Source organism: Labrys sp. WJW, assembly GCF_001676615.1.
GTDB lineage: Bacteria > Pseudomonadota > Alphaproteobacteria > Rhizobiales > Labraceae > Labrys > Labrys sedimenti.
This window is the reverse complement of sequence record NZ_LYXZ01000013.1, coordinates 57,672-281,382: the sequence shown is the minus strand read 5'-3', so window position 1 is coordinate 281,382 and position 223,711 is coordinate 57,672. Positions and strand designations below refer to the sequence as shown.

General features: G+C 60.5%; 207 protein-coding genes, 8 pseudogenes and 9 riboswitches (1 of these 224 running past the window's edge). Of the genes and pseudogenes, 96 read left to right on the top strand and 119 right to left on the bottom strand.

The window, feature by feature from the left end; translation table 11 throughout:
- Positions 1-280: 280 nt before the first annotated feature.
- Together BA190_RS37195 and BA190_RS08970 are read right to left on the bottom strand one after the other, a co-directional pair.
- Positions 281-856 (bottom strand): hypothetical protein, encoded by a 576-nt coding sequence (locus tag BA190_RS37195; protein ID WP_162275075.1) that lies wholly within the window; start codon positions 854-856, stop codon positions 281-283.
- A 23-nt stretch (positions 857-879) separates the two neighbouring features.
- Positions 880-1,533, bottom strand: a pseudogene (locus BA190_RS08970) (IS6 family transposase).
- Positions 1,534-2,978: 1,445 nt separating this feature from the next.
- On the opposite strand from BA190_RS08970, the gene BA190_RS08965 reads away from it, so the two are divergent.
- Complete coding sequence (locus BA190_RS08965; RefSeq protein WP_068285286.1) at positions 2,979-4,757, top strand: ABC transporter ATP-binding protein/permease; 1,779 nt, start codon at positions 2,979-2,981, stop codon at positions 4,755-4,757.
- A gap of 172 nt (positions 4,758-4,929) precedes the next feature.
- Here BA190_RS08965 and BA190_RS08960 read toward each other — a convergent pair whose 3' ends face one another.
- A complete protein-coding gene (locus BA190_RS08960; RefSeq protein WP_068285285.1) occupies positions 4,930-5,229 on the bottom strand; it encodes a hypothetical protein in 300 nt (99 codons plus the stop codon).
- Here BA190_RS08960 and BA190_RS08955 point away from each other — a divergent pair.
- The 5 genes from BA190_RS08955 (at position 5,228) to BA190_RS08935 (ending at position 10,601) form a co-directional block, all read left to right on the top strand.
- Entirely contained in the window at positions 5,228-5,443 is a 216-nt protein-coding gene (locus BA190_RS08955; RefSeq protein WP_068285284.1) for a ChaB family protein, read from the top strand. The two genes, BA190_RS08960 and BA190_RS08955, sit on opposite strands and share 2 nt — an antisense overlap.
- 202 nt (positions 5,444-5,645) lie before the next feature.
- Positions 5,646-7,037, top strand: coding sequence for a bifunctional enoyl-CoA hydratase/phosphate acetyltransferase (locus tag BA190_RS08950; RefSeq protein ID WP_068285363.1), 1,392 nt, complete (start codon positions 5,646-5,648; stop codon positions 7,035-7,037).
- The gene (locus tag BA190_RS08945; RefSeq protein ID WP_068285283.1) at positions 7,034-7,330 is read left to right on the top strand and encodes a hypothetical protein; all 297 of its coding nucleotides are present in this window, start codon (positions 7,034-7,036) and stop codon (positions 7,328-7,330) included. Before BA190_RS08950 ends, BA190_RS08945 begins: the two co-directional genes overlap by 4 nt.
- Positions 7,331-7,342: 12 nt before the next feature.
- Positions 7,343-9,967 (top strand): magnesium-translocating P-type ATPase, encoded by a 2,625-nt coding sequence (gene mgtA / locus BA190_RS08940; RefSeq protein ID WP_082979592.1) that lies wholly within the window; start codon positions 7,343-7,345, stop codon positions 9,965-9,967.
- Positions 9,968-10,082: 115 nt separating this feature from the next.
- Positions 10,083-10,601, top strand: a complete 519-nt coding sequence (locus tag BA190_RS08935; RefSeq protein ID WP_162275074.1) for a GNAT family N-acetyltransferase — start codon at positions 10,083-10,085, stop codon at positions 10,599-10,601.
- Positions 10,602-10,736: 135 nt separating this feature from the next.
- On the opposite strand, the gene BA190_RS08930 is transcribed toward BA190_RS08935, so the two are convergent.
- Positions 10,737-12,365: an MBL fold metallo-hydrolase RNA specificity domain-containing protein gene (locus BA190_RS08930; RefSeq protein WP_068285279.1), complete on the bottom strand. Its 1,629-nt coding sequence runs from the start codon at positions 12,363-12,365 to the stop codon at positions 10,737-10,739.
- 353 nt (positions 12,366-12,718) lie between these two features.
- On the opposite strand from BA190_RS08930, the gene BA190_RS08925 reads away from it, so the two are divergent.
- From BA190_RS08925 to BA190_RS08900, 6 genes are all read left to right on the top strand, one after another.
- Complete coding sequence (locus BA190_RS08925) at positions 12,719-12,946, top strand: hypothetical protein (protein ID WP_068285277.1); 228 nt, start codon at positions 12,719-12,721, stop codon at positions 12,944-12,946.
- Between the two features lie 41 nt (positions 12,947-12,987).
- Positions 12,988-13,233: a hypothetical protein gene (locus tag BA190_RS08920; protein ID WP_068285272.1), complete on the top strand. Its 246-nt coding sequence runs from the start codon at positions 12,988-12,990 to the stop codon at positions 13,231-13,233.
- 78 nt (positions 13,234-13,311) lie between these two features.
- Positions 13,312-14,295, top strand: coding sequence for a zinc-dependent alcohol dehydrogenase family protein (locus tag BA190_RS08915; protein ID WP_068285361.1), 984 nt, complete (start codon positions 13,312-13,314; stop codon positions 14,293-14,295).
- A 282-nt stretch (positions 14,296-14,577) separates the two neighbouring features.
- Positions 14,578-15,546: an HlyD family secretion protein gene (locus BA190_RS08910; RefSeq protein ID WP_068285270.1), complete on the top strand. Its 969-nt coding sequence runs from the start codon at positions 14,578-14,580 to the stop codon at positions 15,544-15,546.
- Positions 15,543-18,260 (top strand): ribosome-associated ATPase/putative transporter RbbA, encoded by a 2,718-nt coding sequence (gene rbbA / locus BA190_RS08905; protein ID WP_068285268.1) that lies wholly within the window; start codon positions 15,543-15,545, stop codon positions 18,258-18,260. Before BA190_RS08910 ends, rbbA begins: the two co-directional genes overlap by 4 nt.
- Position 18,261: 1 nt before the next feature.
- Positions 18,262-19,380 (top strand): ABC transporter permease, encoded by a 1,119-nt coding sequence (locus BA190_RS08900; protein WP_068285266.1) that lies wholly within the window; start codon positions 18,262-18,264, stop codon positions 19,378-19,380.
- 81 nt (positions 19,381-19,461) lie between these two features.
- On the opposite strand, the gene BA190_RS08895 is transcribed toward BA190_RS08900, so the two are convergent.
- Both BA190_RS08895 and BA190_RS08890 read right to left on the bottom strand, forming a co-directional pair.
- Positions 19,462-20,484, bottom strand: a complete 1,023-nt coding sequence (locus BA190_RS08895; RefSeq protein WP_245314641.1) for an ABC transporter ATP-binding protein — start codon at positions 20,482-20,484, stop codon at positions 19,462-19,464.
- Between the two features lie 101 nt (positions 20,485-20,585).
- Positions 20,586-21,362, bottom strand: a complete 777-nt coding sequence (locus BA190_RS08890) for an ABC transporter ATP-binding protein (protein ID WP_068285264.1) — start codon at positions 21,360-21,362, stop codon at positions 20,586-20,588.
- A 344-nt stretch (positions 21,363-21,706) separates the two neighbouring features.
- Here BA190_RS08890 and BA190_RS08885 point away from each other — a divergent pair, with 344 nt between their 5' ends.
- Positions 21,707-22,603, top strand: a complete 897-nt coding sequence (locus tag BA190_RS08885) for a universal stress protein (RefSeq protein WP_082979590.1) — start codon at positions 21,707-21,709, stop codon at positions 22,601-22,603.
- A 169-nt stretch (positions 22,604-22,772) separates the two neighbouring features.
- Positions 22,773-24,602 carry a heavy metal translocating P-type ATPase gene (locus BA190_RS08880; protein ID WP_245314640.1) on the top strand — a complete coding sequence of 610 codons (1,830 nt, stop codon included), beginning with the start codon at positions 22,773-22,775 and terminating at the stop codon, positions 24,600-24,602.
- Between the two features lie 53 nt (positions 24,603-24,655).
- Here the strand turns inward: BA190_RS08880 and BA190_RS08875 are convergent, their stop codons facing one another.
- Entirely contained in the window at positions 24,656-25,084 is a 429-nt protein-coding gene (locus BA190_RS08875; protein WP_371260307.1) for an NUDIX domain-containing protein, read from the bottom strand.
- Positions 25,085-25,248: 164 nt separating this feature from the next.
- Here BA190_RS08875 and BA190_RS08870 point away from each other — a divergent pair, with 164 nt between their 5' ends.
- Positions 25,249-26,088 (top strand): universal stress protein, encoded by an 840-nt coding sequence (locus tag BA190_RS08870; protein ID WP_068285260.1) that lies wholly within the window; start codon positions 25,249-25,251, stop codon positions 26,086-26,088.
- Here BA190_RS08870 and BA190_RS36680 read toward each other — a convergent pair.
- Positions 26,059-26,403, bottom strand: coding sequence for a hypothetical protein (locus BA190_RS36680; RefSeq protein WP_210185275.1), 345 nt, complete (start codon positions 26,401-26,403; stop codon positions 26,059-26,061). The genes BA190_RS08870 and BA190_RS36680 overlap by 30 nt on opposite strands.
- Positions 26,404-26,487: 84 nt before the next feature.
- Between BA190_RS36680 and BA190_RS08865 the strand changes: the two genes are divergently transcribed.
- Both BA190_RS08865 and BA190_RS36675 read left to right on the top strand, forming a co-directional pair.
- Positions 26,488-27,135: a BON domain-containing protein gene (locus tag BA190_RS08865; protein WP_068285259.1), complete on the top strand. Its 648-nt coding sequence runs from the start codon at positions 26,488-26,490 to the stop codon at positions 27,133-27,135.
- A 72-nt stretch (positions 27,136-27,207) separates the two neighbouring features.
- Positions 27,208-27,369 (top strand): hypothetical protein, encoded by a 162-nt coding sequence (locus BA190_RS36675; RefSeq protein ID WP_156771423.1) that lies wholly within the window; start codon positions 27,208-27,210, stop codon positions 27,367-27,369.
- A 74-nt stretch (positions 27,370-27,443) separates the two neighbouring features.
- Here the strand turns inward: BA190_RS36675 and BA190_RS08860 are convergent, their stop codons facing one another.
- Entirely contained in the window at positions 27,444-28,277 is an 834-nt protein-coding gene (locus BA190_RS08860) for a universal stress protein (protein WP_156771422.1), read from the bottom strand.
- A 41-nt stretch (positions 28,278-28,318) separates the two neighbouring features.
- Between BA190_RS08860 and BA190_RS36670 the strand changes: the two genes are divergently transcribed.
- Positions 28,319-28,570, top strand: a complete 252-nt coding sequence (locus BA190_RS36670) for a hypothetical protein (protein WP_156771421.1) — start codon at positions 28,319-28,321, stop codon at positions 28,568-28,570.
- Between the two features lie 723 nt (positions 28,571-29,293).
- On the opposite strand, the gene BA190_RS08855 is transcribed toward BA190_RS36670, so the two are convergent.
- Complete coding sequence (locus BA190_RS08855) at positions 29,294-30,316, bottom strand: AraC family transcriptional regulator (RefSeq protein WP_068285256.1); 1,023 nt, start codon at positions 30,314-30,316, stop codon at positions 29,294-29,296.
- 315 nt (positions 30,317-30,631) lie between these two features.
- On the opposite strand from BA190_RS08855, the gene BA190_RS08850 reads away from it, so the two are divergent.
- The 5 genes from BA190_RS08850 (at position 30,632) to BA190_RS08830 (ending at position 36,975) form a co-directional block, all read left to right on the top strand.
- The gene (locus BA190_RS08850; protein WP_068285254.1) at positions 30,632-32,812 is read left to right on the top strand and encodes a TonB-dependent siderophore receptor; all 2,181 of its coding nucleotides are present in this window, start codon (positions 30,632-30,634) and stop codon (positions 32,810-32,812) included.
- Positions 32,813-32,874: 62 nt separating this feature from the next.
- Positions 32,875-34,011: an ABC transporter substrate-binding protein gene (locus tag BA190_RS08845; RefSeq protein ID WP_082979587.1), complete on the top strand. Its 1,137-nt coding sequence runs from the start codon at positions 32,875-32,877 to the stop codon at positions 34,009-34,011.
- A complete protein-coding gene (locus BA190_RS08840; protein WP_082979586.1) occupies positions 34,008-35,078 on the top strand; it encodes an iron ABC transporter permease in 1,071 nt (356 codons plus the stop codon). Before BA190_RS08845 ends, BA190_RS08840 begins: the two co-directional genes overlap by 4 nt.
- Positions 35,075-35,914 carry an ABC transporter ATP-binding protein gene (locus BA190_RS08835; RefSeq protein WP_068285252.1) on the top strand — a complete coding sequence of 280 codons (840 nt, stop codon included), beginning with the start codon at positions 35,075-35,077 and terminating at the stop codon, positions 35,912-35,914. Before BA190_RS08840 ends, BA190_RS08835 begins: the two co-directional genes overlap by 4 nt.
- Positions 35,911-36,975: a siderophore-interacting protein gene (locus tag BA190_RS08830; protein ID WP_068285250.1), complete on the top strand. Its 1,065-nt coding sequence runs from the start codon at positions 35,911-35,913 to the stop codon at positions 36,973-36,975. Before BA190_RS08835 ends, BA190_RS08830 begins: the two co-directional genes overlap by 4 nt.
- A gap of 127 nt (positions 36,976-37,102) precedes the next feature.
- Here the strand turns inward: BA190_RS08830 and fhuB (BA190_RS08825) are convergent, their stop codons facing one another.
- From fhuB (BA190_RS08825) to BA190_RS08805, 6 genes and pseudogenes are all read right to left on the bottom strand, one after another.
- A complete protein-coding gene (gene fhuB / locus BA190_RS08825; RefSeq protein WP_068285248.1) occupies positions 37,103-39,070 on the bottom strand; it encodes a Fe(3+)-hydroxamate ABC transporter permease FhuB in 1,968 nt (655 codons plus the stop codon).
- 1 nt (position 39,071) lies between these two features.
- Entirely contained in the window at positions 39,072-39,995 is a 924-nt protein-coding gene (locus BA190_RS08820) for an ABC transporter substrate-binding protein (protein ID WP_068285246.1), read from the bottom strand.
- 1 nt (position 39,996) lies between these two features.
- On the bottom strand, positions 39,997-42,372 hold the full coding sequence (locus tag BA190_RS08815) for a TonB-dependent siderophore receptor (RefSeq protein ID WP_068285244.1): 2,376 nt from the start codon (positions 42,370-42,372) through the stop codon (positions 39,997-39,999).
- A gap of 215 nt (positions 42,373-42,587) precedes the next feature.
- Positions 42,588-43,304: a FecR family protein gene (locus tag BA190_RS08810; RefSeq protein ID WP_245314644.1), complete on the bottom strand. Its 717-nt coding sequence runs from the start codon at positions 43,302-43,304 to the stop codon at positions 42,588-42,590.
- Positions 43,305-43,466: 162 nt separating this feature from the next.
- Positions 43,467-43,616, bottom strand: a pseudogene (locus BA190_RS36800) (FecR/PupR family sigma factor regulator); the annotation flags it as partial.
- A 104-nt stretch (positions 43,617-43,720) separates the two neighbouring features.
- Positions 43,721-44,233 carry an RNA polymerase sigma factor gene (locus BA190_RS08805; RefSeq protein WP_068285240.1) on the bottom strand — a complete coding sequence of 171 codons (513 nt, stop codon included), beginning with the start codon at positions 44,231-44,233 and terminating at the stop codon, positions 43,721-43,723.
- A 997-nt stretch (positions 44,234-45,230) separates the two neighbouring features.
- On the opposite strand from BA190_RS08805, the gene BA190_RS36430 reads away from it, so the two are divergent.
- The 8 genes from BA190_RS36430 to BA190_RS08765 all read left to right on the top strand — a co-directional run bounded on the left by BA190_RS36430 (position 45,231) and on the right by BA190_RS08765 (position 55,858).
- Complete coding sequence (locus tag BA190_RS36430; protein WP_068285238.1) at positions 45,231-45,464, top strand: hypothetical protein; 234 nt, start codon at positions 45,231-45,233, stop codon at positions 45,462-45,464.
- Positions 45,465-45,595: 131 nt separating this feature from the next.
- A complete protein-coding gene (locus tag BA190_RS08795) occupies positions 45,596-46,438 on the top strand; it encodes a MurR/RpiR family transcriptional regulator (protein WP_068285236.1) in 843 nt (280 codons plus the stop codon).
- 328 nt (positions 46,439-46,766) lie between these two features.
- Entirely contained in the window at positions 46,767-48,326 is a 1,560-nt protein-coding gene (locus tag BA190_RS08790; RefSeq protein WP_068285235.1) for an ABC transporter substrate-binding protein, read from the top strand.
- Between the two features lie 2 nt (positions 48,327-48,328).
- A complete protein-coding gene (locus BA190_RS08785) occupies positions 48,329-49,291 on the top strand; it encodes an ABC transporter permease (protein ID WP_082979582.1) in 963 nt (320 codons plus the stop codon).
- 119 nt (positions 49,292-49,410) lie between these two features.
- Positions 49,411-50,145, top strand: coding sequence for an ABC transporter permease (locus BA190_RS08780; RefSeq protein ID WP_162275073.1), 735 nt, complete (start codon positions 49,411-49,413; stop codon positions 50,143-50,145).
- Positions 50,146-51,603 carry an ABC transporter ATP-binding protein gene (locus BA190_RS08775; RefSeq protein ID WP_068285231.1) on the top strand — a complete coding sequence of 486 codons (1,458 nt, stop codon included), beginning with the start codon at positions 50,146-50,148 and terminating at the stop codon, positions 51,601-51,603. It begins immediately after the preceding gene.
- A gap of 80 nt (positions 51,604-51,683) precedes the next feature.
- Positions 51,684-55,286 carry an ABC transporter ATP-binding protein gene (locus BA190_RS08770; protein WP_068285349.1) on the top strand — a complete coding sequence of 1,201 codons (3,603 nt, stop codon included), beginning with the start codon at positions 51,684-51,686 and terminating at the stop codon, positions 55,284-55,286.
- A gap of 296 nt (positions 55,287-55,582) precedes the next feature.
- Complete coding sequence (locus BA190_RS08765; RefSeq protein ID WP_068285348.1) at positions 55,583-55,858, top strand: hypothetical protein; 276 nt, start codon at positions 55,583-55,585, stop codon at positions 55,856-55,858.
- 137 nt (positions 55,859-55,995) lie between these two features.
- Here the strand turns inward: BA190_RS08765 and fhuB (BA190_RS08760) are convergent, their stop codons facing one another.
- The 11 genes and pseudogenes from fhuB (BA190_RS08760) to BA190_RS08715 all read right to left on the bottom strand — a co-directional run bounded on the left by fhuB (BA190_RS08760) (position 55,996) and on the right by BA190_RS08715 (position 69,385).
- A complete protein-coding gene (gene fhuB / locus BA190_RS08760; protein WP_068285229.1) occupies positions 55,996-58,044 on the bottom strand; it encodes a Fe(3+)-hydroxamate ABC transporter permease FhuB in 2,049 nt (682 codons plus the stop codon).
- A gap of 10 nt (positions 58,045-58,054) precedes the next feature.
- Positions 58,055-58,873: an ABC transporter substrate-binding protein gene (locus tag BA190_RS08755; protein ID WP_256390521.1), complete on the bottom strand. Its 819-nt coding sequence runs from the start codon at positions 58,871-58,873 to the stop codon at positions 58,055-58,057.
- Positions 58,874-58,953: 80 nt separating this feature from the next.
- A complete protein-coding gene (locus tag BA190_RS08750; protein ID WP_162275070.1) occupies positions 58,954-61,350 on the bottom strand; it encodes a TonB-dependent siderophore receptor in 2,397 nt (798 codons plus the stop codon).
- A gap of 189 nt (positions 61,351-61,539) precedes the next feature.
- Positions 61,540-62,247: a FecR family protein gene (locus BA190_RS08745; protein WP_371260306.1), complete on the bottom strand. Its 708-nt coding sequence runs from the start codon at positions 62,245-62,247 to the stop codon at positions 61,540-61,542.
- Positions 62,248-62,373: 126 nt separating this feature from the next.
- Positions 62,374-62,556 (bottom strand): annotated as a pseudogene (locus tag BA190_RS37190) (FecR/PupR family sigma factor regulator); the annotation flags it as partial.
- Between the two features lie 157 nt (positions 62,557-62,713).
- Entirely contained in the window at positions 62,714-63,229 is a 516-nt protein-coding gene (locus tag BA190_RS08740) for an RNA polymerase sigma factor (protein ID WP_068285223.1), read from the bottom strand.
- A gap of 535 nt (positions 63,230-63,764) precedes the next feature.
- Positions 63,765-64,808, bottom strand: coding sequence for a hypothetical protein (locus tag BA190_RS08735; protein ID WP_068285221.1), 1,044 nt, complete (start codon positions 64,806-64,808; stop codon positions 63,765-63,767).
- A complete protein-coding gene (locus BA190_RS08730) occupies positions 64,805-65,587 on the bottom strand; it encodes an ABC transporter ATP-binding protein (protein WP_068285220.1) in 783 nt (260 codons plus the stop codon). Before BA190_RS08730 ends, BA190_RS08735 begins: the two co-directional genes overlap by 4 nt.
- The gene (locus BA190_RS08725) at positions 65,587-66,585 is read right to left on the bottom strand and encodes an iron ABC transporter permease (protein WP_068285218.1); all 999 of its coding nucleotides are present in this window, start codon (positions 66,583-66,585) and stop codon (positions 65,587-65,589) included. The genes BA190_RS08730 and BA190_RS08725 overlap by 1 nt, the downstream gene beginning before the upstream one ends.
- The gene (locus tag BA190_RS08720) at positions 66,582-67,442 is read right to left on the bottom strand and encodes an ABC transporter substrate-binding protein (protein ID WP_156771418.1); all 861 of its coding nucleotides are present in this window, start codon (positions 67,440-67,442) and stop codon (positions 66,582-66,584) included. The genes BA190_RS08725 and BA190_RS08720 overlap by 4 nt, the downstream gene beginning before the upstream one ends.
- Positions 67,439-69,385 (bottom strand): TonB-dependent siderophore receptor, encoded by a 1,947-nt coding sequence (locus BA190_RS08715; RefSeq protein WP_068285343.1) that lies wholly within the window; start codon positions 69,383-69,385, stop codon positions 67,439-67,441. The genes BA190_RS08720 and BA190_RS08715 overlap by 4 nt, the downstream gene beginning before the upstream one ends.
- Positions 69,386-69,496: 111 nt before the next feature.
- Positions 69,497-69,695: riboswitch (cobalamin riboswitch) on the bottom strand.
- Between the two features lie 199 nt (positions 69,696-69,894).
- A riboswitch (cobalamin riboswitch) is annotated at positions 69,895-70,099 on the top strand.
- A 103-nt stretch (positions 70,100-70,202) separates the two neighbouring features.
- On the opposite strand from BA190_RS08715, the gene BA190_RS08710 reads away from it, so the two are divergent.
- The 6 genes from BA190_RS08710 to BA190_RS08685 all read left to right on the top strand — a co-directional run bounded on the left by BA190_RS08710 (position 70,203) and on the right by BA190_RS08685 (position 76,493).
- Positions 70,203-71,450: an aromatic ring-hydroxylating dioxygenase subunit alpha gene (locus BA190_RS08710; RefSeq protein ID WP_068285216.1), complete on the top strand. Its 1,248-nt coding sequence runs from the start codon at positions 70,203-70,205 to the stop codon at positions 71,448-71,450.
- 14 nt (positions 71,451-71,464) lie between these two features.
- Positions 71,465-72,565 (top strand): hybrid-cluster NAD(P)-dependent oxidoreductase, encoded by a 1,101-nt coding sequence (locus tag BA190_RS08705; protein ID WP_068285213.1) that lies wholly within the window; start codon positions 71,465-71,467, stop codon positions 72,563-72,565.
- Between the two features lie 153 nt (positions 72,566-72,718).
- Positions 72,719-73,909 (top strand): formaldehyde dehydrogenase, glutathione-independent, encoded by a 1,191-nt coding sequence (fdhA, locus tag BA190_RS08700; protein ID WP_068285211.1) that lies wholly within the window; start codon positions 72,719-72,721, stop codon positions 73,907-73,909.
- Between the two features lie 450 nt (positions 73,910-74,359).
- Complete coding sequence (gene cobF, locus BA190_RS08695; RefSeq protein ID WP_068285209.1) at positions 74,360-75,130, top strand: precorrin-6A synthase (deacetylating); 771 nt, start codon at positions 74,360-74,362, stop codon at positions 75,128-75,130.
- A complete protein-coding gene (locus BA190_RS08690) occupies positions 75,127-76,158 on the top strand; it encodes a GlxA family transcriptional regulator (protein WP_068285207.1) in 1,032 nt (343 codons plus the stop codon). The genes cobF and BA190_RS08690 overlap by 4 nt, the downstream gene beginning before the upstream one ends.
- Positions 76,159-76,247: 89 nt before the next feature.
- On the top strand, positions 76,248-76,493 hold the full coding sequence (locus tag BA190_RS08685; RefSeq protein ID WP_068285205.1) for a hypothetical protein: 246 nt from the start codon (positions 76,248-76,250) through the stop codon (positions 76,491-76,493).
- Positions 76,494-76,754: 261 nt separating this feature from the next.
- On the opposite strand, the gene BA190_RS35805 is transcribed toward BA190_RS08685, so the two are convergent.
- The 14 genes from BA190_RS35805 to BA190_RS08615 form a co-directional block, all read right to left on the bottom strand.
- On the bottom strand, positions 76,755-77,261 hold the full coding sequence (locus BA190_RS35805; RefSeq protein ID WP_156771417.1) for a hypothetical protein: 507 nt from the start codon (positions 77,259-77,261) through the stop codon (positions 76,755-76,757).
- The gene (locus BA190_RS08675; protein WP_068285201.1) at positions 77,258-78,220 is read right to left on the bottom strand and encodes a YncE family protein; all 963 of its coding nucleotides are present in this window, start codon (positions 78,218-78,220) and stop codon (positions 77,258-77,260) included. Before BA190_RS08675 ends, BA190_RS35805 begins: the two co-directional genes overlap by 4 nt.
- Positions 78,221-78,748 carry an SRPBCC family protein gene (locus BA190_RS08670; protein ID WP_068285199.1) on the bottom strand — a complete coding sequence of 176 codons (528 nt, stop codon included), beginning with the start codon at positions 78,746-78,748 and terminating at the stop codon, positions 78,221-78,223.
- Between the two features lie 15 nt (positions 78,749-78,763).
- Positions 78,764-79,609, bottom strand: coding sequence for a vWA domain-containing protein (locus BA190_RS08665; RefSeq protein WP_245314638.1), 846 nt, complete (start codon positions 79,607-79,609; stop codon positions 78,764-78,766).
- Between the two features lie 140 nt (positions 79,610-79,749).
- Positions 79,750-80,385 carry an MxaK protein gene (locus BA190_RS08660; RefSeq protein WP_245314636.1) on the bottom strand — a complete coding sequence of 212 codons (636 nt, stop codon included), beginning with the start codon at positions 80,383-80,385 and terminating at the stop codon, positions 79,750-79,752.
- Complete coding sequence (locus tag BA190_RS08655) at positions 80,382-81,404, bottom strand: vWA domain-containing protein (protein ID WP_068285197.1); 1,023 nt, start codon at positions 81,402-81,404, stop codon at positions 80,382-80,384. The genes BA190_RS08660 and BA190_RS08655 overlap by 4 nt, the downstream gene beginning before the upstream one ends.
- Entirely contained in the window at positions 81,401-82,357 is a 957-nt protein-coding gene (locus BA190_RS08650; protein ID WP_068285195.1) for a hypothetical protein, read from the bottom strand. The genes BA190_RS08655 and BA190_RS08650 overlap by 4 nt, the downstream gene beginning before the upstream one ends.
- 3 nt (positions 82,358-82,360) lie before the next feature.
- On the bottom strand, positions 82,361-83,089 hold the full coding sequence (locus tag BA190_RS08645; protein ID WP_245314634.1) for an MxaS protein: 729 nt from the start codon (positions 83,087-83,089) through the stop codon (positions 82,361-82,363).
- 116 nt (positions 83,090-83,205) lie between these two features.
- Entirely contained in the window at positions 83,206-84,237 is a 1,032-nt protein-coding gene (locus tag BA190_RS08640; RefSeq protein WP_068285191.1) for a MoxR family ATPase, read from the bottom strand.
- A gap of 144 nt (positions 84,238-84,381) precedes the next feature.
- The gene (locus BA190_RS08635) at positions 84,382-84,675 is read right to left on the bottom strand and encodes a methanol dehydrogenase [cytochrome c] subunit (protein WP_068285189.1); all 294 of its coding nucleotides are present in this window, start codon (positions 84,673-84,675) and stop codon (positions 84,382-84,384) included.
- Positions 84,676-84,747: 72 nt separating this feature from the next.
- On the bottom strand, positions 84,748-85,356 hold the full coding sequence (moxG, locus tag BA190_RS08630) for a cytochrome c(L), periplasmic (RefSeq protein ID WP_245314632.1): 609 nt from the start codon (positions 85,354-85,356) through the stop codon (positions 84,748-84,750).
- A 23-nt stretch (positions 85,357-85,379) separates the two neighbouring features.
- Positions 85,380-86,294: a methanol oxidation system protein MoxJ gene (gene moxJ / locus BA190_RS08625; RefSeq protein ID WP_068285188.1), complete on the bottom strand. Its 915-nt coding sequence runs from the start codon at positions 86,292-86,294 to the stop codon at positions 85,380-85,382.
- Positions 86,295-86,414: 120 nt separating this feature from the next.
- Positions 86,415-88,295 (bottom strand): methanol/ethanol family PQQ-dependent dehydrogenase, encoded by a 1,881-nt coding sequence (locus BA190_RS08620; RefSeq protein WP_068285186.1) that lies wholly within the window; start codon positions 88,293-88,295, stop codon positions 86,415-86,417.
- Positions 88,296-88,923: 628 nt separating this feature from the next.
- Positions 88,924-90,285 carry an ATP-binding protein gene (locus BA190_RS08615; RefSeq protein ID WP_068285184.1) on the bottom strand — a complete coding sequence of 454 codons (1,362 nt, stop codon included), beginning with the start codon at positions 90,283-90,285 and terminating at the stop codon, positions 88,924-88,926.
- Between the two features lie 420 nt (positions 90,286-90,705).
- Between BA190_RS08615 and BA190_RS08610 the strand changes: the two genes are divergently transcribed.
- A complete protein-coding gene (locus tag BA190_RS08610) occupies positions 90,706-91,332 on the top strand; it encodes a response regulator transcription factor (protein ID WP_068285336.1) in 627 nt (208 codons plus the stop codon).
- A 323-nt stretch (positions 91,333-91,655) separates the two neighbouring features.
- Here BA190_RS08610 and BA190_RS08605 read toward each other — a convergent pair whose 3' ends face one another.
- Positions 91,656-93,065: a short-chain fatty acyl-CoA regulator family protein gene (locus tag BA190_RS08605; protein WP_068285182.1), complete on the bottom strand. Its 1,410-nt coding sequence runs from the start codon at positions 93,063-93,065 to the stop codon at positions 91,656-91,658.
- Positions 93,066-93,196: 131 nt separating this feature from the next.
- Here BA190_RS08605 and BA190_RS08600 point away from each other — a divergent pair, with 131 nt between their 5' ends.
- From BA190_RS08600 to BA190_RS08580, 5 genes are all read left to right on the top strand, one after another.
- On the top strand, positions 93,197-93,613 hold the full coding sequence (locus tag BA190_RS08600; protein WP_068285333.1) for an acyl-CoA thioesterase: 417 nt from the start codon (positions 93,197-93,199) through the stop codon (positions 93,611-93,613).
- Positions 93,610-95,127, top strand: a complete 1,518-nt coding sequence (locus BA190_RS08595) for an MmgE/PrpD family protein (RefSeq protein ID WP_068285180.1) — start codon at positions 93,610-93,612, stop codon at positions 95,125-95,127. The genes BA190_RS08600 and BA190_RS08595 overlap by 4 nt, the downstream gene beginning before the upstream one ends.
- Positions 95,128-95,137: 10 nt before the next feature.
- Complete coding sequence (gene prpC / locus BA190_RS08590) at positions 95,138-96,304, top strand: 2-methylcitrate synthase (RefSeq protein WP_068285178.1); 1,167 nt, start codon at positions 95,138-95,140, stop codon at positions 96,302-96,304.
- Between the two features lie 9 nt (positions 96,305-96,313).
- Positions 96,314-97,234 (top strand): methylisocitrate lyase, encoded by a 921-nt coding sequence (gene prpB, locus BA190_RS08585; protein WP_068285176.1) that lies wholly within the window; start codon positions 96,314-96,316, stop codon positions 97,232-97,234.
- 304 nt (positions 97,235-97,538) lie between these two features.
- Positions 97,539-97,985 (top strand): Fur family transcriptional regulator, encoded by a 447-nt coding sequence (locus BA190_RS08580; RefSeq protein WP_068285174.1) that lies wholly within the window; start codon positions 97,539-97,541, stop codon positions 97,983-97,985.
- Between the two features lie 73 nt (positions 97,986-98,058).
- Here BA190_RS08580 and BA190_RS08575 read toward each other — a convergent pair whose 3' ends face one another.
- The 8 genes and pseudogenes from BA190_RS08575 to BA190_RS35190 form a co-directional block, all read right to left on the bottom strand.
- Entirely contained in the window at positions 98,059-98,904 is an 846-nt protein-coding gene (locus BA190_RS08575) for a metal ABC transporter permease (protein ID WP_068285173.1), read from the bottom strand.
- A complete protein-coding gene (locus tag BA190_RS08570; RefSeq protein ID WP_068285171.1) occupies positions 98,901-99,761 on the bottom strand; it encodes a metal ABC transporter permease in 861 nt (286 codons plus the stop codon). Before BA190_RS08570 ends, BA190_RS08575 begins: the two co-directional genes overlap by 4 nt.
- Complete coding sequence (locus tag BA190_RS08565) at positions 99,758-100,660, bottom strand: manganese/iron ABC transporter ATP-binding protein (RefSeq protein ID WP_068285169.1); 903 nt, start codon at positions 100,658-100,660, stop codon at positions 99,758-99,760. Before BA190_RS08565 ends, BA190_RS08570 begins: the two co-directional genes overlap by 4 nt.
- Entirely contained in the window at positions 100,657-101,517 is an 861-nt protein-coding gene (locus BA190_RS08560) for a metal ABC transporter substrate-binding protein (protein ID WP_068285167.1), read from the bottom strand. Before BA190_RS08560 ends, BA190_RS08565 begins: the two co-directional genes overlap by 4 nt.
- A gap of 327 nt (positions 101,518-101,844) precedes the next feature.
- Positions 101,845-102,351 (bottom strand): annotated as a pseudogene (locus tag BA190_RS08555) (IS3 family transposase); the annotation flags it as partial.
- 5 nt (positions 102,352-102,356) lie between these two features.
- Positions 102,357-102,902, bottom strand: coding sequence for a transposase (locus BA190_RS36795; RefSeq protein ID WP_245314631.1), 546 nt, complete (start codon positions 102,900-102,902; stop codon positions 102,357-102,359).
- Positions 102,899-103,714, bottom strand: coding sequence for an IS110 family transposase (locus tag BA190_RS36790; RefSeq protein WP_245314630.1), 816 nt, complete (start codon positions 103,712-103,714; stop codon positions 102,899-102,901). Before BA190_RS36790 ends, BA190_RS36795 begins: the two co-directional genes overlap by 4 nt.
- Positions 103,715-103,910: 196 nt before the next feature.
- Positions 103,911-104,202, bottom strand: a pseudogene (locus BA190_RS35190) (transposase); the annotation flags it as partial.
- Positions 104,203-104,510: 308 nt separating this feature from the next.
- Positions 104,511-104,572, top strand: a riboswitch (Fluoride riboswitch).
- Positions 104,573-104,653: 81 nt separating this feature from the next.
- Here BA190_RS35190 and eno point away from each other — a divergent pair.
- From eno to BA190_RS08530, 4 genes are all read left to right on the top strand, one after another.
- Positions 104,654-105,961, top strand: coding sequence for a phosphopyruvate hydratase (gene eno / locus BA190_RS08545; RefSeq protein ID WP_371260305.1), 1,308 nt, complete (start codon positions 104,654-104,656; stop codon positions 105,959-105,961).
- A 93-nt stretch (positions 105,962-106,054) separates the two neighbouring features.
- A complete protein-coding gene (locus BA190_RS08540) occupies positions 106,055-106,654 on the top strand; it encodes a hypothetical protein (RefSeq protein WP_156771416.1) in 600 nt (199 codons plus the stop codon).
- Between the two features lie 89 nt (positions 106,655-106,743).
- A riboswitch (Fluoride riboswitch) is annotated at positions 106,744-106,820 on the top strand.
- An 84-nt stretch (positions 106,821-106,904) separates the two neighbouring features.
- On the top strand, positions 106,905-108,752 hold the full coding sequence (locus BA190_RS08535) for a voltage-gated chloride channel family protein (protein ID WP_068285161.1): 1,848 nt from the start codon (positions 106,905-106,907) through the stop codon (positions 108,750-108,752).
- A 68-nt stretch (positions 108,753-108,820) separates the two neighbouring features.
- Positions 108,821-109,414 (top strand): tyrosine-protein phosphatase, encoded by a 594-nt coding sequence (locus BA190_RS08530; RefSeq protein WP_082979575.1) that lies wholly within the window; start codon positions 108,821-108,823, stop codon positions 109,412-109,414.
- A gap of 51 nt (positions 109,415-109,465) precedes the next feature.
- On the opposite strand, the gene BA190_RS08525 is transcribed toward BA190_RS08530, so the two are convergent.
- Both BA190_RS08525 and BA190_RS08520 read right to left on the bottom strand, forming a co-directional pair.
- On the bottom strand, positions 109,466-111,004 hold the full coding sequence (locus BA190_RS08525; protein WP_068285159.1) for a DNA mismatch repair protein MutS: 1,539 nt from the start codon (positions 111,002-111,004) through the stop codon (positions 109,466-109,468).
- On the bottom strand, positions 111,001-112,536 hold the full coding sequence (locus BA190_RS08520; RefSeq protein WP_068285157.1) for a DNA mismatch repair protein MutS: 1,536 nt from the start codon (positions 112,534-112,536) through the stop codon (positions 111,001-111,003). Before BA190_RS08520 ends, BA190_RS08525 begins: the two co-directional genes overlap by 4 nt.
- A gap of 141 nt (positions 112,537-112,677) precedes the next feature.
- Positions 112,678-112,740: riboswitch (Fluoride riboswitch) on the bottom strand.
- A gap of 200 nt (positions 112,741-112,940) precedes the next feature.
- A riboswitch (Fluoride riboswitch) is annotated at positions 112,941-113,003 on the top strand.
- Positions 113,004-113,105: 102 nt separating this feature from the next.
- Here BA190_RS08520 and BA190_RS08515 point away from each other — a divergent pair.
- From BA190_RS08515 to BA190_RS08470, 10 genes are all read left to right on the top strand, one after another.
- Positions 113,106-114,053, top strand: a complete 948-nt coding sequence (locus BA190_RS08515) for a respiratory chain complex I subunit 1 family protein (RefSeq protein ID WP_068285155.1) — start codon at positions 113,106-113,108, stop codon at positions 114,051-114,053.
- 4 nt (positions 114,054-114,057) lie between these two features.
- Positions 114,058-114,738, top strand: coding sequence for a hydrogenase (locus BA190_RS08510; RefSeq protein ID WP_068285153.1), 681 nt, complete (start codon positions 114,058-114,060; stop codon positions 114,736-114,738).
- A 5-nt stretch (positions 114,739-114,743) separates the two neighbouring features.
- Positions 114,744-116,222, top strand: coding sequence for a proton-conducting transporter membrane subunit (locus BA190_RS08505; RefSeq protein WP_068285330.1), 1,479 nt, complete (start codon positions 114,744-114,746; stop codon positions 116,220-116,222).
- Entirely contained in the window at positions 116,219-117,688 is a 1,470-nt protein-coding gene (locus BA190_RS08500) for an NADH-quinone oxidoreductase subunit C (RefSeq protein WP_068285151.1), read from the top strand. Before BA190_RS08505 ends, BA190_RS08500 begins: the two co-directional genes overlap by 4 nt.
- 9 nt (positions 117,689-117,697) lie before the next feature.
- Positions 117,698-118,486, top strand: coding sequence for an NADH-quinone oxidoreductase subunit NuoB (gene nuoB, locus BA190_RS08495; protein WP_068285149.1), 789 nt, complete (start codon positions 117,698-117,700; stop codon positions 118,484-118,486).
- Complete coding sequence (locus BA190_RS08490; protein WP_068285146.1) at positions 118,479-120,458, top strand: proton-conducting transporter membrane subunit; 1,980 nt, start codon at positions 118,479-118,481, stop codon at positions 120,456-120,458. The genes nuoB and BA190_RS08490 overlap by 8 nt, the downstream gene beginning before the upstream one ends.
- A 16-nt stretch (positions 120,459-120,474) precedes the next feature.
- Positions 120,475-120,849: a fluoride efflux transporter CrcB gene (gene crcB, locus BA190_RS08485; RefSeq protein ID WP_068285144.1), complete on the top strand. Its 375-nt coding sequence runs from the start codon at positions 120,475-120,477 to the stop codon at positions 120,847-120,849.
- A gap of 12 nt (positions 120,850-120,861) precedes the next feature.
- A complete protein-coding gene (locus tag BA190_RS08480; protein ID WP_068285142.1) occupies positions 120,862-121,206 on the top strand; it encodes a DUF190 domain-containing protein in 345 nt (114 codons plus the stop codon).
- A 27-nt stretch (positions 121,207-121,233) separates the two neighbouring features.
- Positions 121,234-121,878, top strand: coding sequence for a hypothetical protein (locus BA190_RS08475; protein ID WP_068285140.1), 645 nt, complete (start codon positions 121,234-121,236; stop codon positions 121,876-121,878).
- Positions 121,879-122,000: 122 nt separating this feature from the next.
- A riboswitch (Fluoride riboswitch) is annotated at positions 122,001-122,060 on the top strand.
- Between the two features lie 103 nt (positions 122,061-122,163).
- Positions 122,164-123,054, top strand: coding sequence for a universal stress protein (locus tag BA190_RS08470; protein ID WP_156771415.1), 891 nt, complete (start codon positions 122,164-122,166; stop codon positions 123,052-123,054).
- 230 nt (positions 123,055-123,284) lie between these two features.
- Here the strand turns inward: BA190_RS08470 and BA190_RS35800 are convergent, their stop codons facing one another.
- Positions 123,285-123,488: a hypothetical protein gene (locus BA190_RS35800; protein WP_156771414.1), complete on the bottom strand. Its 204-nt coding sequence runs from the start codon at positions 123,486-123,488 to the stop codon at positions 123,285-123,287.
- Positions 123,489-123,600: 112 nt separating this feature from the next.
- Positions 123,601-123,665: riboswitch (Fluoride riboswitch) on the bottom strand.
- 92 nt (positions 123,666-123,757) lie between these two features.
- Positions 123,758-123,818, top strand: a riboswitch (Fluoride riboswitch).
- Between the two features lie 38 nt (positions 123,819-123,856).
- Here BA190_RS35800 and BA190_RS08465 point away from each other — a divergent pair.
- Complete coding sequence (locus tag BA190_RS08465; RefSeq protein WP_068285136.1) at positions 123,857-124,084, top strand: hypothetical protein; 228 nt, start codon at positions 123,857-123,859, stop codon at positions 124,082-124,084.
- 65 nt (positions 124,085-124,149) lie between these two features.
- Entirely contained in the window at positions 124,150-125,289 is a 1,140-nt protein-coding gene (locus tag BA190_RS08460) for an MFS transporter (RefSeq protein WP_202908444.1), read from the top strand.
- Positions 125,290-125,759: 470 nt separating this feature from the next.
- Here the strand turns inward: BA190_RS08460 and BA190_RS08455 are convergent, their stop codons facing one another.
- The gene (locus tag BA190_RS08455; RefSeq protein ID WP_068285133.1) at positions 125,760-126,485 is read right to left on the bottom strand and encodes a DUF4336 domain-containing protein; all 726 of its coding nucleotides are present in this window, start codon (positions 126,483-126,485) and stop codon (positions 125,760-125,762) included.
- A 268-nt stretch (positions 126,486-126,753) separates the two neighbouring features.
- Complete coding sequence (locus BA190_RS35180) at positions 126,754-127,419, bottom strand: cytochrome c oxidase assembly protein (protein WP_082979574.1); 666 nt, start codon at positions 127,417-127,419, stop codon at positions 126,754-126,756.
- Between the two features lie 897 nt (positions 127,420-128,316).
- Here BA190_RS35180 and BA190_RS08450 point away from each other — a divergent pair.
- The 7 genes from BA190_RS08450 (at position 128,317) to BA190_RS35175 (ending at position 136,255) form a co-directional block, all read left to right on the top strand.
- Positions 128,317-130,737 (top strand): penicillin-binding protein 1A, encoded by a 2,421-nt coding sequence (locus BA190_RS08450; RefSeq protein ID WP_156771413.1) that lies wholly within the window; start codon positions 128,317-128,319, stop codon positions 130,735-130,737.
- A gap of 126 nt (positions 130,738-130,863) precedes the next feature.
- A complete protein-coding gene (locus tag BA190_RS08445; protein WP_082979573.1) occupies positions 130,864-132,090 on the top strand; it encodes an NEW3 domain-containing protein in 1,227 nt (408 codons plus the stop codon).
- Complete coding sequence (locus tag BA190_RS08440; RefSeq protein ID WP_068285129.1) at positions 132,090-133,025, top strand: ABC transporter ATP-binding protein; 936 nt, start codon at positions 132,090-132,092, stop codon at positions 133,023-133,025. The genes BA190_RS08445 and BA190_RS08440 overlap by 1 nt, the downstream gene beginning before the upstream one ends.
- Entirely contained in the window at positions 133,015-133,968 is a 954-nt protein-coding gene (locus BA190_RS08435) for an ABC transporter permease (RefSeq protein WP_068285127.1), read from the top strand. Before BA190_RS08440 ends, BA190_RS08435 begins: the two co-directional genes overlap by 11 nt.
- Positions 133,969-134,113: 145 nt before the next feature.
- Complete coding sequence (locus BA190_RS08430; RefSeq protein WP_068285125.1) at positions 134,114-134,491, top strand: SPW repeat protein; 378 nt, start codon at positions 134,114-134,116, stop codon at positions 134,489-134,491.
- 480 nt (positions 134,492-134,971) lie between these two features.
- The gene (locus tag BA190_RS35795; protein WP_156771412.1) at positions 134,972-135,418 is read left to right on the top strand and encodes an invasion associated locus B family protein; all 447 of its coding nucleotides are present in this window, start codon (positions 134,972-134,974) and stop codon (positions 135,416-135,418) included.
- A 93-nt stretch (positions 135,419-135,511) separates the two neighbouring features.
- A complete protein-coding gene (locus BA190_RS35175) occupies positions 135,512-136,255 on the top strand; it encodes a DUF4336 domain-containing protein (protein ID WP_202908443.1) in 744 nt (247 codons plus the stop codon).
- Positions 136,256-136,274: 19 nt separating this feature from the next.
- Here BA190_RS35175 and BA190_RS08420 read toward each other — a convergent pair whose 3' ends face one another.
- On the bottom strand, positions 136,275-137,501 hold the full coding sequence (locus tag BA190_RS08420) for a chloride channel protein (protein ID WP_202908442.1): 1,227 nt from the start codon (positions 137,499-137,501) through the stop codon (positions 136,275-136,277).
- A 267-nt stretch (positions 137,502-137,768) separates the two neighbouring features.
- Here BA190_RS08420 and BA190_RS08410 point away from each other — a divergent pair, with 267 nt between their 5' ends.
- Positions 137,769-138,230: a MarR family winged helix-turn-helix transcriptional regulator gene (locus BA190_RS08410; RefSeq protein WP_068285119.1), complete on the top strand. Its 462-nt coding sequence runs from the start codon at positions 137,769-137,771 to the stop codon at positions 138,228-138,230.
- A gap of 154 nt (positions 138,231-138,384) precedes the next feature.
- Here BA190_RS08410 and BA190_RS08405 read toward each other — a convergent pair whose 3' ends face one another.
- The 3 genes from BA190_RS08405 to BA190_RS08395 all read right to left on the bottom strand — a co-directional run bounded on the left by BA190_RS08405 (position 138,385) and on the right by BA190_RS08395 (position 140,885).
- Positions 138,385-139,947: a glucan biosynthesis protein gene (locus BA190_RS08405; RefSeq protein ID WP_068285117.1), complete on the bottom strand. Its 1,563-nt coding sequence runs from the start codon at positions 139,945-139,947 to the stop codon at positions 138,385-138,387.
- Between the two features lie 142 nt (positions 139,948-140,089).
- Positions 140,090-140,443, bottom strand: a complete 354-nt coding sequence (locus BA190_RS08400) for a MucR family transcriptional regulator (protein ID WP_371260302.1) — start codon at positions 140,441-140,443, stop codon at positions 140,090-140,092.
- Between the two features lie 85 nt (positions 140,444-140,528).
- A complete protein-coding gene (locus BA190_RS08395) occupies positions 140,529-140,885 on the bottom strand; it encodes an SPW repeat protein (protein ID WP_082979571.1) in 357 nt (118 codons plus the stop codon).
- Between the two features lie 674 nt (positions 140,886-141,559).
- Here BA190_RS08395 and BA190_RS37185 point away from each other — a divergent pair.
- Both BA190_RS37185 and BA190_RS08390 read left to right on the top strand, forming a co-directional pair.
- Positions 141,560-141,844, top strand: coding sequence for a polysaccharide deacetylase family protein (locus BA190_RS37185; RefSeq protein WP_082979570.1), 285 nt, complete (start codon positions 141,560-141,562; stop codon positions 141,842-141,844).
- A 10-nt stretch (positions 141,845-141,854) separates the two neighbouring features.
- Positions 141,855-142,113: pseudogene (locus BA190_RS08390) on the top strand (IS6 family transposase); the annotation flags it as partial.
- A 92-nt stretch (positions 142,114-142,205) separates the two neighbouring features.
- Here the strand turns inward: BA190_RS08390 and BA190_RS36575 are convergent.
- From BA190_RS36575 to BA190_RS08380, 3 genes and pseudogenes are all read right to left on the bottom strand, one after another.
- Positions 142,206-142,577 (bottom strand): annotated as a pseudogene (locus tag BA190_RS36575) (IS6 family transposase); the annotation flags it as partial.
- A 192-nt stretch (positions 142,578-142,769) separates the two neighbouring features.
- On the bottom strand, positions 142,770-143,432 hold the full coding sequence (locus tag BA190_RS08385; RefSeq protein WP_068285112.1) for an RraA family protein: 663 nt from the start codon (positions 143,430-143,432) through the stop codon (positions 142,770-142,772).
- Positions 143,425-144,171 carry a FadR/GntR family transcriptional regulator gene (locus BA190_RS08380; protein WP_162275069.1) on the bottom strand — a complete coding sequence of 249 codons (747 nt, stop codon included), beginning with the start codon at positions 144,169-144,171 and terminating at the stop codon, positions 143,425-143,427. Before BA190_RS08380 ends, BA190_RS08385 begins: the two co-directional genes overlap by 8 nt.
- Positions 144,172-144,577: 406 nt before the next feature.
- Between BA190_RS08380 and BA190_RS08375 the strand changes: the two genes are divergently transcribed.
- The 7 genes from BA190_RS08375 to BA190_RS36425 all read left to right on the top strand — a co-directional run bounded on the left by BA190_RS08375 (position 144,578) and on the right by BA190_RS36425 (position 149,538).
- On the top strand, positions 144,578-145,390 hold the full coding sequence (locus BA190_RS08375; RefSeq protein ID WP_068285108.1) for a transporter substrate-binding domain-containing protein: 813 nt from the start codon (positions 144,578-144,580) through the stop codon (positions 145,388-145,390).
- Positions 145,391-145,456: 66 nt separating this feature from the next.
- A complete protein-coding gene (locus BA190_RS08370) occupies positions 145,457-146,179 on the top strand; it encodes an amino acid ABC transporter permease (protein WP_068285106.1) in 723 nt (240 codons plus the stop codon).
- On the top strand, positions 146,176-146,832 hold the full coding sequence (locus BA190_RS08365) for an amino acid ABC transporter permease (RefSeq protein ID WP_068285104.1): 657 nt from the start codon (positions 146,176-146,178) through the stop codon (positions 146,830-146,832). The genes BA190_RS08370 and BA190_RS08365 overlap by 4 nt, the downstream gene beginning before the upstream one ends.
- Entirely contained in the window at positions 146,813-147,544 is a 732-nt protein-coding gene (locus BA190_RS08360) for an amino acid ABC transporter ATP-binding protein (protein ID WP_068285102.1), read from the top strand. Before BA190_RS08365 ends, BA190_RS08360 begins: the two co-directional genes overlap by 20 nt.
- Positions 147,545-147,575: 31 nt before the next feature.
- On the top strand, positions 147,576-148,385 hold the full coding sequence (locus tag BA190_RS08355; RefSeq protein ID WP_156771411.1) for an HpcH/HpaI aldolase/citrate lyase family protein: 810 nt from the start codon (positions 147,576-147,578) through the stop codon (positions 148,383-148,385).
- Positions 148,386-148,412: 27 nt separating this feature from the next.
- On the top strand, positions 148,413-149,231 hold the full coding sequence (locus BA190_RS08350; protein WP_068285100.1) for an SDR family oxidoreductase: 819 nt from the start codon (positions 148,413-148,415) through the stop codon (positions 149,229-149,231).
- Positions 149,232-149,337: 106 nt separating this feature from the next.
- Positions 149,338-149,538, top strand: coding sequence for a hypothetical protein (locus BA190_RS36425; RefSeq protein WP_162275064.1), 201 nt, complete (start codon positions 149,338-149,340; stop codon positions 149,536-149,538).
- A 452-nt stretch (positions 149,539-149,990) separates the two neighbouring features.
- Here the strand turns inward: BA190_RS36425 and BA190_RS35785 are convergent.
- The 3 genes and pseudogenes from BA190_RS35785 to BA190_RS08335 all read right to left on the bottom strand — a co-directional run bounded on the left by BA190_RS35785 (position 149,991) and on the right by BA190_RS08335 (position 152,399).
- Positions 149,991-150,706 (bottom strand): annotated as a pseudogene (locus BA190_RS35785) (hypothetical protein).
- Between the two features lie 408 nt (positions 150,707-151,114).
- Positions 151,115-151,345 carry a helix-turn-helix domain-containing protein gene (locus BA190_RS08340; protein WP_068285095.1) on the bottom strand — a complete coding sequence of 77 codons (231 nt, stop codon included), beginning with the start codon at positions 151,343-151,345 and terminating at the stop codon, positions 151,115-151,117.
- A 202-nt stretch (positions 151,346-151,547) separates the two neighbouring features.
- Positions 151,548-152,399: a hypothetical protein gene (locus BA190_RS08335; protein WP_068285093.1), complete on the bottom strand. Its 852-nt coding sequence runs from the start codon at positions 152,397-152,399 to the stop codon at positions 151,548-151,550.
- Between the two features lie 203 nt (positions 152,400-152,602).
- Between BA190_RS08335 and BA190_RS08330 the strand changes: the two genes are divergently transcribed.
- Genes BA190_RS08330 through BA190_RS08300 form a run of 7 tightly spaced genes read left to right on the top strand, consistent with a single transcriptional unit; the run spans position 152,603 to position 159,143 of the window.
- Positions 152,603-153,289 carry a GntR family transcriptional regulator gene (locus tag BA190_RS08330; RefSeq protein ID WP_245314628.1) on the top strand — a complete coding sequence of 229 codons (687 nt, stop codon included), beginning with the start codon at positions 152,603-152,605 and terminating at the stop codon, positions 153,287-153,289.
- Between the two features lie 13 nt (positions 153,290-153,302).
- Positions 153,303-154,427 carry an ABC transporter ATP-binding protein gene (locus BA190_RS08325; RefSeq protein ID WP_082979568.1) on the top strand — a complete coding sequence of 375 codons (1,125 nt, stop codon included), beginning with the start codon at positions 153,303-153,305 and terminating at the stop codon, positions 154,425-154,427.
- A 28-nt stretch (positions 154,428-154,455) separates the two neighbouring features.
- A complete protein-coding gene (locus BA190_RS08320) occupies positions 154,456-155,526 on the top strand; it encodes an ABC transporter substrate-binding protein (protein ID WP_068285091.1) in 1,071 nt (356 codons plus the stop codon).
- On the top strand, positions 155,523-156,698 hold the full coding sequence (locus BA190_RS08315; RefSeq protein WP_068285090.1) for an ABC transporter permease: 1,176 nt from the start codon (positions 155,523-155,525) through the stop codon (positions 156,696-156,698). The genes BA190_RS08320 and BA190_RS08315 overlap by 4 nt, the downstream gene beginning before the upstream one ends.
- A complete protein-coding gene (locus BA190_RS08310) occupies positions 156,695-157,510 on the top strand; it encodes an ABC transporter permease (RefSeq protein WP_068285088.1) in 816 nt (271 codons plus the stop codon). Before BA190_RS08315 ends, BA190_RS08310 begins: the two co-directional genes overlap by 4 nt.
- The gene (locus tag BA190_RS08305) at positions 157,507-157,740 is read left to right on the top strand and encodes a hypothetical protein (RefSeq protein ID WP_068285086.1); all 234 of its coding nucleotides are present in this window, start codon (positions 157,507-157,509) and stop codon (positions 157,738-157,740) included. The genes BA190_RS08310 and BA190_RS08305 overlap by 4 nt, the downstream gene beginning before the upstream one ends.
- The gene (locus tag BA190_RS08300) at positions 157,737-159,143 is read left to right on the top strand and encodes an amidase (RefSeq protein WP_068285083.1); all 1,407 of its coding nucleotides are present in this window, start codon (positions 157,737-157,739) and stop codon (positions 159,141-159,143) included. The genes BA190_RS08305 and BA190_RS08300 overlap by 4 nt, the downstream gene beginning before the upstream one ends.
- Positions 159,144-159,158: 15 nt before the next feature.
- Here BA190_RS08300 and BA190_RS35780 read toward each other — a convergent pair whose 3' ends face one another.
- A complete protein-coding gene (locus BA190_RS35780; protein ID WP_068285081.1) occupies positions 159,159-159,881 on the bottom strand; it encodes a GntR family transcriptional regulator in 723 nt (240 codons plus the stop codon).
- A gap of 46 nt (positions 159,882-159,927) precedes the next feature.
- The gene (locus BA190_RS08290) at positions 159,928-161,076 is read right to left on the bottom strand and encodes a Xaa-Pro peptidase family protein (RefSeq protein WP_068285080.1); all 1,149 of its coding nucleotides are present in this window, start codon (positions 161,074-161,076) and stop codon (positions 159,928-159,930) included.
- A 55-nt stretch (positions 161,077-161,131) separates the two neighbouring features.
- Here BA190_RS08290 and BA190_RS08285 point away from each other — a divergent pair, with 55 nt between their 5' ends.
- The 5 genes from BA190_RS08285 to BA190_RS08265 all read left to right on the top strand — a co-directional run bounded on the left by BA190_RS08285 (position 161,132) and on the right by BA190_RS08265 (position 165,474).
- Entirely contained in the window at positions 161,132-161,941 is an 810-nt protein-coding gene (locus BA190_RS08285) for an arylmalonate decarboxylase (RefSeq protein WP_162275068.1), read from the top strand.
- Positions 161,942-161,949: 8 nt separating this feature from the next.
- Positions 161,950-162,636, top strand: a complete 687-nt coding sequence (locus tag BA190_RS08280) for a GntR family transcriptional regulator (protein WP_082979567.1) — start codon at positions 161,950-161,952, stop codon at positions 162,634-162,636.
- 74 nt (positions 162,637-162,710) lie between these two features.
- A complete protein-coding gene (locus BA190_RS08275; protein ID WP_068285317.1) occupies positions 162,711-162,953 on the top strand; it encodes a helix-turn-helix domain-containing protein in 243 nt (80 codons plus the stop codon).
- 92 nt (positions 162,954-163,045) lie between these two features.
- Positions 163,046-164,227: an ATP-binding protein gene (locus tag BA190_RS08270; protein ID WP_068285076.1), complete on the top strand. Its 1,182-nt coding sequence runs from the start codon at positions 163,046-163,048 to the stop codon at positions 164,225-164,227.
- Positions 164,228-164,469: 242 nt separating this feature from the next.
- On the top strand, positions 164,470-165,474 hold the full coding sequence (locus BA190_RS08265) for a LysR family transcriptional regulator (RefSeq protein WP_068285074.1): 1,005 nt from the start codon (positions 164,470-164,472) through the stop codon (positions 165,472-165,474).
- A 15-nt stretch (positions 165,475-165,489) separates the two neighbouring features.
- On the opposite strand, the gene BA190_RS08260 is transcribed toward BA190_RS08265, so the two are convergent.
- From BA190_RS08260 to trbB, 11 genes are read right to left on the bottom strand one after another with little or no spacing between them, the layout of a single operon-like run.
- On the bottom strand, positions 165,490-165,738 hold the full coding sequence (locus BA190_RS08260) for a DUF2274 domain-containing protein (RefSeq protein WP_068285314.1): 249 nt from the start codon (positions 165,736-165,738) through the stop codon (positions 165,490-165,492).
- Between the two features lie 2 nt (positions 165,739-165,740).
- Complete coding sequence (locus BA190_RS08255) at positions 165,741-166,883, bottom strand: TrbI/VirB10 family protein (RefSeq protein ID WP_068285072.1); 1,143 nt, start codon at positions 166,881-166,883, stop codon at positions 165,741-165,743.
- A complete protein-coding gene (gene trbG / locus BA190_RS08250) occupies positions 166,880-167,866 on the bottom strand; it encodes a P-type conjugative transfer protein TrbG (protein ID WP_068285070.1) in 987 nt (328 codons plus the stop codon). Before trbG ends, BA190_RS08255 begins: the two co-directional genes overlap by 4 nt.
- Positions 167,863-168,552 carry a conjugal transfer protein TrbF gene (gene trbF / locus BA190_RS08245; protein WP_068285068.1) on the bottom strand — a complete coding sequence of 230 codons (690 nt, stop codon included), beginning with the start codon at positions 168,550-168,552 and terminating at the stop codon, positions 167,863-167,865. Before trbF ends, trbG begins: the two co-directional genes overlap by 4 nt.
- Positions 168,549-169,895 carry a P-type conjugative transfer protein TrbL gene (trbL, locus tag BA190_RS08240; RefSeq protein WP_068285066.1) on the bottom strand — a complete coding sequence of 449 codons (1,347 nt, stop codon included), beginning with the start codon at positions 169,893-169,895 and terminating at the stop codon, positions 168,549-168,551. Before trbL ends, trbF begins: the two co-directional genes overlap by 4 nt.
- A 3-nt stretch (positions 169,896-169,898) precedes the next feature.
- Positions 169,899-170,186: a putative entry exclusion protein TrbK-alt gene (trbK-alt, locus tag BA190_RS08235; protein ID WP_068285063.1), complete on the bottom strand. Its 288-nt coding sequence runs from the start codon at positions 170,184-170,186 to the stop codon at positions 169,899-169,901.
- Positions 170,187-170,206: 20 nt separating this feature from the next.
- Positions 170,207-170,971, bottom strand: a complete 765-nt coding sequence (gene trbJ / locus BA190_RS08230; RefSeq protein WP_068285061.1) for a P-type conjugative transfer protein TrbJ — start codon at positions 170,969-170,971, stop codon at positions 170,207-170,209.
- On the bottom strand, positions 170,968-173,424 hold the full coding sequence (gene trbE, locus BA190_RS08225; RefSeq protein ID WP_068285059.1) for a conjugal transfer protein TrbE: 2,457 nt from the start codon (positions 173,422-173,424) through the stop codon (positions 170,968-170,970). Before trbE ends, trbJ begins: the two co-directional genes overlap by 4 nt.
- Before the next feature lie 10 nt (positions 173,425-173,434).
- Positions 173,435-173,716, bottom strand: coding sequence for a VirB3 family type IV secretion system protein (locus tag BA190_RS08220; protein WP_068285057.1), 282 nt, complete (start codon positions 173,714-173,716; stop codon positions 173,435-173,437).
- A complete protein-coding gene (locus BA190_RS08215; RefSeq protein WP_082979596.1) occupies positions 173,716-174,033 on the bottom strand; it encodes a TrbC/VirB2 family protein in 318 nt (105 codons plus the stop codon). The genes BA190_RS08220 and BA190_RS08215 overlap by 1 nt, the downstream gene beginning before the upstream one ends.
- Positions 174,034-174,044: 11 nt before the next feature.
- A complete protein-coding gene (trbB, locus tag BA190_RS08210) occupies positions 174,045-175,025 on the bottom strand; it encodes a P-type conjugative transfer ATPase TrbB (RefSeq protein ID WP_068285053.1) in 981 nt (326 codons plus the stop codon).
- 167 nt (positions 175,026-175,192) lie between these two features.
- Here trbB and BA190_RS08205 point away from each other — a divergent pair, with 167 nt between their 5' ends.
- A complete protein-coding gene (locus BA190_RS08205; protein ID WP_068285313.1) occupies positions 175,193-175,681 on the top strand; it encodes an SRPBCC family protein in 489 nt (162 codons plus the stop codon).
- Between the two features lie 35 nt (positions 175,682-175,716).
- Here BA190_RS08205 and BA190_RS08200 read toward each other — a convergent pair whose 3' ends face one another.
- The 14 genes from BA190_RS08200 to BA190_RS08140 form a co-directional block, all read right to left on the bottom strand.
- A complete protein-coding gene (locus tag BA190_RS08200) occupies positions 175,717-176,151 on the bottom strand; it encodes a CopG family transcriptional regulator (RefSeq protein WP_068285051.1) in 435 nt (144 codons plus the stop codon).
- 7 nt (positions 176,152-176,158) lie between these two features.
- Positions 176,159-178,144 (bottom strand): conjugal transfer protein TraG, encoded by a 1,986-nt coding sequence (locus BA190_RS08195; RefSeq protein WP_068285050.1) that lies wholly within the window; start codon positions 178,142-178,144, stop codon positions 176,159-176,161.
- Positions 178,145-178,162: 18 nt separating this feature from the next.
- Positions 178,163-179,902: a VirD2 family relaxase/mobilization nuclease gene (locus BA190_RS08190; RefSeq protein ID WP_068285049.1), complete on the bottom strand. Its 1,740-nt coding sequence runs from the start codon at positions 179,900-179,902 to the stop codon at positions 178,163-178,165.
- Between the two features lie 244 nt (positions 179,903-180,146).
- Positions 180,147-180,920: a lytic transglycosylase domain-containing protein gene (locus BA190_RS08185; protein ID WP_068285047.1), complete on the bottom strand. Its 774-nt coding sequence runs from the start codon at positions 180,918-180,920 to the stop codon at positions 180,147-180,149.
- Between the two features lie 3 nt (positions 180,921-180,923).
- Positions 180,924-181,259, bottom strand: coding sequence for a DUF736 domain-containing protein (locus BA190_RS08180; RefSeq protein ID WP_068285046.1), 336 nt, complete (start codon positions 181,257-181,259; stop codon positions 180,924-180,926).
- 64 nt (positions 181,260-181,323) lie between these two features.
- A complete protein-coding gene (locus BA190_RS08175) occupies positions 181,324-181,869 on the bottom strand; it encodes a S26 family signal peptidase (RefSeq protein WP_068285044.1) in 546 nt (181 codons plus the stop codon).
- Positions 181,866-182,387: a DUF2840 domain-containing protein gene (locus BA190_RS08170; protein ID WP_068285042.1), complete on the bottom strand. Its 522-nt coding sequence runs from the start codon at positions 182,385-182,387 to the stop codon at positions 181,866-181,868. Before BA190_RS08170 ends, BA190_RS08175 begins: the two co-directional genes overlap by 4 nt.
- The gene (locus BA190_RS08165) at positions 182,384-183,526 is read right to left on the bottom strand and encodes a replication initiator protein A (protein ID WP_068285040.1); all 1,143 of its coding nucleotides are present in this window, start codon (positions 183,524-183,526) and stop codon (positions 182,384-182,386) included. Before BA190_RS08165 ends, BA190_RS08170 begins: the two co-directional genes overlap by 4 nt.
- 20 nt (positions 183,527-183,546) lie before the next feature.
- Positions 183,547-183,828 (bottom strand): AlpA family transcriptional regulator, encoded by a 282-nt coding sequence (locus BA190_RS08160; protein WP_068285038.1) that lies wholly within the window; start codon positions 183,826-183,828, stop codon positions 183,547-183,549.
- A 141-nt stretch (positions 183,829-183,969) separates the two neighbouring features.
- Positions 183,970-184,455 (bottom strand): DUF2285 domain-containing protein, encoded by a 486-nt coding sequence (locus BA190_RS08155; RefSeq protein ID WP_245314625.1) that lies wholly within the window; start codon positions 184,453-184,455, stop codon positions 183,970-183,972.
- 58 nt (positions 184,456-184,513) lie between these two features.
- Positions 184,514-184,741, bottom strand: coding sequence for a transcriptional regulator domain-containing protein (locus BA190_RS35160; protein ID WP_245314623.1), 228 nt, complete (start codon positions 184,739-184,741; stop codon positions 184,514-184,516).
- A 117-nt stretch (positions 184,742-184,858) separates the two neighbouring features.
- Positions 184,859-185,140 (bottom strand): DNA -binding domain-containing protein, encoded by a 282-nt coding sequence (locus BA190_RS36570; RefSeq protein WP_202908448.1) that lies wholly within the window; start codon positions 185,138-185,140, stop codon positions 184,859-184,861.
- 97 nt (positions 185,141-185,237) lie between these two features.
- Positions 185,238-185,489, bottom strand: a complete 252-nt coding sequence (locus BA190_RS08145) for a helix-turn-helix transcriptional regulator (RefSeq protein WP_068285036.1) — start codon at positions 185,487-185,489, stop codon at positions 185,238-185,240.
- Between the two features lie 298 nt (positions 185,490-185,787).
- Complete coding sequence (locus BA190_RS08140) at positions 185,788-185,991, bottom strand: hypothetical protein (RefSeq protein WP_068285034.1); 204 nt, start codon at positions 185,989-185,991, stop codon at positions 185,788-185,790.
- A gap of 463 nt (positions 185,992-186,454) precedes the next feature.
- Between BA190_RS08140 and BA190_RS08135 the strand changes: the two genes are divergently transcribed.
- Both BA190_RS08135 and BA190_RS08130 read left to right on the top strand, forming a co-directional pair.
- Positions 186,455-187,315, top strand: coding sequence for a UTRA domain-containing protein (locus tag BA190_RS08135; RefSeq protein ID WP_156771407.1), 861 nt, complete (start codon positions 186,455-186,457; stop codon positions 187,313-187,315).
- A gap of 29 nt (positions 187,316-187,344) precedes the next feature.
- Entirely contained in the window at positions 187,345-188,532 is a 1,188-nt protein-coding gene (locus BA190_RS08130) for a Xaa-Pro peptidase family protein (protein WP_162275067.1), read from the top strand.
- A 7-nt stretch (positions 188,533-188,539) separates the two neighbouring features.
- Here the strand turns inward: BA190_RS08130 and BA190_RS08125 are convergent, their stop codons facing one another.
- From BA190_RS08125 to BA190_RS08030, 20 genes are all read right to left on the bottom strand, one after another.
- Positions 188,540-189,580, bottom strand: a complete 1,041-nt coding sequence (locus tag BA190_RS08125) for a succinylglutamate desuccinylase/aspartoacylase family protein (RefSeq protein WP_245314622.1) — start codon at positions 189,578-189,580, stop codon at positions 188,540-188,542.
- Between the two features lie 20 nt (positions 189,581-189,600).
- The gene (locus BA190_RS08120; protein ID WP_202908441.1) at positions 189,601-190,920 is read right to left on the bottom strand and encodes an MFS transporter; all 1,320 of its coding nucleotides are present in this window, start codon (positions 190,918-190,920) and stop codon (positions 189,601-189,603) included.
- Positions 190,884-192,272, bottom strand: coding sequence for a M20/M25/M40 family metallo-hydrolase (locus tag BA190_RS08115; RefSeq protein ID WP_068285028.1), 1,389 nt, complete (start codon positions 192,270-192,272; stop codon positions 190,884-190,886). The genes BA190_RS08120 and BA190_RS08115 overlap by 37 nt, the downstream gene beginning before the upstream one ends.
- A 67-nt stretch (positions 192,273-192,339) precedes the next feature.
- Positions 192,340-193,587, bottom strand: coding sequence for a pyridoxal-phosphate dependent enzyme (locus BA190_RS08110; protein WP_068285027.1), 1,248 nt, complete (start codon positions 193,585-193,587; stop codon positions 192,340-192,342).
- A gap of 58 nt (positions 193,588-193,645) precedes the next feature.
- Positions 193,646-194,395, bottom strand: a complete 750-nt coding sequence (locus BA190_RS08105; protein WP_068285026.1) for an amino acid ABC transporter ATP-binding protein — start codon at positions 194,393-194,395, stop codon at positions 193,646-193,648.
- Between the two features lie 41 nt (positions 194,396-194,436).
- The gene (locus tag BA190_RS08100; RefSeq protein WP_068285024.1) at positions 194,437-195,129 is read right to left on the bottom strand and encodes an ABC transporter permease subunit; all 693 of its coding nucleotides are present in this window, start codon (positions 195,127-195,129) and stop codon (positions 194,437-194,439) included.
- Positions 195,129-195,824, bottom strand: coding sequence for an ABC transporter permease subunit (locus BA190_RS08095; RefSeq protein ID WP_068285023.1), 696 nt, complete (start codon positions 195,822-195,824; stop codon positions 195,129-195,131). The genes BA190_RS08100 and BA190_RS08095 overlap by 1 nt, the downstream gene beginning before the upstream one ends.
- 196 nt (positions 195,825-196,020) lie before the next feature.
- Entirely contained in the window at positions 196,021-196,770 is a 750-nt protein-coding gene (locus tag BA190_RS08090) for a transporter substrate-binding domain-containing protein (RefSeq protein ID WP_068285022.1), read from the bottom strand.
- Positions 196,771-197,128: 358 nt separating this feature from the next.
- The gene (locus BA190_RS08085) at positions 197,129-197,530 is read right to left on the bottom strand and encodes a single-stranded DNA-binding protein (protein WP_068285021.1); all 402 of its coding nucleotides are present in this window, start codon (positions 197,528-197,530) and stop codon (positions 197,129-197,131) included.
- A gap of 975 nt (positions 197,531-198,505) precedes the next feature.
- Entirely contained in the window at positions 198,506-198,817 is a 312-nt protein-coding gene (locus tag BA190_RS08080; RefSeq protein ID WP_068285020.1) for a hypothetical protein, read from the bottom strand.
- Between the two features lie 93 nt (positions 198,818-198,910).
- The gene (locus BA190_RS08075; protein WP_068285302.1) at positions 198,911-199,846 is read right to left on the bottom strand and encodes a DUF2493 domain-containing protein; all 936 of its coding nucleotides are present in this window, start codon (positions 199,844-199,846) and stop codon (positions 198,911-198,913) included.
- A 337-nt stretch (positions 199,847-200,183) separates the two neighbouring features.
- The gene (locus tag BA190_RS08070) at positions 200,184-201,218 is read right to left on the bottom strand and encodes a toprim domain-containing protein (RefSeq protein ID WP_068285019.1); all 1,035 of its coding nucleotides are present in this window, start codon (positions 201,216-201,218) and stop codon (positions 200,184-200,186) included.
- Between the two features lie 70 nt (positions 201,219-201,288).
- Positions 201,289-203,409: a ParB/RepB/Spo0J family partition protein gene (locus BA190_RS08065; RefSeq protein WP_068285018.1), complete on the bottom strand. Its 2,121-nt coding sequence runs from the start codon at positions 203,407-203,409 to the stop codon at positions 201,289-201,291.
- Between the two features lie 175 nt (positions 203,410-203,584).
- A complete protein-coding gene (locus BA190_RS08060) occupies positions 203,585-204,778 on the bottom strand; it encodes a DUF932 domain-containing protein (protein WP_068285300.1) in 1,194 nt (397 codons plus the stop codon).
- 207 nt (positions 204,779-204,985) lie between these two features.
- Positions 204,986-206,092: a GSU2403 family nucleotidyltransferase fold protein gene (locus BA190_RS08055; RefSeq protein WP_068285017.1), complete on the bottom strand. Its 1,107-nt coding sequence runs from the start codon at positions 206,090-206,092 to the stop codon at positions 204,986-204,988.
- 186 nt (positions 206,093-206,278) lie between these two features.
- Positions 206,279-207,922, bottom strand: a complete 1,644-nt coding sequence (locus BA190_RS08050) for a GMC oxidoreductase (RefSeq protein ID WP_068285015.1) — start codon at positions 207,920-207,922, stop codon at positions 206,279-206,281.
- Positions 207,919-208,335: a gluconate 2-dehydrogenase subunit 3 family protein gene (locus BA190_RS08045; protein ID WP_162275066.1), complete on the bottom strand. Its 417-nt coding sequence runs from the start codon at positions 208,333-208,335 to the stop codon at positions 207,919-207,921. The genes BA190_RS08050 and BA190_RS08045 overlap by 4 nt, the downstream gene beginning before the upstream one ends.
- Before the next feature lie 28 nt (positions 208,336-208,363).
- Complete coding sequence (locus BA190_RS08040) at positions 208,364-209,182, bottom strand: carbohydrate ABC transporter permease (protein WP_068285013.1); 819 nt, start codon at positions 209,180-209,182, stop codon at positions 208,364-208,366.
- Positions 209,182-210,093, bottom strand: a complete 912-nt coding sequence (locus tag BA190_RS08035; RefSeq protein ID WP_068285012.1) for a carbohydrate ABC transporter permease — start codon at positions 210,091-210,093, stop codon at positions 209,182-209,184. The genes BA190_RS08040 and BA190_RS08035 overlap by 1 nt, the downstream gene beginning before the upstream one ends.
- A gap of 121 nt (positions 210,094-210,214) precedes the next feature.
- Positions 210,215-211,489, bottom strand: coding sequence for an ABC transporter substrate-binding protein (locus tag BA190_RS08030; RefSeq protein WP_068285011.1), 1,275 nt, complete (start codon positions 211,487-211,489; stop codon positions 210,215-210,217).
- A 252-nt stretch (positions 211,490-211,741) separates the two neighbouring features.
- Between BA190_RS08030 and BA190_RS08025 the strand changes: the two genes are divergently transcribed.
- From BA190_RS08025 to BA190_RS08005, 5 genes are read left to right on the top strand one after another with little or no spacing between them, the layout of a single operon-like run.
- A complete protein-coding gene (locus BA190_RS08025) occupies positions 211,742-212,902 on the top strand; it encodes an ROK family transcriptional regulator (RefSeq protein ID WP_082979560.1) in 1,161 nt (386 codons plus the stop codon).
- A gap of 26 nt (positions 212,903-212,928) precedes the next feature.
- Positions 212,929-214,416, top strand: a complete 1,488-nt coding sequence (locus BA190_RS08020) for a M81 family metallopeptidase (RefSeq protein WP_068285009.1) — start codon at positions 212,929-212,931, stop codon at positions 214,414-214,416.
- Between the two features lie 39 nt (positions 214,417-214,455).
- Positions 214,456-215,544: an ABC transporter ATP-binding protein gene (locus tag BA190_RS08015; protein WP_068285299.1), complete on the top strand. Its 1,089-nt coding sequence runs from the start codon at positions 214,456-214,458 to the stop codon at positions 215,542-215,544.
- Between the two features lie 39 nt (positions 215,545-215,583).
- Entirely contained in the window at positions 215,584-216,591 is a 1,008-nt protein-coding gene (locus BA190_RS08010; RefSeq protein WP_068285008.1) for an SIS domain-containing protein, read from the top strand.
- 13 nt (positions 216,592-216,604) lie between these two features.
- Positions 216,605-217,546, top strand: coding sequence for an ROK family protein (locus BA190_RS08005; RefSeq protein WP_068285006.1), 942 nt, complete (start codon positions 216,605-216,607; stop codon positions 217,544-217,546).
- Between the two features lie 230 nt (positions 217,547-217,776).
- Here the strand turns inward: BA190_RS08005 and BA190_RS08000 are convergent, their stop codons facing one another.
- From BA190_RS08000 to BA190_RS07970, 7 genes are all read right to left on the bottom strand, one after another.
- Positions 217,777-218,760 carry an ornithine cyclodeaminase gene (locus BA190_RS08000; protein ID WP_068285005.1) on the bottom strand — a complete coding sequence of 328 codons (984 nt, stop codon included), beginning with the start codon at positions 218,758-218,760 and terminating at the stop codon, positions 217,777-217,779.
- An 11-nt stretch (positions 218,761-218,771) separates the two neighbouring features.
- Entirely contained in the window at positions 218,772-220,304 is a 1,533-nt protein-coding gene (locus BA190_RS07995) for an FAD-dependent oxidoreductase (RefSeq protein WP_068285004.1), read from the bottom strand.
- A 57-nt stretch (positions 220,305-220,361) separates the two neighbouring features.
- Positions 220,362-221,186: an ABC transporter substrate-binding protein gene (locus BA190_RS07990; RefSeq protein ID WP_068285002.1), complete on the bottom strand. Its 825-nt coding sequence runs from the start codon at positions 221,184-221,186 to the stop codon at positions 220,362-220,364.
- A gap of 29 nt (positions 221,187-221,215) precedes the next feature.
- Positions 221,216-221,893 (bottom strand): amino acid ABC transporter permease, encoded by a 678-nt coding sequence (locus BA190_RS07985; protein ID WP_245314620.1) that lies wholly within the window; start codon positions 221,891-221,893, stop codon positions 221,216-221,218.
- Positions 221,890-222,534 (bottom strand): amino acid ABC transporter permease, encoded by a 645-nt coding sequence (locus BA190_RS07980; RefSeq protein ID WP_068285001.1) that lies wholly within the window; start codon positions 222,532-222,534, stop codon positions 221,890-221,892. Before BA190_RS07980 ends, BA190_RS07985 begins: the two co-directional genes overlap by 4 nt.
- Positions 222,531-223,253: an amino acid ABC transporter ATP-binding protein gene (locus BA190_RS07975; protein WP_068285298.1), complete on the bottom strand. Its 723-nt coding sequence runs from the start codon at positions 223,251-223,253 to the stop codon at positions 222,531-222,533. Before BA190_RS07975 ends, BA190_RS07980 begins: the two co-directional genes overlap by 4 nt.
- Before the next feature lie 72 nt (positions 223,254-223,325).
- On the bottom strand, positions 223,326-223,711 hold the end of the coding sequence (locus BA190_RS07970) for an NADH:flavin oxidoreductase (RefSeq protein WP_068285000.1). It continues 1,654 nt past the right edge of the window; the window shows 386 of its 2,040 coding nt (coding positions 1,655-2,040); its start codon lies off the right edge, out of view — the gene reads right to left on this strand; the stop codon is at positions 223,326-223,328.

The following is a 223,711-nucleotide window of genomic DNA, read 5'->3' as shown; positions in this document are numbered from 1 at the left end:
ACGGCTCCCTTGCCGGACTGGCGCGACCGGATGGTCTGGGAGGCGGCTTCCAGGCTCTCGGCGGTTTCGAGCAGGCGTGCCGCCGTCTGCGCCCGGCGGCTCGCCAGACGCTTACGAACCAACCGCTACACCGCCACCCGAAGCTGTCCGGGAATTGCCGAAACAGTGCCTGGAGATTATCGGAAATTATGCCTGGACTTTTCCGAAACACGCACGGCGATTGCATCGCCTAAGGTAGATTATAATCACAATATACTTACAACGAATTCAAAAATAGATCTCATAAATCGCATCTTCCAAGCGATACAATCACTTTATCGACCTCAAACGTATGAATCCAAATACAAATGCAGTTATGTATATATATTACCTCGAATCCACCATCTACCCGAGAAGCCACAAGTTCCTCAAACCCCACGAGGCATTTCAAGCGAGGTGATATAAGTTTAATTGCGGCTTCTTTCGCGCCAAACAACAGCGCCGCAGATCTCAAATCGTAAGCTAGATTGCGAGATTCACTCGAAGCCCGGATAAGGTGCAAAACCTCCCAATATCGCGCTAAGTCCGAGGTATCTATTAGATCGATCGATAGCGCTGTGACGGCAGTTTCGCGGGAATAAGCAATTGCTGCTGCGAAGTCCCCATCATGGCTGATCGAACCGTCGTATCCCGAAGGCCATACCGGCTCGCCCAAATCTCCTCTTGGTATCTTTCCGCAAGGACCCCCTAATTTTCTGAGTGCGCGCCTAGCTGCGCAACGCCCAGCAGCAAATTCCGCTCGGCGCCTCACAAGAGCTCTCCCTACAAATGGCGCTTCCTCAGACAGGAGTTCTCCACCCTGCCCGATGACTTCCACTGCGACGGCGAGAGGTTGACGAGTTAATTGCAGAAGCTCGCTTGTCGTTTGCGCATCATATGAACCATCTCGATGCCAGACGTGATCATCACCGCACAGGCCATTGATTTGAAGCCAAGCATCGACCGGATCCGTCGCTTGATGCGACGGTGATCTTGCTCGATGCGGTTGTCGAGACATTGGCTGTTGCCAATGCCGATAGCCTTCAGCTCCAACCGTGCCTCGCTTCGCAGTCGGCTTTCACTATCACAGGCGATAATGACCTGCCGGTTGGTCTAGCTTCCATCGATGACGATGCGCTCGGGTCTGCCGTGACGCTTCAATGCCGTGCGGATGAAGCGCTTGGCGGCCATCAGATCGCGGTGCTCGCTGAGGTGGAATTCGACAGTGTCGCTGACGCTGTCGATCGCGCGATACAGATACATCCAACGGCCGCGAACCTTGATGTGCGTCTCATCAACATGCCACTTCCCGGTGACTGTGCGCTTTCGCAGGTTGAACCGCTCCAGCAACAGCGGTGAAAAGCGAACGACCCAGCGGTGGATCGTCGAGTGATCGACACCGATGCCACGTTCCGCCATCATCTCCTTCAAGTCGCGCAGGCCCAGGCCGTATGCCAGGTACCAGCGCACGCAAAGTAGGATCACCGAGCTATCAAAATGGCGGCCCTTGAACATAAAACGTACTCCAGCGGTCGGAGGCGCTCATGCCGCACATTGCTTACCGAAAAGTTTACAACACAATCAACACGAGTAGCTGGCAAAATACTCGTCCTTGACCTCTTCCCAGGTCGATAGCCGTCGACGAACGACCCAGCCGCGAGATCGCAGATCAAATCCCATGACGAAAAAGTGCTGCAGGATGGCTGGCGTGCAGACGTGGGTGACCACCCAATTTTTCACGCAGCGTACAAGCGCGGCTATCGCGCTGGTACGCTGCGTGAAAAATTGTTCGGCCGAGGACACGCACGACTGAAACAAACACACCCCGCGGCTGCATTCCGCTACCAGCCATCCACGTCATGAACACCGACAGCACCATTTGCCATGAAGAAAGTGGTCCGCCCAGCCGACGCGGTATCAGGTGATTGCGGCGGTGTCGAAATCCGCCGGTGGTATCGATCGGCCACCTGCATACAAGTCGAAATCGGAACACGCCTTCATCTGCAAAGCGACGACGAAGGCTTTTATGTGGGCATGTCCCGAGCCAAGTCGGTACTCTACTTGTGCGGAACACGCGCCGCGTGTGACCGACTCTCTGTGCCGCAGTCCTTATGAGGGATGGCTTCCACCGGTAGTGCCTTGGCAATCACGTCAGTTCTGAAAGTTCGATTAGTCGGACCCAACGTCCGCTATTGGCGATGCGGGACAAGTCTTCGACCGGCCGGGATGAGGGCGCATAGCGTCGGTCAAAGCCCCATAAGCCACGTCTGCGCAGGGTCAAAAATCGACCGGTCGACCGGAAGCGTTTCGAACTTTTTCACCGCCGAACACCGCCGTTTCTATCCTTTTTCGCGCAAGGACCGTCTCACGCGCATTGCGTGGGCGCAGTTTCGGCGGTTATCGGCGGCAATAGAGGGAATCGGCGGAATTTGGCGCATCGGAAGAGACTCGAACTTCTATGTCGAAGCAATCTCGTTGCTAGGAGCGTATCCCGAACGCAAAACGCCATCTGGGCGGTCAGACCCAGATGGCGAGTGACTTATGACAGAATTGGTTGCGGGGGCCGGCAACCAAGGCGTACGCCATTGTACGCTACACTGCTCGAAACCGCGATTTTCATACGACGGATTACGACATGAGCGGCAAGTCGACTGCATTCCGCTCTAAGAATTCTTGCTTTTATTGACTGAAACGCTGCACAGGCTCAGGTGGTTAGCCAGATACTTGCGCTCCCATTACCGGCAGCGCAGAGCACTCGGAGTGATGGCCTTCGACATGGTGCACTTCCCAGAAGTGAAGACAGCTCCAGACGGAAAACCGCTATCTGAAGAGTTTGCAACATGGTCGTCGCGACAGCCACCTTCCTTGAGCAAGATCAAGGGGCGCCCCGCCAAAATCGTGTTCCCATGATCAGCACAATGTGAACGGACGATTTCCTGGCTGTCCTGGAGGTGTTGCCCATGGCCGTCGCAATCGGTGAAGCCGCCCTCAAGCCTGTCGACGACGCGCAGGCAGCCTTGATGCCCGAGCTTGGCGTGATGCTGCGTGCATTCTGGGTATCACCGATCCGGACAAACTTTGCAGCACTGACTTTCGCGATTGTGGTGGTCATCGCCCTGACCACCTATGGCCAGATCAAGCTCAACGAGTGGAACCAGCCCTTCTATGATGCCCTGGCGCGAAAGGATTGGCAGGAATTCATCAATCAACTCTTCCGCTTTGCGCAAATTGCCATCGCTCTGCTTGTGATGAATGTTGCGCAAGCCTGGTTAAATCAATCGATAAAAATCAAGCTGCGCGAGGGCCTTGTTCACGACCTTGTCGAGCAATGGATGAAACCGGGACGAGCTTTTCGGCTCTCTACGCGCCCGATCGGGATTAATCCCGACCAGCGCATGCATGAGGATGCACGCCACCTGACGGAACTCTCGACAGACCTGGGCATCGGCTTGCTGCAAGCCTCGGTACTGCTTTTCAGCTTCGTCAGCATCCTTTGGGCGTTGTCGAACGGCTTTGTCTTTCACCTGGGCGCGACCACCTTGACCGTGCCCGGTTACCTGGTATGGGCGGCAGTTTTCTATGCCGGCTCGGCCTCCCTGCTAAGCTATCTGGTAGGCCGGCCGCTGGTCGGCCTGAATGCCGAACGCTATAGCCGAGAGGCGGATCTGCGCTATGGACTGATGCGTGTCAGCGAGCACATCGATGCGATCACCCTGGCGAATGGCGAGCCCGACGAGAGACGCCGGATAACGATCGATCTGGCCAAGGTCCTGGCCGCTATGAGAAGGCTGGCATGGGGCCAGACGAGGCTCACCTGGATCACATCAGGTTATGGCTGGACTGCACTGGTAGCTCCGGTTGGGGTGGCAGCACCCGCGTATTTTTCCGGCTCCCTGTCATTCGGTGGGCTGATGGTGACAGTCGGCGCGTTCAACCAGGTCCAATCCTCGCTACGCTGGTTTGTCGACAATTTCAGCGTGATCGCGGATTGGCGTGCGACATTGCTGCGGGTCTCAACCTTTCGACGAGCAGCGGTACGGGACGATACGGAGCGAGATGGCGTCGATCAGATTCAACTGACCGAAGGCGAACCGGGACATTACCGCCTGGATCGTCTTTGCGTCTTCGTTCCCGACGGAAGCACGCGGCTGCGGGAAGAAAGCACCACCGTCGAGGCTGGCGAGAAGGTGGCGATTGTCGGAGAGCGGCGCAGCGGCAAGACCCTGCTCTTCCGCGCCCTGGCAGGGCTCTGGTCATGGGGATCGGGCAGGATCGTACGCCCGAAAGGAGAGGCGATCATGTACATGCCTCGTACCCCCTACCTTCCTCCGGGGAATTTGCGCGAGGCCCTCGCCTACCCCGTTCCGGCCGAATCTTTTGAGACGAGGTCTTATGAAACGGCTCTCGACAGGGTCGGTCTGAAAGGGCTTGCGGCCGCGCTTGACGAACCGGGGCGCTGGGATCGCCAGCTCAATGAAGACGAACAGCAGGCACTCGCTTTTGCGCGCCTCATCCTGCACAGGCCGGCCTGGATCGTCATGGACGAAGTACTCGACTCCGTGACGGGAGAAACACATCGGCGCTTCCTGCAAATCCTTCACGAAGACCTGAAACAGAGCGGTGTCATCCACATCGGCCGCAGCGAAGGGCACGACCATCTGTTCGAGAGAGTCCTCCATCTCGTACCAGCCAAGCGAACAGCCGAACAATTCGGGGAGCGACACACCCCACAGGCTTGAACTGCCTACTCAGAGGCAAGCGGATGCCAAGGCCGCGCGGCCAGAGACATTCATTTGCGATAGATCAACGCCATTCCTTCCGATGGCCCTAAAGTGCAGAGAGGATCTTTAGGGAGAGGAACGTGACAACGGCTGTTGAGAACATCCAGGCCGGCATGGCTGCGCATCCCCACTACGCTCCCGCAGCGTCCAGTTGCGGAATGTCCTGCGCCAGCAAGGCATCGTCATCGCCAATAGGCTCGGCACGGGCGGCTTCGCGCACCCAGGTCAGCCGGATGCTGCATTCGATAGAGCTGCCGCCTGAGGCCAAGAGGCCAATATGATCGAAGCCCTCGTTGACCAATTTACCAATGATCTCAAAATGCTGGCATGGCTGGCAGGACTTCTCCTCGGAGCGTGCCTCACCGTCCTTGTTGCCTACAGGGCTATGCGGCGGCGCTGAAATGCTCCCTTGATTGACGGGAAAGACCATGCCCTATCCGGCAATCGACGATCTGCCGCCGATGCAACGTGCAAGGCTGCCTCATCACGCGCAAGAAATCTATCGCGCGGCTTTCAACCATGCCCGGGACGGCTACAGTCGGCGCAACTCGCGCCGCCGCGAGGAAATAGCCCACCGCATTGCCTGGGCAGCCGTCAAAACCAAATATCACAAGGAAGGCGACCACTGGGTCTCACTGCCCTAACCGCGTCAGCTCTGACGCTCTGGCATGCGGAGCAACCGCCTCCTTGATCCGTATCAAGGCCGACCGGAGAGGCTCGACTAGATTCGACCTGCCAGTCGCGGGCATCTCAATCCCGGCGCGCCCGCTCGGCCTGTTTCATCGACAGGATTCGGCTCCTCGGCGATGTACTTGGAAGTCATGTGCTGCAACCATGAACGAGATCATGTCCACGCCTCTGCTGGTCAACTGCCTCTTCGACGAATTGGCAATCGGGAACTCCGCCAGCCTCACGCGAACCGTCAACGATGACGATATCAGGCTCCTCGCCATGGCATCGGGCCACCTCAGCCCAGGCGATCTCGATCCCGGCATTGCGGCGGGCGATGCCCGTGGTCCCACCGTCATTCACGGCATGTGGGCAGCCAGCCTGATCTCGGCAGTGCTGGATACGCAATTGCCCGGCCCCGGCACGACCTATCGCAGCCAGACGCTCGAATTCCTTCGCCCGGTATCGGCGGGAGACGTGATAACGGCCACCCTAACCGTCCAGATGAAAAACCCCGCGGACCGCTCCGTCACCTTCGAAACGCGCTGCCTCGACCAGGCAGGCAGCGAAGTGCTCGCCGGCACCACCGTCGTCATCGCACCGTCGGGAAGACTGGCACGTCGATCCGCGCTACCCCCGAAGATATCGTTCCAGTGTCGGCACCGGTTCGCCCCCTTCCTGCGCGAAGCACGCGCCTTGCCGCCGCTCACCACGGCGGTGGTCCATCCCTGCCAGCCGGAGGCTATCCAGGCCGCACTCGAAGCACGCGCCGAAGGCCTGATCGAACCCATCCTGGTTGGCCCTGACGCCAAGATCCGGGCCGTGGCCGAGCAGGCTGGCCTGAGCCTGGAGGGCATACGCATCGAGGCCACCGAACACAGCCACGCCGCTGCGGAGCGAGCGGTCGCCCTTGCCGCCAGCGGGCATGCCGCAGCCTTGATGAAGGGTAGCCTCCATACCGACGAATTGCTGGCGGCCGTGATCGCTCCCCAATCCGGCCTGCGTACGCAGAGACGCATCAGCCATGTCTATGTCCTGGACATACCGGCCTATGCCAGGCTGGTGGTAGTCACCGACGCGGCCATCAACATCGCCCCTACCCTCGAGCACAAGCGCGATATCTGCCAGAATGCAATCGATCTGCTGCATGTGCTCGGCATCGCCGAACCGAAGGTGGCCGTTCTCGCGGCGGTTGAAACGGTGAGTGCCGCCATGCCCGCGACGCTCGACGCAGCGGCACTCAGCATCATGGCGGCGCGGGGACAGATCACGGGTGCCAAGGTCGACGGCCCGCTGGCCTTCGACAATGCTGTCGATCTCGCCGCCGCCCGCATGAAGGGCATCGTCTCCCCTGTCGCGGGGCAGGCGGACATTCTGGTCGCGCCCGACCTCGAAGCGGGGAACATGCTGGCCAAGCAGTTCATCTATCTCGGAGGAGCGGACGCTGCAGGCCTCGTTCTCGGCGCCCGCGTTCCCATCATTCTCACCAGCAGATCTGACTCGGTCGACGCCCGCCTCGCCTCGATCGCACTCGCCAAGCTGGCGGCCAAGGGAAGGTCCCCTCGATGACCGACATGTTTCTCACCAGCAATCCTGGCTTTTCCACCAGCAGGTCGAGCTTCCGAAGACAGGATCCGGCCGGCCTCGGCCTCGGCTTCGAAATCGAGGCCGACGACGAGAAGGCACGCAGGATCAGCACCGACACCGGCGAAACACGCGCGCCGATGATGGCGACCAATGAGGAACAGTCCATGGCAGACGATGCCCCAACACTTCTGATCCACGCGGAGCAAGCAATTTCTTCCGGCTTCCCGATACGGGCACCCGCAATCGGACCCGTCGCTGGAACGCCTACTTCCTGACGGGGCAGCGCCATGGCATCGACGGCATCACCCGAGCATTCGCCCCCCCAGTATTCGCAAGGCGAAACGGCCGCATTCTGGATGCACTCGCCGGAAGACTGGTTCAGGACGCTGGACTGCGGCGACAACGGCCTGGCTTCGAGCGAGGCAGAAAAAAGGCTGGCGAGGTTCGGCCTCAACGCCGATCGGAACGGCCGGCACGAGACGACGCTGCATGCCATCCTGCGCCGCCTGCTGGAACCGCTTTCGCTCATTCTCTTTGGTGCCGGTCTCGTCTCCATCACGACCGGCGACGCCATTGGCGGGGCCATCATCGTCGCAATCCTGGCAATCTCCATCGGGCTGGATACTTTCCAGGAGGGGCATGCGACGCGGGCAGCCGAAGCCCTCCGCCGCTCGGTCGCCCTCAAGGCCGAGGTCAAGCGCGACGGCATCTTCAAGCAGGTTGCCGTCGAGAGGGTCGTGCCCGGCGATATCGTGCGCATACGCGCCGGCGACGTCATTCCAGCCGACGCTCTGGTCGTGGAAAGTACGGCCTTTACCGCGGCCGAGGCAGCGCTGACTGGGGAGCCCTATCCGGTTGAGAAGTCCCCGGGTAGAGTCAGTTCAGCCAATCCGGCCGATGCCTCGAACGCGGTGTTCCGTGGTGCCGTCGCGCAAACGGGCGAGGCGATTGCACTGGTGGTCACGACCGGGAGAGCAACCATCTTCGGCGCCGCCGCCAGCATGCTAGGGGAAGCGAGCGCCCCCTCTCCCTTCCAGCGTGACCTGCGCGAATTCGGCCTGGTGATCGCTCGCTTGACCTTGGCCCTGGTTGTGCTTGTTCTGGCCGCCCGCGTGATGTTCGGCCGGCCGCCGCTCGATTCCCTTCTGTTTGCCGTCGCACTCGCCGTCGGGCTCACCCCCGAATTGCTGCCGATGATCACCACGGTGACACTCTCGCGCGGAGCGATCCGCATGGCGCGCCGCAAGGTCATCGTCAAGCGACTAGCAGCCATTCACGATCTCGGGGCCATGACCGTCCTGTGCACCGACAAGACCGGCACATTGACCTCTGCCCTGATCACGCTTGCCAAGAGCATCGACGTCCATGGCGTGCAGACGGGGCGTCCGGCCGGTCTGGCGGCAGTCGCGGCCAATCTGGGAGGCGACCGGGGATCGCTCGATGCCGCCTTGATCGCGGCCGAACGAGAGCCCTCGCATTCTTGGATTCTCATAGGGCGTCGCCCGTTCGATTATACGCGCAGGCTGGGTTCGGTTCTTGCAAAAGGGCCGGATGGCCCAATGCTCATCGTCAAAGGCGCACCGGAGGCTGTCCTTGGCTTGTGCTCGCATGTGAAAGAAGGGGAACAAATCCTGCCCTTGACGGCGGAAGGACGGGCAAAGGCGTTGGAAATCCTGCATGGCATGGCGCAGGAGGGCCTGCGCAGCATCGCCGTAGCCGCGCGTCCCTGGCCGGAGCAAAGGCAGGAAGTCACCGAAAAGGACGAACAATGTCTGATCCTGGAGGGATTTTGTGCATTTGCCGATCCTCCCAAGCCTACTGCCGGCCCCGCCATCGCCCATCTTGCGAAGATCGGTGTGCACCTCAAGATCCTTTCCGGGGACGATCCGCTTGTCGTGCGAAGATTGGCCGGATTGGTCGGCCTCAAAGGACAAACGGTTCTATCCGGAAGCGACATTGCCAAACTCGACGACCAGGCTCTGGCGGTGCAGGTCCGGTCGGTGGATGCCTTTGCAAGACTGACGCCCGATCAAAAATCTCGTATCATCAAGGCGTTACAACAATCGCAGGCGGTCGTCGGCTATCTCGGCGACGGCATAAATGATGCGCCCGCCCTGAAAGTCGCCGATATCGGCCTGTCGGTCGAGGGAGCCACCGGGGTCGCCCAGGCTGCCGCGGACATGATCCTGCTGGCTTCCGATCTCGAGGTCGTCGCCGCCGGCGTGGAAGAGGGGCGACGAACATTTGCGAACATCCTCAAATATGTCCGCATGGGTGCCAGTTCGAATTTCGGCAACATGCTCTCCATGGCGCTGGCATCCATTTTGCTCCCTTTCCTGCCGATGTTGCCGACCCAAATTCTGTTGAACAACCTGCTTTATGACCTGTCGGAAATCGGCATTCCCTTCGACCAGGTCCGCCGCGAGGCAATCGCCGAGCCTCAGGTCTGGGACATGGGAGGACTGCTGCGTTTTGCCGCCCTCATGGGCCCCCTGTCCTCCCTGTTCGATTTTCTCACCTTTGCTGTCTTGCTGGCGATCTTCCACGCCGCCCCCGACGAGTTCCGGACCACCTGGTTCCTGGAATCGATGGCCACGCAGATCTTGGTGATCTTCCTGATCCGTACCGCCGGACGCCCCTGGCGCAATCGGCCAAGTCCGATGCTGGCGGCTTCGTCCCTGTTTGCCCTGCTGGTCGCGCTCGTCGTGCCCTTCACACCACTCGGCCCGTGGTTCGGCTTCGTCGCACCACCCCCAGGTCTGCTTCTGGCCACGGCCGGCATCGTCATCCTCTATCTTGTTTGTGTCGAGCTGCTGAAGCCCCTGGCCATCCGCAGACCATCGAAACCTGCCAGCCACGTCGGACCCATGCCAATCGCTGCAAGCAATGCGCAACGGTCCTCTCCTAGATGAGCCAGCCGGATTTCAGCTCGAATCCGCCAGGGGATTTGATCCCCCTCAAGGACAGAGCAAGCGAGACTTGAGAAAAGAACGGCGGACAATGCAGTTGTCGCCAGGGAGGCCCGACATGAACGACCCCATCAAGGAACTGAAAACGCGGACGGGACTTGCAATCCGGATCAGGCCTGTCACGCCCGGCGACGCCACCGTCCTGAGCGACTTGTTTCATCATCTGCGCAAGGAGGATCTACGGTTCCGCTTCCTCTCAGCCATCAGCGAGGTAGGCTCGGAATGGATCAGCAAGATGGCAAATGCCGATCACGACCGCATCGAGACCTTTCTTGCCTTCGATCAGGCCAGCAATATGGCGGTCGCCACCGCCATGCTGGTCCGCAGCGACGATGGCCAGCGCGGTGAGGTCGCCATCAGCGTCCACGGCGACTACCGAAACCGGGGAATTGGCTGGGAACTGCTGAGCTTCGTGGCCGAGCAGGCGCGACAGCGCGGCATGCGCCGGATCGAGTCCCTCGAGAGCCGAGCCAACTACGACGCCATCGAACTGGAGCGCAACATGGGCTTTAGCGTCGCGCCGGTGCCAGGCGATTCCACGTTGGCCCTGGTCTCCATGGACCTTGGAACGACTTGAACTGCCGGATGCTGAAACGGTCGAGGATGCTCCTAAAGCAACGTGCGATTTCCCGGAATCGCACGTTGCTCTCTGACTCTTTGTTTTGACGTGTTTTCTTAATCGAGAAGTCAATCAACTTTTCTGGAAAACGCTCTATGAAGGGGCGTCCTCCTTTGCCAATGCCCTTCGCAAGCGTCGGATGATCACGCGCCTGGCCCGTTCGTCCGCCGCCTGCGCCGTGGTCTGGCTGATGTCCAACAGGAGCTCGGACAATTCGTTGTTCCAGTCGAGCCGCCCGGAATTCTCCGGCGCGATACGTGGCGGATGCGGCCGGTCGAGACACTGCCCAGTTCCCCCATCCAGCAAAAAGACCTCGTCGATCGATGGCACCACTACGGACAACCCAGGCTGGGCACCCGCCAGACTGTTCTTGAACGCGGCGATGGCCTCGCGCTCGCCATGGGTCAGAAAGACGTTGCCCGCGACAGGCAGCCGCGCCTGCAGCCATGACAGCAGTTCTCCTGCATCGGCATGGCCGGAATAAAGATCGATGGATCGGATGCGGGCGCGGACCTCCACCTCCTCGCCCATCAGCCGCACGCGGGAGGTGCCGTCGAGAAGGAGACGGCCGAGTGTGCCCTGGGCCTGGTAACCCACGAGCAGGACCGTCGCCTCCTCCCGCCACAGCCAATTGCGAAGATGGTGACGGATGCGCCCCGCCTCGCACATGCCGCTGGCGGCAATGACGATGTGGAAATTACGGAAGCGGGAAATGGCCTTGCTCTGCTCCACGCTCTCGGTGAAATGAACATTAGGGGCCTGCAAGGCCGAGGTCAGGGCCTCGCCGCTGGGCATCTGGTTGACATATTTCGCGAATACGCCGCTGGCCGCGGTCGCAAGGGGCGAATCGATGAAGATCGGCGCCCTCGGCAATTCATTCGCATTCATCAGGCTGACCAGATCGACCAGCAGTTCCTGCGTTCTTTCGACGGCAAAAGACGGGATCAGCAAGGCCCCGTTCGAGCGCGCGGCCTCCTTGACCTCGCGGCTCAGCAGGTGCCGTCGTTTTTCGGTCGAGGCATCGGCTCGATCCGTATCACCATAGGTCGACTCGCAGACGACATAGTCGCAACCTGCAGGAGCTTCGGCATCGGCCTGCAACAATTTATGGCCGGGCCCGAGGTCACCGGAAAACAGCAGTCTCGTGATCTTGCCGGCCTCGTTCGCGATCTCGACCTCGATCGAAGCCGAGCCCAGTAAATGGCCTGCGTTCCAGAAGCGAGCCCTGATCCCGTTGGCGATGCGAAGCCAGGTCTTGAAGGCGGCAGGCCTGAAGAGAGCCAGCGTGGCAGTGGCATCCTCCACGGTGTAGATCGGCGTAACGATCGGCAGGCCACGACGCCGGTTGCGCATATTGAGTTGCTGGACCTCCGCCTCCTGGATATGGCCCGAATCCGGCAGCATGACCGAGCACAGGTCGAACGTGGCCGCCGTCGCGAAGATCGGTCCGGTAAAGCCCTCCCGCATGAGCTTGGGCAGCAGGCCGCTATGATCGATGTGAGCATGGGTCAGAAGAACCGCACCGATGCTGGAGGCCTCGAAGGGAAATGGGCGGTAATTGAGTTCCCTCTCGGTCTTGGATCCTTGGAACAGACCGCAATCAACCAGAACCCTGGCCTTGAGCGTCTCGATGAGGAAGCACGACCCGGTTACAGTCTGTGTGGCGCCGAAAAAGCTGAGGCGGGGAAAACTCTTGGGACCCGAGGAGGGAGCCTCCGACATGTCGCTATTGCCCTGTTTTTCAAATACCCGAAGAACGTAGACCCCCATCGGAACACGGGTCTTGCGGTAGATCAAAGCAACCCGGACTGAACAAAGCCGGGCGGCCGCCTTTATCTCGACACGCCGCCTCCGTGCTGCCTGGCAAGGGCTACACGCCGGAATCGCGCAGAACGGCGCACAGCCTTGACGCAGATCAACGTCGGTTTCGTCGAAGGCATCCATAGTGAACGAAACCAGAGGTCATCCCTGTGCCCCCGGCGTAGGAGACCTGTCGAGATCGGTAGGCTGGATGTCGTCATCCTTCTTCCCATGACGCAACAGAGGCCTGAACAGGCATTTCCGGAGAGCGCGCGGTGAGTGGCGGTTTGATCGAAGTGACGTCCAACGGGGAGCGATACGCCATAAACCCCAACCAGGTGAAATATATCAGCCTCGACGGTGACGGAACGTCCTATGTGTCATTTGGAGAACGACACGGCCTGACGCTCAACATCCCCTACGCCGAACTGATCACGCGACTGAATGACTGGATGCGACGAGAACCCGACATCGTGCCGATCGGATTGCCAGCGGCCGAATGAGCCGGGCGATTGCATGGTGGCCATCCGAAGGAATGGAGGCAATGAGCATGGCACGGCAAAAGTTGCCCGCGGTGCGATTGGAGCAGCTGTGTCTGCAAGAGATCCGCAAGATAGCCGGTCTGCATGCGACACAATCGGTGGCCGTCAAGCCGATGCGCTCCGGTGAACATTCCGGAAGGCGCCCATGGACTGTCGCTGACATCGAGCCCGATCCAGGAGGCGTGTTGACCTGGCAGCAAGCATTGAATGCCGTCCTGCCGCTACAGGGCAAATATGATCTGGAATGAAACCCAGGGGGTATCGGGCAGTATCGACCAAAGTCGACATTCGCATACATTTCCGCCTCCCCGATCATGGACGATGCAATGAAGGCCATGGTGCTTCATCAGACGGGACAGCCGCTCCGATTGGAGGTCCGTCCCGATCCAACACCGTCTTTCGGCGAAGTCAGAGTGAAGGTCGAGGCTTGTGGCGTCTGCAGGACGGATCTGCATGTGGTCGACGGTGAACTGCCCGACCCGAGAACACCGATCGTCCCCGGACATGAGGTGGTTGGAATCATCGACTGTGTCGGCAAGGGCGTGACAGGGCTGGATATCGGCACGCGCGTGGGTGTTGCCTGGCTCGGGCACACATGCGGCCGCTGTCCCTATTGCAGGTCCGGCCATGAGAACTTGTGCGATGAGCCCGCCTTCACCGGCTATTCGCGCGACGGGGGATTTGCCACCCATGTCCTGGTGGATGCGGCCTTCGTCTTTCCCCTGCCACGATGCGAGGATCCTGTCGCCACGGCTCCCCTGATGTGTGCCGGCCTGATCGGCTGGCGCTGCCTGCGTATGGCCGGCGACGCACAGCGCCTCGGTCTCTATGGCTTCGGAGCCGCTGCCCACATTCTTGCCCAGGTGGCCCGCTGGCAGGGGCGGGACATTTTCGCTTTTACGCGACCGGGCGACGACAATGCCCAGACGCTTGCCCTCTCGCTGGGCGCGGCCTGGGCGGGGGGATCCAACGAGCTTCCGCCTCAGCCCCTGGATGCTGCCATCATTTTTGCCCCTGTCGGTGAACTCGTACCCCAGGCGCTGCGCGCTGTCCGCAAGGGCGGCAAAGTCGTCTGCGGCGGAATCCATATGAGCGACATACCGCAATTTCCCTACCGTATCCTGTGGGAAGAACGGCAGCTCGTTTCAGTCGCCAACCTGACACGGGCCGACGCCGAGACCTTCCTGGAAATCGTGCCGAAAGCGGGTATCCGTACAACGGTCACCACCTACGCTCTGGAGCAGGCGAACGAAGCGCTGGCGGATCTGCGAGCGGGGCGTTTTCAAGGCGCAGCAGTCCTCGTGCCCTGATTCCATCCCAGCGCGGCCGTTCCTGCCGATCGGTTTCGACTCCGGCTCCCGACGACATGCAAACATCCTTGCGCCGAGCCGGCAAGACCGGCCGCCAGAACCGGTTCGCGTGCAAACGACCGGCGTTTGATCTGCATCAACCGGGTGCCGCCCAACTGAAGGTAACGAGGATGGATAGGCGCCCGCCGGCGCACAATTCATTCAGGAGCACATTCGTTGCGCCAGCCCCTTCGACTTTGTGTTCTCGCCGCTGTTGTGGCCGCCGGATGCACGACAAGCGGCATGTCCTTGGCCGCCGACCAGAACGCCAGCATCAGTGACCGTCTGCGCAGCCTATGGAACGGGAATGGCAAGGACGCCTTGCCCGCCGACATCGCTTCCTCGAACGGACGCATCGAAGCCGAACACGTATTGGTCGCAGCGAAATTCGCCGGGCGCGTGGCGCAGGTCCTTGTCGAGGAAGGACAGACTGTCGAGGCAGGTTCCGTCGTCGCCCGCATGGACGTCTCCGACTTGCAGGCCCAGCTCACCGGCACGCAGGCGCAGGTCCGGCGTGCCGAAAAAACCATCGCCGAGGCCGAGGCCGCGCTGGCGCAACGCGAAAGCGAACTCGTCCTCGCCCATCAGGAACTTGACCGCGCCTCCACCCTCGCCGCACGAGGGTACGGCACGACGCAGCAACTGGACCTGCGGCGCAGCCAGCTCAATGTCGCGGAGGCGGCAAAGAAGGCCGGCATCGCCAATCTCGATGAAGCCAATGCGGCGGCAGATGCCGCCCGGGCAGAGGTTGCCCGCGTCAGCTCGCTCGTCGACGACGCCGTTTTGACAGCGCCACGACGCGGCCGCATCGAATATAAGCTCGTCCAATCGGGAGAGGTCGTCGCAGCCGGTGCGCCGGTCGTCACTCTCCTCGACCTGTCGGACGTCTACATGACGATCTTCCTGCCCTCGCGGGCCGCGGGACGCCTGGCCCTGGGCGACGAAGCCCGCATCATCCTCGACGCGGCCCCCGACTATGTCGTACCGGCCACCGTGAGTTTTGTTGCCACGGATGCTCAGTTCACCCCCAAGGCGGTCGAGACGGCCGATGAACGGGAAAAGCTGATGTTCCGCGTCAAGCTGAAGATCGCACCGACACTCCTGAAGCAATACGAAGCTCGGGTTAAGACGGGCATACGCGGCGTCGCCTATGTGCGGACCAGCCAGATGGTGGCCTGGCCGGACCGGCTTCTGGTGAAGCTGCCGCAATGACCGAGCCTGTCATCGAGCTGCGCGACATCGTCCATCGCTATGGACGGCACCACGCCCTGAGCCATGTTTCCCTGGCCATACCCGCCGGCTGCATGGCTGGCCTGATCGGCCCCGATGGCGTCGGCAAATCGACCCTGCTTGGCCTCGTGGCGGGGGTCACTCGCCCCCAGCAGGGCCAGATCCAGGTTCTAGGGGGCGATGTTCGTTCCACCGAACAATTGCGCCTTAATCGCTCGCGCATCGCCTATATGCCCCAGGGCCTCGGCCGCAATCTCTATCCGACCCTGAGTGTGGCCGAGAACCTCGACTTCTTCGGCCGGCTTTTCGGCCAGGGCTCGAGCGAACGCAGCACGCGTATTGCACAATTGCTGGAAGTGACCGGCCTTTCGGCATTTCGCGACCGGCCGGCGGCCAAATTATCCGGCGGCATGAAGCAGAAACTCGGTATTTGCTCTGCCCTGATCCACGACCCCGAACTGATCATCCTGGACGAGCCGACGACCGGCGTCGATCCATTGTCGCGGCGCCAGTTCTGGCGCCTGATCGAGCGCCTTCGAGAGGACAGCCCTCGCCTGAGTGTTCTGGTGGCAACCGCCTATATGGACGAGGCCGAGCATTTCGATTGGCTGGCAGCCCTGGATGCAGGGCGCGTGATCGCGCAAGGCTCGCCGAACGACATCAAACGACAGGCCAATGCGCCGAGCCTGGAAGCCGCTTTCGTTGCTTTGCTGCCCGACGCCGGCGGCAAGCGCGAGCTGGCGATTCCTCCGCGCCCGGCTGCCCCGGAAGATGGCCCGGCAGCGATCGAGGCTTCCGGCCTCACCCGTCGGTTCGGCGATTTCACGGCCGTCGACCACGTCAGCTTCCGCATCGAAAAGGGCGAGATCTTCGGATTTCTGGGCTCGAATGGAAGCGGCAAGAGCACCACCATGAAGATGCTCACCGGGCTTCTGCCCGCGAGCGAAGGCGAGGCGCGCCTGTTCGGCCGCCCTCTGGATGCCGGCGACATGCAAACGAGGCGCCGGGTCGGCTACATGTCCCAGGCCTTCTCCCTCTATGGCGAACTGACGGTTCGCCAGAACCTCGTCTTGCACGCCCAGCTCTTCGGTCTCACGCGTGCTGAAATCGAACCACGCGTGGCAGAAATGCTCACCCGTTTCGATCTCCAATCCGTCGCCGACACCGGCCCCGAAAGCCTGCCCCTCGGCATCCGTCAACGTCTGCAGCTCGCCGTTGCGGTGATCCATCGCCCCGAAATCCTGATCCTGGACGAACCCACGTCGGGGGTGGACCCGGTGGCGCGTGACGGATTTTGGCGCTTCTTGCTGTCGCTCTCGCGCGAGGAAGGTGTCACCATCTTCCTGTCCACGCATTTCATGAACGAGGCTGAGCGCTGCGACCGCATCTCCTTCATGCATCAAGGCAAGGTGCTTGCAGTCGGAACGCCGTCGGACTTGAAGGCAGACAGAGGCAAGTCGAACCTGGAGGACGCCTTCGTCGAGGTGCTCGAGCAGGCCGGCATGGCGAGTTCGATCGGCAAGGCTCGGACGCTGGCTCCGGCCAGGGCAGCATCCACCAGGCCTAGGCGGCTGGATGGGCGTAGACTATGGGCCTATGCCCGGCGCGAGACGCTGGAGATCATGCGTGACCCGCTGCGCCTCGCCTTCGCTCTGATAGGCCCGGTCCTGCTCCTGCTCACTTTCGGATACGGCATCTCCTTCGACGTGGAGAAGATCCCCTACGCCGCTTTCGATCAGGACCAGTCCGCACAGAGCCGGCAGTTGCTCGAGAGCTTCGAGGGTTCCCGCTACTTCGCCCAGCAGCCCGCCATCCGGTCGGCTGAAGAGCTCGAAACCCGGATGCAGAGCGGGGAGCTGAAGCTGGCGATCGAGCTCCCATCCGGATTCGGCAAGGACCTGACGCGCCAGCTCACCCCGCAAATCGGTGTCTGGCTGGATGGGGCCATGCCCTTTCGCGCAGAAACCACGCGCGGCTATGTCACGGGACTGGCAACGGCCTACCTCACCGATGCCGCAATGCGGCAGGGAGGGCGAGCGGCCCCCCCCTACCCGATCGGGATCGAGCCGCGTTTTCGCTACAATCAGGCATTCCGGAGCGCCAATGCCATCGTTCCGAGCGTGATCGTGCTGATCCTGGTACTCATCCCCGCGGTGATGACGGCCTTGGGCATCGTCAAGGAGAAAGAAACCGGATCGATTGCCAATTTCCAATCGACCCCCGTCACCAAGATCGAATTCCTTCTGGGCAAGCAGTTACCCTATGTCGCAATCGCCTTCATCAGCTGCCTCACCTTGATCACGCAGGCTGTCTATCTCTTTCAGGTCCCGCTGCGCGGGTCTCTCCCCACCTTGCTGGCGGCGTCTTTCGCCTATGTGCTGGCCACCACCGGCTTCGGCCTGTTCGTATCCAGTTTCGTGCGCAGCCAGGTTGCGGCCATCTTCGCCACCGCCATCATTGCGATCATTCCCGCCGTCAACTTCTCCGGCCTGCTCGTGCCTGTCTCCTCCCTATCGGGTGGAGGGCGCCTGATGGGTCTTGCCTTCCCGGCCGCCTGGTATCAGCCCGTCAGTGTCGGCGTGTTCGCCAAGGGGCTGGGTTTTGGGGACCTCTGGCCCAATCTCACCGTTCTCCTGCTGTTTGGACTGGTCTTCATCGCAGCCTCCGTGCTCGCGCTACGCAAAAGGGGGGCCTGACATGGGCCGTCTCACCACGATATGGCGGCTCGGCATCAAGGAGCTATTCAGCCTGAAGGCCGACCCCGTTCTGGTTGCCCTGATCCTCTACACCTTCACCTTCGCCGTCTACACGGTCGCCACAGGCGCTACCTTCGAGGTGCAGAATGCCTCGGTCGCCGTGGTCGACGAGGACCGCTCCTCCCTGTCTTTTCGCCTGCGCGACGCCCTGCTCAAGCCCTTCTTCGAAGAACCCGTTCTCATCGATGCCGATGACGTCGATCGCACGATGAATGCCGGGCGCTTCGTATTCGTCGTCGAAATACCCCCGAATTTCGAACGGGATGCCTTGGCCGGGCGTCATCCGTCGGTCCAGCTCAACATCGACGCAACGGCCATGTCCCAGGCCGGGAACGGTGCCTCCTACATCCAGGCCATCCTCTACGAGGAAGCACGCAAGGCCCTGCCCAGCGCCGACAATCCGGCCCCGGTCGACCTGGTGGTCCGGGCCAAGTTCAATCCCAACCTGCAATCGGCCTGGTTCACGGCCGTGATGCAGGTGATCAACAATGTCACGATGCTAGCGGTCATCCTCACTGGCGCCGCGCTGATCCGCGAAAGAGAACACGGCACGATCGAGCATCTGCTCGTGATGCCCGTCACCCCATTCGAGATCATGCTGGCCAAGATCTGGGCGAACGGGCTGGTTATCGTCGTCGCAGCCAGCCTCTCGCTCCTGATCGTCGTCGAGCGCCTTCTGGGCGTTCCGGTCGCAGGATCGCTCGGCCTGTTCGTCGGGGCGAGCATCGTCTATCTGTTCTCAGTCACCGCGCTGGGCATCCTGATCTCCACAGTCTCCACCTCGATGGCGCAATTCGGCTTGCTGGTGATGCCGATCCTGATCGTCATGAACCTCCTGTCCGGGAGCACGACGCCGATGGAGAGCATGCCCGAATGGCTCCAGACCGCCATGCAGTTCACTCCCTCGCCGCATTTCGTCAGCCTGTCCCAGGCCATCCTCTATCGAGGTGCCGACCTCACCATCGTCTGGCCCCAGCTCGTGGCCTTGACCGTGATCGGCGTCGTCTTCCTCTTCATTGCGAGCATACGCTTTCGCAAGGCGCTGCTGGCGGCTCAGTAAGGCACTGCGACCACACGGTCGGCCGCATCAGGCGGGCGAAAACGATCTGATGCTCTGTTCGGCGAGCCTCACCGCAGCCCCTCATTCCCCGACTCCTCCCGCGATCGCCCCGAGCTTCTGGGCCTCGCACAGAAGGCGATATTTGACCCGCGTCGCCTGCAGATCCCGATACCAGGTGACAAGATCGCCCCACGGATCGTTGATCCTGCTTAGTCCCGAGAGGAAGGCGACCACCGTACCTATCTCGATTTGCCCGATAACGACGAAATAGCCTCCCAGCGCCAAAATCGCCGTCACGCCGAGCTGGGTCATCAGATTCATCAGGAAATTCATGGAGAACTTGAGCTTGTAGATGGCCATGTTCTGCATGAATATCGTGTGGGTGCGCGTGTGCTGACGGCCGTCTCCGTCAATTGCTCCCCCTGCGCCCACGATTGCGCCGCTCATTTCACGCAGCACACCGACCCTCATCTGCACCCGCCGGTTGATGGCGTTCTGCATGAGCGGCACGAAACCGATCTGCGGAAAGAATACGAACACGACGAGGAGCGCCATCAATGGCTGCAGATAGAGGAGATATCCAACGACGGAAATCAGGACTCCGGCCTGCAATACAGGCTCCGAAAAAGCCTCGCCCACAAATCCGCCGAGCGGATCCGCCTCCTCCAGAACGATCGAAAGCTGAATGCCTTCGGTCAGATCCGGCACCGGCGTGATCGTACCGCCCTCTCCCGTCACGAATACGGACTGGCGCAATGCCCGGACGGCCCTCTCGCCCACCCAGTTCCTATAGATGTTGAGGCACAGCTTCACCAAGCCTTCCGCGATGCTGATGCCCAAATAAAGGCCGGCCAGCATGAGGATAGGGCGATAGATCCCGCCGCGAAGCGCATCGTTGACGACCCGCCTTTGCACCTCGAGGGAGGAAGTGCCGACCGCGAACAAAAGGATCGACAGAACCGTGATCCACAATTGATGGGCACCGCTCACTCGCCAGATGAAGCGATACAGACTGCGTGGCATGCCCCCGTCCTCATCGACGTTGCCTCGGCCGGATTCAGCGGCATGGCCTGGGCTTTCCATCTGCAAATGTGCACCAGACATAGGCGAGCCCCCTGCACGGATGATTGATAGGCCGTCACCGGCAGTACGATGCGGCGTTCGATGAAAGGCCTCTCGCCTGTCCAGGCATTGGCGCCAAGAGGTCAGCCGAAAGCCGCCTGGCCACGCGCCCCATGGAAATAGGCTTTGACCCAGGGATCTTGAGAGAGGAGCATCGCCTCCAAACCGCCGCTGGCGACAATCCTGCCCTTCGCCATCGCTACAATCCGGCTGCACACATTGCGCAAGCTGTCCAGGTCGTGGGTTACCATGAAGGTCGTCAGCTTCATGGTGTGATGCAGAACGGAGACCAATGCGTCGAAATCGCCCGCTCCGATCGGATCTAGGCCCGAAGTAGGCTCGTCCAGAAAGACGATTTCTGGATCGAGAGCCAGAGCTCGAGCCAGCGCGACGCGCTTTGCCATACCACCGGAGAGTTGAGCAGGGTATTTGTCGGCAGCATCCACCGGCAACCCCACCATCTTCAATTTGTACATGGCGAGTTCATCCATCAGGTGGTCTGAAAGATCGAGAAACTCGCGCATCGGCAATTGGATGTTCTCCCTCACCGTCAGGGAAGAGAACAAGGCCCCCTGCTGAAACATGATTCCGCATCGAAGGCCCAGATCCCGTCGCCCTTCGGCATCGAGCGCGTCGAGATTGAGTCCCAATATCTCAATGCTGCCGGCCCGCTTGGGCACCAGCCCCACGATGCTTCGCAACAGGACGGATTTGCCCGAGCCGGACGCCCCGATCAAACCGATGATTTCGCCTTCACAAATATCGAGGTCGACGTGATCGAGAACGATCCTGTCCCCAAAGCCAACCACGAGATCGCGCACCCTGATGGCGACCTTGGCCTGCGGCTTGGACTGGATCATGGTTCTTCCTCGACGACCGCAAACCACAACGCCCGGAGTGCGACGACTCCGTCGGCCTGACAACCCGTGAGGACCTCCGACCAAGGCCAGCCATGGGCGCCAGCGACAAGACGCGTCAATCTTGGTGCACCTGCCTGTTTAGGGCTGGAACGCGGGCTCGGCTTTGATTCAGCGCAAGCTCTGCAGCTCCGGAGCTTCCGGATTGGCGCTGAGAGCCGCGATATTTGACCTCCGGATATTTCCCTTGAGCCAGATCAACGCAATGAAAGCTCGAAGAAGCAAGGCTGGCATCATTCCGCTCGGGGCATGCAGAGAGCGTGGATTCCCGTAATCAGGAGGGTTCAATGAAAGCCGACATTTCCTCGACCCAGCCACTGGAAGCCAGAGCCTCCGTTCGCCCGGACAATTACAAAACCATTGCCGTCCACCTCGATGGCAGCGAGGAGGACGAAGTTCGCCTCTCCCATGCCGAAATGCTGGCGGCGACTTTTGACAGCCATCTCACCGGCCTTTTCACCAGCCTCTTGCCCGATATTTCAATTTATGCCGGCGAGATGGGTACGGGCGTCAGCATGGACATGGTGGACCAGATCCAGCAACGCGCTACTGCCGCGATCGAACGGCTGCAGCCGCGCTTCGAGCGCCTTTCCGTCTCCAGCGAAATCCGGCGCATCGAGGATGCCGCGGGATGGTTATCCTCCCTTCTGGCAACGCAAGTCCGAACCACCGACCTGTTCATCGGCAGTTGCCCGCGCAAGGACGAGGCAGACACCGATTGGAGGCATTTGATCGAAGCGATATTGTTCGAAAGTGGCCGGAGCGTCTATCTGGCGCCGCCCGGACAACAACCCAGGCAGCCGATCCGGACCGTGCTCATCGGCTGGACCGATACCAAGGAAGCCAGCAGGGCCGTCGCGGAGGCGCTCCCCCTCCTCAGGCTGGCATCGCTTGTCAAAGTCGTGACCGTCGAGGAGGAAAGGCAAAAAGCCGACCTCGATGAGGATGTGGGTCTGGCGGATATTGCGACCTATCTGGTACGGCATGGTGTGGAAACGGTGGTGGACGTTCTTCCCCTTACTGAGGACGTGACGAGTACACTCCTGCAGGAAGCGCACCGCATCTCAGCGGATCTGATCGTTACCGGCGCTTACGGGCATTCGCGCCTGAGAGAATGGATCATGGGCGGCACAACCGTTGAACTCGTCGAGAAAACCGATGTTCCGCTCCTGATGGCTCACTGACGGAGACATTCGAAAGCCGGCATTCAGTGCAACCGGTGCTGTTTTCCGATGCCTCGATCCGGCTTCGCCTGCAGGCCACACCATGGTTCACGACCTCTCCTTAACCGCACGACGCACCGCAGATACCAAGGAAGCGTCTGCCCCGCCGACAAAGCCCGACCTGCCTCGGATGGCTTCCGCAGCACTCGCGGCGCTTCCCGCGGCTGCGCTGCCAGCAGGATTGGTTGCTTTCCTACTGGAGCGTTTGCAGGTCGCGCACATCCTATGGCTAGCCGGCACCGTACCGGTTCTGATCGTCCTTGCGATCACCATCCTGCGCGGCCTGGTGCGAGGGAATGTCGGGCTGGACATCATTGCGGCTCTGGCGATGGCGGGCGCCATCTGGGGCGGCGAAGCCCTGGCCGGCGTCGTCATCGCCTTGATGTTTGCCGGCGGCCAGGCCCTGGAGCAATTCGCGCAGGGCCGCGCGAGTTCGGCCATGACGGCCCTGCTCAGCCGGGTCGCTCGCAGCGCCCAGCTTTATCAAGGTGATCATCTCCAAACGGTGCCGATCGAATCCCTATTGCCTGGCGATCGCATCCTGGTGCGCCCCGGAGATGTCCTGCCCACCGATGGTCTGCTGATCGGGCCTGATGCGACCTTGGACGAGTCGGCCCTTACCGGGGAAGCCATGCCGGTGCGAAGGCTTGCCGGCGATGCCCTTTCGAGCGGAATCGTGAACGCGGGGCCCGCCTTCGATCTGCGGGTTTCCATGCCTGCACGAGAGAGCACATACGCCGCAATCCTCCGCCTCGTTGAGGGTGCCCGTCAATCCAAGGCCCCCATGGCACGGATGGCCGATCGTTATGCCATCGGTTTCCTCATGCTGACCCTGGGGTTGGCCGGGCTGGCTTGGTGGATCTGGGACTCTCCTCACCGCGCACTCGCAGTCCTCGTCGTGGCCACCCCTTGTCCGCTCATCCTCGCAGTGCCGGTTGCCCTGGTCGCCGGCATGTCACGCTGCGCCAAGCGCGGCGTAATGGTCAAGACCGCTGGTACACTCGAGACATTGGCCCGGATCCGCACCGTATTGTTCGACAAGACAGGAACGTTGACACACGGCTATCCGTCGATCGCCCGGATCGAGCCCGAGCCATCCGTGAGCGTTGAGCAACTCCTGCGCATGGCCGGCTCGGTCGGTCAAGCCTCTCATCACGTCATGTCGCAGGCCCTGGTCGAAGAAGCACGCCGGCGCACTATCGACCTCATTCCACCGGATGAAGTCCATGAGAGCCCGGGAAACGGCGTGGAAGGATTTGTCGAGGAAGCTCGCATCCGGATCGGACGCCTGGACTTCGTCGAGCCTGATGCTGGGGCCGAGAAGACTTCATCGGTGCCGACGGGCCATGCTGCACTCCACGTTTCCTCGAACGGACATTATGTCGGCCGGGTTCTGTTCAAAGACGAGCTGCGCCCCGATGCATATTCGACCCTCGATGCATTTCGTACCAGTGGGATCGAGCGCATCATCCTGCTGACCGGCGACCGCGCCGACATCGCCCGACCCCTGGCGACGTTGCTCAAGCTGGACGATGTCATCGCAGACGCAACGCCGCAGGACAAGGTGGCTGCCGTAGCGGCGGAAAGGCGCCACGCCCCCACGATGATGATCGGAGATGGCATCAACGATGCCCCCGCTCTCGCTTCCGCCGACGTGGGCACCGCACTCGGGGCAAGGGGCGCCGTCGCCGCCTCCCAGGCGGCCGATGTCGTGGTGCTGGTCGACAGGATCGAACGTGTTGCAGAAGCGCTCACCATCGCACACCGCACGCGTCGGATTGCCCTGCAGAGCGTACTGATCGGCATGGGGCTCTCGCTGGTCGGCATGGTAAGCGCTGCGTTGGGGTATCTCGATCCCGTAGCTGGCGCCTTTCTTCAGGAGGCGATTGATCTCGCCGTCGTGCTCAACGCTCTGCGGGCCTTGCGACCGGCATCGCCGGCCACGAACCGGCCGGCCTGACAGACCTGTCTCGACGATTCATTCCTTCGAGACATCGATCTGAAAAAACGCGGTCACCTCGGCGCAGAGTGGCGGTCATGCCCGAGTTGCTCTGCCAATCGTTCGAGGAAAGGCCGCTGAGCAGGCAGGATCTTGCTACGTCCCTCCGCCATCGCGAACCACTGCGCCTTGTCCACCTCGGGAAACTGCATGAGGCGCCGACTGCGAGGCGGCCACTCCATCTCGAACATAGTGCTGCGCAGTTCGCCGGGATCAAAATCACCTGCCACCGCCCAGGCAACGATGCGCTTGCCGCTGGAGTAATGGATTTCACCCAAGTCGATCGGCACAGCCTGGGGGCATGGCATCTCGAGTTCTTCCTCAAACTCACGCAAGGCAGCGCAGTAAGCATCCTCACCGACATCGTATTCCCCTTTGGCGATCGACCAGGCCTGTTCATCTCGTTTCGCCCAGAACGGCCCGCCGGGATGAACGAGAAGAATTTCAATGTCGCGGTCGTTCGCCTTTCAACCGATAGAGCAAGATCCCGGCACTCTTCTTCGCCATCGGTTCATAGGTCCTTTGCGCAAGATCAACGACATCTGCCACGGATCCGCTATCCCTTTGGGCAACAATGACTTTTTCATCCCATACGCGGAGCGGAAACATGACCTATACCAGCATGCTGGTCCATGTGCAGGATAACAAGGAAAGTGACGAAAGGACCAAACTCGCGGCAACGCTGGCTTCGCGGTTCAACGCCAAACTCATTGGCATTGGTTGCGTACCCGCAATCGATCTTGCGGCGAGGGAACAGGTGAAGCCGGTTTCTCTCGGCCACGATCCCGCCATTAGCCGCCCGGTCCTGCCTTGGTATGGCGACGAGGACCTGGAGCCTCGGTTCAGGGATGCCGCGGTTTCCAATCGCGAGGACTTGGAATGGCAGACCAGCATGCAGTTTCCGGCCGACGCGCTGTATCATGAAAGTGCCAGGGCCGATCTGATCGTTGTGGGACAGCGCCGCCACAACCCGCCCAATCTGCCGCACCTGGCGCTGGATCCGGCAGAGGTCGTGTTTCGCTGCGGCCGACCGGTTCTGATCGTGCCACCCAGCCTCTCGCAACTGGCGGCGGACCATGTCCTCGTGGCCTGGAGCAACACGCGCGAGGCTCGCAGGGCTGTCATTGACGCCCTTCCATTTCTGCGGGAAGCATCGCGTGTCAGCATCGTCGAGGTCGTGGAAGAAAGCGGCCGGGACAACGCTGCGCGGCGCGTCGATGCCGTCGCGGAGTTCCTCAGGCTTCACGACGTCGAAACACATGCACAGGTTCTCGAAACGGTCGACGGCACGGTTTGCGAGACCATTCTTGTCCATGCCGAGCGGCAGCATGCCGACTTGATCGTTGCCGGAGGCTATGGCCATGCTCGGGCAAGGGAATGGATGTTTGGCGGCGTTACCCACGACCTCCTGCATTCTTCAACCAAATGCTGCCTGCTGAGCCACTAGGGTTCGCCGCTCCCTGCTTTCGGGAAGTCGTCGAGGCTGGCCCTTCTTCGACGGCACACTCACATCCGAGGCGGAGTCTGGGCCGATATCCGCAATCCGGACACCTTCGCAGGCATCAACAAATAAGTATTCGCAGCGGAATTTGCTTCCTGTGCCGATCGTCTTGATAGAAATCAACGTGCCCATTCCCAGCATGTGATGAACTTCAAGTACCGGCAACCTCGCCAGGTTCAATGGAGGCCAAATCCTCGAACGCGCATTGCCAGTGACTGCGTCCAGGCCTTCACCCAGCGTCGCTCGGACGATCGAAGTCAAGAACGCCGCGTGGGCGCCGCTTCCCGGGCTTCCGGTACACTTGTCCCCGGTACTTCGCACGACACATGAAAATGGAGAGAAACGATGAATGACAAGGTCTTGCGTCAATCGATCATCGACGCCCTCGACTTCGATCCAAGCATTGATGCAGCTCGTATCGGTGTTGCAGTCGAAAACGGTATCATCACGCTAAGCGGCCATGTCGGCAGTTATGCCGAGAAGATTGCGGCCGAAACATTGGCGCGCCGCATCAAGGGCGTTCGTGCAATCGCCGAGGAAATCGAGGTCCGCTACCCGGATCACAAGAAGACAGCCGACGACCAGATCGCGTCGAGGGCCGTTTCTGTCATCTCGTGGGACGCCATGGTTCCCGAGGGCGTCGTCAAGGTGAAGGTCGAGAAGGGCTGGGTCACCCTCGCGGGCATTGTCGACTGGCAGTTTCAGCGAGAAGCCGCCTATCGCGCGGTTCGCAAGCTCTCCGGCGTACTGGGCATAACCAACAACATTGAGGTCAAGGCCCGCGTGCAGGTTCCAGACGTCGAGGCCAAGATCCTGGCCGCGCTCAAACGGGATGCCGAGTTCGAGGCCGACGGGATCAAGGTGAATGTCATCGGCGACAAGGTGATCCTCGACGGCAAGATCAAGGCGTGGCATGAGCGGCAGGTTGCCGAACGCGCAGCGTGGTCAGCTGCCGGCGTTCGCAGCGTCGAAGACAATCTGCGCGTCGCCTGACGACGGACACAATACCGGTCTTATGGCCCCTGAAAGATCACGTCCGCCTCCCTCATTTGGAAGAGCTCCTTGATGAGGAGGCTGGACGTGATCGTGCCGTTTCGGCTCGTGGGCAAAGAAGATCTCATGATCCGGGCTGGCCTGGAAGGTGGGCATCATTACTGGGACTTGGCTATCGCCTCTCGTACGCTGAGCGTATCGGCCCATCTGGAGCCGGTTCGGCACCATGGCTGAACCACGCTTGTACTCGAGGAGAGCGGTTCAGCCTCGCTCGACCGGGGGGCCGCAAGGGACTCCGGGAGAGAATTTCAATTGCTGAGCAACAGGCAGGTAGAGCATTTCTTGAGCATGTCGTGCGTTTCGCCGCCAATCGTCCAATCATGCAGGCGGGCATGGATCCGGGCCCCCATAACGATGAGGCCAGACTGGTTCGCGGTGGCAAAACCCATGATCTGCCGTGCAATTGACCGCCCGTCGTCCTCGATGATGACAGATCGGGACATGATGCCGTGATGCGCAAGAAAGCACTCTATGTCGCTCGTCTGCTGCAATGCCGTCGGACGTTGTTCGCCTCCCACAACGTTGATGACGCTCACATTTTTCGATTTGCCCAGCAAGGGCAAAGCATCGAGAATGGCACGGCGAGCCTCACGACAATCCTTCCAGGCAATCACGGCATGCGAGCCGAGGGGACTGGTCTTGACCGATGCCGGCACCACCAGCACGGGGCGCCCCGCGCAAAAAATCAGCTTAGCTGGATCGATGGCGTGATACGGCGAAACGTCGTTCCCCATCCGACCGACCAGAATGATATCGGCGGCGCGCGCCACGCCAGCCACGAAATCATTTGGATTGTCGATGGAGCTTCGCCATTCAAGGCGGCATTGATGGTTCTGCACGACACGATGAAATAGGTCCTTCGCGCAGCTCAGGTTGGCCTCGGCGCGGTCGAGATTGGGACCGCTATCCGGGCTGATGGCAAATGAGTTCTTTTCAGGGAGCACAGCCCACGGCTGCGCGGCGCTTGCCGACACCCCGATAAGTCTAGCCTCGAAATGTCTCGCGACTTCGCAGGCAAGATCGATACGAGCAGCATTGTAGCCGCCAGTATCGACATACACCATCACCGCCGAGTATCTCATCGAGCCCTGCTCCTTTTCGGCAAACTCTCAATATAATTCGAATGCTGATCTGGACATTGACAGGCATCAAGAGAAACGGCGTGCACTTTGAACAACAAGCAGCTCTGCTCATTTCGGAATGGAAAACGAGCCGGCGATTGCCGGACGCCTTCAATTTCGCCCGAGCACAGGCCCCGATTAGTTACTCTCGACGCCAGGAGGTAGCCTTCATGACCATCATGGTTGATCCGCCTGCGTGGCGGGCGCTCGAACGCAAAACGCCACCGGGGTGGTTAGACCCAGACGGCGATTGAATTATGACAGAACTGGTTGCGGGGGCAGGGTTTAATCACTGCTTGCGATCATTGGAGGTCTGCCGCCACGTACTAGACAGTCTATTTGCCGATGATCCTAGTGGCGTATTTCGTACGGCAGCATAGTTCTCTCATATGCTGGCATCGAATGTGCCGATGCGCCTTTCCCTACCAACCGCTTCAACTGTACGGCTACGATTGTTGGATATTCCGAACACCCAACGGAAGCGCAAATTCGGGTTGTCGTGCCGCAGCGAGCAATAACCTACGCGGGGTGGTCTAACGATCTCCGGCCTGCGGTGTCCCTACAAAACATGTGCGTCAGTAAGCGCTCAGGGAAGCGGGCCAGATGTCCTTCGCGGGACGAAGGATGAGGAAGAGCGTGCCAGGACTCGTGTCGACCATGGCAACGTGGAGAAAACACTGTTTAGATTGCTCCCCTCATTCCAATGCCCCACCCCGGGAGGGTCAAAAGCACCGATCCTGAAGAGAAGCGAGGCCTCGAAAGGCATCGAGCCCGCCTTGGTAATGAAGCTCGAAAGCGCCATGCTTCAACACGCCGAATAGAGAAGTCCAGGCATTTGCCACGCGACCGCTCGATCCATCGCATCAGAAGCGGGAAGTCCCGCGACAGGTTGGCGTATGTGGCACCAGAGGGATGGGTCACCCGCTCGCGTCCCCAGCTGAAACATCGCGTCGATCAACCGCCTTGCATCCGACTCCTTAATGGGCTCGTCGCTTAGCCAATACATCGCGTGGGGCAAGACCGAATTGTCGCCGGAAGGCCGTGGCAAAATTGGCCGGGCTGGCATAGCCGGCCAACTCGCTAGCCTCCTGCACGCTCTTTTCGCCCGAAAGCAAGGCGATGTGGGCGTGTTCCAATCGGATGCGTCGCACATAGTCGAACACGCTATGACCCTCGCTCAACCGGAACAGTCGCTGCAATCCGCTGGCGCAGACCCCCGCCTCCCGGGCAATCGCCTCGATGCTGAGCGGCTCGGCCAGATGCCCATCAATCAGATCCTTGGCGCGTTTCAGGCGAACGAGGTCCTGACGGGCCAAAGTGCTGCCGACCGGCCTGCGGCGATCCGTCTGCGTCGCCGCGGCGATGGTTTCTGCCACGATCTCCACGGCGCGCCCCTCCAGATAGAGATTGCGCAATTCTGGCGCGAAGGCCGTCGGCGTCATGACCTGTCGCACCAATTCGGCCAGGCGCGGCGTTAGTGTCCAGCGATGCTCACCGAGATGATCTTTCAGCAGGCCACCGACAAAACCTTCGCCATGCGCTGCTTCGAGGCCTTCGACCTGCAGCCATTCCGGCGAAGCGGACACCACCAGATGGCGCACATGCTGGCGTTCCCGTGAGATCCTGCGGAAGATCTCAGCAGTGGTGCTCATGATGGCCACGCCCTCCATCGCTCCGCGCGGACCGCCCCGGAACTCGAACCGACGGTCGCCGATCCCCAGTCCGACCTCGCCGTCCACAAAGAAGATGCAGGACAGACCCGGCTGCAAATGCGAGGTGACCGTGAACGCGTGCTCTTCGACCACGTCGCCGCCATGCAGGAATAGGCCCGGACGTAATTCCCGATGCATGAACTCGCCTTCGATCAGGATGTCGTCCATAGAAAGGCGGCTGTCGGGGCTGTCGAGAGCAACCCGCTCCCGTTCGAGGAAATCGCGCACGCGAATGGCCTTGAGCTCGCCGCCGGTCGCCTGGCCACGCCGGCTTGAAACTGCGCTCATCGGCAAAGCCCTTCCATCTGCGTTCGGCATCCCCCTACCCCGAGGTTGGGGTTTGAGACGCAGCGATCATCCGTCACCAAAAATTTCATCGGCGCGCAAAGATCTAAGATCGTTGCGCAAAGACCTTAACATTGCCAAGCACGAAACAATGCCATAGCCGATAATTTAACTCATATGGTAAGTCAATTCCCTGGACCGCGCATGTTTTTGAATAGATCAAAACTAGAATATAGTCGCAGCGTTACCAGAGAATCGTTGCGAAATTTAAAATCTAGAATCAATCTAGACTGCACAGGAATTGTATTGCAACTGCGTATGGTTACAAACGTCTCCGGGTTGGCGCTTGCCATCGCTCTGCTTCATGGCGCAACCGCACCGGCTGCTTGGGCGCAGCAGAACGCAGCAGCAACGTCACAACCGATCGAGCTCGATCCAGTGATCGTCCAGGCGACGAACGGCCCGAGTGGCGAGCGGAGCGTGGTGGCCAAACGCAACAAGAGCGCATCCAAGACCGATACGCCCCTGATCGAGACGCCGCAGGCGGTCAGCGTCGTCACGCGCGGGCAGATGGATGCGCAAGGCGCCAATACGGTGGCCGAGGCATTGCGCTACACGCCGGGCGTGATGTCGGACCCGAACGGCAACGACATCCGCTATGACTGGCTCTATATCCGCGGCTTCAATACCTATGCCACCACCTGGCTCGACGGCCTCGTCCTCCCCGGCGACCCCAGCGGCTACGCCAACCCTGCCATCAATCCCTACACACTCGACCGTGTCGAGGTGATCAAGGGACCAGCCTCGGTGCTCTATGGCCGCACCGTGCCGGGCGGCTTCGTCAACCAGGTCAGCAAGCGTCCGCTGAGCACTGCCCGACGGGAAGTGTCGCTGCAATCGAGCGCCTTCGGCGGCATCCAGGGTGCTTTCGACTTCACCGGCCCACTCAGCGAAGACGGTGCCTGGTCTTACCGGCTGATCGGCCTGGGCAAGAATCTCAACACCCAGATCGATCATGAGCGCGATCGGCAATTGCTGATCGCGCCGAGCCTGAGCTGGCGCCCCGACGAGAAAACCACGCTGACACTCTACGGCTACTATCAAAATGACAGGCCCATCTTCAATCCGCGCTTCTATCCGGCCGTCGGCACGCTGAAGCGCAATCCGAAGGGCCAGATCCCGCGCGATCTCTTCCTGGGGGAACCGGATTGGGGCCATTTCCACCGCGACTATTTCCATCTGGGCTACGAGTTCGAGCATCGCTTCGACGACACGTGGACGGTGCGCCAGAACCTGCGCTTCGCCCGCTCCGACCAGAGCATGAAGCTGGTGCTGGTAAACCCTGCGTTCGCCTGGCAGCCCGACGGACGTACCCTCAACCGTGTCACCGCCATGTCGCAGGACACACTGTCGGCCTTCACCGTCGACACCCAGGTCGAGGCCAAATTCGCCACCGGGCGTTTCGACCACACCGTGCTGGCGGGCCTCGACTATGTGCACGGCACCTCTTCCACCAATTTCGGCAATAGTGGCTCGATACGGCCGATCGACATCCTCGATCCCGTCTATGGCAATGGCCCGTTCCCATTGGCACCGCTCCAGCGATCCGGCATGCAGAAGCAGGATCAGGTCGGCATCTACGTCCAGGACCAGATCCGCTATGAGCGCTGGGTCGCGACGCTCGGCCTGCGCTACGACATCTCGCAAATTCACACGACCGTCCGCCCGCCGGGGAAGTACAGGACCTACACGACCAGGGACCGGCAGTTGAGCGGGCGGGCCGGCCTCACCTATCTGTTCGACAACGGCCTGGCGCCCTATGTGAGCTATTCGACTTCCTTCCTGCCCTTGCTTGGAACCAGCGCTTACGGGCAACCTTTCGAGGCCTTGACAGCGGAGCAGTACGAAGCCGGCTTGAAATACGAGCCCCCCGGCGGCGGGGGCATGGTGGGCGCTTCGGTCTTCCAGCTCACCACCGACAACTCACTGTCCTCCCTCGGAGTGGCGGGTTCTGTCCAGAACGGCCGCCAGCGCGTGCGCGGCATCGAACTGGAAGGCAAGTATGATTTCTCCCCGCAATTCCAGGTGATGGCCTCCTACGCCTATTCGGACTCGAAGATCCTGTCCTCCACCAATGCGGTGGAGCGCGGCCGGGAAATGCTGCGTCTGCCCGAGCATCAGGCCAGCCTGTGGGCCCTCTATCGCCCCGCCTTTACGCCCGGCCTTTCGCTGAGCGCCGGCATGCGCGCCACCTCTTCCTACCAGACCGACGTCACCTACTACCGGGACTTGCGAATTCCAGGCCGCATGCTGGTCGACCTCGGCGCCGAATATGATTTCGGCACGCTACGCAAGGAGCTTCAGGGCACGACCTTGCGGGTCAACGCCACCAACCTGTTCGACAGGACCTATGTCTCGCACTGCCTCAACCGGACCGGCGGCAGCTGCAATTACGGCGCGGGGCGCGCGATCACGGCGAATCTGAAATATACATGGTGATGATCGTAAAATTCTTTCGCACTGAACCGCAGGCTAGGGCCGCCGCCAGGATGGCCGGATCTATGGCTCTCCTCCTGCTCGGCGGGTTGATCCTGGCCACGATGAGCCTGGTATCCATTGCGCGGGCGGATATCCGGCTGACGGACGCCGCTGGACGCGAAGTCCACCTGCAACAGCCGGCCAAGCGTATCGTCACCAATGACAGCCTTGTCCTGCTATCGCTGGCTCTGGTCGATCCGCAGCCGATCTCCAAGCTCGCCGGCTGGGCCGCGCCACAGCGTTTCGACCGCGGCCTTTACGATGCCTTCCACCGCCGCTTCCCCGAGATCGACGACATTGTGGTGGTCGGCGCGGTTTCGCCCGCCAACAGTTCAGTCGAGGCGATCCTTGCTGCGCAGCCCGATCTGTTCGTCATCAGCATCTGGCAACCCGATTGGGAGGCTATTGCCACCAAGCTGGAGGCTGCCGGCGTGCCGGTGATTTTTCTCGATTCTCCTCGAAACAAGGGGCAGACGGCAGGCGAGGTGACCATGGCCTCGATCCGCCTGCTCGGCAGGGCAATTGGCCAGGAAGCCCGCGCCGAGGCCTTCGCAGCCTTTCTGAAGGTCCATTACGACCGTATCGCCCAGCGGCTCGAAGGCGTGAAAACGCAGCCCCGAGACACCTGGCCGCAGCTCCTCATCGATGCCCATGCCGGCCTGCAATGCTGCTCCATCCCTGGCGCGGACAATCCCATCACGCATGACCTGGCCTTTGTCGGCGGTCGCGTGCTCGGCGCCGACATCGTCCCCGGCTATGATGGCCAGCTCAGCCCGGAATATGTCCTGGCCGCCGATCCCCGGATCTATATCGGTACCGGCGGCTCGCATCTGGCCAAGCGCGGGGGCCTCGTTCTCGGCGCCGGAATCGAGCCGGAGGCCGCCCGTGCCTCCTTGCGTGCCGTGGTCCGGCGCAATCTTCTCGGCGAACTCAGCTCCGTGCGCGAGGGTCGCGCCTATGGCCTGTCGCACCAGGTCGCCATTTCGGCCTTGAACATCCTGGCGGTCGAATGCCTGGCCAAATGGACGCATCCGGATCTGTTCGCCGATCTCGATCCGGCGCAAACCCTGGCCGAGATCAACCAACGTTTCCTGGCAGCCCCGGTCGAGGGAACATTCTGGATCGATGCGGGACCTGTGGCGGGTCCGTCGACGCCATGAGCCCCGTCCCTTCCGCCGAGAACTCCGGTCGTTCTGCCCTCACCGACTATCGCGCGAGCCAGCGCCGCCGGCTGCTCCTGGTCCTCGCGCTGATCGCGCTCGGGCTCGCCGCTTTCTCGATCGATCTCGTCGTCGGCGCCTCAAGCGTCGGCCTACGCAACACGCTGGCCGCCCTCTTCGGCACGGACGAGGTCACTCGCTCCGTCCGGGTGATCGTCTGGCAGGTCCGCCTGCCGATGAGCGTGATGGCGCTGCTGGTCGGCGCCGCCCTCGCCTTGGCGGGAGCGGAGATGCAGACGGTCCTCGGCAATCCCCTCGCCGAGCCGTTCACGCTCGGCGTGTCCTACAGCGCCGCTCTCGGCGCGGCAGTGGCGATCGTGCTCGGCCTGTCCTTGCCCGGGCTGCCCGCAAGCTGGATGGTTTCGGCCAACGCCTTTCTGTTCGCCGTCCTCTCGCTGGGAGCAATCCATGCGCTTGCCCGCTGGCGCGGCGCCAGCCCCCAGACCCTAATCCTGTTCGGCATCGCCATCGGCCTGTCGGCCGAAGCCTTGCTGTCGCTGCTGCAATTCATGGCCTCCACCGATGCCCTGCAGCAGCTTGTCTTCTGGCGCATGGGCAGCCTGGTGCGCGCGGATGCCGCCACCACCTTGATCCTGGCAGTCGTGCTGGCGGGCAGCATTCCCTTCTCTCTGGCCGCCTCCTCGCGCTTCACACTGCTGCGTCTCGGGGAAGAACGCGCCCGCAGCCTCGGCGTCGACATTGCCAGGCTGCGCCTAGGATCGCTGTTGCGCGTCGGCCTGCTCTCGGCCACTGCGGTGGCCTTCGTCGGCGTGATCGGCTTCGTCGGCTTGGTCGGCCCGCACATCGCGCGGCTGCTGGTCGGAGAGGACCATCGCTTCCTGCTGCCCGCCAGTTTGGCGGTGGGAGCGCTGGTCATGCTGGTCGCCTCCATCGTCACCAAGCTGATGATACCCGGCCTGCTCCTGCCCGTTGGCGTGATAACGGCGCTGATCGGCCTGCCGGTGTTCTTCACCCTGGTGCTGCGGACGCTTGGGAAAGGCCGATGAAAACGGATCATACCCCGGCGCTCGTCGTGCGCGGGCTTCATGCCGGCTATGGCGGGCATGACATCATCACCGATCTCACCTTGCCGCCCCTGCAGCCAGGACGGCTGGTGGCGCTGGTCGGCCCCAACAGTGCCGGAAAGTCGACCCTGCTGCGCGCCATGGCCCATCTCATTCGCATGCGCGGCCAGGTCGCGCTGGGCGAATGCGACCTCACCCACATAAGCGCCGCCGCACGGGCAAGGCTGGTCGGCTTCATGCCTCAGGCTCTGCCGCTCGACGTCTCCCTCAGCGTGCTCGAAACGGTGATCGCGACCCTGCGGGTCGCCCAGGCCGGCGAGGCTACAAGCTCACATGCCGAGCGGGCGCTGGATGTCCTTACCGGTCTCGGCGTGCCCTATCTCGCCTCCCTGCCACTCGATCGGTTGTCCGGCGGACAAAAGCAGGTCGCGAGCCTGGCGCAAGCCATCGCCTGCGCGCCGCCCGTGCTGCTGCTCGACGAGCCGACGAGCGCACTCGACCCGTCCCGGCAATATTTCATCATGCGCAGCATCAAGAACTATGCTGCGGGCGGGCGCATCGTGGTGGCCGTGCTGCACGATCTCGCCTTGGCGGCGCAATGGGCCGATGACCTCATCGTCATGCGCCAGGGCAGGCTCCATGGCGCCGGGCCGCCCGACGAAATCCTCACCCAACGCATGCTGGCCGATGTCTACGACGTCGCGGCGCGAGTGGAACGTTGTTCGCAGGGACGGCTGCAGATCATGGTCGACGGTGTGGTCGAGCGCAGTAGCTCGGGCTCCGTCCCGGCCCATCAACACCAGAAAGCAATCCCATGAAGCGTTTTGTCGCCCAGGCCCGTATCGAATTGCCTGATCCCCAAGCGGTAATCGTGCCGCTCTGCGAGCATTTCATCGAGCATGGTGCCGAGGTCGAGCACCGCGACGGCGCTCATATCCTCAATTTCCGCGGCGCCCGGGCACGCTTTTCGAACACCGGCGCGGCCACGCTGGTCGACACCGAGGCGGAGAGCCTGGAGGAGCTCTATTTCATCCGTCAGGCTGTAGCCTCGCATATCGTCGAATTTGCCCAGGGCAGGCGGCCTGCCATCGCCTGGACCGGGGATGGCACGGAGATCTCACGCCCTCCCAACTTCCAGATCTTCCGGGTGATCGGAGTGAAGGACGTGACGCCTCACATGCGCCGCATCACGTTCTCCGCCAGTGACGTCTCGCGCTACCAGTCCATGGAGGCGCTGCATCTCAACATCCTCGCGCAGCACCCAGACCTGCCCGAACCGCAATGGCCGAGCGTCGGCCCGGACGGACTGATCCATTGGCCCAATCCCGATCGCAAACCCACCTTACGCAAATATACCGTGCGCTCGCTCGACGCCGCAGCGGGCACGCTCGATATCGATTTCGTGCGCCATGCCGATGCCGGCCCGGGCTCCAGCCTGGCGGAGAGCGTGACGCCAGGCGAGGAAGTCGGGGTTCTCGGGCCGGGCGGTGGCGGCCTGATTGAGGCCGACTGGTATCTGTTCGCGGGTGACGAGACCGCGCTCCCGGCGATCGGGCGTATGCTCGAATGCCTGCCTGGGAGCGCGCGAGGCAAGGTTCTGATCGAGGTTGCCGACAAAGGCGAGGTGCAGCAGTTCGATTTTACCGCGGCCATCGAGATCGAATGGCTGTTCCGCAACGGCGCGCCTGCCGGCACCACGAACCTGCTGGTAGATGCGGTCAGCCGTACCGCCCTACCTGGCGACGGTTCCCGCCTCTATGCCTGGGTGGGCTGTGAATATCAGGCCTTTCGCACTTTGCGCGCGCAGCTCCTGGGCGAGCGCGGCCTGCGCCAGCACAAGCATCTCATCGTCGCCTATTGGCGCAAGGCCCAGGAATGAGCCACGACCAACAATTGGTTCGAGCAGACAGCCTCGCGTGCATACATCCGGGATATCTGACGAGACCGTCGGGTGAATTTTTTCGCGACCTGGTAAAAGTGAGATCTGATCCTGTCCTCCGTCACACTCAATCAGCCGCCCTCCAAGCGAGCACAAGGAAACAGAGGGGTGCGATCAGGCTTGCAATCAAGCCAGCCGGTATTTGATTGGGGAACATCACGACCCGTCCCAGCCAGTCGGCTGCGATCATCAGCTGGCAGCCGATGGCGGCGGCCGCTGAAAACTCCCCAATCGGACGGCGAAAACCGAGCATGCGCGCAAGGTGCGGCGCCATCAGCCCGACAAAGCTCAGCGGGCCAATGGTTAGGACCGACAGCCCGACCAATCCGGAGGCGAAGGCAAGCAGGATCACCCTGCTCCCTTTTACCGGCATGCCGACTTCCATCGCCATGCCCTGCCCGAGAGGCAGAAGCTCGAGCCAGCGTGCGAGTAGCGGCAATATGGCCGCCATCACGCCGACGGCGGCGGTAAGAAGCACGACGTCACGCGGCTGGGCGAGGAATGTCGAGCCACTCAACCACCGTAGCAGATCGAACACGCGCGGATCGCCGCTGGCCAGCACGATCGAAACGAGGGCGCTGAACGCCGTCGCCGTGGCCATGCCGACAACGAACAGATCGTGGGCCTCGAATGAACGCCGCTGCGCCATGGCCAGAAGCAGGATCAGCGCGATGCCCGCGCCGGCCATGCTGAGCACGGGAGCGAGGGGCTGGGCTCCATCGGGGAGCATGATAGCGACGACGGCACCGCAGGCCGCACCTGAGCTGACGCCCAGAATTTCAGGCCCTGCCAATGGGTTTGCCGTCAGGCGCTGGATGATGCATCCGCTTACGGCAAGCAGGATCGCGCCAGCTCCCGCCGCCAGCATACGCGGCCCCCGCCAAAACAAGGTGGCCTCCCAGGTCGAAAGGCCGGAGATGTTCCAGCCGTGCAGGCCACGGCCGACCAGAAGCGAGGCGATGACGGTGAGCAGCACCAATCCAACGAGCCAGCCCGGGTGAACCCCTGCCCTGCGCCTGCGGGCGACGAACGATCGTGGCGGAAGATGCCTCTTCATCGAGCGTTGCATGACGAGCCAGACAAGCAGCGGTGCGCCCAGCAGGGCCGTGGCGGCACCGGCCGGAATCTCGATGCCGCCGAAGATCGTGCGGAAAGCCTGGTCGGTCAGCCAAAGCAGCAGCCCTCCGATCATGGGCGAAAGCAAGAATTGAGAGCCGACGCGGTGATAGCCGAGGCGGCGCACGATCTCGGGCGCGGCAAGGCCGACAAAGCCGATCACGCCGACGGCTGCAACGCAAACCGCCGTGATCCACAACGCGACGGAAAGCCCCGCGAGTCTCATTGCCCCCGGCGACACACCGAGGCTGCTCGCCGCCTCGTCGGAGACGGCAAGCACCGCGATCGGTCGAACCATGAGCAGCGAAAGCACCAAAGCTGGCACCAGCCGGGGCGCAAGATAGAAGACCGTCTGCCAGTCCTGTGTCGCAAGCGAACCGCTACCCCAGATGAACAGGGTTATCAGGCCTCCATGCAGCATGATCAGCAGGGTATTGGCGGCCCCGGCATAAAGGCCGATCACGAGCCCCGCGACGAGCGTGGTCTGAGGCGAAAACCGGCCGCGCCAGGTCATCCCGACGACGGCCAGGCCCGCAATCAGGGCCCCGGCAAAAGCGATTGCGGTCCGATTGGCACCGGCGAAGGCAGGCATGAGCATCGAGGCTGCGCTCAGCGCGAGAAAGGCGCCGGCCGCAATGCCGAGCGTTGCCGGTTCGGCGGCAGCGTTGCGCAAGACGAGCTGCAGGATCGCCCCGGCCAGGCCGAGCCCCGCACCCACGAGAAGGGCGGCGGCGATGCGGGGAAGAATGCTGTAATGGACCGTCAGTTGGCCGAGATCGCTGGCGTCGGGCGCGAAGAGAGCTTTCCACCACAGGCCGGCCGACAGGATTTCGGACATGCCATGCAGGCTGAAAGCCAGCGAAGCCAACGCCAGTCCCGCGGCCAGACACCATAAAAGCCGCTTGTTGCGGTCCTCCATTTCAAGGGACCCCGGCTTTCAGGGACGCCACGAGCAGTCTCGCGAAGCGATCCGCTGCGGACAAACCGCCATTTTCGAGAATGGCCGGTAGCTGGAACACCCTGCCGTCCCGGACAGCCGGCAAGGAATTCCAGAAGATTCCGCCCGCGCTTGCTTGCGCCATCGCATTGCCATCACCGGCATCGATGAGGATGATGCCGGCGTCCGGCACGCCAGCCAGCCTATCGAGACCCACCACGATCCGCCCTCCCCAAAAGCCGGATTTTTCCTCCGCATTGACCAAGGCAAGCGCGCCGAGCACGTCGGCGAACAGGCTTTTAGGACCAAAGAGAGTCAGATGCTGCCCATCGGCGAACATGGCTATGAAGAAGGGCCGCCCGCGCCATCTCGCCACCTCCGCTGCGGCCTGTGCGAGGTGCTGCCGAGTATCCTCGATCAAGGCTTCTCCCTGCTGCGGCATCCGCAGGAGACTGGCGAGAAGGCGGGTCGCCGTTGCTGCCGCCTCGATCGAATGACGTCCCTCATGCTCCAACGAGATCGTGACTACGGGGGCGGTCCGCTTGAGCAGGCCGCCGGCAACCTGAAGGGCCGGCGGGATGACGATGAGATCCGGCTTGAGCTCATCCAGGAGTTCGAAATTCGGCGTGAAGAGCAACCCCACGTCGACGACGCCCGAGGGAAGAGCGGGTTCGACCGCCGAGCGCCGGTAATAATCGATGGCGGGAACGCCGATGACGTTCGCTCCTATGCTGACTGCGGTCGCCGCCAGAGCCCAGTCCAGCACGACGATCCGGGGCGACGACATGGTGGGCAGAGCCGCCGTGTCATCCGGCACGCAGCTCCAGCCCAGGCCGGCCCCCAGCATGGCCAGGAACAGGCGTCGGCCCGGGCGCTTTTCGTCTGCGGCAAGCCGTCGAGGCACCATGTCACCAGTGGCTCTTGAGGCTCACCAGGAAGCTCCTCGGCTCGCCGTAAATGCCAAAATACCGGGTCGGCAGGCGATCGAAGTACTTCCTGTCCAACAGGTTCTTGACCGTAACCGTACCCTCGAAATGATCGTTCAACTTATAACCGAGCTGGGCATCGACGACGGCGTAGGCACCTTGGCTCGACATGTCGCTGGGGCCGGTCGGGGAGCCGCGTTGTGTCCGGCTATAGGCCCGCAGGCCGGCCCCGAGGCTCAGCCCCTCGAAGCGCCCGCCTTCGAACGTATATTTGCTCCACAGTTTGAAGGCATGCTTGGGTTCCTCAGGATCGAGCACCATGCCGGCATTGCTGGGATCGCTGAGATATTTCGTCTGAAGGTAGGTGTAGCCGGCGGTCAGGTTCCAACCAGGGAGGATTTCACCGCTTACCTCGGCCTCGATGCCGCGGCTGCGCGCCTTGCCGGCATCGACGGAGAAGATAGGGTTCGTTAGGTCCGCGACGGCACGGTGATTGTCGTCGATGTTGAAGGCGGCCAGGGTTGCGTTCAAGCGGCCATCCAGGAAGGTGCCTTTCACGCCGACTTCATACTGGCTGCCCACGCGTGGCTGTAGTCCTTGCCCGGTAAAGGTTGGGTCGGCCTGCGGCGTGAAGATATCCGAATAGCTCGCATAAACCGCATAGGTCTTGTTCAGCTGATAAACGATGCCGGCATAGGGAGTGAACTTGCCGTTGACGCTCGGATCGCTCGTCCAGGTACCGGTGGCGGGGATCAGGTTCCGGTGTTCATTGCCGTACCAGCTGAATCGGCCGCCCAGGACGACGGTCAGCGGGTCGAGCAGCTTCAGGCGGGTCTGGCCATAGAGGCCCGCCTCCTGTGTACGAGAATCCTGGCCATAAGTGAAAGGTACGTTCTGGTAAGGTATCGTGGCATGCGCGGAATAGATCTCGTAGACACCGCCATCCATGTAGCCGCTGAGCTGGTGCTTGTCGCGATAGGAATAGTTCGCCCCCAGCAGGAATTGGCTTTCACGACCGAACAGCTCGAAAGAACCGGAGATGTTGGTGTCGACGCCCAGCCACTTCTGATCGAGCACGCCCGACTGGAGCGCATAGTCCGACGTATTGGTGGCAGGATTCACACCATCCGTCATGTAGGCATATTTGGCGTTGCTGCGCATGTCGCGGTAGAGCAGCGAGGTGTTGCTGACCCAGCCATTGTCGAAAGTATGCTTGAGATCGGCATAGCCTTCCGCCGTGGAGAAATTGTTGTAACTCCAGTCCGCGCCGAAGAATGCGGAACGCGGAGCGTTGAGGAAGGCGCCGTTGGTATAGAGCGACTGGCCATAGTCGAACGGAGCAAATCGCTGTTTCTGATAGACGCCTGAAAGGCTCAGCGTGGTCTGGGGGGAAAGGTCGACCTGGAGCGCGCCATAGGCCGTACCATGCCATTCCTTGGCCTTGTCGTAGAAGAAGTCGCGATCCTGCCCCGCCACGATGACGCGCCCGCGGATGGTACCCTCCTTATTCAGCGGACCGGTCAGATCGATTGTCTGGCGAAGAAAGTTCCAGGATCCGTATTGGGTGTCCGTCGACAGCGAGAAATGATCGAGGGGCATTCGACGCACGAAATTGACGGTGCCCGCGGGCCCGCCCGTGCCTTGCAGCAATCCGGCGGGGCCGCGCAGGACTTCCGCACGATCATAGATCGCCATGTCGAATTGCTGCTGATACTGAATCCCCGACGAGACGGGCATACCATCATACTGAGCATCGAGCTGATAGCCGCGGGCGCTGAAATAGGAAGTCCCGTCGCCGTAATTGACGGCCGTCACGCCGGTTGCCTGGCGCAGCGCCTCATCGACGGTATTGAGGTTCTGATCCTCCAGGCGCTGCCGCGTCAATACCGAGACCGAGTTCGGAATTTCCTGGATTGGCACGGGTATCTTCCCGGCAACAGTCACAGACTGAGCATTGTAGGCGCCCGACCCTTCGGTCGTCGCCGAATTCGCACCTGCCTGGACGATGACCGGGTCCAGCTCGATGGTGCCATCGGGCGCTGACAAGGGTGTCTCGACGGGAGCCTCCCGTCCGACGACGGCTGTGCGATCGGAGCTGATGTCAAAGGAAATGCCCGTCCCCGCCAACATCCGCGCCAGGGCCTGTTGCGGCGTCAGGGTGCCATTCACCGCCCGGGAGACCACCCCGCGCGAGGTTGCCGCCGCCAGTGTCACCTGCAGGCCCGATTGCCGGCCGAAGGCATTCAATGCAGTCGCCAGCGGTTGGGCTGGAATGTCGAAGGAGCGTGCGGCATTGACCTGGGCCGCTTGTGCGACCGGTTGGAAACAAAAGGGAAGGCTAGCGAGGCCAGCCAACATGACGGCTGCCCAAGGCCGTCGTTCAACAGCCGGTCCAACTCTCCTACCGCCGGTATCAATTTGGCCCCTGACCGGCCGTCCCCTCAAAACCATCTGCCTGGATCTCCAATCCGCCGCGCGGCGCCAACACACGCGCTTGCCAACCAAAGACGACCAGCCCGCGATTTTTTCTCACGCGGGCTCAAAATTTGTTTGAGGTCGTTTTTTGAGCAGCCCTAGTAGTGTGAGAGAACTCGCACATAGGGCGACAACTCGCGCACCTTCCCGCCATAAGGCTGAACCAGCGCTCGCAAGGCTCGGTCGGGATCGCGCAGATCGTAAAGCCCGGTCACACGCCGAGCCGCCAGATTGCCGTCGGGCAGCTTGATCCAGGCTGAATGGTAGCGCTGAAGCTGTTCGACGACCGAACCGATGGTTTCGTCATTGACGAAAAGCTGACCTTCCCTCCAGCTCGCGATGTCCTTTTGGGCCACGGTCCCCCTGGTAATCTGCCCGGTGGCACGGTCCACGACGGCCATCTCGCCGGGCATGAGCCTTGCTTCACCGGGGACACCGGGATGCTTGTAGGAGACATCGATGGATCCGCGCGCGAGCTGGACCGTCGTCGCCATAGTGGACAGCCGCACGTCGAAAGCCGTGCCGAGCACCGTCACATCGACGCCGCCTGCATCGACGACAAAGGGATGCGACGCGTCATGGGCAACGTCGAAATAGGCCTCGCCGGAAAGAAGCCGGATCTTGCGGAGCCCTGAGTCTCCGATATTCACCGAGATCGCGCTATCGGCACCCAGCATGACGAGTGTGCCATCCCTCAACCTGATGTTCCGGCTTTCGGCTGTTGCCGTGATGTAGTCGGCTTCGAGCCGCAGCATGATCGTTGGCATGGCCGCGACCAGGAAGATCCCAGCAATGGCTGCCGCGACCATTGCCATGGCCCATGTCCTGCGCCTTGGCCGTGCACTCGCGGGGGCGGAAATGCGGGCCTTTCTTCTTCGTTGTGGAGCGGGGGAAAGCGCGGCCTCCTTGCGATGCCATAAATGCCGAAGAGCCGGCGCTTCCTCACCCATCAGATGCCAGGTCTTGCGCGCGGTTTCCCAGGCTTTCGCATGGGCGTCGGAGCAACGGAGCCAAGCCTCGAATTGCCTGGTCGTCGCCGGGCTGGCAGGCTCGTTCTGCAGGCGCAACAACCAGTCGACAGCTTCCTCGAGGATGGGGTCCGGCTTGTCAGCTTCGGTCAAAGTCATTCCTGGTCATTTGATGCCGTCACCGGGCATGGCGCGCAACTTTATCCGCTTCAGTCCAAAAGACGATCGACGGGCAAATTTTTTTCTCAAACCGATGAGAGGGGTCAGATATTGTCCCGCTCGATCTTCATCGCGATCCGCAAAAGCACGGTGCGGACATGCCGATGGGCCGTCGCGACGGATATATCCAGATGCTCGGCCACTTCGTCGAGGGTGAAGCCGCCAAAACGATGCATTTCGGCTGCAACCCGCACCTCCAGCGGAAGCGAAGCGAGGATATCCGATACGATCTTGATGTGATCACCCAGCAGCAAGGATTCTTCAGGCGTGGGCTTCATCTGAGGAAGAGCCCAATAGGGGCCGTCGTCCTTGGCCACTCGCTTTTCGACTTTCCGGCGCTTCAGTGCGTCAAAGGAAAGATTGCGAACAATGCGGTAGAGATAGGCGAGCGCGTGCTCGGTGCCCAAGCCATTTCCCGTCGAGGGGAAAAACTTGAGGAAGGCATCCTGTACGATGTCCTCGGCCGCTTCACGGGAGCCGAGAATAGGCGTTGCGTACTCGATCAAGGCTGAACGATTGCTGACATAGAGGCCATAGTGCACGTCGAGCTCGCGCATCAGACGCCCAGCCCACAGAAATACAGCAACACCGTCACGCTAGAGGTATCATGGACGACAACATTGATCATTTGACAGCACGCTCGACCAGAGTCTTCAGTTTGATGACGATCACATCAAGTGCTGCAATACCTATAGCTCCTAAAATACCCCTGCAAGACCAATGATTTAGACATATTCCAGCTTGCACACCGCGCGACCGTTGCGCCTTCAGGTGCCTTGGAGGAAGAAAAGTGCTCCCGGAATCTGGGCCGCCCCGGCTGGAGGATTTTCCGGGCTGAAGGCCCTTGGGCTCGCGAGGCCAATCCTCGATCGAATTTCCTCTCTATTCGCCGGAACTAGAACGCTACCGTTGGAAGGGTTGAGAGAAACTGCTCCCACGGAGCAGAACTCTTCCCATACCCTATCAATACGTTCACGAAGCTCTCAAATGGCGAACAAAGACATATTCTTATTCAATCATTATTTTACTACCGTAGTAATTTGTAGCTCCGTTAGGCCATTCAATTTTAACCAAGACAACGTCTTCCCCATGATATTCCTGCGGAGCTCTATAGTATATCCACACACCATCGATGAGGTTCTTGTTGCATTTTCTTAGCGGATTCCGAGAATTGTAATCGGGATATCCTTTGCCTGCTACAAAACGAAGAGTGCCGTGCATCGTTGATGATTCAATTTTTATTTTCGGAAATCCTGCGGATTTGCACTCCGAGTTCCCATGATACCAAAAGCCAGCACTGACTTCCTGCCCAGATTTTACCCTCTTTTGGCTTTTGAATCCGAGTGTCGTGCAACTCGTACTTAAGATCGCCAGCAACACGAGAGCGGCCGTAAAGCCCCGAATTTTCATTGTATTCCCTCTAATAAATTTACACCTGCTGACTCAAGCAATGGATTTATTTGAAGCAATATTATAGAATTCAGAACGATAAAACATAATTAACTTCTTTTGCATGTTTTTTGTTTCCGCTCATTGAAATCGATTCCTTAAGCGATGTTCACTCCTGAAGAGCCGTCTTTACCTGAGATCCCGACGCTTCGGCGCAAATTCACCCATGAAATGGGCATGAGGCTCATCATGAACGACGTCCCCGCCCAATCGATCAGGCTTGCCGCCGCCTCGGAGTGGTTTCGAGATGCCGAGCACAACATCCTTCTGGTCAGCCTAAAGAGCGGGTTGCAGCAGGCCAAACAACACCCGCACATTGAGGCGCCGATCGAGACATGAAGTTCACGCTTGTCGGCGAGGAATGGAATACCTATTCGGGTTGACGCCCCTACGCCAGCACCGGGGCGGGCGCTTCTGTCCTAGTGGCCGTTAAGTGACCGGCAACCATGACCATATTGCGGAGACGTGACATGCTCGAACTACAGGACGGACGGCGTCTCAGTGGCGCTGCACGCCGACTTCTGACCTATGTCGAGCAACATCCGAACGCGGTGCTGGTTAGTTCTGCGCTCGATTTGGCCGCCAAGATCGATGCCTCCGACGCAACTGTCATCCGGGCGATCCAGTCGCTCGGCTTCGACGGACTACCCCACCTCAAGACCGCGATCGCAGAGAAGCTTGACGCGGGTGCTCGCACGCCGGTGGAAAAGGTTGGTGTTACCCTGAGTGAGCTCACTCAGGAACACGGCCGAACGCCTTTCCAGCTCGTCATCGAGGCCTATGCCAAGATGCTCGAGAAGCTATCCCGATCCTCCCTACCGGACCAATTGGAAACTGCGGCACGACTTCTGCACGACGCCGATCGGATCGGACTTTTCGGGGGAGGACCACCAAATCGGCTGGCCCAACAAACCGCGACGCATCTCGCCCGCATCGGCCGATCCAGCTTCGCGATGCAGGATGCGGGCCATGCCTTTGCAGACGAACTCTTGGGCCTTCGGAAGGGCGACACCGTCATCCTCATCGCATATGGCAAGGTTCTCAAGGAGAGCCTGCTCATCAAGACGGAGCTTCAGAAGGTAGGCGGACAACTCGTCGTCATAACGGACAATCCGGCAGGCCGATTGGCCCATGGTGCGCAGGCGATACTGGAAGTCCCGCGCACGGAAGTCGGAAACATGACGCTGTATGGGACGATCCTGCTGGCCCTTGAGACCATTGTGCTGTCGCTCACGAAGCAGAACCCCCAGCGTGCCATGGAAACGGCACGCCGCCTGCGCGACCTGCGCGACGAACTGCAGCGCAGCGAATAGTGCCCGAGCTCCGGCCGGAACGTAGCTATCACTACATTTCCATCCGGTCCTGGCCGGCACCCCGTTCGCCTCGGTTCCAGCTATACGTATTTCTCCAATTACCAAGCAGCCAAATTGTCAATATTGCGTAGATTAGAACGATTTTAACTTATGAATTAAATAGCTTTACCTTGATTAAGGTGAATAGGAATGGTAGCTGTCACTACGCAAGATAGTGATCGAGTGGCGGCCAAAAGTTGTGATGGGCCGGAAAAAACGGGTTGCCCGGAACCGGCAACCTCTATCCGGCATCGCGATCATGCCCCCGCACATTCCGGGAGCCTCATCCATGATGTCCAGAAGAGCGGTGCTTACCGCACCCCTGGCGCTCGGCACCGCCGCCGTCGTGCTCGGTCGCTCGGCTTGGGCAAGGCAGGATCGCATTCTTCAGATCGTCTCGCCTCGCGAGATCACCAGTCTGATGCCAGACGACACGGGCTACCATTTCCGCCGGTTGCGCGTCGCCGAAACGCTGGTCGGAACCGACCCCCGGGGCAACCTGGCTCCGGAGCTCGCCAGAAGCTGGTCAGTCAGCGACGACGGATTGATCTGGTCCTTTTCGATCCGCGAGGGCGTGCGCTTCCATGATGGATCCGTGCTGAGTCCCGGATTGGTCCGGGATGCCATCAATATGCAGCGCAAGTCCCGCAACAATACGGAGATGGTCTCGCAGCTGCCAATTGCGTCCGTCAGCGCCGAGGGCCAGACGGTGGTCATCGCCCTCGAGCGGCCGTTCAGTCTCCTGCCAGCCTTTTTTACGGACGGTGCCGCCATCATCCTGGCGCCGTCAGCCTATGCCAAGGACGGCACGGTGACCCAGATAATCGGCACCGGCCCCTATCGGATCACCAATATCGACGGCAAGACCTCCGTGGATCTGGAGGCCTTTCCTGACTACTGGGGCACCCCAGCGAACATTTCCAAGGTTCATTTCACCGGCGCCACCTCGCCCGACACGATCGCCAACATGGCCGAGGCGGGACAGGCGGATCTCGTGTTGGGTCTGCCGCAAGTCCTGCGCGATAGAGTGGAGGGCAGCGGAGGGGTCCGTATCAAGCAGGTTCAGACCGCGCGTATTCTGGGGCCGATCTACAATGCCGGCGATAGTCGGTTCGATGACGTGGCGGTTCGCAGGGCTGTCTCGCTTGCGCTCGACCGGCAAGGCATTGCCGCGGCCCTGTTCCGCAATCCCAAGGCAGCCGCCAACCAACTCTTCTCGCCAGCGTTTCCAGGCTGGCACGATGCCAACCTGCCTCCAATCGAACGCAATGTCGAGGAAGCCAAGCGGTTGTTGGCGGGGGCGGACTGGGCTCCGGGACCAGATGGCATCCTTGCCCGCCAGGGAAAGCGTTTCTCCTTCATGGTCATCGTTGGAAAACAGCCGGAAATGACACCGCTGGTGCAGGCGATCCAGGCACAGCTCGCCGAAGTCGGTATCGAGGTTCTCCTGGAGAATGGCAGCCAGGCACAGGTCCTGGAATCCGTCGCCAATGGCAGTTTTGTCTTCGGCCTTACCCGGCGCAACTATGGCGCGGTACCCGATCCCGTGGCCACCCTGCTCGTGGATTATGGCAAAGCAACTGCGCAGAAAGCCGTGTGGGGTGGCATCAACTATCACAATCCCAAGCTGGAAAGCGCCCTCAACGACTATCTTGCCGCCACGAAGGAAGCCGATCGCGCGGCAGCCCACGACAAGATTCGAACCCTCGCCAACGGCGACCTGCCGGTCCTGCCGCTGGTCTGGTACGACTACAACGTCTCGATATCCGATCGGATAGAATACGACAGCGTGCCGGTCGACGCCCTGGAATTGAGCTTCTGGATCGATCGCGTCAAATGGGCTGACTGAGCGTGTCGCCCTTTCGCAGTGTTGCCGGGGTCGTCGTCGGTCATCTGCTGGCGGCGCTGGGAGTTGCCCTCGCGGTCGCCAGCCTCGCATTCGTCGCCGCACAGACGGCACCTGGCGACATCGCGTTTCGCATTGCCGAAGCGCGTTACAGCGAGCGTCTCTCCTTGCAGGCGGTGGATCAGGCTCGCCAGGTCGCGGGGCTGGATCGGCCCATCATCGTGCAATACGGGTGGTGGATCGGCTCGGCGCTGACCGGCCAGTTGGGGCGGTCGATGGTCAGTGGACGAGAGGTTGCCACTGAGATCTGGCGCAGCTTCCAGACGACTGCAAATGTCGCCATCATCGGCGTTGGCGCGGCCCTGGTTCTCAGCCTGGCCATTGGCTTTGCGGCAGGCATGCGGCGCGACGGCATCGTCGATCGGGGATTTCTCCTCGTTTCCGCAATCCTGTCGTCCGTGCCGTCATTTCTGCTCGGGATCATCCTGATCACCACGTTCGCCATCAGTCTGCGATGGCTGCCGGCAGCGGGCCATCATCAGCCCGGATATTCGATCCTGCCCTCGGCAACACTCGCTCTGGCGCTGCTGCCGGATCTTTCGCGCGTTGCCCGCAACGCAGTGGTTCGAACGATGCAGGATTTCTATCCAACCTATGGGCGGATAAAAGGGCAAAGTTGGTTGCGAATAACCTTCATGCACGCGCTGCGGCCGACCCTCGTGCCCGTCATCGCTTATTTCGGGCCGTTGGTGGCCCATACGATCGGTGGCTTGGTCGTCATCGACGTGCTGTTCAATCTCGATGGCCTGGGAACCCAGCTGATCGACAGCGTGCTCGCCGCGGACATACCCATGGCCATGGGCGCAGGGCTTCTCATCGGCATCGGCGTGGTCGTCGTCAATGGTTTCAGCGACGTCACCGTGCAACTGCTCGATCCGCGGTTGGCTACGGCAAGGCGGCAACCATGACGGTACCGTTGCCTGATCGATCCCCCATAATACGTCGGAGCCGACCGCCGCTCGCCGTCCTGCTTTTCGGTTTCCTGCCCTTGGGCGCGATGCTGCTCATTGCCTTGTTCGGGCCGTCGATGCTGACAGTCGACCCAAACCGCCAGGTCCTGGCCGCCGCCTATGCACCGCCATCGGCCGAATATCGCCTCGGCGCCGATAATCTCGGGCGAAGCATCGCGGCCCGGATAATCTCGGGAACCCGCATCTCGCTGGGAATTGCGGCTGCCGGTGTCCTCGCCTCGCTCGCCACCGGTCTCGCGCTCGGATTCGTCGCCGCCTTTCACACCGGCTGGATCCGGCAGGTGGTGATGCGGCTATCCGACGTGATCATAGCCTGCCCCAGCCTGTTGTTCGTCATCCTCGTCTCGGGCCTGCTGGGCGGCGGTATCGGCCCGATCGTCTTCGGCCTGTGGATGTCGCAATGGCCGGGCTTCGCTCGTCTCACCACGGCCATCACGGCACGCGAGCTGGCGACCGACCACGTCGAGGCATCCCGGCTGCTCGGTTTCGGCTCCGCCTACATATTCCGCACGCATGTTCTGCCGGCGATCGTCCCCTATCTGGCATCCCTGGGGGCGCTTGCCGTCGGCGCCAACGTTCTTACCATCTCGTCCGTCGGCTTCCTGGGTCTCGGCCTTCGACCGCCGGATGCCGAATGGGGCGCGATGATCGCCGGAACCATGACCTTCTTCCGCACCTCTCCGCATATGGTGCTGGCACCGGCCACAGCCATTCTGGCTTGCACGCTCTCGGCAACGCTGATCGGCGAGTATTACAGCGCAAGACGCCAGGGGATAGAGGAGGCCGCTTGAGTGAACAGCCTTGTCGTCGAACAACTCACCATCGCAACGTCTGACCGCGTCATCGTCGAGAATGTCTCCCTGGGTCTCGCCGCCGGGGAAATCCTGGCCATCCTGGGTGAAACCGGCAGCGGCAAAAGCCTTATCGGCAGCGCGATCATGGGGCTCGCCCCAAGCGGGGTCGCCGTCACCGGCCGCATCGTCGTCAACGGCCGTACCTACAGCGCAGCCGACCGCGACGCGCTTCGGTCACTCTGGGCGAAAGATCTCTTCCTGCTGCCTCAGGAACCGCTCGACGCGCTCGCGCCCTTGTTGAGTGCGAAGGCTCAGGTCGCCGAGCAGATTGCTTCGCCCCGACGATCGGACGAAGCCGCCGCCGCGCTGTCGGCGATGCAACTCGACACCGAGCATCATCGTAAACGCCCCTTCGAATTATCCGGTGGCATGGCCCAGCGCGTGATGGCGTCGATTGCCTCGGTGACGCGGGCCGGGATCGTCCTTGCGGACGAACCGACGAAAGGCCTCGATGCCGACCGGCGGGACATCGTGGCCCAGGTGTTCAGGACCCTGCGCCAGAGCGGCCGCGCGATCCTCCTGATCACCCATGATATCGCCCTGGTGCGATCGCTGGCCGATCATGCCGCCTTTGTCGACGAAAACACGATCGTCGAATCCGGACCGGCCGATGCCGTCTTGCATGAACCACGGACGGATTATGCACGTCGATACATGGCTAGTGACCCCTCGACCTGGGAGCGCAGACCCTACCAGCGATCCCACACACCGAAAGTGATCGAGGCCAATCGCCTGCGCATCGGCGTTGGCGGCAGGATCCTTGCCGACGACCTGAATTTTCACTGCCACGCGGGACATATTTCGGCACTCCTGGGAAAGAGCGGCATCGGCAAGACGACGCTGGGCCGAACGCTGCTCGGCTTGATCTCGCCCCTCGGCGGCAGCGTGCGGCGGCCGATTGCCGAAGGCGGCCGGCTCGTTCAGAAGCTTCACCAGGATCCGACCCGGGTATTCGCACCCTGGCAGTCCCTGGGGCGCAGTCTCGAGGACCTGTGTCGCCTGCCGGGCGGCGATCGCAGCTTTCGCGAAGTACCTGGATTGATGCAACGCTTCGGCTTGCGTCAAGACCTGCTCCACCGCCGACCGCATCAGGTCAGCGGCGGTGAAGCGCAACGCCTGGCGCTTGTCCGCATACTGGCGATGAGGCCGAAGATGCTGATCGCCGACGAGCCAACCTCGCGTCTCGATCCGCCGGTGCAAGAGCAGGTCATCCGGTATCTGCGAAAGGTCGCCGACGAGGATGAACTCGCCATCCTGCTCATCACCCATGATCGAGACCTGGCCAGGGCGATGGCCGACCGGCTGATGCTCATGGTGGCGGATGAGAATTCCCCGGCGACCTTGCTTGACGTCACGCGGTCGACGGTCGGCACGTCACCTCATCCCAAAACGTAATTGATACTACAATTTGGCCTATACGCAATGAGTTCGTAGTGATAGCTACAAGCAGGTTACCGCTTCTCATGGGCCTCGACATGCATTTTGACGCGCAACTCTGGACGGCGACAAGGGGATTTCGGGTTCGCATCGCCATGGCCGTGGCGCTTGGATTTCTCTCTCTTGCACTCGGAATCGCAAGGTTCGCCATCCTAGGCTGGCTGATCGCGCGCCTATTCGAAGGTACCCCACTGCCCGATCTGATGATCGCGATCGGTCTGCTCGTGGCGGTCATCCTATCGCGCATGGGCCTGGAATATTGGCGCGCGATGGTGGCGCACGGCACGGCGGCGCAGGTTCAGGACCGGATGAGGCTTAACCTCTACGACCATATCGTTGAGCTCGGGCCTGCCTGGCTCGCCGAACGGCGGACGGGCAGCATAGCCCTCTCGACAATCGATGGCGTCGAACAATTGCAGACCTTTTTCGGCCAGTTTCTCCCGCAACTGGCTATCGCTCTGCTCGCACCGGTTTTGCTGTTTGCCGTTCTGTCGTTCTGGGATGTCCCGGTAGCGGCGGTAATCTCGGGCGCAGCCATCCTCGCCTTGGTTTTCCCGGTGGTTCTCAAGCGCATTGGCGAGGAGTCGACGATGCGACGCGTGCGCTCCTTCAAAGCGTTCGGCGCCGATTTCCTGGATGCGGTCCAGGGCTTGCCGACACTCAAGGCCTTCGGGCAGAGCGCGGCATTCGGCGAGCGGCTTAGGCTGAAAGCGAACCAATTGGCGGAAAGCACGCTGTTCGTCTTACAGGCCAGCCTGATGAGCCGGGCGCTGACGGACCTCGCCATTGCCGGCGGTGCGTCCGCCGCCGTCGCACTCGGGGCCTGGCGCGTCAGTCATGGCGAAATGAGCATCGAAGCGCTGCTGATCGTTCTGATGACGGGGACCGAAGTGTTCCGCCCCCAGCGGGATCTGCGTACCCTGCTCCATCGCGGAATGGTGGCCAATGCGGCGGCCGCGGGAATCAAGGCATTGCTGCAGGCAAAGCCGCCGCGGCAACCGCGTGAGACGTCCGCTTGTCCAAAACTGGAGCCTTCGATCGGCTTTGACGATGTGCGGTTCAGCTATTCCGACGAGAGGGGCGTCGCCCTGAAGGGTATCTCGTTCGAGGTCAAGGCCGGCGAACGCCTGGGGATCGTCGGCCACAGCGGCTCGGGTAAATCGACAATCGTCAAGCTTCTGCTGCGGTTCTACGATCCCGATGCCGGCATGATCCGCCTTGGCGGGCGGGACGCCACGACGCTTGCCGCCGATCATATCCGCGAACAGATCGCCGTCGTGCAGCAGGATACCTACCTCTTCTATGGAACGGTCGAGGACAACATCCTTATTGCGCGACCCGATGCGACGACCGAACAGGTGAAGGCGGCGGCGCGCGCCGCCAATGCTCACGGGTTCATCACCGCGCTGCCGCGTGGCTATGGGACCATCATCGGGGAACGCGGCCTGCGCCTTTCCGGCGGCCAGCGGCAGCGCATTGCAATTGCGCGCGCCATTTTGCGCGACGCCCCCATCCTCGTTCTCGACGAAGCCTTGTCGTCGGTCGATGCCGAAAACGAAAGCCTTATCCAGACCGCCCTCGATGACCTTGCCAGGCAGCGAACGACGATTGTTCTCGCTCATCGGCTGTCGAGCGTGATCAACGCCGATCGCATCATCGTGGTCGCCGACGGTGGTATTGCCGATAGCGGCACGCATGCCGAGCTCATCGGTCGCGACGGTCCATACCGCAAACTGATGGCCGAGCAGGCCGCGTTCAGCGCGCACGATACGGTGCTCGACTTTGATACGGGCCGGCGAACGCCGGAGGCGAACGCAGCGGATATCCTCCAGGCTCCTTCCCCAAAACCTCAGCTGACCGAGGGCGAGAGGATTGCCTCGGGTCTCACGCCGTTCCAGACCCTTGCAACGCTTTTCAGCCTGATCGGGCCCTGGCGCCGGCAGTTGATCCTGACCGTCACCTCGGGCGTGGGGCGTGTCTACGCCCTGGTCGGCGTCAGCGCACTCAGTGCCCTGACGGTCGCGGCAATCAAGACGGGCTCATCGTTCGGCCCATACCTTCTGTGGATGGCGGCACTGGTGCCATTCGCGGCCTTCCTGCAATGGAACGAATCCTGGCGATCGCATGACATGGCTTACAGGCTGCTTGCCCGGATGAGGGTCGATCTCTATCTGGCGTTGGAAAAGCGCGCACCGGCCTACCTGCTCAAGCGCCGCTCCGGTGACCTCATCTCGCTCGGCACCCAGGATGTCGAGACGGTCGAGTATTTCTTCGCCCATGTTGTGGCACCTGCAATGGTGGCGCTACTGGTGCCGCTGTCGGTCTTGACCGCCCTGACGATCATCGCCTGGCCGACCGCTCTCGTGCTCCTGCCCTTCCTGACCTATGCCGGCCTCGCACCGGTGTTCGCACGCCGCAAGGTCGATACCCTCGGCGGCCGGGCCCGCGCCGAACTGGGCGGGCTCAATGCCTTCGTTGTCGACACCGTGCAGGGCATGGCTGAACTCATTGCCTTTCGCGCGATCGGCATACGCAGAAAGCTCTTCGCAAGCCAGATCGCCGGGTATCAGCGCACAAGAGTGGCTCTCAATGCGGACCTTTCCTTCCAGACCGCCGAGCAGGAAATGATTTCGGCTCTCGGCTCCGCATCCGTGTTGATGATCGCCGCCCTGCTGATCCACACGCATGCGTTCGAGCCGACATTCCTGCCACTCGTCACGCTGCTTGCTTCCGCAGCCTTTGCGCCCATATCGGAACTCGCCCAGGCGGCACGGCAACTCGCCGATTCCATCGCCTCCACGCGGCGCGTCCATGCCGTCCATGTGGAGCCTGTCCCCGTCGTCGACGGCCCGAAGATCTTGCCCCGTTCAGCGGGTGGATCCACCTTGGCATTCGAAGGCGTAACCTTCTCCTACGACAACACGGAAAGGGGCGTTCTCGAGAATATCGACTTCAAGGTACCGGCCGGAGCAAGGATTGCCCTTGTCGGCTCGTCGGGAGCCGGCAAGACCACCATCGCCAATTTGATGCTCCGATTTTGGGATCCGCAGCAGGGGCGCATCACGATCAATGGCTGCGACCTGCGCGATATCGCGCAGGACAGTCTGCGCGAGCATATCGCGCTCGTCGCGCAGGACACCTATCTTTTCAATGCTACCCTGGCCGAAAACATTCGGCTCGCGCGTCCAGGCGCAAGCGAGGTCGACCTGAACCGGGCCATTCAGCGGGCCGCCCTGGCGGGTTTTGTCGCGTCGCTGCCTGCCGGTCTCGATACCAATGTCGGCGAACGCGGCGTCCAGCTCTCCGGAGGCCAACGGCAGCGAATATCCATCGCTCGCGCCTTCCTCAAGAACGCACCGGTCCTGATCCTGGATGAAGCAACCTCGCATCTCGATGCGGCGAGCGAGGCGCATGTCCGAACCGCTCTCGATGAACTCATGGTCGATCGCACCACCATCATCATCGCCCATCGCCTTTCGACGATCCTCGGGGCTGATGAAATCCTGGTCATGCGGGGTGGGCGGATCGTGGAGCGAGGCATACACCGTGATCTGATGAAGCTGGGCGGTTTCTATGCTTCGTTGATCGGCCATCAGTCGGCCGGGTGGGCACCCGGCGAAAAGGCTGTGCTGGCGGTCTAATGAAAAGACCTTCCCTGGCAGCGAGAATATCCCATATGTCGCAGAGGTGGGGCAAACCTTCGAGCGAGCGATAAATTGGGAGGGCGAGTGTCCCTATGCATTGGAGAACCAGGCCACGCCGTCCGAGGTACAAGGCGATCCTGACGGTGCGACATCATCCCGCCGCAGAAGCCGGAGCGGCTCACACCCCTTGGTTCTGATTGACACGGACCGCTGCATCAGCATTGCTGATGTCAGCATTCGAGGACCAGACGCGCGCGAAGCTGATGCATCGCGCCGAGCAATGGACGCCGATGATGATGCATAAGATGGTGCTTGCGATAAGCCTGGCAGCGACGCTCGCCAGCTGTGCAACCATAACGCCCGCCGAAAGGCGTGCGGCAGATGAACAAAGCTGCAGAGGCTATGGTTTCAAGAAAGGAACTGACGGCTTCGCCAATTGTCTGCTACGGCTCGATCTCGGCCGCAAGGCCAATCGAGCCGCGATTGAGCAAAGCTGGTTCTACGATGATCCGTTCTTCTATGGCTCGCCAGTGATCCGATATCGCCCTATCTATATGTTCAGAAGGTAGTGAGACCGATGGGTCGTTCCGGGAGGCAAGGCGAGCCCTCGTCTTGGCAAGCCAACGTCGAATGCCCGCTTGGTCGATTGTCGCGAGACCAGGCTTCACAACGGTCATGCCAAGCCGCGATGCGATGGCGGAACGGCTTATCCGTTCGATCGTGAGACACCAAACCCATACGGTAGTCTAGCCTTGGCGCTGCTCCACATCAGGAAGAAGAAATAGGGCCCGCTGACTATTGCGGCGAAAAGGCCGGCTGGTATTTCAAAGGGAAACAACAGGTTTCTGCCAAGCCAGTCGGCGAGAACCATCAAGCACGCGCCCAGCATGGCCGAGCCGAAAAGCTGGTGCAACGGGCGTTGCAGCCCCGACATCGTAACCATGTGGGGCGCGAGCAGCCCCACGAAGCTAAGGGGCCCGACCGACACCACGGCAGTCCCCGTGAGCAGCGCGGTGATGGAAATCAGCACGATATGGCTCGCCCTGATCGGGACGCCGACACCGCGGGAGATGACCTGCCCGAGAGGCAGTATCGTGAGCCAGCGTGCTGTGGCGGCAGCACTCGCCAGACCGACACCCGTCATCAGCGTGACGATTCCGGCACTCCAGAACGTCGCTTGATAGGTCGTGCCGGCCATCCACGGCAACAAGCCAGCCATCCTGGGATCGCCGCTGACCAGCAGCAGACTGACGACGGCACTCATGAATGTGCCGAGCATCACACCGACCAGCACCAGCCGCCCGGAAGCGAAAGGGCCCCGCCGGGTCTGCACGAGCAGGGCAAGGAGAGCTGCCGCCCCGCCGGCTGAAGCTGCCGCTGTTTGATAGACAGCATTATCGATGGGCAACCAGAGCACTGCCGCCACAATGGCGAGTGCGGCGCCCGAAGAAATGCCGAGCAGTTCCGGCGACGCCATGGGATTGCCCGTGAGACGCTGTATCAGCATGCCCGCGCCCCCGAGCGCGGCACCTGCCGCCAATGCGACTGCGACGCGGGGAAGTCTGAGAGAAAGGACTCTCTCCCACGCATCGCCCGAACCGAAATGCCAGCCTGTGGGTCCCTGACCGAGATGGACTGACATCCATGCGAGTGCACCTAGGGCGAACGCCAGTAGCGACAGCCATAGTGCCGGTTTCGAGAGACGCCGCGCCAGAGGATCAGAGCCATCGTTGCCGGCCGGCGGTTCAGGCGCTGCCCGGCGCGATAGCCACAGGACCAGCGAGGAGCCGATGATCGCGGTGGCGATACCGGTCGGCAGTTCGGCGCTTGCGGGGAAGAGGGCCTGAACGCCTTGGTCCGCAGCGACCAGCAGCAGGCTCCCGGCTGCCGGGGACCAGGCGATGAGGCTGGCAGGGCTCCTTGCCCCTGCCAGTCGCGTCAATGCGGGCGCCGCCAGGCCGATAAAACCTATGACGCCGACGGCGCTGACCACGGTCGCGGAAAGCAGCATCGCAAGCAGGATTCCCGTCATCCTCCAAAGCTTCACGGACAGACCCAGGGCACTGGCATGGGCGTCTTCCAGAGCCAGGAGGGACATGGACCGAGTGAGGGGAAAGACGATGATTGAGATCGGCCCTATGAGCGCAGCGAGTTGCCACGCCGCCGACCAGCCGTCCTGCAACAGGGAACCGCTGCTCCAAACGAACAATCCTCGCAAGGCCTCGCCGTGAAGCAGAACCGGAACCGTGGCAAGCGCACCACAATAGAGGCAAACGAAAAGGCCGGCAGAAATCAGTCTGCCGGGAGAAAGAATCCGATCCCAGGCCAGCAGAAAGACAGTCCCTGTCGCTCCTGCCGCCCCAGCGAACGCAACGGCAAGCCTGCCAATGCCCCAGAGTTCGGGCAGCCAGAACGTGCTTGCGACGAGGGCAAGCTGCGCACCTGCCGATACGCCGAGCGTCGTGGGTTCGGCCAGCTTGTTGCGCAGGATCACCTGGAAGAGCGCCCCGGCCAGGCCGAGGGCCCAGCCGCACAGGACCGCCACGATCAGCCTGGGCAAAAGGCTTTCCCTCAACAGGATGAGGGGTATGTCATCGACGGGGGGACCGCGAAAGACTTCCCCCCATCGGCTAGCCGGCAGGATGGCGGCAATATTGTGGAGGCAGAGGCCGAGGAGGAAAAGCACAACGAGTGCCCCAATCGCCGATGCGATCCGGCCCCTGCCTGTGGTCTCGCTGCTTGAGGAGCAAAACATACTCGTCCGCTCACCCGAGGGCTTGGCCGATGGCGCGGGCGAAGCGCTCGGCGCTCGCCACCGCTCCAAAGAACCAAAGACCAGGCAACACGCTGACGCGCCGTTGACGGATGAAGGGCAGGTTCCTCCAGATTGCGCTCTCGGCCTCGGCGCGTTGCAGCTCTTTCTCGCCGAGCCCGAGATAGATCAGATGGGCGTCGCGATCTGCGGCCAGGGCATCCACGCCGGTTATGGTGAAGCCCCATGCACTGGTCTGGCCCCGCCAGGCATTGCGGAGGTCGATGCCATCAAGCACGTCCTGGAACAGACTCCCCGCGCCGAAGACCATGAGATGACGAGGATCAACAAAACGGGCGAGATAGAGCGGCCGGTCAAAACCGCCGATCGCAGCTTTTGCCTCGATGATGGCGCGATTGGCCGCCTCGATAGCGAAGCACGCCTCCGCACCCCGCCCGAATTGCGCAGCCAGCCGAGACAGTTCCCTTTGCGCGTGAAGGTAGGGATGCCCATCGGCACTGAAAATGCTGGCGGAGACACAAGGCGCGATGGACTCGATGGCCGTGGCGGAGGCCTTTTGGGTTTCGTTGACGAACACGACGTCCGGCACCACCTGCGCCAGCATCTCCAGGTTCGGGGTCGTGCGCAGCCCGAGCTCGATGGTGGCACTGGAAAGCGCCGGTGTTCCCACCCAATCCCGGTAGCCGGCGATCTCTGTCAAGGCCACGACGTTCATTCCCAGCTGCAGCGCCATTTCAGCGAGCGTCCAGTCCAGCACCGCGACACGGGGGCCTGGCGTCGCTGTAACGGCACTTGATGAGAAGGAAAGCATCCCGACCGTTGCGCCGCTTGCGAGGATGAAGTCACGCCGTGTCAGCCCTGAACCCGGTCGGCTGGCGGTCCGAACCAGCGCTACCATCGATAGGCCAGCGTACCAATGACCGTCCGCCGTTTCCCGAAACCGCACAGATTCCGGCTCCAGCAGGAGGATACATATTCCTTGTCAAAGAGATTGGTCGCGTTCAGCGAAGCCTTCCAGCCCGCAAATCGTGCATTCGCGGCTGCAAGGTCGTAGCTGATCGCCGCGTCGACGACGGTAAAGGACGGCACCTTGAAGGTGTTTTCGTCATCGCCATAGCGGGAGCCTTGGTAGCGCACGCCCAAGCCCAAGGTCAGGCCGGCGAGGCGCCCCGAAGCAAAAGTGTAATCCCCCCATATCGAAGCGCTGTCGCGCGGGGTGCCGACGACATCCTTGCCCAGGAGCGTTGGTTCATTCGTTCGAGAATTTGTGGCCAGCAGATGCGCATAGCTGGCGCGAATGTTGAAGCTGTCGAAGAGCGTGGCTACGGCGGAAAGCTCGACGCCCCTGGCATGGACCTCTCCGGTCTGCCGGTAGAGGCCTGGGATCCCGGTCGATGTCTTGACGTTGGTTTTCTTCAGATCGAAGTAGGAGGCCGTGATGAAGCCGTTATAGCCGACCGGCTGGTACTTGATGCCTGCTTCGATCTGTTTGCCCTCAGTCGGCTTGAAGGTCGTGCTGCCAAGATTGGTGCCGAGCTCGGGCTGGAAGGAGGTCGAATAGCTGGCATAGGGCGCAAGTCCATTGTCGAAGCGATAGACCGCACCGATGCGCCCCGTCAAGGCGTGGTCGTTCACTTTCGTGCTGTGGTCCGCCCAATCGGTGGTGTCGACGCTCGACCAGTCATATCGAAGGCCTCCCACGACGGAGAGATTGCCGATATCGATCTGGTCCTGGCCATACAGGCCAAGTTGATTGGCGACCTGTCGATCATCGCCCATCAGCTCAGGTCTGCCGATCCCCCCCTGATAAACCGGATTGAAGATGTCAAGGGGCGTGACCGACCAGTTGAAGCCGTAGATCTGTTCAAGCGTGGTGCGCTGGTAGTCGATGCCGAAAAGAGCCGTGTGCTGGAGAGGCCCGGTGTCGAATTTCGCCTGTGCGTTGGTGTCGACGGTGAATTGGCCCAGCTTGTCCCGATCATACATGGCATAACGATCGAGCGTACGATTATCGTCCTGCAGCCCAAAGGGCAGGACACCGCCGAACTCCGCATCCATATAGCTGTAGCGAAGGTTCTGCCGAAGAGTCCATGTGTCGTTGAAACGGTGTTCGAACGAATAGCCGATGCTCGCGCTTTGCCGGGAGTAGATGTCGTAGCTGGGCTCGCCGACATAGCGGCTGGATGGAATCTTGCCGTTTGGATTGGGCAGCACCGTCCCCACCGCCGGCAACGTATAATATTCGCCAAGGTCCGGGTCGTTCTGGTATGTCGAGAAAATCGTCAGATCGGTGTCGGCGTCGGGTTTCCAGGTAATGCTCGGCGCCACCGCAAGACGGCGGTCGCGGGTGAAATCGATTTGCGTCTCGGTGGTGCGTGCGATGCCGGTCAGACGGTAGAGCAGCGTCTTGTCGTCGTTGAGCGGGCCACTGAAATCGAACATGCCCTGCAGCCGCCTATAGCTGCCTGTCTGCACGGCGATCTCATGGTAAGGCTCTTCCGTGGGACGCTTGCTCACAAGCTCGATCACCCCGCCGGGGGATGCCTGTCCGTAAAGGACGGAGGCCGGGCCTCCAATACGTTCGACGCGCTCCAGCATGTAAGGGTCGATCTGGTTGATGCCCCAGGAACCGTCGGTAAGGCGCAGGCCATCCAGGAATTGGGTTGCCTGGAAACCGCGCGAATAGAGATTGTCGCGCTGGCTTGCCGTGCCGATCGGCTCGTCGATTCCCGGGGTATAGCGCAGCACGTCGGATACGCTCTGAGCCTGCCTGGTCTCGATCTCCTTGCGGCCGACGACGGTGACGGACTGAGGCGTCTTGATCAACGGTGTGTCGGTCTTGGTTGCGCTGGCGCTCTGGCGCGCCACATATCCCGGGACCGGGCCCCACGCCGTTTCCGCCCGCGCCTGCACGACGACAGGATCGAGTTCGATCGTGTTGCCGTCGATCGAACCGACGGCATCGCTTGCGGCAGCCTCGGGCCTTGCCAGGACGGCGGTCGTCGGCCCCGTCAGTCTTATGGTGATGCCGTTTCCGGCCACAATGCCCTGGAGGGCCTGCATCGGCGCCATGCTGCCCGAAACCGGCCGGGAGGTCTTGCCGCGGACGATCGAGGACGAGTATCCGACCTCCCAGCCTGTCGCCCGGCTGAAAGCGTCGAGGGCAGAGGCAAGCGGCTGAGCCCGGATCGAGACATTGACCACGCGCTCGGAAGACGGCGCGTTTGATTGGGCGAACGCCAGATCGGGGATGGCCGCAAGCACGGCGCATAGAGGGCTGCACAACATCACTGCATGCAGTGTTCGTTTCACCGACGGGAACGCATTCCTGTCGCCGTGCCCGCCTCGACTGCCCCTCATGATCCGCTCCATCCCGGACATCCCCCGTCACGCTCGAGGACCCGTGCCGCGCTCCGCGGCAGGGTCATCCACACCTGACGAACGAGCCGATGGAAGCTCACAAAAAAACTTCAGCGATTATCGAAGAATGAGAACGCCCCCCGGAAGGCGGGTCACGGATGCACCGGCGACCTCGGCCAGGGAGCGGATGACGCTCTCCGGATCGGCGAGGCGATAGTTGCCGCTGACGATGGAGCGACCGATCCGCCCGTCGATGGTGACGATCGGGCCGCCATAGTAGCGGCGCAGGTCGTCGAGGACTTTGGCAAGGGGTTTTTCATGAAAGACGATCCGACCGTCCAGCCAGGCAAGGGCATTGGCCGTATCGGTCTTTTCGACAGGCGATACCGAGTTCGAGGAAACCGACACCATCTCTCCTGGGTCGAGCTGTGCATGATCCTCAAGATCGGAAAGGCGGCTGACATCGATCCGGCCCCGCTCGAGTACGACAGTATCTTCGGCACCGTCGGTACGCACGGAGAATGCCGTGCCCTTGACCTCGACCTCTCCGAAGCTTCCCGAGACCCGGAAAGGGTGCTGGGTGTCATGCACGACATCGAAGAACGCCTCGCCTTCCAATAGCGTGACCGACCTGCGCTCCTTGTGAAAATCAATCGCGACGGCCGAGGCCGTGTTGAGTGTCATGCGCGAACCGTCGGGCAGCGTTACATCACTGCGCCCACCGGTGGCCGTGCGATAATCTGCCCGCCACTGCAGCATGAGGGCGGGGTATTGGTGGATGCCGATGGCGACCAGGATGCCGGCAGCCGCCACGGCCAGCGGCATGGTCCATCCGTTGGGCCGGCGCGCTTGGCGAGGCTGGAAGGGTAGCCTACCTTCCTGACGGTCGAGCCTGGCCGCCAGCGTTCTAGAGGCGACATCCAATTCCGGAAGCTCCCAAAGCGACTCCAACCTGGCGAAGGCTTCGGCATGCCGCCCATCCTGCTCGCACCAGGCTCGAAACTCCGATTTCAGCGACTCATCATCTGGGGCTTGCTGCAGGCGCACAAACCAGTCGAGTGCCGCATCCGTGACTGGATCGGGATGATTGCAGGCATCGTCTGGTCCGGAACCCTCAATTCTGTCTCGTGCCACTCAGGCCATCCGCCGGTTGCTGGATCGGACGCTCATATAGCCACGACGATCCAAGAACTAGAATCTCACAAGAAATTTCCCCGTGTCCTTCGTCTTACGTGCGACAAGCCTATCGCGCGAGGGGCAATCGTCCCGACACGACCTTCCGCCGAGGCTTTCAGTGACGGTCGAGACGTTTGAGCGCATCGTGGCAATGCGCCATGGCCAGTTTCAGGTCGTTGAAGACGGTGTTCGCCGAAACTCCAAGATGCTCGGCTATCTTTGGATAGGGCCACTTCTCGACGCGACTCAGCCGCCAAACCTGCTGGGCCCTGTGGGGCAGCCTAGCGAGCGTTTCCTCGAGTAATTTCAGTCGCTCCCTCTGGATCACGACTGCTTCAGCCGACGGCGCCTCGGCCGCCACATTGGCGATCTCAGTTTCAGAGGCGTCGTGGCGTTCGAACTTCGCGCGCATCTTATTGCGTCGCGCATGGTCGAGTGCCAGATTGCGTGCTGTCTGGTGCAGGAAGGCCTCGATATGGTCAATCGGGCCGGCCTCGATGGCCTGACGCGCCCGCACATAGGTCTCCTGGGTCAGATCCTCCGCAATTTGCGGATCACGAACGATCCGCATCAAGCTCCACATCAACGACCTGCGATGAAGCAGGAAGGCACTCGTCAGGCTCGCCGCCATAGCCCGCCTTCCTGAAGACGGATCAGGCCGACATACGATCCCTCAACCATTGAAGGAGAAATCACGTATGCATCAACTGGCTTCGCCCTCAGGCCTCGCCGCTTGTGCGTCAGCCGGTCGTCAGGATTCTGCATTTGGTGAAATGCTCCGTGGCTATGTATCGCCAGCCAGTGCCGTCAATCTATCGACTAGAAAAATATCCTACAACTACAATGATTTAGAACAAATCTAGTCTGCTCAGACAATACTTCCGTGAGGCAGACGTCTCAATGTCGCCTGCTCAAAACAGGACGACGAATGAGAAGACGCCGACGGTTTCGACGATCGGCCATACTTGGGAGGGCCCCGTCATTGATCTCCTACGAAACCGCGGCTAAATCCGATACGCATCCTGTCGCTGATGCAGTCGAAGACAGCACCGAGCAGGCGGGACCCCCAAATCATCATCTCGCACACTAGGGATTCTGGAGATACGAAACGGGCCGGCCAACCTAAAAAATCACTGATGGACGGTGAGAGACGCCACTGAATTAAGCTAGCGACCATGCTGCTTTTGTTCGTCTTCGGTGTCTTCCTCAGAGTCCTGCGCATTGTTTTCGAAAAGGGCATTCCAGTGCTCCAGGGCTGTGCTCGGTCCAGAAAGTGCCAGGAGTTGGCGCAGGGCAATGCGTATCGTCGGCCGGGCAAAGCGCCCCTGCGGCGCCACCAGAACCTCTGGGGACAAGCCTGCTTCGATACTGCTGGTGACGGACTGCTTCAGCTCGAGCAGCTCAGGAACACCGAACCGCTCGAGCAGATTCTGAAAGCGCGCATGTTCGACGGCATCGAAGGGCTTGTCCCGGCCGAGCCCATCCACGAGAGGAGATGCCGGAAACAAATGCGCGCATGGAACGAGTCCATCGGGGATCGGCTGGGTCGCCGCATGTGTGCGCCCGCTCCGCAGCAGGCGCGCCAGGAGATGCGTGTGCGGCCCGTCGGGACTGACCTGGCCCTCGGATGGAATGGGCTGATAGACCTCGGCGCGCCCCAGCCGGGTAAGGAAGACCCGATGCGGACTGGTGCGCAGGATCGCCGCCATTGCGGGATTGCCGGGCGCGAACAGCGACGTGCCGTCGCAGGCGCGCAGCACCGCGATGAGATCGGGATCGGCGGTCCGGACGGCCATGTCCACCTGGAGGAGATCGAGACCCAGATCGAACAGGATGCCGTCGCGATCCTGTTCGCGCAGCGCCTCGACATCGGGGCCGAGATCGGTCAGCACGCTTCGTCGCCGCATCGCGCACTGCGCCTCCGGCAGGCAGAGGGCAATGCCGTGACGCCACTGCCCTGCTTTCTGGCTGACCGTCTCATAGGCGACCGGCTGGAAGGGTTCGGAGATCTCGAGGCGGATGCCCCCGCGTGCCGTGGTGATCGAGCAATATGTGGGGGCGGTTTCGAAACGGGCATCCTCGTCGGGATCGCGCATGAATTCGGCGATGGCCCCGAACGTTCCCATGCTCCATTGTGTCCGGGGATCCGCGATCTCGACAGCGATCCAGTCGCCGATGCTTGAAGGCTCGCTCCGCGATGATTGTGTCATGCCTCATCTCCGTCGATCGGTGTCCATGGCAGGAAGTAACGCTGCCCTTGATGCTCCCCGGATAGGGAGGCAACCCCGTAAACGTCCCGGATCTGCTCCTCGCCGAGCAAGGAGGCCGGCCCGTCGAATACGATCCTTCCCCGCGCCAGCATGATCAGGCGGTCGCAGAAGCGGCTTGCCAGGCTGAGATCGTGCAGCACCACCGCAACGCCCGAACCGCGATGCGCAGTCTGGCGCAGGATTTCCATGATCGTAAGCTGGTGCAGCGGATCGAGGCTCGCCACCGGTTCGTCGGCGAGCAGCAAGTCGGCCTCCACCGCCAAGGCCCGGGCGATCAACACTCGCATGCGCTCGCCACCCGATAGGTCTCCCGTACGGCGCAAGGCGACGGCCTCGACATCGGTTGCCGCCATCGCACGCTCGACGGCGGCCTGGTCATCCGCGCTGGGCCCGGCAAAGGGACGCCGATATGGCAGGCGGCCCAGCGCGACCAGTTGGTGGACGCGCATCGACCAATGCACCTGATTGGCCTGGGCGAGGAATGCAAGGCGCCGGGCGAATTCGGCAGGTCGGTAATGGCCCTTCGGCAAGCCGTCATAGCGTATCGCTCCGGCCTGGACCGGAACGAGGCCCGCCAGTGCTCGCAGCAATGTCGTCTTGCCGGCGCCATTGGGACCGAGGAGACCGACGATTTCGCCAGGTCGCAACGTCATGCCGACCTGGTCCAGAATCGTGTTCGTGCCGTAGCCCAGCGTGACGCCTTCAGCCTCGACCTGCATCAGGCTTCCTCCCTCAGCCGATAGATCAGGCTGAAAAGGAAGGGCGAACCGATGATAGCGGTGATGACACCCAGCTTCAGTTCGGGGTGAATGGGGAGTAGGCGGGCGGCGACATCGGCGGCCAGAAGAAGAATGGCACCGCCAAAGCCGCTGACCAGCAGCAGGCGTCCCGGGCGATGGCCGACAAGGGGCCGCACCAAATGTGGCACCACCAGCCCCACGAACCCGATCGCACCGGTGACCGCCACGGCGCTGCCCACGGCGAGCGCCGCGCCGGCGATCAGCTGCAGGCGAAGCCGGGTCAGGCTGAAGCCGAGGCTTAGGGTAGTATCCTCCCCGAGCGTCAGGCTGTCGAGCGCAGGCGCGCAGGCCAGTATGAGGCCCCAGCCGATGATCATGAGGGGCAGAACCAGCCAGACCTGCGGCAGGCTGCGGTCGACCAGCGATCCCATCAGCCAGAAGACGATCTCCATCGCGGCATAGGGATTGGGCGACAAATTGAGCGCCAGGCTGGTCAGGGCGCCGGCGAAGCTGTTGATCGCGACGCCCGCCAGGATCAGCGTCATGGTTCCGGCGCCGCGGCCCACCAGGCCGTAGAGCAGGAGGGTTGCCAGCACGGCGCCGGCAATGCCGCCAAGCGGCAGGGCCAGGGCGAAAGCCCCCGCAAGGCCCGAATAGAAGGTGATCACCGCCCCCAGTGCCGCCGCCCCGGAGATGCCGATCACGCCGGGCTCCGCCAAGGGATTGCGCAACAGCCCCTGCATCGCTGCTCCGGTGATGCCGAGGCTGAATCCGACAAGCAATCCCATCAAGGCCCGCGGCAGGCGCAGCTCGACGAGAACCAGCGCCGGCAAATCGCGCGAGCCGCGCAGGATCCCGCCCAGAGCCTGGGAAAAATCGAGGGGGGCATAGCCGACGACGAGAGACACCATCGCCATCATCAAGCTGGCGGCGACCAGCCCCGCGATCAGCAGCCTGTGGGAGCTGGCACCCGTCATGGCATGGCCGTCTTGTCGATCAGCGTTTCCACGGCATCGACATTGGCGGGTCCCGCACATGTCCACAGGCGGGAGGAAATGGAGACGAGGCGAAGACTGCGGCTGAGCCGGCCGATGATGGGATGATGCAGCGTTTGCTCGGCAAGGGACGGGCTGTTGCCGCCATCGCCGTTCAGGATGAGCACGTCAGCCTTTTCGAGCGCAACTCTTTCGAGGGGAATCTGCGCATAGCTCGACACTCCGTCCCGGCTCGCCAGATTGGCAAGACCGGCATGGGCCATCAGGTCGTCGACCAGGCTGCCTCGACCGACGGTGTAGCCATTGGGCTGGAGCACGAAGGCATCCAATGCTGGCCGATGGGCGCGACGCGACAAGACCGCCAGGCGCTCGTCCATGTCGCGGATGACGGCTTCTCCCCGCCCCGGCTCCCCGACGAGGCCGGCAACCTTGCTGATCTGCGCGCGCACGCCATCGAGGTCCCGGGGGACATCGAGTTCGACGACATTCATGCCGACGCGGTGCAGCAGCCCGACGGTGGTCCGGCTGGTATAGGCACCGGCCAGGACGAGGTCCGGCTTGAGGGCGATGACTTCCTCCGCCAAACCGTGATTGGCGGGAATCGTCTGAGCCTCCCTGGCCATGTTGGCATTGCGCGGATCCTGCGAAAGCCAGGTGACCGAGGCGATCCTGTCGCGATCCGCCAGCCGCAGCAAAAGCTCGTCCGTGCACATGTTGATCGAGACGATACGCCTGGGAGCCGTCGATGCCGAAGCCCAGGCACAATCCTGCCCGAGGCCGGACAGCACCAGTGCCACGCCGATCGTCAGGAGGCGAAGATGGCGGCGCGAGCGTTTCAAAACGCCCGGACCCGAATGCCGCCATAGACCCCGAGGCCGGGCTGGAGAAAGCCGATGGGCTGCTGGTAGCGACGGTCGAACAGATTGTCGACGCGCATGAAGACATTGGTCTTCTCGTTCACGTCGTAGTCGGCCGCGAGATTGACCGTGGTATAGCTGGGCGCACGCATGCGCTGGATCGAGAAATCGCGGTTGCCATCGATCCAGGAGCCGACGAAGAGCAGCGTGGCGGAGAGATGGAGTGCATCGACCGGCGACCAGTTCGCCTGCAGGCTCGCCTTGTGTCGCGGACGCCGGATCAGTTCCTGGTTCTTGTCCTCGTTCTTGGCGATGGTGAAGGTATAGTCGGCCCTGAAATCGAGCTGGTCGTTCACCTTCCAAGTCATGAAGGATTCATTGCCGTGCGTCTCGGCCCGGCCGATGTTGATATTGGTGGTGAAGTCGGCGTTGGCGGCGATGAGATTCTTGATCTTGTTGTAGAAATAGGTCGAGCCGACCCGCACTCTGCCGTCGAACAGGGGCTGCTCGAAGCCGACGTCATAGCCCGTGCTTTCCTCCGGCTTCAGATTGGGATTGGCATAAAAGCCGAAGGCAGGAAAATCCTGGTAGAGCTGGCTCAAGGTCGGGGCCTTGAAACCCGTGCCGACGCTGGCCTTGAGCTGCGTTCCCGTCTGTTCGACAGTGTAGGTCGGGGCAAGGCGGTAGGTGAAGTGGCCGCCGAAGCTGTCATAATGGTCGTAGCGAATGTTCGAGGCCACGGTGAAGCCCTTGAACAGATTTGCCTCGAGCTGCGCGTAAGCCGCATTGTTGGTGTCGGACGCCTTGAGGTTCGCCAGGTCCAGGCTGTAGCGCTCGTGCTCCATCCCGAACAGCAATTTGTAATCGTCGCCGAGGGCGATCTCCTGCCTGAGGTCGAATTTCAGCTTTTCGCCCGTCGACGCGCTCGGCGCCGTGAAGGCCACCGGCGGATAGACGTTCCTGCTCCACAGATTGCTGTAGGAGACGCCGAATATGGTGCGATAGCGATCGTCGAGCGAATGCCAGATGCCTTCGGCCCGCGTGAACAATTGATGGTTCGTCAGCCAGGTACGCGAGGGATTGGGCGCGCAAAAACAGGGGCCATAGCCGTCGCTGGTAAAGCCGAGCTTCGAGTCGGTATAGCGCGCGATGACATTGACGGAGAAATTGTCGGTCAGGTCGGCGCCCACCCGGCCGGAATAGGTGTAGTTGTCATAATAGTTGGGACGCGCGACGGTGCCGAGCACGAGAAGCTCCCACGGCGTCACCGGCGTGTCCGTCGAGCGGAAATGGTCGATGCCGAAGGCGTAGTTGAAGATTGACGTCGAGCCGCTCAGGCCCAGCCGCTGGTTGAAGGTGCCGTGCGATCCGCCTTCGACGGTGGCCGTCAGTCTGGGCAGCCCCGAGCCCTTCCTGGTGGTGATCGAGATGACGCCGCCGATGGCATCGGCACCGTAGAGCCCGCCCTGCGGCCCGCGCAGCACCTCGATGCGCTCGACATCGCTGGTCAGCAACTGGCCGAGATCGGCGGCCGCGTTGGGAGCGGAGGGATTGGAGACGTCGATACCGTCGATCAGCACCTTGACATGGTTGGAATTGGTGCCGCGCATGAAGATGGAGGTCTGGGTACCCGGACCGCCCGACTGGACGAGATTGAGGCCCGGCACTGTTCTCAGCACGTCGTTGACGGTGCGCCGTTGCTGCCTGGCCATGTCGTCGGCCGTGATCACGGTGACCGAACTGCCGACCTTGTTGATCGAGGTCGGCTGCAACGTGGCGGAGGTCACGATGACCGGATCCAGCTCGACCGGGGTGGGCTGCGTCCCGGCGCTTTGCGCCAGGGCATGCGTTGTGAGAACGCAGGACACCCCGACAAGGGCGGCCGACAAAATAGCGTGTTGCAGATGGCAGGCAGTCTTGTCCATGAGGACCTCGAGCAGGATAGCCAATGGCCGTCACTGCGATTGAAGCCCCTCCCTCTGCCCCAACAGGACATCTGGATCGACCACCATCGGGGACCCCCGCCCAATGTTATCGCGCGTGACCATTGCGACGGCAGGTCTCCTGGCTCACGGGTCGTCGTGCTCTTCGTTGCCTTCCCAGGCTTGACCCCAGTGGCATGTAACGAAGGACTCACCGCCTACAGTTGCGGGGGCAGCCGCGGTTCGAAACGATCGCTCATTTCTCCGCGTTCCCTATTATTCCCCGAGGGGAACCGTCCAGGTGACGCTAGGGCCTGCCCGTTGCGGCTGTCAAGCAGGGCGGGTCCCATGTCCCCTGGCAAAGCGGAGGCTCTCGGTTCTTTGCGGGCCCACGCGATCGCAGGCCTGGCATCGGCGGAGCAAGCTACCTTTGCCTGACCTCCGGCTTGGACTGTCGCCATTGCGCCTACGCGATGTCGCTTTTGGGCCTTCTGCAATTGCTGCAACGGTGCATGCTTGAACCTGTTCAAGGTGCCCTTCGATCTTTTCGAGGGGATAATTGGGAAGCCGGTTCAAGACCGGCGCTGCCCCCGCAACGGTAACGAAGCCATCGTTTCGACGAATGCCACTGGATCCGAAATGATCTGGGAAGGTGTCGAGACAGTCCCCTCGGACAGCTCCGGAGCCCGGAAACCAGCCTCGAATGGGAACCTGACTGATCGCGGTGGGCGGTCAAGAGGCAGATCGGCGTGCGAGGTGTCGTCCCGCCGTCGTCTTACCTCCATCACCACCAGTTCAGTCCTCGCGAGAGGGACGGAACATGGATGCGCGCAATGAGATGTTGAGGCTTCTTCGCAACCGGCGGGAAGGCTTCAGCCTGGATCGGCCCTTTTATATCGACCCCGACTTCTATCAGGTCGATCTTGAGCTGATCTGGTATCGGGACTGGCTCTTTGTCGGCCATGACTGCGAGATCGCCAAGCCCGGCAGCTTCTTTACCGTCCATATCGGCGACTATCCGGTGATCGTCGTGCGGGGCCGCGATGGTGTGATCCGCGCCCTCCACAATTCCTGCCGGCATCGTGGAAGCCGTGTCTGCTCGGCCCATCGCGGCACCTCGGCCCGCCTCGTCTGCCCCTACCATCAATGGACCTACGATCTCGACGGCAGTCTCGTCTTCGCCCGCGACATGGACCCGGGTTTCAAGAAGGAAGATTTCGGCCTGAGCCCTGTCGCCTGCGAGAGTGTCGCCGGCTATATCTTCATCTGCCTGGCGGAACGACCGGCCGACTTCGCTCCCTTCCGTGCCATGGTGGAGCCCTATCTGGCCCCGCACAACCTCCGGGACGCCAAGATCGCCTTCGAGTCGACGATCATCGAAAAGGGCAATTGGAAGCTCGTCTGGGAAAACAACCGCGAGTGCTATCACTGCTCCGCCAATCACCCCGCGCTGTGCAAGACATTCCCGGAGGCGCCCACCGTCACCGGCGTCCAGGGGGCCGAAAATGACCCGGACATGCTTGCGCATTGGCAAAAATGCGAAGCGGCCGGACTCCGGTCGCGTTTCGTCATCGATGATGAAGGCCAGTACCGCACCACGCGCGCGCCTCTTCTGCGGGACGCCATCAGCTATACGATGACGGGCCGGCCAGCCGTCCGCAGGGGATTGTCGGACCAGGTGCCGGTCGACCGTTTCGGCACCCTCCTGCTCTATCACTATCCGACGACGTGGAACCATGTTCTCGCCGACCACGCCGTCACATTCCGCGTCCTGCCTCTGAGCGCAACGGAGACAGCCGTCACGACAAAATGGCTGGTGCACAAGGATGCCGTCGAAGGTGTCGACTACAAGCTCGACGAATTGACCCACGTCTGGACCGAAACCAATGACGAGGACCGCCGCATCGTCGAGGAGAACGCCTTCGGTATCAAGTCGCCCGCTTACCGTCCTGGCCCCTATTCGCAGTTGCATGAGAGCGGCGTGATCCAGTTCTGTGACTGGTACGACCGTTTCATTCAGCCGCGGCTGACTGAAGGTGGAAGTCCTCTGCTCCGCACCGTCGCTTGAGGGGCGCAGCGGCCATGATTGCGACTGCAGGTCCCCACCTTTACCGCCATCTCGATGAAATGGCGCCCTGGAACGATCGATTGCAGGTGCTGGAGATCGTCGGCATCACCGACGAGGCACCGGACGTGAAGACCTTCATCTTCCGTTCCGACGCTCAGACCTGGTTCCGCTACAAGCCCGGCCAGTTCATCACGCTGGAGCTTCCGGTCACGGACGGGCCGCTCCTGCGCACCTATACGCTTTCCTCTTCGCCGTCACGCCCCTTCGCGATCTCGATCACGGTGAAAGCCCAGGCGAGCAGCGTCGGCACGCGATGGATGTTCGACCATCTCAAGGTGGGGGACCGCATCAAGGCCTATGGACCGGCCGGCGACTTCTCCCATCACGATCATCCGGCTGCGAGATATCTTTTCATCTCCGCCGGGTCGGGCGTCACTCCGATGATGTCGATGCTGCGTTGGCTGAGCGACTGCGCGCCATGGACAGACGTGTCGTTCGTCAATTGCGCGCGGCGCCCCGAGGAGATCATCTTTCGCGAAGAACTGGGATTGCTCGGCCGCCATATGCCCGGCCTCAAGCTCGGCTTCATGATCGAGGAACGCTCGAGCCGCGAGAACTGGTTCGGGCATATCGGGCGTATCGATGCCGTTCGCATGCCCCTGCTGGCTCCCGACTTCCGGGAGCGAGAGGTCTTCTGCTGCGGTCCCGAGCCTTTCATGCGTGCCGTGAGGGAACTGCTCGCCTCGGCCGGCTTCGACCTCGGCCACTACCATCAAGAGAGCTTTGCTGCACCGGTCAGGGAGGAAGCTCTCGCCGAAGTGGCCTCGGAAGCCTTAGAGGAGGCCCAGGAAAAGGCCCAGCTGGTGCGCTTTGCACTCTCCGAAACGGATGGGCAATGCCTGCCTGAACAAACCGTCCTGCAAACGGCACGCGCTTGCGGCGTGCGCATCCCGGCGGCTTGTGAATTCGGCCTCTGCGGCACCTGCAAGATCCGGAAGGTTTCGGGCGAAGTGACGATGAACCACAATGGCGGCATCCTCGACGACGAGATCGCCGACGGTTTCATCCTCGCCTGCTGCTCCAAGCCACTGACGGCCCTCGAGGTCGAGGCGTGAATTGAGCCGTTCCCGTGCCTGCCGGTAACGGACAGGCATTCCGGAGCGGGTCAAGGGGATGGCCGCTGGCCAGCCCCGACAATGTCGCCGCGGCCCTCCAGGGTGCAGCTGCGATCCGGACCACACCGTACAGATGACAACGGAGGAGACGATATGAGCAAGAACAGAGGCGTCGTCTATATTGGCCCCGGCAAGGTCGAGGTCCAGAACATCGACGATCCCAAATTGCAGGCCCCCGACGGCAGGCGTATCGAGCATGCCGTTATCTTGAAGGTGATCTCCACCAATATCTGCGGCTCCGACCAGCATATGGTGCGCGGACGCACGACCGCCCCTTCGGGCCTCGTTCTCGGTCACGAGATCACCGGTGAGGTCATCGAGAAAGGCGCAGATGTCGAGATGCTCGAGATCGGCGACGTTGTCTCGGTGCCCTTCAACGTTGCTTGCGGCCGCTGCCGATGCTGCAGGTCGCAGGACACTGGCGTTTGCCTCACGGTAAACCCGGCTCGCGCCGGCGGCGCCTATGGCTATGTCGATATGGGCGGCTGGATCGGTGGTCAGGCGCGCTACGTCACGGTGCCCTATGCTGATTTCAACCTCCTGAAGTTTCCAGATCGCGACAAGGCCCTGGCGAAGATCCGCGATCTCACCATGCTGTCCGACATTCTACCGACCGGATTTCACGGTGCCGTCTGCGCCAAGGTGGGTGTTGGTTCCACCGTCTATGTGGCGGGTGCTGGACCTGTCGGCCTGGCAGCGGCAGCCTCGGCACGTATTCTGGGCGCAGCAGTCGTCATGATCGGCGATTTCAACAAGGAGCGGCTTGCCCACGCTGCCAAGGTCGGCTTCGAGCCAATCGATCTATCGAGAAGCGACCGGCTGGGAGACATGATCGCGGACGTGACGGGCTCGCCGGAGGTCGACAGCGCCATCGACGCCGTGGGCTTCGAGGCACGCGGCCACTCCGGCCACGAGCAGCCGGCGGTCGTGCTCAATCAGATGATGGAAATCACGCGGGCCGCCGGTGCCATCGGCATTCCCGGCCTCTATGTCACGGAGGACCCCGGCGCCGTCGACAACGCAGCCAAGCATGGCAGCCTCTCGCTGCGCTTCGGCCTCGGTTGGGCCAAGGCCCAGTCCCTGCACACCGGACAGACGCCGGTGCTTCGTTACAATCGGCAGCTGATGCAGGCCATCCTGCATGACCGCCTGCCGATCGCCGATATCGTCAACGCCAAGGTGATTTCGCTCGAAGATGCCGTGCAGGGCTATGAGAGCTTCGATCAGGGTGCGGCGACGAAATTCGTGCTGGACCCGCATGGCTCCCTGCTGAAGGCAGCCTGACAACAAAGGGCCCCACCGCCCAAAGGCGCGGATCAGGATCTTTTCTTCCCGGTCCGCGCAAGACAATCCGCTCCAAAGGCGCTCTCCCATGAACCGGTCAAGGTTGAAACGTCCCAGGCAATATGCGGCTCCAGACGGGGAACCGCGTGGCGGACGTGCTGTTCTACCTGTTGCTTCGACAGCATGCGCGCAGCCGCCAGGCGGGCATCCGGTACTTGCGCCCCAACAGCAATCGACAGGTCTGGCTTCGGGCCTCCCCGAACCCGAGGAAGTCTTCCTGGCCTGGCTGATGACGCAATCGCAGACCACTGATCTAATTGCCGCAGCGCGGACCGAACTCCTGAGGCTGGAGGCCGATGACGGGACGCATCCAGGGCCGCGCCGGCTCCATGCGTTGTTCCTGGAATTCTGCCATGATCAGGCACTGGCTCCAGCATCGGCCGGACCGCAATGAAACGCAGGCTAGCCGTCATCGGCATCGGGGCCGGTAATCCCGATCACGTCACCGTCCAGGCCGTGAAGGCCATGAACCGCGTGGATGTTTTCTTCATCCCTAACAAAGGCGGCGAGAAGCAGGAGCTTGCGCGCATCCGCGAGGAAATCCTCGGGCGTCACGTCTCGAATTCTTCATTCCGAAGCGTGGTATTCGATCTCCCCCTCCGTGGGATGGGAACAGACTACGACGCCAGCGTGATGAAATGGCACCAGGATGTCGAGGCAGTCTATGGAGAACTCATCGCCGAGGAACTCACCCCTTCGCAAACGGGCGCGTTTCTCGTGTGGGGCGATCCCACCCTCTATGACAGCACCATCCGCATTCTCGATCGTCTCAAGGCGCGCGGTGATTTCGAGCTGGAATACGAGGTCTTCCCCGGGATCAGCAGTGTCCAGGCGCTGGCGGCCGAGCACAAGGTGACACTCAACGAGATCGGACATTCGATCCTGATCACCTCCGGGCGCGATCTGGCGGCGAGCTTTCCCGACAACGCCGACAGTGTCGTCGTTCTCCTGAATGCGGAAAAGGCGCTGCGGCAGGCCGATACCGGCAGCGATGTTTTCTGGGGCGCCTATCTCGGCACTCCCGATCAAATCCTGGTTGCCGGAAAGCTCGGCGACGTCGTCGACGACATCGAACGTATCAGGGCTGAGGCGCGCCGGAAGAAAGGCTGGATCATGGACATTGCCTTGATGAAAAGGCGGAGGCGCGGCGAATCCCTATGAACATCCGGGCCAAACTCAGCACCACGCACACCGTCGGCTTCCTGCTCACGCCGGCTTTCTCGATGATCGCGTTCACAGCTGCACTTGAGGTCCTGCGCCTGACCAATCACGTTCTCGGCATGAAGGCCTATACGTGGCGGCTCTATTCTCCCGACGGCCAGGCGATCCAAGCCTCGAACGGCCTCGCAATCGCCGTGGATGGAAACTATGGTGATGCCGGCCCGATGTCCCTGACTATCGTCTGCTCGGGAATAGACGTGCAGAAATACGACCATGGCCCCCTGATCGCCAGGCTTCGCAAGCTTGCCTTCCACGGCGTTTCCATCGGTGCCCTGTGCACAGGCCCCTATATTCTGGCCAGGGCTGGTCTTCTGAACGGTCATCGCTGTGCCATTCACTGGGAAAATTTCGACAGCTTCCGGGAACAGTTTCCCGACATCGATGCCACGCAGGAGCTATATGAGATCGACCGCAATCGCTTCACCTGTGCCGGTGGCACGGCCGCGATCGACATGATGCTGGCCCTCGTCGCCGCCGAAAAAGGCTCCGAACTCGCCGGCCTGGTTTCCGACCAGTTGATCCATCATCGCATGCGCGCTTCGAATGAGCGCCAGCGTATGGAACTGCGGGCCCGCTTCGGCATATCCCATCCCAAACTGCTCGCCGTGGTCGACGAGATGGGCAGGCGTTTGGAGGAACCGGTCTCCTGCACGCAATTAGCCCGTATCGTGCGGTTGACGCCACGCCAGCTCGAGCGCCTGTTTCAACGCTACCTGAGCACCTCGCCAGCGCGATACTATCAGCAGATGCGCCTCAATCGCGCCCGGCAGCTCCTGCGCCAAACATCGATGCCGGTTCTTTCGGTGGGGTTGGCGTGCGGCTTCGTCTCCGCCTCTCACTTCTCCAAATGCTACACTGAGCACTTCGGTCGTACCCCCACCGAGGAGCGCAAGGGAGTGTCTGTCAGTCGAAAAAATGTAACACTTATGCGCGCTTCATGCCGAGAGATCTCCACCTCTTCGTCGTGAGTTTAGAACATTGGTCAGGCCGCGAGTTGTGTAAAAGATCGTTGTCCATCCGTTGGCCAACGAGAACGAATATCTTGTAAGGAGATTGAATGAATATTTTAGCTGCCATTTTGATCTGTGCCAGTTCGATCCCTATCCAAGATTGCGATCGCAGCAACGCATTGTCCGTGACGTTCGGGCCCAATCACTACAATAAGATCGACCTTTGCCAAATCGAAGCAATGGCCTACATCGCCAACACAGGCTTGGTCCAGAAAGGCGATGTCGTGAAGGTCTATTGTGGTCGCCGAGAGCAGATCTATGCCCATTTTTCGAAAGAGGGCAGGCGCGGATAAAGCACCGATCAACATGATCGACTTGTCTGTGCTAACGCATCACTCGGAATTTTTGGCGGATCCTGCTTGGCCTGAACCAGATCTTCACATGCTCGATGTCGAAAAGATCCGGAAAAGATTTTGAGCCGAAACTTTTCGGTCGTGTATGTGATAGGGCGCACCGTCGCCGCATAATCCGGCTGTTCCTTGCAAAATAAGTAATGAGCGGAGCAGCAGCTTCGAAGCGCGAGCAGATAATTCCCTGCTTGAAAGGCGAATGCTTCAACGATGACTGTATGTGTCGGCAAGATAATTCAAGGCATCCGCCCGGCTTTTTCCGGATTTGCGTAGCGTCACATATTGTTGACAGATCGCACCGAAGGAGGTGCGTCCGATGGATCGGTCAGCCACATCGACCAGACCCGTCAAAATGTCGACATAGCGCTCCTGCACCCCGATCTCATGAAGTGCATCCGCAGTTTGGGCGGCGCGGTTGGCAATCATGCGCTGATCTTCATAAAAACGCACACGTGCCTGTGAAATGGCCTTGCGCAATCGTCCGACATCTTGATCGATGGGCAAAGCCTCATGGCCGATTTCGCGACTGCGGAGCCAAAGGGCGGGATCCTGCCTGTCTCCCTGAGCCAGCCAACTCGATATAGCTCGCGGCTTGGTCGCGACAACGACCTGGCTGCTCGATGATGAAGAAGGATCGTCATCGCAGGCACCGAGGAACGCCAGAGCAATGGACGAAATAGCGAACCACCGATAGGGTCTTATCCCACTCATGGTCGAACGGCATCAGTTCGAGATGATACAGCCGAAAAATAACGCGGACCATCGCCAACTTTTATCCGCGTTAGTTCTCTCCTGCCAGCCAGTTCGATCACCGAAACATCGCCCGAGAACCAGTTGGCGACATAGGCCTTTCCGGTGGTCCCGGCAAAGACCCCTTCCGGATAACGGCCAACCTGGACCCGACCCAGGACTATTCGGGTTCTCGCATCGATGATCGCAAGTTCATTGCTATGCTGACATGTCACCAGCACCGTTGCGCCGTCGGGCGTTACTGCAACGCCATAAGGCATCGCACATACCGGAATCGTCGCAAGCGTCGAGATATTGGCGGTATCGATGACCGTGAGGTCGCTACTGTGAACATTGCCCACGTATAGGCGATCGCCGGCAGGCGCCAATGCCAGAGCAAAAGGCGCCTTCCCTGTCGGCACCGTGGCGATGACGTGCATGGAGACACTATCGATCACCGTAACGTCATTGCTGTCCCGGTTCGCCACATAAAGCCGATGCGTCCGCCTATCGAGAACGATGCCTGCCGAGCTCTTGCCGGCAGGCGCCGTGCCGGTCATCGCTGCGGTGCGGACATCGAAGCGCTTGATGCGGCTCACCGACCAATCCGAGGCGTAAATGACGCCCTCCTCTGCCGCAATTCCGAAAGGCTCTCCCTGAAACGCGATCTTGCCCGGCGGACCGCCATGGACGACATCCACCACGCCGATTGCCCCGCTGTCAGGATAACTGACGAAAGCAAGCTTCCCGTCGGGCGAAGCGCTCACATTCGCAGGACCGTGATCGACCGCAATGGTGGAGATGACCTTGTCCGCGCAGGTGTCGATCACCGCCAGCGAATTGCCGTCCTGGCTGACAACGGCGACGTGCGTCGCCTCGCAGGCACCCGCATCCAGCACGAGTGCCAACAGCATCAAGCCGACCAACAGCACGATGCGCATTCAATCCCTGCCTTCAGCCTTGCTCTTGATGCCCTCCAGACCGGTACGGAACAAGGTACCCAGCGCATTGCGGGCGGCATCGTCGTTCAACTCGTCCGCCGGTTCATTGCCGGTATCGCCGCGATAGACGCGCCCGTACCATTCCACGACGCTGCCGCCATCCGGGCCGGGCGTAACGACGAGGGTCGCTGAATACGAGCTCGCGGGCAGCGCCTTCAGGTTGGGCTCCAGCATTCGATAGGTATAGGTCATTTTTTCCGGATCATATTCGTCGACTTCCTCTTCGAGCTTCTCGCTGTTCTGAAAAGTCAGGATCCGCTTCTTGTTGTCGCCTTCGCTGGCCTTGAGGATCGCATCCCATTTGGAAATGCCGGAATAGTCTCCGGCAATCGCCCAGACGGCTTTGGGGTCGGCCTTGATCGTCACACTTTCATCCACCTTCTGCGGTGTCGGACCGTGAGCCCATGCCGGCAAGGACGCTGCTGCAAGAAACGAGATTGCAACCAGAGACGGGGTTAGACGCTGCATTCTTTGTCCTTTCGTTTATCGAGTACGAAACCTCGCTCGCAGAGGCAGGAGCGTGTAGCCGCCGATGAGAAAGGCAAGCGCGGTCGATCCGGCGACCCAGCGCAGATCGACGAAACTGTCAGTTTGACGTTTTGCCCCCGACTGCATCAGTTCGCCCGCCAGATCGAGATTGTCCGTCAGATGCCGGTAGGAAAGTCCGGTCTGTCGCCCCAGCATCTGAAGATAGCTCTCGCGAACCGATGAAAGATGCTCGGATCCGGCGGCGGCCTCGCTGCCGAACGGAGCGTTGCGCGGATTGTAGCCGGAGCGCTGTTCGGCATAGGGCGGCGGCAAGCCGAACCGGCTCTCATGGGGTACCTCATCGGCGCTCCAGAAGCCGATTTCGCGGCCACGCTCGTCAAATTTCGGGATAGGCGAAAGGCCATAACCACCAGTCCCCACGATCAGCCCGTTCACGCTACCCTTTTCGCCATCGAAAGCGGGGCCTCCCGACGAGGGAAGAGGGGGGGCCTCTTGGCCGTCTGTGATGAAGACAAGGTTCGTCTTCAGCTGACCCGCCATCCCGACGGCGCTGAACAGGCCGCTGGCGACATGACTGTCGCCCTCCCAGGCCTCACGCCAATCAATAGCGTCGATCGTCCCGGCCAGGGCGCCATAATTGGCACAGACCTCCACCGGCTCGAAGAGAAGAAATGTCACCCTCTCGGCAAACAGCGCCAGAGCAAACCGGCTGGAGCAAGGCAGATCGGCCACCATTGCCTTCACGCGTGTCTTGGCGACGGCCAACCGCGACACCGGCTCGTTCCCCAGCTGATAATCGCGGGTATTCATGCTGCCGGTAATGTCGACCACGGCAAGCACATCGTAGCCGGTGCGCTTGGAAGGGATCGGCGGCAAGACCATCGCGGCCAGTCCCGATATGAACGCTGCTGCAAGGAGCAGAGTTCGCGGATCCAGCAGATTGGTCCGCCATTCTCCGAACAGGGACATCCGGCCCGCGGTCATGGCAATCCCTCCGGCTTTCCCGGTATATCTGTCCAAATCCGTTTGGGATCGGCGGTTAGGGTATCACCATCCGTTCGCTCGAAAGCCGGAAAGTCACGAATGAGACGCGACGCTACGTCGAGATTGTATTTGGCGTCCCAGTCCCCGGGCACGAGCGTCAAGGCCCTACGATAGGCCTGACGCGCCAGAATAACCTTGGGGCCGGCATCGTCCAGTTTGCCCTGTGTAAGTAGATCGAAAGCCTGTCGCAGTCTGCCATTTCCAACATTGTAATGGGCAGCGGCACTGGCCGCCGGCTGACGAGACCGATCCAGGGCCTCGACATAGGGACTTGCTTCGTCGACCCGTTCGTGGCTGACCAGAAAGGCGACGCGGGCCAGCAGCACATCGGGTTCCGAGTCAAGGGGCACCGCAACGTCGCGATTCCCCTCCAGCATGGCGATGGTGCCGTTGGCAGCGCGCCAGTGCAGGGCGAGGAAGCAGGACACCGCGGCCATCGCTACGAAGACGACAAGCAGAACAATGACAAGCCAGAGCGACGAGCGCCCATTCAACCAGGCATGATTCATGGGCTGCGCCCGCATCAGACTGCGCTGGTCGCCGGGACCGAGTGCCGCGGAGGATAGCTTCATGGGATCCTCTGCATAGCCTGGCCGCCGCTTCGCCGCGGACGCCGCAGCCTGGTCTCGCATAGGCGAGCCAAGATCAGGACGAGGATGGCTAGGATCGCGGCAAGATATGCCCAATTCGTCAGATCGCGTCGCGGTTCCTCCTCGCTATAGGCAATGGGATGACGCTCGAGCCGGTCGATCTTCTGGATCGCCTCCTCGACCTGCTGCGGGTTCTCCACCTGAAAGGCCTGATAGTTTGCATGCAACGATTGGAAGAAGATGTGGAGGTAACGTTCAGGCATCGACTGGGGGGTATCCTCGCCCGGCGCAGGCTTGTCGAAGAGCCCCTTGCTGCCGGCGGTCCTAAGGAACAGAAAGAAAAGATCTGTGCCAATCCGGCTGAACTCGGCGCGCAACTGGTCCTGAACGCGCCCCTCTATAACCGCTCCGCCGTCCGACACCAGAAGGATGACCCGATGTTCATTGCTGCCGCGCTCCGTGAACAATGAAAGCGCCATGGCCAGCCCGCGAGCAATATTGGTGAAATCCAGCCCCCTGCGATCGGTGGCATTGATGGCCCCCTGTACGGCATCCTTGTGATCGGTCAGCGGCAGTACCAGAATTGGGGCGGTGGAGAACGCCACAGCCCCGAACAGGTCGTGCGGCCGGCTGCCGACGAATTTGCCGAGAAGGCGCCGGGTGGCCGAGGCCTTGGACTCTTCTCCGCCCTGTGGTGTTTGCCCGGCAAAGGTATCGTTCATGCTGCCGCTCCGATCGAGCAGAAGGACGATTTGCGCACCTTCGCCCATGCGATCGATCTTCTCGCCCGGGCGGTATGGCCTCGCTGCGCCGATGACCAGGCACGCCATGGCAAGCATGCCTGCGATCCGAAGCCCCTGCCCTATCAGAGCCGAGACGAGATCGGCCGGCACAGTGCCCACCGTCGCGACGCTGTTCGGTCTTTGCCCCGAAAGCAGAAGAGGCAGCACGGATAGGATGAGGAGCGCCAGAACCCAGGGACGGTCGAACCACACGCTCATGTACCCATTCTCTCAATGCGAGCGAGCTGGCGGGCAAGGTCATCGACTGCATCGAATGGGAGATCGATCTGGGCGCCGCTGGCCTCCGTTCCGAAGAAGGCAAGCCTCGAGGCGGAAAAGAACTTGGCCAGGCTCGCCTTCAGCGGGAGATAGGTCGGATGACGTGTGACGAAGAGATCGAGATCCTCTGCGAAAATGCTTGTCCCGTCTGTCTGGTCGATGCCCTTGTGGAGCGCCTGCAGGGCCTGCAGATAGGCTGGGTCGCCACCCCGTTCCCTTCGCAGTTGACGGACCCGTTTCGCAGCGCGGATGAAGGCCTGCGACGGACGAGGCTGGAATGGCCACCAGCACAAGCGCCATAGGAGTCCCACCAGGGCGAGGAAAGCAAGACCGATGAAAACCGCTGCTGCGGTCCAATACGGCCGGATCGAGCGCTGAGGCGCTCCCCGGTCCGCTCGCAAATAGTCCTTCGGGTCGTCTTTTTGTGGTGGCACCACTTCGCGCAAGGGTGAAACGCCGATTGCCCATGCCGGTATGTCGATGGGTACCGATTTGCCGGCTTGGGTCAGGACGATCCGGAAAGAGGGAATTTCGAGCTGACGTGCATCAAGCGCGTTGTAAAAATTCTGATAAACCAAAGCTAAATCGTAACGAACGCCCTCGCCGACACGTTCTTCCTTGAAGCCGATCGACCGCAGGTCCAGCCAGTAGTTGATCGGTCCCGGGCGAGGAAGCGATGCTCTATCCAGCGCGGTATTCTCCGCAACCACGAATTCGACGGAGACGTGCATCAGATCACCGACGAAGTAACCGATGTCGCGATCCGCCTTTATCGCAATGTCCTTTACGAGGTCTCCGGCTGTGAGTTCCTGTGATCGTGCGGCCGCTGGCCAAGCGATCACAAGGCCGAGGAACACGAAAAAAGAGACCGGGAAGGGGGTATGTCCCGCCATCGCTCAGCCCTCGGCGAGCTGCCGCGAGAAATCGTCGGCGTCGAATTCATTGGTAATCGTCACCGGGGTGCATCCGTAACCGCGGGCCAGTGTCCCGATCATTTGGCGGTGACGGCTCTGCGCCTCCAACCATCGTCTCTTCAGACTTGGCCTCATGAAAACCAGACGCCGGCCAGAGGTTTCGAGATCGAGAAGTTCCAGCAGCCCCCAGTCTGGCAGCCTGGCGTCCTCCGAGGTATCTCCGATCACGACCGGCACGAAATCGTGCCGGGCCAAAGCTGCGAACAACCTGGCGATCAAGTCGATATCGAGTTGATAGTCCGAGACGACAAAGACCATTTTCCGAGAGCCTGAGAGTCTCCGGGCGGCGGTGACCAGCCCTTCAGCGCTTGCACCCGAATAGTGCGCCCGTAACAGCTTTTCGCGGACTTCTTCGGCCAGGCTCAGTCTTCTGGTGGCCGGAATGAAACAGCTGGGATCCGGCTCCGCACCACAGCCGATCAGACTGCAACGGTCACCGATGCGCGTCGCGGACCGGGCCAGTGCAACGCTGAAGGCCTTAATCAGATCAATCTTCCGGCCATACCCTTCATAAAGGAGCGAAGCGCTGAGATCGGCCAGGATTACCAGCTGGGTCTCGGACCTCTGGCGGAACCTGCGCACGATCGTGCTTTCGAAGGGATCCCTCAAGGTAGCGCGGACGTCGATGCGGCGGGCATCCGGATAGGCCATGAAGGGCACCTTGTCACGGAACGTGCCCTGGGATCCAATCAGATTGCCGCCATGCGCACCGGCTCTCAAGCCGTGGATTCGTCCGCGAGGCCGATACCGTATGTCGCCTTGTCCATTCATGGTGCCGAAACCAAGGCAAGGATCGCCGAGCACAACTCACGGACGATCTGATCGCGGCGGAGGTCATAGATGGGATCGATAAAGATACGATGAGCCATCGTTTCTACGAAGACGGCCCGAATGTCCTCCGGCACGAGGATATTGCGCCCTTCGAGCCAGGCACGCACGCGTGCCGCTCGGACGAGGAAGGCGAGACCGCGCGGGCTGGCTCCTCCTTGCACCAGTCTGTCCATGTCAACGGAGCGGATCGAAATTCCTGCCGCAGCGGGCTTGAGGGTGGCGTCCCACAGGCGGACAACGTAGTCCTGCACAGCTGCACTGGCGCTCACATGGCGTTGGATCACGTCGGCGATTGTGTTGAGGCCCCGGAAATCGAGTACCGGCTCGCCGACGCTACCGATTAGGATGTCGGCATCATGAAATCGCGGGTCGAAGATGAGGGCTCGCCGAGCCTCGATCTCCTGCGGAGTTTCAATCGAAACTTCCATGAAGAAGCGGTCACGCGCCGCCGCGGGCAACTCGAAGGTCTCCTCCTTCTCAAGCCGATTCCGATCGGCGAAGACCTGCATGTGCGGGAACTCATAGGCCCTGCCGAATGCTGAGACACGCCGTTCAGCCATGAGGCCGAGCAGCAAGGAGTGAACCTGCGGCCGAGCACGGTTGATTTCATTGAAGAAGAAGACCGACAGATCATCTGCCTTCGCCAGCAGGGGCGAGGGCTCAACGCGTGGGCGCCCGTCATCGGCCAGATAGGTATGGTAGAGAATGTCGCTGGGCATCATGTCGACCGTGCCCTCGATCCTGTCGTAGGCTCCGCCCAGCGCCCGTGCGCTCGCCCGCAGGAGAACGGTCTTGCCGACGCCGACGTCTCCGGCCAGCAGAACGTGGCCCCGGGCGAATACGGCGGTGGTGATGGAACGGATCGCGTTCGACTGCCCCAGCACTACACGGCGCAGATTGTCTTCGAACGCAAATGCCGCCTTTCGCCATTCGTCCAGCAGAACTGCCTGAGAGTGTCCGTCGTCCATCTCTGCTCGTCCGCTTCATTGCAATGACCGCGCGACAAGAAGATGCCGCGGCCCAACGCCGATGTTGACACCACAACCACATCAGGCCGCGGCTGCGACGACCCTTCAAAGGGGGATAAGAGCCGCCGCAAACCTGGTGGGAACTCAATTGGCCGGGATCTTGTCCACGTCGTAGATGAACTTGCCGGATTTACGGAAATACTCGACGCGCTTGGCATTGCGCGCCTCCATGTCCCGCTCCGACTTATCCTGCTTGGCCACCTCTTTCGGGTCGAGCTTCGGATCATATTTCGAGCCGGCGATCTTCTCGGGAAAACCGGGCTTGGGTTCCCAGCAATTGCCGGGCGCCTTGCAGTGCTGGCCGTCATAGGCCTGGGCGGACGGGATGAGGGTCATGGCGCCAACGCTCAGGATGGCGACGAAGAGAGTTCTTCTCATTGGACTTTCCTCCGTTGGTTGACTTGCACTGGTTGAGTTGCACCCGCTTCATGCATCGCGTGGGCCGGTCGATCATTCAGGGATCGGCATACCCGTACACTGACCCGCTGGGGCATCGGCGAAGGTCTCTCCGGGCTTAAATTGCTTGAACTTCTGCTTCTGCTCGTCGGTGAGCCAGTCGGCGTGCGCGATATCGTCCTTGTAGAGGTGACGCGTCCAAGCCATGACCAGCAGCATTTGGTCGAGCGTCAGATCGCCATAATGGGGGCCCATCTGCGCTCGGGCTCCCCCGAAAATAGTTTCGAACAATCCCTGATCCGACATGTTTTTTGGATAGGTCCAATAGTCGTCATTCAGACCGGGACCGATCTTGCCTTCGCCGATCTCGCCGTGACATCCCGAACATGAGGTGAGAAAAAGCGACCGGCCGATTTTCATGCAGCTCATATCTTCGGTATACGGATTGATCCCGGTCGCGAAGAATTTCTTGACAGCATTGGTATCCCTTCCTTCTTCCATCGCCTCCGACAGATCCAGTGGCTCACCCGTATCGGTATTGCGCAGGTCCATCGTCGTCGGCGGGATTGCGGGGGTCGCGATGGCTACGGCCGAAACCGCGACAATCCCAAAGAAAATCTGCCCCCAAACGATGCAGCGGGCCAATCTCGTGTTCTTTTCCACGTTACTCGGGCCTTTCCTGGCATTCACTGAGTGCGCTGAACGAGCGGGATGCCCTCGTCCTCGAGCACTTTCGTAATCTGGGGTTGGGCCTTCACGAGAGCATCGTTCAGCGCAGCGAGGAGTTTCGTGTCGCCGCGCCGGACGCCCATCGACTGGTCGAATCGTTGCGGCACCTTTTCACCGCCCTGGCGCGTTGCGTCATCAGCGACGATCGTCATGGTCAGCGCGGGATTGTCCTTGACGAAACGGGCAATGTCCGGAGCAAAGGCAACGGCCAGAGCAGCATCGCCATTGTTGACTTCCGAGACGATGCGTTGAGGGGCGATCTGAACGTACTGGTTGCGGGGGGACCGGAAATCTACGAGCGAATACAGATAGGACATATTGTCGTTATACTTTCCGATCTCCTTCAACATCACCTCTCCCGGAGATCCGAACTCGACGACCATATGGCCAATGGACTTCAATCTTGGATCATTCCAGGAACTGACATCGATCTTGCTGTCCTTCTTCTGGAGAAAGACATAACCAGCCCTATAGTAAGGTGCCGTCGTCAAGACCCGGGCGTCGCCGGCATCCATGCCGACGACGACATCGCATTGGTTCTTGTCGAGGAAATCGCGGACCAGATAGATGGCCGGTTTCGTCGTGAAGACAAATTCAGGCTGACGGCCCATCGTCTGGGCAACGATCGCGGCGATCTTATTCTCGAAGCCGCTCTGGTCCGAGGCCGAATAGGGAAGTTGCTTGGCCGAGGCACAAATACGCAGTTTCGAGACATCGCGGGAGGCTGGTCCGCTTGTCCCCTGATCGGCTCCGGCCTGGACAGGCCAGAGAGCCATACTTCCGGCGGCCAGGGCCAGCATGGAGGCAAGGGTCGACCGGATGCGCGATGCCCGGAGGCGTGCCGTGAGTTTGCGTACCGTCTGTCGTGACATGACGCCGTCCACTAATGAGAGGGATAGAGGGGCCGTCGATCGCGCGGGCGATCGGCGGCCTTGCCGGCTCTAGCCTTGAGATCCACTGGGATGGGAGTTCGAGCCGATCCGTCGCCGGGATCAATTCTTGACAGGCTCGTATTCGCCCAGATTGACGTCGTCATACGGTCCCTTGCCATTGAGGGAAAAGACCATCACGCCGCCACCCATCTGCGTATAGTTGGCGAGTTGCTTGAAGGCACCCACGGCGCCCAGACCTGCCGTCGGGTCCTGGAGATCGAAGACCAGACCCACTCCCGGCCATCCGCCGACACCATAATAGATGGCGATGTATTCGGTGCCCTTGTGCTGATAGACGATCGGATAGCCGATCACGCCCGAAGGAAGCTTGAATTTCCACAACAGCTCGCCGGTTTCGCTGCTGCGAGCCTTGATGAAACCGTCCAGCGTTCCATAGAAGACCAGATCGCCGGCGGTTGCGGTCGTGCCGCCCCACACTGCGAAGCGCTCCATCTTCTCCCATTTGAAGTCGCCGGTAATGGCGTTGTAGGCCTTGATTTGGCCGAGGCCGACGCCATTTTGCCGATCGCCCTTGGGGCCGGGATACATGTTCAGCGTGGCGCCCACGAAGAACTGGCCAGCTCGATAAGGCAACATGAAGGGCTCCCAATCCATGCAGATATGGTTGATGCCCATGAAGAACAGCTGCTTGTTCGGATCGTAGGAGTCGTGCCCTTGGTTGTGATAGCCCATTGCCGAAGGGCAGATGTCCTTGGCCAAGTGGTCCATTCTGGTGCCGTATTCGGGATCGCGCACCGGCTGCCCCGTCTTCAGGTCCACGGACTTGAAGACATTGACCGTATCGTCGATCTTGTTGGCCGAAACCAATGATCCGTTGGTACGGTCGAGAGTATAGACGATGCCGTTACGATCCGGATGCGTCAGAAGGCTCCGCATCTTGCCGTCTTTGTCTTTCTGCTCGGAGAGCATCATGACGTTCACGCCGGCATAGTCCCATTCGTCATGCGGCGTCTTCTGATAGCCGAACTTGGCCTCCCCGGTATCGACGTCGCGCCCGAAGATCGTCATCGTCCACTTGTTGTCGCCCGGACGCATGGTTTCGTTCCAGGGAGCCGGATTTCCCGTACCGAAATAGATCAGGTTGGTCTTCGGATCGAAGGCATACCAGCCCCAATTGGTGCCGCCGCCCACCTTCCACGCATCGCCTTCCCAGGTCTGCAACCCGAGATCCTTTTGACCATAGTGCGGGTTCACGATGTTGAAATCGGAAGCCAGCAGCAGATCCTTGTCCGGTCCGGTCGCATAGGCACGCCAAACCTGGGCGCCGTCATGCACGTCATAGGCAGTAATGTAGCCACGCACCCCGAGTTCCGCCCCCGAAGAGCCGACGATGACCTTGTCCTTCACCACATAGGGCGCGATCGTGAGTGTCGATCCGACCTTGATGTCGGAATTCTCCATCTTCCAAACCAGCTCTCCGGTATTGGCGTTGAGTGCCTCGATGTGCCCGTCAAGCAATGTCTTGAGAATGAGAGGCGGTGTCTTCTCGTCCCCCGGCCAATAGGCCAGGCCGCGATTGACGATATCGCAACAGGCCACCGCACGAGCGGCGGGATTCTGCTTTGGCTTGTCCTGCCAAAGGATCCGGGTCGGATCATCGAGGCTCAACGCAAATGTATTGTTGGGAAAGGACGTGTGAACATACATCTTCCCATCAACGACCAGGGGCGCCCCTTCGTGGCCATTCAAGAGACCAGTGGAAAACGTCCACGCGGGCTTAAGATCTTTAACGTTTTTTGTATTGACCTGATCGAGTTTGCTGAAGTTGTCGGAATGATAGTTCTTACCGGGCATCGCCCAGTTTTCTTCGCTTTGCGAAATTTGATCGAGCTTATCATTCGCAAGTGCAGTACCAGACAGGTCCATTGACGCCGCGACAAGCAGTGCCGCGAGGGACGCCGTGTGCAAAAGCCTTTGCATTTGAGCATTTCTCCTTGGTTTCCCCGGTGCCACTAAATCTTCTGTATTTTAGTGGTGTACTTATGCTTGTTTTTTCTACTTCATAAGGAATTAATAAGCGACAAGTCATGATCATGCATAAATCACGTATTAGAAATGTTACAGCGCCCATGATCTCTATGTCATTAAGAATGTTTCTATATATTTTCGGGAAAAATTCTTAAATATTTCAGGAATTATTGCCTACAAATGAAACTATACAAAATTAAGACCAGAGACTCAAAATATTTTCTTAAATTAAGAGACAGGCGGATTGCTCTCTGGCGACTCTCAGCAGCCAAAATGGCTACCAAACCCGGCCGGCAAATACGCCTATGCGAGGGAAATATGCGGGAGGCGCAGTTTGGAAAGCACCGCCCCCCCCTGAGAAGGGCGCAGGCCTATTTCACGGCGTGATTTGCAGGGCGGGACAGCCAAGCCAGGAAGGGCGGCTCGACACGGTACAGTGAGAAAGATCGGATAACCAAATCAAGAGGCGATCGAAAACAGCACTGACATGGCGGTTCCGCCGCGGAGCGAACTGCCCGTCGTTAAACAAATCGATGACGGCAAATATCGTCTATTCTACATTAACTCACTGACAGCAAACTTAGACTGTCAGGCGCTTGCGGAGAGACGAAGAAGTTATGGGAATGAGCGCTTCCACTACTGTACCCTCCCCAGATCGTCCCGCAATCCGCAATTTCCCCCCAAGCGCCGATATTCTTTCCTTCATGCCCCGCAGGCCTAGCCCGGGACGAACGACTTCCGGTATACCCACACCATCGTCGCTTACCTTGATGCAAATTGGCCCGTCCGCGTTAGCATGTTCAATGTTGATGTACACATGCGTCGCCTTGGCATGGCGGAATGTATTCGTAAGACATTCTTGAATGACACGATAGAGCGTCAAGCTCACGATACCACTAAGATTGGCCCAAGGAACATTGTAGCTTCTATATTCGATAGAGACATCCGGGAACGCATCGCGAAGATTGTTGATCAAAGCCATCAAGGCAGTTTCAAGACCAAGATCATCCAAGGCAACGGGCCTGAGCTTTTCAAGGACGCGGCGGTTCGACGATTGTAGTGCATCAATCTGCTTACTGATAACACCCGTCGCCTCCACGATCGTGCCTGCTCCGGCTTTCGAACCGAGATGAGCAAGCGCACTAGCCTGGGCTCGGATGGCGAACAGATAAGGTCCGAACTCATCATGTAGCTCTCGAGCCAGCGCTCGCCTCTCGTCGTCCTCGATCGTCACGACTCGTTCGATCAGCAGCTGTTTTTCTTCCGTCGTGCGTTCGAGAATCTCCACCAACTCATTCAATCGTAGGCCAATATCCGCGAGTTCCGGGGGGCCCTTCGGTATGACACGCACCGAATAATCTGCCTCCCGCACTCTGGTAATCGCGCCAGCCAGATCCTTGACGGGAGCCAGCGCCCGACCAACCGTGAGATAAGTGATCCCCAACAAGACCACGGCAACAAGCAGGTCTATGGACATTTGGGATATCAGATCACTCCAAATCTCCTCCATCTCATCAAGTGGATTCGATGAGACGACGATCGCGTCCTTGACGTTGTCAACGCCAGAAATCGGGATGGTGGTCGAAAGTCGCGCGGGTCCGATAAGTGTCACGAGCCAGGAAGGAACCTCATCGAAGCGCCCTTCCGCATCGAGCTGTTCATCGTTCTCTCCCTCACTCAGTCTCCGGATCGTAATGTGACGGATGTTGCGCAGATTGCGGACGAGGTCGTCGAGAGAACGCGAGGTATCCGGCCGACGTTCTATCGTAGGAAGAATCGAGCGAACAAAATCCGCCCCCAAGCGAACACTACTCTGGCTTTCCGCCACGATACGCGGTCCAGCTTCCGCTATCATGCGCGCCATGTTGGCACTCAGTCCGAGCGTGAGCAGCAATGCGAAGAGCAGGACAAGACGCATCTTCAACGAAAGTCGAGCAAACATCCTTGTGCCTCGATTCATTGAGCGGCAGCCGCTCTCGGTATCGAGAAGGCTTCTAGCATATTCTTCACAATAGCGCCGATATGCCGGTTCTTAGAAATCGTTTGTAAAGATCTCAACTAACATCTCGAACGCGTGTTCTGCTTTCCTGCGCATTCGAGACTTGTTGATCTCACCGGTTTGGGGGTACGATTTGTGCGCAGTGGTAATCGACAATTTCGGCTGGGGCAGCGAAATGATTGCGATATTGGTAACACGGGCAACAACCCGTAAGGAGTGTGTGCACAATGCTGCTTTCCCGTACGTTCGCCGGTCCAACGGCTATCGAATGTGGCAGGGTTCGGCATGCAAGGCTGTGCCTGTCAGCTTGGTATAACTCTCATGCTGGTTTGACACATGCCCAACGAAATATTGTCAAAAGAGATACGCATCCTGATGGTGGATGACCATCCGATTGTCGTTTCTGGCTGCCGGGCAATGCTCGCAGCAGAACTAGACTGCACGATAATTGCAGCAGACTCGATGCAAGAGGGCGAGGTGTTGGCAACCTCGGATGCGCTTGATCTGTGCATCATCGATCTCAATCTCCCTGACGGGTCAGGCTTCGAATTGTGCAAACGAATTCTCGCGAATAATCCGGATATGCCGATCGTCATCTTCAGCATGAATGACGATCTCGTATTCGCTGCTCGAGCCATTGAATTGGGTGTGGCAGGATATGTAAGCAAGGCGGGAGACCCGAGCGAACTGATTGCCGCAATAAGAGAGGTTTTGCGGAACGGAGTTTACTTGCCCCATCGGATTGCCCGCAGTCTGGCCTTCTCTCGCAGAAACTCGTCCGATGGAGCCTGGAATCTCCTCAGCAGGCGCGAGATCGATATCCTGAGATATCTTGGACAGGGCAAAAGCCTCAGCGAGATCGCGCCGTTAGTCGGCGTCTCGTATAAAACGGTTGCCAATGCCTGCGTCATCATGAAGCGCAAGCTGGGAGCCCGGACGTCCTCCGACCTTGTGAGGCTTGCAGTCGAGAACAGGCTCGCTGTTCTATAAAAGCGCTTTGCATATCTGCTTATGCATCGGCTGCATCGGCCGCAATATGAACGATCCGGAGAACCGCTGTGTCCGAGATAGTAAGCAAGGCAGGATTGGCAGTCCACACGCGCCCGCTCCCATGCGTCAGCGCAATGCCGAAGAAAAGCAGGATTTCTCCTGCATAAACCAGGCGACAGATTTCTAGACGCAGGCGAATGCGAAGCTGCAGAGCTGGAGGCTGCCTGGTAGATCCGGACAGCGTCGCATTTCCCGCTTGAGCCCGCCAAGAGACGTTGGAATTTGTCGCGACTAGCAGAATCAACGACAACGAACCTGGGACGTCACGTCGATGAGTATGGCGAGAGCACGCTTCGGGTCTCATCGACCACCAACGCCCGGCCCACGGACGGAAATGCGCGCTGAGCGCAGCGGGGCCTGTCGCAGATCTTGCACCCCATCCCGATCGGCGTCCGGGCCTCGGTATCGTCGAGGCGCAGACCCCTGGAATAGACGAGCTTGCCCGCGTAGCGCAGATCGCAGCCGAGGCCGACGGCGAAGGCTTTCTCCGGCGCACCATAGCCACCGGTGGCGTGGCTGACCGCTCTTGCCACCCACAGATAGGTTCGGCCGTCCGGCATTTCCGCCAGCTGGGTCAGCACCTTCCCCGGCTGAGCAAAGGCCTCGTAGATGTTCCACAGCGGGCAGGTACCGCCGGTGCGCGAAAAATGGAAATCCGTCGCCGACTGGCGCTTGGAGATGTTGCCGGCACGATCCACGCGGACGAAGAAGAAGGGAACACCACGCGCGGCGGGGCGCTGCAGAGTGCTCAGACGGTGGCAAACCGTTTCGAACCCCACCCCGAACCTCTGGCCGAGCAGGTCGATATCGTAATTGAGATCCTCGGCGGCGGCGAGGAAAGCCGCATAGGGCAGGATGAGCGCGCCCGCGAAATAGTTCGCCAATCCGATGCGGGCCAGGGAACGGGCCTCGGGGCTCGCGAAGACGGTACCGGCGATCTGGTCGTCGATCTGTCCGCCGAACTCCAGCAGGGCCAGCTGCGTGCCTATCTGAAAGGCCTGCTGCCCCGGTGCGAGGTTGGTGGGCAGGCGCAGGATTTTACCGACGACATCGAAAGAGCGGCGCAGAGCCGGCCTGGCCCCGCTATCCTCCCAGACCACGCGAACGCCGTGACGCTGGGACAGCCGGGCCGCCAGCCCGGCCGGCCCGCGATCGGGCAGCTCAACGGAGACGGCCTCCGCACCGCGGTCCAACGCGTCGATATAGTTGTGTCGCTGGTAGAAGAAGTCGCGAACCTCCTCGAACGGAGCCGCGGCCGTCTGCGTCCCGCCATGGCGGTCATCGCCCAGGCGCGTGGCGAGTGCGGCCGACTGGTCGAGCGCGTGGGTCAGCCTCCTGTGCAGGGTCACGATCGCCCTGCCGACGGCAGGCATGTTCGCCGCGAGTTCCTTCAGCTCGGCGCCCGAGATGTCCTCCCCTGCCCGCGGATCGGCCAGGGCCTCGCGCAATTCCCCGACGAGACGCGCCTCGTCCTCATCCGAGAAGAGCTGGACGTCCACGCCGAAGGCGGCATTCAGCCTGAGCAGCACCGCCACTGTCAGGGGCCGCTGATTGTTCTCGATCTGGTTGAGATAGCTCAACGAGATGCCGATCGCATCGGCCAACGCCTGCTGGGTGAGGCGGCGCTCCTCGCGCAGCCGCTTCAACCGCACCCCCATGAACAGCTTCTTCATGCCCGCACTCGATATTCGCAAACTTTGCAAACTGGCCGATACAGCTTCGCAAATCTCTGCATTTTCAATCATTTACCGATTCTATCTTATGCGGATAATGCGAATTGAAAAGAGGCTTGGAGTGCAAGGCCGTGACAGCGCCAGCAGACCCTACCGGGGATGAGGAGATCCACTTCACGGAGATCGTCCTGCCCGAACATGCCAATCACTACGGAACACTCTACGGGCCGAATGCCCTCAGGATCATGGGCAAGGCCGCCTTCGTCTGTGCCTCGCGCTATGCACGCTGCGCCGTGGTGATGGCCAAGGCCGACGACGTCGAGTTCCGCAGGCCGGTCAGGCTGGGCAGCATCGTCGACATCCGCGCCCGCGTGGCATCGCGCGGCCGTTCCTCAATGACGGTGCTGGTCGACCTTGTACCCGGCGCCGCGGCTGCGGATCGCCCTGCGATCAGCGGCCGCTTCACCATGGTCGCGGTCGACGACGGCGGCGTTCCCATTGCCATCCCCTTCTTTGAGCAAACCCGACCAGAGGAAGTCGTCTCGTGACGCTGCATACCGTTCGCACCTACAGATCCGCTGAAAAGCTGGCGCGCGAAGACCAGCTCGCCTGGAAGATCGCATGCGTCGCCGCCGATGACGTGCCGCTCGAGGCGGATGTCGTAGAAATGCTCGGCAACCGCATCATCGACAATGCTGCCGTCGCCGCGGCCTCGCTTGGGCGCCATCCGGTGGCGAGTGCCAGGGCCCAGGCCGTGGCGCACCCCTTCCAGCCCGGCGCGACGGTCTTCGGCCTGGGGACATCGAATCGCGTCTCGCCGGAATGGGCCGCCTGGGCCAACGGGGTCGCCGTACGCGAGCTCGACTTCCACGACACCTTCCTGGCGGCCGACTACTCGCACCCCGGCGACAATATTCCTCCGATCCTCGCCGTCGCCCAGCATTGCGGACTGTCGGGATTGCAGTTGGCCAGGGGCCTGGCCACGGGATACGAGATCCAGGTCGATCTGGTGAAGGGCATCTGCCTGCATGAGCACAAGATCGATCACATCGCGCATCTCGGCCCATCGGCTGCGGCCGGCATCGGAACCGCTCTCGGCCTGCCGGTCGAAACCATCTATCAGGCCGTACAGCAGGCCCTGCACGTAACAACCACGACGCGCCAGTCTCGCAAGGGCGAGATCTCGAGCTGGAAGGCCTACGCTCCCGCTTTCGCCGGCAAGATGGCCGTGGAGGCGGTCGACCGCGTCCTGCGCGGCGAAGGGGCACCGTCTCCCGCCTGGGAGGGCGAGGATGGCTTCATCGCCTGGCTTCTCAGCGGTCCCAAGGCCGAATATGCCGTGCCGCTGCCCAAACCCGGCTCGCCCAAGCGCGCGATCCTGGATACCTACACCAAGGAACATTCGGCCGAATATCAGAGCCAGGCCCTGATCGACCTGGCGCGCCGGATGGGACCCAGGATCGGCGACCTGGCGAAGATCAGAAGCATCGTCATCCATACCAGCCACCATACCCACTACGTGATCGGCACCGGAGCCAACGACCCGCAGAAGATGGATCCGAAGGCGAGCCGGGAGACGCTCGATCATTCGATCATGTACATCTTCGCCGTGGCCCTGGAGGATGGCGGCTGGCATCACGAACGCTCCTATGCGCCGGAGCGGGCGAACCGTCCCGAGACCGTTGCGCTCTGGCACAAGGTCTCGACGGTCGAGGATCCCGAATGGACGCGGCGCTATCATAGCCATGATCCCAAGGACAAGGCCTTCGGCGGTCGCGTCGCGGTCACGATCGAGGACGGAACGGTGATCGAGGACGAACTCGCAATCGCCGATGCCCATCCCCTCGGCGCCCGCCCGTTCGTACGCGCCGACTACGTCAACAAATTCCGGGTGCTGGCCGATGGCATCGTCGAGGGCGCCGAACAGGATCGCTTCATCGCGACCGTCGAGCGGCTCACGCAACTCCGGCCCGACGAATTGACTGGCCTCACCTTTGCGGTCGCCCCCGAAAAGCTCGGGCCGACGGCCTCGCGCGGCATTTTCGACTGGAAACGGGCTTGAGGAGGACAGCATGACAGCGACAAAGCCGAAAAAGTCCGTGACCCTGTCCGGCGTCGTCGCCGGCAACACCGCGCTCTGCACGGTGGGACGCACAGGCAATGACCTACACTACCGGGGCTACGACATACTCGACGTGGCTGGGAGCTGCGAGTTCGAGGAAATCGCCTACCTGCTGGTGCATGGCGCGCTGCCGACACTCTCCGAACTGGCAGCCTACAAGGCAAAGCTGAAGGCCCTGCGGGGCCTGCCCCAGGCGGTCAAGCAGACGCTGGAACTGCTGCCTGCCTCCACCCATGCCATGGACGTGCTGCGCTCCGGCGTGTCGGCGCTTGGCTGCGTATTGCCGGAAGCGCCCGATCACAACCATGCCGGCGCGCGCGACATCGCCGACCGTCTCCTCGCCTCCCTCTCCTCGATGCTACTCTACTGGCATCATTTCGCGCAGAACGGGCGTCGAATCATGGTCGAGACCGACGACGATTCGATCGGCGGCCATTTCCTGCACCTCCTGCACGGTAGCGAGCCGAGCCCGGCGCATGTCAGGGCGATGCACACCTCCCTGATCCTCTATGCGGAACACGAGTTCAACGCCTCGACCTTCACCGCGCGCTCGATCGCCGGCACCGGCTCCGACATCCATTCGGCCGTCACCGGCGCGATCGGGGCCTTGCGCGGCCCCAAGCACGGTGGCGCGAACGAGGCCTCCTACGAGATCCAGAAGCGCTATGCCGATGCCGACGAGGCGGAGGCCGACATCCGCCGCCGCGTCGCGACCCGGGAAGTCGTCATCGGCTTCGGCCATCCCGTCTATACGCTCGCCGATCCTCGCAACGAGGTGATCAAGGCCGTGGCCAGAAAACTTTCGGTCGAGGCCGGATCGACCCGGATGTACGACATCGCCGAGCGCATCGAAGCCACCATGGCGCAAACCAAGAAGATGTTCGCCAATCTCGACTGGTTCAGCGCGGTATCCTACCATATGATGGGCGTGCCCACGGCGATGTTCACGCCGCTTTTCGTGGTTTCCCGCACATCCGGCTGGGCCGCGCATATCATCGAGCAGCGACAGGACAACAAGATCATCCGCCCCTCGGCCCATTATGTCGGTCCGGAGAATCTGGCGTTCGTGCCGATCGGGCAGCGCGGCATCCATAGCGCCGCCAACCGGGCCGCCTGAGGAGAGACCATGCCCTATCTCGTTTCCGCCGATCTGCCCGAGGCACCTGCCGGCGAGCGCTTTCGTGCCCTCGTCGAGCGCGGCGGCATCCTGCAGCTTCCCGGCGCGCATAATGGCATGGCGGCCTTGCAGGCCAAGGCGGCGGGCTTCGACGCCCTCTATCTGTCGGGCGCGGCGATGACCGCTTCGATGGGCCTGCCGGACCTCGGCATCATCACGGTCGACGAAGTTGCCTTCTTCATCCGCCAGATCGTCCGTGCGAGCGGCTTGCCGCTGCTGGTCGACGGCGACACCGGCTATGGCGAAGCCCTTAACGTCATGCACATGGTGCGGACCTTCGAGGATGCCGGCGCCGGCGCCGTCCATATCGAGGACCAGCTGCTGCCCAAGAAATGCGGGCATCTCAATGACAAGAAACTCGCGGACGCCCATGACATGGCAGCCAAGGTCGCCGCCGCGGCCAAGGCACGACGGCATCTCTATTTAATCGCCCGGACAGACGCTGCCGCCAGCGAGGGCCTGGATGGCGCGGTCACGCGGGCAAGGCTCTATGTCGAGGCCGGCGCCGATGCGATCTTCCCCGAAGCTCTCAATACCGTCGAGATGTACCGGGCCTTTGCCGAGCGCATGCCGGGCGTCCCCTTGCTGGCCAACATGACGGAGTTCGGCAAGACGCCCTTCTTCACGGCCGACGAGTTCCGCGACATGGGCTATCGTATGGTGATATGGCCGGTATCCTCGCTGCGCGTCGCCAACAAGGCCCAGCAGGAACTATACGCGGCCATCGCGCGCGACGGCGGCGCGCACCGCCTTGTCGACCGGATGCAGACCCGCGCCGAACTCTATGCCGCCATCGGGCTGCACGATTACGAAGCATTGGATAACTCCATCATTCGAACCATCATTCCCGAAGCCATGCCGCAGCGATGATGCGGCGCCTTCGCTCATCTTGCCCGCGGGCCGATGTCAAACGCCTAGCGCCCGACACATGGCCATGGCTCCGAGAATTTTTGGCCGGATAGGGGCCTTGCAAGAGCGGGGAGCTTTCAAATCCCTCGCTTGGATCCTCGGCATGTCATGGCGGGAGCGGCCATGAGACAGGCCGTCTCTCATCCGACAGGGCATTCCTGCTTTTGCATTTGCCATGCAGCTGGGGTAGGGCTGATCCCACGGTAAAGGCAGGTGTGGCCATGTCCATGTCGGTCGCCTCCCGGACTGACGCCGAACGGCCTCGATGAGATGTACCGCCCAGATGGATATCGCTGCGCTTTGCAAGGAACACGGCCTCCGGCTGACCGGGCCCCGCAGGATCATCATGCAGGTTCTGTCGGAGGCCTCGGACCATCCGGATGCGGTCGAGCTTCACCGGCGTGTCAGCAAGATCGATCCGGATATTGCGATTGCCACGGTCTACCGGACCCTCAACCTCCTGCAGGAAAAAGGCGTCCTGGAAAAGCACACTTTCGGGGACGGGCGGGCACGGTTTGAAAGGCCTCATCGCGAGCACCACGACCATCTGATCAATGTCGAGACCGGCGACGTGATTGAATTCCGCTCGGATGAAATCGAAAGGCTGCAAGAAGAGATCGCGCGCCGGCACGGCTTTGCCATCGTGAGCCATCGGCTGGAGATCTATGTAAAGCCTCTCGGCGCCCGACGATCGCCCGGCAAGAAGCCGTAGAGCCTTCGGCACTACGGCTCGTTCGTGCCGGCGCATCGCCGGGTGCGGGCAGGAGGCAACTCTGTCTCCGGTATCAGGCGGCATAGGACGCTTCGATCCGCGCCGCCTTGCGAGCGGCACGAATGAACGCGCCGATGAACAGGGTCGTGAGCACGAGCACGATGGTGGGCGCCGGCGCACTGTCGATGAAGAAGGACAGATAGGTCCCGCCAAGTGAACCGAGCACGGCCACGACGACCGCCAGGATCAACATCGTGCTGAACCTGCGCACCAGCAGGAAGGCAATTGCGCCAGGCGCAATCAGCATGGCAACCGCGAGGATGATGCCGACGGCCTGCAGGGCACCGACGATGGCCAGGCAAACCAGGCTGAGCAAGCCATAATGCAACGCGTTCACCCGCAGTCCGATCGAGCGGGCCTGCGCCGGATCGAAGGCATGCAGCAGAAAGTCCTTCCACTTGACGCCGATCACTCCCACGACAAGGGCCGCAATGAGCGCCGAGACACCAAGGTCTCTCCGGGAAACACCGAGCATGTCACCGAACAGGATATGATCGAGATGGACGTCGGACCGGATCTTGACATAGAGCACCAGCCCCAAGCCGAACATGCCGGAAAAGACCACTCCCATCACCGTATCCTGTTTGATGCGGCTATTGTCCTTCAGATAGCCGGTGGCAACGGCACAGAACATGCCCGCCACGAAGGCGCCGATCACATAGGGCAGACCAACGATATAGGCGACGACCACGCCGGGAAAGACCGCGTGGCTGATGGCATCGCCCATCAGCGACCAGCCCTTGAGCACGAGGAAGCACGAGAGCAATGCCATCGGAATGGCGACCAGGACCGAGATCGCCAGCGCATTGAGCATGAAGTCGAACCGAAGTGGCGAGAGCAACATGTCGGGGATGATCATCGTCCCTCCCCCAGTGCGAGCATCGCCCGTCTGCGGGCCGCCAGAATTCCATGCTTGGGCGCGAGCAGGAAGGCGAGCAGAAAGATGGCTGCCTGAAGCGCGACGATGATCCCGCCGGTCGCGCCATCGAGAAAATAGCTCATATAGGCGCCGGCGAAGCTGGTTACCGCGCCTATGGCGACGGCAATGCCGAGGAGCCGAGGGAAACGGTCCGTCAACAGATAGGCCGTGGCGCCGGGCGTCACCACCATGCAGATGACGAGGAAGGCGCCGACGGTCTGGAGAGCAGCGACCGTCGAGGCCGAAAGCAATGTGAAGAACATGATCTTGAGAGCCGTCGGATTGAGCCCGATCGAACGCGCATGGCTCTCGTCGAAGAACGTCACCATCAGGTCCTTCCATTTGACGAACAGGATGGCGAGCGAAATGAAACCGATGATCGCGAGCTGGATGGTGTCACCCGGGGTGATGGCCAGGATATTGCAGAGAACGATGGTCTGGATGTTTACCGAGGTGGGAGAGATCGACACCATGAACAGGCCAAGCCCAAAGAAACCCGAAAAGATCAGGCCGATGATGACGTCTTCCTTCAGCCTTGTCCGCTGGCTCAGGAAAAGCATGCCGACCGCCGCCAGTCCTCCCGAGAAAAAAGCGCCGATGGAGAAAGGCAGGCCCAGCATATAGGCACCGGCAACACCCGGCACGATCGCATGCGAGAGAGCATCGCCGATCAGCGACCAGCCCTTGAGCATCAGATAGCAGGACAGGAACGCACAGACCCCACCGACCAGGGCCGATACCCACATGGCATTCAGCATGTATTCATAGGCAAAGGGCTCGAGGAGGCCGGCCATCATTTCCACCCGCCATCGATCTCGCCAGCCATGGCGATGACGCCCTTATCCTCCACGATCAGCGGCCGTTCGTCGCCCGTGAAGACACCGTGCGGTGCCGGCTTGCCGTCCCGAGCCCCATTCAAGACGAAATGGCGCAACACGCCGCCAAACGCTCTCTCGAGATTGTCCTGCGTGAAGGTCTCGGCTGTCGGGCCAAAGGCGAGCACCGTGCCCTTGATCAGGATCGTCCGGTCGCAAAACTCCGGCACCGAGCCCAGATTGTGGGTGGAAACCAGCATGACCCGCCCTTCGTCGCGCAGTTCCCGCAAGAGTTTGATGATCTGCTCCTCGGTCTTGACGTCGACGCCGGTGAACGGCTCGTCGAGCAGAATGACGCGGCCATCCTGGGCGAGCGCCCGGGCGAGGAAAACACGTTTCTTTTGCCCTCCGGACAATTCGCCGATCTGACGTTTGCGAAGCTCGCTCAGGCCGACGCGGACAAGTGCGGCCGTGACCGCCTCGTGATCGGCGGCCTTGGGAATACGCATCATGCCCATATGGCCGTAGCGCCCCATCATGACGACATCTTCGACCAGCACCGGAAAATTCCAATCGACCTCCTCGGCCTGCGGCACATAGGCGATGAGATTCTTGCGCAGCACCTCCGACACCGGCATGCCGAGCACATGAATGCTGCCCTTCGCCAGGCGCACGAAGCCCATGATGGCCTTGAACAACGTCGACTTGCCGGACCCGTTGACCCCGACGAGCGCCGCAATCGTGCCCGTCGGGATCCGAAAGCTCGCATCCCGAAGCGCGGTATGGCCATTACGGTAAGTGACGGTTGCCCCGGTCAAGGCGATGCCGGCCCCAGGGTCCGGGAAAGGAGAAGGCGTAGGATTGATACGGGGCGCGGTCACTGCGCCAGCCCCTTGGCGATCGTGCTGGAAGTGACGCGGAGCAGGTCGATATAGGTCGGCACGGCACCGTCCGCCTCCGTCAGCGAATCCACATAGAGCACGCCGCCATATCTGGCACCCGTCTCGCGCGCGACCTGCTCGGCAGACGCCGAGGAGATGGTGCTTTCCGAGAAGACCACGCCGATCCCGTTCTTGCGAACGGCGTCGATGACCTTGCGGACCTGCTGGGGCGTACCCTGCTGGTCGGCATTGATCGGCCACAGATAGAGTTCCTTGAGGCCGAAATCCCGAGCCAGATAACTGAACGCGCCTTCGCTCGACACAAGCCAGCGCTTCTCTTGCGGAACCTTGGCGAGTTCCGCCCTGATCGGGGCGATGACGTCCCTGATCTTCGCCTTGTAGACCTCCGCATTGGCCTTATAGGTCTCGGCGTTCTTTGGATCATGTTCGACGAAGGCGTCGCGGATATTGTCGACATAGACCAATGCGGCCGTTGGCGACATCCAGGCATGGGGGTTCGGCTTGCCGGTATAGGGGCCTTCGGCGATGCCCATCGGTTCAACACCCCGGGAGACGACGGCGCCCGGCACATCCTTGAGGTTGTGGAAGAACTTCTCGAACCAGAGCTCGAGATTGAGGCCGTTCCAAAGGATCAACTGCGCGCCCTGGGCTCTCTGGATGTCGCCCGGCGTCGGCTGGTAATTGTGGATTTCCGCGCCCGGCTTGGTGATCGATGCCACAACCGCGGCGTCACCGGCGACGTTCCTGGCGATATCGGCGATGACCGTAAAGGTCGTCACAGCCTTGAATTTCGAGCCGCTCCCGTCTTGGGCCTCACCTGGAACCGCCAGCAGCATGCCTGCGAATACCGCCCCCATCATTCCGGCCAGAAACGACCGCCTTGCCCTACCCAACACCGATGTCTCCTTTGACGATTGGATCCTGATTATGTGCCGAGCAACTCAACTCGATATGCAATTAAGAATCATTTGCAATATGAGTTGCCGCTCGTCACTTTCCTCTTATTTTGCAATTGCGACCTGATTGCAATAAGAATTCTGCAAAGACGTGGAAACGCTCCCAGGGCTCTACGGATTCCGGGGCGCCACCAATTGGATGATCAAATGCTTCTTGTTCCCGATGACACTCAAACCCGTCTCCGCGCCGAACGCGACGTCATTCGTCGACCAGCCCACGACTTTGCGCGCGAAGAGATCGACGACCACAGCCAGGTAGAGCCAGCCCTGCCAGGCCCGGATATAGGTGATGTCGGTTACCCAGACCTTGTTGGCCGCATCGACGGTGAACGCGCGCTGTAGCCGGTTGGGAGCGATGATGGAGGGACGGCCAGCAATGGTTCGAGGTTTTTTATAGCCGCGTACTGGCTTGATGCCGTTTTCTTGCATGATGCGCTCTATACGGTGCAGCCCGCAGTTCTCTCCGGCTTCTCGAAGGTCACCGAAGATGCGACGCGCACCATAAACACCATGACTTGCACAGTAGGAGTCGCGGATAAGAGCGAGCAGGCGGGCATCTTCCTTGGCGCGACCGCTCACCGGTTTGTGCAGCCGTGCGTAGAACCCTGCGCGAGCCACCCGCAGAACCCAGCACATCAACGTAATGGCGTAGTCATGGCGGTGCTCGTTCATGAAGCGGTACTTCATTCGGGTTCCCTGACAAAGTACCGCGCGGCTTCCTAAGAAACACATCCTTCAGCGGGCACGAGTTCGAGCTGATATCCCAAAGATCGGGCTCGGCGCTGGAGATTGGCCAGAACCCTGCCACGATACCGCTCGTCGTAGGCCGCCGCGTCTGGATCGCGGTAGACCATTCCAAATCGCAGAGTGTTGTAGAAGAGAACGGCAATCTTGCGTGCCGTCGCCGTGACGGCCTTCTGCTTTCCTATCCGTCCCGCCAACCGCCGGTAGAATGCGCCAAGTGCAGTGTCGCTTCTGCCGATGGTTGCCGCCAATCGCAAGAACGCAATCGCCCGACTTGATGATCGGCGCGTTCGCGACGAAAGCAGCCTGCCGCCCGATATCTTGTTGCCGAGTGCCAGACAAAGCCATGAGGTGAAGTGCTTGGCGGTGGGCCAAGCCCGCAGATCCGTGCCGCACTCGCCTGTCAGCTTGAGCGCGAGGGAGGAGCCGAGACCGTGGATCTGCGTTAAATCTGTGCCAACCAGGCCATACAATGCGGCCCGCACGTCAAAGGATGGTGCATTCACCTGTCTGGTCTTCATTCGGATATTTGGTAACGGCCGAAGTGGTGTCTCAACCTCGGTAGCCATGCGGCTATTGCCATCTCGAGCTTGCGATCGCACTCGAGCATCTCCTGCTGATAAACATCGTAGAGCTCCAGCGCCTGTGAGAGCGCAAAAACGTGCTCATCCCGATCATTCCCAATCAAAGATGCCCGTATTGTCTCGGCCGATGAGTGGCAGCGAACATCGCGCAGGGATGCCAAAATATCCGGATCCCTCTCTCTGGAAACGATTGCCCGAATGATCTTCATACCCGTCACACCGGTAATGTCCGACACGACATGGTGAAGCTGCAAGTTCATCTCCATCAGTGCTATCTGCATGTGCTGGATATGAGCTGCAGCATATTCGACCAACCGTTCCTGCTGCCGCAGATAGGCGCGCAATGTGGCCACTTGCGCGTTGGGACGAAAGCTTCCTCGCAGTAGGCCATAGGAATGCAGTTGGCGGAGCCATGCCGCATCGCTGACGTCTGTCTTCCGGCCTGGTACATTCTTCGCGTAGCGAGCATTGACGAGGATCATCTCAAGCCCATGCTGTTCCAGGATTTCAAAAGCTGGGACCCAATAGACGCCGGTCGACTCCATCGCGACGCTGGTCGCCCCACAGGATTTGAACCAGTCGGCGAGATCATGAAGGTTGTGGGTAAAAGTGCCGAAGGCGCGTATCGGCATGTCGTCGCTGTCCGGGTTGACGGCAGCCATATGCATCGTGGAACCGATGTCGATCGCTGCGACGCCGGGATTCATACACGCGAGGTTCTGAGCGTTGGATGCCCCTGTCTTGGGCATGCCTTTCCTCCGATGGATCGGGAGGGGCTGGGCCGTACAAGTTCATCATTTCCTAACCGGGATCGCCGCCGAGACGGCGTCACCACTCTCAAGTACGCAACAGCCCATGTGCCACGTTTTTTAACGGGGTCGAACGCCTCTAATAAGCAGTCGGCAACTCCCCTCCGGCCAGCAACGTAGCACGGGCCTGTTTCTACCGCGCACAGGCGGACCGAAGCCCGTGATCGTTTTTTGAGAGATCTCGCTCTTCCTCGACGCGCCGCAGTTGGGAGCGAAGGCGAAAAATCTCGCTCTTGGCCTCTAGAAGTTCCTTCGATTGCTGCTCTGATCGATCGGGCGATACGGCCTTGACCCACTTATACAGACTATTACAGACTATGTGCCGACACGCCCAAACGGGCTGCGACATCCGGAACGCCATAACCGCGCTCGACCACCTGCCTGACGGCTTCCTCTTTAAATTCCGGTGTAAATCGCTGTGAATTCACAAGCTGCCTCCTATGTTCAAAGGAAAGGCGGGGCTTGTCTACCAGGATAGGGGCAGTCCAGTTAGCGAAGAAGGCGTCCACAAATGTGGGAGCAGTCCAATAGGAAGGCAGCTATCGAAGCTGCGTCGAAGGCGCTTAAAGCGTGCCAAGTGTCAAGCCAAAGAACAACAATGCGCGGAAGTCAAAAGGTCGAGGCTCACATGCAATTCACCACCTCTGCCATGGATATCGGCTCCGGAATTTTTAGTTTGGCGCGCAAGGCTGCTCGGCTTCAACAAACAGATTGACCGGCTGCAACTTTGTGACAATCTGTCCTCGGGGATGGAGTCCCCCCTTTGAGCGCCAGCCGGCTGATGACTCCTACCGTTGGGCACGACGGTAGAGCCATGTCTGGGGCGCAACTATACGCGGTCATGCTGTCTCGCCGAGCGTTTCGTTCAGGAGGACAGGCATTATGGATCGCTCTATCCAATCACTCAACGCCCTCGAAATCTTGGATTCACGCGGCAACCCGACACTTCAGGTCGCAGTTCGCCTGAATGACGGCACCATCGGGACCGCCTCGATCCCCTCAGGTGCATCGACAGGCGAGCATGAAGCAAAGGAATTACGCGATCGCGATCATTCGCGTTTTGGCGGACTTGGCGTTTGTCGAGCCGTGGAGAACGTGGAACAAAAGCTCTCTGCCGCTGTGATAGGCAAGGACGCCCAGTATCAAAGAGAAATCGATCAAGCACTTATTGATTATGATGGAACCAGCGACAAATCCAACTTAGGCGCAAACGCGATCCTCGGCGTTTCGCTGGCCGTCGCACGCGCCGCCGCTTCGTCGCTTGATATCCCTCTGTACGCTTATCTAGGTGGCCCAGACCAATGCCGCCTGCCAGTTCCGATGATGAACGTCATCAATGGAGGAAAGCATGCGAGCAACAAACTGGCGTTCCAAGAGTACATGATCGTGCCACATGGCGCGCCCAGTTACCGTGAAGCGATACGCTATGGAGCTGAGACATTCCGGGCGCTGCGCAGGGAGTTGGAGCGTTGGGGGATGTCCACTGGTGTCGGCGACGAAGGAGGGTTTGCGCCAGACTTGGCGGATGACCGGCATGCTTGCGATTTGATTGTCGCCGCGATTACGAAAGCAGGATATGTGCCTGGGCGGGATATTGCGATCGCCCTCGACCCAGCAGCGACGTCATTCTTTTCCAATGGTTTGTATCGTCTTGCAGTGGGTGAGCGGGTCAATCGGCACGCCCTTCTCACAATGTATGCCGAGTGGGCACAGGCCTATCCAATCGTCTCGATCGAAGATGGTTTTGCTGAGACTGACTGGGATGGTTTCATCGCGCAAACCGCATCCCTCGGCCGTTCGATTCAGATCGTGGGCGACGATCTATACGTTACCAATCGACGCTTCATTTCAGAGGGCATCGAACGTAAAGCGACAAACGCTGTCCTCATCAAACCCAATCAGATCGGCACGCTGTCGGAGACCATCGAGGCCGTCCACCTTTGCCGATCGGCGGGCTGGAATTATGTCATCTCGCATCGCTCAGGCGAGACGGAGGATCCCTTCATCGCGGACCTATCTGTTGCGCTTGGAGGCGGCCAGATCAAAGCAGGCTCGGTGTGTCGCGGAGAACGGATCGCAAAATACAATCGCCTGCTCGTCATCGAAAAAGAACTTGGAGATCGAGCGGAATATCGATCTCCCTTCAACGAGGCGCGTGATCACAACGATCCATTGACCACCCAATAGATGAGATTGTCGACGCAATCTCGCGTGGCTTTCGCAAATAGGTATGCCTCCTTCATCGAGCTACGCGTCGTTCGTCTGCCCGGGTTATTGATCATGGGTGCTTCAATTGCCGACAATGTCTTCCAGCAAGCCTTCCCCCTTGTTCTGTTCGCAGCCGTCCTCTTCAGCGCCGTCGCACGGGCATTTGGATGGCGCAGCGCCATCGTCGGTGGAAGCCTCGGCGTCGCCTGTTCATGGCTTGTTTTTGTGGTGCCTTCGTCCACCATGTGGCTGATCAATCTGGCGGCCGGTGTGTTATGCGCCATTATGCTGGCCATCGTTGGCGCATATCTTCTCTATGCGTTCATCGACCACTTACCCGACGACGATCAACGTCCCTGGCAGCGGGTATCCGAACAGCGACATGAAGGCGATCGCAATGTGATGGGCCTTGTCGCTGCGGCTCTAATAACCATCACGACATTGCTTGATCTTCGCGAATTGGCGATGCTCCATCAACCTTCCGGTGGTATTATTGGTCTTATTGCCTCCGCCGCCCTGCTTGCAACCATTCTTGCCGCGCTCATTGCCTGCTTGCATGCCGCGCATGTCGAGCGTTCTCTTCCCGCATACACAATGGATGGGCTGGGGGCTTTCGTAGCCATGTGCGGAAGTTGCGTGCTGCTAGCACAAATTGCCGGGGCCCTCCCATGAACAATCGCAGCTTCAGTAAGGCATGCAATTTCTGCAACCCTCATCAGCAGACGGCGCATTTGCCAGACGATGCTGCGGTGCAGTAGCAGTACGGAAACGGCAATGGAATCTGCCGGGCTTTCTCAGCCGAACCGCTCTCCGAAGAGCTAATGACTCCTACTCACCTGTTTTTTGCAGGCGAGGAGTCTTGGCTGAATGGCATCCGCGCGATGCTCACATCTGAAGCTCCTGTCCGCATCCGGAGCCGCAGATGTCTTTTTCTTCTTTGACCAATCGCTTCAGCCAGGGCTTCGCCATCTTCAGATGGGCCGCGATCGTCATCCCCATGGCTGCAGTCATCGGCAGCTTTTGCGCTCTCTTTCTTTGGGCATTGGATCAGGCAACCGAGATACGCTTTGACCATGCGTGGTTCTTGTTTGGTCTACCCGCCGCGGGTTTCGTTGTCGGGCTGGTTTATCACTGGGTCGGCCGGTCGGCTGAAGGTGGCAACAACCTGATCGTTGATCAGATACACGAACCAGGCGCGGGCGTTCCTTTGAGAATGGCTCCGCTCATTCTTGCCTCGACGGTAATCACACATCTTTTCGGCGGTTCCGCTGGACGTGAGGGAACTGCTGTGCAACTCGGTGGCAGCCTTGCCAGCGCCGTTGGCAAGATGCTGCGCCTTGAACCGAGTGAGGTGCGCCTGCTGCTTATGGCTGGAATTGCGGCCGGCTTTGGCGCGGTGTTCGGCACCCCGATTGCAGGCACCGTCTTTGCCTTGGAAGTCCTGACCGTTGGCCGCATCGAATATGAGGCGCTCGCCCCATGTCTCATTGCTGCGGTGGCAGGTGACTGGATTTGCCAGTCCTGGGGTATCCATCACACGCCCTATCACGTTACCTTCGGTGCAGGGAACGCGAGCTTTCATCTGGACGTGCTCCTGTTCGCGAAAGTCGCCTTTGCCGGCGTGGCGTTTGGACTGGTCGGGCAACTCTTCGCCGAAGCCTCCCATTCGGCTTCCGCCCTATGGAAGAAGGCGATACCTTTTGCCCCGCTCCGCCCGGTCGTTGGTGGCCTTTTGGTCATCGGCCTGGTCTTTCTCCTGGGCACGCGGGAATATCTTGGCCTGGGCGTCTCGTCTCCAAACCCAGCCGATGCGACCATCCTGGGTTTCTTTGAAGCAACTCGCGCCGACTACTGGAGCTGGCTTTGGAAGATCCTCTTCACCGTCACGACCCTGAGTACGGGGTTCAAGGGCGGTGAGGTTACGCCCCTCTTCTTCATTGGCGCCGCACTCGGCAACACCCTCGCACATCTATTAGGTGCGCCGGTTGACCTTCTAGCCGCACTCGGTTTTGTTGCCGTATTCGCCGGAGCCTCAAATACGCCGCTTGCGTGCACAGTCATGGGCATCGAACTCTTCGGCGCGCAAAACACTGTCTACATCGCGGCTGCATGCTTCCTTGCCTATGTCTTCAGCGGCCATTCCAGCATCTATCTCTCGCAGCGCCTGGGGATTCCGAAGATCAACAACGGAGCAATTCCACCAGACGTATCTCTTCGCGAAGTTCGCGAAATCAATCGCAACACGGTCATCTTTCCCGCATTCGGCTATCCGAGCCGAGGCTCGGCCGGCGCAAAATCTCCCCTCAACACATCGGAAAAGGATCCTTCTATGACTTACCCTCATATTGTCACGCCGAGCGAAGTCGGCATGGTCCGCATCTATCTCAAACCCAGGGACAGGATGCCCAGAGCCCGCGGACGAGCCTTCTGGGGGGCGCCACCACTCTATCGCGGGCTGGTTTTGGCTGCCAAAAAGGCGGGCATCATCAACGCGATCGCCCACCACACCCATTTTGGTTACAGCAACCACGGCAGTCCGCAACAGTATGATTCCGAGATTGGAAATCCAGAACTGACGATGTGTGTCGAACTCATTGGTCATCGCGGCCAACTTGAAGCCTTCTGCCAAGAGAATGGCCCGCTCTTGCGGAACAAAGTGATCATCTACAAGCACCTCGAGCGCTGGAGCATCGGTGATAAGGACGCGCGTTTGCGCGAAACCTCAATCATCGATGTCCAGACCGATGATGGTCTTGCGAAGGCAAGTTAGGTTCAGCTGATCTGGTCGCCGACCTCCCGAAAAATACAGGGGCCGACGAACTCCATAGGAGATTGTCTATGCACGAAGTTCTCAACGCGAGAGAAAATCTCTCGCATCGAGTACATCAATTGCTATGGCAATTGCTGGGCTGGGCCGGACTGATAGCCATTTGCCTGGCGGGGTGGGCTGCCGGTCTCCAATTCACCGGCAACGTCCACCAAGTCGAACCCGGGCTCTATCGATCTGCTCAATTGTCTCCGGAGAAATTGCAGGAAGTCATCACCTCCGGGGACATTCGAACCATCGTCAATCTGCGTGGCCCCCATCGCGGGGCGGGATGGTACGAAGACGAAAAACGGACGACGCAGATCCTGAAGGTGCTGCAGATCGATATCCCAATGTCGTCGGACAAGGCTCCCGATCCTGAAACCCTTGCCCGCCTTATCTCCGTTCTGAAAACCGCCAAGCAACCCATCCTGGTTCATTGCAAGAACGGCGCTGATCGCACCGGCCTCGCCGCAGCGCTCTTCGAGCATCTCGTTGCGGGAAAGACACCTGAGGAGGCAAGGCAACAATTGTCTTTCTACTACGGCCATTTTCCATGGCTTGGCAGTGGCACTGCAGCCATGGATGAGACCTTTGACAGAGTTGCAGCCAGTCGAGACCGCTAGATCCGCGCCTCCTCCATTTGAACAGCGCCTTGGAATTGTCGCGCGATGGCATCACGCAGCTGAGCGCTTAGGCGATGGGCCCGTTCGGTTCTGACTGGTCTGAAAAATCGAGTCATACAGATCCTCGCCAAAGCTGGTGTCCAGCGGCTCGCCTTCGATGAGCTTGAATGTTCGCCCTCCCCCATCTTTGCGTTCCGCGCGCAGGAACAGCGCTTCGCTTGAGTTCATTTCATGCATTTGATGAGCGAACTCATAAAGGTGAGTCACAAAGCAGATCCGAATTCCCCGATCGAGCAAGGCACAGCTGATCTGCCTGGCGATCTCTGACCCTTCCCGTTCATTGGTGGCTGCAAAAGACTCGTTGAACAGCACCAGAGCGTGCGGCGTCAGGATGTCGACCAGATCGCTCATGCGATTGAGTTCCTCGTCGAACTTGCCGCTTCTCATGCAGGCATCTTCCTCACGCTTATAGTGGGTGAAAACGCCATCGACTATGCTCGCCCTGAGACTGCGCCCCGCCACAAACAGGCCGGCCTGCATCATCAGCTGCGCAAGCCCGACGCTGCGCAAAAACGTCGACTTACCCCCCTGATTGGCGCCAGTGATCATGACCAGGCGCTTGCCGTTTGCGGCTAGATCATTGCCGACGGCTGCACGGCCCATGCTGAGAGCCAAGCATACGTCATAGAGATCATGACATCTAAAATCCGGTGGTTCTGCCGGGCACGCCTCCGGCACTGCCGTTGGAGCGCTCAATGCAGTCAGCTTCTCTGACAGATTGAGCGCTCCGACATAGAAAGCCAACTCCGTTCGCATCATGTGGAAGAAGCTGAGTATATGGTCGGCCGCCTGGCCAATAGCCGTGGCGGCGAGCGCAATGCCGCGTTGCTTGAGATCGGACATAGCCCGGGCGCCAGCTTCGTCGCGCGGATGGAGATGAAGTGTGAAGCCCTGCACCTTCCGGGGAAAAAGTCGCATGAACCAGTTGCGCGTATCTTCGTGTTGCTCCCGTAGGACATAGTCCACGCCCTTGTTGGCTTCGCCGAGGTGCGCACTCACCCATACACCCTGATTGAATTTGAGCTGGCGAAGATGCGTATTGACTTCAGCGAAATAGTCGTTGGAAAGCTCGCGCTGGAGCATGCCAAATAGGGCGCGGAACCCCTCGGAATCGAAGCATTGCTCATGGATCTCAGCGATGTCCCTGAGCCGCCTCAGCACATCCATGAATATCTGCATCACACCGATCGAACGCTGCAGTACTGTGTCCGGGGAATCCCGGAAGAGCCCCCAATAGGCCTTCTTCTCCCGTTCGATTGCCTCCACCGCGAGGTCATACAGATTGCGAATGACCGTGGGGTTCTTCAGGCTGTCGAGGAGGATGGCCTGTCGGTAGGAGATTTCGGCAATCGTGTTGTTGGCCGCTGCCAGTACCGCCACCTTTACGATGTCATGCACAAAAGAGTCCTTTTGTGCCATCGCGGCAAATAACGTTTCGAGCTCCAGGTCCTGAACAACAGCCGCAGCATTGGGCGGCAGGCATTGCTTGGGGTCAAAATCGCGTTCTCGATACATCAGGAAGGCTTTCATGACGCGAGGCGCTCCTTCAATGTCTCGTAGGTAAGGCGATATTTCTCGGCAATAGACAGGGCGTAAGCGCGTCCGTCAGCGGTTCGACGCACGACCCGATAAGTCCTCTGTGCAGGACGGTCTGGCACGACCGTACTTACCATCGAGACAGTTTGCTCGCTAAGCACAGACAGCTCGTCCATGAATGTGACGCACACACACAAAAGATCGAGGTCGATAATCCGTTGCAAAATCTGCCGCCCCAAGAACATCGCATCTTTCAGCGTCGTGGACGTAAAGATCTCGTTGAGGATAACGATGCTGTTCGTCGTTGCTCGTTCGATGATGCTATGGACTCGAACCAAGTCGTCCTCGAGCTTGCTGCGATGATTGCGAATGTCCTCCTCTTTTTCGAAATGGCTGAAGAGTTGATCGTAAAAGAACAACTGTCCTGACGTCCCTGGAACCGGACAGCCGAGCCGCGCCAGGAAATGCATCTGGCCGAAAGTGCGGGCGAATGTCGTTTTCCCCCCCTGATTGGGCCCGGAGACTACGAAGACGCGTTCGAAGCCAGCCAAATGAAAATCATTTGTAACGACCTTGTTCTTTTCGCCGACAAGCTTGGCTGCAAGGGCTAGATCGAAACACGAGGAGGCAGCAATGTCTTTACTGGTCACGAGCTTGGGATAGCAAAACGAAAGTCCTGCCCGACGCAAAGGGGCGACATATTCGAGATAAGCAACATAGAACTGGATCTCATACTCAAAGCGCCCCACCGTCGGATCGATGTAGATTTCGTTATCCGAGACGAACCGATCGAGGCGTTCGAAAACAGCAGGATGATGTTTGGCAACAAAGTCGAGGACACCCGCCTCGATGTGATTCATTTCGACAAAATCGTGAAGTTTGAATTCGAACGCCTTGGCGTCACCTTGTCGAAATTTTTCAAAAGTCTTCAGTACCTTCGCCCCATAGTCTCGCTCGCCTGTGAACCGACATACGGTGATGCTCGAATCCCGAATGAGGAGCAGGTAAATGACGTCAGCGAGATCCTTCCTCAGTTGGGTGAGCGCGGCGCGCAAATTACAAAAGGCTTCCGTCTCGACGTAGTTTTTGAGGTAATCGCGAAACGCCATCAAACCGCGCGAGCGCAATGTCTGTTCCAATAGACTATCTTGGAGATCGACAATTGCCTCACAATATGTTTGGACAGCATCGAGAAAAATCCATTCTTTCTGAAATTTGTAGTAGAATTTCTTGGATCTCGCGGTTTGCGTGCGCATTGTCTGCATTTTCCGCGAAAATCGGCTGACCAACTCATGCACCGCTGCCTGCTCGAGATCCTTCATGATCTCATGGCGGTAGTAGATCGTGTTCAAGTCCAGCGGAGGTTCGCGAAAGAACGGCGTGAGGTCGTACTCGTCCCGACCGGATACAATCGCGGCAACGATCTGGTCAAGATTGAGATCCTTGAAGAAATCCGGCTCTTGCGCCGTGGGGGACCTGCTTGCTCTGCTATGAAGATCGTAGAGGATGCTGTCGAAAACAGTCATTGGCGAGCCCTCCCTTGTGTGTTCGCCAAGCGGTTGCGAACACAGGTGGATAGGCATGCCGCCGGGCCACTCCTAAGGACCCGTGACCAATTGTGCTGGAGACTACACATGTTCGACTCCCTCCTCGGCAACCGGGTTGCGCCATCGGAAGGAGTCATCAGCTCATCAGAGCGGTTAAAGGCGAACTCCATCGCCTATACCTGCTTAGTTTGGAGCGCTTGGATGTTTTGTCAATGGCAAACCGCAATCACCGCATGAGTTCGCCGTGTGGCACAGTCATGGGGATGGCGAGGTCTTTCGGGCCGCGACCATCCGGCGGTGTATCCGTCCGCCCGTCTCTCCAAACAAGCGCGTCGCGCCGAGCGCTTCGAACCGGCTTGACAAGTGACCTGAGCAGGCTCACCCTTAAATTAGGTGATGGAGTTCACCTTATAACCGCCCTCGGGGACGATGACTCCTGTCAGGCCATTTTGGCAGACAGGAGCGTGTGTCGTGAAAGCGCCCTTCCCCAAATTTAACGCACCAGAAGTCGTGACGACATGTGTGGCATCTCTCACGGGAGAAAGGCCATGACTGCGCGCGACGTCCTTCTCCAAATCGCTCAGGTTTTGACGACGCTCTTGGTCGCGCCGCTTCTGCAGGGTGTAATCCTCCAGTTCGAAGAACGCATCCAGCGCGGCCAAGGACCAGGAATATTCCAACCTTATCGCGACCTTAGGAAGCTATTTTCAAAGCAGATTGTCCTTCCGGAAACGGCCTCCTGGCTTTACTGGGCGGCCCCTGTCGTCGCTTTCACAGCGACCTTGACTGTGCCGATCCTCATTCCCGTGCTGACCAATTTTCCGCTCCCTCTGTCCGACATGGGAGACATTCTGGGCGGCGGCCTCATACTGACACTTGGCTCGTTCATGGTCGCATTGGCCGGCTTGGACACGAGAAGCGCTTATGGAGGTATCGGTTCCAGCCGGGCCGTCATGGTGACCATCCTGGCTGAACCGACGCTCATCCTCGTCTTCGTGGGCATCACCTTGTTGGCCAAGGCCATGCTTCCGTTTGTCGTCAACCATCTGCTGGTTGCCGAGCCCTCGATCTATTGGGGCCCTACCCACCTGTTCCTGGTTGCAGCCTTCTTCGTGCTTCTCCTTGTCGAGACGGATCGGCTACCCATCCACTCAAGCACGCATATCGAGATCTATATGATCGAGGAGGCTCGCATCCTCGAATATTCCGGCCCACTGCTCGCCCTGCTCAAATGGGCATCGATGATGAAACAGTTCATCCTCTACACGATCTTCGCCAATGTTTTGCTCTTTCCTTGGGGACTTTCGTACGAGGGAAGCTCCCTCGGCGTCACTGGTGCGATCGGCGGGATCGGGCTGAAGTTCCTTATCATTGCCTTCGCGGTCGTCTTCGTCGAGACCGCCCAATCTCGCCTGAGATTCTATCGTTACCAGGAACCGCTGGCGGCCTCCTTCCTGCTCGCAATCCTCGCCATCGTCAGCACACAGCTGGGGTGATGCCATGCTTGCCGCACATCTCGATCCTCTCCCCGGCGCTCTATTCAGCCTGCTGGCAATTGGCAGCCTCTTGCTCTCCTTCGTGATGCTCGGCTCACGCTGGTTGAAGCATTATTTGATCGCGTTTGCCGCCCAGTCCTGGCTGATCGCCATTCTATCGGCCACCATTGGCTATTACGGCAACTACGCTGAGCTCTATATCGTTGCTGTCCTGACAGCCGCGTTTCGAGGCCTGCTGCTGCCCTATCTGATTTTTCGGATCATTCGCCGCCTCGAGGTGAGCCGCGAGGTTCATGTCATCCTGCAGGCCAGTTCCAGCTTGGTGATTGGCGCCTTTGCCGTCGTCTTCGCGTTGGCAGTTTCTTATCGCATCGGTGAGGCGCTCAATCTTGATGGCACCATCGTGGTTCTTGCTCTGACAGTCATGCTGTCGATGAAGCTCATCGGCTTCCTGATGTTGTCGGTGCGTCACGAAGCCATTAGTCAAATCCTGGGGCTGCTCGTTCTGGAAAACGGTGTTTTCCTCGGCACGCAGATTCTGGTCCCGGGCATGCCTCTACTCATCGAAATCGTCATTCTCTTCGATCTTCTGATCGTTGTGGCTTGTTTCGGCGTATTGGTGCGCTATTTGCTGGCACACGTCGGTTCGACGAGTTCGCTGCATCTGCGGCGCTTGGTGGGGTAGGTGTGATGATCGGATCCCTCACCCTCATCATCGCTCTGGCACCTGCTCTTGCCATAGTCCTCATTCTGGTCGCGCGAAATGGCCGCGCCGCCGAAGCTATCAATCTGGCAGGCAGCGTCATAACGCTTGTGGCCACGCTGTTTCTCGTTATCCATCTTGGCGGCCGGAAAGAAACCTTCTGGGGTGACTACATCATCGTCGATGGCCTCGGCGTCTGGGCGATCTTGTGCACGGCGATCGTCTACTTCCTGGCATCCATGTATGCAGTCGGATACATGCGTTTGATCGCCGAAGGCGAACGCCTCAATCGCTTCTATGCGATGTTTGCCGGCTTCGCGCTGACGACCCTCGTCGGCCCGCTGATGAACAATGCTGGTCTATACTGGATTGCAATCGAACTCACGACCTTGATCAGCACCTTCCTCGTTGCTTTCGAGCATGAGGCCGCAAGCATCGAAGCTGCCTGGAAATACATCATCGTGGTGTCCGCCGGCATCAGCCTGGCGTTGCTAGGGACGGTTCTGTTCTATTGGAGCGGCACGTTTGTGTTGGGACCGACCTATGACATGACCTGGGCAAGGCTGCAGCAAGCTGCTCCTCACTTGAATCCAGCTGTCGTTTCTCTCGCCTTCTTGTTGGTCTTGATCGGCTACGGCACGAAGGTCGGACTGGCACCAATGCATACTTGGCTGCCCGATGCCCATAGTGAAGGTCCTGCGCCGGTATCGGCATTGCTGTCGGGGGCCCTGCTCAACACGGCCATGATCGGGATCGTCCGATATCTTGCCGTTGCGGACGCCAGCAGCATTCCCGCCCTCGCTCACGGCACTCTTCTCGTGCTCGGCGCTTTGTCCCTGTTTGTTGCCTCGTTGTTCATTGTGCGCCAAACCGGTCTGAAACGGCTCATGGCCTATTCAAGCATCGAGCATATGGGAATGATCGCGCTCGGGTTCGGCTTTGGTGGTCCGCTCGGCGTCACCGGCGCCCTCTATCACATGCTCAACCACTCGCTGAACAAATCCGCTATGTTCTTCGGTGCGGGCAGCGTGATGCGCGCCTACGGTACTAAGCGCATTCCTGGCATTCACGGCATCTCGCAACGACTGCCGGTCCTGGGAGCCCTCTGGCTCGCTGGCGCTGTTGGGATCACAGGTGCTCCGCCCTTTGGACTGTTCCTGAGCGAACTCACCATCATTCGAGCCGGCCTGTCGCGCGAGCAATATTTCGTCGTTGGGCTGGTCGCTGTCCTGCTGATCGTGATCTTCATCGGCTTTCTCAATCATTTCCGCACGATGTATTTCGACGACGCTCAATCAGCTTCCTCGGAGAAAGGGATAGTCAGTCCCTGGTGTCTCGCGCCGGTCTGGCTGGCCCTGCTTCCCCTTTTCCTGTTCGGAGTGTGGTGGCCTCAGGCCATGTGGGAACATTTCCAATATATCGCTGCTTCCCTTTCTTCCATCTCGTTCGTGGGGACGACACCATGAAAGGGACCGTGAGAGAGAAGATTACACTTGAGACGCTGTCGAAAAAGGCACAGCGCCTGCGTGGTACCGGCGGGCGCATGCAATTTGCTTATGCTTGGTCGCCACACGACGGTCAGATCGAGCTTCGCTATATCTCAGCCCTACCTGATCAACAGGATTTTGGCCTGTGGGCACTGCCGGCAACCAAGGAGGTACCAAGTCTGGCTGAGATCTGGCCTCTCGCTGGATGGTACGAGCGCGAAATCATGGATTTCTACGAGATCCGGTTCCGCGACCACCCCGACCCCTACCCCCTCGTTCTTCGTGACGGGGAAAGTACCGATCAACGACATCGCGACTTCGCTCACAATCCGCCGACGAACGGACATCCTCATCTGCCCATCATGGAAGCACCTGATGTTCAGCAGCTTCCCTTCGGGCCGATCAGGGCGGACGTGGTGGAGTCGGCCGAATTCACATTCTTCTATATCGGTGAGCACATTCTGCACTATCAGCCGCGCCTGTTTTTCAAACATCGCGGCATGGAGCAGCGCTTTGAAGGCGTCCGGCCTGGCGAGGCCGTGGTGATAGCAGAGAGGGTGTCCGCTGTCGGTGGCATCGCTCACGCGCTCGCCTTTTGCCAGGCTGTCGAGAAAGCAGCCAATTGCCAGGCGCCCCCCCGCGCCCAAGCCCTGCGCGTCCTGCTTGCCGAGCTCGAACGTCTTTACAATCACCTTCACTATCTGGGACATCTTTGCCATACCACCACGCTGAAAGTCGGCGAGGCCCAAGGCAAGCTCCTTGAGGAGAAGGCAAAGCAACTCAACGCCAAGCTCTCCGGAAGCCGCTTTCTTCGCAATATTCTGGTGCCCGGTGGCCTACGCCGAGACCTAGAGATCGGCAAATGGCTAGCGGATGAGCTTGAGGCTCTTCGCGTTGAATTCGCCGCGTATGCCGAGCGTCTGGACCGCACAGAAAGCCATCTCGATCGCTTGATCACCACAGGCATCCTGGCCCGACGAATTGCCTTTGACCAAGGTGCCACAGGTCCCATTGAACGTGCATCCGGTCTCGACCGCGATCTGCGGCGAGACCACCCTTATGCCTGTTACAGAGAACTGCCGATACGCGTGACCATGCTCGAGGAAGGAGATGCCTACGCAAGGCAGCGTGTACGCATCGCCGAAATCGAGGCCTCCTTCGCCCTGTGCCAGCGCGTGCTGCTGCTGCTCGAGCCAGGACAGATCCGGGTTGATTGCGTCCCCGAACCATTTTCGGAGGGGCTAGGTTGGGCTGAAGGTCCGCGTGGTTCCTTGTTTTATGCCGTCCATATGGACCCGGAAGGAAAGCTCAAGCGCGTCAAGATCAAATCGCCCTCCTTCTCCAACTGGCGAGCGTTCCCCTTCACTGTGCACGACACCAACATGATGGATTACGCGATCAACGAGGCTAGTTTTGGCCTGACCATGGCTGGCTGTGATCGCTAGGAGGCCTCCATGACATTCTGGACCCTGTTCGGGCTGGCAAGTGGAAAGGCGACAACCTCCTGGCCGGGTGACAGCGGCTCCGATGGCCAGGACGGCGTGTTCGGCATGCCACGTTACGATCCGAAAGCCTGCCAAGAAAGTTGCGATGCCTGCGCCAGCACCTGTCCTACCCACGCAATCTCGCGCGAGGAAACAGGGCTGTCGGTCGATTATGGACGCTGTATCGTCTGCCAGCTTTGCACGGAGGTCTGTCCGACCGGCGCAATGACGCCATCAAATGACTGGGCCTTTGGATCACGCGAACGCAACGATCTGATGTGGTCGAGCGATACAAAAAGCGTGTCGGCTAAGCCCGAGAGCCAGAAAGCCGCCTTTCGTCGCAGTCTGCACATCCGTCACGTCGACGCAGGGTCGTGCAATGGCTGCGAGTCAGAGCTTCAGGCATTGAACAACCCATTCTACAATCTGCATCGCTTTGGGATCTTCTTTACCCCCTCCCCGCGCTTTGCCGATCTGCTTTTAGTAACGGGTCCGATCACCCGGGCCATGTTCGAACCCCTGCAGGCCGCCTACGCAGCGATGCCGGAGCCTCGGTGGGTGATGGCAGTTGGCACCTGCGCCGTGTCGGGCGGACTGCCGGCCGGCAATTATGCCTGCGGGAGCGGCCTCGAGGGCATTCTGCCGGTCGATGTCTATCTGCCTGGTTGTCCCCCTAATCCGGCTGCCGTCATTCAAGCCCTTCTGATGTTTCTGGACAGGGTGCCGCAACGCGTCAGGGGAGGACATGTCCATGGCTAATGCCCTGCTCTTGCTGACCGTCATCTTTTGGATCGGTGCTGGTATCTGTGGTCTTAGCCAACGCATCCGGGTCGGCCGGGACCTGCTGGTCGTCGGCGCGGCCGCGGCCATCCTTGCAGCAATCTTAAGTCTGCCGGCGGGGACAGCACCGTATACGCTTCCAACGCACATCGCAGGTGAGATCGTAACCTTCCACCTGCGGCCAGAGGCTCTTTGGCTTTTGGGCTTTGGGTTGGTGCCGGCCGTTGTCGCCTGTGCACTCGGGAGCCCATCCGCGGAGGGGCAGGGCGGATGGCAGTTTGGCGTGGCCTTGAGCCTGATCAGTGCACTGGGCGTGTTCGGGCTGGAGAACGGGGCAGCTCTTCTCATCGCCTGGGAAGCGATGAGCCTCGGTGGCGCCGTGATGATCCTGTCTGAAAAAATGGCCCCGATGCGAGGGCGGGCTGTCTTGTTCATGTTGGCCCTGCTCGAACTGGGCGCAATCGCGCTCATGCTGGTCGTCGCGGTTCTGGCAGTGGCAACCGGATCCCTCGATTTTGCCGCCTTCACCGCTCACGCGGCCAACTTATCGCCTACCGGCCAGATCGGAATCGGCCTGCTTGTCCTGCTCGGGTTCGGCGCCAAATTGGGCCTATTGCCGTTCTACGAATGGTTTCCGAGTGCCTATGCCTCTGGAAGTGGTGCCTCAGGGACGATCCTTTCCGGCGTCGTCATGAACGCGGCTTTCTTCGCCTTGTCGCGATCCCTTTTGGACTGGCTTCCCCCCTCTCCCGATGGCGTATTTCCGATATTGGCCACGATCGTCCTCGTCGTCGCGACGGTCAGTGCCATCCTGACCATACTTTATGCTTTCCAGCAGGATGACTGGCGCGAGTTGCTCAGCTTCTCATCCGCGGAGAATGCCTCGATCGCAGTCGTTGCTCTTGGGGCTGCCCTGTTATTGCGCAATTACCGTCTTTACGATTTGGCGGGCCTGGCCTGGACCGTCGCTCTTTTGCATTTGGCCGGCCATTCCCTCGCCAAGGGGGCAATGTTCCTGACCGCCGATGGTCTTCGCCTGGGCAATGGCGACTATGCGATCAAACCAAGCCGCGCCAATGCCCCATGGCTGCTTGGGCTTGGTGCCCTGGTCGGCGCCATGAGCCTTGCCGCAATGCCCCCGACTGTTGGATTCATGAGTGAATGGTTTGTCTTTCAGACGCTATTCCAGGGGTTCCATTTGCCCAATCTCGGTGGACGGCTCCTTCTAGCACTCGCTGGCGCTGGATTGGCACTGACGGCAGCTGTCGCTTTTGCAACTTTCGTCAAGGTGCTCGGGATCGGCCTTCTGGGCCGGGCAGCCGGCGCCTCCTCGCCTGCAATTGCCAAGACCTATTCGTTCGCTGTGGGCTTCCTGGGGCTGGCGGTACTCTTGACCAGTGTCGGTATGCCCGCATGGCTTTCGGCGCTGGACCATGCGACAGCCGTTGGATTTGGGACCTCCGTCTCCAGGCAGATGCACGATGGTCTGCTTTTGGTGCCCCTGACGGCCAAGTTTGCCTTCATCTCGCCAAGCCTTCTCATTGTCGTCATGCCGTTGTTGGCCCTGATCCCGATAGCGCTGGTCGTGGGCCGCAAGCGATATCCGGTGCGGCGTTCGCCCGTGTGGTACGGCGGGCTTACGCCCGACATGGCCAAGGCAGCAACGACGGCTCTCACCTTTTCGAATGCCATGCGGACCTTCTACAGTTTTGTCTATCGCCCGACCGAAGATACCGAACGTCAGGCCGATGCCGGCGGATATTTCGTACGCAAGCTGGTGTTTGAGCATGACGTTGCCCCGGTCTTCGGCCCCTGGCTGTTTCAGCCGGCCATACATGCGGTGCGTATCGTCGCCGGAAGGCTGAGGCTACTGCAGTCCGGCTATCTAAATTTCTATCTTGGACTGATCGGAATCCTTCTGGTCCTCATCTTGGGGCTGACATTGGTATAGCGAGCGAGGCAGCGGCATGTTGACCTATATTGCCATCGCAATCGGAGGCACGCTCGGATGCTGGGCGCGCTATGCTCAAACGAACCTCGTCCAATCGGTCTATGGCCGAGACTTTCCATTCGCGACGATGAGCATCAATGTGATCGGCAGCTTCCTCATGGGTTTCCTCTTTATAGAAACCCTGGAACGCCTCACGCTCTCGCCTGCTTTGCGTACCGGCATCCTGACCGGAGTGCTTGGGGGCTATACGACCTTCTCGACCTTCGAGATGGAAACCGTTCTCCTGGCCGAAGGAGGAGAGATGTTGAAAGCGTTTCTCTACGTCCTGCTGTCCGTAGCGCTTGGCTTTCTGGCAGCATTCGGCGGGGCCTACATCGCGCGCAATCTCTAACAGGAGGCGTTGATGGGAAACGAAATTCTGATGGTACGCATCTATCTGAGCGAAGCCGAGCACGGCCGGCGCAGGGCGTTGATGCAGGAGATCCTCACACTGCTGCAAGATCAACATGCGGTGCAGGGCGTGACCGTCTTCCGCGGTATCGCCGGCTTCGGCGCAGGTGGCGAAGTGCGGGCTGACGACATACTTCGCCTGAATGTCGATCTGCCTCTCGTCATCGAGTTTTTCGATGAACCGAAAATCGCGGAAAAAGCTATCCATCTGCTCGATGATCTGGTTCCGGGCGGACATATCGTGTCGTGGACAGCAACACGGTACGGCACTGCGGCCCTGCCGATGAAGCGACACTGAAGCCGTACCCCACAAGGGGAAACGCTCATGCCCAAGCAGCAGCTAAAGCTTGACAGCCTCCCGGATATCGCGCTGGCCGAGGTCGCGCTTACCCACGGCCAAGTCATCCGGCTGCTCACCGACCTCGGTTTTGCCAATGGCGTCAAGCGTTCGACCTTCAATTACTATGTCAAATCTCTCCGCAAGCTCGGCGTTCCGTTCGATGCGCCGGCGGAGCGACCGAGTGCACGTCGTCGCATAATCTACGGTTTCGATGATCTTATGGAACTCGCCTTGGCATTGCTGCTACGAGTCTATGGAATTTTGCCAGATGCCGTTGTCGTTGGCCTACAAAAGTTTCGCGGCGAGCTGAGACCCATTTATCATCAAGCCTATAAAGATATTCATTCTGCGCATTATGCTAACGCCTTCCTGGTCATGGCGGGGGCAAAAAGGCGCAGTTTCGGCGGCCTCTATCTCGATCTGAATCTGCGCTATTCAGGTGGGCAACTGATTGAGTTCGGCCCGCCGAGGACGCTGTCCCCTTTCGAGGCCCTGTGCCTGTACGCCCAGTCGGAATCTCCGGCTCGTTCTTATCTTCCAATCAACCTGTCTTCGATAGCAGGCATGATCGTAGGTCAATGCCAGCGCATACCCACTGTTCGCCGAGGTCGCACACGCAGGCATGGTTGAAGGAGCGGTGAGCCACTAACCTATCCAGCTGGCTTCTCGAAGCCACTCGTGTTGCCATGGCCGTTGCGTCTTGTGTGAGCCCAATTCGTCTTCTTGCCGCAAACCCAGCTTGGCGGTATGATCTAGGTGGTGGGGATGGAGTCCCCCGAAACCGCCGAGAGGCTGATGACTCCTACTACGCGAGGTCGACGTAGTAGGAAGTTGTGCCCTCAGTTTCACAATCCTCCTGCGACGATCAAAGCGGTTGCTGAGCAACCGTATCGGGCATCCAGCTCGGAGGTCGTCATGATAGATGCGCCTGAATCGATCAAAAGCCCGGAATTCAACCAAACGCCGAGCCATCGTTCTGGGTTCGGCACCCAATTCACAATCCTGGCCGTCGTTGAGGAAGCCGAAACTGCACGACGCTGCCTTGCCGTTGCTGAGCAGGCAGCTCAAATCGACAGTCGAGCATCTGTGGTCGCACTGCATATTTGTGCAGATCCAAGTCATCTTGTTGCGGCTCCAGAAGAAATTTGCCTTCAAAGGCTCCGCGTGGCCTTGGAAGGCTCGGCTCTGCAACGCATGGCAAATGTGCATTTCACGGTCGCCAAGTGGGTCGCTTTTACGCAGCTTGACAATCTTTCATGGGTCGAACGGGTCGGCGCCGTTGCCCCCACCCTCGTCACGGAAGCGAAAAACGCGAACCTGATCGTCATCGCGGCTCCCCACAACATGGACTCGGTCGACGCGTTGCATGCGGCAATCTTTAATACCCATCGCCCGGTCTTGTTTGTTCCAACTCAAATGCCGGTCCCAACGGATCTTGGTCGCCACCTTGCGATTGCCTGGAAACCATGTTCCCAGGCACGTCGCGCGATCTTGGGCGCCCTTCCCTGGCTTCGGGCGGCCTCCACCGTCAGCGTTGTCGCTGTGGACGAGCCTAGCATCACGCCCAACACACCCGAAGCCATCAAACTGTTGGCTAGCTACGGCATCATTGCCCATGCGATCCACCTTCGCACCGCGCCTGGAGAACATGTTGCCGACCGTCTGTTGCAAGAACTTGGGGTACTCCGTGCCAACGCTCTGGTGATGGGGGCCTATCGATTTGGAGAATTGGTCGAATGGATATTTGGAGGGGTGACCCGCGAAATTCTCCATCGATCCCGGCTGCCGGTTTTCCTTTCGCATTGAGCGCAGACGTACCGTTACTTCAATGCAGGAGCCATTCGCCTAACCACCCCGCACCAATACTCATGAGAACCACTATCCCGAACATGAGCCAGAGTATCAGGAAGGGCAACACAATCGGGCGAGGCCGCTTAGCCATGGGAAAGCCCCAGGTCCGGCATGAAAGGCTGGAACCCGGTGCCTTCTAAGGTCACTGGCTGCAGCATCCTGATCAACTACTCGATAGCGTTGGCTTAGCGTCGCTTATGAAATGGAAAAGCGACATCGTAAAAGCTTCCGGGCACTTTCGAGACAAGGTATGCTATTTTTTCTTCCATCTCTTCCAATTTATTCATAATAGTATCAATATCTTGGCGCTCTATCGGTTTGTTTTCGGAAGATGAATCTAAGGAAATATTTATTTTTTTGTTGCTTTCGAGACAAGGAATCTCAGACATAATCAATCTCCCAAGCTTTGCTTCAGAGTAAGCAAGTATCAAAGACCTGGGCGGGCACAGGACATAAAAAAACCCGCCGGCGGCGGGGTCATCACAGACTCCCGCTGCAGTTCTTGCAGCAGGAGTCATCAGCCCTAAGGGCGGTTATAATGGGAGAACTCCATTCCCAACTCTCAGAAGATAGCGCCGCATCGCAAAAATTCAAGCTTATTTTCGCTTTCCTATCGTTCTGATTGATGACCTTGCGCCTTGCAATTTGTTCCCGTACTGTTGCGTTCGGGAATGGAGTCTCCCTTAAGTGCCATAGTGGCTGATGACTCCTGCCAATATCGAAATCGAGCCGAAAGGCTCGTCGAGGCAGGAGTGTCATGGGCAATGATCCACACGCACCCAAAGATCCTGACTTTTGCAAGCTCTTGGCGGAGCCGATCATCCGCCAGATCATGAAGGCGGACAATGTTGACGAAGCCGAATTGCTGGCCCTCCTCGAGCGCGCCTCCAAGCAGATAAGAAGCTGGCACAACGCATCCAATACCTCAGGTCCATCGCGAGCAAATGCCAAGGGGACGCCGGACGAGCGGAGCCTTCCCCTATGAGACGCGCGACATTGGACCAGCCTTCCCCGCACGGCGACATTCGGCGACGTGCCACGCGATTTGTATTGCTGATCGGCGTCCTGAGCTTTTTTGCCGATTTCACCTATGAGGGGTCGCGAGCCATTCTGGGCCCCTATTTGGAATTCCTCGGCGCAAGCGCAACGATCATCGGCATCGTCGTTGGGCTCGGGGAATTGCTGGGATTTGGATTGAGGCTGGTTTCTGGACGCCTAGCGGACAAGACCGGTCAATTCTGGCCGATTACAATCGTCGGTTACGTCCTCCAGATGGCCTCGGTACCAGCGCTTGCCCTCACGCACGCGTGGCCCGAGGCAGCGATCCTGATCATTCTCGAGAGGACTGGCAAAGCTATCCGAAATCCTCCACGGGATGTCATGCTTTCACATGCTGCTAAACAAGTCGGGGGATATGGCCTGGTTTTTGGCATCCATGAAGCCATGGACCAATTCGGAGCGATGTTCGGGCCGCTGACGGTCGCCACCGTTCTTGCTCACCAGGGTGCCTATCACGAGGCTTTTGCCGTGCTTCTTCTACCTGCCTTGATCAACCTGGCTTTTGTGGCACTGGCTCGCTGGCTTTACCCTCGACCGCAAGATCTTGAAGGTTCATCATCCGGTGCCAGTGGACAGGCCCTGCCATGCGTTTTCTGGATCTATCTGAGCGGCGCTGCCTTGGTGGCCGCGGGCTTCGCCGACTACCCTCTCATTGCCTACCACTTCAGCAAGACACAGACTGTTCCAGCCGATTGGATCGCAGTTTTCTATGCGATTGCCATGGCGGTGAGCGGTATGGGGGCACTTGTCTTTGGCCGTCTTTTCGATCGCTTCGGTTTTAGCGTACTGATCGCGTTAACGGTTACGACGGCATTTTTTGCGCCATTGGTCTTCCTTGGGGACTTTTGGGGAACTCTTGTCGGCGCCGCGATCTGGGGCGTGGGCATGGGCGTCCACGAATCCATCATCCCGGCAGCGGTCGCGCCTATGGTCCCGAAGCACCTCAGGGCTTCGGCATTCGGCCTATTCACTGCCGGCTACGGCGTTTTCTGGTTCATCGGCAGCGTCACTATCGGCTTTTTCTATGATCTGTCGTTAGCAGCAACGATCGCATTTTGCGTCGCCACTCAGCTAGCAGCGGCACCATTCTTTGCTTGGGTTGGTCGTTGTCACGATAAAAGCGATTCATAATTGCGAATTGGTCGCTGACTCAGTGGCGTCCTCCCCCCGTTGCACCGCGCAGTCGGCCTAGGTTGAGACAATCCGGATGAACAGTCGGCGAGGAATGGCCGCAGCAGCAAAGACCTTGTCGTGTCCAATAGTCCCCTGCGGCCTATCGGCCGCGCCTAGCCCCCTCCGATAAGGAGCGCCTAATGTAGAGTGGTCTGATGTTTCACCAGCCTGTGATCGACTCCGTCCGGCCCCAGTGGATCTAAAGACGGGTCGATGGCAGCGATGTCTTGCACGGGTGCGCTCTCACGTTCGCTCTCCCCGTCCGTTACCGAAGTCCTGAATCTAAACGATATGGCCGCTGGCAAACTCGGAGCGGTTCAATCTCAACAGACGCTCATCGATGACCGAATATTCTGGAATGTTCGAATCGCTACGAAATGCAAGGTCGATCACCCTCTCCCCCAGGTCCGCCATGGGAGAAGTTAAGTTCAGGCTCCCCGAGCAGAAAAATCATCGAAGCCGAGAATTTTCGACCAGGCGGCAGCCGCAACTTCATGTGCGTCTTGATCGATTAGATCGCCGTGCGACAACACAATCTGTCGAAAGTCCCAGGCCAGTATGCGTCGGAGCGATTTCGCCAGTGAAACCTGATCGTTCCCCCCCATCCTGTACTCGGGCGCTGGTCCAGGCTTCCCCCACATCCGCAACACATATTTAAACCACAACTTCAACGCTCCCCCTGTGTTGGGTGTCGCATCCGTGAAGTTCTCGATGAGATCAACAAGGATCAGCGTTTGGCTGGCGCGGTGATACATTGCAACTTCACGCATGATGCGCGTCCCTTGCACCAGCACCTGGTCAATTTCTCCCGCCCAGCCCGCAGGCGCTACGTCACCGAGAACGCCATCGTACTTTAGGTCGGGCCGTTTTCTTTCAATACCCGGACAGATCCACGTGCTTGCACTAGGAAATGCGATCTGCGCCGAGGATGCGTGCAAATGGTGAAAATTTCCAGGGACGACAATGTGGCCCACCGAGCCAATTGCCGAGATTTCCTCGGCTATGGATGCAGTGATATGGCAGGGCGAATGCAGCATGACCAAGCCAGAGGTGAGCCGGATCGTCGTCATGCGTGCTTCGAACTTCGTCCCCGCCAGTCGAATAGGATAGGTGCAAAGCCATATTTGATCGGAGACGTAGCTGGTGAGGGCCATCTCGTTTCCTCGCCGGCACCCACAAAGGTGTGCTGTGCCAACTATACGGCCGATGGTTGGTGTGTTTTAAGTGAGGCAAGCGGCGTTGAGAGGAGGCGGACGATGAGTTGCGGATCAGTGGAAATGATCTCCGCCCCCGTTTCCGCGCGAAAGCCAGAAATGTACAGCACAGACACTACCATATAAGTTCATAATTTTTTTAATTCACAATAACTATTTTATATCTTTGGAAGGAATTTTTATGAAATTTTATTTGCAATAAACTATACTATGGCCACTGCTGCCGCTTAGTTACGTTCTCATATTGAGTTTTTGGACTGAGCCCTTGCCTAATCTCTCGATCAGACCCTGCTTTGAGATCTCTAACCGCTGCAACCTTGTCTGGTGGCATGTCCTTTTGGCCATAGAAAGTGTATGAAAGAGTGAGTTCCTGCACCCCCCTTGCGCTTGCATCGATGAGCATGTTGTCATCAATGTAGAACACAACCGGCATTCTGGCAGATTGTTTTGGCTCGAGCCGCTCTTGAGTGAAACAGAAGCATTGAATCTTGTAGAAATACGGCGCAATTGCCGACGGAGTGACATTGTAGACTGCGCGGGCGACGACGGTTTTTCCGGAATTGTTCGTGGCGTCGAAATAGACCGTGGTTGGTGAATCGACATCAACGGTGACCGATCGCTGCTCGGGTTTGAAACTCCAGTCGAGGCCAGGTGCCAAATTGGTATCAAACGTCACTTTAAGCGAGGTATGAGGTACGGAGGCACTATGATTGGCGATCGGACCGGTCGCCCTTCTTGTCGTCCCACCGAATCCAGTGGCTCCGCAGAATGCCCGGTAAAGCGCGGGTGCGTAAGACACTGTGACAAGCATGCTGCCAACAAATGCGCAAGAGAGCAACACGGTCAGTCGAACACCCTTGCTTATAGAAGTCATAACACCCTCGATGCCATAAAATATATTTATAATACTGGTTATATTTTTTCCAAATAGAAAAATATATTTAATAAACTGACATTAATCTGATATATCGTACCAAGTCGAATCGTATTTAACCATCACGGGAATTAGAAATTATATCGACTATCGATATAATAGATTCCATTCGCGACCACCGTCAAGGCCTCCTGGCCCTGCCTGCCATGCTTTGCCCCTCATTGTGTGGCATTGGTTTCTAGGCCTTACTTCGCTGGCATTCGAACGGAGATGAAATGGGGGGCCAAACATGCTCGTGAGAGCCCTAAAGAATGGTGGTCGACTGTCATGGACCGGGATGACTGTTCCGCAATCGCCGTCTTCGTTATTGCGGTCATTCTGATCGGGGCGTGTTTGTGGATTTTCCAAGGTCTTACAAGCGAAAGGGAACTGATGGCGGGCGTCCCAGCAAACGCGGACAAGGCTCAAGTAGACGCAAGATCATAAGGCAGCTCTACCGCTTTCAATAGGCTCCACAGGGCATCTATATCGCAATCAAAGGACACCCACCGACGACATCGCCGCAACGCGAAGTCGGGGAAGGCTGATGTCGACAGTCGGAATATGGCGGCATAGCAAGTGCCGGTAGCGTGAGCCGCTCCACCGTGACAGTGAGGATCGCGTGGATGCGAGTGGCGCCCGAAGAGCGTTCGGACCAAGGGCTCTGCCGATTGCCGCCAAGGAGAACCGTCCGCTGGCTCAGTTCGCCCACCTGAGCCAGCGCAAGCTCCCCTACCTCGCCGCACCATCGGTATTACTGAAAATTAATTCGGCAGTTATGTCGAAATTCGATACGAATTTGCCATCGTTTATGTCGCCGGAAGTCATCGCTTCCATGCGCCGGACGGGGCCCACAAAATGATCTGGATACGCTTTCTGGGCTTCGTTTTTTCCAGCCTTACGCTTGCGCTTTTGGCTTCAGCGGCCCTGGTGGGCGGCGTGATTGCCAGCATCAACAAGGATCTTCCCGACTATCGGCAACTCCAAAACTATGAGCCGCCGATCATGACGCGGGTTTACGCCGCTGACGGCTCAATCCTTGCGGAATATGCCAAGCAGCGTCGAATCTTCGTGCCGATCCAATTGATCCCCCAGACACTCATCGATGCTTTCCTGGCCGCCGAGGATAAGGGCTTCTATTCCAATCCCGGCATCGACCCGCTTGGCGTTGTCCGCGCGATCGTGAACAATCTGAGCCAACATGGCTCCAATCGACGACCGATGGGCGCATCGACGATCACGCAGCAGGTTGTGAAGAACTTTTTCTTGAACAACGAAGTCTCGTATCGACGCAAGCTCGAAGAAGCAATCCTGGCTCTTCGTATTAGCCAAACCTATTCCAAAGATAGAATTCTGGAGCTTTATTTGAACCAGATCTATCTTGGTTCTGGAAATTACGGTGTGGCCGCGGCGGCGCTGAACTATTTCGGACGATCGCTGAAGAACCTGTCCGTTGCGCAGATGGCCTATCTCGCGAGCCTGCCCAAGGCTCCGAGCAATTATGATCCGGTCCGGAATCGTGAAGCTGCCATTGCCCGCCGCAATTGGGTGATCGGCCGTATGGCACATGAAGGTTTCATCACTTTCGACCAAGCCGCTCAAGCTACTCAGGCTTCATTGGTGGCATCGAGCCGCCATGTCCCTTTGGACCATTCCAACGGTGTTTCATATTTCGCCGAAGATATCCGCAAACAGGTGAGCGATCGCTATGGCGCCAACGAGCTCAATGAGGGCGGCCTGGTGATCCGCTCCTCCCTGAACCGGCGCCTGCAGGCTCTGTCTCACAAAGCACTGATTGATGGCCTGGTACGCTGGGATCAGCGGCAGGGCTATCGTGGTCCGGTGGCTCATCTTGATCCAAGTCACGATTGGCACAAAGCACTTACAGGATTGGATCAGCCCGACGATGTCGCGCCCTGGCAACTGGCAGTCGTGCTCAAGGTCGATCACGACACGGCACTGATAGGCCTGCGTCACACTCCCGAAGGCAAGCCGCGGGAAGCCAGTCGTCTCAGCACCGGTACGATCAACTCGAACGGTGTGCGCTGGGTGCATTCGTTCGGCGGCCATTCCGTGGCCAGCGTGGACGATGTCCTCAAGGCTGGGGACGTCGTGTACGTCGCTCCCTCGGCCAAAGACAGCGGTTCCTTCGAACTTCGGCAGATACCGGAGATATCGGGAGCGATCGTGGTGATGGACCCCGTGACCGGCCGCATCCTTGCGATGGATGGCGGCTTTTCCTTCCAATACAGCAACTTCAACCGTGCCACACAGGCGTGGCGTCAGCCGGGTTCCTCCTTCAAGCCCTTCATCTATGCGGCAGCGCTCGATGACGGCTACACGCCCTCCACCATCGTTTCGGACGACCCGATCAGCATCGACCCAGGTAGCGGACAGCCTTTGTGGAGCCCAGCCAACGATGGCGGAAAATATTACGGTCCACGTCCACTGCGCTTTGGCCTGGAATGGTCCCGAAATGTGATGACAGTCCGGATTGCGCAGGAGATCGGCATGCCCCTGATTGCCCGCTACGCCCGCCGATTTGGAATTTACGACGACCTGCCGCCCTATATCGCCATGTCGCTGGGTTCGGGCGCGACAACGCTCACGCGCATGGTGACCGCCTATGCCATGCTCGCCAATGGTGGGAAGCGTGTAACGCCTTCGTTGGTGGATGAAATCCAGGATCGCAATGGGAGCATCATTTTCAGGCACGACCAGCGCCAATGCCCGGACTGCAATTCTCCCTCCTGGACCGGGCAAGATGAGCCCCGATTGGTCGACATCACAGAGCAAGTGCTGCCCTCCACGACGGCCTATCAGATCACGTCCATGCTGCAGGGCGTCGTGGAGCGGGGGACGGCAAGGGTCTTGAAATCCCTCGGCCGGCTGATCGCCGGCAAGACGGGGACCACCAACGATTCCAAAGACGTGTGGTTCGTCGGATACTCCCCGCATTTGGTCGCCGGCGTCTATCTTGGCTATGACGTACCGCGTCCCCTGGGCCGCATCGCGACAGGTGGGCGATTGGCCGCCCCCATCTTCGGAGAGTTCATGCAGGCCGCTCTCGCAGGGACACCTGCCGAGCCGTTCCAACCTCCGGCCGGAATAAAACTGATCACCGTCAATCCACGCACAGGGCAGCGAGCCGGCAATGAACAAGGCTCATTGCTGGAGGCCTTCAAGATCGGCACGGCGCCACCAGACAATGGCCCCATCAATGCCTCGTTGCAACAAGGTGGCCGCAGCGTTTCCCTGGGTACCGGCGATCTGTACTGAACGAAATGAGCAAAATTTGAAATTAATCAATTAAATAATTTAAGAAATTATCGAAAGTTAATTTTAAAATTATTTAATTTATTTTAGAAATTACGTGACAAAATCTCGCCAATTTTGAATTTATACATGATTGATGCTGGGAGGCATGGGGTAAAACATAGGGAGAAACCCACCATGCGAATCCGCCTTCTGGCTTCGTCGCTCGTCTTGTCGGGAGCGCTGTTGTCGGCTGGAATGCCAGCCTTGGCCCAGGACCAAACAGGAAAGCCATCCGGTCTTTGGCTGGCTACGGATTTTCCTGCGCTAACCGAGCGTATCGGCGACGACGCCAGGCTCGACATCACCTTATCCAACGTCAATCGCCCCCTCGCCACCGTGTCTTTTTCCCTGACCGGCCTGCCAAAGGATTGGCAATGGGAGCTTTCCGGCGGCGGCAGGCCCATTTCGTCGGCGATGGTGACCCCCGACCAAAACCAGCGCCTCACCCTGAAGCTCACGCCCCCCAAGGATGCGAAACCGGGAACCTACGACTTCATCGTACAAGGAAAGACCAATGATGGGCAGGCCCTCAGTCTGCCGATCGCCATGACGCTAGCAAGCCAGTCTCCAGCCAAGGTGACCCTGCAGCCCGATCTTCCCGCGCTTCGCGGCACGTCGAAGTCCAGCTTCGACTTCAATGTAGCGGTCAAGAATGACAGCCCTGATGCCGGGGCGTTCAACCTGATTGCCACGACACCCCCGGGCTTCGTCGCAACCTTCAAGGAGCAATATGGCAGCCAGGAATTGACTAGCCTGCCGCTAAAAGCGGGAGAGAGCAAGACACTCAAGGTTTCCATCGCCCCGCCCAAGACCATACCTGCCGGTCAATATGGCGTGGGGGTCGCTGCGACCAGCGCAAAGGCGAAAGGCGAGACACAACTTGGCCTCGACATCACCGGGCAGCCACAGATCAATGTATCCGGCCCCGACGGGCGCTTGTCCGGACGAGCAGTGGCCGGCAAGGAAACGGATGTGAATTTCACCCTGGCCAATTCGGGCAGTGCGCCGGCAAAGAATGTGGCGCTGACGGCGCGGGCACCAACGGGCTGGAAAGCCGAGTTCGAACCCAAGTCCCTCGATGCACTCGCTCCGAACGCCAGCCAGGAAGTCTCCCTTCATTTGACGCCCTCGGGACAGGCAATAGCGGGCGACTACATGGTGAACGTCCGTGCATCGGGGGACGGCGTCTACGACAACGCTGATTTCCGAGTCACGGTGGTGACCTCGACTGTCTGGGGAGCAGCGGGCCTCGGCGTCATTGCGGCTGCCGTCCTCGTGCTCGGCTTTGCCGTGACGCGCTACGGTCGGCGCTGATGACCCCGGTGATCGAGGCCAAAGGCCTCACCAAGCGCTATGGCCAGGCGATTGCGGTCGATGCGCTTGATCTCACCATCGAAGCAGGCGAGGTTTTCGGCCTGCTCGGTCCCAACGGCGCGGGAAAGACGACGAGCATCCTCTTGTTCCTTGGCTTGACCGAACCCAGTACCGGGCACGTGCGCGTACTAGGCTTCGATCCCTTGCGCGAACCGCTCAAGGTGAAGCGGAAAGTGGGATATCTGCCCGATGCCGTTGGGTTTTACGACCACCTCACCGCAAGAGAAAACCTAACCTACACCGCAAGACTGGGCGGGATTGCGACATACGAACTGCAGCCTCGTATCGATGCGGCCCTGTCGAGAGTACGCCTGAGCGATGTGGCCGACCGGCGCGTCGCAACCTTTTCCCGCGGCATGCGTCAACGCCTGGGAATAGCCGAGCTGCTGGTCAAGGCATGCGAGGTAGCGATCCTGGACGAGCCGACTGCCGGTCTCGATCCGCAGTCGACCCAGGACCTGCTCGAATTGATCGGCCGGCTGTCGCGAGAAGGAATGACGGTGATCCTTTCTTCGCATCTGCTCAACATGGTCGAGGCGGTCTGCTCCCGCGTTGCCCTGTTTCATCGCGGCAAGGCGGGATTGGTAGGGCGTGTTCCCGACCTTGCACGGCAGGTGCTTGGGGGCTTCGGTGTGACGGAAGTGGAAGCGCAGGGATGCCAGGCAGAAGCCCTGCTGGGTCGCATCGCTGGCGTCACCCGGATATCCTCGTCGGCATCCGGCGTATTGCGCGTCGAGGCTGACCGAGACCTGCGCAACGAAATCGCCAAAACGATCATTCAGGCAGGAGGTATGCTAAGCCGTCTTTCCTCCGAAAGATCCAGCCTCGACGATGTCTATGTCCGCTATTTTGAACAGGTGACCCATGCAGCGTGAAGGCTCGCCTTTTACCGGGACGTCGACTGTAGCCCTCAAAGAGGCCGCTGATCATATGACGAGCGCCAGGATGCATCTGGTGACTCTACTGGTGATTCTCACCGCGGCCGGCGCGATCTATGGCGCGATCGGTCAGATCAAGGCCAATGTCGGCGAAGATCCATTTCTCTTCCTGCGCCTGCTGACGACCGCCCGCGAACCGTTACCTTCCTTCGTCGCCTTCCTCGGGTTCCTGTTGCCATTGGTTGGCATCGCCTTGGGATTTGACGCGGTGAATGGCGAGTATAGTCGCCGGACGATGAGCCGTATCCTGTCCCAACCCATCTATCGTGACGCGCTCTTGGCGGGAAAATTCCTGGGCGGGATGACGGTCATCGGCATTTGCCTCCTCGTTCTGTGGCTGCTGATAACAGGCATGGGCATTCTCACTTTGGGCCTGCCTCCGTCGGGTGAGGAAGTCCTGCGCGGCATCGCGTTTCTCCTGGCTTCACTGGCCTATGCAGGCGTGTGGCTGGCGGTGGCGCTGTTGTTCTCGACGATCTTCCGCTCCCCCGCCACATCAGCGCTCGCGACGCTGACCTTGTGGCTGGTGTTCACCTTGTTCTGGGGCATGATCGCACCACTGGCGGCCAGCTTCATCGCTCCGGTCAATCCCTATGATCCGATGACGGCGGTCCATCAGATGGAGGTCTCGCACATGATTGCGCGTCTGTCGCCGAATACGCTCTATGGCGAGACGATCAGCGCCCTCCTCAATCCGGCAACCCGTTCCCTCGGGCTCGTGTTCATGAGTCAACTCGAGGGGGCGGTAATCGGCTCGCCGCTTCCGTTCGGGCAAAGTATTCTTTTGATCTGGCCGCAGCTGTCCGGAATGATTGCGGCGATGGTGCTGGTCTACACCATCGCCTACATCGCCTTCCAGCGCCAGGAAGTTAGGGCCTGATCGGGAAGCACAGCGCGACGGACGACGCCTCGATCAAAGCAGGTGCCGTCTCGCATTACGGCATTTTAACAAGCCAAATATATCGATATTCGATATATTTGGCTTCCTTTTTCGAACTCGTCTGGCGTCAGTGTTGGAGGACGAAATGCCCCGTAGGATCTGGCAGAATAAAAGCGCGCAGGATTGGCTTCTCGGCGTCCTTGCGCTCGCTCTTTTTGTCATGCCGTGGATTGCCGGCACCGGCGATCACGCAGCGAGTTGGAGCGCCTGGCTGGGGGCCATCCTGCTTGCCTATCTCGCCGCGGCGTCTCTTTTCGAAGCGTCGCTGTTCCAGATTTCCCAGTGGGAAGAATGGGTCACGACCGCGCTTGGGCTCTGGCTCGTTTTCGCCCCGCATCTCCTCGGCTTTGGGACGGATTTTCTCATCGCCTGGGCTCACCGCGTCATAGGTCTTCTGACGATCGCGGTGTCACTCTGGGCCGAGTGGTCATTCAGACATTCTCCGGTTGCCACCAAGCAATGACAGCTGACGTCATATCCCGTGCACTACAGCAAGGCTTCTGACCTCGACATAGCCGCCTTGAGGTCCACCTTGCTGAAAAGAGGGCGATAGCGAGCGCATCTTACACGCGGCTTTCACAGCTTCGAACTTGCCATCCTCGTTCAACCGATCATTTACCTTGGCAGCGACTCTGGCTTCGCCCCGATTGCCAATCTATATCGAATTTCGATATAGATTGGCTCGCTTCTTACACGGGCAGACGACCTCCTTAGGCAACGCAGGTCCCGGGCCGAGCCGCGCACTCGCGTCGACGCTCTCAAGTGGTCAATGCCCCCTTTCTTGCAAGGAATCCACGGAATGCCGGCCGCCAAACGTGTGCCTCGTTGCCCAACGAAGATCACGGCCTTTATGCCTGCCAAGATGCGATGGCGTCGTTATTTGATGTGGCCTCGGCTCCTTGCGGCCATCGCTGTCCTAGTCGGAGGAAGTTTGGCGCCCGCAATGGCGGCATCGCCGCAGCTTATGGGCACATTCGGGGACTGGAAGGTCTACTCGGTGGAGGGGTCGAACACCCTTGATTGCTACGTACAAGCCGTTCCGAAAGTAAGAAGCCCCGATGGCCTGCGCCGAGATCCCGGCAGCATGTTCGTCACCCATCATGCGGGAAGGGCTGCAATGCCAGAAATTGCTGTCTCCCTGGGATTTTCCCTCCGGACAGGAAGCTCGCATAGCCTCCAGATCGGAGGACGCAGTTTCATGGTCTATGGGAAAGGCGAGAATGGCTGGCCGCAAAACGACGGTGATCAGGGCAGGATTGTCGAGTTGATGAAAGCAGGCCAACAACTGACCATTGTGGCGTTGACTGGCCGTGGACATCGCAACATCGATACTTTCTCGCTCACTGGTTTCACCAAAGCCTGGGATCTGGCATCGCGCAATTGTCGCTAGGCGCTTTCGGTCCCGAGTCGATCGGGATCGAAGGCAAGATCGCGGGCAACAGCGCCCCATTCGATTGGCAATCATCACCGTTGAAGGCGGAGCATGCCCATGCAAGCCCATTCACCGTATTTGCCTCTCAACAGCCTGAAGCAACTTGCTGAAAACGTATGGATCGCCGACGGTCCGGAAATACACATGCGCAGTCTTGGACTGACGATACCTTTTCCCACACGCATGACGGTGATACGCCTGCCATCTGGTGAGATCTGGGTTCATTCACCCATCGCCTGGCACGATTGTCTTGCAGCCGCAGTGGCGCAACTGGGCCGCGTAACCTGCCTCATTGCTCCCAACACATTGCATTATTGGCATCTGCCGGATTGGCAAAAGGGCTTCCCGGCCGCCCGTAGCTATGGCCCTCCAGGCCTCGTCGCCAAAACACGTCGCCCGACAAGAATCGACGAAGAGCTCGGTGAGACAGCGCCTCGAGCATGGGCAGACTCAATCGCGCAATGTCTCGTGTGCGGGACCTTATTGACGGAGGTCGATTTCTTCCATCGTCCCAGCCGGACCTTGATACTCACGGACCTCATTGAGAATTTCGAGCCATGTCGAATCCACGCTCGATGGTTGCGCTGGGTCATTCGGCTCGCAGGCGCATCCGATCCAGACGGGAAGGCGCCCTACGACATGCAGTTGAACTTCCTGGGACATCGGCATCAGGTTCGTTCGGCGGTTCGACGAATGATCGAGTGGAACCCCGAGCGAATTATACTCGCACATGGGCGCTGCTACGACCGCGATGGCCTTAACGAACTCAAACGAGCTTTTCGTTGGGTACTCTGACGACTTGTCGATCGAATATCTATCCCTGCCCTGTTGATTCCGGTTTTTGAGGCGCCGGACGAAGGGTAAAGGCCTTGGACAAGGCGTGATAGAGCCGCTGCGGGCAGACGAAGGCCGACACGCCATCCGCGATAATCGCGGTCGCCAGCAGCGGCAGGATCATCGCGCGACTGTCCGTCATTTCCGCAATGATCAGCACCGCAGTGAGCGGCGCCCGCACGACACCGACGAAGTAGCCTGTCATGCCCAAAATAACGACCGCTCCAAGTGGTTCGCCGGGGAAAAACAGCGACAATAGATTGCCGACACCCGCTCCGGTAGCCAAGGAGGGGGCAAAGATGCCTCCGGGAACACCACTGAGCATGGTTATCAAAGTCGACAGAAACTTCGCAGGACCAAACCACAAGGGTTGGGACTGCGACTCGACCAACATTTTGGCAGAATCATAGCCCGCCCCCCAGGTCTCGCCACCTGTCACGATGCCAAGCGCAGCGATTGCAAAACCACACCCGGCAGCCAACGCGATCGGCCGGGAGCGCATAAAGGCAACCGGTCGCCAAGAGGTGCTGCCAAAGGCGATCACCGCTTGCGAGAAGAAGCCTCCGAATAGCCCACCAATGACGCCGGCCGCCAACGAGACGACCAAAGCCAGACGGAACGCGATCATCTGATGGACGGCGCCGAAGTAAACATAGTCACCAGCGATTCCCTGACTGACCAGCCCGGAGATCATGACCGCTGCCATGGCAAGGAGTGCCAGACGTTGCTGATAGGACGCGGCCAGTTCCTCGATGGCAAAGGCAACACCGGCAAGCGGAGTATTAAAGGCCGCCGATACGCCGGCGGCTCCCCCCGCGATTACCACAGCCGATGAAAGGTCGATCCTGAGTGTGCGGTGAACATAAGCCATGATCGCGGCGCTGACCTGAACGGTCGGTCCCTCGCGCCCTACGGAAGCGCCGACCAGCAGGGCGGCAACGGTTCCTGCACATTTGAAAATAGCGGTTTTCATGGAAATGAGGCCCGCGCCAATCGCTCGCCGCGGATCCGCCGCCCCGGCGACGACCTGAGGGATACCAGAGCCACGCGCGGCAGGCGCGAGGCGTTGTGTGAGCGCCACGAGTGCCGCCAGCCCGAGTGGTGTGATGATCAACGGTGAATAGGGGGCCCGATCAACGAGTAACAGGAACAAGCGCGAAGCCTCGTCTGCAAGCCAGGCAAACGCAAGTGCGACGAGCCCGAGCACGACGGCTCCAACCGTGGTTGCCGTTCGCCGACGCAACAGCAGGGGCAGGCCCCTTGCTTTCACCCGAAGGCCGCCTTTGCCCCCTCGCAAAGGCTCGTCAGAACGATATGGTGGGTGCTCCCCTTGTAATTTGGCTGGCACGACTTGACCTTCTCCAAAGCAAGAGCGACCAGAGTCCTATAGCCGCCGATAATGCATCGAAGTTCGATATACGCCGCCGAGAGGGGCACCTCAAGCCGCGATGCCAGTTGTGTCTGGGAGTAAGTCATGACCGAGGACAAACGCCCTTCGCGTCCCGCCACCAAGCGTTCGACGGGGAAAGAGAGCGAGGTGAACTACGATGCTCTGGCCCGGTTTCGTTACGAAATCAGAAAATATCTCGCCTTTTCGGAGGACGCCGCAGCGAAGGCCGGGGTTACACCTCATCAGTACCAAGCCTTGGTTGCAATCAAGGGCTTCTCACGCCACGAGCCTCTATCAGTGGGCGATCTTGCCGAGTTGATGTTCATTCGCCATCACACGGCCGTTTCGCTTGTCAATCGAATGGCCAAGCTCGGCCTGCTTACGCGCGTCCCTGATTCCCACGACAAGCGACGGGTGTTCATTTCACTCACCGATATCGGAGAAGAGCACCTTCGCTCGCTCGCCTCCGTCCACGTCGAGGAACTGCGGCGTGCCGGAGCGAATTTCGTTGGGACCCTTCAGGATCTGATGCAGCCACCTCAATAGGCTGTCTCCGCGGGCTAAGTTCGGGATTCACTTAGCCAAATCCACTCGTCAGCTTCCTCCTGGCGACTGGTCAGTCACATCCGATCCCGACAAGTTTTGGCGTGCTTCACTCAAGATGCCTGGAGACACAGGCATCACCCCCAGCCTGACCCGCTCAATCGACACCGTCATGTCGGTATGACCAGGTTTCCGTCAAAACGTCCTTGCCGGATCTCAGAAATGCCCTCAACTCGGTACCGCCAACCATAGGCAGTTCTACATCGAAGGAAGCACGAATGCCGGCAATCTCAGGGTTTCGTTGCACGCTGCTTCGAATGACCTGACCGTCCGATGCCCATGCAACGAGTTTAACATTGGCAACATCCAGATTTTTGGAGCCCAAGGCACCGCCTCGAAAATCAAGAATGAAGCGGATCGTTTGTTCCCGTCCCTTCGCCGTCGCAACGCCCGCCTTGGACTCGAACGTGCCAACGGAGCGACCGCCGCCGTGTAGGGGGCCTACCGCGGAGATGAGTGAATAGCTGAAATGGCTCTCGCCACCAGCGGCAGGTTGCTCGTCAGGAACCCAGCACGCCACGATATTGTCTTCGCTCTCCTTGCGAGCGTGAAGCTCGGTCAACACCACCCTGCCGCTGCCGAGAGCGTGTCCAAAATCCACCCAGTAACTTGGTCGCGCATGGTAGCGGGCCTCCAGGTCCTCATAACTGCGAAAAACACGATCGCGCTGGAGCAATCCGAAGCCCTGAGTCCCGCTGTCGACATACGAAGACATCGACGATGAAGGTGGATTTCGAAGAGGGCGCCAGATCCACTCGCCCGATCCGGAATGAATGGCCAATCCATCGGAGTCATGAACCTCCGGCCGGAAATCGCGGGGTTTCCGAAGTGTGTTTTCACCAAAGAAGAACATCGATGTCAGTGGCGCGACGCCCATGCCTGACAGATTTCGACGGGGGTACAGCGTCGCTCGCACATGCAGTTGCGTTGCAGTCCCAGGAGCCAGCTCGAATTCAAAGCATCCCGTTACCGAGGGGCTGTCAAGCAAGGCATAGATCGCAATTGCGTCTGCATCAAAGGCCGGCTCCCGGATCCAAAACTCTCTGAAATAGGGAAATTCTTCGCCAGGTAAGCCCGATCCGATCGACAGCCCCCTGGCCGACAACCCATATTGTTGGCCTCTGCTCAGAAATCGGAAGTAGCTTGCTCCGAGGAAGGATATGACCTCATCGAACTTGGTGTCGCTGTTGAGCGGCCAAAGAATGCGGATTCCTGCAAATCCAATTGAGCTAGGGAGAGAAGCAAATTTGTCGACTTGGTTTGACTTGAAGTATGTCGGGGAATAGGCGACGGGTTGGACGATAGTCCCTTTCACGACATTCACGTCGACTCGACGCTTGAATACACTGCCCCGGTGAAACATTTGAAGCCGAAAGCGTGACGGTCCATCAGCGAGGAGCGACTGATCTGTGACAAACCGGATGCTTCGATATTCGTCGTAGTTCAAGTGATCAAGCCAAGATGGCAGATCGAATGAGGGCGGTACGTGTTTTTCGCGGCTGAGTGCCCTGGCCTTGGCCTTGACCACATCGACGCTGAAATCATTTGCGCCCTGGCGCACATCTACAGCGCCTATGCTTGTGATGGCAACCAGGGAGGCGCCTGCCAATTGCAGAACGCCTCGCCTGCTCATGAGCTCGGACTGCTCCTCCGAGCTCATTTTCCGAGATTCCATTGCGCTATGCTTTCGCCTTGACGGCTCTGCTCCGAGCGATACGACCACCTAAGCCGTTCGCCTTGGCAAGTTCGGTGCGTCGCCTCGCGTAGTTGAAAGCAACAGTAGGATAGTTTGCCGGCAGATTCTATTTCTTCTTATATTCTTCAATAGTCATATTGTAGTGAGATTGTAGATGCCTCTTTAGAGTCTTAAATTTTAGACCATCCTCCAGACAAACGATGTAGTCATTTGTTACCGATCTTTTGATCGGAACCGCTGGGATTGGCTTCGAAGGCTTCTCGATCACTGCGCCATTCATCGCGATTTTGTCGAAAGCAGCCGCGAGATCGCATATGAGCGTCGGTAGTGAACTAGCCTCTACCTGATTGGATGAGACATAGCTTCTTGTGATTTGAGCTATCCTTCGCGCGGTCTGCAGAGATCTGTCGGCGGTATTCTCGACGTCAGCCTCGATCGTCTCCTGATCGCTTCGATCCATGGTCCCCTCCCCTTTATTCGTGCCGTTCACTGCCGCAGATCATGATTTCGACGATTGTTTTTGGTATTGGCCGGTCGGATGCGTGTCATTCATCGGCAGGCCGGCGATTCAGCCAGATCGCCCAAAGCGAGATAGCCATTGTCATCGCTCCGATCCCCCAAAACGTAGTTGTGGCGGCGATGCCAAAGGGCTGCCCCACGGCTTCCGGCCCGAACAAGAGTCCTGCTCCCAAAGCGGCGCAAAGCCACTCCTCCCAATCTTCGCCGCGGGAGAATGTCGCTGCAAATCCCAGATAGGCAATGAACAGAGAACTGAACCAGGCAATCCAGGCCGACGGTCTGGCAGCAAACCCAAAGAACCAAGGCGACAAGAACAAGGCGGTTGCCAGTCCGACCAGTGCCCAATCCTGTGCTTTTCTATTGAATATTATCGACCGCCACACGCCCCCTCCACATAGCGACATAGAAACTGCACACGTCAAAACTGTATCGATAGTCGATATAATGGCCGAGTTAAATTTCGTTAATTGAAGTCGCTTTTGGCCAATCTGACTGGCGCATGTGAAAGCGTAACAAAGGGGAAGAGGCCCGCTACGGGTTTCTATGGATCAGGGACAGAATGCTCTCGTCCACCAGAGCGGAGCATGGCAAACAGCACCACCCTTGCGACATTGCCGGTTTTGGTCACATCTGCTCGCATGGAAACAATGGGGCTTGTCGTCCAAGCTAAAAACTGGTCGCAGGCAGAACGGAGCGGCCATATTGCCGCTCCGTCCCGTCCTCCCACTCGGCAGTCGACACCGCTCGCCACCTCCACGATATAATGCCTGGCCCTGTCTCCCCTACTCGGCCCTGCGCGTGAAGATAGCCGTTGTCACTGCTCGATATTTATATCGAAGATCGATATTCCGAACCAGTTACAAATTGCGTATCGATCCGCGAAGAGCCCCAAGACAGCTCGTTGTCGAAATCGTCAGACTGTCTGAGATCGCTGGATGAGTCGTTTACCCTGCATATTGGCAATGCTGTTGCCTTTGTTCGTCACATCGGCGCATGCCGGCCGCAGCGAGCAAGCGCACCTTGCATTACAAGCCTGCGTGGCTCTCACTTTTGATGTGTGCATGCCACATTCTTCGTTGTCGGCAAACGGCTCGCCTATTCGCCTGGTCTGGTAAGACGAGCTTTCCAAGAGGGGCATGAGATTGGCAATCATACCTTTGATCACCGGCCTCTTACGAGCCTAACGGATGGCGAGATCGTTGCCGAAATCGAGCTGACGGACGAGGCCGTCATGGCAGAGATTGGCCGACGTCCAGATGTGATCCGCGCACCATGGGGGCTTGCCGACACGCGGGTTGCAGGCGTTGTCACGTTAACTGCGGCGTGGCGGCAGTCGGTGTAGATGGGCTTGCATGAGCCAGCCGTCCGTCAGCTACAAGCGCCACCGGTTTCCGCCTTCGGCTGTATTTTCGCTTTCCTCTGAGCCTGCGCCTGGTGGAGGAGATGCTGCTGGAGCGCGGCATCGTCGTTTCCTATGAGACCGTGCGGCGCTGGGCGATGAAGTTCGGGCGGGATTACGCCCGCCGCCTCAGGCGCAAGAGGTCGAGCCCCCGCGACATGTGGTACCTCGATGAGGTCGTTGTCAGTATCGGTGGCAAGAAGCACTGGCTGTTGTGTTTCGGCACGCGGATTTCACGCCGATCGGCATCTCAACACATTGATATAAAAGGAATCAGCGGGATCCTGGGCGATGCCGGTTCACATTCGGGCCAGTGGTGGCTTTGGAATGCCCTGCGGATGAGCCGTTTCGCGGCCGCCAGATCCCGATACTCGCTGAAGAAAAATTCGACCGTATCCGCCGACACTGTCGACGGCTCGATACAGATACATCCAAAGCCCGCCGACCCGAATGTGAGTCTCGTCGATATGCTATCGTCTCGTGACAATCCGCTTGCGCTGGTTGAACCCTTAAGCGACAGGGGCGGGAACTGGACGACCTAGCGATGAACGGTGGAGTAATCTACCAGGATGCTCCGCTCGGCCGGCATCTCTTCCAGATCGCGAAGGCTAAGGTTGCAGGCCAGATACCAGCGAACACACAGTAGGATCACTGCTCGGTCGAAATGGCAACCCACGGAACATCGCAAGCTCCTCGAAAATCGGAGGAGTTAGTTGCTGGACAGAGATTGCCATTCCATTTGCGGAGAACCGGTCGCCCTCAAGATGCATCCGCCAGCTCTATAAATCGAACGTCGGAAGCCTTGCCCCCCGAACTACAAGTCCTGTGTCGAACTGGGATAGCATGCAGCACAAGAGATCCAGCGGTGTCAGGTGACTGGCCAGATTTCTTGTAGCTTTTCGCCAGCCAGGATCCGCCGACGAGCCTCGGCCTCGTTCTGACCCAGGGCGTCGGCAGCATCGGCGACGTCGCGCAGGCGTTCCCTCGGGATGGCCACGACCCCATCGATATCGCCGAAGATCACATCGCCGGGGCTGATGGTGACATGTCCGATCCTCACGGGGATCTGGGACTGTTTCGGTTCCTTCTTTCCGGTGACGCCGACGGGGCTGGCCGCCGTGCCGAACAGCGGGTAGCCAAGCGCTCTCACCTGAGCGAGATCGCGCACTGTTCCGTTGACGATCGTGGCGGCGGCGCCATGAACCTTGGCTCCCGAACTCATCAATTCCCCTGAGCAGGAGCCTCCGGCGCAGGATGCCTCGCAGACCAGGATGCCTCCTTCCGGAACATTGTCGATGGCCTTGTGATAAACGTCCTGCGGCTCGCCCTTGCGGTCGGAGGGCTCGAACTGCACCGTCACCGCGGGACCGCACACCACTTCACCCGCCTGCAGACTGCCAAGCAGGGAAATGCCTTCAAGGTGGCCCCACAGGCCCAGATGCTCCATCGAATCGTGCACGTCGCCGGAGTACCACTTGCGCAGGCGGGCGATCGAATCCCAATCGGTGCCGGTATAGTCGAAGTCAGGCATTGTTTTCTTCTTTGCGGTTGGCGTTTTCTATGGCGACGCGGAGATATGCGGCGCTGTTGTCGATCTGGGCACGCAGCAGCGCCGTGGCGCCCGCTTCGTCGCGGTTGCAGATCATGGTGTAGATGTCTTCGTGCTCGGCATAGGCCGCTTCCAGCGACTTGGTCGGCACACGGCTGGAAACCGCGATGGCATCTGTGATGAGGCCGTAGAGATTGTCGTAGAACAGCGAGAGGATTTTGTTTCCGGCCGAACGGACGAGAGCGAGATGGAAGGCTGCGTCCTGCACCGTGAAGTCGGTGAAGTCGCCAGCGTCACGGGCGCGGCGCATGCCGTCGAGGGCCGCCGTCACTTCCTCGTTCACGGGAGTTTCCCGGCCCGTCACGATACCCAGTACCTCCGTCTCGATCATGCGGCGCGCGACCATCAACTGCAGGAGATAGTCGGGATCGCTGGAAAGAAGCTGGCGGACCGTGACGGCCAGCGTTCCCATGAACTCGCCGACGTCCGCCCGTACCACACTGGTGCGTCCGCCATGCCGGCGCCGTACCAGGCCCTTGGTCTCGAGTATCTGCATCGCCTCGCGCACCGAACGCGTCGAGACGCCGAATTCGCGGGCGATGTCGCCTTCCGAGGGAAGATGTTCGCCGATCCGCAGTTCGCCGGACAGGATCTGCGCCTCGAAAGCAGTGGCGACCGAAGAGTGCAGCTTATCGCGACTTTTGTTGTTGTTCGTGGACATCCAGGCCTTCTTCATTGGGCGACAATTGAATTCGCACCTTAAACGCGGACCGACCCGACGCTAATCCGTCGGTGCCCCTGAGGTTGCCGTGGCAGCGAAGATCCACTGCGCTGGCCTCGCATACCGGCCGAAATTGATTCTGCGTCCTGCAAACCTGCCTCCCGCTCCGGTGCGGCCGCATGCCGGGGTGCGCCGCCTTGCCACGGGCGGCTTCAAGGAGGCCGCGCGCTTAAGTTGATTGACAATAACTCATGACATAAGTCATATGTCAAGAGCGGGTTGGCCAACGCAGCCGCCCCGAAAACAACCGCGCCGGGTCTTCGATCCCGGCCGTCGGAGCGCGAGCAGCCTGCATTCGGACCATGCGGTCCGGAAAGCGGCTGACGATGAGAGGGAGGAAGGATCGATGATTGGACGGCTATTACGCCGCGCCGTGGTCACGCTGGGATTGGCGTGCCTGCTCACGGCTCCGGCTGCACTTTCCCATGCACAGACAACGGCCGACCTCGTGAAGAAAGGCAAAGTAACCATCGGCGTGCTGACGGGCATCCCGCCCTATGACACCGTCGATTCCTCGGGCAATACCGACGGGTTCTTGGTGGACCTCGCCCGCGACGTGGCCAAGAATCTCGGGACCACGCTCGAAATCGTTCCCGTCAACAATGCTTCCCGCGCTGCCGCGCTGGAATCCGGCCGGGTCGATCTGCTGATCGCCCATATGACGGCCACGCCCGAGCGCGCCAAGACGTTCCTGATGACCAACCCCTATGGTGCCTATGAAATGCGGTTCGTGGCGGCCAAGGACATGCCGCTCAAGTCGCTCGACGATCTCAAGGGCAAGCGTATCTCCGTGCCCAAGGGCAGCACGCAGGATGCCGCCGTCAGCGGCTACGCCATCGAAGGCGCCGAGGTGGTGCGCTTCGACGACGACGCCCTTGCCATGCAGGCCCTGATCTCCGGGCAAGTCGACGCGACCGCAGCGGTGGCGACCGTCGCCAACGACGTGATCGCCAAACGCAACCTCGCCAATCTCGAAGTGAAGACGGAGGTGCCGATCTTCACGCTTTACTGGTCCATGGCCGTGCGCAAGGACGCCAGCGAACTGCATCAGTGGCTGAACAACTTCATCTACTACGAAGAGATCACCGGGCGCCTCAACGAGCTGCACAAGAAATGGATCGGCGTCCCGATCCCCGGCGGCAAGTTGCCGACCTTCTGACCTCCTCCGGGATGCATCCAGGCGTGCCGGGAGATCGAGCCCCGGCACCGCCAAGGAGAGCTTGCAATGGCCTATGAGATGAATTTCGCGCCGGTGTTCGCCCGGACGCCCGATCTCGTGCACGGTATGATCAACACAATCGTCCTGTCGGCGGAATCGATCGCCATCGGGCTTGCCATCGGACTCGGCGTTGCGCTGACGCGGGTGAACGGGCCGCGGTGGAGCGCCGCCGCCGGTGCCACCTATGTCGAAGCCTTCCGCAACACACCCCTGCTGGTCCAGCTCTTCCTTCTGTTCTTCGGCATGCCCTATGTCGGCTTTCGCCTCAGCGCCGATCATGCCGCCATTGTGGCGATCTCACTCAATCTCGGCGCCTATTCGGCGGAGATCTTCCGCGCCGGCCTTCTTGCAATCCCCCGTACGCAGATCGAGGCCGGCTTCGCCCTCGGCCTCTCGCGCCTGCAGGTGATGCGCTACATCATCATCGTACCAGCCCTTCGGGTGATCTACCCCGCTCTCACTGGCCAACTCACTCTCACGCTGCTCGGCACGTCGATCGCCTCTTCGATATCCGCGACAGAACTCACGCTCGCCGGCTCGAAGATCGAATCCCAATCCTTCCGCAGCCTCGAGACCTTCCTGGTGGTTGCGGCGATCTACATCTGCATCACCTTTTGCTTTCGTCTGGTCTACTGGCTGATCGGCCTGTGGCTCTTCCGGCGTCGCGATCCGCAGACGGGCCTGGCCGGCGCAGTGCTCAAGCTCGGCACGAGGGAGGGCGGTGCATGATCCAGACCTTCGGATGGCCGAGCATCGTCTTCCTCCTCCATGGCCTGACATGGACGGCCGGCCTGTCGATCCTGACTTTCGCGTTCAGCGGCATCTTCGGTCTCGTCTTTGCTCTTGGCCGCGCACTCGGGCCGCGGTGGCTCAAGGCGCTCATCGCCGCCTACATCCAGCTCGTGCAGGCAACTCCGCTCCTGATCGTGGTGTTCCTCGTCTTTTACGGGCTGAGCTTCCTCGGTCTCTATTTCCCGCCTTTCGCGGCGGCCGCCATCTCGCTCACCATGTACGCCACGGCCTATCTTTCGGACATCTGGCGCGGCTGCATCGAGGCCATCCCGCGCACCCAATGGGAGGCCGCCGATTCGCTGGCGCTGACGCCGGTCCAGAAGCTTCGCTACGTCATCCTGCCCCAGGCGCTGCGCATCGCGCTCGGGCCGACAGCCGGCTTCATGGTGCAGATCGTCAAGAACACCTCGGTGACGGCCCTGATCGGCTTCGTGGAACTGACCCGAGCAGGCCAGCTCCTCAACAACATGACCTTCCAGCCTTTCCACGTCTTCCTGACCGTGGCGGTCATGTATTTCGCCGTCTGCTACCCGCTGTCCTGGTGGAGCGAAGCCTTGAAGGAGAGGAAGCATGCCGGCGCTGCGCATTGAGAACCTTCGGAAATCCTATGGCGCCCTGGCCGTCCTGAAAGGCATCGACCTCTCCGTGGCCAATGGCGACGTGGTCGCCGTCATTGGCCGCTCAGGTTCCGGCAAGAGCACGATGCTGCGTTGCATCAACGGACTCGAACAGTTCCAAGAGGGCGCCATCGAGGTCGCCGGCCACAAGGTCGACCGCTCCGGCGCCAATCTGCGTGCGCTGCGACGGGAGGTCGGCATGGTCTTCCAGAGCTACAACCTCTTTCCGCATCTCAATGTCGCCGAGAACATCACGCTGGCTCCCCGGGTGGTGAAGGGCCTTCCGCGCGAACAGTGTGCCGCGCTGGTGCATGAGGTCCTTGCCCGCGTCGGCCTCGCCGACAAGGCTGGCGCCTATCCGGACCAGCTGTCCGGCGGACAGCAGCAGCGCGTCGCCATTGCTCGCTCGCTCGCGATGAAACCCAAGGTGATGCTGTTCGACGAGGTGACTTCGGCGCTCGACCCCGAGCTCACCGGCGAAGTGCTCAAGACCATCTCCGAACTCGCCAGGGCCGGCATGACCATGCTGCTGGTCACCCATGAGATGGGCTTTGCCCGCCGCGTCGCGAACCGCACCGTCTTCATGCACCAGGGTACCGTCTGGGAAGAGGGGCGATCGGAAGACATCTTCGCCAATCCGCGCACACCCGAACTCCGCAGCTTCATCGCTCCGGACCTCAAGTGATTTCCAGCCTTCGCAAATCAGGAGAAGACCTTTGGCACCGCCCGAAAATACCAGTCTAGCCGCCAAGATGAGCCGCGGGGAGCCCGTGTTCGGCGCCACGATGTATACCGGTTCGACCACGGCCGTCGAAGTCGCCGCCAATTGGGGGCTCGACTTCGCCTTCATCGATGCCGAACACACGCCGGTCAATGTGGACGGCCAGATGGAAAAGCTGGTGCTCGCCGCCCTACTTTCCGGGATCGCGCCGCTGGTGCGCGTGCGCGGCACCAATGAATGGGACATCCGCAAGTCGCTGGAGTTCGGGGCTACCGGCGTGATCGTGCCGCAAGTGAACAATGCCGACCAGGCGCGCGCCATCGTGAAGGCGGCCAAGTTCCCGCCGATCGGCCGGCGTGGGGGCGATGCGTCATGCCGCGCCGCCGGCTTCGCCGGGCCGGGCTTCCAATGGTCGAAATATATGGAGCACGAGAATGCAACGCGCCTCGTGATACCGATGGCCGAGAGCTACGAGTTCTTCGACAACATGGACGAGATTCTCGAAGTCGAAGGCATCGACGTCATCAACTTCGGGCCGGCCGACTATTCCATCTCCCGCCAGATCTCGATCGACTATTCCATGTCGCATCCGGAAGTGGAGGAGAAGCTCGCGGAGCTGATCGAGAGATGCCACGCCCGCGGCATCAAGGTGATGGCACCCTGCATCCCGCCCGTCGCCGAGAACGTGATCGCCCTCTGGAAGAAGGGCGTCGACATGATCATCATGGGCAACGACGTGATGTTCCTCAATGCAGGCTGCCGCGGCGCCCGCGAGGCGATCGACACTGCCGCCAAGACGGCCTGAAGCCACAGACATCCGGAGTATGAGTTCATGAGCGATCCTTTCAGCGTGGACGGCCGCGTCGTTGTCGTCACCGGCGGCCTCGGCCAGCTCGGCACCCAGTTCAGCAAGTCCCTGGCGCAGGCCGGCGCCAGGGTGGCGATTTTCAGCCGTCGTCCCTTTGCGAGCGACAGGCTGGCAGAAAAGTTTCCCGGCCTGACCGACCGTATCCGCGTCTACGAGGCAAGCGTCCGTGACAAGACGGCCCTGCAGGAGGCGACCGACAGGCTGATCGCCGATTGGGGGGTGCCGCATGTCCTCGTCAACAATGCCGGCATCGATTCCAAGCCGGACGGCTCCGCCGAGCAGAATGCGCCCTTCGAGGACTACCCGCAGAAATACTGGGACGAGATCATTGATACCAACCTGACCGGCGTGATGCTGACGAGCCAAGTCGTCGGCAGCCACATGGCGGGGGAACGCCGCGGCTCGATCATCAATGTCGGCTCGATCTACGGCATCGTCTCGCCCAACCAGGCTCTCTACGCCTATCGAGAGAAGCGGGACGGCGTGCCCTTCGTCAAGGCGGTGTCCTATGCCGCCTCGAAATCGGGCCTGGTCAACCTCACGCGCTACCTCGCCACCTATTGGGCGCCCAAGAAGGTGCGCGTCAACCTGATCTCTTTCGGCGGTGTCAAGACCGCGAGTTTCGACAAGGAATTCATCGACGCCTTCCTCGAACGTGTGCCGATGGGACGCCAGGCCGAGATCGACGAATACAACGGCGTCATCCGCTTCCTCGCCTCGGATGCTTCTTCCTACATGACGGGTTCCAACGTCGTGGTGGACGGCGGCTTCACCGCTTGGTGAGGCTGGCCGCACCTGAAGTTATCGAGGTAATGTCCAGAATGTAGATATGCCGGTACTCCAGGGACATCTCCACTAAGCTCCCGATTTCGGGATGATGGAGATGTCCATGATCAAGGAACTCTCCAGCATCATGTCGGACATGCATTCCTTCATGGCGCAGGTCTTGGACCTCACTTGGTCGAGGCTCGGGCTGGCGGCGCGTCTTCAAGCACGATCCGGATCTTGTCTTCGGCTGAGAAACGCCGCCGGGTTTGGCGCCGGATATCCTTCTCCACCTGCTCAGCAAGGATCTTCGCTGGCGATTTAGCTTTGGAGGATCTGGACTTCATCTTCATTCCCTCGTCACTGCGACCCGTTTGGGGGGATGAGTTTATATTCCCTAAATAAAGGTCATGAGAAATTTTATCGATTTATCAATGGACTATACTGGGTTCGGGAGATTCGAGCGAGCGTCGAGCGGTTTTTGATCGTTGCCATCTTGTCTGTGGGAGCGTTGAGTGCGACAGGCGCCAAGGCACAACTTACAGGCAAAAAATACACCAAGTACTCTGGGCTGGTTGTCTGCTATTCCGCCCTATCGTTGGATCGGGCCCTTGCCGGTGCCGGACCTTGCTCCGATTACATCGTCCTGCCTAAGCTGCAGGAGGTGAGCTATATCCGCACAGCGTCGACGAGTACGAACAGATCGCTGTGTCAGGAGAGCTGGCTCGGTGTGCCTGAACAGCTTCGGGGCTGTCGCTAAATGGGTTTCAGCCTCTGTTATGCTGCTGCCGGGATTGGCGGCAGCGCGTTGAAGTAAGCCTGATCGGGCGTCCGATGTCTCAGGCTCTGATGAGGCCTCCGACGCGCTGGCATAAGCGCGTAGGTGGACCTCCTCATACTTGAATGATCTCCAGAGGCGCTCGACGAAGACATTGTCGCGCCAGGCGCCCTTGCCGTCCATGCTGATGCTGCGATCAGCAGGCCAGTGAACTCGCGGCTAGTAAACTGGGGGCCTTGGTCCGTATTGAAGATCTCCGGCTTGCCGAAGCGGGCCAAAGCTTCCTCGACGGCATCGATCCGGCGAGAGGGCATTCCAGGTGCAAGGCATCGATCCGGCGCATCAGAGCCAGATCGACGGCGGGGACTTCACGGGGCAGATGGTAGACACAGCCGCGGCTGATCCCGCGAGCCTTCGCATGCCGATTGAGCGGCAGATCGTGCCGACGATCGATCATCGCTTTGCGCTCAAAAGGCCGGCCTTCCCGAGCGCACCGGACAAAAAATCATTCTCCGGGGTCAGTTGCCCGATCTTCGCGCGCAGCGTCTTCAGGTCGATCGCCGGAGCTGGCACTGCGGCCTTCGCCTCACATCGAAGACGCCCGCAGCCCCATCGAGAAGCTGATTGCGCCATTGCGTGATCTGGTTCGGATGCACGTCGAATTGCTGCGCCACTCGACGATCGTCTTCTCGCCTTTCACGGCTGCAAGGGCCACCTTCGCCTTGAAGGCCGGCGTATGGTTCCGCCGCGGTCGTTTCGCATGGTCTCTCCTGTCACGGTCATCATGCCGCTTTCAGGCAGAAACTTCACTTATCCGGTCTGTCCAGTTTTCCCGAGCCAGTTCTGTTCTCAATGGAAATCCCGGGTCACTTCTCGACGGAAGTTAACAATCCGTGAACCTCGATGCCTTCATGGAACTCTCCTTCTCCCCACCGGGGATCATAATTGGAATATTCCAACCAAAACGGTCCGATTCAACGGAGGCACGTCAGATCCAGGAAACTGGAAAAGCAGGTGGCAACCAACAACTGAGAACTGCCCAAGCCTAGAGGCAATGCTCGTTCGATGCCAAGGGAGAGAGTTCACGCATCACTGAAGGATGGAACTGGCTTCCGGGGTGTGACTACCGGTTTAAGTCCTCCTCTTGTGGAGGAAGAACAAGCTCGACATGACTTACGCCAAGCGCCTGTGCCAACTCGTAGAGTGTAATCAGAGTTGGATTGCGCTTACCTCGCTCCAGCTTGCTCAGATATTGCTGGCTGAAACCGGAACGCGCCTCGACTTCTTCCTGCGTCAGGTTCCTCTCCTGCCGCAGTCTAGCGAAGTTCTGCCCGACCAGTTTACGCATATCCATGCGCGGTAGGGTGACTTCCAGCGTCGATGAGTAGTATCAACTATAGTATGTAATTCAGGGCCATCCAGCCCCTTAGGACCCTGTCAATAACTGGGGACGCTGAACACCCAATTTCGTCTCAGACATCGTTGCGCGAAGCGGCCATCGTTTGCTGGGACACCAGGGCATGGAATAGCGGACGTTATTGGAGATTGTAGCGCTTTTATGGATTCACACGGCCAGTGCTCCCTTCATTCGGGAGGGTCGAGAGGTGGAACGAGGCATAGATGTAGCCGGTGGCGTGCTCAAGACGGGGATCAAGGCCTTGTTCCTTCATAGCACGCAGAAGGCCGTATCGTTCGGCATCGGTGGAGAAGCGGCGTTGACGGACAACGAAGCACTCCTGTGTTTGAAGACCAAAGGTTGCCAGCGTTTCGGCAATGCCATGATAGGAATAGGGATGCATGACGAACGCTGCGACCCAGGGCCGCGAGATGGCCGCCGCTTCATAGACACGCGCGAAGGTTCGCTCGGTCGCATAACCGACGCAGCCCGTTGAAATGATAATATCGGCCCCCTCGAGTGCACGCCTTTCGGCAGCCGTGGGCTCCGACACTTCCAGATCCGAGGTGACGATCGCATCGACTAGGCCAACGCTGCGAGCATATCGGGCCGCGCGCTCGCTAGGATCGACGCCAATGAAGCGAAGGTCGGTTCCAGCATCCCTCTTCCCAAAAAATGCCCGATGGTCTGCTTTGTGCCGGCTCGTCAGAGGCCCCTTGCCCACGGTGTAAGCAGCATACAAATCGTCGAGATTCATATCGGTGCGCAAGAGAGCGGCATTGATACCATAGGAGCAGCCGACATCGACGATCTTAAGACGCTCCTTTCGACGAACTGCTCGGTAGCGATCCACAATTGCCTGAAAGATGGGTTTTGCCTGGTCGGGAATGACGTAGTCGAGCGCCAAATGGGCCTTGAGATAGCTATGCGGCCAATCGCGGTTGTAGCTGGCCGAGAAGTCATGTTTCACTATCTTGATACCGTCTGGTGACGTCATGCCGGACCTGGCCATACGAACCTCCCTGAGCAGCGCTTCTTGCTGACTTCAGCTTGACCGCGGCCGAGCGCCCTAGCAAACTACATTGCAGAATATATTCGATGATCCAATGACTTAGTGTGAGTAGGACCACCGGTATACCGGTGCACGTCATCGGAATTCCGTCGTTGACAATACATATTATAATATGTAAATTCGACATATCGGGAGGTCGCTTCATGCCGCTGAGCATCGAACATCAGGCACCATCGCCGCGTCAGCGTTTCGCCGCCATTCACCAAACGTTGCGCAACAGGATCTGTCTATTGATCTACCCGCCTGGCGCGGCTCTGAGCGAGGCGGAACTTGCCCGTGAATTCGGCGTCAGCCGAACGCCTATGCGGCGCGTAATGCAGGCATTGGAGAATGAAGGCCTGATCGAAACAACCCCAAGCGTGGGTTCAATGGTGACGGCCGTTGACCTGAGAGCCTTGCGCGATGCCTATTCGCTGCGGATCAAGCTTGCCGAACTGCTCGGCGATTTAAGCCCGGCGACGAATTTCACCCGTACGATTGCCGCACTGCGGGAGCTGGCCGCCGAGTGCACCCCCTTAATGGTCGATCACGACGTGCGGGCACTTGCCCAGATCAGCCATCGCCTTCAGGACGAGATTCTGCAGCTGTCCGGCAATGCTGAGTACCGGAGCATTTCCGAGGTTCTCTACTACAAGACGATCCGGGCCTATCTACAAATCCTGCCGGAGCTCGCTTGGTCCCCGGAGATCCTCTCCCAAGCCGAAGAGATCGGGGAGATCATCGCCTCGCTTGAGGCCGGTGACGTCAAGGCCGTCGGCTTCATCCGACGCAACCACATCGCTCGCACTCTCAACCGCATCACCAGCTTCATGCTGGGTGAGCGGGACTGACGGAGGAGATCCGATGACATCGTCTATTGCCTCTTCCAATCCAGGCTCCCCATTCCAGGCCGAAGCCGTTTTCTTGCATAACGTCGATAAAAGCTATGATGGCACCGCGAATGTTGTCGACGGGCTCAATCTCGAAGTCGACGCCGGCGAATTTCTTACCATCCTGGGACCATCGGGCTCGGGCAAGACCAGCATCCTGATGATGCTGGCCGGTTTCGAGCATCCCAGTGCCGGCTCGATCCGCATCGGAGACCGGGATGTTTCGCATTTGCCGCCCTATAAGCGCAATATCGGCATGGTGTTTCAGCATTATGCACTGTTCCCGCATCTGACCATCGCGCAAAATCTCGCCTACCCCCTGCAGGCCCGCGGATGGCCTCGCCTGGAGGTCGGCGAACGTGTCGGCTGGGCGTTGGGCCTGGTTCGCCTGGGCGAGATGGGAGACCGCTATCCAGGCCAGTTGTCGGGGGGACAGCAACAACGCATCGCCCTTGCCCGCGCACTCATCTACAATCCGCAGCTCGTGCTGATGGACGAGCCCCTGGGTGCCCTCGACAAGCAGTTGCGCGACCAGATGCAAGACGAAATCATCCGCATTCATCGCGAACTGAGGCCGACCATCATCTATGTGACCCACGACCAGGGCGAGGCCTTATCCTTGTCCGATCGGGTCTGCGTCTTCGAGGGTGGGCGCATCGCGCAGATCGGCGCCCCAACCGACCTCTACGAGGCTCCAATCAGCTCCTTCGTGGCCGGTTTTCTCGGCGAGAACAATGCCATCACCGGTACCTTTCTGTCATCGGATGGGGGAATCTGCCACGTTCGACTTGCTAGCGGCGACATCGTTTGCGCACTCAACATGGGCAATACCCACTATGGCGAGCCGGTTTCGGTCACCATCAGGCCCGAGCGTATAAGAATGGCCCGGGAAGGTGGCTGCAACGCTGTCCAAACCGAAGTGATGGATGCGACCTACCTCGGCGATGCACATCGGGTGCGCCTGCGCACCAGCGACGACGCCGAAATCATCTGGAAACTCCCCAATTGCGGCAGCCAGCCCCTGCCCTCGCAAGGGGAGACGATAAGACTGGGCTGGAACACACAGGACGCACGGGCCTTTCCAGCTCCTCGTTCCTAACACCCATTCCATCCATCCGGAGGTCGAAATGAACTGTCGTCAGACGGTATGTGCGTCCTATTGCCTACTACTCCTCGCCTCGACGGCGCCGGCACGGGCCGCCGACACGCTCACCGTCGTCTCCTATGGCGGCCAATACACCGCCAGCCAGACCAAGGCACAATACCAGCCCTTCACGGCAAAGACCGGGATTGGCATTCAATCGGTCGACTATAATGGAGGTCTGGCTGAACTGATCGCGCAGGTCCGATCGGGGACGGTCAGTTGGGACGTGGTCGACGTCGAGCAGCAGGATCTTGAGCGGGGCTGCGCGGACGGCCTGTTTGAAAAAGTGGATCCGGCCAGCCTTCCGGCCGGAAGCGATGGCACGCCGGCGAAAGCAGACTTCCTGCCGGAGGCCTTGCAGCCTTGCGGCGTCGGCTCGGTCGTATGGTCGAACGTCATAGCCTTCAACCAGACCGCATTCCCTGGGGCCAAGCCGAAAACGCTCGAGGACTTTTTCGACCTCAAGACCTTTCCCGGCAAACGCGGTCTGCCCAAACGACCCAACGCCTTGCTCGAATGGGCGTTGATGGCCGATGGCGTGGCGGCCAGGGACGTCTATGCGACCTTGGGCACGCCCGAAGGTCTTGATCGCGCCTTCGCCAAGCTCGACACCATCAAGGATCAGGCCGTGTTCTGGGAAACCGGTGCCCAGATGATCCAACTCCTGGCCGATGGCGAGGTGGCTGTCTCGGCAGCCTATAACGGCCGCATTCAAGGGGCGATCACCGACGACAAGAAGCCTCTTGCCATCATCTGGGACCGCCAGATCTGGAATGCCGACTATTATGCGATCGTCGCCGGCACCAAAAAGCGCGACAATGCCAAGACCTTTGTCGCGTTTGCGACCGGCACCGAACCGCTTGCGATGCAAACGCGCTACCTCACCTATGGGCCGGTGCGGCGCTCGGCCCAAACCCTGGTCGATCCTTCACTGGCCGCCAATCTGCCCACGGCGCCTGGTAATTTCCAAAGTGCACTTGCCTTCGATGCCAAATGGTGGATGGAGCACGGCGATGCCGTCAATGAGCGTTACGCGGCCTGGTTATCGCAATGAAGATCGCGCCCACCACGCGAACGGGCTGGCTCCTAGTCCTGCCTCTCTTCGCCTTCATTATCCTGACCTTCATCGGCCCCATCGCGCTGATGCTGGCGCGCAGTGTCTACGACCCCGAACTCGCCGACATGATGCCGCGGACACGGGCGGCCCTGTCGACGTGGAACGGGAATGGTGCGCCACCGACTGCTGCATTCGATGGCGTCCGGGCCGATCTAAGGGCGGCAGTCGAGCAGGGTACCGTGGGACGCCTTTCACTGCGGCTTAATCGGGAACAGTCTGGCTTTGGAACGCTGATCGATCGAACCGCCACAGCCCTGAGCCTGCAACCGACCGCGCCGCTGACCGACCTTGACCCGCGATGGGGGTCGCAGGCGCTCTGGCAGGTCCTCGCCAGCCGGACGCAGTCCTTCACCCCGTCTCATTTCCTCAATGCATTCGATCTCAAGGCCACGGCAGGCGGTGGCATCGAACTTCAGGACCGAAGCCGGCGTATTTATGTGGATCTCTTCGTGCGCACGCTCGGCGTCGCGGCAATCGTGACGATCCTTTGCGCGTTGCTCGGCTACCCCCTCGCCCATGCGATCGCCCGTTCCGGGCCACGGCTGCGCCTAGTGTTGCTGTTTATCGTCATGTTGCCGTTCTGGACGTCGCTGCTGGTGCGCGCCACCGCATGGATCGTGCTTCTCCAGCGCAAGGGGGTTCTCAACGAAGCACTTGTCGCCAGCGGCCTCCTTGGCGACAATCAGCGGCTGGAGCTGATGTACAATCTGACCGGTACCGTCATCGTCATGGTGCATGTCCTGCTGCCGTTCTTCGTCCTGCCCCTCTACTCGGTGATGACGGCACTCTCGGGCGCTTATGTTCGGGCATCCGCAAGCTTGGGCGCGCGACCTTTCTATACATTCTGGCGGGTCTATCTGCCCCTGACCTATCCCGGTGTCGCTTCGGGCGCGGTCCTCGTTTTCGTCCTGTCGCTCGGCTACTACGTCACGCCGGCGCTGGTGGGCGGGCGGACGGGCCAGCTCATTTCCAACCAGATCGCCTTCCACATGCAAAAGAGCTTGAACTGGGGCCTGGCCGCGGCACTCGGCAGCGTATTGCTCGCCATCGTCGTGGCGATTGCCCTGGTCCTGCCCCGCCTGACCCAACGGGGAGGATTACGAGCATGAACCGTCTGGGATCCATGGTTTTCTGGACTTTTTGCGGTGCCGTGTGCGCCTTTTTGATCGGACCCGTGCTGGTCGTGATCCCCCTCTCCTTCAATCCCGAGCCCTATTTCTCGTTCACCAGGCAGATGGTCACATTGGATCCAGCCGGCTGGTCGCTGCGCTGGTACCGAGAGATCGCTCTCAATCCGCAATGGCAGCTGGCGTTCCGCAACAGCCTGATCATAGCGGCCGTCGTCACGCCCGCGGCAACGCTCCTGGGTACGCTGGCAGCCTTTGGCCTGCGCCGCCTCCCCGTCAGGCATAAGGGAACGGTGGCCATCGTGCTTTCCTCGCCATTGATCGTTCCCATCATCATCTTCGCGACGGGCAGTTATTTGTTTCTGGCGCCCCTGGGGCTGACGCAAACCTTCACCGGCATCATCCTGGCCCATACCGCGCTGGCGGCGCCCTATGTCGTCGTCACCGTCGGCGGCGCGCTGGCAACCTTCGACGATCGACTGTTACGTGCCGCTTCCATCCTCGGCTCTCATCCACTGGCAGCATTTTGCAAGGTGACCGTGCCCCTGATGGCCCCCGGCATCATTGCCGGCGCACTTTTTGCCTTCATCACGTCTTTCGATGAGGCGGTCGTTGCCTTGTTCCTCGCCGGCTACGATCAGCGAACCGTGCCGCTGCAGATGTGGTCGGGCATGCGCGACCAGCTCAGCCCCGCCGTCCTGGCTGCGGCAACACTGCTCATCGTCCTGGTCGCGACCGCCATGCTCGTGATCGCCATTGTCCGCAGCAAAATTTCGCCCACGAGGCCGCGATGATCACCTCACCTTCGCCTCTGCAACTCGATTTTCTGGAGTCGGTGTCGCTCGTCTTTGCCGGCCATGCCTGGGAACGGACCGACCTTGCTCGACTGACGGCCTCTACCGGCAGCGGTCTGGTTTCTCCTGCCCAGGATCTTCTTCGTGCCTTGCAGGCCTTATCGGATCTCAATTTCGGCGCGGTAGCCATTCCACAACGGTCCCTCTACTGCTTCTGCGAGCCCAAATGACAAGCGGTTCTGTACCTTCTTCCCTGCGTGCACTGCGCAGGAATATCGCCACCCGCGTCATCAGCCCCAGCGATCTTGCCGAGACCTGCCTGCGCCGAGCCCGGCGGTTGCGTCGCCGTAGCCATGCTTACATCACCCTCGCGGACGACACGGCGCTCAGGCAAGCCAGGGCGCTGGAGCGCCGCGAGCACCTTGGGGCCCTTTCAGGTATTCCCTACGCCTGCAAGGACGTCTTCGATACGATCGACCTGCCGACCACGGCCGGCTCACAGGCGATGGCAGACTATCATGCTCGCGATGATGCCGGCGCTATAAGGCGCCTGCGCGAAGCGGGGGCCGTCCTTATCGGCAAGACCAATCTGCACGAATTCAGCTATGGCATCACCGGCGAGAATGCCACGTTCGGAACGCCTCCCAACCCGCATGACGAAAACTACATCGCAGGTGGATCGAGCAGCGGGTCAGCAGTGGCGGTTGCCCAAGGGAGCGCGGTTTTCGCACTGGGAACCGATACCGGAGGATCGGTGCGCGTGCCCGCCGCGCTGTGCGGATTGGTCGGGCTGAAGCCGACAATGGGCCTGATCGGCACCCAAGGGGTCATCCCCTTTTGCTGGTCCCTCGACCATGTCGGCCTGATCACGCGATCCTGTATCGACGCACTCGACGTGCTTGAGGTTTTGGCACGACAACAAGGAACAGTCCCACAGACCGAACCGTCGGCGACGGAAGGCCATGACCGTGAGGCGAATGCGTTGGAGGGACTGCGGATCGGCGTGCCGCGCCCTTATTTCTTCGACAATGCCGATCCGGAGATCATCGCCGCTGTAGATCGTGTGTTGATACGCTGTCAGGATTTGGGCGCGCGTCTCGTCCCGTTGCCTGTGCTCGACATGGACCATGTCCGCACCGCTTCGCTGGCCATCCAGCTCGTGGAAGCTTTCGCCTGGCACAAGTCTCGTTTGAAGACCCACACGTCGCTTTATGGCGAGGACGTACGCGATGGCCTGCTGCAAGGTCAATTCGTGCTCGCCGAGCACTATGTGCAGGCCCTGCGCTTCATGGAGGCCAAGCGGCTCGAGCTCGATCGATTGTTTCGCAGCATCGACGTCATGATCACGCCGACGACGCCGATCGTGGCACCGCGACTAGGAGCACGCTCGGCAATCATCGGAGAGACCGAGGAACCTGTTGGCAACGCTCTGGCTCGCTTCACCTGCCTGTTCAACCTGACCGGCCATCCCGCCCTCTCAGTTCCCATCGGCCGGCATTCCACGCGGTTACCGATCGGTCTGCAGATGGTTGGCAGGCCGTTTGAGGACAGGAGACTGCTATCGATCGGCCACATGCTTGAAAGGGTTGGGTTGGTACGATGGCGGGCGCCATCCCATCGCGACGATCCATAGTCGCCAGGCAGCGTGTTATGCCGCTTCTCCCTGCCTGGTGACCCAGTCGGCAAGATCCGTCAGCTCCGCCATATAGGCAGCCGCCAGCGCTTGGCTCACGAGGTAGGGCAAGGCTTGGGCGAAGAGCTGCGAAAACGCAACGAGCTTGTCGACAGCCGCCTCGCGATCGCGCCGGCGCAATGCCCCGACCAGCTGCGCAAAAGCATGGCGCAGCTTGCTGCCGATGCGCCGGCTTTCAAATGCGCGCAGGCGAATATGATGCGTCTGTTCACAAAGACGATGGATGCATATTGGAATTGTCTTCTCTCCCGTTGCGCGACCAAGCCCCTCGAACAGCATTTCAGTCTCGCTGGTCAGGCTCAAAGCCGTACCGCGTGCCTTGAACTGGGGAGGCGGCATGGCGCCATCGCCATCCCGCCGCAGGTCCAGGCAGACCGCAAGTTCTGCACCTTCAAGGCAATGCCGAACGATCACGCAGAGCATCTCGTTGAACTCGGCGATCTCCTGAAGACGCATTTCTCTGGCAAAGAACCCCTTGGCGGGAACGGCATCAACCAGCCCCTCTGCATGGAGCCGCATCAATGCCTCGCGAACCGGCGTGTTTGATACCCTCAGAAGTTGGGCAATGACGCTGATCGGAAGGTGCTGACCCGGCTTGAAGCGATAATGCAGAGCATGGGTCCTGAGTGTCGAGTAGACGCTGGTTCGGCGTTTGCCCCCGACGACCCCATTCGCCATCGGCGCATGGGGCACGGCAGTGCATTTATTCATTCACTAAAATCCGTCAAACTATGGAATTATCGAGCGAGTAGGGGGTCAGCCAATCGTACCCCTCTTGGGTGACGACGATCGAATCTCCGATCCGCCCCGCTCCTTTTCCGGGCAATGTGATGCCGCCATCGACGGCGAAGGTCATGCCAGCTTCAATCAGGGCGCTTTCACCCCGCTTGAGCTCTGGAGCCTCTAGGAGCGAAAGGCCGACGGCACGGCCGGTTCGATAACCGGGTTTGAAGCCTGCTTGCGCATAGGCTTCCTCGGCTGCCTGGTTCACCGCTTCGCACGTTATGCCCGGGCGGATTGCTCCCAAAGCCGCCCTCTGAGCCTTAACAGCGGCTTCCTGCACATAGAGCTGCTCGTCACTCGCCTGACCGACGAAGAATTGACGGTCGAAGCCGAGTTTGTAATTGCGAAAACGGACCATGCCACAAAAGCAAAGATAGACCGGATCACCGCTCTCCAGCCGCCGCGTGGAGGCACGACGATGAACCATGCAGGTGTCGCGGCCCGATTGCAGGATCTGCAGATCGTGAATAAGCGGGGACACAAACCGATCGCCCGGCGCTTGAAGCAGGCTGGCAGCCTTGCGCGTTCCAGCCGCCATCGCCGCCAGGGCAATTTCAAATTCCGGTACGCCGGGCCCGATCGCCTGCCTAGCACCTTCCATCATCGCGACCGCGACCTCGCCGGCCTGGCGCATGGTCGCGATCTCCTGCGGCGACTTGATCTGACGCAGCACACCGACGAGCGGACCGATGTCCTCGAAGCGGCTTTGTGCCAGGAGATTTTGCAGCTCGGCGGAGAGGACATTGGGAATAAAGCGCTCTTCCACCCCGATGCGCGCCTGTCCAGCATTCGAGAGCAGATCACGCAGTGGCCTGCGCCATTCCTCGCCACCATCGGTCCACGGCCTGATGTCTTCGATCCAGCTCATCGAAGCGCACATTTCGGATTCCATGAGCGGCGTGATGATCGTCGGCTTGGAACCGGGCTTCACGACCAGGATCGTCGGCCGTCCGAACTCCATGCCGAGATAATTCCAATAGCCAGCGAAATAAGCGATCGCATCGGGATGAGTCAGGACCGCGACGTCGATTTTCGCATCCGACATCGCCCCACATAGGGCGGACACGCGTTGAGCATATGGACTTATCATTTTCCAACCTGTATGCAGCTTAGGTGACATAATCATTAAGTATGAAGGAAAACCGATGTCAAGTAACGAAATATGCTCAAAAAACAATGATGGAGAAAAATTGCTGCATACAGGTAGGCACATTACCCCCGTGAAGATCGAATTCGATCGCGGGCGCCACGACCGGGCGAAGATCGGATTCGTGCTGTTGGCCATGGAGCAGACGATCGAGGACGATATGTTCCGTTTGTGTCCTCCAGGTGTGGGTATTCACTTTTCGAGAGCACCCATGACCAATCGGATCAGCGTCGCTACGCTCGGTGCGATGGCCGTCGGCATCGGCGATGCCGCCATGCATCTGTTGCCTGACGAGGATCTCGATGTCGTTTGCTATGCCTGCACATCCGGCAGTGTCGTCATCGGTGAGCAGCGCGTCTTCGCGGAACTCAAACGTGGCAAACCCACAGCCAAGGCAACGTCCTTGATCTCATCGGTGATGCGCGCCCTGGATACGATCGGAGCGCGCCGTATCGCGATCGCCACCCCCTATTTGGCAGAGGTCAATGCAATCGAAAAAGCCTACATGGCTGCGCGAGGCTTCGATATCGTCGACATGCAAGGGCTCGGCATCGAAAATGATGCGGACATGGTCAAGGTCGCGCCCCGCACGATCCTCGAATTCGCCCAATCGGTCGACCATCCACAAGCAGAGGCTGTGTTCATCAGTTGCGGTGCCTTGCGCTCCATCGACATCATAGCCGAACTGGAGGTAAGGTTGGGCAAACCCGTCATAACCAGTAACCAGGCGATGATGTGGGATTGTCTTCGGCTTGCTGGCGTGACCGACCGTCGTACCGATTGCGGAAGGCTGTTCCAGGATCACTAGAGCGTGCGATGGAGCCTGCAGACAAGAGCGCAGCGACACCTGCCCTTCCCGCCCCGCGGGGGCAGGCTCCGGATATCTATCGTGTCTTGCGCGAACGCATTTGCCTGTTGCGCTATCCGCCTGAGATGCGACTGAGCGAACACGAGCTCGCCAATGAATTCGCAGTCAGCCGCACGCCGATACGCCAGGCTCTTCAACGGCTCGAATATGACGGATTGGCCGCCGCCCGGAACGGCGTGGGCACCATCGTCACGGGATTGGACGACCTCGCTTTCCAGGAGATCTACCAGTTTCGTCTTCGGCTCAGCGTGATGATCGGGGATTTCCCCGCCGAAGCTGAGATTCCGGGTGCGCTTGGTGATGTGAACCTTCTGCGTCAGCGCCTGCAAAGCCTAGATAACGATCGGGAACTGGAGGCCTTCTGGGTCCTCAACCACGGTCTTCACCATGCAACCAACCGCCTGATCGCAAACAAGGCCCTGCGCGAAACCCACGAGCGCTACTACTTCCAAGCTTCGCGGATCTGGTACAGCGTCATTCATTCATTCCTGAGCGAGCAGATCGAGGACTTTGCCAGCGAACTCGACGAGACGGCGCGTGCTCTTGCCACCGGCGACGTGCGAGCGGTTGGTTACATTCAGCGCAATCACATTGCCTTCGGCTTGTTGCGTGTCGAGCGTGCACGCGGAGATTGATATCCGCCTATCTGAGCGCATTTACATGTTATAGGTGATAAGCTTCGGCGATGGCTTTGCCGATACTTGCTCTCATGGAACTGAGCAAGATTCTTGGCAAAAATGCACGGCGCATGAGGAAGGCGCTGAAGCTGAGCCAGGAAAAGCTAGCGGAACAAGCCGACGTCAGCCAGCAACAAATCAGCAAGATCGAAGGTGGCTCTCAGAACGTTACTCTGAAGTCGATCGCCAAGCTCGCTAAAGCCTTCGACGTCCCTGATATCGAACTCTTCCTGCCTCCCGATATGGAAGTGCGTAGGAAACACGATACGGAATGATCGCGCCGTCGCGGGCGAGCGGCAATGCGGATAGGTCAAGCGAGGCGTCATCGATCCTTGCAAATCGAAAATTAATTCTTTAATTTACAAGGATGCTGAATCGTCGCATCCATCCTGCCGTTCGCCAGGCCCTTGCTCGTCAAGCCGCGGTTGCTCTCATCGGCCCGAGGCAAGTGGGCAAGACGACACTGGCTCTCGAAATTGCGGAGGAAACCGGCGCTCTCTACCTCGATTTGGAGCTGCGCGCCGACCGCGCCAAATTGGTAGATCCTGCCTTGTACCTGAAGGAGCATGAGGACAGGCTGGTCATTCTCGACGAGATCCATCGCGCTCCCGAAATCTTCCAGGAATTGCGTGGTCTCATAGACCAGGGCCGTCGCCGCGGTCATCGCAACGGCCGCTTTCTCCTCCTGGGGTCGGCATCGATCGATTTGCTGCGGCAGTCCGGCGAAAGCTTGGCCGGCCGCATCGAATATATCGCGATGACGCCGCTCGATGTTTCGGAAGTTGCAGGTCCGCCCCCCTTCTCGGCCGTGACAGAGCGGCTGTGGCTTCGCGGAGGCTTTCCCGACAGCTTTCTGGCGGGCTCCGATGCCGACAGCCTCGCGTTCAGGCGCAATTTCATCCGCACCTATCTGGAGCGAGACGTCCCGCAATTCGGGCCCCGAATTCCGGCCGTAACCCTGGAGCGCCTGTGGACGATGCTGGCGCACAACCAGGGCGGCTTGCTCAACGCGTCCCGGCTTGCCGCAGGCTTGTCGATCAGCGCCCCGACCGTCAGTTCCTATGTGGATCTCCTGGTTGACCTCCTATTGGTTCGCCGCCTTCAACCCTTCCACGCCAACATCGGCAAGCGTTTGGTCAAATCGCCGAAAGTCTATGTCCGCGACAGCGGCATCGTGCATGCCTTGCTCGATATCGGCGACTCCAATGCGCTGGCAGGCCATCCCGTCGTCGGCTTCAGCTGGGAGGGCTTTGCCATCGAGAACATTCTGGCGGTGGCTTCCTCGTTTGCGCAGCCCAGTTTCTACCGCACCTCGGCGGGGGCCGAGATCGATCTTATTCTGGACGGCCCGAAAGGGCTGACTGCCATCGAAATCAAGCGCAGCCTGGCACCCACCATCAGCAAAGGCTTCCATCAGGCGATCCAGGATATTCAACCCGCCCGATCATTTGTTGTTTATGCGGGGGACGAGCGGTTTCCGCTCAAGCCCGGGATCGAGGCCATAGGGCTGCAGCCGCTCCTCGCGGTGCTGACGGCGCTCGACCGATAATCACGCATTGTCGTGGTCGTGCGAAGAGGGCGTGAGAGCGGCACCCAATGAACGATCGCCGGAAGGCTGGTGGGGCCAATCGAATCCATTCGACAATATAACTTGCCATCACGTGTTCAGCGCGGGCTGATGGACGTGGATGCCCCTCGTCATCCGCGTCAAAATCACGGGCATCTCAAAGGTTTAAGGGCGTTTCGCGACGTTGGAGCGCCCAAGGCGGGCATGAGCAAGCACGGTGGCGAATGCATGATCGACGGTCGACGGCCTTTATCGAGCGATGGCGATCCGCGCAGAACCCGATCGATCTGCGCCACCTTCGTTATGTCATCCTGGCGGCCGAGCATCGCAGCTTTCGGCGGGCGGCAGCGTCACTGAATATCCAGCCTTCCGCGATCAGCCGGCGTATCCAGGATCTTGAAGTTCGCCTTGGGACGCCACTTTTCGTCCGATCGTCCGCCGGTGTCGAGATTACCAGGCAGGGGCGTGAACTTCTCGACCGCACCCAGCCCGTGCTGGAAGAGCTGCACGCAGTTGCAATGGCCATCTCGACCGACGCCTGCCGGGCGTTGCGTATCGGTGTATGCTCGACCACCAGCCCACGCCTGCTTCACACCCTGCTGGACAGGCTCGGGTCCCGCTATCCGGCAATCCGGGAGGTCCTGTCCGAAGGCGAGGAGCAGGAGCATATTGCATCCATCCGCAGCCGGCGGCTGGACGTGATGATCGCCACCGCAAAGAGCCCTCCGCCGCCCTGCCACAGGGCAGCGCTATGGCACGAGGACGTCTTCGCCATCCTGCCCACTGACCACGACCTGGCGACGCGCCGTTCGATCGGTATTCATGATCTCCTCCAGCATTCCTTTTCGATCAGTAAGGACGAGCCGGCCGACGAGATCATCGACGCACTTCGATGGGACGATAAGCAAGCTGCCATATCTCTGCCAATAGAGGTTCGTGAGGTGGGCCGGCTTGCCCTCATGAGCCAGATCGCGCTGGGGCGATGTCTTGGTCTGTGCAGTGAGGCGGCCACCGCCATGTCGTTTCCAGGCGTGACGTTTCGCCCGATCGCGAAGGTTTTCGCTCCCCTTACCTTCAGTGCGATCTTTCTACCAGACAACAACAAGCCGGCCCTGCGCAACTTTCTCCAGATCGCCCGATCACTCAGGTTCGTACATCAAGACCCCCCTGGACGACTTGCTCTGGCTCCGCATGGCAGCTTGGAGGGCGGGACCGACGGCAAGGCGTGATCGCATAGACCTGCATCAATCCAATGTTGGCCTATGTTGGCTAGGCTTGCCTGCTCCTCTGGCCTTGGTAAATCCGCGATCGGTTGCCATGAAGCGTTCCAGCATGGGGACGATCAGCCTGACTGCATCGGTCGGTTTAACTCCGCTCTCACGGCCCAGGATTTCGGCATAAGCGACAAGATCGCGATGAAGCCTTGCCGGCAGATCCAGCGTCACCTTGACGGGCTTGTCGTCGACGATCGGCCCGAGCTTCAGTTTGGTCATGGTCATCCTCTGTAGGGTTCGAAGGCAAGGTCACGTGTGACGATGACGCGAACGGGGAAACCCGGCCGAATGGTCAGGGTCGGCGCGATATTGAGCTGGCGGCGGATGATCTGCTGGCCAGCCTCGTTGATGGTGTCCTGCGTGCCATTGCGAATGGCGCGCAAAAGTCGGTTTTGATCATCGACGGCGAGTTCGGCTCCGACAGCGAGCAGCGTCGAAAGGCCGGCTGCCTTGGCCAGGTCCCACCAGTGGTAATCGACACCGTCCTCCAATCCGGCATAACCTTGCGTATCGGCACCGGGCTGGCGCTCCAGGACGATGGAGCGTCCATTGGGCAGGATGAGCCGGTTCCACACGAGCAGCACCCGGCGCTGGCCGAACTGCACGTTGTTGTCATATTGGCCGATGATCCGCGTGCCCTGCGGCACGAGCAGAATGCGGCCCGTCGGACTGTCGTAGATGTTCTCCGTGACCTGCGCGGTGATCTGGCCAGGCAGATCGGAGCGGATGCCGGTAATGAGCGCGGCCGATATGACGGCACCGGCCTGCAGCACATAGGGTGACGCGGGCGGCGTGACGCGATCGGGCGTCACGGTGCGCCGATCAGCGGCCGCGTTGAGAAAAGCGAGTTGCGTGTCTTGGGCGGTTGATTGACCAGGCTGGCCGGCAAGATCAAGACCTGCAAGGCTGGGTACAGTCCCACCCGTCGTTCCCGCTGCCGCCGATCCTGCCCGAGCCTGGAAGAAGACCGTGCTGGTGCGGGCAGCTTCTTCCTCGGCTCGCCGGCGTTGCTCGGCTTCATCGATACCCGGCGAGGGAACGGTCGGCGGCACAACGGGCTGTCCCTTGTTCTGCGCGTCCAGGATCGGACGGCCGAGATCACCGGGCAGCGCCGGTCCCAGGATCGGGCCGGTGTAGTCACGCGGCAGGCCAGCGAGGCCATCGGCGGGTTGCCGGTTGGCGGTGGAATAGAGCTCTTCCCCGCCCGATCCGCCGCTGCGGGTTTGAAGAGCGTAGATCAGCGCCCCGCCCACGCCGAGCGAGGCGACGACACCGATGCCAACCAGCACCTTGCGCGACAGACGGGTGACGCGTGGCGGCTCCGCGCGCAAGCGCATGGCCGCAGCATTGTCGTTCTCGGTCATGACGAAGGCCTTCCATCGGTCCGCACGATCCTGACGGTCTGCTGGCGATCACTGCTGCCGAGGCGCAACTCGGCCGCGCCGAACAGGCGATCGACAATCAGGATGTGCTGGTAGGTGCGGCTGTTGACGATCTGGGCCTCGCCATCCGGGCTGATGACGAAGAGCGGCGGCATTTCGCCTTGCACGATACCGCGTGGAAATTCGACATAGACGTGCCGGCCATCGTCATAGACGGCAAGGGGTCTCCAGGGCGGATTGTCACCGGTGAGACCATAGCGATAATTGCGCGCCGCAACCGCAGGGATCGCCGGGACGGGTGGCACCGCTTGGCGCTCTGCGCCGGCCGATCGGGGATAGGCCCAGGAAACAGCCGGCATGTAGGGTTTCTCGCCTGAGCGCAACTCCAGCATGTAGGTACGACGGTCGGTGGTGATGACGAGGTTGGTGGTGATAGCCGCACGGCTGGGTTTCACCAGGACGTGAGCGCGTCGCGTCACTCCGGATCCACTCTCGGTGTCGCCTATTATCCAACGGGCGGTGTCGCCAGCGGCGATCGGCCCCGTGCCGGTCAGGCTCTCGCCGGGCTCAAGCCCGATGTCGGTGATCTGCCCGGGAGCCGCATAGACCTGATAAAGCGCGCCTTCAGACCACGGGTAAACCTGAATGGCGTTGTAGTAGCCTTCGCGGCGCGGCTGGACGCGGGCGGCGGCATTGGCATTCTCGACACGGGCTGTCGGCGCCGTGGCAGCTACGCCACCGCGCGACGGCGACCAGGCCGGCGGATTATGCAACGGCCGCGGCCGGTCATCGGTGGCTGCAGCCGGCGCAGGCGGAAGCGGTGGCACGTCTTTGTCATAGCTGATCTCGGGCGGCTTTTGCGGCGTAGCGCAACCAGCCAGCATGGCGGCAGACAACAGAAGAACCGCCATCGCTGATTTACGCAAAGCCGGATTGCCGTCTTTGCCGATCCTTAGCCAGCTCATTGGCTCATCTCCCGCGACCAGTTGATGGCATTGACGTAGATCCCGAGCGGATTGGCCTTGAGCCGGTCGACATCGCGTGGCGGCTGAATGGCGATGGTGAGGATCGCGGTCCAGCGTTCGGTCGCCGAAAGCTTGCCGTCCTCATAGCGGCGTTCCATCCAGGCAACGCGGAAGGAGTCCGGCGAGGCGCGGATGACCGACGACACCTCGACCGCTATCTGCTGCTTGCCGACCTTGGTGAAGGGGTCATTGGCGCGGGCATAGTCGTTGAGTGCCCCGGCACCGCGATCCGTCGTCCATTCGTAAGCGCGCAGCCAGTTCTGGCGAACGATGACCGGATCGGCGGGAATTGAGCGAACCTGCTCGATGAAACGGGCAAGATGCCAGGCGATCTGCGGATCGGTGGGGCGATAGTCGACCGCGGCCTGCGCGATCGCCTGCGCCTGACCGAGATTGTCGACCTGAACCACCCATGGCGCGACCGTGCCGTTTGCCGATTGCCAGACCAGCGCCGCTGCAAAGCCTGCCGACAGGATCAGCGATCCGAAGGCCATGTACCGCCAGTTCCTGGCCTGCACGCGGGCCGAACCGATGCGCTCGTCCCAGACTTGCGCAGCCTTCTGGTATGGGGTCTCGGGTTCGGGAGTCTTGCCATAATGCGCGGCATGCCGCCGGAAAGGGTTCATGAGCGATCGCCTTCAGAGAGATTGACGGAGGAGCTGGCGCCGTGGCCGTCGCCGGAGCGAACAGCATGGGCTGCTGTCTGAACGGCGTGTCCTGTATGGATGGATCGGCGAAGACGCTGCGCCTGGCCGGATACGGTCGTCGCAGCCTGGCTCGATGAAGGCGAAGTCTCAGCCGCACGGCTAACAGTTCCCATGGTCGAGGAGCCGCCTGTCGCGCTGAAACCGGATTTGACACCTTCAGCGTAGCTGGCTTCACCACTTGCAACGGCTCTGCGAAGCGGAGAGATAGACGCAACTCCCGCCGCGCGTGCCACGCCGCCGAACCCAGAGGCGGCACCGGACGCCCCGGACTTTCCCAAGGCGCCAAGCGAATAGGCCGTGTTCGCAGAGCCGGCTGCGGTCGCGCCGGCACGGATGGCAGCGGCTCCGCCGGAGAGCGCCGCGGCCCCTCCCCTCGCGGCCAGCATCGCACCGCCACCGACGGCAAGGGCGGCTCCACCGGCAACGAGCCCCGTGCCGACGGCGGCACCTGCGCCAAGCTGCGGGCCACCGGAGACCAGGCCATTGGCGATACCGGGACCGAAGATGCCGAGGCCCAGGAGTGACAACGCAGCAAGAACCACGGCCATGGCATCGTCAATGGTCGGTGTCTGTCCGCCAAAGCCGCGGGTGAACTGATCGAACAGGGTCGAGCCGATGCCGATGACGATGGCGAGCACCAGGACCTTGATACCGGAGGAAATGACATTGCCGAGCACGCGCTCGGCCATGAAGGCGGTCTTTGCGAACAGGCCGAACGGAATCAGCACGAAGCCTGCCAGCGTTGCCAACTTGAACTCGATCAATGTGACGAAGAGCTGGATCGCCAAAATGAAGAAAGCGAGGATCACCAAGGCCCAGGCAAAAAGCAGGCAGGCGATCTGGATGAAGTTCTCGAAGAAGGCGACCCAGCCCATAAGATCGGAGATGGACTCGAGCAAGGGACGGGCGGCGTCGAGGCCGGTTTGCGCCACCTTGCCGGGACGCATCAAATCGACCGTCGAAAAGCCCGTGCCACTGGCCTTGAGACCGAGACCCGTGAAGCTCTCGAAGACGATCTTCGCCAGATTGTTCCAGTTGGAAATGAGATAGGCAAAGACGCCGACGAACAGCGTCTTCTTCACCAGCCTGGCGATGATGTCGTCATCGGCGCCCCAACTCCAAAAGAGCGCCGCCAGCGTCACGTCGATGACGATCAGCGTGGACGCGATGAAGCCGACCTCGCCGCCGAGCAGACCAAAGCCGGAGTCGATGTAGCGGGTGAAGACCGCGAGGAAATTGTCGATGACGCCGCTGCCACCCATGCTTCACCTCCCTTGGCTCGAGGGTGAAGAGAACGGCTGGGATGTTCGGCCGAGGAAGCGATCGCGGGTCTGGCTCCAGACACGCGGGCACTCGGCATCCTCAACCGCTTTTTGCCCAAGCTGCTGGCATCGGCGCTGGCCTTCACGCAGCAGATCCCCACCAGATGGGAGCAGGCGCACAGGCGAAGTGAGCGGTTCGTCCTGCTTGCCAATGAGCTCGATCGCCATCACCGTAAGGGCGACAGCAACGAACACGATCGCGCCCAGGCGCGCAAACGTCTTGCCGTCCATGACGATACCCCCTTCCCGCTTCAGTTGCCGGTGTTGAACATCTGCGCATGGCCGGGCTGGTAGCCGGTGCCTGGCGCCAGAAAGCGGCGACGCTGCTCGCGCCCCTGTTCAGCCGCAGCGGCACGCTCGGCTTCGGTGAGCGCACTCGCTCTGCCATTGGAGGCGAGTAGCGCCAGCAGATCGGAGAGTTGCTGGGATTGCAGCGCGAGGATCTGATTGCCTGCCTGCGTTGCCTGCAGCGCGCCTGTCGCGCCCTGGCTCTGGCCGACCAGGGCCGACATCTGCGTGCGATTGGACTCGATATTGCCAACCACGCCGGCCTGTACCCGCATGGCATCCTGCAGGCCGCCAACGGTGTTGCGCCAACGCGAACGGGCATCGGCGACGAGTTGTTGGTCGCTCGTCGACAGCGAAACATTCCCGTATTTCTGGCTGAATATCTGGTCGACCTTCTGGACGTCGAAGGCGATGTTCTGGGCCTGGTTGAGAAGTTGCTGCGTCCTCTGGACGGACTGCTGGATCTGCTGGAGCGAGGAGAACGGCAGGCTCGCCAGATTCCGTCCCTGGTTGATCAGCATCTGCGCCTCATTCTGCAGGCTGGTGATCTGATTGGTGATCTGCTGGAGTGAACGCGCCGCCGTCAGCACGTTCTGCACGTAGTTCGACGGATCGAACACGATGACAGCATGGGCCGGTGGCACCAGCATAGGCACGAATGCGAGCGGCGCGGCGAGCAGGGTCGTGGCAAGGGCCGAGATGGACGAGCGGAAACGACGGCGGGTCATGCGTGAACCTCCTGTTCGACTTGGGGAATGAGGGCCTGGAGAGTTGGAATGAGATCGATCGCCCAACCGGCATTGCGAGCCTGGAGCCACGCTTCGAGAAAGCCCTCGCGGCCATGCTCGGCAACGAGATTGGCAATCAGCGTCTGATCTGATTTGGAGGAGGCAGCGCACAGGGCGAGGCCAACTTCAGAGAGGCCGAGCTCGAAGAGACGATTGCCGCGCCGCGACTGGCAATAATAGTCACGCTTGGGCGTGGCCCGAGCCAGGATCTCGATCTGCCTGTCGTTCAGACCGAAACGGCGATAGATCGCGGTGATCTGCGGCTCGATGGCGCGCTCATTCGGCAGGAGAAGCCGGGTTGGGCAGCTTTCGATGATCGCGGGCGCGATCGCGGAATTGTCGATGTCGGAAAGCGACTGCGTGGCGAAGATGACGCTGGCGTTCTTCTTGCGCAGCGTCTTCAGCCATTCGCGAAGCTGGCTCGCGAACCCCTCATCATCCAGAGCCAGCCAGCCCTCGTCGATGATAAGGAGCGTAGGTCGGCCATCAAGACGGTCGCCGATGCGATGGAACAGATAGGATAAGACAGCCGGCGCCGCGCCCGTGCCGACCAGGCCCTCGATCTCGAAGGCTTGCACGTTGGCGGAGCCGAGATGTTCGGCTTCGGCATCGAGCAGCCGGCCATAGGCACCGCCGACATAATAGGGTTGAAGCGCCTGCTTGATACTGTTGGACTGAAGCAGGACCGCCAAGCCCGTGATGGTGCGCTCCTCGATGGGAGCCGAGGCGAGCGAGGTCAGCGCCGTCCAGATATGGTCCTTGACCTCCGGGGTTATGGGTACACCCTCTCGCATCAGGATCGCGGCCAGCCAGTCAGCCGCCCAGCCACGTTCATAGGTATCGTGAATGCGAGCCAATGGCTGGAGCGAGACGGAGGCGTCGGAGCCTTCGGTCAGGCTGCCCCCGAGATCGTGCCAGTCGCCGCCCATGGCGAGCGTCGCGACACGGATGCTACCGCCGAAGTCGAAGGCGAAGACCTGGGACCGTCGGTAGCGCCGGAACTGCAAGGCCATCAAGGCAAGCAGCACGGATTTACCCGCACCGGTCGGGCCGACGACGAGCGTATGACCGACATCGCCGACGTGAAGGGATAGCCGGAAAGGGGTCGAGCCTTCCGTTCTACCGTAAAGCAGCGGGGGCGCATCGAAATGCTCGTCCCGTTCGGGCCCCGCCCACACGGCACTGAGGGGAATCATGTGGGCAAGATTGAGCGTCGAGATCGGCGGCTGGCGGACATTGGCATAAGCATGTCCGGGCAAGGAGCCGAGCCAGGCATCGACGGCATTGACGGTCTCGATCATCGCCGTGAAGTCGCGGCTCTGGATGACCTTCTCGACCAGCCGCAATTTCTCGTCAGCAAGACGCGGGTTGGCATCCCAGACGGCAATGGTCGCGGTGACATAGGCCATGCCAGCGAGGTCTTGGCCGAGTTCCTGCAGAGCGAGGTCGGCATCGCCAGCCTTGTTCGCCGCGTCCGTGTCCACGAGGACGGATGCCTCGTTGGTCATGACTTCCTTGAGGATCGCAGCGATGGATTTGCGTTTGGCAAACCATTGTCGCCTGATCTTGGTCAGGAGTTTGGTGGCATCGGTCTTGTCGAGCAGGATCGCGCGTGTCGACCAACGATAGGGAAAGGCCAGCCGATTGAGATCATCCAGCAGACCAGGCGTGGTCGCGGTCGGGAAACCGACGATCGTGAGGATGCGCAAATGCTGATCGCCCAGGCGCGGCTCGAGCCCGCCGGTCAGCGACTGATCGGCCAGCAATGCATCGAGATAGATCGGTGTCTCGGGGACGCGGACGCGATGTCGTTTGGTCGAAACGCAGGAATGCAGATAGGTCAGCGTCTCCGCGTCATCGAGCCAGGCGCTTTCAGGCATGAAGCCATCGAGCAGGGCCAGAATGCGGTCGGTGCGATCGGTAAAGCCACGCAGGATCTCAGACGGATCCACGCCGGTGCGTGCCCTCCCCTCGTAGAGCCATGTCTCGGCGCGTGCCGCCTCTTCGGCCGGCGGCAGATAAAGCAGAGTGAGGAAGTAGCTCGAGATGAAATGAACGCCCTGCTCCACGAAATCGGCCTTGCGCTCGGCGTCGACGAGGCCGGAGGCTGGATCGAGAAAGACACTGTCGGGATAGGTCGCAGCTTCATGCCGCTGCGCTTCGACGAAAATGCTCCAGCCCGAACCGAGACGGCGGAAGGCGTTGTTGATGCGGCCGGCGACGGCGACCAGTTCAGCCGCAACGGCGGAATCCAGATCGGGACCGCGAAAACGCGCGGTGCGTTGGAACGAGCCATCCTTGTTGAGCACGATGCCCACGGCAATGAGCGCCGCCCAGGGCAGATAGTCGGCCAGGCGTGCGGCGGAACGGCGATATTCGGCAAGGTTCATCATGACCGCCCCCTCACACCGACAGATGACCGGGGATGCGCAGATGCCGGCGGCCGACCTCGACGAAGAGCGGATCGCGCTTTGCGGCCCAGACCGCCGCGAAATGTCCGATCGCCCAGATCGCGAGCCCAACCAGCCACAGGCGCAGACCAAGGCCGACCGCACCGGCCAGCGTGCCGTTCACGATGGCGATGGAGCGTGGCGCACCGCCGAGCAGGATGTGCTCGGTCAGAGCCCTGTGCACCGGAACATTGAATCCCGGCACGGCGTCGAGCTGTTCAAAAGCGGTCGCCATCAAACGAGCGCTCCGCCGCCGAAGGAAAAGAAGGACAGGAAGAAGCTCGATGCCGCAAAGGCGATCGACAGGCCAAACACAATCTGGATCAGGCGGCGAAAGCCGCCCGAGGTATCGCCGAAGGCGAGGGCGAGGCCGGTTACGATGATGATAATGACGGCGACGATCTTGGCGACCGGACCTTCGATCGATTGCAGGATTTTCTGGAGAGGCTGTTCCCAAGGCATGGATGAGCCGGAGGCATGGGCAGCCGGAAGGAGGACGAGGTTGACATAGGCAAAGACCGCTGCTGTCGCGACCATACGGCGGACGCTCATGGTGGTGAGGATCACGGGAAATCTCCTGTATTCGGGGGGGCCTGGGTGATGCGGTAATCGCCGTCCGGGCCGAGTCCTTCGACGAAGGCGAGTTCGGCCAGCCGACGCGCGGAGCCGCGGCCAGACAAGACGGCGACGAGATCGATGGTCTCGGCGATCAGGGCACGGGGGACGGTGACGACCGCTTCCTGGATGAGCTGTTCGAGCCGGCGCAATGCACCGATACCGGATCCGGCGTGGATGGTGCCGATGCCGCCAGGGTGGCCCGTGCCCCAGGCTTTCAACAGATCGAGGGCTTCACCGCCGCGGACCTCGCCGATGGGGATGCGGTCCGGCCGCAGGCGCAGCGACGAGCGCACGAGATCGGACAAGGTGGCAACGCCGTCCTTGGTGCGCATGGCGACCAGATTGGGCGCCGCGCATTGCAGCTCACGGGTGTCTTCGATGATGACGACGCGATCGGCGCTGTTGGCGACTTCCACAAGCAGTGCGTTGGTGAGCGTGGTCTTGCCGGTCGAAGTGCCACCCGCCACCAGGATATTGGCACGTGATACGACGGCGGCCCGCAACGTCACGGCCTGGTGGGCCGTCATGATGCCGGCGGTCACATAGTCGCCGAGCGTAAAGACAGCGACGGCAGGCTTGCGGATCGCGAAGGTCGGTGCCGTCACGACCGGCGGCAGCAATCCCTCGAAGCGCTCTCCGGTCTCAGGCAACTCGGCGGAGACGCGCGGAGCGCGTGCATGGACCTCCGCCCCAACATGATGAGCAACCAAGCGTAAGATGCGCTCGCCATCGGCGGCCGACAGCCTCTCGCCTGTGTCGGCCAATCCTTCGGTAAGGCGATCCACCCAAATGCGACCATCTGGGTTCAACATCACCTCGATGATGGCGGCATCGTCGAGGAAGCGCGCGATGGCGGAACCAAGCGCGGTGCGCAGCATCCGCGCGCCGCGCGCAAGACCTTCTGAATTTCGATGCACACCTGTCATTCGATCCCCGTTTCAGCCGGGACCAGACAGAAGCTCCCCGAACGGGGTCGATTAAAAGAGCCGGATTTCAGACGGTTTCAACAACTTCCGCGAGCTGTCGTAGTCTAGCGTGCAAATACAGGAGAATGGCGGCGCGGCGCCTTCGAATGGACGAAAGGAATGTGGGGATGGAGCATCATCAAACTACTCGACGAACCGACGCGGCTGCTCTGGTGATCGCCGCATCACCACAAACAATCTATCGCGCTTTCACCGATCCTGAGGCATGGCTTCATTGGCTTCCGCCAGAGGGGATGATCGGGCACATTTACCAATTTGATGCGCGCCCGGGCGGCGCCTATAGAATGGCGCTGACCTATTGCGACAACGATCATCCCAGCGCAGGCAAGACGTCCGATGCCACCGATATCGTGGAGGGCCGATTTGTCGAGTTGGTCCCCAATGAGCGGGTGGTTCAGCTCGTCACATTCGAGTCGGCCGATCCGGCCTTCGCTGGCGAGATGCGGATGACGTGGCGCCTGATGCCAAGGCAAGGCGGGACAGAAGTTTCGATCACTGCCGAAAATGTCCCTATGGGGATCCGCAAGGACGATCACGATGCCGGTTTGCGTTCGACCCTCGAAAACCTCGCAAGGTTCGTGGCACAGCCGGTGTAGGCATTTCCTCGGCCCGTCAGCATGACGATTGTGCGCTACGCGTCACCTCCAGGGGGCAAAACATCCTCCGGGATCTCCTGTCGCAGCTTTGGTCCCTTGGCCAATTTGCGGCCCAGTGCCGTGATGAACTGATCGTAGCGCTCGTTTGCTTTGGCGCGGGCAGCCTGCGCCGCCGGCTCGGGCAAGGTGGGCGTCGTCGCCAGCCAGAATCGGATGAACACGGCAAGCGATTCAACCGCGATGCCAAGATCGCGTTCCAACCGCGCCATGCGACGATCGACTTGATCAAGCCGCTTGGTGATGGCCGCTTCCTGCCGCTCGGCCGCGTCGGGTGAAAGCAAGGATTCGATTGCCGCCTCGGCAACGAGCGAACGCGAATGATCATGTCGGGCCGCATAGTCCGCAAGTCGGCTCATGATGGCGGGATTGAGATAGACCGACAGGCGCTGCTTCCTGGGCGATTTTGTCATGGATGCCTCACAGTTCCATGCTGTCACCAGGATCGAGCGAGACCTGGCGCGCCACGCCCTCAATCACACGGGTCATGCGGCTGTTGCGCGCGACGTCGTCCTCGGCATCGTCGAGGGTGTCGGGCTCAAATGGGTTGGCAATCAAATGTTTCCTCTCGATCGGTCTGACATGGCTGAGCTCGGGCTGGTGACGGCGTTCGGATTCGGTCGGATCGTCGTCCTCCGCCTCGGCGACCACAGGTTCGTCGGCATGATGTGGCCGAGATGGCAGAGGCAAGGCCGTCCAATCGTCCGGACGCCCGTGCTTGGGCGCGACCAGATCCGGCGGCGGCAGGATGCGTTCCTTGAATCGCCCGTCCTCATAATAGCGGGCCTTCTTCGCGCGGATCGGCGGCGTGCCGGCAACCATGACGATCTCGTCGGCGGGCGAAAGTTGCATGATTTCGCCGGGCGTGAGCAGAGGGCGCGCGGTCTCCGATCGCGAGACCATGAGATGGCCAAGCCAGGGCGAGAGCCGGTGACCGGCATAGTTCCTCATCGCCCTCATTTCTGTGGCGGTGCCGAGCGCATCCGACACGCGCTTTGCGGTGCGCTCGTCGTTGGTCGCAAAGCTCACCCGCACATGGCAGTTGTCGAGGATCGAGTTGTTCGCGCCATAGGCCTTCTCGATCTGATTGAGGGATTGTGCGATCAGGAAGCTCTTCAACCCATAGCCCGCCATGAAGGCCAAGGCACTTTCGAAGAAGTCGAGCCGGCCGAGCGCCGGAAACTCGTCGAGCATCAGGAGCAGCCGATGGCGGCCTGCCTTCGCCGCCAGGTCCTCGGTCAGCCGGCGGCCGATCTGGTTGAGGATCAGACGGATCAGCGGCTTGGTGCGGCTGATATCGGACGGTGGCACGACGAGGTAGAGCGTCGTTGGCTGCTTACAGCCGACGATATCTGCAATGCGCCAGTCACAGCGCCGGGTCACCTCGGCGACCACCGGATCGCGATAGAGGCCAAGGAAGGACATAGCGCTAGAGAGCACACCCGACCGCTCATTTTCAGATTTGTTGAACACTTCGCGCGCGGCACTGGCGATGACCGGGTGCGCGCCGGCCTCCCCAAGGTGTGGTGTCCTCATCATCACCGATAGCGCTGATTTGATCGGTCGATTGGGATCGGAGAGGAAGGCGGCGACGCCGGCAAGAGTCTTGTCCTCCTCGGCATAGAGGACATGGAGGATCGCACCGACCAACAGCGCGTGGCTGGTTTTTTCCCAATGGTTGCGCTTTTCGAGACTGCCTTCGGGGTCGACCAGGATGTCGGCGATGTTCTGGACGTCGCGCACCTCCCATTCGCCGCGGCGCACCTCCAGCAGTGGGTTGTAGGCCGACGATTTCGGATTGGTCGGATCGAACAGCAACACGCGGCCATGCCTGGCTCGGAAGCCGGCAGTGAGCTGCCAGTTTTCTCCCTTGATGTCGTGGACGATCGCCGAGCCGGGCCAGGTCAGGAGCGAGGGCACGACCAGGCCGACCCCTTTCCCCGACCGTGTGGGCGCAAAACACAGCACATGCTCCGGCCCGTCATGGCGCAGATAGGCCCGGCCGTATCGGCCGAGCACAACGCCGTCTGCACCGAGCAACCCTGCCGCCTTCACTTCCCCCATCTCGGCCCAGCGGGCTGATCCATAGGTCTCGACCCTCGAAGCCTCGCGCGCGCGCCAGACCGACATGCCGATGGCGACGGCGACCGATATGAATCCCCCGGACGCCGCGATGGTCGCACCTTCGATGAAGATTGCCGGGGCATAGGCGTCGAAGCCATACCACCACCAGAAAAAAGCGGGTGGCAGGTAGAAAGGACAACCGAACACCCGGAACCAGGGCGCACCCAGCTCGGGCTGGAAGGCGAGACGCCAAGCGACCCATTCGGTCGCGCCCCAGGTCGTAACCAGAATGATGGTGAGGACAGTGAGGATCTGGCCCCACAGGATCTTGGTGGCGGACATTCGATTTCCTTCCGAAAGTCAGAGTCCGAGGCCGCGCTTACGGCCGAAGCTCCAGTCGATGCCGCCATCGTTGCGCGCGACGCCAGAGACATGTTTGCCGAGCTGTTTTTCGAGGGATGGGGTCCAGGGCACGAGCTGGAAGCCGAGGCCGTCATCAAGCATGGCGAAACGGCCGGAGGCGAGCGTGATACGCCGCTGATAGGTGCCCGCAACATATTCGCCGGTCCCGGAGCGATTGAAGGATTGGCCGGTTTCGGCCGCCAGTTTCTTCCCCTCGGCTTCGAGCTCGCGGCGGCGCAGGGTGTGGATCAGGCCGCGGTTGAAGACGATGTGCTGGCCCTGCCGCTCGGCGAGGCCTTGTTCGACCAGATGCTCGGCCCGCCTGTCGAGCGCCTGGCGCACCTCGGCGCCGAAACCGCCGTCGGAGAGCGCGGCAGGCTCTCGCGCAATGTTCTGACGGTCGAGCCAAGTGGCACCGGTTGCGGAGATCTGGCGATCGATGTCGAGGTCGGACCGGACAGCGATGGCGACCCGCCGTTCTCCCTTCGCATCATCGAACCGGCGCAGTTCGACGATCGATCCGGGCACACTGTCCCCAGCCGCATGGAGGTCGGGTAGCTTGATATGATGGGTGCGGCCATCGATGCCGTCGACCACGACATAGGCCGTGCCCTTCAGCTCGTCATCGAGACCGCGATCGACCAGGCGGCCAATGATCGGCGTGTCGAGGCTTTCGGCGGCGAGCACATAGCTTGCCGCGCCGCGTTCGATGCCGCGCTCCGTCAGCGCACGGTGCATCCGCTTGATGATGTCGCCCCGCTCGCCGAGCTCGCGCAGGGTCGCTTCGGCTTTCTCCTCGATCCTCCACTGCCCAGGTCCGACCTCAACGGCGAGGCCGAGGGTCTCGAGCTTGCGAAGCCGCCCAACCTTTTGGGGATGATACTCATCGGGCTTGCCTTGCCGGTCGGGCGCAGTGTCGATGACGCCGCTGCCGCGGCCATCGCGAACGAGCTGTCGGTCGAGCTGAGTCCAGTGTTCGGCCTCGATCTGCCGGTCCAGGTGGCGTCGGATGTCGAGGTCGGTCCGGGGCCCGAGTTCCTGCGTAACGAGATCGGCAGCGCGGGCGCGCATCCCGTCCTTGATGTAGTCGCGGGCGATGACGAGGTCCTGGCCATGATCGGTGCGGCCACGCAGAATGATGTGGACATGGGGATTGTCGGTGTTCCAGTGATCGACGCCGGCCCAGTCGAGCTTTGTGTCGAGATCCTTTTCCATCTGCCCCATGAGGTCACGGGCGAAGGATCGAAGGTCCGCCATATCGACGGCATCTTCCGGCGAGACGATGAATCGGAAGTGATGCCGGTCGTCCTCGCAGCGCGCGGCAAAGCCGCGCCCGTCCACTTGATCGCTCGCCGGCCCGAACAGCCGAGCCCTCTCCCCGTTGCGGGTCACGCCCTCGCGGCGCAGATAGTCGAGATGGGCGGTGAGTGGCGCCGTCCGCCCTTGATGTCGCACAACCCGCGTCTTGACGACGGTGATCCGCGAGCGGCCGGTCAGGAGAATATTGGCGCGCACGCTCGCCGTCCTTCCGCGTCCGAAGGTCGAACGGCTGCGGGAACTGATCCGGCCCGAGCGCGAGACGCCGGCGCCCGCCCGCTGCGCGGCGGCGAGCGCCTGCGCGATGAAGGGCCTGGTCCGCTGTGCGCGGGAGGAGCGGATGCGACCTGGCCGAATACGAAAATCATCCTCGGCGGTCATGACCGATGTCCTGCACATCGCGCCAAGCAGCGGAAATCCTTAGGAAAACGTATTTGGCACGGGGTGCGCAAAACGCTCGCACCTCGCAAAAACGAGCCATAACCCCTTGAAACAACACGACCGACCGACACCGCACCTCGCGGCCTTTTATCTCGCCATCCTCCGGTCGCCTCCCCTGGCTTCCCCTTGCGCTCCCTCCAGACCACGCCAGAGCCCGAGACAGCGCGAAGCAATACCAGCGCGCTCACGCCCCCCTCCTTCCACCAGCGTGGGCGGCGAACAGACCTTGCGAGCGCGGCATGATGGCCGTGATGCTGCGCGACGACGGTCCAAGAGCTTCGTCATTTGGCCGCCGATCGATGAGTGGACGCATGGCAACCGATTGGCCGTCGAACTGCGCGACGAAGAGCGGCGCGCCTTTCCAGGCCTTGGGATCGACCACCGCAAAAGCGAAAGGGCGCAAGCGCTTGTCGATCCCGATGATGGGTGCGAGCCTTGCCACATAGGCGCGGGTCTCGGCCGGCAAGGGACGCCCGGCGAGATAGGCCTCGTAACGTGACGGACCGGCATTGTAGGCCGCGAGGAAACCCGGCGAACCATAGCGGTCGTAGAGTTCGCGCAGATAGGCCGCTCCCGCCAGAATGTTGTCGCGCGGATCGAAGGGATCGCGGCCGAGCCCATGCCGCAGGCGCAGCTCGGCCCAGGTGGCCGGCATGATCTGCATCAGGCCGATGGCGCCCTTGCGCGAGATGGCGGAAATGTCGCTGTCGCTTTCGGCGCGCATGACGGCTCGAATCCAGGCCGGTGGCACGCCGAAGCGCAGCGCCGCCTCGCTGACGTATTTCGCATAGAGATCGCCGGGCGACGGCCGTTCGACTGCGGCGGGTTGCGCATTTGCGGCGCGCGGTATCGCAGTCGTGACAGTCAGGCCGGTAAGGAGAACAAGGACCTGACGCCGCGCAACATGGCGCAGCCCAGCGGCGGCCGATTGGTTGGTCGAAAGGCGGCGAGACGGCATCGATCAGTCCCTCTCGACGCGGTCGCGCTGACGATTCCAGTGCAGGGACCAGGACGTTTTGTCGTTGCCGTTCTGGAACAGGTTGGCGCGGATTGGCTGCGGCAAAGCCGGATCGTCGATGGACACGGCAATGTAGGCACCTGCCTTGTCACTGGAGCGCTTCCAGCCAGCCCCCACCTCAGGGCCTTCCTCACCGCCGACATGCAGCCGGTAGTCTGGCGCGTTTTCAGCATCGCTCAGTTCGGTGGGAAGGATGGCCAACGCGGTGTCGACCAAGAGTGTGTGAATGCGTCCGAAGAATCCCTTTTTCTCGCGCGTAAACTGTCCGATCTGCGTCATGTCGGGCTCCTGGGTGTCGGTGGTGATGGAAGAGGGTGACGGCGGCCGCGCCGCCGGCGAGCGCTCAGTGCATCGTTGGTCGCCAGATGAAGTGGCCGTCGCCGCGCTCGTCGATGAACAGCGGGATAGCGCGGCCGATGACGGTACTCGCCGGCATTGGGCCAAAGTAACGCCCGTCGAAGCTGTCTCGAACGTTCCGGTTCAGGACGAACACCTCGCCATCGGAGAGCCGGCGGCAACCCTGCCAGTCCGGCAGGGCGCGGTCATGCCGATCGCGATAGAGCGCCTCGCCGATCTGCACCCCATCGACCTTGATGCTGCGCCCGCATCGGCACACCACCTGCCCCGGCCGGGCTGCGATATGTTTGAGGAGCGGCACGCCTTCGCCGACATAGCCGCGCTGGACCATGAAGCGGGTGACCGGCTCGGGTGGCAGCAGAGCAGCCAGATCACCGCCAACGAGCGGGCCCGCCGATGCAATCAAATACAGACCTATCGGCGTGCTGGCCGAGGCATTCCAGACGAGCCTCGGGGACATCGATACAACAGAGGTGATGACGACGCCGAACGCAGCGAGCGTTGTCACAATGACATAGCCTCGGCGGGTCATCGTTCGATCTCCCGTCGCTTGAGCCAGGCTTGATGACGGCCAATCGTGTAGGGGCGCGGCGACAGCCCGGCATTCATGCGGTTGTGAACATGCCGCCAATGATCGGGGGCGACCTCGCTCGGATCGATGCCGAGCCGTTCAATCGCATCGATATGCAGGAGCACCCGCTCGACCTTGGGCCAGCTTTCGACCGTGAGGAGAATGTCGCCACCGGGCCGCACGAAGGGAGGCGTCTGGTAGGCTTGCCCTGGCTCGATTGCGCGCACGATGTCGATGCGCGAAAGGATCGTGCCATAGTCGTTGGCGGCCCAACGCAGGAAGGCGAAGATGCTGCCGGGACGGAAGGAAAGAACGCGCCGCTGCTGATCGATAAGTTGCTCCTGGGCTGGTTTGCCGAAACGGATCCAGTTCTCCATGCGCTTTTCGATCCATGTCAGTTCCACATGCGTGAGAACGTCCGGCACCGACGCCGACGGCATGGGGCCGCGATCGGGGTGAGAAGGTGCTGAGCCGGTCATGACCGAGCCCTCTGCAGGAGGACAGAGGCGCTACGACGCGAGGCCGTGCATGCGCCTGGCCTGCGGACGGCCGAACCGGTGCAGCCCGGGGACGAAAGATTGGCGGCCTCCGGCACGCCAGCCTCGGGGTTTTCCCCCTCGCGCGCGCACTCAAGGAAGTTAGATTCTTTGTTAGAGTCTAAGTTAAGAGCGCGATTTTCGAAAATCTTACAATGGGTTAGATCCTGTTTGGGTTCCTGATGGCACGAATGTCGGGTTCTTGATGGCACGTCACTGCCGGTTCCCGAAAGCACGAGGCCGTCCACAGCCTGTCCACAGGGCGAGATCGTCTCGAAGGACAAGAGCGAGTGTCCGCGCCGATCGACCTCGATGGACAGATCATAACCCGGCAATGGTTGGCGACGGATGATGTCGCGCAGTTCGAAGGCAAAGCGTTTGTAGGGCGAGAGGCTGCCGGACTTGAGATGCAAATGGCGAAACTCGAAGCTCCAGCCACGCCGTTGCCGCCCGCCATGTTTGCGAACGATGCGATAGAGCCAGCGCTCGAGGCCACCAGTGAGCGCGAAATAAGCGCGATCGATGGTCAGGACGAGCGCGTCATCGAGCACCGCTTGATAGAACCAATCGGGCAGCACCAACTCGATGCCATCGGCCTTGCCATGGCCGTTCAGGCGTTCCTGCCATTCATTGACCCAGGAAAAACGATGGCGCCGCTCTGCCATGGACTGGCGGATCGAGGTGCAGACGGTGGTCGACTGCAGCCGATCGAGCGCGGCTTTCAGGCGCAGATAATCACGCAGCGAGGTACCCCGCCCTGTAAATTTGAGGATCTCGTAGGGCGTCGCGGCCATGCACCTCGAGGTGCGAAGCCCGCCGTCGCGAGCCTCGACGATCTGGCTCCCGGCCCAGATCAGAATGTCGGCATCCCAGATCGTCGCCATGCCGTGCTCGGGCACGGCTTCGACCCGGATCGAGACATTGCCCGCCTGATAATCGATCGGCGCGCCTCGATGCGTCTTGGACAGCGAAAAGAAGGGATAGGCCATGAGATCCTGCGCATCTCTTGGCGCAAACTTGCCGGGGAGCGTGCGGAAGAGGTCGAGTTGCGCGCGCTCCGATGGGGTATGACATCGCGTCATCTTGGTCGCTCCTGCTGCAGTCAGCGCGCAAAGCGGCCGGCGTGGAGCGGCGGCACTGTGACGTGTCGTTTGGCCGGCAGGACCGATCCGCGCGGGTCGGAGGTCGAGGTGACGGCCCCACGATCGGTCCAAGCCAGAAGCTCATCGACGGCATAAACGACGCGTCCGCCGAGTTTTCGGTAGATCGGGCCGGTGCCATAGGTTCGGTGTTTTTCGAGGGTGCGGGCGGACAGGCTGAGGAAATGAGCAGCTTCCTTGGTGCGCAGGAAGTGCGGCGGCAGATCGCTGATCTCAGGTCGCATGAAACAAGTCTTTCGTGATGCTCGTGGATGCCGCCGATGACCGGCGGCGGACGAAGATCACGATGGCGAAGCAGCACCGGCGAGTTGCAGTGCGATCTTGGGGGTTCTCGAATTCGCACACCGCTTCAGCGGCCGGGGCCGTTAGGATCGGCGACGATGACGAAGCAGTTTTCGATAGCCACCGGCGACCATCGCCCGCGCATCACGCAGCAAGGCCATCACGGCATAGCGGCTGGAGGAGACCTGCCATTCATCGCGGCTGACACGGGCGCGGCTGAGGACGACCTCGGCGATGTGTTGTTGAGTGGCGCCGTCACGTGCCCCGTCCCAGGCCTGCAGCATCCGGCGTGCGCGCGCCCTCTGTTGCGGCGTCAGACGTTTGTCCTGGGGAACTGAGCGCCGATGAAGCGCCGCCAGAAAGCGATAAAGAGCCTCGAGGCGGTCGAACCCTTCGAGGCCAAGCGGGATGACGGCAGCCAGGCGCCCTTGCCTCTCGAACCCGTCGAGGCACAAGAGCTGGACACGCTGCATACCGCCAAGATCATAGAGGCTATGGCGCCCCATTTCGTCGACATGGGAGCCGGGCAGACAAATGTCGGCCGTCTGGCTGGCAGATTGCGTCAGCACAGCGGGTGCCGACGTCAGCACAACGCTGCTTGCATCCTCCTGAGGCAACCACAAGAGGTCAGGTGCAGGCCCGTCGAGCGAAGGATCGACCGGGAAATTGCAGCCCCCATTGTTGGCGGATCCGCATTGCCTGCGCATCATGGTTGGCATCAGGCCCGATGGATGCAGCATAGTCGCGGCCATAGGCCTCGTTGCGGCGTAGCCATTCCCAGGCCAGATCCGACGCGCTGAGATTGTCGACATGTCGGTAAGGTGCCGAGGAACGCCATTGGGATGCATCAGCCATCAACACGCCCTTCCTTTTTGCTGATTTCGTTGAGGAGGGAGGAGGATTCCCTGACAATTCCAACGGGAGAAGTCTCAGACTGGGCAACAGGTGTTGCTTCTTCGGCATCACTTCCTGTCAGGAGCGCCGGCTTTCGCGGGCCAGTTCGCGATAACCCTGCTCGGTCATCCAGTGAGCTCTGGCCAGATGGCTGTCGTGAATGCGGCGGCAACGGCCGGGATCTTCGTCGGGGTCCAGTCCGAACAAAACGCGCACCGCTTCGCGCCAGTCCGCACCATCTTTGGCGGCATCGAGCAGGCGCAGATAAAGGGACATATGGGAGCGATCATAGGCGGTCAGTCGAGGGCCGGTTGGCGGTTCGTCCTGAAAACGGGGAATGGCTCGTTCCTTGTCGGGCACCTGTGGTTTTCCTTTCTCGGAACCGACCTTCTTAGTCGCCCTGGACGCACTCTTTAACCTTCGTCGACCGTCGCAGATGCCCTCGTCAGACGAGCGCCTAAGACTTGCCACGCTGATTGCCCTGATGGAGCCGCAGAACGCCTTCTCCCTTGTCGGTCGAGAGGAGGACGATCCCCACTGCTTCAAAGGCCCGGCGTACTTGGTCGCGCGTTGATTCATATACCGTCAGATCATTCTCGGATTCGAGGCGTTTGAGCGCGGTCAAGGATATGCGAGCCCTGTCGGCGAGCGTTTCTTGCGTCCAGCCAAGCAACGCGCGCGCAGCTCGTGATTGTCGAGCGGTGATCATGCAAGACCACCTCCCACTCCTGCGAGCGCGCATGCCAGCATTACGACTATTTTAGTCGCTCTTGGTCCGTATGCTACCCAAAACATGGTGGGACGATCCAATTCGAGAGCGCCGTTTGCGGCGACAGTCGGCCAAATCGATTCGATCTCAAGAAATGTCCGCGTAAGGGAGAGGGATGTTCAAAGGGAGAGGCACAAGCCTGTCCCTTCGAGGGGACGCGAAGGCGCTCGATGTGCCTGAGCGGCCCAAATGGCGCAATATCAGGAGACAGGCGCCTGCGCGCCTGCCTCCTGAAGTCTTAGAATGGGAGGCTTACAGCCGGGACCGGCTCGGCTGGGGCGAGGAAGTCAGCCCAGAAGCTTTCAGCCTCCTCGGCGGCGAGAGCCTCGTGAGCCTCCTTGATGGCGTTCCAGATTGCCTCGCACTCAATAGGGTCGAGGCAGGCCTTGGCTTCGGCGTGCAGTTCTTCGATGTGGCGCTCGAGGCTGATTTCATAGGTCATGGCGTTCTCCTTGGTCTCGATGACGGGAGGCGGGCACGGACGCAGCGAAGACAGGATCAAGGATCGCGCAGCGACCGGCAGAGCCGGCGGGCGGGGGAGCCGAAATTCGCCAGAATTTTGGGGGGACCGCTCGTCCTTGAGGCTGACGGAGTGAGCCGTAGACTGGGACGTCAGAGAGAGAAAGAGAGTGCGGCCCCCGACAGCGCCGGCAGGTGCGGGGGCCGCTCCGTTCCGGCTGGCAAGCCGGAGTGAGAACGGTGGGGAGTGCGGCTGGAAACCGAACGGACTTAGGGGATCCGTCAGTCGGAGGGATTGTGCTTTCGCGAGCGCAGACCGGGAGATACACAGCAAGAGCTCCGTCCTTGCCGGTCACTTGCCACGGCCCCTTTGGACACACTCTTCGCGGAGGGACCAACCGCTACGTCTTCCCCCATAAAGTACCGACGCTTCGAAAAGGCAGCCCGTGACACCCGCAGCGGCCACACTCACGGGCAAGGGCGATGATAATCGTCTCTTTTCTGAATCGAGGACTGTGGTCTATGTTATTTCCATGAAGACACGTGGCAGAAAAAGTGAGATATCTCCTGATCTTACGCTGGATGGCGTCGGAGCACCGCACCAGCAGATCGAGCGTGCGATCCGCGGCAAAATCCAGACCGGCGCCTGGCCGCCGGGGTATCGAATTCCGCCGGAGGAAGACCTGGCGTTCACACTTGGTGTCTCTAGAGCGCCGCTGAACAAAGTGCTGAACAATCTGGCGAACGCCAAGATCATTGTCCGGCGACGGCGTCTGGGGACTTTCGTCAGTGAACGCACGGACAATCACGCAGTCATCGGCGTCATCGATATTCGCGACAAGATCGAGAGCGCAAACAAGACCTACAGCTTCGAACTGCTCGAACGCGAGGTCGTTGACGCCGCACAGGCCTATGGATGGCAAGAGGCGGTCGAGAACGAACGTCTGCTAAGGCTTGAACTCGTCCATCAGGCCAACGGCACGAACGAGGTGTTCGAGCAACGATTTATCCGCATCTCGGTTATTCCTGAAGTCGAATTCGAAACGTTTGATAAAGTGCTGCCGAACGAATGGCTGTTGGCGCGGCTACCGTGCACGCGGCTGATCAACACGATCCGGGCAACGAATGCAGACCGCCGAATTGCCAAGGTGCTGGGCCTCGCGCCCAACGAACCGCTGCTGGTGTCGGAGCGGCGGACATGGGCGCACACCGATGCATTGACCTGGGTGAAGTTGTCTTTTCCCGGCTATCGCAACGAGTTCATCGGAGAGTTCAGCCCGCTCCAACCTCTGGCAAGTCTGGGCTGACCGGGTCGCCGGCTTCGGGGATTACCACAGTGAATGACGCAGACAGCAGCATGGACATGACGGTTCTGGCGGCAGAACTGAGAACCAAGGTCTTCGCGGAAGTGCCGCACGAGGTTGCATTGATCGTGTCCTCCGACACGATCAACAAAAGTTATCTGTCCGGTTATGTGAGCATGGCGCACGATCTGGCGCCAACTTATCGATCCGCAGTGCTTGCCTCTCGCGACGAGGCATCGCTGGTCGCAAGCGCTGCCGATGCAGGCCCCGCGCTCGACGTGCTGGGCGATGCCGGCCTGCTATATCGGTACGGTGTTTTCCATTTCGTATCGGCAGCCCTCGGACCGGCGGACTTTGGCCGACCGGCAAGCGTGGGTTTTGAGGAAGCCCTTGCCGAAGCCTTGAGAGCATTAAGGCCAGCGAGCGGCCTCATCGGCGTGGACCGCACGAATGACGATCTGGTCTGGACCATGTGCCGCGAGATATTCGGTGAACGGTCCGTTATCGACGTCACGCTGGACATTGCACGGGCACGCGCCACGAAAACGGCCGGCGAATTGGTGCGCCTGCGAAAGGCCGTGCGACTGATCGAGAATGGCTTTCGATGGGTGATCGAGAACGCTCGCGCCGGCATGACCGAATTCGACATTGCAGCGGGGCTCACCGGTAATATCGTCACCGGCGGAGGAATTCCGCGCTTTGTTTCCGTGACATCAGGGCCAAGGTCGGCACTGGCGGATGCCTATCCCACCTGGAGGGTGATCGCCAAAGGCGAGATGATCCGTATCGATGCCGGATGCACCGTCGACGGCTATTGGTCCGATATAGCCAGGACTTTCGTTTTCGGCGAACCCGATGCCCGGCAGCGCAGGATTTACCAGGCGCTGCGTGTGGGACTGGACGAAGAGCTTGCGGCGGTGCGTGCGGGGATCGCAGCCAATGAGCTGTTCGGGGTGGCGGTAAAGGCCGTGCGTACCAACGGCTTGCCCGAGTACAGGCGGCAGCATTGCGGCCATGGCATCGGGCTGCGCTCGTATGACTCGCCGCTGATCAACCCTTCCGACACCACCCCGCTCGTCGAAGGGATGTGCCTCTGCCTGGAAACACCCTATTACGAACTCGGCGTGGACGGCATGATGGTCGAGGACACCGTCCGCGTTACGGCGACGGGACATGAGTCGCTGACCACGATGCCTCGCGAGCTTTTCGTCCTGCCATGAATGACGCTCAACCGCCGATCTCGGCACACAGGCCATAGAGCGCATCGCCGGTTGCGGTGAGGGTGGGAAATCTCCGGAAGATCACGATGCCGTCGGCACTGAAGCGGAGTTCGAGCGGTTTGGCCAGCGGCAGACCAAGCGGATGCAGATATCCTGCCGGTTCCCCGCTTTTGACCGGGTCGCCGATCTTCGCGATCGGTTCGAAAAGACCGTCTGAGGGCGCGTAGATCGAGGAGGCGGGCGGCAGCATTTTCAGCCGGCGGGCAGGTTGGGCTTCCGGTGCCGAAATCTCCGGCGCGATCCCCATTTGGCGCAGAACGCGGCGGATGCCGGCCTCCGCCAGGTCGGCGCCGGCCGGCGACAGTCCCGGTCCACCGCCGAGCTCCGTTGTCAGCGCCGCCAGTCCGTGTGCGACCGCCGAAGCGTAGAGCGTCGCGGCTCCGCCCCCACCCTTGCCATCGGTGAGAATGCTGTTTGGAGCACGGAAGGCATCGAGCAGTTCCTCGATCCGCCGCGCCTGTTGCGGCGTGCGGCCGCGATGTGCGAAGGCCACGGGCATGTAGTCCAGCGAGCTTCCGCCCGAATGAAGGTCGAGCACGTAATCGGTCAGCGGAAAGAGGACCTCGGTCACGTAATGCGCGATCATGGCGGTCGGGCCGCCCGCGGCGTCGCCGGGGAACAGCCGGTTGAGGTTTCCTCCATCCAGCGGCGAGTTTCTGCGCCCCGCGATGACCGCCGGACGGTTCAATTCCGGCAGGATGATGACCCGGCCTTTGACTTTCGTCTGCGTAAGGGCGTGGGCGATCCTGCGCAAGGCGATCTGCCCTTCATACTCGTCGCCATGGGTCCCGGCCGTCAAAAGAACGGTCGGGCCCTCCCCCTCGTTCACGCAGATCATCGGAACCGGGAGCCAGCCATAGGCTGATGTGTCGGATGAGTAGGGAACCCGGGCATAGTCGGACTGGACGCCATGCCTTTCAAAATCGATGGTGGACCAGACCTGACTAGCCATAAAACCTCTCCATTGTCTGTCGGGCGAAGCCGCCATAACCCCTTGTCCTGTTCCGTTCACGTCCGTTTCAGACGAAACTCCGCCGCCGTGGGAGTCATGCCGGCAAGGATCGCGGCCAGCATGCAGATGACCGCAGTCGCGATGAGAATCGGCGTGATGCCGATGATTGCCGACAAGGGCGCAATCGCCGACAGGCCCAGCGGCGCCAGGCCATAGGATACGATGAAATCCAGCGAGGAGACGCGCGCGAGCTTTTCGCGGGCAATCCCGTCCTGGATGGCGGTGAACCAGATGACGTTGAACAATTCCATGCCAAAGCCGGCAAGAGCATAGGCGGCCATCGGAAGCCAGAACGTCTCGGCCGCCAGGAGGCTGAGCGGCACCAGCGCGTAGCTGCCCAAGCCGGCGAGCGCCCACCACCCCCTCTTGGCCGGCTTCCAGCACGAAACCACAACGGCGCCGACCAGCGCACCCGACATGTATGCCGTGACGCTGCACACCAGCAGCGTCACGTCGCCGAACACCTCGGCGCTGATGACGGGCACAAGTACATTGGTGACGGAATAGCCTGTCGCCACGACGGCGCAGAGGGCCGCGAGCGCGGCGAAAAACCAGGGATGGCGCCGCGCTTCGCGATAGCCCTCGGCAAAGTCAGCCGCGAAGCGCTTCAAAAAGGCCGACTGCGATGTTGACCTGTCAGCCTGCTTGCGAGGCTCCGTCGGCCAGGGCGGTAGTAGGGCGCTGACGGTCCAGAGTATCCCGATCGCGAGGAATGCAGCCGCAACACCAAACAGGGTGGCGATCAGCGTGGCGGTGGCAGGCCCGACCAGGATCGTTCCCCGCACCGAGAGGCTGAGCGCCGCGTTGGCGGTTTGGAGGTCCGCTTCAGGCACGACGCATGGCACGATCGACTGATAGACAGGCCTGGAAGCGCCCTGCCCGATACCCGATAGGAGCACGCCCGCTCCGGTCAGCAACGACGCTGCCTGCGCATCCCGGGCAAGCTCGATGCAGATGAGCAGGGTTCCGCCGGCGGCGATCAGGCTTGAGGCCAGTATGATCCTGCGGCTTCCGATCCGGTCGGCCATGACACCGCCGATCGGCACCGCGGCAAGAAAGCCGAGCGAGCGGAGCGCGAGGAAAAGGCCGAGATCAATCGCGGACAGAATGTTTTGCGACACAGCGAAGCCGAGCACGAAAGGCAGCGCCCAGGTGGCAATGCTGCAAGCGGTATTGCCGGACCAGAGCCGGAGGAAGGGTAGTGAGCGGACGCTGGACACCGGCTTGCACAGGCCTTTCAGCAAGAGTCGAAGGTGCTTTTGAAAAGCGCGGCCTGGCTCTAGGCTCTCTGGATTTCGTCCAGGATGCGGAGCCAACTGCGTACGCCTTTGTGAAACCGCTCGATGTCATAGCGCTCGTCAGGCGCGTGTATCGCGTCATCGGGCAGGATGAAGCCGATCACGATGCAATCGATGCCGAGCATGTCCTTGAATTGCTGCGCGAGCGGGATCGATCCGCCGGAGCCCTTCAAGACAGTCGAGCTTTCCCATTCCCTTGCCAATCCGCGGGCCGTTGCTTTCACGAATGGATTGTCCTCGGGCAAGGTAACCGCGCTACTGCCCGGAAACCCTTCGAACTCCACCGTGCATCCCTCCGGCAAGCGCGACCGGACATGGCGCTGGAAGGTCTGGCGGACATGCGCCGGATCCTGTCCCTCCACCAGGCGGAAAGACAGCCGCGCGGTGGCGGAACCGGGGATGACGGAGCGCTCCCCGGGTCCCTGGTTTCCGCCGGTCACGCCATTGAAATCGATCGTGGGCCGGCCCCAGATGGCCTCAAGCGGCGAATAGCCTTGCTCGACGGTGCCGCCCGTCAGATCGACCTTGTCGAAAAGATCGGTTTCACCCGAAAGAGCGCGCCATTGGGCGCGAAGCGTTGGCGCAATCTCCTTCACGCCATCGTAGAAGCCCTCGATGGTCACGCGCCCGGCCTTGTCGTGGATGCCTGCAAGGATCGAACCGAGGATGCGGATCGGATTTGCCGCGACCGCTCCGAAATAGCCTGAATGCAGGTCGCGGTTCGGCGCGAAGATCGTGACCTTTTCGTGCAGCAGGCCTTTCAGGCGCAGGCTCAGTGCCGGCTGCGTCGGGGACCACATGTCGCTATCGCAGATGAAAGCTATGTCGCACGCCAGTTCATCCCGATGCGCTTCCAGGAAGGCCGGCAGGCTGTGGGAGCCGGACTCCTCCTCCCCTTCCAGCAGAATGGTCACCTTGCCCGCGAAGCCGCCATGGACGGACTTCCATGCGCGGAGCCCCTCGATGAATGTCCATAGCTGGCTCTTGCTGTCCGAGGCGCCCCGTCCGTAGAAGCGGCGAACCCCGTCTTCCTCGATGATCTTCGGCTCGAATGGCCTATGCCGCCAATCCTCCAATGTGCCAACCGGCTGCACATCATAGTGACCGTAGAAGAGCAATTTCGGCCGGCCAGCCCGGGGGTCGTCCGTCGAGTGGGCCAGCACGAGCGGGTGCCCCTCGGTCTCCACCACGCGTGCGTCGAAGCCCAAGCCGGAAAGCTCGTCGCACAACCAGCGCGCCGCCTGTTCGATGCCGGGCTTTCCTTCCGGATCGCTGGAAACGGAAGGGATCGATATCAGATCAAAGAGCTTGGCGGTCGCGGCCTGCAGATTGCGGTCCGCTTCCAGAAGGGCATTCTCGAGGTTGGACATGGTCTCGCCTGTCTGTTGATTCCGGCTGCCGGTGATGGTCGCCAGGTCGGCTGCGCGGTCCTGCGGGTCAGAGCTCGAAGCCGTATTCGCGTTTCAGGTAGGCGCGCAGCGACGCCAGATCCGCTTTCGCCATAGACACCTGCATGGATGCCGTGGGTTCCTTCAGGCCGGTCGAGCAGCCCATCACGACCACCGGCCCATCGCTATCGAGATCAGGAATATCCTCGAGAGCGGCAAAGGCGGCGCTCGAAGAGACTTCCTGCCACAGTCCCTGGCGGGCCATGACCGCGTGCGCGGCAAGTGCCGCATCGTCGTCGACCAGCAGCGGGATGCCCTTGCTTTCGCGCATTGCGACGACGGATCTGTAGCCATTCACCGTGGTGGCGGTCCCAGATTGTATCGTCGGATTTGCAGCGACCGTCGTGGCCGGCTGGCCAGCCTTGATGGCGTGGTAGAGGGGGCCGCGCGCCGCCGGCTCGACCGATACGAGCTGTGGTATTCGATCAATATGTCCCAGCAGCCGGGCCTCGTTGAAGCCTTTGTAGATGCCGTACAGCATCTCGCCGTAGCCCGTAGGCACCACCACGGCCGCTGGAACCAGCCCATCCAGATCGGCGAGAATTTCATAGGCGATGGTCTTGTAGCCTTCCGGCCCCCAAGGGTGCCCGGTGTGCACCGTCGTGAGATTGCTGACGGGGTAAGTTCCGGAAACCTGCTGAAGCAGCCGCATTGCCGGCCAACGGTCTTCCGCCGGCAGGAATATGGGAAATGCGCCATAGCCGAGAATCATGTCCCGAAATGCCGGGCTGACTTCAGGCATGGTGAGGACGACGCAATTCAGTCCCGCACGTCTGGCCATCGCCGCCGCCGATACGCCGTGATTTCCCGACGAGGCCACGATGATGGTCGATGCTCCTTCATAGAGGGCAGCCGAAACCGTGAAGCGGTTCAGCCGGTCCTTGTGGCTCCAGGTCGGGTTCCGGCTTTCGTCCTTCACAAACACGCCGCGCGCGCGGAAGCGTTGGGGCGCGACGCCTGACACGTCCACCAGCGGCGTGCCGCCGACCGGCATGGTCATTTTCGGGTGCAGCGGCGGCAGGAGTTCCTGCCAGTCGTTCCAGCCAGAGCCCTTCTTGAAGGAGACGCGGCTCACCGATGCGTAATCATAGGCCACCTCGAGCGGATATTGCATGTCCTCCTCCGAGGAGACGGGGCATCCTGAAAGCAGCGCCGGCAGCAGGGGGAATACGGGGTTCGTCGGGCCGAGCGAACGTTGCTCCGTCGCCAGCGACAGTGTGTCAGCCACTAGATTCATTTCTTATTGCCTACGAAATTGCTTGGATTCTTGGTCGATCGTCGTGCCAGGCCGAGACTCAGTGGAGAATCTGCTCCAAAAATTGCCTGGTGCGCGCTTCGCGCGGATTGCCGAAAAACACGGAGGGTGCCGCCTCTTCGACAATCTTCCCCTGATCCATGAAGATGATGCGGTCCGCGATCCTGCGGGCGAACCCCATCTCATGCGTGACGCAGATGATGGTGATCCCGTCATCTGCGAGATCGGCGAGCGTTTCCAGCACCTCCTTCACCATCTCGGGATCGAGGGAGGATGTCGGCTCGTCGCAGAGCAGGATTTTCGGCCTGGCGCACAGCGATCGCGCGATCGCCACGCGTTGTTGCTGGCCTCCCGACAATTGGCGCGGGTACTTGCCCGCCTGTTCAGGAATTCTGACCCATGCCAGATAGTGCTTCGCAAGGTCTTCGGCTTCCTTGCGCGGCATTTTGTGGACCCACCTCAACGCCAGGGTGCAGTTTTCGAGGACCGTGAGATGGGGAAACAGGTTGAACTGCTGGAAGACCATGCCGACATTCCTGCGGACGGCATCGAGCACCCTCGACTTTTGCGACAAGGCGATGCCGTTTACCCTGACGGCACCGTCCTGGAATGGCTCCAGACCGTTGATGCAGCGGATCATCGTCGATTTCCCTGATCCGGAAGGCCCGCAGACCACGATCTTCTCGCCCTCCTTCACGGTCAGATTGATGTCGGTCAGGACCTGGAAATCGCCGAACCACTTGCTCATGCCTTCGATTTCGACAGATCTCACAAAATCACTCTCGGCCATTGCCGGATTCCTCTCCAATGGAGCATCGTTCGATCGCGCCATCACAGCGCCCTGATCCGATCGCGGCCGGAAACGGCGACCAGCGAAAAGACCGTCGAAAGAGCGACGCGGCTCATGATGGTGATGCAGATGTAGATTGCGCCCGCGCTGAGCAGCGGTTCGTAGACGTCGAGCGTGCGCGAGCGGATCTCGTTGGCGAACCCCATGACGTCCATCACTGTAACGGTGAAGGCGAGCGCGGTGGATTTGCAAAGCATGATGACTTCGGTGGTGTAGGCGGCAAAACCGTTGCGCAGCATGGCTGGAAGTATCGCCACGCGGAATGTCTGGAAGCCGCTCAGGCCAAGCGATTTGGCAGCTTCGATCTGTTCCTTCGGGGTTTGAAAATAAGACCCCCGCATGATCTCGGACGTGTAGGCCATCTCGACGATGGACAGGCACAAGACAGCGCACCAGAACGGACTTGAGAACACGTCCCAAAGAATTGTGTCTCTGATGATCGGGAGCACTGGGAAACCGTAATAGATAACGTAGAGAACGAGCAGCATGGGCACGCCGCGAATGCAGAACATGAGGTTCCACACGCCCCTCGACAGCAGCCCGCCGAAGTAGATCTGGATGAAGGCGCAGGTGGCTGCGAGCACGAAGCCGATGACGAGCGAGATGATGAACAGCGCAAGGGTGGTCGATAGTCCGCCCAGGATTTCCTTGCCGTAGGTGATGATGAGGTCCATCAGATTTCTCCCATGGACCGGCGCGAGCGCTTTTCCAGCCTGTGGAACAGCTTGGCTGAGGCGAAGGCGAAGACGATGAAGATGGCGATCGCGATACCGTAGAAGGTGAACGGCGCCCCAGTTGAGCGGGCCCCGATGGAGGCGGTGCGAACGATGTCTGAAATGCCGATGATGCTCAGAAGAGCGGTTTCCTTCATGCTGATCAGCCAAAGCGAACTCAGATACGGAATCATCTTCCGATAAACCTGAGGGAGAATGATCAGGGCGAGAGACTGGAAAGCCGAGAAGCCCAGCGCGCGTCCCGCTTCATTTTGCCCGGGGGGAATGTCTGCCCAACTGGCCTTGAAGAGTTCGGTCGAATAGGCGCCGAGAACAATGGAGGTCGACATGATGCCGGGGACCAGTGGGTTCACGGTGAGGTGAGACATGCCCGGGATGGTTGCCAATGCACCGTTGATGATCCCATCAGCTGTGTAAAAGATCAGGAGCAGGAGGAGGATGTCGGGCAGGCTTCTGAAAATGTAGGTGTAGAGCTTAATGATCGCAGCCGCGCCCCAAAGCCTGGATCTCGCGATGATCGTAAGTGCGATCCCGATGAGGATGCAGAATGCGAAGCTGAGAACCGCGACTGTCAGGCTGACGCCAAAGGCTCTTGCGAATTGCCAGCCCCAACCCGCTTCCAAATACTCAAGCATCCAGCACTACCTTAAGGAATTGATCCGACGACCGCGGCTCCGCCAGCGGAACGTGCGGTTTGAGCGCCACTGTTCCGGATATGGGCCAGCAACGGATTGATACTTGCGAGAACAGATTGACGGCCGCCTGCCCCTGCTTCGAGCAGTGGATGGCCGTCTTGAAGCCTGACGCCATTGTGGCGATGTTTGGCGACGCCTACTTGATCGGCGGGCCCCACTTCTTGGCAAGCTCGGCCCACTTGCCGTTATCGCGTAGCGTCTGCAGTGCCAGGTTGAATTCATCGCGCAACCCGGTGTCCTCAGGACGGAAGGCCATGCCGATGCCTTCGGAGACCTCTACCGGGTCGCCGATATTGACCATCTTCGGCGTTTCGCCGCCCTTTGCGAGGAATGGCTCGATATCGCCCAATACGACGTCGACGCGCCCTGCCTTCAGGTCGGACACCAGTGCATCCATTGACGGATAGCGCCGAATTTCCGTGCCGGGATATGTTCTTTCGACATAGGCGGCATTGGTCGTCCCTTGCTGGACGCCGATCACCTTACCTTTCATGGTTTCGGGCGTGATGGTGAATTCCTTACCTTCCACCACCCCGAAATATGAATAGGTGCGAGCATAGGGTGCGCTGAAGATGACGCGCTTTTTGCGCTCTTCGGTGATGCCCATGCCGCCTATTATGACATCGAATTTCTTGGCCAGCAGAGCGGGAATGATACCGCTCCATTCGTTCGTTACGAAGCTGCACTTCGCCTTCATGATCTCGCACATGGCATTGCCAAGGTCGATGTCGAAACCCTGCAACGTTCCATCTGCAGCCGTCATGTTGAACGGAGGGAATCCACCCTCGTTTGCGATTGTGATCTCCCGTTGTGATTGGGCTTGCGCACCGGTGATCGATGCAATCAGAAGCGCCGTCGCGAGAACGCGGGATGGAAGCGATCTCATTGATTCCCCTCATTTTCATTTGTAATTACAAATAAACAGTACTTGAGGGATCGACGGATTGTCAACTGGCAAAACCCAGTAGCCTGGACTATCGATCAGCGCCGAGCTTCGACGCCGCATTGGCATCGCAAGTTGTGCCTTTGAAGCGCTTGACGGTGAGCGCCCTAGTCGGAGCCGCCCGACCTTGCGGCTGGCTGAACGAGCCGTAGACTCGGGCGCCATAGAGAAAGAGAAGCGCGGCCTCCGACAGCGCCGGCAGGCGCGAGGCCGCTCCGTTCCGGCTGGCAAGCCGGAGTGTGGAACCCTGGGAACACAGAGGAACCCGGCGGCTTGCGCCGCCGGGCTCGTGATATCTGGCTCAGAACGGGATCTCCGCGTCATCGTCCTGCTGGTCGTTGCCGTTGTCGGCCGCTTTGGCCCGGCTCAGAAAGTCGACGGTTTCGGCGATGATCTCGCATCCGTAGCGATCGTTGCCGTCCTGGTCGGTCCACTTGGTGTAGTGGATGCGGCCGCGAACCAGGACCTTCATGCCCTTTGCGCAATGGTCCTGGACCGTCTTGCCGAGGCCGTTGAAGGCGGTGATGCGGTGCCATTCGGTGTCCTGGACCCGGTAGCCGTCCTTGTCGCGGACGATCTTGCCTTCGGAGTAGCGCGGACGCGAGGTGGCCAGGGTGAAGTGGGTGATGTTGGTGCCGCCCTGGGTGGTGCGGGTTTCGGGAGCCTGGCCGATGTTGCCGGCGAGAATGACGATGTTCTGCATGGTAGGTCTCCGTTGCTGCTCGAAAGGACCATTCCCTCCGACGAGACCCGGACAAGGCCGACGGGAGACGCCTGCACTGCCGCCTTAAGCGGCAGCTCGACCCCCAAGGTCCGCAGTGGCGCGGGCAGCCGCGCTTGCGCGGCAACACGGTGCGGAACCGCGGGGGTTGCGGCCGGAAACCGAACGGACTTAGGGGATTAGTCAGTCGGAGGGATTGGTGCTTTCGAGAGCGCGAACAGGGAGACACGCAGCTGGTCTTTCATCCCCGCCGATCACTCGCTACGCCCCTTTGAACACGCTCTTCGCAAAGGGACGCCGATCATTGCGTCTACCAGACATACCGCGCCGGCATTTCGAAAAGGCATTCGGGACAGAGGCGCAGAGCCAGCGGGCCCAAGACACTGCGTGACCGCCCCCAACGCTACGGGCGGACGTTGGATCCACGCGCATTGCCGAAGCGACGATGAAGGTTTCTGCATCCGGAATTCTCAATGCAAAGTGGACCGACCAGCGGAGCATTGGCCTCAAATACTGGCAGGCCCCACACCAATGATGGACTTCCTAAGCCAGGCCAAGCACACCGAACCTGGGAACTGCATGAACTGCCGGACTTCTCTCTTGACTGAGAGGCTCAAGGCCTTACAGGGCAAACCGTCCTAGCTTTGCACCGAAGCAGCGGACCGCCGCCATCAGGCCGGCGTAGCGAAATCGCACGCTGAAGACGTTCAAATTCGTCATGACCAGGGCGAAGGTATGTAACCTGCAATATCGGCGACCATAACCATGCATGAAATTCCCACCGTTCAATTCAATGCACGTTTTCGCCACAACTCTTCTGATATGAAGCTTTGTCGGCGTGCCATTTCACCATCGGTCGCCGGCGTTGGCCCGGCCGAGAGCCATTCGTCCATCCTCGGCCGGGCTTCCCTCTACCTCGATCTTGCAGAAACCTCGGCAAGAGCGCGGTGACCACACTCAGATGGCCAATAGTTTAGAAAAGCCATAGTAGATATGCTGTAAGGCTGGCGCCGCGGATTGTGCGGCAGCGGAGGCCAATGAGGCGGCGTAGAAATAAGCCACGACCGAGGCGACAAAGGCCAGCAAGAGAGCGATCTCCGCCGGCCTGTGCCGGGCTGTCCGGATCAGGCCTTCGACGCGTTCACCGCGCAGATATCTTGCACGATTCCGATCGCACATCGGCTTGATCGCAAAGAGCGCACTCGCCAGGAATATCGCGGCAATTAGCTGATTTATCATCTGCGATATCTCCGTGAAACGAGCAGACATGCTCGTCTGCCGCAGAACTCCTGTCAAATGAACGCCTCGTAAGCTCGAGCTTTCACGCCTCATATTCCAATGGCGTTGGTGGAAAGACGACGCTCACGCGCCGCGTGCGAAACGATAGACCGGGATGCCGAGCTTGCGTGCCTTGTCGCCCAAATTCTCCTGGATCCCGGTGCCGGGGAAGATGAGGACTCCGATCGGTAGGACATCCAGCATGGCATCGTTGCGCTTGAACGGTGCGGATTTGCCATGTTTGGTCCAGTCCGGCTTGAAGGCGATTTGCGGTACTTTGCGATGATCGGCCCAGCGCGAAGCGATCAGTTCGGCACCCTTGGGCGAACCGCCATGCATCAGCACCATCTGCGGATACTTTGCACGAACCTGATCGAGCCGTGCCCAAATCAGATGATGATCGTTGAAGTCGGCACCGCCAGTCAGGGCAACCTTGGGACCGGCCGGCAGCATCACCTCGGTCTCGGCTCGACGCCTGGCGGCAACGAAATCGCGGCTATCGATCATGGCGGCGGTCAGGTTGCGATGGTTGACCTTCGAGCCGGTGCGCAGCCGCCAGGCGTTGCCGGTGTGGTGCTCAAAGGCTTCGGCGGCGAGATCGCGGAAGAGCTCCATGCCGTTGCGTCGCTCGATCAGTGTCTGCCCCTCCGCCGTACGGCGCTCGAGTTCGACGGATTTGACTTCGCTGCCGTCCTGTTCGCTTTGGAGCCGGCGCTGCGCCTGCTCATTATCGTCGAGCTCGCGCTCAACTCGGCTCGCGGCTCGATGGAAGAGGTTGGCGGTTCCCCAGAGCAGCTCATCGAGGTCGGGTTCAAGGCGAGTATCACTGAGCGTGGCTATGAGAGCGTCGACGATATCCGCGACCGCGGCGGCAACCTGATTGGCCTCGGGTAGCGGCCTCGCATCGGGTTCATCCTGATGGGGACGCCAACCATAGAGCTGGAGTTCGTCGAGGACCTGGTCGGTGGGAGACGAAGTGTGGATCGGCTCGAATTCAGCGGCATCGGCTTCGTTTGTCATCGGGAGCGCCCCTTGTCCGGAGACCGCGCCCATCGCGGCCTTCGCAGGCGTCGAAAGCCCTCAAGCGGGACGGACTGGCAGTCCTCGCGCTCGCGCGAGGGCCTTGATGGCCGCCCGCCTGCTATTTTGCTTCGCGATGCAAAGGCGGGGCTTGCCCCGCCGACGGAAAATAGCGGGCGCACCGTGCCATTGCCCGACCGGCCCGCTTGTGGGCCGATCGCCCTCTCAGAAGGCCATGGGCGCCGGACTCACTGACGACAAAGGTTGCTTCCGATGGTGATCGGAGACGGCAGGTTGAGATGACAGGACGTAGCACCTCGTCTCACCGCCGGCCTGTTCACTCCTGCATGAACCGACCGATGTCATCAGGGTGAATCTGCTGCTTCAAGACGTCCCGAAGAACGCCGATGCCGTGCCGGCGCAGATCCTCGTTGAAGTCTCCGCATATCGGCGACAGGGCAATCGCCTCGATCCCGACACCCCTTGCTCTGGCGACCAAACTGTCCTTGGCGCCCTCTCCGGCGGGATCGCGATCGCCAATTACATAGAGCCGGCGCAGGTTTGGAGGCCACAAGATTGCAGTAAGGTGTGTGGCTGAAAGCGCCGCCACCATAGGCATGTTGGGCAGGACCTGGCGAGGCGACAACACGGTCTCGATGCCCTCACCCGCCGCGAGCACGTCTTGGGCAATACCGAAGCGTACGCCATGCCCAAGGAGCTCGCCCATCGCCCGCCTCGGTGTCTCGACGGGGGCCTTGCCCGCACCGTCCAGGCTGAGCCAGGTGCGGTGCGCGCCGGTCTGCCGTCCGGCGAGGTCGGTGACAGAGGCGACCATCGCCGGCCAAACCTCTCTGGGCGAATACTCCTCAGGCCTATAGTAACAGCGCGGATGATAGCGAAGAGCGGTAGCACCAGCGAGCGCGGCGATCGCACGCCCGTGCAGGTAGACCTGGGCAAGCGTGCCGCCAATCGGCTGCGACATTGCAAAAAGGCGCCGCGCCGCTCTGGGCGACCCCGCCGCAGCATTCAACGCGCTACCGGCCGGCATCCTCGGCGCCTCCGGTTCGGAATGGGGCAGACTGAGGAAACGGCATGCTTCCTCGGCCACATCCTTGAAGTCGATTAAGCCGAGCGACAGTCGGATCACGTCAAGCAAGTCGCCATGCTCGCCCGTGGCGGCATCGGTCCATTTGCCGGCGGGCCCCTTGGACGAATTGTGCAGCCGGACGAACATCGAGCGACCAGGCGTATTGCTAATGTCGCCGACCTGCCAGTAGTGGCCCCGCCGGCGGCCCGCCGATAGATAATGGCGGCACACTGCCTCGGCGTGTTCGGCAAGATGACATGCCAGATCATGCGGTGTCCTCCTCATGGCAGCCTCCCCAAGAAAAAGGCCCACCGGCTGAACCGGCGGGCCAGTCGAGCCAAGTCGGGGTGGCGGATTATTCCGCCGCGAGCGTGTGGGAGGCTTCGATCGCCCGATCACTATCGCCGATGGTCTCCTCATCGGCCACGGCCGTTATGCCGTCCTTTGCCGCCGTTTCTTCGACGCTGGCTTCGGCAATCGGCAAGCGCAACGGCCCGGGGAGCCAGGCGGCGTCGGCGAGCAGGGTTTCGGCCTCGTTTGCCATCTCGCCCTTCTTGAGGTGCCGGATGCGATCGGCGGTATGTTGTCCCCTGCCCTCGACGACAGCCTCCAAGATGCGAGCCTTGGTTACCCGACCAAGATAATTGGCAACACTCGGGCGCCATCCGGCTTCGACCATGTCGAGACCTGTCGCTTGCGCCAGCCGATCAGCCTGGGCAAGCCGGGTCTTGAGGCCAAGCTCACTAACGCCATGGCCGCCATAGGGGTTCGGCTTCTCTTGGAGAGCGTTCACCCCATAACTGACACAGTGCGCGAGCAAGGCCATGCGACTGGCCTCATCGAGGCCGATGAGCCAGTCCCACAGGACATCATCGTTGGCCGGGATATCCTGCAGCCAAGCCTCATGACGCTCGGCGATGGCCTTGGCCGAAGGGCTGTCCTTGAGGTCATCGGCCTGTGCGGAGAAAAAGACATGGCGGACATGAGCCTCCAGGCACCCCGTCGTCGCCCGATGCTGGAAGGCGTCGGAGACGAGCCTATGGAGCAGCATCGTCATGGCAACCTCGGGATGCCGCGCCACGGCGTCGCGCAGGGCTAGCGTGCGGTGGGCCGTCAGCTCGACGAGAAGACGCTCGGGAAGCGGCTTGATGCCCTCGTCATCGTCTTCAGCCTCGATGGGCTGGGTGCGTTCTCCATCGATGGTGACGACCCCATCTCGGAACGCCACGTCGGCCTGTTCGCACTCCGTGCGCTCGGCATCCGCTTCGCTGCCTTCATCCGCACTCGACGCCTCGTCCTCCGGGCGGACATAGCCGCGATCGATTGAAAGAGATCCATCGGCAGCGACGCTGACAAAGGTGCCGGCGATGGCGATGTCGGCGGTGTCATAGCGGACAGGACGCGTATCGAGGGCCTCCATCGCCTCCTCCAGCTCGCCAAGACGTTGATCGACCTCCTCCGGCAGTTCCTCGATGCCCTCATATTGCTCGGACAGGGCGTTGTATTCCGCCTGCACAGCCTCACTTGCAACCCGTTCCTCCTGCGTCAGGCCGAGCACTGTGCCCAGCAGCGCACGCAGGCCAAGCGTGGCGCCATAGGGCAGGTTCACGGATACTTCGACCCATTTCCAGCCCTCGGCCGCAACCTCCTCAGCAACGGCTTTGAGCTTCTCGGCAACCAGACGATCGAGCAGGCCGGCGTCCTGGAGCCAACCGCCGGCGTCGTCCTCGAACAGATCGCGCAGAACAACACCGCCGGCGGCTTCATAGCAATCGATGCCGACAAACAGGACCCGCTTGTCGCACGCCCGCACCGTCGTCTCGGTCAGCAAGCGCCGGATCCGGTAGGGATCCTTCTGCCAGCTGTCGCGGATGGTCTCCCAGACCCGCTCTTGCCGGGCATGGTCTTGCGAAACCGAAAAGGCCATCAGCTGTTCCAGGGTCATGCCGTCCTCGGCATAAACCTCGAGCAGGATCGGCGAAACCGCGACAAGGCGCAGGCGCTGCCTGACCACCTGTACCGGCACGAAGAAGGCGGCGGCGATTGCCTCCTCGCTCATGCCCTTTTCACGCAAGGCAAGGAAGGCCCGGAACTGATCGAGAGGATGCAACGGAGCGCGCTCGATGTTCTCGGCAAGCGATATCTCGTCGACAAGGATCTCGCTGTCCGCTTCCGACACGACGCAAGGCACCGGTGCCGTCTTGTTGAGACGCTTGTACTTCACCAGCCACTCCAGCGCCTGGTAGCGGCGGCCGCCAGCCGGCACCTCGAATAGGTCGGTTTCCTGGCCGTCGGCATCGAGCACCGGCCGCACATGCAGGCTTTGGATCAGGCCGCGACGGGCGATCGACTCGGCCAGTTCCTCGATGGAGACGCCCGCCTTGATGCGCCGGACATTGGCTTGGCTCAGCACCAGCTTGTCGAAGGGGATGTCGCGCGCGGACGACAGGCTGATCTTCCGAGTGGCATTCGCCATGATGTTTGCTCCGCGACGGATGCCGAGAGCCTTTCTCTCGAATCCCAATCCGTCACGAAGCGAAGCGCCACCCTCTCACTCTAAGAGGGCAGCGCAATCACGACAGGCAGGCCGGTCGGACACCAGGGGCAAAGCCAACAACACACGAACGTCATCGCCGGCTTCGCAGCGTCCCTCACGCCGCCCTATCGAGAAGCTTCTTGGCTTTCGCCTCCATATCAAGGCGTGCGTCCTGATGCGGCTTGTCGCGAGCCACAGCGGTGATGCCGGCCACGAAATCGAAAATGCTTTCGGGCGGCCGGCCTTCCTCGGCCAGCACCGTTTCGATGATCTTGCCGGTTTCTGTTTTGGAGAAGCCGCGGCGGCGCAGGAACTCGCTGCGCTCGTCATCGGTTTTCGCCACGACGCGCTCGCGCGCCGCCTTGATGCCGTTGACGAACGGCGTGGGCGACGAATTGGCGAAGTTGAGCAGCGCAGGCGCGGCCTCATGGGCAAAGCGCGAAGCGGCATATTTGGAATGGCGAATAGTGATCTCCTCGAAATCCTCCACCCCCCACAGGTTCCGGTTCTGGCACACGGCCCTGAGATAGAAGCTTGCCATCCCAAGCGTCTTTGCCCCGACCTCTGAATTCCAGCAGTAGAATCCACGGAAGTAGAGATCTGGCGATCCATCCGGCAGCTTGCCGGCCTCGATGGGGTTGAGATCATCGACCAGGAAGAGGAAGACGTCACGATCGGAGGCATAGAGCGTGGTCGTGTCCTTGGTGATGTCGACACGCGGATTGTAGATGCCCGTCGACCAGTCGAGCACGCCCGGCACCTTCCAGCGCGTGTCGCCAGTCCCGTTGCCGGCAATTTGCTGCACGGCTTCGACCAGTTCATGATCATAGATCCGCCCATAGTCCGGGCCAGTGACGGCCCGCAGTTCGAGCCGGCCGTTGTCGGTTTCCAGCGTCTTGATCTGCTCGGCCCGGTGAGAGGCCAGACCATACTGCAGATTGATGCCGGCCAGCGCCGCTGGGAGCTGACGCAGATAGGCGGCCGGTGCTCCGACCTGGCTTGCGAGCTGGCCGAAGCTCCAATGGGTGGGTGCGACGGGCCTATCCACACCTGGCAGGATGAGAGACATCCGCTCGGGATCCTCCCGGCTTGCCTCAACGTGGATCAGCGCGCTCTCGATCACCCGCGTCCGGCTGCGCTCGGTCCTCTCTCGAACGGCAAGGCCGAGTTCCGATAGCGACAGATAGCGCTCGTCGCCAGGGCGCGAGAACCACTCGGAAGACACACGGCCGATCCGTTCACCGCGGCTGACATCGACCTTATATCCACCGCTTGCGTCGCGACGGCTATCAAGAACCTCAATGGTCATGGAACCAATCTCCATGACGGGCGCCGGAAACCTCTCTCCCGACCCTCAACCCGTCACGAAAATCCCATCCACTCTCTCACTCTAACGGGCGCTACGGCACCGCCTTATGCAGGGGGACACCGGCATCGACGAAAGGACGGACGAATGCTTTCCGATCGATAGTTAAATCGTCAGCTTCCCTCGCACGCCCGACTATCGAGGGCATTGTCATGTCTTTGCGGCCGATCCCGTCTCGTTGAAGCCATCCAGTTTTGCGCCGATCGAAGCCAGGCCGACCTGGATCGTCAATAAGGCTGAAATTCTTTGCCTTTCTGGCAGCCCGTTCAAGCCTTGCTGGATGGCTGCACGCCAGTTCGGGCCCCGATTCCAAGCCTCGGTGAAGGCTTCGGCAAGATCGTCCCCGCAGCGGGTTTCGCCGAGGGCCTCGATCAGCAGGCTCGCCTGCTGGATGTCTTTTTCACGCTTTGCAGCACTGCCGGCATCCGATTGCCGCCGTGAGGCGACAATCAATTTATGCACCGCATATCGCTGCGGCGACGGCACGACGACCGGGACGCCGGATCGGTGGAGCATGACGGTCCGCACCGGCTCCTTGATCAGGAAGTCGAGAAAGCGTAAGGGCTGGGCTGACGCACCTCCCAAAGCCGGCATCGGGCTGGCGTGATCGGCATCGTCATCAGATCCGCGGTTCGGTGTGAGGAATTCCACCCTGTAACGGGCGGCATTCTCGAATTGCGTCACACGCGCCGGATCCAGCCGGTGGGAAATTGCCCGAAAGCTGGGATCGATCGCCTTCAGAATATCGAGAACAGGGGGAAGGGTATCCTCGAGCGACGACGACACCGAATAGTGCTGGGCGAAGTCGGCATCGCCCGTCTGCAATGACGCACCGGGCAAGCGGACGCCGAGCAGGCCGGCATAGGTTTGAAAAGCAACCGTGCCGACGAGCAGTCCTCGTAGACGAAATATGCCGGCGTTGCCCATTGCCTCCACGATGTCACCGGTGAAGCGATCGGGTGCCGCCAGGCCGGCGTCCCGGGTCAAGGAGGAAACAAGCCTGCGGCGGGCGCGCAGATCACCTTTGATTTCCTGGAAGGCCTCGACCCTTCTGGCGATATCGGGATCGTTCGCGGGGCCTACATATTTGCGGGTTTTCCTTGGCTGCGTCTGTTCGAAATACCAATAGTCCCTGCCCTTGACCGGCACCCGCACAAAATTGCCGGCCGTTGAGAAATCGGTCTCAAACGATGCATCGAGGCTGCGCTGCACCAGTTCGGCGAACATGGTGCGGTAGGCAAGGTCAATGGTTTTCATATGCCCCGCCTATAAGAAATATCTTATTCTCTTATAGGCGGGGCATATTACACAGGCAAGGTCGTTATAAGAAATTAACAAAATTCTTATAACGACCTCAGAGTTCTTGGCCTCTGCCAAGCCATCAGCGTTATCCCTCTAATAGGCCGAAAGCCGGCTTGATCAAAGTCACCCAGAGATCAGGTACTACAGGTTGTCAGCCAGATGTGCAGACCCACGAAAAGCCAGAGCCATAATGGTCAACACGGGGTTGAATCCACCATTGGTCGGGTGCAAGGAGCCATCGCATATATAAAGATTGTCGTGCCCCCAAACGCGGCCATGGACATCCGTGACTGAGTGCAACGGATCGACGCCCATCCGTGCCGTGCCGGCCTGATGTTGTCCCCCGGAAAGCCGAGGCGGCGGAATCATGCCCCAGACCTTGATGGCTCCGGAGGCCTTCAGCCAAGCATCCGCCTTCTCCCGAACATAGGCCGCCGTCCGTCGGGTTTCCGGATGGGTGAGGCCGGAAAGCCGCGCTACGGGTAGTCCGCAACGATCGCGGTGCGCCCGAGCAAGAGTAACCCGGCAATCAGGCGTCGGAATTTCGTGGACAGGTCCGCGCAACTGAGTCACATGCCGATAGCCGTCGCGCATGAAATGCTTGGCACTCAAGCCGTAACGCGGCAAATCCGGCGGTAGGGCGGTCTTCCAAAATTCGACCGGTGTCATGACGAAGTCGTCTGCCAGCATGGCTCCGCCAACGATTCCTTCGTTACCGTGATTGTAGTCACAGCTGGCAATGGTGACGCCCGGCCCGTATGACGTCTCCACCACCTCTTCGAACAGACCGAAGCTGATGGGATAGGTGTGGCCCTGCAAATTGCGGCCGACCAGATCGCGACCATTGCCCAGGCCGTGTGGTTCACGATCACTGGCCGACAGCAGCAGAAGGCGAGCCGTCTCGATGGCACCGGCACTGACCACGACGCTGCGCGCCGCCACACGGCGCCTCCGCCAGTCTCCATCCTTCGCTTCGAGGACGTCGACGCCGGTGACGCACCCCCCTTTGTTGGTATTGATTTGCGCGACGACAGTATCTGTCAGGAGCTCGCATAGCCCGGTTGCCAGGGCCCGGGGAAGCGCGGTGTTGTGCGTGCCGTTCTTGGCGTCGCTCGGGCAAGGAAAGCCGACGCACGAGCCGCACTCCACACAGGCCCGCCGCCCGGAGCGGGGCACGGTGTTGATGAGAAGTGGCGGCGGAAAGGTGCCGATGCCGCGGGCTGCAGCCCCACGTCCCAGGACGCCTGTCGACGCGCTGGGAGAAACCGGCGGCATCGGATAACCTCGCGATCGCGCTCCCTCATGTCGGTTGGCACCGCCGAGACCGGCGACACCTATCTCCCATTCGGCCCGATCGTACCATGGCTCCAGCTCTTCATAACCGAACGGCCAGTCGACGAGAGAAGAGCCAGCAGGCACGCCGTAAAGAGTAGCCATGCGGAAATCGCCAGGATGAAAACGCCAGGCAAGGCCGCCATAAAGCAATGTGCCGCCGCCGACCACAGAGGCATTGGCGCTGTAGGCTTCCTCATGCGGGCGGACCAGGCGCTCCTCGCCATTGGCATCGACGTGGATGCGCGGATTGCCATCGACATAAGGACCGGCATTGAGGCCATAGCGCTGAACGCGGTGATTTCTCAGATGATCGCGGTGGCCACTGTCGGAATAGCTGCGTAACCTGCCCCGCTCGACCAGAAGCACGCGCTTGCCGGCTTCGGCCAGCACGCAGGCTGCGATGCAACCGCCTGCGCCGGCACCCACGATGACGGCATCGTAAGCGCTCATGCCCGTAACTTCCCAATCACCACTTCAGGGCTATCGGCGGGCGGACCGGCGGGCGGACCGGCGGGGCCTTCTGGCAAGCCGTGACGATAACCGATCATCTCCCAGGACCTGGCCGCGGGGTTTGCGCCGTTGCCTGGGTCCGCATAATAGCCCTCGGCCGCCAATTCGCAGAGGCAGCGAAACCAGGGCTTCATCGCAACTTCCACCAGAGCAGCATCCTGTTCGGCACTCGCGAGGCGGACAAAAGCTCGGCCATGGGCTGCCAGGCATTTTTCGCCCAGCGCCACAAGGCCTTCGGCGACAAGGCCGGCGGACGGTTCGCTTCCTGACCACCATAGAGCCAGGATAAAGCGATCGACGCCCGCCTCGCAGGCCGAGGGAAAATCGTCACCCGGGATGATGCGATCGAGCACCGCCTTCAGGCTCCCCAGATCCGCGAACTCACTTGCCGGAGCCACCGAGCAGCCCTCGCACGAAGGATTTCTGGAAGGCCAGATAGGCCAGCATCACCGGCAGGGTGGAAACGACGGTCGCCGCCATCAGCGGTCCATATTCCACCTGCGTGCCGCTGGTGAAACCGGCGATGGCGACTGTAACCGGGCGGGCATTGTCGCTACTCGTTAACGTGATGGCAAAGAGCAGATCGTTCCAGATTGCACGGCTTTGGATGATGGCGAGCGCCGCCAGGCCCGAGGTCGAGGCCGGCAGCAGCAGGCGCCAGAAATAACCGGTGACGGTGCAGCCATCGATCCGGGCTGCCTCGAACATCGATCGCGGCACCGAGGAGAAAAAGTTGCGCATGAAGAATGTGCAAAAGGGGACCGCGTAGGCGGTATGAACCAGCCACATGCCGGGAATGGTGTCGTAGAGGCCGATCGCATGGATCATCACGAAGAGCGGAATCTGGACGATCTGAAAAGGGACGAGCATGCCGGAGAGCAGCACGAAATAGACGATCTTGCCACCACGCCCCCGCGTCATCGCCAGTGGATAGCCGGCGATCGAACCGATGAGGATCGAGAGCACCACCGCAGGCGCCGTGATGAGTAGCGAGTTGAGGAAACTGCGCCCCATCTCGGAAAAGGCGACACCGTAGTTCTGCACGTGCAAAGACAAAGGCGGGGCCAGGACGCGGGTGATTTCTTCGGGTGATTTCAGCGAGGTCGACAGCGCCAGGACAAGAGGCGCCAGGAAGAGGGCTGCGAAGACCAGCACCACGACATAAGCGGCGATCCGGCGTTGCGGCAGAGCACTGGCCATCACTCGGCCTCGCTATCGGCCACGCGGCCTGACATGTAATAGATGTACGGCATGATGAACACGGCGGCGATGCCCAACAGATAGACGGAGATGGCGCTCGCCTGCCCCATCTGGAAGCGCCCGAAGGCAACGTCGTACATTTGCGTCGCCAGGACCTCGGAGGAATAAGCCGGCCCACCGCTGGTGGTGGCCCAGACCACATCGAACAGGCGCATGGCGTCGATGGCGAAGATACCGAGCACGATGATGGTGGAGGGCCACAGCAGCGGAAAGCTGACTTTCCAAAATACCTGCCAGGGCGTTGCACCCTCGATGCGTGCAGCCTCCAGAAATTCCTCAGGGATGTTGCGAAGACCAGCGAAGAAGACGAGAAAGGCAAAGCCCGTCGTCCACCACAGCACTGCGCCCATCAATGAATAGGTGACGATTTTGGGATCGCCCAACCAGTTCTGTGCCAGGTCACCAAGACCGATCAGTGCCATCATCGTGGTGAGCAGGCCGCTCGAGGGTTCGTAGACCCACCGCCAAATCGCCGCGACCGCCACCGCCGGGATGGTGAAAGGCAAGAAAAACAAGATCCTGAACCAGCGTTCACCCCGGATGCCCCGGTCAAGCAGGGCTGCCAACAGGAGACCCAGCCCCGTTGGACAGATCAACATGAAAGCGAGCCAGGACAGGTTGTTGGCAAGAGCGTGCAGGAAGCGAGGCTGGCTTGCCAGCGTCGCGTAGTTGCGCCAACCGACATAGCGCATCGTCGGAGCGATACCGTTCCAGTCGTGCAGGGAGATGTAGAGGGTCTGAGCGATCGGATAGATGAAGAAGAGCAGGAAGAGAGCGACGGGCAGCACCAGGAAGGCGCCGAAAGCGATTGTAGACCTCTGAAGGCCGAAGACGCGCGTGAAACTTGCCATACGGATCGCTGCCTACCGTGGGATTGGAGGGCGCGCCGGCGGGAGAGAACCGGGCGCGCCCTGGGCATTTTCCGGGAGAACCGGCCGGCCTTCTGGCAAATGCATCAGAACAAGCGCCAACTCACCATTTGACATAGGCGTTGTTGGCGATCGCCTCCTTACGCAAGCCCTCAAGGGCAGAGATCATGCCATCTTCATTGGCCTGGGATGGATCGATAGCGAAACGCTCGATCTGGTTGCCGAGCTCTGCGCCGACATCCGGCGGCAGCAGGAAGAACAGGTTCGGCAGCACCGCCTGACTCTTGGAGGCAAGGGCCAACTGCTCGGCGAATTTCGCGCTGGCATAACCGTAGATCTTCGGACTGACCTCGATATTGGGAGCTAAAGACCCCTTCGGCACAGCGAAGGCTGCCTGGCCGTCGACACTGGCTGCCGCCTTGATGAAACTCTCGGCCGTCTTGATATTGTCGGCCGGACCGTCCGGCACGGCGAAGGCATCCATCTGGAAGATGACCTTGTCCTCGGTGCCGGGTGCTGGGAACAGATCGAACGTTTTGCCAGCTTCCATGCCGGCCTTCTGCAGGTAGGCGGCTGCCCAGATGCCCATCATGAACATGCCGGCCTTGCCATTGGCCAAATCGTCGGAGGCCTGCGTCCAGGTCTTGCCGCTCCAGTTCTTGGCGTAGCAGCTCACCATGGTCTGGCGGTAGAGGTCGAGAGCCTTGCGAAACTCGGGGGACTCGAAGGCCAGTTCACCGCGTGCGATCTTATAGTAGCCCTCGACGCCCACGGTCGAAACCAGCGGCGCATAGAAGTTGTAGAGGCTCCAGAACGGTCCACCGGCATTGGCCATGGGCTCGACGCCACCCTTGCGCAGGCTGCCGCAGGCTGCAACGAATTCGTCCCAATTCTTCGGTGGATTGATCTTCAGCTTTTCGAAGACCGTCTTGTTATAGAATACTTCGTTGATGAGAGAAAAATCGAAGGGGATGCCATATGGTATGCCATCTATCTTTACGGCACGCTGCACACCTTCCGGGAATATTTTGTCTCCATTGATTTGTTTCCAGACATCCGTGAGCGGATGAAGCCTGCCGCCATCGACAAACGTCTTCAGTTCGGAGGCCATCGAGCTCTGATAGGCCGCTGGCGGCTTGCCACCCATCAGCGAGGTCTGCAACTGCCGGCGAAGCTCCACCACATTGCCGGGGATAACCCGGCTCGCGACCGAGGCCTGTGGATTGTGCTTGTTGGCATAGGCGATGAGTGCATCCATGCCGGCTTTTTCCGAGCCTGCGGCGTAGTAGTTCCAGATTTCCGGCTTGTCCTGAGCCTTTGCAACTGCGCACGAGGCGAGGACGGCGACGAGGGCGGTAGCCCATCTCAGGGTTCGCATGATCTTCTCCAGACGGTGGCTCTCTCTTCGCATCCGCAAACGTAAGGCCTTGGGTGCTATATTTTCTTTAGTGAAGAAAAACTGCGCTGAATCTCAAGCCCTGTCAACGCCCATCCCTACCAATGACAGACGTAATTTTCGTAAACTCAGTCAGATTGGTGGATTTTCAATCAAATAAGGCCTCGGGGCATTGACAGCGCCATACGCTTCCGCCAGAATTTTTCTTAAATATAGAAAAAGGTCGCCCTGCTGGTGAAGGTCTCCGATATAAGGCGCTATCACGCCAATGCCATCTTCCATCGCATCCGCGTCGAGCCCCAGACCTCGCAGCGCGATATCGTGCGCAAGACCGGCTTCGACAAGTCGACCGTTTCCTCCATCGTCAATCGCTTTGACGAGCTGGGCCTGATTTTGCGCTCGGCGCGGACGGCAGGAAACCGGCCAGGCCGCCCCACCGAAGGGCTTTCCATTTCGCCCGACGCCGGCCTGTTGGTGGGCGTACAGGTGGAGGCAGGGGAGATCGCCATCGTCGCTGCCGGGCTCGACGGTGCGCCGCTGGCACATCTGCGCCAATTCTTCGACGGAGCCGCCGGGAAACTGGAAGAACGTGTGGCCGAAGGCATTGAAGCGGTGATCGGGAACAATCTGCGGTCGATGCCGCTGCTGGGCGTTGGTGTCTCATTGCCGGGCCTTGTTCGCCATGACGGAAGTCTGGTTCATGCTCCCATTCTCGGCTGGCATGACATTCCGGTCTTGGAGCGCCTTCAGCGCACGGTCAGCGTACCGATCTATGTCGGCAACGACGGCAAGGCGGCCGCCATGGCTGAGCGCATGTTCGGCAGTTGCGTCGATATCGACGATTTCGTCTACATGTTCTCGGGCTCAGGTGTCGGCGGGGCACTGTTTCTTGGCGGCTCGATCTATCTTGGCGCCGAGGGACTTGCCGGCGAACTTGGTCACATCAAGGTCGTGCCGCATGGGCGGCTGTGTTCCTGCGGTGGTGCAGGATGCCTGTCGGCATATCTGTCGGAAAGCGCAATCGCCACGCATGCCAGCGTGGTAAGTGGCCGCCCTATCCATGCAATTGAAGAGATTCTGGCCCTCGCCCAAGAGGGCGATCCGGCGGTACTAGACGCTTTTTCCCTCGCCGGCGAGGTCCTTGGCACCGCCCTTTCCAATCTGGTCAATACTTTCAATCCTCCGGTCGTCGTGCTCGGCGGCGACATGGCCCGGGCCGAAGCTTATCTGCGCCCAAGCCTGGAACCTTCGCTCAAGCGCCAGGCCCATCCTTCGATCTATGCACGCAGTCAGGTGATCTTCTCGGAAATCTCCGCGGCCAAACCTTACCTCGGCGGTATTGCCCTCGCCTTGGATGGCGTGACCGGCCTCGAATCCTCCAGTGTTCTTCCCTGAGCGCACCTTCACCAAGGAATCCGTCCATGCGTATTGCAATCGCCGGTCTGTCGATCGAGATCATGCTGGCCTCGCCGCAGCCCACTGACTGGGATGCATTGCAGCATTATTCCGCCCGCGATATCGCCGAGGGTGACGTGTGGATGATCCGCGGCATGCTCGATCGCCTGAGGGCGGATTCGGACGTCGAGGCCGTGCCCCTCTATTGGGTTACCGCCCTGCCCGGCGGCGCGATGACGGCTGATGCCTATGGCAAGGTCAAGGACAAGACCTTGCGCCTGCTTCAGGAGCAAGGTCCCTTCGACGGCGTGCTGGTGGCCAACCACGGTGCGCTGGAAGTAGCCGATCTCGGCCGCGATGCGGATACCGACTTTGTTGGTGCGATCCGCGCCGCCGTGGGTCCGGACATGCCGATCGGCGTCTCGCTCGACCTGCACGGGGACATGACGCCGGATCTGTTGCGCGCCGCCACGGTCTTCAGCGTACTGCGCACGGTCCCTCATCGCGATGACCGGCAAACAGGCTATCGCGCCGCGGACCAGCTCCTGCGGGTGATCCGGCAGGGCCTGAAGCCACGCAAGGCAGCCGTCAGCATTCCCATCCTGGTCCCTGGAGAAACCGCCGTCACCGGCATGCCACCGGCCGACCGGCTCTATGGCGATCTTGCGGCGCTGGACGGGCGCGACGGCCTCATGGAGAGCAACATCCTGGTGGGGTTCGCCTGGAACGATCGTCCCTGGACTGCGGTAACGGCATTCGCGGTCAGCGAAGGCGATCCGGATGTGGCGAAGCGCGAGGCCATCGCCCTCGCAGAGCGTATCTGGGCGCAGCGCCACGAGTTCAAGCTGCGCATGGAAACGGCAGAGGTCGCGGAGGGCTTGCGGCTCGCCGTCACCTGTCCCGAGAAGCCTGTCTATGTCTCCGATTCCGGCGACAACACCACCGCAGGTGCGGCCGGTGATCTCACGCTCGTCCTACAGGCGGCGCTACGCGATACAGCCATGGGCGATGTCGTCATCGCCGGCATCACCGCACCTTTGACGGTTGAAAAGCTGGTGGCGGCGGGGGTCGGCGCCGAAGTGGAGATCGAACTTGGTGCCGAACATATCTCCCGACCAAAGACCTCGACGCGGGTCCGCGCCAGGGTGGAAGCCTGTGGCGACGCGCTGGTGCTACCCGGCTTCCAACCTTATCGCTCGGTCGAAAGCGCCTGGGCGCATGTCAGCATTGGAGCGGTACGGGCCACGTTTCACGCGCGCTCGATCGGCATCACCACGCCGCATCACTTCAGCGCGATGGGCATCGATCCGACCGCGCACAAAGCTTATGTGGTCAAGCTGGGCTATCTCCATCCTCAGCTTGAGGATATCCGCGCAAGGCATGTTCTCCTCCTCAGTGACGGCACCTCTCAGCTCGACATGACCCGCCTGCAATGGGAGACGCTGAACCGGCCGGCCATTCCGCTCGACGAGGATTTCGATTGGCAGGCAGCCAGCGCCCTCTACACCGCTTGAAACCTCCGATGATTGTTCGATCCATGGGAGACGCAGACCTTGGCTGAGGTGTCGTTGCAAAAGGTGGTGAAGGTCTATGACGGCCTTCAAACGGTACACGGGATCGATCTCGACATTGCCGAAGGCGAACTGGTGGTGCTGGTCGGTCCATCGGGTTGTGGCAAGTCGACGACGCTTCGCATGGTGGCCGGCCTCGAACAGATCACGACCGGAGAAATCCGCATCGGCGGCGTGCGAGTCAATGAGTTGGAGCCAGGCGAACGCGATGTTGCCATGGTCTTCCAGAATTACGCGCTCTACCCCCATCTCAGTGTCGCCGACAACATCGCCTTCGGTCTCAAGCTGCGGAAAACGCCACGAGAAGAGATCCGCCGCCGGGTGGGCGAGACGGCGGAGATCCTCGAGATCACTGCTCTGCTCGACCGCAAGCCACGGCAATTGTCGGGTGGGCAGCGCCAACGCGTGGCGATGGGAAGGGCCCTCATCCGCAACCCCAAGGTGTTCCTGTTCGACGAGCCGCTCTCCAATCTCGATGCCAAGCTGCGCGTGCAGATGCGGGCGGAGATCAAGCAACTGCATGCCCGGGTGCCGACCACGACGATCTACGTCACGCACGACCAGGTCGAGGCAATGACTTTGGCCGACCGCGTGGTGGTGATGAACAAGGGACGCATCGAACAGGTCGCTCCACCGCAGGACCTCTATCTCAGGCCGGCCACCGTCTTCGTCGCCGGCTTCATCGGGTCGCCGGGCATGAATTTCATTCCTGCCCAGATCGTATCCGGGAATGGTTATCTGGCCCTGCGTCTGGGCGACAGCGGCGTGCTGGCGCTACCGCCGGAAAAGGCCGAGCGCTTCAGCGCGCATTCGGGCAAGAAGCTCCTTGCCGGCATTCGTCCGGAGCATTTCAGTCTGTCGGCACCGGGCTCGAATGGCCTTTTGATGCAGGCTGGGGTCATCGAGCCGCTCGGCATGGAGACACTGGTACATGGGGCGATCGCCCGAACACAGGTCGTCGCCCGCCTCGCGCCGAGTTCGCGCCTTATTGCGGGAGCGCCCCTCACGCTCGATGTCACGCTAGACAATTTGTGTCTTGCCGACGCCGACACGGGCGCTCTCATCCATTGATGGGCACCTCGCCCTTTCGATCAGGAGTGGAGTTTCAAGATGCAAAACCATGAGGGCCTTCGCCGAATGCGGGTGGAGATGAATCGGCAAGGCAGCGATGCCCTGGCGACCCTTGATGGCAATGGCGAGGCAGTTGCCGCCGCCACTGCCAGCGCACGCAGGACCGGCAGCCTCATCCTTTGCGCGATGGGCGGTTCCCATCACGTCAACGCCATCGTGGCGCCGCTCTACCGCCGGCTTGGACTCGACTGCCGCGCCGTGACGGCCTCCGAGCTTCTGTCAGCACCTGTCCCGCGGGGAGAACACACTCTGTTCATCGCGTCCCAATCCGGGCGTTCAGGTGAAATCGTCCAGCTCCTGGACACACCGGCCGTAAATGGCGATACGTTCGCCCTGACATTGGACGGCCACAGTCCGCTTGCCAACGCCTGTAAGGGCGCGCTTATCGCCCATGGCGGTCCCGAACAGGCCTTTGCCGCGACGCGCTCCATCACCCTCACACTCGCCATGCATGGTGCCGTCCTCGATGCACTCGGATTGCCCAGCGCAGCCCTACGCACCGTGTTCGAGGCAGCGGGTGAGCCGGATGTCGCTCCCTTGGACGAAGCTCTTGCGCCCTGCGAAGCGGTGATTTTTTCCGGTTATGGCGCCATGGCGGGCGTGGCCGGCAGCGCAGCCCTCTCCATGATGGAGCTCGCGCGGGTGGTAACGATCGGCTTCGAGGGCGGCCAGTTCCGTCATGGGCCGTTCGAGGTGCTGCGGCCTTCCCTCGGCATTGTGCTGTTGCGCGATGCCTCGCCGGACGGCGCCCTCGTTTTCTCCCTGGCAGAGTCGACGCTCGACGCAGGCTGCCCGACGATCGTCGTCGACACAAGTGGGCAAGCTCCGATCACTGGAGCGACCACGCTTTCTTTGCCAGCGAATTCCGGCCTTGCGGCGGCTGCCTCGATGCTGCTTTCACTGCAGGCGCTCAATATCGCCGTGGCCCTGCGCCGTGTAACGGGCGATGTCGGCACGCCACTGCGCACCAGCAAGGTCACGATCTGAACGGAGGTCGCCCATGGCGGAAGCCGCTAGCTATATTGGCGTCGATCTCGGCGGAACGCATGTGCGTGTCGCCTGTGTCGATATGGCAGGGCGCATCCGTGCAGCGGAGCGCCAGCAGACATCAAAGGAGGGGCCGGCCGCCGTCATCCGCCAGATCTGCGAAGGGATCGCGCGACTGCGCGACCCCGATACGCACGGCGTCGGCATCGGTGTCCCTGGCGCCGTCGACGCCATGGCGGGTCGCGTGCTCAACATTCCCGCTCTCGCCAGCTGGACGGATATTCCGCTTGCGGAAGAAATATCGCGCGCATCCGGTCTGTCCTGTTTTCTAGAGAACGACGCCAAGGCCGCAGCGCGTGGGGAATGGCGCGCCGGTGCGGGTCGTGACTGCACCAATCTTGCCTATGTCACCGTTGGCACTGGCATTGGCGGCGGTATTATCGTCGACGGCCGTTTGGTGCGAGGGGTCGGCGGCTTGGCGGGCGAGGTCGGCCATACGCATGTCACCGATAGCTCGGAGCGATGTGCCTGCGGCCGGTATGGCTGTTGGCAGGCTGTGGCTTCCGGTCCAGCCCTTGCCAGCCGGGCGCGGGCCAAACTGGCTGCTGAACCTGCCGGCCGCATTGCCGCGCTGGCCGACGGACGAGAGATTTCGGCCTTCCACGTGGCGCAAGCCGCTCGTGGCGGCGACCGGCTGGCACTCGAGTTGCTGGCTGAATTTGCGCGCTTCCTTGGCATGGGTTTTGCGAATATTCAGCACTGCTATTCGCCGAGCCGCATCATCATGGGTGGCGGCATGGTTGCTTTGTTCGATCTGCTCGAAACCGAAATGGCCAGCGCTTTACGCGCCGGCCTCCTGCCAGGCTTCCCACCTGCCGCAATCGTGCCCGCGGCGCTCGGAGACGATGCAGGGCTTATAGGGGCTGCGATGGTTGCGTATGAAAGCGTCCAATAGCGGCCTGGTCCCGCAGAAGCTCGTTGTGCCACTCACTTCAATGGCGTCATCGCCTCTGGCCAGATATCAGTCTCGCATACAAAAGGAGCAGGAAAGCTCGGCCACTTCCCACTGAAACTCTATCCAGGCCTTCACCCGGCTTGCGCACTGCAGGCGTCTCACAGTTCCAGCAGGTACTCGTTGTCGGCCACGGATAATTGCAAGCAGCTACGAGCTCCGTCTAAAGACGATCACAAGTCCGAGATCTTCCGATGTGACCTGTCGCTCACGTCTCCGCCGGTCTCCTGCATGAGCAACTCGGCGGTAAACAGGTCGAATTGCGCTCCTCCGATATTCTTGTAAATCGTGATCTCATCTTCGAAGGTGCGCCCTGATCGAATCCCAGTGCATAGTTCCGATGCATCGGCTCGAATATCTTCCCACCTAAACCGTCCAGCCTCAAAGGCCTGTACGAGGTCACCAGCATTGGTGATACCGCTACGGCTGTTTACGAAAACGCTACCGCGCGCGATTGCATCCGTGTCGCATTCACACATTTCGGGCAAATAGGAGCCGACAAGGTCGAGATGCGTTCCAGGCTTCAACAGGGCGCCCTTGACCAAAGGCTGTGTCGACATCGTCACGCATGAGATGATATCGGCCTGCGGCACAGCTTCATCGAGATCTCGCATCGCCTCTGCCGTGACTCCTTCCTTGTCGCGCAACCGCGCTGCAAGTGACTGAGCCCTCTCGAACGTTCGGTTCCATACCAGAACCTTGTTGATGGACGGACGGGCAGCGCGATGGGCAGCCGCCACGTGAGGACCAAGACCGCCGGCGCCCACCACCAGCAGAATGCGCGCATCTTCCCGTGCCAGCAACCGCGAGCCGAGACCGGAATCGGCGGCTGTCTTACGAAAGGTCATCGCTTCGCCGTCTGCAACGAGCTGAGGAGCGCCTGTTTGCCCGCAGAATACACACACCAGCCCCTGTACACTCGCCTGTGGCGGCTGCAACTGCAGATTTCCAGGAAACACTCCGACCATTTTGACAGCGATCAATTCACCGGCTTGCCAACCGACCAATGTCACGAACTTGTTCGGTCCGCCGTCAGGTTCGTTGGTCAGAACCACTTCCGAGATCGGTATTTCGCCGGTCAGCTTTTTCTCTAACCACGGGATCAACCGTTGGTAGGGCAAGAGCCGATGGACGAGATCTGCATCGACATACCGCATGACCTCACTCCTCAAACCGTCCGCAGAATGTCCGCCACGGACCGCTCGGCATCCGCCTGAACGCCATAGAAGTAAGCCGTCTCCTGGCGGTAATGATCGAGCTCCGCCAGTCGGTTTTTCTCGTCCCAGCCCAGCAAGGGCGCGGCAATATGTGAAGTCTCCTCGGCAAGATCGAGCCCCAATGCCCGTTCCCAGCCCACCGACAAGCGCCTGCGCAAAATGCCTGCGAGTGTGGTTGCCTGCTCCTCTTCGATCGCCCAGCATACTGCTTCATGCGACCACCTAGCTTCGTCCGGCTGCCTCGGCACGCCATAATCGATTGGCGTCGGCTGACCGGCCGGAGAGATATGACGGGCAATCGCGCGGGTAATACGGCGTCCGGCATCGCGATGCGTCATCAGAAGGCCACCGGTGAAGACGACGAAATTCGGCAAGACCGGCGAAAGGTCATGCTCTCTGACCTCCATCGAGCCGAGTGGGTCGTTCCCATCTGCCGTGCGCGGCCGGACCCCTGCCCAGGAATAGAGCACATCCTCTCGGGCCAGCTTCATATTGGGGAACAGCATGTTGATTTCGCGCAGGATCGCGTCGATGTCCCCTTCGGTAGCCCGGAAATTCTTGCGTTCGCCGTCTGCGGGGCTGTCCCACGGCCCGATATAATGAAGGTCGTTCCAGGGAATGAAATAGAACGCCATGCCGGTGCTGGTGACGGTATCGAAGCCGATGCCTCTGAGATGATCGGGCAGCTTCACGACGATATTGGTGCCCTTGGCCCCGACGTTGAGGTCCGCTCCACCGACGCCAGCCATGCGCGTGATCTCATCGACCCAGACACCGGCAGTGTTGGCAATGGCACGGGCGCGCACTTCACCGGTTTCTCCCGTGCGCGTATGAACGCCGATACGCCAAAAGTCAGCCTCGCGCCGTAAGTTGGTGACGCCGGTATAGTTGCAGGCCGTCAGGCCAGCCCGACGCGCCTTCACTATGGTGTCGTTGACGATGCGCTCGGGCCAGCGGAACTGATATTCGGTGAAGCTGATGGCCCCTCGGATGCGTTCCAGGCCGGCAAGCCCACGAAACACGGGCAATTGCCGGGCCTCTGCGGCGGTGTAAAATCGCGTGTCGAGCGGCACTCCGCCCGAGAAAGCCGACAGGATGCGGAAAGCGAGACGGGCTTTTCCCGTCGAGACGGCATTCTCGTCGGTCAAAGGCACATAGAAGGGCACGGCGCGGACACGCTCGGGGCAGGAACGCACGAATTCGGCCCGCCCCCGCATCGCCCGGCAGGCCAATTCCAGACACTTCAGTCCAAATTCCGGCTTTAGCAAGAAGGCAGCAATGGAATTGGCAGCCGGAGAGAAATAGCTCAGCCCGCAATGCTGGAGACGCGACGTTCGGCTGGAGGTGCCACCACCATAGTCGTCGCGTTCAAAAAGAATGGTTTTATAGCCAGCGGCCACCAAGTGCTGAGCGGCGGAGGCACCGATGATGCCGGCGCCGATCACGGCGACATCATACACGATATCATTGCTGGGAAGCGGCATGCCCATGCTCCGAATGGGAAAGGAAGGCGGGCGACCATGGCCGCCCGCCAAAACGGATCACTCGATCCAGCGCGGGTCGCCTGTGTTGCCGGCAGATTCAGACAGCCCGAACTGAACCAGCGTTTTCTTGATGAACCCGTCGGAATGGAGTTCCGCGATACGCTTGTTGAAGGCCTTGAGCAGGCTTTCATTGTCCTTGTTCATGGGGAAGGAGCCCTGGCCTGGAAACTTCGAGGATACGACGCGCTCGTCTGGCCCGGCGACCGCCGCCTTGAAGCCTCCGAGTTCGCCAGCTTTCTCGGCCAGCATGGCGATGGAGTAGCTTTCGACAAAAGCGTCGATGCGCCCGTTCTTGAGATCTTGCTGAACCTGAACCAGTACCGGATAGGTCTTCAGCTTGGAGCCATAAAGTTTCTTGAGGTCGGCGACCCATAGATTGGTTTGGACGGTACCGACGGTCTTGCCTTCGAGATCCGCCAGCTTGGTGGCTCCCTCCTTCGACACGATGCCCATCTGATCGACATAGAGCGGATCACTCATGAACAGTACCTCAGAACGCGCTTTTGTTCGGTACCAGTCGCCAACCGTGACATCGGCGCGACCCGTCTGTACGTAATTGAGGGCAGCGGCGGCATCGACCGAGATCGTCTCAATGCTGAGGCACTCGAGCTTGGCGATTTGCTTGAGAATTTCGCCATCGACGCCCGTGACCGATCCATCGCTCTCGACGATCGAGAATGGCCGATATGTCTGGGCGGCCACGGTCAATACGCCGGGCTTGAGCGTCTTGACGTCGGGGGATGGTGTACAGGCCCCTGCCACCGTACCGGTTGCTGTCGCCAGCGCGATTGCGGCGAACATCGTTTTCAACATTTTTATCATTGGTTAGCTCCTCTCCTCTGGTGAGTCGTTTAACGTCTTGAACGGGCTGCAACCTTGTGTTCGATCCAGCCGACCAGAAGGGAGGCGGGAATGCAGATGGCCGCGAAAATGCCTCCGGTGAGGGCGTAGGCGGCAAAATTGCGGAAGGTTGTGGCGCCGATGTCCGTGGCTTGAGCCATGATCTCCGGCAGAGCGATGGCAAAGCACAACGAGGTGCCCTGAAAGACCAGGACGGCAAAGCCCAGTAACGCTGGCAGCGCGACCCAAAATCCCTGTGGCAAGATCACATAGCGGAAGGTGTCCCAGTCCGACAGGTTGAGCGCGTGGCTGGCCTCACCCTGGCCGGCTGGCACTGCCTCCAGGCCCCCGCGAATGATTTCCGACGTATAGGCGCCCGTACTCCAGGTTAGACCGATGATTGCCGAGGTCATGGAGGAGAGCACCAGCCCGCTTTGCGGCAAGCCTGCATAGAAGAACTGAAGCAGAACCAGTGCTGGCGCGCCCCGTCCGACTTCAACCAGGAACAGGGTAAGATAACGCAGCCCGCGCATGCGCGAGCGCACGGTCACCGCCCAGATCAGGCCGAGCGGCACGCCCAGTGCCAAGGTGATCGCCGTCAATTGCAGGTTGACGACCAGGCCGTCCCACAATTGCGGCAGCCAGGAATTGATCGTTGCCCAATCGGTCCCCATCCAGAGCTTGATCATCGCGCCAGCCTCCGCTTGAGCGTTTCGCCCAGATTTCTGGATAGCCAGGCGATAGGCAGGCTCATCAGAATGTAGGCGGCGCCGACGAGGCCAAGGACTTCCAAACCCTTATAGGTCATCTCCGTGACGTAGCGACCCTGGAAGGTCAACTCCTTCAGACCGATGGTGGAAGCAATGGCTGAATCCTTGAGCAGGCCCACCGCGTAGGTGGCGATGGCAGGCAACGAAAAAATGAACATCTGCGGCAATGTCACGTCACGGAAATGATTCCAGCGCGACATGTTGAGCGCCGTTGCCGCTTCATGCTGCCCAGCCGGCACGGCAATGAAACCGCCACGATAGATCTCGGCCATGTTGACAGCGCTGATGAGCCCGAAAGTTACGATTGCGGCAGTGAACGGGTCCATCTGGACGAAATCAGCACCGACGCCGAAGAAAATCAGAAAGATCCACACTACCGGCGGCACAGAACGTACAAGCGCTATGAACACGATGGTCAGGATGCGCAGCGGCACAAATGGGGCCGTACGGGCCAGCATGATGGGAAAGCCCAGCACCATGCCGAGTGCGAGCGCGGCCAGCGTCACCGCGATGGTGAGTGGAATGCCGCTGAGGATCAGCCAGAAATATTCCCAGGTCATCGCTCGTTCACCGCGCGCAGGAAACGGCGAGCCCGTTCGGTTTGCGGATTGGGGATGATCTCACGACTGGCGCCTTCCTCGATGATGGCGCCATCGGCCATGATCACCACATGATCTGAGACGTTCTGAGCAAAGCTCATCTCATGCGTGACGACGATCATGGTCATGCCGGAGTCGGCGAGTTCACGCATGACGCCCAGAACCTCCAGCCCCAGTTCCGGATCCAAAGCCGAGGTCGGCTCGTCGAACAGCATGACCTTGGGGCCCAACGCCAGGGCCCGTGCGATGGCGATACGCTGCTGCTGGCCACCTGAGCATCGCGACGGATATTGGCTCGCCTTGTCGGCAAGACCCACGCGCTCCAAGAGGCGGCGCGCTACGTCCTCAGCTTCCTTCTCAGAGCGCCCGAGTACCCGAACCTGCGGCAGGGTGATGTTGCGCAGGACGCTCATATGCGGGAACAGGTTGAATGACTGGAACACCATGCCAAGGTTACGGCGCAGTTCGCGTACGCGTCGTTTGTTGTCGTCCTTGCCGACCTCGATCCGCGTGTCGGCTACAGTGATGACGCCGCTGCTGGGTTGCTCGATGTAATTGAGACAGCGCAGCAGGGTCGACTTGCCAGAGCCGCTTGGCCCGATGATCGCCAGCACTTCGCCTTCGCTGACCCGAAGATCGATCTGCGGCAGCACGAGGTGATCAGCGTAGCGCTTGCTCATCTTCTGGAGAGAAACCAGAGTCTTGCCGGTGCGGGCCACGGTGCTGCTCCATGTTTTGATCAAGAATCGTCGTCATAGGGGCCGTACGAGCCGAGCGGCTTCGTACATGGAGGCATGGACGTTCCGGCTCAGGACCGCATCACCGATGCGGTAGAGTTCGAACTTGCCGGCCGGATTGGTGGCCACCGTCTGCGGCTGGAGGGCAATGAAGGCCGCCTGATCCAGCTCCCCCTGGTTGCGCGACTGCGGCTTGAGAGCGAAGTAGATGTCCGCGACTGGCTGCGTGCCCGCCTCGTAGATGATCTGATCGACTTCGCGTTCCTCTTCACGATCCGAATGAACCTCTCGCAGTACCGCGATCAGAGCGTTCCCATCGAGGTAGACCTCCATCAAGTCGAAGCTTGGCGACATCACCGTGTTGCGTTCATAAAGACGCTTCATGAAGTTGACGCGCGCCG

Coding starts and splice junctions, on each gene's coding strand:
- BA190_RS08965 (WP_068285286.1), top strand. CDS start 2,979: ATGGCCGTCGCAATCGGTGAAGCCGCCCTCAAGCCTGTCGACGACGCG.
- BA190_RS08955 (WP_068285284.1), top strand. CDS start 5,228: ATGCCCTATCCGGCAATCGACGATCTGCCGCCGATGCAACGTGCAAGG.
- BA190_RS08960 (WP_068285285.1), bottom strand. CDS start 5,229: ATGGTCTTTCCCGTCAATCAAGGGAGCATTTCAGCGCCGCCGCATAGC.
- BA190_RS08950 (WP_068285363.1), top strand. CDS start 5,646: ATGTCCACGCCTCTGCTGGTCAACTGCCTCTTCGACGAATTGGCAATC.
- BA190_RS08945 (WP_068285283.1), top strand. CDS start 7,034: ATGACCGACATGTTTCTCACCAGCAATCCTGGCTTTTCCACCAGCAGG.
- mgtA (WP_082979592.1), top strand. CDS start 7,343: ATGGCATCGACGGCATCACCCGAGCATTCGCCCCCCCAGTATTCGCAA.
- BA190_RS08935 (WP_162275074.1), top strand. CDS start 10,083: ATGAACGACCCCATCAAGGAACTGAAAACGCGGACGGGACTTGCAATC.
- BA190_RS08930 (WP_068285279.1), bottom strand. CDS start 12,365: ATGTCGGAGGCTCCCTCCTCGGGTCCCAAGAGTTTTCCCCGCCTCAGC.
- BA190_RS08920 (WP_068285272.1), top strand. CDS start 12,988: ATGAGCATGGCACGGCAAAAGTTGCCCGCGGTGCGATTGGAGCAGCTG.
- BA190_RS08915 (WP_068285361.1), top strand. CDS start 13,312: ATGAAGGCCATGGTGCTTCATCAGACGGGACAGCCGCTCCGATTGGAG.
- BA190_RS08910 (WP_068285270.1), top strand. CDS start 14,578: ATGTCCTTGGCCGCCGACCAGAACGCCAGCATCAGTGACCGTCTGCGC.
- rbbA (WP_068285268.1), top strand. CDS start 15,543: ATGACCGAGCCTGTCATCGAGCTGCGCGACATCGTCCATCGCTATGGA.
- BA190_RS08900 (WP_068285266.1), top strand. CDS start 18,262: ATGGGCCGTCTCACCACGATATGGCGGCTCGGCATCAAGGAGCTATTC.
- BA190_RS08895 (WP_245314641.1), bottom strand. CDS start 20,484: ATGTCTGGTGCACATTTGCAGATGGAAAGCCCAGGCCATGCCGCTGAA.
- BA190_RS08890 (WP_068285264.1), bottom strand. CDS start 21,362: ATGATCCAGTCCAAGCCGCAGGCCAAGGTCGCCATCAGGGTGCGCGAT.
- BA190_RS08885 (WP_082979590.1), top strand. CDS start 21,707: ATGAAAGCCGACATTTCCTCGACCCAGCCACTGGAAGCCAGAGCCTCC.
- BA190_RS08880 (WP_245314640.1), top strand. CDS start 22,773: ATGGCTTCCGCAGCACTCGCGGCGCTTCCCGCGGCTGCGCTGCCAGCA.
- BA190_RS08870 (WP_068285260.1), top strand. CDS start 25,249: ATGACCTATACCAGCATGCTGGTCCATGTGCAGGATAACAAGGAAAGT.
- BA190_RS08865 (WP_068285259.1), top strand. CDS start 26,488: ATGAATGACAAGGTCTTGCGTCAATCGATCATCGACGCCCTCGACTTC.
- BA190_RS36675 (WP_156771423.1), top strand. CDS start 27,208: ATGAGGAGGCTGGACGTGATCGTGCCGTTTCGGCTCGTGGGCAAAGAA.
- BA190_RS08860 (WP_156771422.1), bottom strand. CDS start 28,277: ATGAGATACTCGGCGGTGATGGTGTATGTCGATACTGGCGGCTACAAT.
- BA190_RS36670 (WP_156771421.1), top strand. CDS start 28,319: ATGCTGATCTGGACATTGACAGGCATCAAGAGAAACGGCGTGCACTTT.
- BA190_RS08855 (WP_068285256.1), bottom strand. CDS start 30,316: ATGAGCGCAGTTTCAAGCCGGCGTGGCCAGGCGACCGGCGGCGAGCTC.
- BA190_RS08850 (WP_068285254.1), top strand. CDS start 30,632: ATGGTTACAAACGTCTCCGGGTTGGCGCTTGCCATCGCTCTGCTTCAT.
- BA190_RS08845 (WP_082979587.1), top strand. CDS start 32,875: ATGGCTCTCCTCCTGCTCGGCGGGTTGATCCTGGCCACGATGAGCCTG.
- BA190_RS08840 (WP_082979586.1), top strand. CDS start 34,008: ATGAGCCCCGTCCCTTCCGCCGAGAACTCCGGTCGTTCTGCCCTCACC.
- BA190_RS08835 (WP_068285252.1), top strand. CDS start 35,075: ATGAAAACGGATCATACCCCGGCGCTCGTCGTGCGCGGGCTTCATGCC.
- BA190_RS08830 (WP_068285250.1), top strand. CDS start 35,911: ATGAAGCGTTTTGTCGCCCAGGCCCGTATCGAATTGCCTGATCCCCAA.
- fhuB (WP_068285248.1), bottom strand. CDS start 39,070: ATGGAGGACCGCAACAAGCGGCTTTTATGGTGTCTGGCCGCGGGACTG.
- BA190_RS08820 (WP_068285246.1), bottom strand. CDS start 39,995: ATGGTGCCTCGACGGCTTGCCGCAGACGAAAAGCGCCCGGGCCGACGC.
- BA190_RS08815 (WP_068285244.1), bottom strand. CDS start 42,372: ATGTTGGCTGGCCTCGCTAGCCTTCCCTTTTGTTTCCAACCGGTCGCA.
- BA190_RS08810 (WP_245314644.1), bottom strand. CDS start 43,304: ATGGCAATGGTCGCGGCAGCCATTGCTGGGATCTTCCTGGTCGCGGCC.
- BA190_RS08805 (WP_068285240.1), bottom strand. CDS start 44,233: ATGCGCGAGCTCGACGTGCACTATGGCCTCTATGTCAGCAATCGTTCA.
- BA190_RS36430 (WP_068285238.1), top strand. CDS start 45,231: ATGTTCACTCCTGAAGAGCCGTCTTTACCTGAGATCCCGACGCTTCGG.
- BA190_RS08795 (WP_068285236.1), top strand. CDS start 45,596: ATGCTCGAACTACAGGACGGACGGCGTCTCAGTGGCGCTGCACGCCGA.
- BA190_RS08790 (WP_068285235.1), top strand. CDS start 46,767: ATGATGTCCAGAAGAGCGGTGCTTACCGCACCCCTGGCGCTCGGCACC.
- BA190_RS08780 (WP_162275073.1), top strand. CDS start 49,411: ATGCTGACAGTCGACCCAAACCGCCAGGTCCTGGCCGCCGCCTATGCA.
- BA190_RS08770 (WP_068285349.1), top strand. CDS start 51,684: ATGCATTTTGACGCGCAACTCTGGACGGCGACAAGGGGATTTCGGGTT.
- BA190_RS08765 (WP_068285348.1), top strand. CDS start 55,583: ATGATGCATAAGATGGTGCTTGCGATAAGCCTGGCAGCGACGCTCGCC.
- fhuB (WP_068285229.1), bottom strand. CDS start 58,044: ATGTTTTGCTCCTCAAGCAGCGAGACCACAGGCAGGGGCCGGATCGCA.
- BA190_RS08755 (WP_256390521.1), bottom strand. CDS start 58,873: ATGCTTTCCTTCTCATCAAGTGCCGTTACAGCGACGCCAGGCCCCCGT.
- BA190_RS08750 (WP_162275070.1), bottom strand. CDS start 61,350: ATGTTGTGCAGCCCTCTATGCGCCGTGCTTGCGGCCATCCCCGATCTG.
- BA190_RS08745 (WP_371260306.1), bottom strand. CDS start 62,247: ATGCCGCTGGCCGTGGCGGCTGCCGGCATCCTGGTCGCCATCGGCATC.
- BA190_RS08740 (WP_068285223.1), bottom strand. CDS start 63,229: ATGGCGGCGAGCCTGACGAGTGCCTTCCTGCTTCATCGCAGGTCGTTG.
- BA190_RS08735 (WP_068285221.1), bottom strand. CDS start 64,808: ATGACACAATCATCGCGGAGCGAGCCTTCAAGCATCGGCGACTGGATC.
- BA190_RS08730 (WP_068285220.1), bottom strand. CDS start 65,587: ATGCAGGTCGAGGCTGAAGGCGTCACGCTGGGCTACGGCACGAACACG.
- BA190_RS08725 (WP_068285218.1), bottom strand. CDS start 66,585: ATGACGGGTGCCAGCTCCCACAGGCTGCTGATCGCGGGGCTGGTCGCC.
- BA190_RS08715 (WP_068285343.1), bottom strand. CDS start 69,385: ATGGACAAGACTGCCTGCCATCTGCAACACGCTATTTTGTCGGCCGCC.
- BA190_RS08710 (WP_068285216.1), top strand. CDS start 70,203: ATGGATGCGCGCAATGAGATGTTGAGGCTTCTTCGCAACCGGCGGGAA.
- BA190_RS08705 (WP_068285213.1), top strand. CDS start 71,465: ATGATTGCGACTGCAGGTCCCCACCTTTACCGCCATCTCGATGAAATG.
- fdhA (WP_068285211.1), top strand. CDS start 72,719: ATGAGCAAGAACAGAGGCGTCGTCTATATTGGCCCCGGCAAGGTCGAG.
- cobF (WP_068285209.1), top strand. CDS start 74,360: ATGAAACGCAGGCTAGCCGTCATCGGCATCGGGGCCGGTAATCCCGAT.
- BA190_RS08690 (WP_068285207.1), top strand. CDS start 75,127: ATGAACATCCGGGCCAAACTCAGCACCACGCACACCGTCGGCTTCCTG.
- BA190_RS08685 (WP_068285205.1), top strand. CDS start 76,248: ATGAATATTTTAGCTGCCATTTTGATCTGTGCCAGTTCGATCCCTATC.
- BA190_RS35805 (WP_156771417.1), bottom strand. CDS start 77,261: ATGAGTGGGATAAGACCCTATCGGTGGTTCGCTATTTCGTCCATTGCT.
- BA190_RS08675 (WP_068285201.1), bottom strand. CDS start 78,220: ATGCGCATCGTGCTGTTGGTCGGCTTGATGCTGTTGGCACTCGTGCTG.
- BA190_RS08670 (WP_068285199.1), bottom strand. CDS start 78,748: ATGCAGCGTCTAACCCCGTCTCTGGTTGCAATCTCGTTTCTTGCAGCA.
- BA190_RS08660 (WP_245314636.1), bottom strand. CDS start 80,385: ATGAAGCTATCCTCCGCGGCACTCGGTCCCGGCGACCAGCGCAGTCTG.
- BA190_RS08655 (WP_068285197.1), bottom strand. CDS start 81,404: ATGAGCGTGTGGTTCGACCGTCCCTGGGTTCTGGCGCTCCTCATCCTA.
- BA190_RS08650 (WP_068285195.1), bottom strand. CDS start 82,357: ATGGCGGGACATACCCCCTTCCCGGTCTCTTTTTTCGTGTTCCTCGGC.
- BA190_RS08645 (WP_245314634.1), bottom strand. CDS start 83,089: ATGGCCTATCCGGATGCCCGCCGCATCGACGTCCGCGCTACCTTGAGG.
- BA190_RS08640 (WP_068285191.1), bottom strand. CDS start 84,237: ATGGACGACGGACACTCTCAGGCAGTTCTGCTGGACGAATGGCGAAAG.
- BA190_RS08635 (WP_068285189.1), bottom strand. CDS start 84,675: ATGAGAAGAACTCTCTTCGTCGCCATCCTGAGCGTTGGCGCCATGACC.
- moxJ (WP_068285188.1), bottom strand. CDS start 86,294: ATGTCACGACAGACGGTACGCAAACTCACGGCACGCCTCCGGGCATCG.
- BA190_RS08620 (WP_068285186.1), bottom strand. CDS start 88,295: ATGCAAAGGCTTTTGCACACGGCGTCCCTCGCGGCACTGCTTGTCGCG.
- BA190_RS08615 (WP_068285184.1), bottom strand. CDS start 90,285: ATGTTTGCTCGACTTTCGTTGAAGATGCGTCTTGTCCTGCTCTTCGCA.
- BA190_RS08605 (WP_068285182.1), bottom strand. CDS start 93,065: ATGAAGAAGCTGTTCATGGGGGTGCGGTTGAAGCGGCTGCGCGAGGAG.
- prpC (WP_068285178.1), top strand. CDS start 95,138: ATGACAGCGACAAAGCCGAAAAAGTCCGTGACCCTGTCCGGCGTCGTC.
- prpB (WP_068285176.1), top strand. CDS start 96,314: ATGCCCTATCTCGTTTCCGCCGATCTGCCCGAGGCACCTGCCGGCGAG.
- BA190_RS08580 (WP_068285174.1), top strand. CDS start 97,539: ATGAGATGTACCGCCCAGATGGATATCGCTGCGCTTTGCAAGGAACAC.
- BA190_RS08575 (WP_068285173.1), bottom strand. CDS start 98,904: ATGATCATCCCCGACATGTTGCTCTCGCCACTTCGGTTCGACTTCATG.
- BA190_RS08570 (WP_068285171.1), bottom strand. CDS start 99,761: ATGATGGCCGGCCTCCTCGAGCCCTTTGCCTATGAATACATGCTGAAT.
- BA190_RS08560 (WP_068285167.1), bottom strand. CDS start 101,517: ATGCTGCTGGCGGTTCCAGGTGAGGCCCAAGACGGGAGCGGCTCGAAA.
- BA190_RS36795 (WP_245314631.1), bottom strand. CDS start 102,902: ATGAAGACCAGACAGGTGAATGCACCATCCTTTGACGTGCGGGCCGCA.
- BA190_RS36790 (WP_245314630.1), bottom strand. CDS start 103,714: ATGCCCAAGACAGGGGCATCCAACGCTCAGAACCTCGCGTGTATGAAT.
- BA190_RS08540 (WP_156771416.1), top strand. CDS start 106,055: ATGGGTGCTTCAATTGCCGACAATGTCTTCCAGCAAGCCTTCCCCCTT.
- BA190_RS08535 (WP_068285161.1), top strand. CDS start 106,905: ATGTCTTTTTCTTCTTTGACCAATCGCTTCAGCCAGGGCTTCGCCATC.
- BA190_RS08530 (WP_082979575.1), top strand. CDS start 108,821: ATGCACGAAGTTCTCAACGCGAGAGAAAATCTCTCGCATCGAGTACAT.
- BA190_RS08525 (WP_068285159.1), bottom strand. CDS start 111,004: ATGAAAGCCTTCCTGATGTATCGAGAACGCGATTTTGACCCCAAGCAA.
- BA190_RS08520 (WP_068285157.1), bottom strand. CDS start 112,536: ATGACTGTTTTCGACAGCATCCTCTACGATCTTCATAGCAGAGCAAGC.
- BA190_RS08515 (WP_068285155.1), top strand. CDS start 113,106: ATGACTGCGCGCGACGTCCTTCTCCAAATCGCTCAGGTTTTGACGACG.
- BA190_RS08510 (WP_068285153.1), top strand. CDS start 114,058: ATGCTTGCCGCACATCTCGATCCTCTCCCCGGCGCTCTATTCAGCCTG.
- BA190_RS08505 (WP_068285330.1), top strand. CDS start 114,744: ATGATCGGATCCCTCACCCTCATCATCGCTCTGGCACCTGCTCTTGCC.
- BA190_RS08500 (WP_068285151.1), top strand. CDS start 116,219: ATGAAAGGGACCGTGAGAGAGAAGATTACACTTGAGACGCTGTCGAAA.
- nuoB (WP_068285149.1), top strand. CDS start 117,698: ATGACATTCTGGACCCTGTTCGGGCTGGCAAGTGGAAAGGCGACAACC.
- BA190_RS08490 (WP_068285146.1), top strand. CDS start 118,479: ATGGCTAATGCCCTGCTCTTGCTGACCGTCATCTTTTGGATCGGTGCT.
- crcB (WP_068285144.1), top strand. CDS start 120,475: ATGTTGACCTATATTGCCATCGCAATCGGAGGCACGCTCGGATGCTGG.
- BA190_RS08480 (WP_068285142.1), top strand. CDS start 120,862: ATGGGAAACGAAATTCTGATGGTACGCATCTATCTGAGCGAAGCCGAG.
- BA190_RS08475 (WP_068285140.1), top strand. CDS start 121,234: ATGCCCAAGCAGCAGCTAAAGCTTGACAGCCTCCCGGATATCGCGCTG.
- BA190_RS08470 (WP_156771415.1), top strand. CDS start 122,164: ATGATAGATGCGCCTGAATCGATCAAAAGCCCGGAATTCAACCAAACG.
- BA190_RS35800 (WP_156771414.1), bottom strand. CDS start 123,488: ATGTCTGAGATTCCTTGTCTCGAAAGCAACAAAAAAATAAATATTTCC.
- BA190_RS08465 (WP_068285136.1), top strand. CDS start 123,857: ATGGGCAATGATCCACACGCACCCAAAGATCCTGACTTTTGCAAGCTC.
- BA190_RS08455 (WP_068285133.1), bottom strand. CDS start 126,485: ATGGCCCTCACCAGCTACGTCTCCGATCAAATATGGCTTTGCACCTAT.
- BA190_RS35180 (WP_082979574.1), bottom strand. CDS start 127,419: ATGACTTCTATAAGCAAGGGTGTTCGACTGACCGTGTTGCTCTCTTGC.
- BA190_RS08450 (WP_156771413.1), top strand. CDS start 128,317: ATGATCTGGATACGCTTTCTGGGCTTCGTTTTTTCCAGCCTTACGCTT.
- BA190_RS08445 (WP_082979573.1), top strand. CDS start 130,864: ATGATTGATGCTGGGAGGCATGGGGTAAAACATAGGGAGAAACCCACC.
- BA190_RS08440 (WP_068285129.1), top strand. CDS start 132,090: ATGACCCCGGTGATCGAGGCCAAAGGCCTCACCAAGCGCTATGGCCAG.
- BA190_RS08435 (WP_068285127.1), top strand. CDS start 133,015: ATGCAGCGTGAAGGCTCGCCTTTTACCGGGACGTCGACTGTAGCCCTC.
- BA190_RS08430 (WP_068285125.1), top strand. CDS start 134,114: ATGCCCCGTAGGATCTGGCAGAATAAAAGCGCGCAGGATTGGCTTCTC.
- BA190_RS35795 (WP_156771412.1), top strand. CDS start 134,972: ATGGCGGCATCGCCGCAGCTTATGGGCACATTCGGGGACTGGAAGGTC.
- BA190_RS35175 (WP_202908443.1), top strand. CDS start 135,512: ATGCCCATGCAAGCCCATTCACCGTATTTGCCTCTCAACAGCCTGAAG.
- BA190_RS08410 (WP_068285119.1), top strand. CDS start 137,769: ATGACCGAGGACAAACGCCCTTCGCGTCCCGCCACCAAGCGTTCGACG.
- BA190_RS08405 (WP_068285117.1), bottom strand. CDS start 139,947: ATGAGCTCGGAGGAGCAGTCCGAGCTCATGAGCAGGCGAGGCGTTCTG.
- BA190_RS08400 (WP_371260302.1), bottom strand. CDS start 140,443: ATGGATCGAAGCGATCAGGAGACGATCGAGGCTGACGTCGAGAATACC.
- BA190_RS08385 (WP_068285112.1), bottom strand. CDS start 143,432: ATGCCTGACTTCGACTATACCGGCACCGATTGGGATTCGATCGCCCGC.
- BA190_RS08380 (WP_162275069.1), bottom strand. CDS start 144,171: ATGTCCACGAACAACAACAAAAGTCGCGATAAGCTGCACTCTTCGGTC.
- BA190_RS08375 (WP_068285108.1), top strand. CDS start 144,578: ATGATTGGACGGCTATTACGCCGCGCCGTGGTCACGCTGGGATTGGCG.
- BA190_RS08370 (WP_068285106.1), top strand. CDS start 145,457: ATGGCCTATGAGATGAATTTCGCGCCGGTGTTCGCCCGGACGCCCGAT.
- BA190_RS08365 (WP_068285104.1), top strand. CDS start 146,176: ATGATCCAGACCTTCGGATGGCCGAGCATCGTCTTCCTCCTCCATGGC.
- BA190_RS08360 (WP_068285102.1), top strand. CDS start 146,813: ATGCCGGCGCTGCGCATTGAGAACCTTCGGAAATCCTATGGCGCCCTG.
- BA190_RS08350 (WP_068285100.1), top strand. CDS start 148,413: ATGAGCGATCCTTTCAGCGTGGACGGCCGCGTCGTTGTCGTCACCGGC.
- BA190_RS36425 (WP_162275064.1), top strand. CDS start 149,338: ATGATCAAGGAACTCTCCAGCATCATGTCGGACATGCATTCCTTCATG.
- BA190_RS08340 (WP_068285095.1), bottom strand. CDS start 151,345: ATGGATATGCGTAAACTGGTCGGGCAGAACTTCGCTAGACTGCGGCAG.
- BA190_RS08335 (WP_068285093.1), bottom strand. CDS start 152,399: ATGGCCAGGTCCGGCATGACGTCACCAGACGGTATCAAGATAGTGAAA.
- BA190_RS08330 (WP_245314628.1), top strand. CDS start 152,603: ATGCCGCTGAGCATCGAACATCAGGCACCATCGCCGCGTCAGCGTTTC.
- BA190_RS08325 (WP_082979568.1), top strand. CDS start 153,303: ATGACATCGTCTATTGCCTCTTCCAATCCAGGCTCCCCATTCCAGGCC.
- BA190_RS08320 (WP_068285091.1), top strand. CDS start 154,456: ATGAACTGTCGTCAGACGGTATGTGCGTCCTATTGCCTACTACTCCTC.
- BA190_RS08315 (WP_068285090.1), top strand. CDS start 155,523: ATGAAGATCGCGCCCACCACGCGAACGGGCTGGCTCCTAGTCCTGCCT.
- BA190_RS08310 (WP_068285088.1), top strand. CDS start 156,695: ATGAACCGTCTGGGATCCATGGTTTTCTGGACTTTTTGCGGTGCCGTG.
- BA190_RS08305 (WP_068285086.1), top strand. CDS start 157,507: ATGATCACCTCACCTTCGCCTCTGCAACTCGATTTTCTGGAGTCGGTG.
- BA190_RS08300 (WP_068285083.1), top strand. CDS start 157,737: ATGACAAGCGGTTCTGTACCTTCTTCCCTGCGTGCACTGCGCAGGAAT.
- BA190_RS35780 (WP_068285081.1), bottom strand. CDS start 159,881: ATGGCGAATGGGGTCGTCGGGGGCAAACGCCGAACCAGCGTCTACTCG.
- BA190_RS08290 (WP_068285080.1), bottom strand. CDS start 161,076: ATGATAAGTCCATATGCTCAACGCGTGTCCGCCCTATGTGGGGCGATG.
- BA190_RS08285 (WP_162275068.1), top strand. CDS start 161,132: ATGTCAAGTAACGAAATATGCTCAAAAAACAATGATGGAGAAAAATTG.
- BA190_RS08280 (WP_082979567.1), top strand. CDS start 161,950: ATGGAGCCTGCAGACAAGAGCGCAGCGACACCTGCCCTTCCCGCCCCG.
- BA190_RS08275 (WP_068285317.1), top strand. CDS start 162,711: ATGGAACTGAGCAAGATTCTTGGCAAAAATGCACGGCGCATGAGGAAG.
- BA190_RS08270 (WP_068285076.1), top strand. CDS start 163,046: ATGCTGAATCGTCGCATCCATCCTGCCGTTCGCCAGGCCCTTGCTCGT.
- BA190_RS08265 (WP_068285074.1), top strand. CDS start 164,470: ATGCATGATCGACGGTCGACGGCCTTTATCGAGCGATGGCGATCCGCG.
- BA190_RS08260 (WP_068285314.1), bottom strand. CDS start 165,738: ATGACCAAACTGAAGCTCGGGCCGATCGTCGACGACAAGCCCGTCAAG.
- BA190_RS08255 (WP_068285072.1), bottom strand. CDS start 166,883: ATGACCGAGAACGACAATGCTGCGGCCATGCGCTTGCGCGCGGAGCCG.
- trbG (WP_068285070.1), bottom strand. CDS start 167,866: ATGAGCTGGCTAAGGATCGGCAAAGACGGCAATCCGGCTTTGCGTAAA.
- trbF (WP_068285068.1), bottom strand. CDS start 168,552: ATGAACCCTTTCCGGCGGCATGCCGCGCATTATGGCAAGACTCCCGAA.
- trbL (WP_068285066.1), bottom strand. CDS start 169,895: ATGGGTGGCAGCGGCGTCATCGACAATTTCCTCGCGGTCTTCACCCGC.
- trbK-alt (WP_068285063.1), bottom strand. CDS start 170,186: ATGGACGGCAAGACGTTTGCGCGCCTGGGCGCGATCGTGTTCGTTGCT.
- trbJ (WP_068285061.1), bottom strand. CDS start 170,971: ATGACCCGCCGTCGTTTCCGCTCGTCCATCTCGGCCCTTGCCACGACC.
- trbE (WP_068285059.1), bottom strand. CDS start 173,424: ATGATGAACCTTGCCGAATATCGCCGTTCCGCCGCACGCCTGGCCGAC.
- BA190_RS08220 (WP_068285057.1), bottom strand. CDS start 173,716: ATGGCGACCGCTTTTGAACAGCTCGACGCCGTGCCGGGATTCAATGTT.
- BA190_RS08215 (WP_082979596.1), bottom strand. CDS start 174,033: ATGAGCGTCCGCCGTATGGTCGCGACAGCAGCGGTCTTTGCCTATGTC.
- trbB (WP_068285053.1), bottom strand. CDS start 175,025: ATGACAGGTGTGCATCGAAATTCAGAAGGTCTTGCGCGCGGCGCGCGG.
- BA190_RS08205 (WP_068285313.1), top strand. CDS start 175,193: ATGGAGCATCATCAAACTACTCGACGAACCGACGCGGCTGCTCTGGTG.
- BA190_RS08200 (WP_068285051.1), bottom strand. CDS start 176,151: ATGACAAAATCGCCCAGGAAGCAGCGCCTGTCGGTCTATCTCAATCCC.
- BA190_RS08195 (WP_068285050.1), bottom strand. CDS start 178,144: ATGTCCGCCACCAAGATCCTGTGGGGCCAGATCCTCACTGTCCTCACC.
- BA190_RS08190 (WP_068285049.1), bottom strand. CDS start 179,902: ATGACCGCCGAGGATGATTTTCGTATTCGGCCAGGTCGCATCCGCTCC.
- BA190_RS08185 (WP_068285047.1), bottom strand. CDS start 180,920: ATGCCGTCTCGCCGCCTTTCGACCAACCAATCGGCCGCCGCTGGGCTG.
- BA190_RS08180 (WP_068285046.1), bottom strand. CDS start 181,259: ATGACGCAGATCGGACAGTTTACGCGCGAGAAAAAGGGATTCTTCGGA.
- BA190_RS08175 (WP_068285044.1), bottom strand. CDS start 181,869: ATGACCCGCCGAGGCTATGTCATTGTGACAACGCTCGCTGCGTTCGGC.
- BA190_RS08170 (WP_068285042.1), bottom strand. CDS start 182,387: ATGACCGGCTCAGCACCTTCTCACCCCGATCGCGGCCCCATGCCGTCG.
- BA190_RS08165 (WP_068285040.1), bottom strand. CDS start 183,526: ATGACGCGATGTCATACCCCATCGGAGCGCGCGCAACTCGACCTCTTC.
- BA190_RS08160 (WP_068285038.1), bottom strand. CDS start 183,828: ATGCGACCTGAGATCAGCGATCTGCCGCCGCACTTCCTGCGCACCAAG.
- BA190_RS35160 (WP_245314623.1), bottom strand. CDS start 184,741: ATGGCTGATGCATCCCAATGGCGTTCCTCGGCACCTTACCGACATGTC.
- BA190_RS08145 (WP_068285036.1), bottom strand. CDS start 185,489: ATGATCACCGCTCGACAATCACGAGCTGCGCGCGCGTTGCTTGGCTGG.
- BA190_RS08140 (WP_068285034.1), bottom strand. CDS start 185,991: ATGACCTATGAAATCAGCCTCGAGCGCCACATCGAAGAACTGCACGCC.
- BA190_RS08125 (WP_245314622.1), bottom strand. CDS start 189,580: ATGGCGGCTTCGCCCGACAGACAATGGAGAGGTTTTATGGCTAGTCAG.
- BA190_RS08115 (WP_068285028.1), bottom strand. CDS start 192,272: ATGTCCAACCTCGAGAATGCCCTTCTGGAAGCGGACCGCAATCTGCAG.
- BA190_RS08110 (WP_068285027.1), bottom strand. CDS start 193,587: ATGAATCTAGTGGCTGACACACTGTCGCTGGCGACGGAGCAACGTTCG.
- BA190_RS08105 (WP_068285026.1), bottom strand. CDS start 194,395: ATGGCCGAGAGTGATTTTGTGAGATCTGTCGAAATCGAAGGCATGAGC.
- BA190_RS08100 (WP_068285024.1), bottom strand. CDS start 195,129: ATGGACCTCATCATCACCTACGGCAAGGAAATCCTGGGCGGACTATCG.
- BA190_RS08095 (WP_068285023.1), bottom strand. CDS start 195,824: ATGCTTGAGTATTTGGAAGCGGGTTGGGGCTGGCAATTCGCAAGAGCC.
- BA190_RS08090 (WP_068285022.1), bottom strand. CDS start 196,770: ATGAGATCGCTTCCATCCCGCGTTCTCGCGACGGCGCTTCTGATTGCA.
- BA190_RS08085 (WP_068285021.1), bottom strand. CDS start 197,530: ATGCAGAACATCGTCATTCTCGCCGGCAACATCGGCCAGGCTCCCGAA.
- BA190_RS08080 (WP_068285020.1), bottom strand. CDS start 198,817: ATGTCTGCTCGTTTCACGGAGATATCGCAGATGATAAATCAGCTAATT.
- BA190_RS08075 (WP_068285302.1), bottom strand. CDS start 199,846: ATGACAAACGAAGCCGATGCCGCTGAATTCGAGCCGATCCACACTTCG.
- BA190_RS08070 (WP_068285019.1), bottom strand. CDS start 201,218: ATGAGGAGGACACCGCATGATCTGGCATGTCATCTTGCCGAACACGCC.
- BA190_RS08065 (WP_068285018.1), bottom strand. CDS start 203,409: ATGGCGAATGCCACTCGGAAGATCAGCCTGTCGTCCGCGCGCGACATC.
- BA190_RS08060 (WP_068285300.1), bottom strand. CDS start 204,778: ATGACCATTGAGGTTCTTGATAGCCGTCGCGACGCAAGCGGTGGATAT.
- BA190_RS08055 (WP_068285017.1), bottom strand. CDS start 206,092: ATGAAAACCATTGACCTTGCCTACCGCACCATGTTCGCCGAACTGGTG.
- BA190_RS08050 (WP_068285015.1), bottom strand. CDS start 207,922: ATGAGCGCTTACGATGCCGTCATCGTGGGTGCCGGCGCAGGCGGTTGC.
- BA190_RS08040 (WP_068285013.1), bottom strand. CDS start 209,182: ATGGCCAGTGCTCTGCCGCAACGCCGGATCGCCGCTTATGTCGTGGTG.
- BA190_RS08035 (WP_068285012.1), bottom strand. CDS start 210,093: ATGGCAAGTTTCACGCGCGTCTTCGGCCTTCAGAGGTCTACAATCGCT.
- BA190_RS08030 (WP_068285011.1), bottom strand. CDS start 211,489: ATGCGAACCCTGAGATGGGCTACCGCCCTCGTCGCCGTCCTCGCCTCG.
- BA190_RS08020 (WP_068285009.1), top strand. CDS start 212,929: ATGCGTATTGCAATCGCCGGTCTGTCGATCGAGATCATGCTGGCCTCG.
- BA190_RS08010 (WP_068285008.1), top strand. CDS start 215,584: ATGCAAAACCATGAGGGCCTTCGCCGAATGCGGGTGGAGATGAATCGG.
- BA190_RS08005 (WP_068285006.1), top strand. CDS start 216,605: ATGGCGGAAGCCGCTAGCTATATTGGCGTCGATCTCGGCGGAACGCAT.
- BA190_RS08000 (WP_068285005.1), bottom strand. CDS start 218,760: ATGCGGTATGTCGATGCAGATCTCGTCCATCGGCTCTTGCCCTACCAA.
- BA190_RS07995 (WP_068285004.1), bottom strand. CDS start 220,304: ATGCCGCTTCCCAGCAATGATATCGTGTATGATGTCGCCGTGATCGGC.
- BA190_RS07990 (WP_068285002.1), bottom strand. CDS start 221,186: ATGATAAAAATGTTGAAAACGATGTTCGCCGCAATCGCGCTGGCGACA.
- BA190_RS07985 (WP_245314620.1), bottom strand. CDS start 221,893: ATGATCAAGCTCTGGATGGGGACCGATTGGGCAACGATCAATTCCTGG.
- BA190_RS07980 (WP_068285001.1), bottom strand. CDS start 222,534: ATGACCTGGGAATATTTCTGGCTGATCCTCAGCGGCATTCCACTCACC.
- BA190_RS07975 (WP_068285298.1), bottom strand. CDS start 223,253: ATGAGCAAGCGCTACGCTGATCACCTCGTGCTGCCGCAGATCGATCTT.